The organism is Pseudomonas faucium (genome assembly GCF_021602585.1).
In the GTDB taxonomy this organism is placed as follows: domain Bacteria; phylum Pseudomonadota; class Gammaproteobacteria; order Pseudomonadales; family Pseudomonadaceae; genus Aquipseudomonas; species Aquipseudomonas faucium.
Genome location: NZ_BQIP01000010.1, coordinates 1 through 219,428, shown reverse-complemented (window position 1 = coordinate 219,428; position 219,428 = coordinate 1). Strand labels below are relative to the sequence as shown.

The window sequence follows — 219,428 nt, the reverse complement described above, 5'->3', positions numbered from 1 at the left end:
CGGCATTTGCCGATTTTTGGGTCCTTCCACCGGGCCGCCCCCTACACGGGTGTGCAGACTCGCGGTTTCTCTGCAGCTGAAATTCTTGCAGGGATGTCCGTCTTTTCAAGGAGTTAGTGATGGGCAAGACAGTCAGCAAGGTTGAACTGGGCGAGATCATCGGCCGTGATGAACGGACCCTGAGCCGTTGGCAGAAGGACGGCATGCCGGTGATCGAGTTCGGCGTAGGCCGTGGCAACGAAAACCAGTACGACACCCAGGTGGTGATCGAGTGGCTGATGCGCCAGGCCGCCTTGAACGGCAAGAAGGAATCGACGCGAGATCGTCTCGATCGCCTGCGCGGTGACCGCGAGGAAATCGCGTTGGCTCGCGAGCTGGGCGAGGTGGTGATTGAGGCCGAAATGGTTGAGCGCTTCGAAGCGGTGATCACCGCTGCCAAGATCGAGCTGCTCAATACCTTCCCTGATGAGCTGGCGGCGACCTTGTCGGCCAAGTACGGCATGCAGGTCGATGACCAGCTGATCCGCGAGCCCATCGAATCAATACTGAGGAGGTTGTCCGCGTATGACGAGGACGACGATCTCGCTGGGGATCCTGACGAGTCGGACGACGAGGAGGGCTCTGAAGAAATCGGCGAGTAAAGCGATGGCGCGCGTCTGCCGCAAGTGGGCGCCCCCGCCGAAAATGACGATCGTCGAGTGGGCCGACAGATTTCGCTGGCTCGCGCCCGAAGAATCGGCTGCACCAGGTAAGTATCGCTTCGACATTACCCCGCACTTGATCTGGCCAGGCGGACCACTCGAGGCACTGGATGACCCGAACGTCTCTGAGATCGTCGGTCGCAAGTCGGCTCAGGTGGCCTGGACGTCGGGAGTACTGGGCAACGCCATTGGCAAGTGGATCGACCTCGAGCCATCACCCATCTTGATCCTGTTCCCCAAGGCTGAAGCGGCCAAGCAGTACGTCGCGGAAAAGCTGGAACCGATGATCGAGGCCACCAAGCGGCTGCGGAAGAAAGTCGACCTGCGTAGCCGCAAGCTGCAGCAGCGACAGGACTTCAAGCGCTTCCCCGGAGGCTTTCTCAAAATGGTCGGCTCCAATAGCCCGGCCAGTGTGAAGTCCACGCCGGTGCCAAAGGTGGCCATCGAAGAGCCCGACGACTGCAACCTGAACCTGCGGGGGCAGGGGGACAGCATCAAGCTGGCGAAGGAGCGTTTGAAGACCTTCCGGCGCTCGAAGATCATCATTGGCGGCACGCCTACCATCAAAGGCCTTTCTGCCATCGACGCAGAGCTTGAGCTGTCCGACAAGCGCGTGGGCTTGGTCCCATGCCACGGCTGCGGCCAGTCTCACGCACTGAGCTTCGACCATCTGCACTGCGACGAGGACGAGCACTACTTCCACGAGGTGTACGGCAAGCGGCGACCGGAAACGGCTTACTACGCATGCCCGCACTGCGGGGAGATCTGGGATGACCACCAGAAGAACGCCAATCTGAAGCACGGGCGCTGGGAGGCTACTGCCGAATTTCGTGGCATTGCCGGATACATCCTCAACGAGTTGTATGCGACGTTTCACGGCTCCCGTTTCGAGGTGCTGATGGAGAAGAAGCTGCAGGCCGAACACGCCATGCGGCTGGGCAACATAGGCCCAATGATCGCCTTCACCAACAGTTCGATGGGCGAAAGCTATGAGTACAAGAGCGACGCACCCAAGACGGACGAGCTGGAGAAGCGCGCCGAGCCCTATGCCGAGCTAACTGCGCCGAAGGGCACACTGCTGGTCACGGTAGGCGTTGACGTCCAGGGCGACCGTCTTGCCCTGGTCATCGTCGGTTGGGGTAGAGGTGAGGAGTCTTGGCGGCTGTACTGGGGTGAATTGCCAGGCAACCCCATCGACCCCCACGACCCCGTGTGGACTGAGCTGGACAAGATCATCGCAACCCCGATCCCAACCGAGAGCGGCGCCCAGCTCGCCGTGTCGGCGGTCAGCATCGACAGCTCCGACGGTAATACCAGCGATGCCGTGTACACCTACGTTCGAGACCGCCAGCGCTTCAACATCATGGCGATCAAGGGCGCGTCCATCGACAGCCGAGACCGGGAAATCTTCACCAAGCCGGCCCAGTCTGCGGACACCAGCCAGGACAACACCAAGGCAGCGAAATACGGATTGCGTGTGTTCATCGTTGGCACCCACAAGGCCAAGACGCTGATCGATGGCCGGATGAAGCTCAAGGGCGCTGGGCCGGGGCGGATGCACTGGTACAGCGAAATCCGCTCGGATTACTACGAGCAGGTGACCAACGAGGTACTGGCCCCGCACCCGCGCAACCCCAGCAAGATGGTCTGGCAGAAGAAGGCCGGTCGGCGCAACGAAGCCCTGGACTGCGAGGTGTACGCCTTGCACGCAGCTCGCAGCCTGAAAACACACCTGCTGCGCGATTACGAGTGGGACCAGCTGGAGCAGCAACTGCTTCAGCCCACCCTCTTCACAACTGAGCAGGCGGTGGCGCCGGTTCCCCGCCGCGCAGTTGCGCGGGGTAGGGGTACTCGGAGCCGCGTCAGCTAACCGAGGTTCACCATGACAGATGCACAACAACGCCTTGATGAGGTCCGGGCGGCGATCTCTCGCGTCCTGAAGAACGGGCAGCGCTTGCGTCGGCAGGATCGTGAGATCCAGCTGGCCGAGCTCAACAGCTTGCGCTTGCTGGAAAGGCAGTATGCCGCCGATGTCGCAGCAGAGACTGCAGCCCGGCAAGGCCGTGGACGCAACCGCGTTTCTTATGTGGGGATCTGACTATGTGGCCGTTCCGAAAGCGGGACTCGGCTGCTGAGCAGCTGATGACGGAAGCAATCCGCGTGGCCAGGGCATCGGTTGAAGGGCAGCAGATTGTCGCCCAGGGCGGCGGCGGTGGTATTGAAACCCGTTGGCGTGGCGCTTCCCGAGTGCTGCGCAGCGTGGCCAGCTGGATTCCTGGCTTGGGTAGCCCTCGGCGCGATTTCAACCACAGCGAGCGCCGCATGCTGGTGGCCCGCTCCCGTGATGCCATGCGCAACCACCTGGTCGCCCGAGCGGCGATCACTCGATTGCGCACCAACGTGGTGGGCACCGGGCTGGTCTGCCGCGCCCAGGTCGATCATGAGGCCTTGGGTCTGACCGAGGAAGAGGCCGAGCAGCTCAATTCGCAGTTGGACCGGTTGTGGTCCTTGTACGCCGATGACCCGCGAGAGTGTGATGCAGAAGCTTCGCTCAACCACTACCAGCTGCAGGCCCTGGTGCTTGTGTCGTCGATGGTGGCCGGCGACGTATTCGTTGCCAGTCCCGATCAAGAACGGCCTGGCTGCATCTTCAGCACGCGCCTGCAACTGATCGAATCCGACCGCGTCGGCAACCCGAACGGCGGCATGGACCGGGCAGATCTGGTGGAAGGAGTCGAATTCGACGGGTTGGGCGCGCCAGTTGCGTACCACGTATGCACCGGCTATCCCGGCGAGCATTTGCTCGGCAAGACGCTTCAGTGGGAACGGCTGGCCGTGTTCGGTGCTGAAACCGGGCGCCGCCGGGTGCTGCACGTCATGGCTGACAAAGAGCGACCAGGGCAGAAGCGCGGCGCGCCTTACTTGTCGCCGGTGCTGGAGCCGCTTCAGAAGTTGGAGCGGTACAGCAGCGCTGAGCTGATGGCGGCGGTGATCTCGGCGATGTTCACCGTATTCATCAAGAAGAGCGACGGCTTCAATAACAACAACCTGCCCATGTCCGCGCTGACGGAGGAGCAGCCCGGCGGCGATGACACCTCTGATGGTGCAATCGCGTTGGGCGAGGGTGCGATTGTTGATCTGGGCGTCGGTGAGGAACCGATGATCGCCAACCCCAGCCGGCCAAACGCCCAGTTCGATCCGTTCTTCACTGCAGTGGTGAAAGAGATCGGCGCTGCGCTGGAGCTGCCGCTGGAAGAGCTGTTGCTGCACTACAGCAGCAGCTACAGCGCCGCTCGGGCGGCCATGTTGCAGGCCTGGCGCTTCTACAGCCTGCGCCGCTGGTGGCTGGCTTGTGACTTCTGTCAGCCAAGCCGTGAGCTGGTCATTGATGAGGCTGTGGCCAGAGGGCTGATTGACCTACCTGGTTACAGCGACTCAGCCAGGCGCAAAGCCTATTGCCAGGCCATCTGGATTGGGCCGGCCCGAGGTGCGATTGACGAGCTCAAGGAAGCCAACGCCGCAGGCAAGCGCATCGAGATCGGTGTCAGTAACGAGACGCTGGAAACGGCGGCGATGACGGGTGAGCCCTGGCAGCAGGTTATTCGTCAGCGCACACGCGAGGTCGCCTACCGCCGTGAGCACAACATGCAGGCCCTGCCCAAGAGCGGGCTTGAGTCTCCGCCTGAAAACAACCCCAAAGAGGAATAAGCATGCCTCGAGCACTTGAGCTGGCTGCCTCTCAGCCCTGGCTGATGATGCCCGACGCCTTGGACAACCTGCTGACCATCTCCGACCGCATGGGCGATCCGGTGGCGCTGGCGACCAAGCGCGGCGAGCGGCTGGACGAGACCCGGCGCGTCACCATGCGTGGCAGCGTGGCGGTGGTACCGGTCATAGGGCCGATCTTCCGCTACGCGAACCTGTTCACCGAGATCAGCGGTGCCACCAGCACCCAGGTGCTGGCCACCGATATCCAGCGCGCCCTGGACGACCCCAAGGTCAAGGCCATCGTGCTCAACATCGACAGCCCTGGTGGCGTTGCCTCGGGCATCAACGAACTGGCCGAGATGATCTACGCAGGCCGGTCCCGCAAGCGGATCGCCGCGTACATCGGCGGCATCGGAGCCAGCGCGGCCTACTGGGTCGCATCGGCGGCGCATGAAATCGTCATCGATGAGGCCAGCCTGGCCGGCAGCATCGGCGTTGTGGTCGAGGCTGTGATCGAGGACGAAAAGAAGGCCGGGCGAGCTCGCTATCAGATCGTCAGCCGCAATGCCCCGAACAAGCGCCCCGACCTCGGAACAGAAGAAGGCCGCGCCAAGATGGGCGAGACCATCGATGCGATGGCCGAAGTCTTCGAGGGCAAGGTAGCCCGAAACCTCGGCGTGGAAGCCGCAAAGGTGCCCGAGATGGGCGACCACGGTGGCATCCGCGTTGGAGCGGACGCCGTCAAGCACGGCCTGGCCCATCGCGTGGGCTCGTTGGAATCCCTGATCACCGAACTGGCCAAGCCGGCCACTACTTTCCCAAGGACAAACACCATGACCACCGTCAAGACCACGGCAGAACTGCGCACCGCCATTGCAGCTGGCACCGACCCCAACACCATCGAAATCGCCCAGGCCGATCAACCTGATACCGCAGCGATTCGCGCCGAGGGCGCCACGGCTGAGCGTGAGCGCATCAAGGGCATCAACGCCCTGGCCGTGAAGGGCTTCGAGAAGGAGATCGGTGCGGCGATCGATGATGGCAGCTCGGTTGAAGCCACTGCGCTGGTGCTGTTCAAGGCCTCGCAAGATCGCGGCATCTCGCTAGCTGGCATCAAGGGTGATGCGCAAGGCGTCACCGGCAGCACCCCGCCCGAAGGCGGTCCAGCTGGAGAGCGCAAGGCCGCTGTCAGCGCAATCGTTTCTGGCGCCTCGCGCCGCTAACTAGGAGCCCCTCATGGCAAACCCTATCACTAACACCTTCACGCCCTCCCAGATCGAGGCGGGCGACTTCCCCGTTGTGATGGACTCCGGCGTCATCGCCGCCGGCCAGCAACTGTTGCGCGGTGCTGTGCTGGGTCAAGTCACCGCATCTGGTGAGTACCTGCTGTGTAAGGCCGCTGCCGAAGACGGCTCCCAGACGCCCAAAGTGATCCTCGACCAGGACGTCGACACCACCGATGGCGCTAAAAGCGCGCCACTTCGCCTGACCGGCCAGGTGCTGGGCAGTCAGCTCACCCTCGGTGATGGTCTGACCCTGGCAGTTGCCAAAGCGGCGCTGCGTCCTCTCTGCCTCTTCATTCGTTAATCGGAGCCCACATGACTGACATTTTCGACACGCTAACCATGCTGGAAGCGGTTGAGCAGCTGGCAACGCCGCGCCGCTTCCTCATGAACACCTTCTTCAACGCCGGTTTCCCTGAAACCTTCCCCACTGAGACGGTGACCATCGATATCGTGAAAGGGCAGCGCAAGATGGCGCCGTTCGTTCACCCAACCCTGCCTGGCAGCGTCTCGCAGCGTACCGGCATTGCCTCGTCGACCTACAAGCCGCCGTACATCCAGCCCAAGCGTGTTACTCAGGCGGGGCTGATCCTGAAGCGAGGCGCTGGTGAAAACCCGTTCTCCACCCGCACTCCGCTTGAGCGCGCCGGCGAGCGGCTCGGCCGTGACTTGGTGGAACTCGAAAACGAGATCATTCGCCGCGAAGAGTGGATGTGCGCTCAGGCGCTCACCACTGGCCGCATTCGAGTTCAGGGTGATGGCGTGGATGACACCATCGACTTCCTCATGGAGGACACCCACAACGTTGTCCTGGCTACTGGCCGCTGGAACACTTCCGGCTCCGACCCCATCGCCAACCTGCGTCAGTGGCGACGCCTCATTGCCAAAGACTCGGGTCGCTCCGCCAACGTAGCGGTGTTGAGTGCCGAGGCGCAGGATGCTTTCCAGGGCAACGAGGCAGTGCTCAAGCAGCTGAACACTCGGCGGGTCGACATGGGGTTGATCAAGCCAGAGGAGCTTCCAGACGGCGTCACCTACATCGGTTATCTCAATGATCCAGGCGTGGATCTCTATGCCTATGACGAGTGGTATCTCGATGACGAGGGCGGCGAAAAGCCTTTGATCCCGGCGGGCGGCCTGGTAATGGGCTGCACTTCGACCCGCAACGCGATGCTGTATGCCGCGATTCAGGATCTGGAGGCCATCGAGAGTGGCCTGGTCGAAGCGGCGCGCTTCCCCAAGAGCTGGGTCACCCAAGAGCCAAGCCGGCGCTGGTTGAAGATCCAGGCGGCGCCGCTGCCAGGACTCCTGGAACCGAACGCTTTCCTCTCCGCGAAGGTGGTGTGAAATGGCTGCCAAGATCGAATACGTGGTTGTGGATGGCTGCATCCAGGATGGCACCAAGGTCGTGCGCAAGGGGGAGGTCTACATTCCTCAGTCCAACGAATTGCGTGACACCCTGCTCGACGAGGGGGTCATCGCTCGTCGAGGCAAGTTGGATTCCGAAAGCGAGACGGGTGATTGACCGTGGCCTGGCGCGATCAGGTAGCGGACATGGACATGTCTCTGCTGGATGAGCTGGGCGACGAAGTCGAGATCGAAGGCTTTGAAAGTCCGGTTCGAGGATTCATATCCGTTCCGTGGCAGCAGCCGAAGGTCGGCACGATCAACACTGGCCTTCGTCAGCCGGTGTTTTCCGTGCGTGTGAGTGATGCAGCAGGTATCAAGGAAGGCCTACACCTAGTTTGTGACCTTGCACCAGCCGATGGCGGCGGACGCTACATCATCGCCAGGCGTGACCCGGACGGCACGGGCTGGATCAACTTCGCTCTGCGGGAGGTTCGATGAGTGTTGGCAGCTACCACAAACAGTCAGCCAGCACTGGGCTGATCACCCTTCAGGCGAATCCCCACCAGGTTAAGGGGTTCGAGCGGTTCTCTGAGTTGCTGCCCAAAGCCATCAACGCAGCTCAGCGCAGGGCTATCAACAAGACCCTTCGCTGGCTGCGCACTCACGTTGCTCGTTCGGTTGGCCAGCAGGAGCGCATCGCTATTGCAGCGGTGCGCAAGCGCCTGCTGGCTTACCCCATGTCCAGCAACGGGCAAGGCAAGCTATGGTTTGGCCTCAATCCAATTGAGGCGAGCAGGGCAGGGCGGGCGAGGCAGACCAAAACCGGTGTCTCGGTGGCTGGGCGCAAGTACCAAGGCGCCTTCTTCCGGCAGGTGTATGGCAGCAAGCCTGACATCTGGATCCGTACCGCAAGCAAACACTTCAGCGCGGATGACTACCCGGACAGTGACGTGTCGGGCAGAGCGGGGGGGAGCTCGGGCTGGATAGCCGAGAACGGCAGCCGATTCCCGCTAGCGAAAGCCAAGATATCTCTGGAGGCGGTAAGGCCTCACTTCGAATCATGGACGAACAAGGCTCACCAGCGCTTGTTGGTGGTGATGGAGCAAGAACTGAACTTCGAGATACACAAGCTCACACGGAGAACCGGTAATGGTTGACGATCCAATCCCGTTGGCGGGGGTGTACTCCGCGATGGAAGAAATCATCGGTCGCGCTATTCCTGGGCTGAATTACGTGGGAACGATGCCTGGCATGCTGCAGGCGGTTGATGTACCGGCCGTTGTGCTAGAGCTTGCAGGGTTCGAGCCGGCGGAGCTCGACCCCGGTACCGGCGAAGTGGCAATTGATGCCCGCTTTGAGGCGCGGGCCATTGTGGGTACAGAGCGTGACGACCATTTACATGTGGTGGCATTCATCGCTGCGCAGCTCGCTGTGCTGCTACGGATGCAGACCTGGGGCCTTAAAGTTGAGATTGCTCAGTTTGTTCGGGCAGAGCCTGACTGGAGCCGGCCAGAGTTGGATGGGCTGGCCGCCTGGGTTGTGGAGTGGACTCAGGTCATCTACCTCGGCGAGGAAGAGTGGCCGTGGCCCCGCCAGCCCGGCCCGATTCTGTTCGGCATCGACCCTGAGACTGGCCCAGGCAATGAGGGCGCCTATGTGCCCCCGGAGGCGCTGGGATGAGCTACGCAGCTGCGCAGCACGACCGGATGGCTGCGAACACGGTGATCCCGTGTCGTGTGGTGGCCGTCGACCTGAGCGTCGGTATGGTGCGTGTATCCGACGGTAGCGAATGGACCAGCGCGTGGGTTCGCTGGCACGCGCAAGCCGCTGGCAAGGCTCGACACTGGCGGGCACCAACCCTCAACGAGCAGGGCGTCCTGCTCTGTCCAAGCGGTGAGCCAGCGCAGGGCACGTTCGTGCCTGGGCTGTACGGCACCGCTGGCGAGCAGGCCGACAACCGTGATCACGTTGAGGTATGGCGGTTCGAAGATGGCGGCTCGCTGATCTACGACTGGCAGGCCCAGAGCTACACCATCTCGCTGCCCAGCGGCACCGTCACGGTTCAGGTGGGCGGTACCGAGGTGGTCGTCACCGACAACGCCATCACAGCCAAGGCGGGCGGCATCACCTTGACGGGGGCGGTCAGGATCGAAGGCCCATTACAAGTCACAGGCGATATCAACGGCGGGGGGCGAATCATCGATACCGCCGGCAACACGCCCAACCACAAGCACTAACAGCCCGCCTGAGCGGGCTTTTTTCTGCCTGGAGATTTCATGACCAATAACCAAGTTGCCGCTGATGAAGAGGCACCGGCTGAGTCCGTCGTGCCAGCGAGCGTGACCTTCCGCGACAAGACCCACACCTCTCGCACGCTGATCCTGGGCAATTCGCGAGAACTCTACGTTGTCGCAGGCAGCGTAACTGTGCAGGCAAGCGACAAGAAAGCGATGGGTTACCTGGTCGCCCGCAGCGACTTCGAGCGTGTGAAGGAGTAATCCCATGATCGGAATGGACCGTCGCACGGGGCTACCGCTGGCGGGCCAAGACCACCTGCGGCAGTCCATTGAGGACATTTTAACCACGCCTGTGGGTAATCGACGCATGCGCCCGGAGTACGGCAGCAGCCTGCGGCGCTACGTGGACCTGCCCGTGAACGATGGCTGGAAAAGCGCCGTGCAGGCCGAGGTGGCCCGCGCCTTGGGCCGCTGGGAGCCCCGTTTGAAGCTGGAGCGGGTGCGCGTGGTGGCCGTGGTGGGCGGGCAAATCACCATGGAGCTGTCCGGCGTTTACCTGGGCGACAGCATGATTTTGGAGGTGCGCGCATGACGATCGACCTAACGGCGCTGCCGGCGCCGCAGGTGCTGGAATCGCTCGACTTCGAGGACCGCTATCAAGAGCGCCTGGAGCTGTTCCGGTCGAGCCTGGGCGCAGACTGGGCCGCGCCGCTGGAAAGCGATCCGGTTACGAAAATGCTCGAGCTTTTTGCCTATGGGCATGTGCAGGATCGGGCGCGGGTCAATGACGCCGCCAAGGCGCTGCTGCTGGCCTACGCCAAGGGTAGCGACCTTGACCAACTGGCGGCCAATGTCAGTCTGCAGCGCCTGGTGATCCAGGCCGAGGACCTGCAGGCGGTGCCACCGGTGCCTGCGGTGCTGGAGGATGACGACGCCCTGCGCGAGCGGGTGCAGTTGGTCTATGAGGGGCTGACCACCGCCGGGCCACGTAACAGCTACATCATGCACGCGCGCAACGCCTCGGGCCTGGTGGCGGATGCCACCGCCGAAAGCCCGTCGCCGGCGGTGGTCGACGTAACCGTGCTGAGTCTGGACGGTGACGGCGGCGCCGACGCGCCACTGTTGGCAACGGTCGCCGCATACCTCAATGACGACGACATTCGTCCGGTCGCGGATCGGGTCAACGTGCGCAGCGCGCAGATTCTGCCGTATCGGATCGATGCCGTGGTGTACCTGACGGGCAATGGCCCCGAGGGCGAGGCAGTCCTGGCCGAGTGCCGGCGGCGGCTGGATGAGTGGAAGAACCCCCGGCGCCGGCTTGGCGTGGAGGTATCGCGCTCGGCGGTTGATGCCCAGTTGCATATCGACGGCGTGAGTCGCGTCGACCTCAGTAGCTGGGCCGATATCCGGCCGACCAAGGCCCAAGCGGCCTGGTGCACCGGCGTTACGGTAACGCGGGGCGTGCAGGCATGAGCGGGCTACTGCCGATCAATAGCACGCCGCTGGAGCGCGCCCTGGAAGTGGCGGCCCTGGACCGCACGCAAATCCCGCTGCGGTCGCTGTATCACCCCGACAACTGCCCGGCGCACCTGCTCTACCAGTTGGCGTGGGCCTGGTCGGTGGACCGCTGGGACGACACATGGCCGGAGTCGGTCAAGCGCTCGGTGATCCGGTCGGCGTTTTTCATCCACGCACACAAGGGAACCATCGGCGCGCTGCGCCGCGTGGTTGAGCCGTTCGGCTACCTGATCGAGGTGGTGGAGTGGTGGAACATGGTTCCCGAGGGCGTGCCCGGCACCTTCGCCTTGAAAGTCGGGGTTTCTGACGCCGGCATTGATGAAGGCACTTACAAAGAACTGACGGCCCTGCTCGATGACGCCCGGCCCGTCTCCCGCCACATGACCGCGCTGGCCATCAGCCTGGAGACGGTGGGCGGCTTTTACGTGGGCTGTTCGCTGACCGAGGGCGACGTGCTCGACGTGTACCCGCCAGCGCCGCGCGATATCGAGGTCGTCGGCCTGATTGGCCGTGGCGGCCGTGAACACACCATAGACACCCTGGACATTGCACATGGTTGACCAGAACTCCCAGTTTTACGCCATCCTCACCAACGTGGGCGCGGCGAAGCAGGCCAATGCGGATGCCCTGGGCACTGCGTGGAAAATCACCCAGATGGGCGTGGGGGATGCTAACGGCACCGACCCCACCCCCAACGCCACACAGAAGGCGCTGATCAATGAATGGCGCCGCGCGCCGCTGAATCAGTTGAAGGTGGACGACAAAGACGCCGCAATCATCGTGGCCGAGCAAGTTATCCCGGCCGAGGTGGGTGGTAAGTGGATTCGTGAAATCGGCTTATACGACGCGGATGGCGACTTGGTGGCGGTGGCCAACTGTGCGCCGACCTACAAGCCGCTGCTGAGCCAGGGATCGGGCCGTACCCAGGTGGTGCGCATGAGTCTGGTCGTCAGCAGTTCCAGCAACGTACAGCTCAAGATTGACCCCAGCGTGGTGCTGGCCACCCGCGAATGGGTCACCGAAGAGCTGGCCCGCCAAGACTTCAAGCACTCGGTGGTCGCTTCAACCACGGCCAACATCGCATTGACCGGGCTGCAGACGGTCGACGGCGTGGCCCTGCAGGCCGGCAACCGGGTGCTGGTCAAGAACCAAACGGCGGCCAAGGACAACGGCATTTACGTGGTGGCGACCGCCGCCTGGACCCGTGCCACGGATGCCGACACCAGCAGCAAAGTGACGCCGGGGCTATTGGTCCTGGTGGAAAAGGGTACGGTCAACGGTGACAGCGCGTGGCAGTTGGTCACCGACGCGCCGATCAGCCTGGGCGTGACGGGGCTGGCTTTTGAAATGGCCTTTGGCCGCACCGGCGTAGCCGCCGGCACCTACCGCAGCGTAACGGTCGACAAGTATGGGCGCGTGACAGCGGCCACCAACCCGACCACGGTGGCGGGTTATGGCCTGACTGACGTGCACACCAAGACCGAGGTTGATAGCGCCCTGGCGGCCAAGGCACCGCTAGCCAGCCCGGCCCTGACCGGGACGCCCACGGCGCCGACGCCGGCGGCCGGCAACAACTCGTTGCAGGTCGCCAATACCGCGTTTGTGCAGGCCGCCGTGGCGGCCCTGGTGGCATCGGCACCGGGTGCCCTGGACACGCTCAAAGAGCTGGCGGCGGCGCTGGGCGATGACCCCAATTTTGCAACCACCATGACCAACGCCTTGGCCGCCAAGGCGCCGCTGGCCAGCCCAACGTTTACCGGGGTGCCCAAGGCGCCCACGGCGGCGTCCACGGCCAACGACACGAGCCTGGCAACGACCCAGTTTGTGCAGTCATTGTTGGGTGCCTTTGGCTGGGGCTCGGGAGGCGTTCAAGGCTCCAACATCCCGAACGGCACCAACCTCAATAGCATCGTTACTCCGGGTTCGTATGGCCAGAGCAGCAGCTTCCAGGCAACCACCGAGCTGAATTACCCCGAACCTTCAGCCGGTACGCTGTTGGTGCAGGCCGCAGGCTTGAGCATCGTTACGCAGCAATACACGCTGCACACGGCGAACAATAAAGTATTCGTTCGTACCTGCTATGCCGGCACCTGGTCGAAGTGGGATGAGACGGCTAAGGTGGTTTCGCCGGTGTTCAGTGGTGTGCCACAGGCGCCTACAGCACCCGTGGGCACCAACACTGGCCAGATCGCCACCATGGCGGCCATTCTTGCCGGAATGCTGCAATACGGGATTGGCGGTACTTCGCCGGCCGTCTCTGATCTTGATGCAGTGTCTGCATCTGGGCTGTATCGCTGTACCAGCACGGCCGTCAACGCCCCCAACACGGGCTGTCTCCTGCATATTCAGTACGGTAGCGCCGGCCAAGCATCGGTGCAGATCCACCTGAACACCACCAGCAGCGTGCCTGTTCTGCAGATTCGGTCGAAAACCACGACCATGGCATATGGTGCTTGGGTGCCCCTTGCAAGCCTTGCGGATATTACTGCGGCATTTGCTGCAGTAGGGGTTGGCGGTGTAGGGGCAATTGCTCCGGCGTACACGGTAACCCCGGCGCAGTGCAATAACGTATCTGCAACGCGGGTAATCCAGGCGCTTTCCACGGATGACCAGGCTACCGTCGGCTCACCGGTGGCCGGCCAGGCTTTTGGCGGCTGGCATATCATCCGGGCTATTCGTCCGGCGCAGCTTGGTGTTGCCGGCGCGGGCGCCGGTGCGAGCCTCTGGTGGCGCGGGTTTACAGGGCCAGCTCCAAGCCAGGACGATTGGATTCAAGGCGCCCCGTTGAACTCCCCGGCGTTCACCGGCGCCCCGACCGCGCCCACTCAGGCTGCTGGCAACAACACTACCCGCCTGGCGACCACCGCGTTTGTGCAGGCGGCCATTTCGACGTTGGTGGCGTCGGCACCTGGTGCGCTGGACACGCTCAATGAGCTGGCAACTGCACTGGGCAATGATCCGAACTTTGCCACTACCATGACCAATTCCTTGGCAGCTAAGGCGCCGCTGGCCAGCCCTGGGCTGACCGGCGTGCCGACGGCGCCGACGGCGGCGGTGGGAACCAGTAACTCGCAGGTCGCAACGACGGCATTTGTGCGTGCGTCCATGGCGAAGTACGGCCTTGGCACGGCAGACCTTCTTGATCTGGTGGGCGTAGACCTCAATACGGTCTTTGAGGGAGGTCAATATTTTGCGGGCAACGGCACGAATTTTCCGCCAGGGATCACGAATGGCTACCTCACGGTGTGGGGGAACGCCTTCACGCACGGCGCGCAGAAGATGATAGGCGCCGGCAATGGCGTTGAATGGACCCGAACGGCCGTCGCGGGTGTGTGGACTGAATGGGCTATGGACGGCGCGCCCCCCGGCACAATTGTCTATTTCCCTGGCTTTCTCCCACCGCCTGGTTACCTGAAGGCGAACGGTGCGCAAGTCAGCCGCACCACCTACGCAAAACTGTTTTCAGCGATTGGCACGGTTGGCGGCGCGGGTGATGGCAGTACCACCTTTAACGTGCCGGACCTGCGCGGCGAGTTCGTCCGCTCTTGGGACGATGCACGCGGGGTTGACCAAAACCGGGCCTTGATGTCGGTTCAGATCTCGCAGAACTTGAGCCACGCACACGGCGGTGTAACCGATGCCAACGGGGCTCATAGTCACGCCGTTTCAGGTTACACCACGTCCAGCGGGGCACACGCTCACCCGGTCAATCGGGCGCTCAATAGCTCGGTTGGTTCGCTGAGCGACCGAGTGACGACGGCGCAAGGGGATAGCGGCGTTGCCGCAGCAGTGACTGGAGGTGGCGACCACTCTCACAGTTTCTCCGGAAACTCGGACACCGTCGGCCTGCACGCCCACAACTTGTCTATTTGGGCTGACGGTGGCAACGAGGCGCGCCCGCGCAACATTGCGATGCTGGCCTGTATCAAATACTGAGGAACTGATTCATGGAAGCACTGGCGATCTACCACGCTCACCCGGTGACGGGGGAGTACCTGGGCAAGGGGGTAGCCGATCCCGACCCGCTGGACAGCGATAACTGGCTGGTTCCGGCTCACGCCTACCTCAATGAGCCGCCGCCCTTGCTGGAGGGTTATGCGGTTGTGCGCTCGGGGGAGTCGGGCGACTGGGTGCAGGTTGAGGACAATCGTGGCCAGGTGTACAGCACGGCCACCGGCGCCCCTGAAGATTACCAGCACTTTGGGCCGCTGCCCGAGGGGCTGACCGGCCAGCCTCGGCCAAGCATTTACCACCACTGGACGGGCAGCGCTTGGGAGTTGGACCAGCCAGCCCAAGTGGCCGGAGAGCGGCAGCAAGTGCTGAAAGATCGGGACGAGCGCCTGGCCGTTGCCACGTTGCGCATGGGGCCCCTGCAAGACGCTGTAAGCCTGAAGCGGGCCACCGAGGATGAGCAGGCGCTGTTGCTGGCCTGGATGAATTACCGCGTTGACCTTTCGCGCATCGAGCAGCAGCCGGGTTTTCCCGAGGACGTTGAATGGCCGCCGAGCCCTGACGACGCCCCTGCCGCTGACTGACGCCCCGCACTGACGGGGCGTTTTCTTTTCTGCTGTACCACCTGGCCCTGCACTGCGGGACCTTCTTGTTTCTGGAGATTTTATGAGCGGTTTCTTTCACGGCGTTACCGTAACGAACGTCGACAACGGCGCGCGCACAATCGCCTTGCCGTCGTCCTCGATCATCGGCTTGGTTGATACCTTCACCCCTGGGCCGGGCACCGACGGCGCCGTCGCGCCCACGGCCAAGGCCAACGAGCTGGTGTTGATCACCAGCGAGCGCGAGGCGGTGGCCGCCTTTGGCGAAAGCGCCGCCATCACCAAGGCCTGCCGTGCGATCTACATGCGCGCCAAGGCGGTGATCGTCGCCTGTGGCGTGGCCAAGCTGCAGGATGCGGCCGAACAGACCTCGGCCATTATCGGCGGCGTGCTGGCCGACGGTACGCGTACCGGCCTGCAGGCGCTGCTCGATGGCAAGAGCCGTTACAACGCGCAGCCGCGGCTTTTGGTGGCGCCCAAGCACAGCGCGAGCCAGGCGGTGGGCACCGCACTGGTGGCGCTGGCCGACAAGCTGCGCGGCATCGCCATCATCGACGGCCCCAACACCACCGACGAGGCGGCGATTTCCTATGCCGGTGAGTACGGCGCCAAGCGCGCTTACCTGGTTGACCCTGGGGTGAAGTACTGGGACACCACCGCGAGCGCGACCGTGGATGCCCCCGGCTCGGCATGGGTGGCAGGGCTGTTCGCCTGGACTGACAACGAGTACGGCTTTTGGGCCTCGCCGTCGAACAAGGAGTTCGTCGGCGTCACCGGCACTACCCGCCCGGTGGAGTTCTTGGACGGCGACGAGACGTGCCGGGCCAACCTGCTCAATAACGCGAACATCGCCACCATTATTCGCGATGACGGCTATCGGCTGTGGGGCAACCGCACGCTGTCGAGTGATCCGAAATGGGCCTTCGTCACCCGCGTGCGCACCATGGATATCGTCATGGACGCGATTCTGTACGGGCACAAGTGGGCGGTCGACCGCTCGATCACGGCCACCTACGTCAAGGACGTCACCGAGGGCCTGCAGGCGTTCATGCGCGACCTGAAGAACCAGGGCGCAATCATCAACTTCGAGGTGTACGCCGACACCGAGCTGAACACGCCCAGCCAGCTGGAGCAGGGCAAGGTGTACTGGAACATCCGCTTCACCGACGTGCCGCCGGCTGAAAACCCCAACTTCCGCGTCGAGGTCACCAACCAATGGCTGACCGAAGTCCTCGATTCCGCCGCTTAAGGAGCGCACAGCATGGCAATGATTCCCGAAACCCTGGCCAACCTAAACCTGTTCGTCGATGGCGTCAGCTTCCAGGGTGATGTTCCCAGCCTGACCCTGCCCAAGCTCACGCTGAAGATGGAAGAGCACCGCCCCGGCGGCATGGATATGCCGGTCGAGATGGACATGGGCATGGAAAAGCAAGAGGCGAACTTCACCACTACCGGCGTGCGCCGCGAGGCATTGAAGTTCTTCGGCCTGGCCGATGGCAGCGGTTTCAACGGCACCTTCCGGGGGGCTTTCAAGGGCCTCAAGGGCAAAATCACAGCAGTGGTGGTCACCTTGCGTGGGAGCTTGAAAGAGATCGACATGGGCGACTGGAAGGCGGGCGATAAAGCCGAGATCAAGCACGGCGTCTCGTTGACCTACTACAAGCTCGAGGTGGACGGGCGGCTCATTTACGAAATCGACGCCCTGGGCATGAAGCGGGTGATTGATGGTGTCGACCAGTTGGCCGCGCAGCGTGCTGCGCTCGGCCTGTAAGTCATTTCCGAACACAAGGACAACGCGATATGAAAAACAAGCCACTTCCCCAGTACCTGACCCTGACCGCTGACAGCGTCACCGTGAAGCTGAGCAAGCCCACCGAACTGAACGGTATTCAACAGGACAGCATCAGGCTGCGTGCCCCTACTGTGCGTGATGTGCGCAGTGCACAGGCAACCGGCGGTGACGATGATGAGCAGCGTGAACTCAACCTGTTTGCCTCCCTGGCCGAGGTCGCTCCAAAGGACCTGGAGTCTTTGGTCCTGAAGGACTACACGCGCCTGCAGGCCGGGTATTTTCGCCTGGTGCAGGAAGACGACGTTTAACCCGGTGGTGCAGAAGCAGCTGGCCAGACGGCTGGCTGCTGAGCTGGGCTTTTCAGCAGCTGAGGTATCGAGCATGTCCTTCGCGGACATGCTCTGGTGGCTCACGGACTGAGCCTTAAAGGGGGTAGGCAATGGCAAGAACGCAGATAGCGCTGGTGATTGGCGGCGCCGTTGCAGCCTCTGTAGGCGCGGCCTTCAAGAATGTGGAAGGCCGCATACAGAAGCTCGAGGAGAAAGGTAACAAGGCCAAGGTGCTTAAAAGCACCATTGGCGAAACCATGAAGCTGCAGGCGGAATGGAAACGGGCGCACGACTCCGGCGCCGCCGGTGCGGATAAGTTGTTGCGCAAGCTCAATGGTAACTTGGACGCTCTGCGCAAGCAGGGCGTCGAGGTCGGCCGCCTCAGCAGGGAATACCAGCGCCTCGGACGTGACGCGAAGGCTGCTGACCTGCAGGTGAAAGGGCATCAACAGATCGGGCAGGGCAAGGCGGCGCTCAAGAGCACCATGGGCGCTGCTGTCGTGGGGGCAGGGCTGACGGCGATCCCCACCAAGATCAGTGCGGACTACCAGGCGATCATCCGTGACATTGCGATCAAGGCCGACAAGGTCAACACGACGGAGGAAGTGCAGCTTAGCCGGACGGTGATTCAAACGTCCAAGGACACAGGTATGGGCCGCAACGATGTGGCCGACCTGATCAACCAGCTCGTGGGGGCTGGCATGGAGCTGGATAAGGCCATGGCTTACGCACCGACTGCGGCCAAGTTCGCGATCGGCCAGGGCGCCTCCGGCGTCGACACGGCCAGCATGATCATGGCGCTGCAGCAGAACGCCAAGATCAATGACCCCAAGGTCATGGAGCAGGCGTTGGAGGCCATCGCCTATCAAGGCCAGGCAGGCAGCTTCGAGGCAAGCGATATGGCCAAGTGGTTCCCGCAATTGCTCGCTGGTATGGAGAAAAACGGAATCACCGGCCTGGATTCGGTCTCTTCCCTCGGTGCAATGCTGCAGGTCCAGATGAAGACTGCTGGCAGCTCTGATGAGGCGGCGAACAACTTCAAGAACTGGATGGAAAAGATCGGATCGGGCGACGTAGTAAAAGCCTACAAGGATGCAGGTATCGACTACCAGGCGTCCTTGAATACCGGCCTGCAGAAGGGCATGAACGTTATCGAATCATCCATGGCCCTCGCGATGCAGTACGTGGAGGCGACTGACCCGGCGAAGGCGAAAAAGATTAAAGAAGCCCAGGCTGGCATCGACAAGGAAGTCGACCCGGAGAAAGCCAAGGCGGCGCTCGATGCCTTGGAGAAGACGCTGCGTACTGGCGACCTGTTCGCCGATATGCAGGTTAAAGCCGCGCTGACTGCCTACGCGCAGAATCGTGGACTTTACACCGAGCTCAAAGCTGCTTCCAAGGACGCCACAGGCATTCTCGACAAGAACTTGGCAGAACGCCGCGAGACGTCCTCGCAGCGCTGGGCGGAGCTCGGCCAGGCCTGGGATGACACCATGCGCAGTGTCGGCGATGCCATCCGCCCTGCCACTGATGCGGTCGCCCAGGGCCTGACGGCGGTCGCGCAGGGCATGTCAGGTCTGGCGGACAAGATGCCGGCGGTGGTCATGGGAATTGCCGGCTTTACTGCGGCGATCGGCGCGCTGCTGACGGTGCGTAGCGGGGCCAAGATCGCGCGTGGAGCGTTCAACGTAGCACGGGGCCGCGCTTGGGGCTCGCGGCGGGTGGATAGGATCCAGGCGTCAACTGATGCGGCGTTGCCGAGAGCTGGCAACCGTGTAGTTGATGCGGGGCTCGGGGCTTTGGGCAAAGTCCTGGGCGCGCCGGCCAGCAATGATCCGGTTGCCGGCCTCGGCAGCGAGCCACAGCGCGTGTTTGTCGTGAACACCGATGCCTTTGGGCGACTGGGAGCGGCAGGATCTCCAGCAGGGCCAGCTGAACCTGGTAGTCGTCGCTCCCGTCGTCGGCGTCGTCGGCAAGCCGCTGCGCGCAGAACTGTGCCAGCAGCGGCGACACCTTCAGTGCCGAGGGTGTCGACTGTGGGTGGTGCCGCAGCCGATGCCAAGTCGCTTGGCAGGATGGCACGGACCGTTCGGGGAGCCACGAAGTTGGCCGGCGCCCTGCCAGGGGGCAAACTGGTTGATGTGATCCCCGGCGTGTTGGATACAGCGCTGAATGCTGAAACCAAAAACGAGAAGGCCGAGGGCTATGGCAGCGCAGCGGGCGGCTTGGCGGGTGCCTGGGCGGGTGGCGCGGCCGGCGCAGCCTTCGGCTCGGTCGTGCCCGTTATAGGCACTGCTATTGGTGGGGCCATTGGTATGGCGATCGGCGGGCTGGGCGGTGACGTAATCGGTGGTTGGCTAGGGAAGGCTCTGTTTGGAGAGGACGACCCTCAGCCAGGAAAGACGGTAACCAACAAGCCCAAGGCTATTGCTGATCAATCTCAGCCAGGTGTGGAGGCTTCCGCTGTAGGCGTGCCTCCCGCACGAGCATTGACGGGTCAAACCGCCACGGTGATTGCCGCAGTTCCCAAGCCGGTGGCTTTGGCTGCTGATGATCAGCAGGGGGCGAGGCACGCTGCTCGAGGGGGCCTGGATGCTCGCCTACCGCAAGTAAATGCACCGATGGGCGAAGTGGTGCGCTCGATGGCCGTTTCAGCGCAGGCACCCGAAGTGCTCATCCCGGCAGCTACCAAGGCCGTGGAGCGGGTTAAGAGCGAAGCCCCGAAGGTCGAGCAGTCCTTTTCCATTGCGTTGAGCATGCCGGTCACCGTGAAGGGGGATGTCAAGGATCCGTACCAGCTGGTTCGTGATCTGGAAACTCCATTGCGGTCGCTGATAGACAAGGCGGTGCGGGATGCTGCTGGTCGTAGGGCTTCAGCCCAGCTGTATGACGCACCGGACGTGGCTTAAGGAGATTCTATGGCTTACGAGCAACACATGAGTACGGTGCTCTCGGCAGTGCTTGCCGCAGGCGAAGCGGGCCGCAATGGTCCTGGCGGCATGCTCAGCCCGCTTAATATCGCGGTCACTGGCATGACGCTCGCGGCCGATGAGTTGGAGCGGCAGAGCTCGCTTGATCCAAAGAAAGGCGCCAGGCTTCAGCGAGGTTTACGGGCGATCCGTGCTGCGCAGTCGTTTGCTGTGCAGGCGGCCAACAAGGGCGGACCTGCAACCCCTGGTACCACGGCAGTGCTTGGTGTGCTCACTGTGCTGGGGTCGCAAACCAATCGGGCGGGGGCAGCCGCTAACCGTATCGTTGGCCAGATCACGCGCACCCCGGGCATATTGCCAACGGGCGCCATAAAGCCGACTGGCGCTTCCTCTGCTGCAGCGGTCAAGCCGTTCGCGCACTTGCTTATCCTTCAACCCCTCAAGGCCGGTGCGCGGCCGTTCTACTTCAACCTGGACACAGCGGCATTCGACGAGCTTCAGCGAAAGACGGCTTACCGCTGGACTCCACAGGAGCGCTTGACCCGCGATATCGCTCAACAGGCAGTCGGGCAGGGGGAGGACACCTTATCGATCAAAGGTGCGGTGTTCCCGCTGTTCAAGGGCGGGATCAGCCAGCTCGACACCTTGCGAGCCATGGGGCGGCAGCTCTTGCCGGTGAGCCTCACCACCGGCTATGGCGCCGTGCTCGGTACCTGGTGCCTGCAGCGTGTCGACGAGGATCAGTCGGCGCTGCTGGCAGGCGGCATCCCGCGTAAACAGTCGTTTTCACTGGAGTTTGTGAAGTATGGCGATGACCTGCAGAACGTCTGATGGCGACCTGCTCGACACTCTCTGTCAAAGCTACTATGGACACCTGAGCGGTACCGTCGAAGCAGTTCTGGAAGCCAACCAGGGGCTGGCGGAAGAGGCACAACCCTACCGTGCCGGCGTGCTGATCCAGCTGCCCGATCTGCCAGCGGCAGAAACCGAGCAAGTCACCTTGTGGGACTAACCCCGCATTCGAAACGAACCCCGCCTCAAGCGGGGTTTTTCATTTCTGGAGCATCTATGCAACCGACGTTTCGTATCGTCGCGGATGGCCGCGACATCACCACGTTGATCAATGATCGGCTGCTGCTGTTGCGCGTTTCGGACAAGCCCGGCATGGAGTCGGATGAGTTCGAACTGCGCATTGATGATCGTGCCCAGGCGGTCACCTTGCCCAGGCGCGGCGCCAAGATCGAGGTCTTCCTCGGTTATGTGGGCCGCCCCCTGGTACGCATGGGCAGTTATGCCGTGGACGAGATCGAGGTAACTGGTCCACCGGACACCATCACCTTGCGTGGCAAGGCCAGCGATATGCGGGGCAGCGGCAAGACCACCCGCAGTGGCAGTTGGGAGGACGCATCGCTCGCGCAGATTGTCAGCGACGTGGCCGCCCGCAACGGCTGGAAGCCCGGTTGCAACGTGCAAACCAAGGTGCCCCGCATCGATCAGCGCAACGAGTCCGATTTCAACTTCATCACCCGCGTGGCCAAGCAGTTCGACTGCACGGCCAAGGTCGGCGACGGCCAGCTGCTGGTGATGCCGCGCCAAGGCAGCACCACCCCAGGCGGCAAGACCTTTTTAGCCGTCACTATCTCGCGCCCCGATGTGAGCCGCTATTCGTTTCGTCTTGGCGATCGCAGTGCACAGAAAGCGGTGAAAACCCAGCACCAGGATAAGAAGTCTGGCGTGCTCAAGGTGGTGGAGCTGGATAACGACGAAGCCCCCGAGGGGCTGCCGGCCGTACATACGGACCGACATATCTACCCCAACAAGACCGCCGCCGAGCAAGCGGCCAGGGCCCGTCTGGCCGCGTTCAACCGCAGCACTGCCGGCGTGCGCTTGGAAATGGTCGGGCGAGCCGACCTGTTCGCCGAGCGAACCGTCAACGTTCAAGGCTTCAAAAGCGGCCTCGATGGCGAGTACCTGGTGGATAGCGTCGAGCAGGTATTCACCGCATCCGGCTGGTCGACCACGGTCGAGTGCAACGGCGGGAAGAAAGGCAAAGCCAAGGCCAAGGGTAAGAAGCAAAAACAGACCCAATCACTGCGCACGGTGGATGTGGCCCCGGCGTAAACGACTAGCTGCAGGAGAAAAAACGATGCCGATCACGGAAAAACAGCTTCAACAAATCTTCCCCAACGCCGGCCGCAAAGCCGGCGTTTTTGTTCCTGGGCTCAATGCGACGATGGGCAAGTACGCAATCATCACCCGGTTGCGCATGGCTGCGTTCCTCGCCCAGGTCGGTCATGAGTCTGGCCAGCTGCAGTACGTGCGGGAGCTTGGCAACAATGCGTACCTGGCCAAGTACGACACTGGCCGCCTTGCCCTACGCCTTGGCAATACACCTCAGGCTGACGGTGACGGCCAGTTGTACCGGGGGCGTGGGCTGATCCAAGTGACGGGGCGAGCCAATTACGAGGCCTGCAGTGAAGCCTTGTTCGGCGACAGCCGGTTGCTTGTCACGCCTGACCTGCTCGAGCAACCGGTCTACGCCTCACTGTCGGCGGGATGGTTCTGGCATCGGGAAGGCCTAAACAGCCTCGCGGACAAAGGGGACACCCTCAACATCACCAGGCGCATCAACGGCGGCACCAACGGCCTGGAGGACCGGGAGACGCTCTACAAGCGGGCACTCGCGGTGCTGCAGTGATCTCGCTCAGCTGGCGAGCCGCGTTGCTGGGTTTGGCGCTGGGCCTGTGGGTAGGTGGGCGAGGGGCCTGGGTTTGGCAGGCCAGCGAGTATGGCAAGCAGCTGGCGAACCAGGCTGCGGGCTACGTGCAGCAATTGGCTGAAAAAGATCGAGCCTATGGCCGCGAGCGGGAAGAAGCCGCAGCGATGGCTTTGGAACAATTGGCGGAACAGAACGCCCAGCGGCGTGCCCTGGAAGTTCGCCTGCAGGAGCAGGGCAAATCACACTGGAAGGAGATGAACGATGCTCAACAAGCTCAAGCTCGCTTGCGTGACAAGCTTGCTACTGCTGATCTGCGGCTGTCAGTCCTTGTCGAAGCCGGAGCCATTGGCGCCCCGGGTAGTGACGGTGGGCTGCGAGAAACTGCCGGCACCGCAGGCGTGGTTCATGGAACCGTTCGAGTCCAACTTGACCGAGCGCATGCTCAACGAATTATCGACATCACCGACGATGGTGACCGAGCACTGATCGCGCTGAAGGCCTGCCAGGCCTACATCCTCGAAGTCACCAGATGAAAAGAGGCGAGCCGGGTGGATGCGTCAACATCCAGCCCGGCCCGCCGAACCCGCAGACCCTTCCTGCAAGTCCAGCCGTGGCCCCTGCCTTGTGCACAAAGCGCGGCGAGCCTAACACCTGTTCATCCATACAGTAAAGACTTGCATACCTATGACTTCCCCAATCATCCCCTGGATGGGTGGCAAACGCCGCCTGGCCGACCGCTTGATCCCCCTCTTTCCCCCTCATGAATGTTACGTCGAAGCCTTCGCCGGCGGTGCCGCGTTGTTCTTCATGCGTCCCCAGCCCGCACCGGTGGAGGTGCTCAACGATCTCAACGGTGACCTGGTCACCCTCTACCGTGTTGTGCAGAACCACCTGGAAGAGTTCGTGCGCCAGTTCAAATGGGCGCTCAGCTCCCGGCAGATCTTCGAGTGGCAGAAGATGACACGCCCCGAGACCCTGACCGACATCCAGCGCGCCGCCCGGTTCTTCTACCTGCAGCAACATGCCTTCGGCGGCAAGGTCACCGGGCAAACATTCGGTACCGCCACCACGGGACCGGCCATCAACTTGCTGCGCATCGAGGAGAACCTGTCCGCTGCCTGGCAGCGCCTCGCCGGCACGTATGTCGAGAACCTTTCCTGGCTCGCCTGCGCCGAGCGCTATGATCGAGCGCACACTTTCTTCTACATGGACCCGCCGTATTGGCAGACTGCAGGCTACGGCGTCGACTTCCCGTTCGAGGAGTACGAGCGCATGGCTGACTTCATGCGCCGGTGTAAGGGTAGGGTATTGGTCAGCATCAACGACCACCCGGACATCCGGCGCGCCTTCGACGGCTTCCACTTCGAGTACCTGGATATCCGCTACAGCAACACGAACCATCGCCAAAGTAAAGCTGAGGTCACCGGGGAACTGGTGATCATGAATTGGGCGCCGGCTGCCCTCGGAGGGCTGTTTTGACCTTTGATTCTCGATTGCATGTCGTCATTAGTGCGTTCAAGCTCGCGAAAGGATCAGGTCGGGCCCATGGGTTCGGACCTTCCTCACCGCAAAATTGATGGGGTGGTGCTCAAACACTTCGGAGAGTTCGCCAACATACAGTGCAATTTTCTAGGGCGATTCGTCAAAAGTGCTCAATTGTCTTGATTGTAAATTAGGATGATTTGAGCCAAGGCCATGTCACTGATATTTAATTCAGGGTGGGAGGTCCGGAATTTATCCATCGCAGCTTCAAGGTAGGCCCCTTTGATGTCCCCATCGCTAGCTACAAATGCGCTTGCATCATCTTGAGTCGCGGCTATTAGCTTTCTATCTCGCGATGTTAAATAGGTGGTTGCAGTGCTTGTGCTAGAAATTAGGGTTTCTGCCCAAAAGTCATTAATAGCCATTGCGGGGGCTGAAAAAAGCAATAGAAAATACACAGATGAGATGCATATGTCGCGCATAAAAATCCTTAATAGACTATCCCGGATCGGCGTTAGAATCGTTGCTTCATCGCTTCATTAGACTTCAAGCTGCCCCGAGCATCGGCGGCTGCGCATGTTGTCCAACCGTAGTTCATGACTCTGCCCTCTGTTGTAAAAGCGATGTAATAGGGTGACACCCTACCTTTTCCCTGCATGGTGTAGTCAAAACATGTGCCCCGTCCATTCGTAATCTGTGATTTTTTTTCGGGAGGTTCAACTTTTAAAATATCCTGGATGGTTGCTCCTGTTTTAACAGTGGCCTGTGCCAGCGGAGTGTCACTAAATGCAAACATTGTCGAAATGGCTGAACTCGACTCACATCCTGAAATCAAGGCAGTTACTACGCCAATAAAAATTATATATTTACTTGCATTTTTTAACACAGCTTTCCCCGTTAATCCGTTTGGCCGCATTGTTAGCACTTTTTAAGCGCGCAGTTCGCTGGGATTTATTATAGTCGTCGCGTCCTTGCATAACACCGCCCGCCACATGAATCCAATCACTCGCGGTGCAGCCAGAAACAAACAAGGAAAATATAATCGTACCCATAAGCGTCAAAGACTTCATCTCATACTCCAATCATCAATATTTTTAATATTTTAAAAAATAGCTACATTTCTTTCTCCGAAACATTGGCTAGCCTCTCACGAGCTTCTGCCAGTTTTTTCTTATATTTTTCAATCAGTCGGGGAGACCCGGACTCAATTGCTGCACCCAGCTGATTCTCCCTCCGATGGACGTCCTTCAGCGCGCTAGACAATTGTTCCATACCTTGACCCGGCTCATCGCCATGGCAGTATCGCTCAACCCGATATAGCGCCGATTCTAATCCTCTCTGCTTGTATACATTCCCATGTCGTTTTGCCTGATCCATTTCGTAAACGATATTATCTTTCTGCTGTTTACAGCTCTGCATATTCTCCGCGAAAGACAGATTACACCCCGCCAAAAAAACAACCATGCTCTTCAGAAAAATTCTTAACACTTAACACTCACCTCTTACCTGACTCCAAATCTAAGTCGTCATTCACACTCATACCCTTTTGCCAATCCTCGAGCACTTGAGGTTTTTTAATGTTGCACTCAAAATCAACAAGCCGAATGGTGTGTGCTAAGGCTCAGCAAGCGCCTGCCTTTTATTAATGTGTGGGCCGTCTGCAGCACTATGATGCTGGCTAGGGCCCTGCTAAGCACTGCTTTTAATAGGTACAGCATCCCAACCGATTGGCTTTCTGCTCGATAATTCGCTGCAGGTGCTCTTTAGCTTGGACGAGCAGGGCGTAGGAGTTACATAGTGATTGCGGAAAATTTTCAATCATCCAAGAAGCGGGGACATAAACATGATCAAAGCAAATCAATGAGGGAGCACCCGTCTTCAACGTTAATAAGCTTACATCTTTTTCACTTCCCCCTACTGCAGCGGCAATAAAAGCCAACCCCGTTCTATCAATGCCTATTGAGCGCTTCCAACGGGGATGCCGCTCAAAGCCTTCGCCATTAATACTTATCCAAAGCATCCCTGAAACCTTGTAAACTTGAGTTTTGCTCTTTCGCACAGCAACGCGAACGCGCTTCTGCCTATAGAGTGAGCATAAGCCATCTCAAGTCATGCTCAATCTGAGCACCACACTACATTACGAAGACGCAACGGGCTTTACTTCAAGCTTACCTGTCCTTACTTAGTCTTACCTGCTTTTACTTATCCATACCTATGGATGCAGCCCCTTACTTTTCTACAAGCGCCGCCCTGCTACCGATCCAGCAATATCAATCACGCTCCTAGGTTGATGGGCTATCGTATTTTCAAGTGCTGTATCATTCGTTATCGCGGAACATGACATACGCCCACAATTAAATTATTTATATTGAAATAGTATTCAAAGTCGGAAAAGAAATTGAACGTCATTATCCCCCCTTGAAAACCTCGAGCCATAAATGGAATGTTTATCCCCGAATTATCACTGTCGAATATTGAAATAGAATGCGTCTTGAATAGATAGCGCGAAGTATCTAAGTGAGTCATCGACAACTCGAATCGTCTGTCGTACAGATATTTTACACCCTGTGGGCTCATCACCTGATAGTAGACATAAAGCGCTCCTTCATTGGGGTCAATCGTCATATCCCCGATGCCGCGCCAAAGTCCCTCTCCTTCCTCCGCATGCACGAAGTCAATAGATGCACTGCAGGGGGCTGGAGGAATATCTCTGTGTACTGATACTATATGCCTGATGATTAGGCCGCCGAAGACCAATGCCGAGAAAAGTGACGTCAAGCCAATCACTTTTTTCCAACGCGTAGATAATTTACGCACAGCGCCTCCCCATGGCTCTCTGGCTTTACACAGCTGACCAGTAATTGACTTAGGGGTTTGCGCACATAATAGTTAGTATCTTTCAAAATTAAAGGTGGTTCAAATCCAGTCATCGCCTTCATAATATCATCCTTCGACATGCTTTCACTGTATTCAGCATATAGCGTTGCATTTTCGCCTTTCCATACACGCTTCCACTCTTCAAGGTCAGGCGGCTTATTGAATATAAGGTACGCATAAATAAGGGGCAGTAAGGCTCCAAGAAAGGCGAGGCTAGGCAAAAACAAATGATAATTTCTTCTCAACAACCCGTCACGCGACTCGCTGGACCCAATGACTGAGACCTTTTTATCTTCAGTAGGATCCATGTGGTCAGATGCAGGAATATTCAAATCATTCAGCCTGCTGTTATTGGTAATAGAGTTTTCGTTACTTTCTATGGGTTCTCCAGGTCTATCTTTCTGAAGTTCAAGGTGCAATGATGCCTTTCTTTCAATTGCAGCCTCTCCTGAAACGAGTGTGATTTCGCAAAGAAGTATCAAGCCTCTTTTAGGTAAGGTTTTTAGACTGTCACGAGATAAGCCAACGTCAACAAGTCTCGAGCGAAGGCCGTGCACGGTCTTATAATAACTACTGTCCGAAACAACCAGTCCTCGACCTCCCCACACCTGGGAGATTAGCGCTTCTTTATCAGTATTGCCCTCCATCAGGGCTAGCAACATGTCGCCTTCGTTGCTACTTAATGTGGTTGAAAACTGAGCGCAACTCAGCGTCATCCGTTCAGCGTCGTAACAGACCTTCATCATTGCCTCTTCTTTTGACTGACTCGCGCTAGCGCGAGGGTGGCCTTCAGGCTAGCTAGGCTCAACTAAATGAAAGTTCCACTGCACATTGCATAATATCATGTAGCGTCTAGGCCAAGCATATGGCCGCTAACTGCGCTCCAGGGCGGCAACCTGTGGGTCCAACGCTGCTGTTTTCAAAGCGCCTGCTATCGTCCAAACGGATAGCCATGATGTGTGTTCTGACCTCGTTTCCTGAGGATGTACCTTCGTACCACGGTTTCGTAGTCGCGCTTGTTCTCAAATTGTAGTCGCGCCTTTCACGGTCGACCTCTGAACGAAAAGTGGCAGCTTACAGCTTGGTGCTAACAGGTGAAGTGGTAAAAATCGGTACACAGTCTGATGAAGGACAGCGGAACCCTTTAAAGCTAAGGCTTCAGCATGTGTGCGTCCAATCCATCATCGCGCCGATTCGGGAGAGGGTTAGGCCCGTGGGGTTGAGTGGCAAGCTAGCTCGAATCTGGCTTCTAACATGGGGCAAAAATGGGGCAAACCGAGCGCCATTCTATGCCTATCCATGCCCTATAGTCGGATCGCCGACAGACACAAAAAAGCGCCCAGCCCCTGAATACGCGGGGCTTGAGCGCTATTTCCTGTTGATACTCCAGCACAATCGGGGTGTGTGCGGAAAGATCAGACATTCAGGGCCTTACAGCGGGTGATCTGGTTGGCGGTTGTAAAACCGGCAATGGTACAGGCTTTTTCAACGAGATGCAGGCCGAGCCCATGGGGCATGCGCGCGCAGCCTGGTGCGTTGCATTTCGTGTGGCATGCCTGCATTATGCACGTTATGCAAAAACGCAACGTAGCCACCGTACTCAGAGAACTGCTCGACCGCCACAGCCTGTCCCCGACGGAGCTGCACCGGCGCACGGGCGTCCCGCAATCCACCCTGTCGCGTATTCTCGGCGGCAAGATCGTCGACCCGTCGGACAAGCACGTGTCGAAGATCGCCGACTACTTCGGCGTCAGCACCGAGCAGTTGCGCGGCCGGGCCGAGCTTGGCCCGTCGCGCGAAGCCGCGTTGCCGGCGCACGGCCATGCGGAGCTGGGCGACATCAGCCTGTGGGACGATGAAACCCCCGTCGAGGATGACGAGGTGTCGGTACCTTTCCTTCGCGAGGTCGAATTGGCAGCAGGATCAGGAAGATTCGTCATCGAAGAGAGCGAGCGTGCGCGCCTGCGCTTCGGCAAACGCAGCTTGCGCCACAACGGCGTGCAGTTCGACCAGGCCAAATGCGTGACGGTACGCGGCAACAGCATGCTGCCGGTGCTGCGCGATGGCGCCACGGTGGGCGTCAACACCGGCAAGTGCTCGATCGGTGACATCATCGACGGCGACCTCTATGCCATCAACCACAACGGCCAGTTGCGGGTTAAACAGGTCTACCGCCTGCCTACCGGTATTCGCCTGCGCAGCTTCAACCGGGATGAACACCCCGATGAGGACTACAGCTTCCAGCAGATGCAGGACGAGCAGATCAGCCTGCTCGGGCATGTGTTCTGGTGGGGGATGTACGCCCGCTGACACCTCCTCTCTTAAGAAAACCCGCCTCGGCGGGTTTTTTTTCGTCTGCAGAAAAACCCTACAAGCCAGATCGTGCATGGCCTGCATGCATATGCGCAAAATGCAGCGCATGGAAATTTGAAGAAATGCATTGACTGCATATGCATTAATGCATAGCCTGTGTCTCAAGCCGGACGGAAACCGGTTGTTACACAGGCAGCGATGGACAGGCCTCAACTGTCCAGAGGGTTGGCAACTGGCCCGGGTGTGCAGCGTAAAGCACCACGAACAGTTATCCGGCGGGCAGGTGGCCGCGGCCGGAGTCACCAATTTGAGCGGAACCGCACGGCGTCACCAGTCGTGGCCTGCGGTTCGACAACGCATTACTGAAAAGCCTGGCAGGCCGGGCTTTTTGGAATGCCGGACTTTTCACTTGAGCGTACCCACAACCCGCCTGTTGGCCCGCGCCAACAGGTATTCACACAGGAGACAGGACAGTGACGAACGAGCAACAGGCGTTACTGGAGATGCCGCTCTGGCTGGTAATCGTCCTGGCATTGCTGGGCGGCCTGAGCGGCGAGATGTGGCGGGCCGACAAGGCAGGCGCCACCGGCTGGTCACTGCTGCGGCGGCTGGCGCTGCGCTCCGGGGCCTGCATGGCCTGCGGCGTATCGACGGTGATGCTGCTGTATGCCGGCGGCCTTTCGATCTGGGCGGCCAGCGCGTTTGGCTGCATGACCGCGGTAGGCGGCGCCGACGTGGCCATGCGGCTGTACGAGCGCTGGGCGATTCGGCGTCTTGGCTTGCGCGACAGTGCGCAGGCCGATGAGCGATAGGAGGAATATGCATGAGCGAATTGGCCACTTTGCACGCGGCTGTGACGGCAACCATTCGTGAGGCGATGCCTGAACTGGTTTCAGTCGATGCTTATACAGCTGTAGGAAATGCGCCCGAGCGACCGGCGCTACGTCACGGCATCGTGCAGATGACGGCCGACGCGGCGCCGCGGGATGGTCGCTCGGTACTGGTCGCCACCTTCGAGGCGGACATCACCGCTGATAACGCCAACCCCGAGGCACGCCTGCAGGGCAGTCTGCTGGCTGCGCAACTGATGGACCTGCTGCGCCAGCAGCATTGGGCGCTGGACTTCGTCGAAGCCAGCCGCAACGTGCAGGCGCAGTTCGAGGGCAGCGCCTGGACCGTGCGCTGGGACCAGCCGGTACTGCTCGGCGAGCCGCGCTGGAACTGGCCGGACCAGCCGCCCGGCAGCCTGATGCTGGGCTTGGCACCCGATATCGGCTTGGGCAACGAAGAGCACTACATCGCCCCGGAGTCGCTTTCATGAGTTACGTCAGCGCCATGCATGACCGCATGCTGGCCTGTCTGGTCATTCCCTGCCGGGTCATCGCGGTGGACCTCGCCGCCGCCCGGGTGCGGGTGTCCGACGGCAGCGGCTGGACCAGCGCCTGGTTGCGCTGGCATGCCCAGGCTGCCGGCCAGGCCCGGCACTGGCGGGCGCCCAGCGTGGGCGAGCAGGGCGTGTTGCTCAGCCCCAGCGGCGAGCCGGCCCAGGGCACCTTCATCGCTGGCCTATATGGCAATGCCGGCAGTGCAGCGGACAACCGCGGGCACGTGGAAGTCTGGCGATTCGCCGATGGCGGCTCGCTCAGCTACGACTGGCAGGCCAGCCATTACGCCATCCAGCTTCCTGGCGGCAACGCCACCATCCAGGTCGGTGCCAGCACGGTGCAGGTCAGTGACGGTGCAATCAGCCTGCAAGCCGCTGCGATAAGTCTTACCGGCAAAGTCACCGTCGACGGCCCGCTGCAGGTCAGCGGCGATATCAATGGCGCTGGGCGGATCATCGACACCGCCGGCAACACCGCCAATCACAAACACTGAAGCAAGCCCGCAACCGCGGGCTTTTTCATCCCTGGAGAATGCCATGCAAACCCATCAACCGGGCGCCGCCACGGGAGGTGCGCCATGATCGGCCTGGACCGCCGCACTGGCCAGCCACTGGCCGGCATCGGCCACCTGCGCCAGTCGATCGAAGACATCCTCGCTACACCGCTGGGCAGCCGCCGCATGCGCCCGGACTACGGCAGCCAGCTGCGGCGCTTCGTCGACCTGCCGGTCAACGACGGCTGGAAGAGCGCCGTGCAGGCCGAAGTGGCCCGCGCACTCGGGCGCTGGGAGCCACGCCTGCAGCTTGAGCGGGTGAAGGTGGTCGCAGTGCTCGACGGCCAGGTCAGCCTGGCGCTGACCGGCCGCTACCTGGGCGACGAAGCCTTGCTGGAGGTGAGCGTATGAGCCAGGTCGACCTCTCGAAACTGCCGGCGCCCCAACTGCTTGAAGACCTGGATTTCGAAGCGCTCTATCAAGCCGACCTGGACACCTTCCGCGAGTACCTGGGGGAGGGCTGGACCGCCAACCTGGAAAGCGACCCGGTGACCAAGCTGCTCGAGGTCGGCGCCTACCGCAAGCTGCTCAACCGCGCGCGCATCAACGATGCCGCCAAGGCCCTGCTGCTGGCCTACGCCCAGGGCAGCGACCTGGACCAATTGGCGGCCAACGTCAGCCTGCAGCGCCTGGTGATTCAGGCGCAGGACCTGAACGCGGTGCCGCCCGTCGTGGCGCTGCTGGAAGCCGACGACGCCCTGCGTGAGCGGGTGCAGCTGGTCTACGAAGGCCTGACCACTGCCGGCCCGCGCAACAGTTACATCCTGCACGCCCGCAACGCATCGGGGCAGGTGGCTGACGCCACCGCCGAAAGCCCGTCGCCGGCGGTGGTGGATGTGACCGTGCTGGGCCTGGAGGGCGATGGCAAGGCCAGTGCCGCGCTGCTGGCGCAGGTGGCGGCCTACCTCAATGACGACGATATCCGCCCGGTCGCCGACCGGGTCAATGTGCGCAGCGCCGAGGTGCTGGCCTATCGCATCGATGCCGTGCTGCACCTGGCTGACAGCGGCCCCGAGTACGAGGCCATTCTTGCCGAGTGCCAGCGGCGCCTGGCGGCCTGGATCAACCCGCGACGCCGCCTGGGCGTGGAGGTGGCGCGTTCGGGTATCGACGCGCAGTTGCACATCGACGGCGTCAGCCGGGTCGAGCTGAACGACTGGGCCGACATCCGCCCGAGCAAGGCCCAGGCGGCCTGGTGCAGCGGTTTCACCTTGACGCGGGGGGGCTGACGCCATGCGCAGTCTATTGCCGCTCAACCGCACCCCCCTGGAACGCGCCATCGAAAGCGCGTGCGACGAAGACCTCAAGGTCAACCTGCGCTTGCTCTACAACCCGGACAGCTGCCCCGCGCACCTTCTTTATCACCTGGCCTGGGCCTGGTCGGTGGACCGCTGGGAGGACAGCTGGAGCGACGAGATCAAGCGCTCGGTGATCCGCTCGACGTTCTTCGTGCACGCCCACAAGGGCACCCTCGGCGCCCTGCGGCGGGTGGTGGAGCCCTTTGGCTACCTGATCGAGGTGCAGGAGTGGTGGCAGGCCACACCTCCCGCGGCGGCCGGCACCTTCGCCTTGAAGATCGGCGTTTCCGACGCGGGCATCAGCGAAAGCACCTACCAGGAACTGTCATCGCTGATCGACGACGCCCGCCCGGTCAGCCGCCACCTGACAGGCCTGGTGATCAGCCTCGAAAGCCGTGGCGCCCTACAGGTCGGCTGCGCGATCCAGGACGGCGACGAACTGGACATCTACCCGCTGGCGCCCCGTGACATCGACGTCAGCGGTGCCATAGGCCGGGGCGGCCGCGAACATACAATCGATACCTTGGACATTGCACATGGTTGACCAGACTTCTCAGTTCTACGCCATCCTCACCAACGTGGGCGCGGCGAAACAAGCCAACGCGGATGCCTTGGGCATCGCATGGAAAATCACCCAGATGGGCGTAGGCGATGCCAACGGCACCGACCCCACGCCCAATGCCACCCAGACCAGCCTGCTCAACGAATGGCGCCGCGCGCCGTTGAATCAGCTGAAGGTGGATGACAAGAACAGCGCGATCATCATCGCCGAGCAGGTCATTCCGGCCGATGTCGGTGGCAAGTGGATTCGCGAGATCGCGCTGTATGACGCCGATGGCGACATGGTGGCCGTGGCCAACTGTGCGCCGACTTACAAACCGCTGCTCAGCCAGGGCTCGGGGCGTACCCAGGTGGTGCGGATGAACCTGGTGGTCAGCAGTGCCAGCAATGTGCAGTTGAAGATTGACCCGGCGGTGGTGCTGGCGACTCGGGAGTGGGTGACCGAAGAGCTGGCCAGGCAGGATTTCAAGCATTCGGTGCAAGTTGCTACTACCGCGAACATCGCTTTGACCGGGCTGCAGGCGGTGGATGGCATTGCGCTTTCGGCTGGAGCACGGGTGCTGGTGAAGAACCAGACGCTGGCCAGGGACAATGGTATCTATCAGGTGGCCGCAGGTGCATGGAACCGTACCAGCGATGCCGATACCGACGCCAAGGTATCGCCAGGGTTGCTGGTGCTGGTTGAGAAAGGAGCGGTCAATGGCGATAGCGCCTGGCAATTGGTCAGTGATGGACCTATTGCGTTAGGTGTCAGCGCCCAGCTTTACGAGATGGCCTTTGGGCGTAGCGGCATCGCGGCGGGAACGTATCGCAGTGTCACGGTCGACAAGTATGGCCGAGTCGTTGCTGCCAGTAACCCAACTACAGTTGCTGGCTATGGCCTGACGGATGTTTTGACATCCGCCCAAGTCAATACATCGCTCAATCTTAAAGCGAACGTTGTCAGCCCAACCCTTACCGGGATCCCCAGAGCGCCAACGGCTATACGGGAAGACAACAGTACTCAATTAGCGACTACGGAATTCGTAAGGCAATTGGGCCTCAATTTTCCAATGGCAACCGCCGGTTTGTCAGATGGGCAAACGCTCGGTCTGATACATGCCGGCAAGTACACCACCATGAGTGGCACGGGCACGTGGTCCGGCACAGTAAATCTTGCCGCTTCGAGTATCCCGAAGGGGACGGTTTTCATTTTATCGGTAGGCTCCGGGCTCGGGACTATTACAGTAAATGCTCCCCGTAGCGGAAATGGGTACATCGCAGTCGGTTCAACTTCATATGCCTCACTGGCCGTTACCTATCTTGATCCACCACTGATCCTCATCTGTCTAGACGACGGCATTTATGGGGTTGTTGCGGGCGGTGCGACCAGTGTGGCTCACGCCCAGTTTCCTTTGCGAGGGCGCGCCCTGTTTACTAAAGCGGGCGTCTACCAGTGGCAGGTTCCTGCAAATGTAAGCCGAGTACTCGTTGAGGTTCGCGGAGGGGGTGGCAGTGGTGCTTTCGGATCGGTCGAGACGGGGGCCGGCGGTGGTGGCGGTGGCGGTATTTGCAGTCGAGTCTGCCTCGTTACCCCTGGAGCCAGTATCGCCGTAACCGTCGGTGCCGGCGGGAGAGCCATAGATATTTTAAACACTGCGGGGGTCCGGGGCGGGACATCCTCATTTGGCGAGTTCTGTTCGGCAACGGCGGGTGAAGGAGGTGCACTCTTCAATGGAGCGGGGGGCGGAACAGGCGTTGGCGGAGATTTCAATGCGTCGCTTGGCAATGGCTCACCACCTGTGCGCAATGCCAACAACTCCGGCGCATGGGGAGGGCCTGGTGGCGGAGGTGAGTCGATCTATGCGGCTTCTGACATATCGACGCCGACTCAGCCGGGCATGGGAGGAGCAGGCCGGACAATTACCCGATCGCAGGCAGGTGCGGATGGCTGCGTATTTATTACCTACTGAAGAGAATTGATATGTGGGCTCAAGTTATAAGTGACCAGGTAACGGAAGTTACCGATCTCGATCCCCGTCATCGGTATCACCCCGATATTGTCTGGCGCGAGTGTTCGCCTGAAATCAAGCCAGGTTGGCGCGTTCAGAATGGCAAGTTCACTCCGCCTTTGGATCAAGCTCAGGAAGATCAGGTGTATGCAATGCGTACATGGCGTGATCTTCAATTGCAATCCAGTGAGTGGCTGGTCATGCGGCATCGGGATGAACTGGCAATGGATGCGACCAATACCTTGTCTTCCGCACAGTATTCAGAGCTGCTGAGTTATCGGCAGGCCCTTCGCGATTGGCCATCTTCGACGAACTTCCCTGATCGTTCGGCCAGGCCAGAGCCCCCGCTGTGGCTATCCCGTGAAACTCAATGAGCCCCGACCTGTCGGGGCCTTTTTTTGCTCGATAAACCTATCAAGGCCCTGCTCGCGCAGGGCCTTTTCACAACTGAACCTGGAGTAAACCTACATGAGTGGATTCTTCCACGGCGTCACCGTCACCAACGTCGACACCGGCGCCCGCAGCATCGCGCTGCCATCTTCCTCGATCATCGGCCTGGTCGACACCTTCACCGAAGGCGCAGGCGCCACCGCCAAGGCCAACGTCCCGGTGCTGATCACCAGCGAACGTGAAGCCGTCGCCGCCTTCGGCGAGAACGCGGCCATCACCAAGGCCTGCCGCGCCATCTACACCCGTGCCAAGGCAGTCATCGTCGCCTGCGGCGTGGCCAAGCTCGAAGACGCCGCCGAACAGACCGCAGCCATCATCGGCGCGGTGCAGGCCGACGGCAAACGCACCGGTCTGCAGGCGCTGCTCGACGGCAAGAGCCGTTTCAACGCCCAGCCCCGCCTGCTGGTCGCACCACGGCACAGTGCCACCCAGGCCGTCGGCACCGCTCTGGTCGCCCTGGCCGACAAGCTGCGCGGCATCGCCATCATCGACGGCCCCAACAGCACCGACGAGGCGGCCATCGCCTATGCCGAGAACTTCGGTGCCAAGCGCGCCTTCCTGGTCGACCCGGGCGTGCAGTACTGGGACAACGGCGAGGAGACCACCGTCGAGGCCCCCGGCTCGGCCTGGGTGGCCGGCCTGTTCGCCTGGACCGACCGCGAATACGGCTTCTGGGCTTCGCCTTCGAACAAGGAGTTCGTCGGCATCACCGGCACCAGCCGCCCGGTGGAGTTCCTCGATGGCGACGACAGCTGCCGCGCCAACCTGCTGAACAACGCCAACATCGCCACCATCATCCGCGACGATGGCTTCCGCCTGTGGGGCAACCGTACCTTGTCCAGCGACCCGAAGTGGGCCTTCGTCACCCGCGTGCGCACCCTGGACATCGTCATGGACGCGATCCTCTATGGCCACAAATGGGCAGTCGATCGCTCCATCACCGCCACCTACGTCAAGGACGTGACCGAAGGCCTGCAGGCCTTCATGCGCGACCTGAAGAACCAGGGCGCGATCATCAACTTCGAAGTCTTCGCCGACCCGGAGCTGAACACCGCCAGCCAGCTGGAGCAGGGCAAGGTGTACTGGAACATCCGCTTCACCGACGTGCCGCCTGCCGAAAACCCCAATTTCCGCGTTGAAGTCACCAACCAGTGGCTGACCGAAGTTCTCGATTCCGCCGCTTAAGGAGCGCATTTACATGGCAATGATTCCCGAAACCCTGGCCAACCTGAACCTGTTCGTCGATGGCGTCAGCTTCCAGGGCGATGTCCCCAGCCTGACCCTGCCCAAACTCACCCTGAAAATGGAAGAGCACCGCCCCGGCGGCATGGACATGCCGGTCGAAATGGACCTGGGCATGGAAAAGCAAGAAGCCGCCTTCACCACCAGCGGCGTGCGCCGCGAAGCGCTGAAGTTCTTCGGCCTGGCCGATGGCAGCGGTTTCAACGGCACCTTCCGCGGTGCCTTCAAAGGCCTCAAGGGCAAAATCACCCCGGTGGTGGTCACCCTGCGTGGCACCTTGAAGGACATCGACATGGGTGACTGGAAGTCCGGCGACAAGGCTGAGATCAAGCACAGTGTCGGCCTGACCTACTACAAGCTCGAAGTCGACGGCCGACTGGTCTACGAGATCGATGCCCTGGGCATGAAGCGGGTCATCGATGGCGTCGACCAACTGGCCGCTCAGCGCGCCGCGCTCGGCTTGTAAGGAGGCGACATGGCTCAAGCGAAAAAGCAGCCGCAGTGGCTCACCCTGAGCGCCGAGCGCGTCACCGTGCGCCTGTCGCGCCCAAGCGAAGCCAATGGCGTGCAGGTCGACAGCCTGTCGCTGCGGGCGCCGACCGTGCGCGATATCCGCAACGCCCAGGCCGGTGGCGTGGGCGATGACGAACAGCGTGAGTTGAACCTGTTCGCCTCCTTGGCCGAAGTTGGCATCAAGGACCTCGAAGGCCTGGCCCTGAAGGATTATGGCCGCCTGCAAAACGGCTATTTTCGCCTGGTGCAGGACGACGAACTTTGACCCGGCCCGGCAGAAGGCCGCCGCCCGGCGGCTGGCCAAGGAGCTGAACTTTTCCGCGAGCGAAATCATGGCCATGTCGTTCAGCGACATGGTCTGGTGGCTCACAGAGTGAAGGGAGAAAAGGATGGCGAGCAGATCAGCGGCAACGGATGCGGCGCAACAGCCACGCTCCGACCCTGAACGTGATCGGGTCGATCTTGCCCAGGTATTCAATCATCAGAACCGCATACTGGGGCGCGTGGTGCAATCGCTGAGGCAAGGATCGCCTCAGTCTACAGAACACGAATCGGCCTACGTGCCTGTGGCCGAGCCTGTCGATGAAACGCCTGGTGATATCCAGGGGCAGGCCCAGTCAGGCCCTGTTGCTGGAAGGTTTTTGGCAATGGCCGCGAGCAAGGGCCGAGCTGCGCCAGTGGAGCAGGGTGATTACCCGCTGGGCGCTGATGCCACGCCTTCGACCGAGCCGGGCCACGGTGCCAGGCAGCGCGGCGCGCAAGCGTTCGGCGCCGCAAGGGCGGCAGCGCGAGAAGGGAGGCTCGATGCACTGATCAAGGTGGGGACAACTGCCGCGAAGGCTTCAACTGCCCAGGAATGGGGAGAGGGGCTGGGAGGTGCAGTGGGAGGCCTGGCCGGCAGTGCGCTTGGCGCGGCCTTGAGCAAGTACACCGGCAAGCATGTCGACTACGGGAAGGTGGTGGGCGGCTTTTACGGCGACAAGGCAGGGGCGGCGCTCGGTAAACGCCTGGCGCCCGATCCCGAGACGAGTGCACCCAGCGAGGGTAATGCGCCCCAGGAGGGCACTGAAACCTCGGCGCCCTTGCTCGGGCAGGATCTGTTGGTGGGTGGCAGCATTGGCGCGGCTGCGCGCATTCATGACGTGGGTAAACAGACTTCAGGGTCGGGTTGGAACAGGCTGAAGGGCTGGTTTGGCAAAGACAGCCCGGCCGCCAATGAACCTTATCCTCTCGGGGCAGATGCAGGGTCGTCACCCACGGACATCGGCAAGCGCCCGCCGCCTTGGAAGACGGTGGGCGAAGTCATCAAGGCCGAGGGGAAAAATGCCTTGCTGGAGTCGGCCTTGAAAGCGGTACATACCTATGCCACTGCCAAGACAGCCCAGGAGGCTTGGGAAGGTTATGGCGGCGCCGTAGGCGGGCTGGTCGGCTCGATCACGGGTGGTGTTGTTGGCCGATACATTCCTCCCGTCGCTCCCGTCAGCGTGACGGTTGGCGGGGCGTTGGGTGACGAGGGCGGCACCAGGCTTGGAGGATGGATTGCACGCAAACTTGCCGGTGACGAGCGCCCGCCCGCTGCAACGGCTCCTTTGCCTGCTGTTTCCCTCCTCGACCCCGGCAAACAGTCCGCCACGCGAATTCCGACGCAACCCTTTTTCGACCTTCAGATTGGGGCGCAAACCGGCAGGCAGCTGTTGTCATCGCCTGAGCTGGCGAGGCAGCAGCAGTGGGTTCGGCGTGCTTTGCCGCAGGTGTCATTGCTGGACCCGCTCAAGCACTCGCTCACCGCCAAGCCCAAGGCGGAGTTTGTCGATGGCCAGGTCGGTACGCGCATCACCCGGCAACTGCTGACACACGCTGGCACGGCGCAGCACAAGCCAGCCAGGCAACAGCCGTTGGCGCCCGTGTCGTTGCTTCGGCTCACCTCACGTGAAGCGCCGGATGAGCCGGCAGAGGACGATCGTCCGCTGCCCATGCGGGTGCCACCGGCAGCAACGGCACTGCCAGAGCCGGGCAGCCCAGCCGCTTCCCAGGCCAGCGAGCCGCAGCCGAGCAACCAGCACTTCACCTTCAATACCAACATGCCGGTAACGCTCAATGGCAGCTTGGATGATCCAGCGCTGCTGCAGCGGCTGGAGGCAATGGTGCAACGCACGCTGCAAGAGCTGATCAGTCGCAAGGCGGCTGCCCAGCTTTCCGATCCCATTTACGCCTGAGGAGCTTTCAATGACCTATCTGGAGCAACTCCAGGGCGCCTTGCATGCCCTGGTCAAGGCCGGCGAAGCGGGGCGCCAGCGTGCCGATGCCATGCTCGAGCCGATGACCCAGGCAGTCGGCCATGCCAAGGAGGCAGCCGCCGAACTCGAGGCCCTGCCATGGATCGGCCCGGCCATCGGCAAGCGCCTGCAACGCACGATGCGCGCCATCGACTCGGCCAAGCAGCGCGTCGACAAGGTGATTGCCAAGTACGACCACGCCGTCGATGAGGTGCGCAAGGTGCAGGAGCGGGTGGACGCCTTCGCCGAACACCTGGGCAAGGCCGGCGCGGCCATTCGCCGGGTGATCGGCGATGTGCGCTCGGTCGCCAAGGGCGTGCTCACCACCTTTGGCTTCGCGCCCGATGCAACCCCTGCGGCCGAGGCGATCAAACCCTTCGCGCACTTGCTGGTGCTGCAGCCGCTGAAGGCCAATGCCGCGCCGTACTACTTCAACCTCGACACCGCTGCTTTCGACCAGCTGCGCCGGCAAACGCGCTTTCGCTGGGCCGGGCAGGACCGCCTGGGCCGCGAGAGCGCGCAGCAGGCGGTTGGCCTGGGCGAAGAAACCATCAGCATCCGCGGCGCGATCTTCCCCGGCTTCAAGGCCGGGCTGGGCCAGTTGCAGGCGCTGCGCGGCATCGGCCGCCAGCTTCTGCCGCTGTCCTTGACCACAGGCTACGGCGAAGTGCTCGGTACCTGGTGCTTGACCAGCATCGAGGAAGAGCAGGGCGCCTTGCTGGCCGGTGGCATCCCTCGCAAACAAGGCTTCTCACTGGAGTTCGTCAGTTATGGACAAGACCTGCAAAACGTCTGAGGGCGACGTGCTCGATACCCTCTGCCATCACTATTACGGGCACCTCGATGGCAGCGTCGAGGCCGTGCTGCACGCCAACCAGGGGTTGGCCGACGAGGCCCAGCCGTTTCGCAGCGGCGTGACCATCCGCCTGCCCACCCTGGCGCTGGCGCCGGCCAACGTCGTGCAGCTCTGGGACTGATGCCATGCAACCGCTCTTTCGCATCCAGGCCGATGGCCAGGACATTACTGCGCTGATCAACGACCGCCTGTTGCTGCTGCGCACTACCGACAAACCAGGGATGGAGTCGGATGATTTCGAGCTGCGCATCGATGCCCGCGACGCCAGCGTGGCAGTGCCTGCCCGCGGCGCACAGATCGAGGTGCACCTGGGTTACGCCGGCCAGCCGCTGACCCGGCTGGGGCGTTACACCGTCGATGAAATCGAGTTGTCAGGCCCTCCCGATACCCTGGTGATTCGCGGCAAGGCCAGCGACTTGCGTGGCAGTGGCAGGACCGTGCGCAGCGGCAGCTGGGAGGCCGTGCCCCTGCAGCGCATCGTTGCCGAGATTGGCGCGCGCAATGGCTGGCAAGCGCTCTGCCCGGTGCTGGCCCAGGTGCCGCGCGTCGATCAGTACAACGAATCGGATTTCAATTTCATCACCCGCCTGGCCCGCCAGTACGACTGCACCGCCAAGCTTGCCAATGGCCAGCTGCTGGTGCTGCCGCGCCAGGGCGGGCAGAGCGCCAGCGGCAAACCGCTGGCGGTGGTCGGCATTGCCCGCGACGAGGTCAGCCAGTGGCATTTTCGCCTGGACGACAAGGCGGTGCGCCAGGCCGTGCGTACCCGCCATCAAGACCCGGCCAGTGGCGAGTCGAAGGCCGTCGAGCTGGCCAACGAGGAGGCCGTGCAAGGGCCGCGGCCGGTGCATACCGATCGCCATCTGTACCCCAACCGCGCGGCCGCCGAGCAGGCCGCCAGGGCACGATTGGCCAGCTTCAATCGCGATACCGCCAGCGTGCGCCTCGATCTGCCTGGGCGCACCGACCTGTTTGCCGAGCGCAGCATCGACCTGCGTGGGTTTGTCGATGGCCTGGACGGGCAGTATCAGGTCGACTCGGTTGAGCAGGTGTTCACCCGCTCGGGCTGGCGCACCACGGTACAGGGCAATGGCGGCAAGGCAGGTAAATCGAAGGCCAAGGGCGCGGCGCCTCGCCGAGGGGCGGCGACCAAGGCCTGAGGGGCGATTCACCCAAGGAGGACAGACATGCTTACACAAGCGCAATTGCTACAGATTCTGCCCAACGCCCGCCCCGTCGCGGGCGTTTTTCTTACAGCCTTGAACGTCACCTTGCCACGCTGGGAGATCGACAATCCCAAGCGTGTGGCGGCTTTCATCGCCCAGGTCGGCCATGAGTCAGGCCAGTTTCGTTACGTCAGGGAGCTGGGCAGCGACCGTTACCTGGCACGCTACGACACCGGCAGCCTGGCCCGGCGCCTGGGCAATACCCCTCAGGCGGATGGCGACGGCCAGTTGTATTGCGGGCGCGGGCTGATCCAGGTCACCGGGCGCAACAACTACCAGGCCTGCAGCCGTGCGCTGTTCGGCGATGAGCGCTTGCTGGCACAGCCGCAACTGCTCGAACAGCCGCGTTGGGCCTGCGAGTCGGCGGCGTGGTTCTGGCACTCGCGCGGGCTCAATGCCCTGGCTGACCGGGGCGAGTTCAACCGCATCACCCGTCATATCAATGGAGGGCTCAATGGGCTGGAAGACCGCCTCGTGCTCTGGGCGCGGGCGCGTGAGGTGTTGTGTTGAGCCGGCTGCAACAGGGGCTAGGGGTATTTTTGCTGGTGTCTTGCGTAGCGCTGGCCTGGCAGGTGCAGGGCTGGCGCTATGGGCGGCAGCTGGCGCAACAGGCGCAAGCCCAGGCCGATGCCTGGGCCGCGCGCCTGTTTGCCGAGCGCGAGCAACGCCAAGCGCTGGAGCAGCGCCTGCAGGTGAGTGAAACCCGTCATTCCAAGGAGCTTGCCGATGCGCAACAGTCTCAGGCACGCCTGCGTGATCGCCTTGCTACTGCCGATCTGCGGCTGTCGGTCCTGGTCGAGCGCGACGCCGCCTGCACCACAGTGCCTGCCGCCGCCGGCGCCGGCAGCGTGGATCATGCAACCGTACGCGCCTGGCTTGAGCCGGCGCATGCTCGACGAATTATCGCCATCACCGATGAAGGGGATCGGGGGTTGATCGCGCTGCGGGCTTGCCAGGATTATGTGCGGGCGTTGCGGCAGTGATTGCCGGGCTTGCCTTGGGGCGCTCGATCGCAAGGGCGCCACACAATTCAAGGCATGCCCCTTCACCAAATGCTACGGTGTCCCGCAATCCTCAAGGAGCCCCACAATGGACCCGATCACCGTTCTCTCCACCCGCCTGGGCGAGCACCTGCGCCGCTTCGACGCCCAGGTGAGCACTGCCGAATCCTGCACCGGCGGCGGCATCGCCGAAGCCATCACCCGCGTGCCCGGCAGCTCGGCCTGGTTCGAGGCCGGCTACGTCACCTATTCCAATAGCCAGAAGACTCGCCAGTTGGGCGTGCCAGAGGCGTTGTTCAGCCAGGTCGGCGCCGTCAGCCAGGAAGTGGTCGAAGCCATGGCGCGCGGTGCGCAGGCGGCCAGCGGTGCACGCTTTGCGGTGGCCGTCAGCGGCATCGCCGGGCCGGATGGCGGCTCGCCGGCCAAGCCGGTGGGCACCGTATGGCTGGCCTGGGCTGATGGCGAACGGGTATCGAGTGAGCGCCGCCACTTCGACGGCGACCGCGAAAGCGTGCGCCGACAGACGGTGATCGCCGCGCTAGACGGCTTGTTACAGCTCGGCGGCGAGTAATTCGACGACAGGGGTTTGCTCAAGCGCTTGCCTGTGGAATAATACTGGCTACTTATACAGGTATTCCCGGCCATCAGGGCCAAGTCGAACACGTGAGGATTTCAATGGACGACAACAAGAAGCGCGCCTTGGCTGCGGCCCTGGGTCAGATCGAACGCCAATTCGGCAAAGGCGCTGTCATGCGCATGGGCGATCACGAGCGCCAGGGTATCCCGGCCATCTCGACCGGCTCGCTGGGCCTGGACATCGCCCTCGGCATCGGCGGCCTGCCAAAAGGCCGTATCGTCGAAATCTATGGCCCGGAATCGTCGGGTAAGACCACGCTGACCCTGTCGGTCATCGCCGAGGCCCAGAAGAATGGCGCCACCTGCGCCTTCGTCGACGCCGAGCACGCCCTCGACCCTGAATACGCCGGCAAGCTGGGCGTCAACGTCGACGACCTGCTGGTCTCGCAGCCGGATACCGGTGAGCAGGCCCTGGAAATCACCGACATGCTGGTGCGTTCCAACGCCGTTGACGTGATCATCGTCGACTCCGTGGCTGCCCTGGTACCCAAGGCCGAAATCGAAGGCGAGATGGGCGACATGCACGTCGGCCTGCAGGCCCGTCTTATGTCCCAGGCGCTGCGCAAGATCACCGGTAACATCAAGAACGCCAACTGCCTGGTCATCTTCATCAACCAGATCCGCATGAAGATCGGTGTGATGTTCGGTAGCCCGGAAACCACCACCGGCGGTAACGCGCTGAAGTTCTACGCCTCGGTGCGCCTGGACATTCGCCGTACTGGCGCGGTGAAGGAAGGCGACGAAGTGGTGGGCAGCGAAACCCGCGTCAAGATCGTCAAGAACAAGGTCTCGCCACCGTTCCGTCAGGCCGAGTTCCAGATTCTCTACGGCAAGGGTATCTACCGTAACGGCGAAATCATCGACCTGGGCGTATCCCAAGGGCTGGTGGAGAAGTCCGGTGCTTGGTACAGCTACCAGGGCAACAAGATCGGCCAGGGCAAGGCTAACGCCGCCAAGTACCTGCAAGAAAACCCGGCCATCGGTACCGAGATCGAGAAGCAGATCCGCGAGAAGCTGCTCAACTCGGGTGCTGTTGCCGCTGCCGGCAAGACCGCTGCTGCTGAAGCCGATGCCGACGACATGGCCGATGCCGAAACCGGTTATTGATCCGCGTTTGTAGGCTGCTGGTATGGCCGTCGTACTCGACACCCCCGTCGCCATTCGGCGGACCGCCATGGACCTGCTCGCGCGCCGCGAGCATGGTCGCGTCGAGCTGACGCGCAAACTGCGTCAGCGCGGCGCTTCGGATGAGCTGATCGAGCCTGAGCTCGATCGGCTTGCCGAAGAAGGGCTGCTTAGCGAAGCCCGCTATCTCGAAAGCTTCATCCGATACCGTTCCAATGCCGGCTATGGCCCCGCACGTATTCGTGAGGAGCTCGGCCAGCGTGGCCTGAACCGTGGCGACATCGACCAGGCACTGCGTGACAGTGGTGTGGACTGGGCCGAGCGGTTACAGGAGGCCTGGCAGCGCAAATATGCGGGCCAGCGCCCACAAGACCCCCGCAGCCGTGCCCAGCAGACCCGGTTTCTTGCTTACCGTGGGTTTGCCATGGACATGATCGGCCGCCTGCTCAGCGGCCGGGACTTGTACGACTGAAACCTTCTAGCTGACCTTCAACGCCTCCCGCGCCCGCTGGGTGGTGTGCATGGGCTGTGGCTTTGCCCAGTTCTCCGGCAGGTTGATGAAATCCACCAGCTCGCGCAGGCGGCCTTGGTCGCGGCCATTGAAGGCAAAGGTCAGGCGAGTCAGGTGGTTGTAATTACCTGTCTCATGCTCTGCGCCACTGTCTGCGTGCTGGTGATACTTGCCGCTCAGGCGCAAATCGGCGAAACCTTCCTGGATCTCGAACAGCGCGGCGTCGCTGAGCCGGTGGTGCATGCGAATCACGAACTGGTTTTTCAGCCAGCGGCTGGAGTGGTAGTTGCTGTAGAACTGGTTGATCTCCTCCACCGCTTCGTCGGCACTGTAGACCAGGCGCAGCAGCTTCAGGTCGGTGGGCAGGATGTAGCGGTTTTCCTGCAGTTGGCGGCTGATGAAATCCAGGCAATCGCGCCAGAATGTGCCGCCGGGTGAGTCCAGCAGCACCACCGGTACCAGCGGGCTCTTGCCGGTCTGGATCAATGTCAGCACTTCCAGTGCCTCGTCGAGCGTGCCGAAACCGCCTGGGCAAAGCACCAGCCCGTCGGCTTCCTTGACGAAGAACAGCTTGCGAATGAAGAAGAAGTGGAACGGCAACAGCTTGTCGGTACCGTCCACCGTCGGGTTGGCATGCTGCTCGAAGGGCAGGGTGATGTTGAAGCCCAGGCTGTGCTCGCTGCCGGCGCCTTCGTGGGCGGCGGCCATGATGCCGCCGCCGGCACCGGTAATGACCATCAGGTCGGAGCGCGCCAGGGTCGCCCCCAGCTCGCGCGCCAGCGCATACATCGGGTGTTCGATCGGCGTGCGCGCCGAGCCGAACACAGTGACCTTGCGCCGGCCCTTGTAGCGCTGCAAAGCGCGGAAAGAATGGTCCAGCTCGCGAAGCGCCTGCAGGGTGATCTTGGCGCTCCAGCGGTCACTGTCGTCGTGGGCCATGCGCAGGATGGTCAGCATCATGTCGCGGTACAGTGGCAGGTTGGGGCTGTCGGGTGCGACCAGTTGCAGTTGTTCGTCGACCTTGCTCAGGTCGATGCCGCTGTCCCTGAAGTGATTGAACAGATGTTCATTGGATTGATAAGGCATTCAACGTCTCCTTCTGCAGCAAAACCTCTGACCGAGCCGATGGCGTGGCTCGGCCGCGACACTGCGTGTGTCGCTGGCTGCTCTGGCCCGAGTGTGCATCCCGAGCATTGCAGTTGGCCTTCAGGCCGTGATGCAGGGTGTCAGTCCATCTTCTTGTTGTTTTGTCGCTCTACGCTATCAATCTAGACCTTCGCGCCGGTTCCTGCCGCCAGGGCGGCCAGGGCCACTCGTCGGAGCTCGGCCATGGTTGCCAAGGGTTTGGTTAACTGGAGAAGCGAAACGTGTCGATGCGGGAGGTGGCCTATGTATCGCTTGGTCATCGAGGTGGACCGGGAGCTGTATCAGCAGCTGGAGAATGCAGCGCAGGATCACCATGTGAGCCTGGAGGAGGAGTGCCGTCGCAGGTTGGCAACGCTTGAGTGCCAGTCACGCTACTTGCAGGCGCTGCTGGCGGAGATGCGCGCCGATGAAGAAGCTCGGCGCGCGGAAGGTGTGCAGGTTAGTACCTGATCACTTCCTCTTGTTGCCGGCCGAGCAGCTGGCAGCATCGAACGCCTGGTCCATGACCGGCTGGTTGGTCTTATAGACGGTGAAGCGGTAGACCATCACCGCGCCCTTGGACATCAGGTTACGAAAACCGCTGTTGCGGCACACGCTGTCGCCGAGCTGGCTGCGCACCTGTGCCGGGTTCGCCTGCATGCGCGCGGCATGCTCGGCGCGCACGCTCAGGTGGTTGATCAGGGCCTTGCCTTCGACGGTGTAGCCCTGGTCGAGGATGTCTTCGTTGATGGCGCGTGGGGTGCCGACACTGCTCTCCTGGGCAACTTTCTGCAGCATCTTGTTCAACTCGAACTCCTGCTTGGACGCAGCCTGGGCGGCGAGTGGCAGTGCGAGCAACAGGCTCAGGGCCGGGGCGATAAGACGCAGCATGAATCTCTCCTGGTTCGATGACTGGCGCTTTGACATGCGCAGGTGGCCGGCGTTCCATGAAAACCGCAACGCCACTGGCAGATGGGCAACCGCCAAAGCGCCGATTATAAGGGAGCCGCCCTTGCTGCTGCACGGCAAATGACGCCCGCTCTGGTAGACTGGCGCTTTGTTCAGCCCGAGTTTTCGTAGTGTCCAGTCACAACCTTGTCAGAGGCTTGCCAGCATGAGCCATGCGGTAGCGCGCCTGCGCGCCGAACGCTTGGCACGCAGCATCAAACCGTTCATCGCGCGCGGCTCACGTGCCGAGCGCTGCCCTGCATGTCGGGTCATCGCCAGCCATTGCCTGTGTGCCTGGAAGCCGCGGGTGCAGGCCGACTCGGGGGTGTGCCTGCTGATGCATGACACCGAGCCATTGAAACCCACCAATACCGGCTGGCTGATTGCCGACCTGATCGAGGACACCTCGGCCTTCGGCTGGTTGCGCACCTCCGTGGACGAAAACCTGCTGGCGCTGCTCGAAGACCCGCAGTGGCAACCCTACATCGTCTTCCCAGGTGAATTCGTTGCCCAGGAGCGCGTCGTGAGCGAGGTGCAACGTGTACCGGGCAAGCGCCCGCTGTTCATCCTGCTCGATGCCACCTGGACCGAAGCGCGCAAGATGTTCCGCAAGAGCCCGTACCTGGATCGCTTCCCGGTGTTGAGCCTGCAAGCCGAGCAGATGTCGCGCTACCGCTTGCGCCGCTCCAAGCGGGACGATCATTTCTGCACGGCGGAAGTCGCAGCCATGTGCCTGGAGCTGGCAGGCGACAGCCAGGCCTCGCAGGCCCTGGATGCCTACCTGGATGTGTTCAGCCTGCATTACCTCAGTGGCAAGCGTCGCCTGCCGCTGGATGAGCAGGACGATGTCCACCAGCGTTTGCATACCTTCCTATAGTCCAAGGGGCAGGTGCCCCGCTTTGGTTCATAATGACGGAGCTGGCAGCCAGGGTGGGCGAGACGGCTGGGCGATTGGCTTGACCACCCCCGACCGTGCTCGGCATCCTTGGCGCCGATTCCCCGCCAGGCGCTATCACTACCCCGCATGCGCCTGCACAGAACAGGATCCATACATCGATGGCCACTTACGAAATCCTGATAGCCGATGACCACCCGCTGTTTCGTGGCGCTCTGCGCCAGGCCGTTACCCTCGCCCTGGGCGCGGATGTGCGCCTTGTCGAGGTGGCGAGCATCGCCGAACTGGAAACCCGCCTGAGCGAAAAGTCCGATTGGGACCTGGTCCTGCTCGACCTGAACATGCCGGGCGCCTACGGTTTCTCCGGGCTGGTCCTGCTGCGCGGGCAGTACCCGCAGATTCCGGTGGTGATGGTTTCGGCCCAGGAAGAGGCAGCTGTGGTGGTCAAGTCGCGCGAGTTCGGCGCCAGTGGTTTCATTCCCAAGTCCAGCGGCCTGGAAGTCATCCAGGATGCCGTGCGCAAGGTGCTCGACGGCGACGTCTGGTGGCCACCGCAGGCGTTCGAGAAGGTCGACGTGTCGGCCGAGGCCAAGGCCGCCAGCGAAGGCCTTGCCAGCCTTACGCCGCAGCAGTTCCGCGTGCTGACCATGGTCTGCGAAGGCTTGCTGAACAAGCAGATCGCCTATGAGCTGAGTGTGTCGGAAGCGACCATCAAGGCCCACGTGACGGCAATTTTCCGCAAGCTTGGCGTGCGCACCCGGACCCAGGCGGCGTTGCTTTTGCAACAACTTGAATCGGTTGCGAGCAACTGAGGCCTTGCGTCTTCACGCTTTTTTGACCCGAGCCGGTCTAGTCTGCTGGCCTTTTATCTGTGAAGTGACTCACATGTCGCCATTCAAAGGCCAGACCGGCCTCAAACGTATCTTCAACGCCGCCGGCTACTCGCTGGACGGCCTGCGCGCCGCCTTCAAGGGTGAAGCCGCCTTCCGCCAGCTGGTGCTGCTCAATGTGCTGCTGATTCCGATCGCCTTCTGGCTGCCGGTCAGCCGTGCGGAGCGGGCGATCATGATCGCGGTGTGCCTGCTGGGCCTGATCGTCGAGCTGTTCAACTCTGCGGTGGAAGCGGCCATCGACCGCATCTCCCTGGAGCGCCACCCGTTGTCCAAGAATGCCAAGGACATGGGCAGCGCCGCGCAGCTGGTGGCGTTGACCATGGTTGCGCTGGTGTGGGGCGTGATCCTGCTCTAAGCGATCGGCGGCAACACGATTTCATCACTGCGGGTAAAGCCCGCGGTGAAGTTGCGGCATAGCTCGAGAAATTCGCGCATGGCCGAGGTCTGGTATTTCTGCTTGTGCCAGATGAAATAGAACTGGCGCATCAGGTCCAGCTCCGGCGTCTCCACCGGCACCAGGCTGCCACGGCGGAAGGCGTCGCGCAGGGCCATGCGCGAGATGCAGCTGATGCCCAGGCCCGACTCCACGGCGCGCTTGATCGCCTCGGTGTGTTCCAGCTCCAGGCGGATGTTGAGGTTGGCGCGATGATGGCGCATGGCCTGATCGAAGGTCAGGCGCGTGCCGGAGCCCTGCTCGCGCAAGATCCAGTCCTCACGCGACAAACTCTCGACATCGGCCCGGCCCAGTTTGGCGAGCGGGTGCTGCGGCGCACAGAACACCACCAGCTCATCTTCGACCCAAGGCTGCACCTCCAGGTCCGGGTGGTTGCAGTCACCCTCGATTAGACCCAGATCAATTTCGTACTGCGCCACCTGGTGCACGATATGGGCTGTGTTCTGCACGTGCAGCTTCACCTGGCTTTCCGGGTGCACCTGCATGAAGCTGCCGATCAGCAGGGTGGCCAGGTAGTTGCCGATGGTCAGCGTGGCGCCCACCGCCAGCGAGCCGAACCCCGACTTGCCGTTGAGCAAGTCTTCTATTTCCTTGGCCTGGTCGAGCAAGGCAACCGCCTGGGGCAGCAACTGATGGCCAAGGGCGTTGAGGGCCAGGCGTTTGCCCGCGCGGTCGAACAGCTGGCAGCTCGATTGACGCTCGAGTTCGGTGATTGACGTACTGGCGGCCGATTGCGACAAAGCCAGCACGCTGGCGGCTCGAGAGACGCTTTGGTGCTGGGCCACGGCAACGAAGACCTGAAGCTGACGAAGTGTGAATCGCATATCTATATAACCGATAACACATATCTTGATAATTCAGTTAACAGATATTGTCGCTGCCCCTAAACTATCGCGCAACTGCGCGTCTTGCGCGCTGCGTTTTTCTTCAGGAGCCCCATAGATGAGCAACATGAACCACGAACGTGTCCTCAGTGTGCATCACTGGAACGACACCCTGTTCAGCTTCAAGTGCACCCGCGACCCGGGCCTGCGCTTCGAGAACGGTCAGTTCGTGATGATCGGCCTGCAACAGGACAATGGCCGTCCGCTCATGCGCGCCTATTCCATCGCGTCGCCGAACTGGGAAGAGCACCTGGAGTTCTTCAGCATCAAGGTGCCGGACGGCCCGCTGACCTCCCAGCTGCAGCACCTGAAGGAAGGCGACGAGATCATCATCAGCAAGAAGCCTACCGGCACGCTGGTGCTCGACGACCTGAACCCGGGCAAGCACCTGTACCTGCTGAGCACCGGCACTGGCCTGGCGCCGTTCATGAGCGTCATCCAGGACCCGGAAACCTACGAGCGTTTCGAGAAGGTGATCCTGGTACACGGCGTGCGTTACGTGAACGAAGTGGCCTACCGCGAGTTCATCACCGAGCACCTGCCGCAGAACGAGTTCTTCGGCGAGGCGGTACGTGACAAGCTGATCTACTACCCGACCGTGACCCGCGAGCCGTTCGAGAACCAGGGCCGCCTGACCGACCTGATGCGCAGCGGCAAGCTGTTCAGCGACATTGGCCTGCCACCGATCAACCCGCAGGACGACCGTGCGATGATCTGCGGCAGCCCGAGCATGCTCGATGAAACCAGCGAAGTGCTCGACAGCTTCGGCCTGAAGATTTCGCCGCGCATGCGCGAGCCAGGCGACTACCTGATCGAGCGTGCTTTCGTCGAGAAGTAAGGCGATAGCAGCAATAAAAAACGCAGGCCATGGCCTGCGTTTTTTATTGCCCGGCATTCAGCGAACCTCAGCTGTCGCGTACCACTTCCAGCACCCGAATCACGTCGGCCTGCGGATACTGCCAGCGTACCTGCACATCCCAGAACTTCACCCCATATACCCGCTCAGGTGCAGGCACCTGGTAGGCCGGCCGTGGGTCCTGGGCCAGGCATTGCTCGATCAGCTCCACCAGCGGCTCGCCCAGGCGCAGTGCATGGGCCCTGGCCTGGGGCAGGGCGTCGTCATGCCATTGCACGGCAATCGCCTGTGGCGCGGCGCTGGCCATCAGGTTGGTGGCCCCGGCGATGCTGTCGGCGTAGGGCACATAGGGCTTGATATCGAGCACCGGTGTGCCATCGAGCAGGTCGATCCCGGACAGCAGCAGCCGCCCCGGCTCCACGCCCTCCAGGCGCACCACCGACTGGCCGATGCCGTTGGGCCGGTGGGTCGCGCGGGTAGCGAACACGCCCATGCTCTTGTTACCGCCCAGGCGCGGAGGGCGCACCTTCAGGCGGGGCTTTTCCTCCAGGGCCTGGTGGAACAGGAACAGCAGCCACACATGGCTGACCTGTTCGAGACCCTCCACGGCATCGCCCTGGTCGAACGGTGGCAGCAATTCCAACACCCCGCGCGCCGCCGGTGCCAGCTGTGGCTGGCGCGGGATGGCGAACTTCTCCTTGAAGCAGGAGCGCACGATGCCGACCGGCGAGACGGTATGCTGCATGGCCACCTAGCCGCGCACCCGCAGGGTCAGGCCCTTGAGGAAGTTGCGCAGCAGCTGGTCGCCGCAAGGGCGGTAGTTGTCATGGCCGACCTTGCGAAACAGCGCGCTCAGTTCAGGCTTGGACACCGGGAAGTTGACCGACTTGAGGATCACGTGCAGGTCCTCTTCCTTCAGCTCGAAGGCCACCCGCAGCTTCTTGAGAATGGTGTTGTTGGTCACCGGCAGCTCCACCGGCTGTTGTGGGCGGCTGTCGTCCTTGCCCCGGCGGTGGATCACCAAACCGTCGAGGAAGTGCGCCATGACCCGCTCGGGGCAGCGCACGAAGCCTGCCTCGTCTTCTTTCTTCAGGTAGGTGGCGAGCACCACCGGGTTAACCTCGAGGCCGGACAGCGCGATGATTTCGGCCATCTTGGCGTCGTTCACCTTGAGCATGTAGCGCAGGCTGCGCAGGACATCGTTGTGGTTCATTGCTACAGAATCCTGTTCAGAGCCGCGCTGTGGCGCGGCGTATTGCTTAGAAACGTTCGGTGCTGGCCAGGTAACGCCATTGCCCCAGGGGCAGCTTGCCCATGGGCACGCCACCCAGGCGAATGCGGCGCATGCTGCGCACTTCCAGGCGCAGGTAGGCGCACAATTCGGAAATCTGCCCAGGTTGCGGGTTTTTCAAGGCCAGGCGCAGGTGGGTTTCGTTCTGCCAGCTGGCCTTGGCCTTGGGCAGCTCCCGGTCATTGCGGGTGGCCCCGCGCGCCAGCCTTTCCAAGGCCTGGGGCGTGGTTTCGCCGCGTACTTCGATGATGTATTCCTGCTCCAGCTTGCGCAGGTCGGCCTCGATCTTGCGGGTTACCCGCCAGTCCTGGGTGAATACCTGCAAGCCGCTGGCACCACGTTCCAGCGGCGCAACGCAGGCCAGGCGGGCGAAGTGCCCATGCAGCGGCCGCACAGCTTCGCGGTGGGCTTCGCTGAGGTTGCCCAGGTTGATGCCGGCGCGGGCCGTCTCGTTGTCGACGCCGGCTTGCTGGTTGAGCAGCAGGGTCACCGGTTCAAGGGTTTCGGCCTTGGCCCCGGGCAGCAGCTCGACGCGCTGGCCGTCCACCTTGAACTGCGGTTGCTCGACGACGATGCCATCGACCGTGACCCAGCCCCCCTCGATATACAACTCGGCCTCGCGGCGTGAGCAGCCGAGCTGCTCGATGAGGCGTTTGGACAGGCGGATGGGTTCGGACATGGAGGTCGATTCGCAAGGCAGGGAAAGACCTCCATTGTACCTGCCCGTGGCCGCCAGATGATGGGAATCTGTGTCAAATGCGCCATTTCGGAAACATTGCACGGCGTCCTACACCGAAGTCCTAATCCTATGTAGGTATCAGCTTCATGTGCAGCAAGGGATAGGGTTGCCCCAAGCCGTCGGTTTCCGAACGGCCGATCACTTCGAAGCCTTCGTGCAGGTAGAAGCCCAATGCCTGCGGGTTCTGTTCGTTGACATCCAGGGTTTCGGCGTTCAGTTCGCGGATGGCATAGCGCAGCAGGCGCTTGCCGACGCCGCGGCCGCGGTAGGTGGGGGCGACGAACAGCATGTCGACACGGCCATTGGCGACCCCGGCAAAGCCGCAGATGCGTTGGCGGTCCTTGCAGCAGATGAGCATCACGGCGTCCAGGTAGCTGCGCAATACATGCTCGCGCAGCAGCAGGATGTAGGCGTCGGGCAGGAAATGGTGGGTGGCGCGCACCGAGTCTTCCCACACCTGCACCAGCTCCGGGTAGTCCTTCAGGTGCGGGGTTTGCAGCGTCAGTGCCATGTGCATGCCGGTGATCCTCAGGGGCCATTGAGGAAACCATAGATGCAAAAAAAAGCCCCGCCAGTGGGCGGGGCTTGGTCACATGGGGCAGGCCTCAGACAGGCTCGGCCCACATGTCATATTCATCGGCATCGACCACGCGGCAACGCACTTTGTCGCCCGGCTTGAAACCATGGTCGCCATCGATGAACACGCTGCCGTCGATCTCCGGCGCATCGAAGAAGCTGCGGCCCACCGAGCCCTGTTCCTCGACTTCGTCGATCAGCACTTCGATTTCCTTGCCGATGCGCAGTTGCAGGCGTGCGGCGCTGATCGCCTGCTGGTGCGCCATGAAGCGGTCCCAGCGGTCCTGCTTGACGTCGTCCGGGACTTCGTCCAGGCCCAGGTCGTTGGCCGGCGCGCCTTCCACGGGCGAGTACTGGAAGCAGCCGACGCGGTCGAGCTGGGCTTCGGTCAGCCAGTCCAGCAGGTACTGGAAGTCTTCCTCGGTCTCGCCCGGGAAGCCGACGATGAAGGTCGAACGGATCACCAGCTCAGGGCACTGTTCGCGCCAGTTCTTGATGCGCGCCAGGGTGCGGTCTTCGAAGGCCGGGCGCTTCATCGACTTGAGCACTTTGGGGCTGGCGTGCTGGAACGGGATGTCCAGGTACGGCAGGATCTTGCCGGCCGCCATCAGCGGGATCACGTCGTCGACGTTCGGGTACGGGTACACGTAGTGCAGGCGCACCCAGGCACCCAGGCTGCTCAGCGCTTCGCACAGCTCGAGCATGCGGGTCTTGACCGGGCGGCCGTTCCAGAAGTCGGTCTTGTACTTGACGTCGACGCCGTAGGCGCTGGTGTCCTGGGAAATCACCAGGATTTCCTTGACGCCGGCCTTGACCAGGCGCTCGGCCTCGCTCAGCACTTCGCCGACCGGGCGGCTGACCAGCTTGCCGCGCATCGACGGGATGATGCAGAAGCTGCAGCTGTGGTTGCAGCCTTCGGAAATCTTCAGGTAGGCGTAGTGGCGCGGGGTCAGCTTGACGCCCTGCGGCGGCACCAGGTCGATCAGCGGGTTGTGGTCCTGGCGTGGCGGCACCACTTCGTGCACGGCATTGACCACCTGCTCGTACTGCTGCGGGCCGCTGACCGACAGCACGCTTGGGTGCACATCGCGGATGTTGCCTTCCTCGACACCCATGCAGCCGGTGACGATGACCTTGCCGTTTTCCTTGATCGCTTCGCCGATCACTTCCAGCGATTCGGCCTTGGCGCTGTCGATGAAGCCGCAGGTGTTGACCACCACCACATCGGCGTCTTCGTAGGTGGGCACGACTTCATAGCCTTCCATGCGCAGTTGGGTAAGGATGCGCTCGGAATCGACCAAAGCCTTCGGGCAGCCGAGGCTGACGAATCCGACCTTAGGGGTGGCGGGAGTGGTGGACATGACTAACCTCGGTATTGAATGCAGTTCGCCCCACCGGTGGCAGGGCGAGCTTGGCGGGCGCTGTGGGCGCCTCTGATCAAAAAGTGCGCAATTCTAGCGAGCGCAAGGTCGATTGACCAGCACAAAAGCGACGAACGCTGCGCTATGCTTCGCGCCGTTGCGTCCGGGTATCGCTGATGCCCTGGCGTAGGGGTGAAATCTACCGGCCGTTGGGGCCGTTTGCGGGAGTGGTCGATGGTTCAGGCAAGCAGTCACGCCGAGGGCGGGCAGGGGGCGACACGCTCGATCAGCCTGCTGGTGGCAGCTGTTGGGGTGGTCTATGGCGATATCGGCACCAGCCCGTTGTATACCCTCAAGGAAGTGTTCACTGGCGGTTATGGCGTACCGGTCAACCATGACGGGGTGCTGGGGATCCTGTCGCTGATCCTCTGGTCGCTGCTGTGGGTGGTGTCGTTCAAGTACGTGATGTTCATCCTGCGTGCCGACAACCAGGGCGAGGGTGGCACCATGGCGCTGACCGCGCTGGCGCGGCGGGCCACGGCGGCCTACCCGCGGCTGCGTACGCTGATGGTCATCTGCGGGTTGATCGGCGCCTCTTTGTTCTACGGCGACAGCATGATCACCCCGGCGGTGTCGGTGTTGTCGGCAGTGGAGGGCATGGGCCTGGCGTTCGACGGCATCGATCACTGGGTGGTGCCGATCTCGCTGGTGGTGCTGGTGGCGCTGTTTCTGGTGCAAAAGCATGGCACGGAGAAGATCGGCAAGGCGTTCGGCCCGATCATGGTCTGCTGGTTCCTGGTGCTGGCCGCGCTGGGCGTGCATGGCATTTCGCAGAGCCCGGAAGTGCTCAAGGCATTCAACCCAGGCTGGGCCGTCAACTTCTTCGTGGTCCACCCCGGCATGGGCGTGGCCATCCTCGGCGCGGTGGTGCTGGCGCTGACCGGTGCCGAGGCGTTGTACGCCGACATGGGCCATTTCGGCCGCAAGCCGATCGCCCGCGCCTGGTTCGCCCTGGTGCTGCCGGCGCTGGTGCTCAACTATTTCGGCCAGGGCGCAATCTTGCTGCAGAACCCTGACGCCGCGCGCAACCCGTTCTACCTGCTGGCACCGGGGTGGGCCCTGCTGCCGTTGGTGGGGCTGGCGACCATGGCCACGGTGATTGCCTCGCAGGCGGTGATTTCCGGGGCCTTCTCCCTGACCCGCCAGGCCATCCAGCTCGGTTACATCCCGCGCATGCAGATCCAGCACACCTCCAGCGACGAGCAGGGGCAGATCTACATCGGTGCGGTGAACTGGACGCTGATGGTCGGCGTGGTGCTGCTGGTGATCGGTTTCGAATCGTCCGGCGCGCTGGCTGCGGCCTATGGCGTGGCGGTGACCGGCACCATGCTGATGACCACCATCCTGGTTTCGGCGGTGATGCTGCTGCTGTGGAAATGGCCACCGCTGCTCGCCGTGCCGGTGCTGGTGGGCTTTTTGCTGGTCGATGGGCTGTTCTTCGCCGCCAACGTGCCGAAGATCGTCCAGGGCGGTGCCTTCCCGGTGCTGGCAGGGGGCGTGTTGTTCCTGCTGATGAGTACCTGGAAGCGTGGCAAGCAGATTTTGGTCGAGCGTATCGATGAAGGCGGGTTGCCGCTGCCGGTGTTCATCAGCAGCATTCGCGTGCAGCCGCCGCACCGGGTCGAAGGGACCGCGGTGTTCCTGACGGCGCGGCCCGATGCCGTGCCCCATGCGCTGCTGCACAACATGCTGCACAACCAGGTGCTGCACAGCCAGGTGGTGTTGCTGACGGTGGTCAGCGAAGACCGGCCGCGGGTGCCGGAGCAGGAGCGTTTCGAGGTGGAGTCGTATGGCGACGGGTTCTTCCGCGTATTGCTGCACTTTGGCTTCATGGACGAGCCGGACGTGCCGGCGGCGCTGAAACTGTGCCACCTGGACGAGCTGGATTTCAGCCCGATGCGCACCACCTACTTCCTGAGCCGGGAAACGGTGATTGCCTCGCGGCTGGAGGGGATGTCGCGCTGGCGGGGGAACCTGTTCGCGTTTCTGTTGAAGAACGCCAACGGCAACTTGCGCTTCTTCAACCTGCCGCTCAACCGGGTGATCGAGCTGGGGACGCAGGTCGAGATTTGAGTGAATGCGGGGGCTGCTTTGCAGCCCTTTCGCGACACAAGGCCGCTCCTACAGGTCTATTTGTGGGAGCCGGCTTGCCGGCGATTGGGGCTGCAACGCAGCCCCCATATACCTTCAGTTCTTGTCAGCGACGCTGGATTTTCCCTGGCGCGTCTCGATCTCGTCGATCAAGCGCTTGGCCAGTTGCGGGTAGTTCTCGTCAAAGTGATGCCCACCCGGCAGCTTCATGCGCTCGCCCACGGCCGTCTTGTCGGTGCAACCGCTCTCGTCGGTCTCTTCCACGCCGTACACGCACACCACCTTGGACGCCGGCAGCTTGGCCATTTCCGGCCCGGTCGGTGCTTCCTGGCCTTCCTTGCCCAACCAGCCTTCCACCTCGATCTCGAAACTGCCGCTGCGGGCAAAGGCCAGCAGCATCACCGCATCGATGCGTTGCTGGTCTTCGGCGGGCAGGCGGTTGTAGATCGCCGGCAGCACGTCGGCGCCGAACGAGTAGCCGGTCAGCACGAAACGCTTGGTGCCCCACTTCTGCCGGTAGTGCTGCATCAGCTCGGACAGGTCGGCGGCGCTTTGCTCGGGGGTCTTGTGCTGCCAGTAGTAACGCAGGGTGTCGATGCCCACCACCGGGTAGCCAAGCTTGGCCATCTCGCCGGCCACGTCGCGGTCCAGGTCGCGCCAGCCGCCGTCGCCGGACAGGAACAGGGTGACGGTGTCGGTGGTTTGCCCGGCCGGCACTTCCACCACCGGTATGGCCAGGGCGTTGCCGTCATGGCCGACCAGGGCCTGGGTCAGCTGCGCCTTGAGCACTTGCGGCAGGTGGATGTCGTAGTCGCTGATGCTGGTTTCGGCATTGGCCTGATCGCGCACGAAGGCGGCGCTGGCGTCATCCGGGTTGTCGTTCCAGGCAACGTTCCAATGGCCGTGGGCCGCCGCCTTGGGCAGCGCCGCAGGGCAGCCGGGCTGTTCGATGTTGAAGTCCACCGAGATGGCCTTGGCCTTGTCGTCGGTCTGCGCGGCCAGCCAGCGCCAGGCCTGGGATGCACCTGGGCCGATACCGGCTACCAGGGTCGGCTTGTCGGACAGCTGGGTCAGTGCCTGGTCCATCGCCTGTTGCTGCTTGCTGCAGTCGCCAGGCGGCAGGATCACCTGCACCAGCTGGGCTTCACCGGCCTGGCTCAGGTCCAGCAGCTGCTTGTCGGTCAAGGCCTGGTCCTGGGGCACGCCGATGGCGACCCGGGCCTTGGCATGCACGCCGGGGGTGACGCGGGTCATGCTGGTGTCATTGAGGGTCAGTTGCTCCAGGCGTGCTTCCGGAGCTGGGCGGGTCCACACCCAGAACGCCGCGGCACCGGCCAGGGCAGCCAGCAACAGGGGTATCAGTACGTACAGCCAATAGCGTCGGATCATCAACGTTTCACCAATCCAGTCAAGCCGCCAGCGATCAGGGCGGCAGTGTCAGCCAGTGCTACCAGCGGGTCGAGCCCGGCCGGCACGGCCATGTAACGGGGTTCCCAGTCCGGCTGGAACTTGTCCTTGAAGCGCCGCAGGCCCTGGAAGTTGTAAAGCTGCTCGCCACGGCGGAACACCATCGAGCCCAAGCGTTGGGTCAAAGGCGCGCCACGCCGAGGTTGCAGCCCGGAAAGCGGGACCATGCCCAGGCTGAAGCGGCCATAGTCATGGCTTTTGTAATGCAGGATCAGGCCAACCATCATGAATTCCATGGTCAGCTTGGGCGCCTCGGGATGCGCGCGCATCAGGTCGAGGCTGGCCAGTTCGTTGCCATGGGTTTCCAGCAGGTTGGCAAACGCCACTGGGCGGCCCTGGAAACGAATCAGGGCGATCCGGAAGTGCTGCAGGTACTCGGGGCTGAAGCGCCCCAGCGAGAAGCCCTTCTCGCGTACGTTCTTGCCACCGAGCCAGGCGTCGGAAATTTCCTTAAGCTCGGCCAGCGGCGCATGCCCGGGTTCGTGGATTTCCAGGCTCAGGCCGTCACGCCCGCCGCGGTTCCAGGTGTAGCGCAGGTCTTTCATCTCCTTGCCCTTGGCTTCGATGTCGAAGCGGCGCAGGTCGACGCGGGCTTCCTCGCCCAGCTTCAGCGCGGTCAGGCCGATGTCCATGTAGAACGGCAGGTTCTCCGCGCGCACCTGGTAGAACACCGGGCGGGCGTGGTGCAGGTCGCACAGGTCGCGGAACTGCCAGATCATCTCGGCACGCTCCTGGGCGGGGCCGATCGGGTCGTACAACGCCACCAGGCTACGGCCACGGCGGGCGTACATCAGGAAGGCATTGTCGCTGGGGTGGAACAGCAGGGCCTTGTCGCCGGTCAATGCCAGGCCACCGTCCGGTTGGTCGGAGGCCAGCACGATGCGGTTGGCACGCTGCAGTTCCTCTGCGTCGGGCAGGTGGATGGTTGGGCGGGCGGTGCGCAACAGCCAGGTCAGCGCGACGATCACCAGCAGGACGGCGCTGCCCATGGCTGCTCGCAGGCCGCGCGGGGCATCGGCATCCAGGGTGAACTGCCACCACAATTGATGGCTGTAGGGCACGTCCTGGTAGGCGAACAGCAGCAGCCACACCGAGGCGCCGACCACGCAGGCGCTGGCCACCAGGTAGATGGGCGAGAAGGGCAGCTCCAACAGGCGGCTCGGGCGATAGAACGACCGGCGGAACAGCGCCAGCAGGGCGGCGGTGGCGGTCAGCAGCGTGGCTTCTTCCCAGTCGAAGCCCTTGAGCAGCGACAGCACTGCGCCCATCAGCAGCAGCACCGTGGTCAGCAGCCAGGCTGCCGACAGGCGCCGGCGCAGGCCCTGGGCCAGCAGCAGGCAGAGCACGCCGATCAGGCTGGCGCCGAAGTGCGAGGCGTCGATCAACCGGTGCGGCACCAAAAAGCCCATGTGCTCAAGGCGGGTATCGATCTCCGGGGTGGCGCCGGAGAACAGCAGGACCACCCCGGAGAGGAACACCAGAATGGCCAGGATCGGCGCCGCCAGCCCGGACGCAGCCTTGATTGCCTGCTGGGCGAACAGCAGGCGGCGCGCCTCGTTGGCCAGCAACAGCACGCACGCTACCAGCAGCGGCAGCACCACGTAGATCAGGCGGTACAGCAGCAGGGCCGCCGCCAGGGGCGCGGCGCCGAGCTGGTCGGCGAAGGCCGCCAGCAAGATGGCCTCGAATACGCCGACGCCGCCGGGCACATGGCTCAGCACGCCGGCCGCCAGGGCCAGCAGATAAACGAGTACGAAGGCGCCGAATGGCGGCGCTTCTGGCAGCAGCAGGTAGAGCACGGTGGCGGCGGCCGCGACGTCCAGGGCGGTAATCAGCAGTTGCAATGCAGCCAGGCGGGCGCCAGGCAGGCGCAGGGTACGCCGGCCAAGTTGCACCAACAGGCTGTCTGCCAGCGGCTGTTCCGCCAGGCGGCGCCGGTACAAACCGATGACCAGCACCAGGGTCAGTGCCAGCACCGCGATGGCAATCGCGGCCAGCACGCTGGCGGGCAGGCGCAAGGCGGTCGAGGCGGCCGGCAGGTTGCTCAAGGTGGCGAGTGCCGCCAGCGGCGGCAGGGCACAGCCCAGCGACAGGCTGGCAAACACCGTCATGCGTGCGACTTCAGCGGCGCCCAGGCCTTGGCGGGCATACAGGCGATAGCGCACCGAGCCACCCGACAACATCGACAGGCCGATGGCATTGCCAATGGCGAATGCGCTGAAACCGCCCAGCAGCAGCGTGCGCGCCGGCAGCTTCACGGCGGCATAGCGGCTTGCCGACCATTCATAACCCAGCAGGATCACGAAGCCGACCACCGTTGCCATGAAGGCGCCGAGCAGGGACTGGGCCGGCACGCTGAGCATGGCATCGTGCAGCGCATAGATGTCCAGCTCGCTCAACAGGTGGCGACAGGCGATCAGCGCCATGCCGAACAGCAACAGGGTCACGCCCAGCCCGATCGGCTGGCGATAGCGACTCAAACGTTCGAGCCAGGGCAGGCGTTGCGCGGCGGTAGGCAATGCGGCAGCAAGTGGAACCTGGGGTTCGGGGTTGTGGGAAGTCATTGATTACCCCGTGCATGCAGCGCGAGGTTCGGGAAAGGTGCGGCCAAGTGAAAGTCCCTTTGGAAAACGTGTCCAGATAGTACTCCGGGCAACGTTACTTTCAGTCGTCCGGCACGGTTAAAGATAGTTCATCCTGTAGGAGATATCTCAACCCTGCGGGTTGGCGGTCGGCAAAGGGGAGGGGAAGGGTTTTTTAGCCGATGAAATGCAACAAACCCCGCGCTGCTGTTACACAGGCGGGGTTTGTTCTGACGAATATGGTTGCGGGAGCCGGATTTGAACCGACGACCTTCGGGTTATGAGCCCGACGAGCTACCAGGCTGCTCCATCCCGCGTCAGAGGGGCGCATTCTACAGCTTCAACAGTTGTGGTCAAGCATTATCGTTGCCTGTCCGGGTTTTTATTCACTGCAGCTTATTCAAGGCAAAGAAAAAGGCCACTGCGTTAACAGTGGCCTTTTCTCGAATCTGGTTGCGGGAGCCGGATTTGAACCGACGACCTTCGGGTTATGAGCCCGACGAGCTACCAGGCTGCTCCATCCCGCGCCTGTGGAATCGAATTCTACAGCTTCTCAGCCTGCCGTCAAGCGTTAGTTGTTGATTTACTTGAAATTAACACCAGCGACTTATTTTCGGGCAAAAGAAAAAGGCCACTGCGTTAACAGTGGCCTTTTCTCGAATCTGGTTGCGGGAGCCGGATTTGAACCGACGACCTTCGGGTTATGAGCCCGACGAGCTACCAGGCTGCTCCATCCCGCGCCTGTGAGATCGAATTCTACGGAATTACTTCCCTATGTCAAGCTTTTACTTCAAAAAAACCTTTTTCGTTCAAACCCTTAGCGCTTGAATAGGGCCCGCAGCGCAGCTGTGGCGGGCCTTTCAGGCCGATTATCGAGCCGGGCTGGGAGCCGTGGGGTTGCATGCGCTACTATCTGTATGAATTTACAGTGCTGACGGTCGTCCATGTCTTTGCGCAAGATCATCCATATCGACTGCGATTGCTTCTACGCCGCCATCGAGATGCGTGACGACCCGCGCCTGGCAGGGCGGCCGATGGCGGTGGGCGGTTCGCCCGACCACCGTGGGGTGATTGCCACGTGCAACTATGAAGCCCGAGCCTATGGCGTGCGTTCGGCCATGTCGTCGCGCCATGCGCTCAAGCTGTGCCCTGACCTGCTGATCGTCAAACCGCGTTTCGAGGCCTACCGCGAAGCCTCACGCGAGATCCACGCGATTTTCCGTGACTACACCGAACTGATCGAGCCGTTGTCGCTGGATGAAGCCTACCTGGATGTCAGTGACAGCCAATGGTTCGCCGGGAGCGCCACGCGCATCGCCGAAGACATCCGCCGGCGCGTTGCCCGCACCCTGCATATCACCGTGTCGGCGGGCGTGGCGCCGAACAAGTTTCTGGCCAAGGTCGCCAGTGACTGGCGCAAGCCCAATGGGCTTTTCGTGATTACCCCCGACCAGGTCGAGGCCTTTGTCGCTGCTTTGCCGGTCGCCAGGCTGCATGGGGTGGGCAAGGTCACGGCAGACAAGCTGGCGCGCCTGGGGATCGTTACCTGCCAGGATTTGCGCGAATGGCCCCGGCTGAACCTGGTGCGCGAGTTCGGCAGTTTCGGCGAGCGGCTGTGGGGGCTGGCGCGAGGCATCGACGAGCGCGCGGTGCACAATGACAGCCGGCGCCAATCGGTGAGCGTGGAGAACACCTACGACACCGACCTGCCGGACCTGGCCAGTTGCCTTGAGCGCCTGCCAGAGCTGCTCGACAGCCTGAACGAGCGAATTGCGCGCATGGACAGCAGCTACCGGCCAGAAAAACCCTTCGTGAAAGTGAAGTTCCATGACTTCAGCCAGACCACCCTGGAGCAAGCGGGGGCAGGGCGCGACCTGGAAAGCTATCGGCAATTGCTGCGCCAGGCCTTCGCGCGGGGTGGCAAGCCGGTGCGGTTGCTGGGGGTGGGGGTCAGGTTGCGGGACTTGCGCGGTGCGCACGAGCAACTGGAGTTGTTCGCGGATAAATGAAAAGGGCTGCATGAAGCAGCCCTTGTTCAATCATCTATTGCACGCCGGGGTCGGCTACCAGTCGCCCGGTAGCTTTGGTCAGTGCCTGCAGAAACTCCTTCTGCAGCTCCGGGTCGTTGCGGGTCAGCTCGACCAGGCTCTGCTCCATCTCGCTGGCTTCCTCTTCCAGGCCCAGCTCCGACAGGCGCTTGACCCGGTGCACCCACTGGCCCACATCGTCGTCTTCGAGGTCATCGAAAATCAGCTCGTGGGCTTCCTGCAGTTTATTGCGCAAGGTCGTGCTGACCAGCAGGCTGGCATCGCCGCGCACCGCATTTTCCTCATCGACCACCTGCAGGTGCAGGGTGCCGACGTGGTTCAGGTGCTGCTCGGAGAATGGGCTGTCCAGCAGGTTCAGGCGCAGCACGCCGTTCCTGTCGGTGGTCAGCTCGTGGGTCAGCTTGCCTGCCTTCACTTCGACCAGGCGCTCGCTCCACGGCAGGCTGGTGAATTCCTCGCGCTTGTCCTTCTGCACTTCGCTGATCCCGGCCAGGTTCTGCTGGGCGCGGCCATTGGACTGCACGTTCATGAACGGGTTGAGCCCGGCCACGCCATAGCTGAGCCAGTCGTGGGTAACGCTGTCGGGCAGATTGCCCAGGGCGAACACGTTGACCACGTTGGCGCCGACACCGGCCACCACGGCCACTGCGCCCAGCGGGATCTCGTAGATCTCCCGCCAAGGCTGGTACGGCGTATAGCGGTCGTAGCGCCGGGTCACTTCGAACTCGGTGACTTCGAAGCGCTTCTGTTCATGGATGCGCACGCGCCGTTGCGGAAGCTCCATCACCTTGGGCTCGCCGACATCGATCTGCAGGGTGTGCTCGAGCAGTTTGCGCTCGACGCGCTCCTCATGCTCGCTGCGCTGGGACATCTGGTTGGCGCAGCCGCTGACGAGCAGGGTGCCGCACAGTGCGGCACCCCCCAGGGTAAAGGTACTTCGCTTGGACATGATCACTCGTGCATTGATTATCAGCGGCGAACGCGGGCCTGCAGGAAGCTCAGCACTTCATTGAGCGGCAGCGGTTGGGCGTCCTGCTCGGTGCGGTGCTTGTATTCCAGATTGCCATCGGCCAGGCCGCGGTCGCTGACGACGATACGGTGTGGGATGCCGATCAGCTCCATGTCGGCAAACTTGATGCCGGGGCTGGTCTTCTTGTCGCGGTCGTCCAGCAGCACTTCGAAGCCGGCAGCGGTCAGTTCGGCGTACAGCTTGTCGGTCGCCTCGCGCACCACTTCGGTTTCGTAACGCAGCGGTACCAGGGCGATCTGGAACGGAGCCAGGGCGTCGTTCCAGATGATGCCCTTGTCGTCATAGCTCTGCTCGATGGCAGCGGCGACCACGCGGGACACGCCGATGCCGTAGCAGCCCATGGCCAGGGTGACCGGCTTGCCGTTCTCGCCCAGTACCTGGCACTTGAGCGCCTCGCTGTACTTGGTGCCGAGCTGGAAGATGTGGCCCACTTCGATGCCGCGCTTGATCACCAGGGTGCCCTGGCCGTCCGGGCTTGGGTCGCCCTCGACGACGTTGCGCAGGTCGGCGACTTCCGGGACAGGCAGGTCACGCTCCCAGTTGACGCCAAAGTAGTGCTTGTCGTCGATGTTGGCGCCGATGCCGAAGTCGCTCATCAGGGCGACAGAGCGGTCGATCACGCATTCCAGCGGCAGGTTCAGCGGGCCGAGGGAGCCGGCGCCGGCACCAATGGCCTCACGCAGTTCGGCGTCGGTGGCCATGACCACAGGGTCGGCGACCTGTTCCAGCTTGGCGGCCTTGATTTCGTTGAGCTCGTGGTCGCCACGCACCACCAGGGCCACCAGCTTGCCTTCTTCGGCGCCGTGCACGATCAGGGTCTTGACGGTCTTTTCGATCGGCAGGCCGAAGTTCTCGACCAGCTGGGCGATGGTCTTGGCATCCGGGGTATCGACCAGGCGCAGCTCCTCGGTTGGGGCCGGGCGCACGGTTTCGCGCGGGATGGCCTCGGCCTTCTCGATGTTGGCGGCGTAGTCGGAGCTGTCGCTGAAGATCACGTCGTCTTCGCCGGACTCGGCCAGCACGTGGAATTCATGGGAGTAGCTGCCACCGATGGAGCCGGTGTCGGCCTGCACTGGGCGGAAGTCCAGGCCCAGGCGGGTGAAGACGTTGGAGTACGCCTGGTGCATGCGGTCGTAGGTTTCCTGCAGGGAAGCCTGGTCGGCATGGAAGGAGTAGGCGTCCTTCATGATGAACTCGCGGCCGCGCATCAGGCCGAAGCGCGGGCGGATCTCGTCACGGAACTTGGTCTGGATCTGGTACATGTTGAGCGGCAGCTGTTTATAGCTGGACAGCTCGTTGCGGGCCAGGTCGGTGATGACTTCTTCGTGGGTCGGGCCGACGCAGAAATCACGGTTGTGGCGGTCTTTGAGGCGCAGCAGCTCAGGGCCGTACTGCTCCCAGCGGCCGGATTCCTGCCACAGTTCGGCTGGCTGGATGCTCGGCATCAGCACTTCCAGGGCGCCGGCGGCGTTCATTTCCTCGCGTACCACGGCTTCGACCTTGCGCATGACTCGCAGGCCCATCGGCAGCCAGGTGTACAGGCCGGAGGCCAGTTTGCGGATCATGCCGGCACGCAGCATGAGCTGATGGCTGATGACCACTGCGTCGGCAGGGGTTTCTTTCTGGGTGGCGAGCAAATATTGACTGGTGCGCATGGTTAGCCGTGTCGATTGCCTAAGACATTGAAATGACCCCGCATTGTACGGGGGCGAAACGAAGGCGTACAGAATGCCCCAGGCGGGGGCCGTTGTCAGCCAAGAAAAAGCCCGGCGGGTTGGCCGGGCTTTTTCATGTGCGGGGCACGCTATAAGCCAGGCTTACAGGATGCTCAGCGGGTACTCGACGATCAGGCGCAGTTCGTCCAGCGATGGGGAGCCGTAGTAGACGCCATCGGAAGAACGGTAGGTGGCCTGACGCACGCGGAAGCTCAGGTCCTTGGCAGGGCCTTCTTGCAGCACGTACTTGATGTCGATGTCGCGTTCCCATTCCTTGCCGTTGCTGGTGGTGCCGGTGTTGGCATCGGAACCGCGCACGTAACGGGTCATGAAGGTCAGGCCTGGCACGCCGAACTCGGCGAAGTTCAGGTCGTAGCGAGCCTGCCAGGACTTCTCGTCTTCGGCGTTGAAGTCGGAACGGGCCACGGAGTTGGCCAGGAAGATGGTGCCGCCGCCGTCCACGCCGTAACCGTAGTCGCCGTCACCGGTGACTTTCTGGTAAGCCAGGGTGAAGGTGTGGGCGCCGATGTTGTACGCGCCCGACAGGCTGAAGGCACGGTTGTCGAGCTTGGTGGTGCCATCGTTCTCGGCACGTTGCAGGCCCTGGCCATCGCTCTTGGTGTCATAGATGTTGAAGTCGAACACCAGGCCTTGCTTGTCGGAGATTGGCAGCGCCCAGTTGACGTTGGCGTAGTACTTGCGCCAGTAGTCTTCGACCTTGGAGTAGTACAGGCTGGTGCTGAGGTTGTCGGTGAAGGCGTAGGTGCCGCCGACGACATCGGCTTTCTTCAGGTGCAGGCTGTCGTGGTCGCTTTCAGACTGGGCGTTCAGGGCGGTGAAGTGACCAGCGTTCAGGGTCAGGCCCTTGATTTCGCTGCTGGTGATCAGCGCGCCTTCGACGGTTTCCGGCAGCAGTCGGCTGTCGTCGGTGGCCAGCACTGGCAGTGCGGTGAACTGGGTACCATACTTCAGCACGGTATCGGAGATGCGCATTTTTACCGCGCCGCCGCCTTCGGAGAACTCATCCTGCGCACGGCCGTCGCCGTCTGTCGGGAACTGGCCGGTGGAGTGGCGGCCTTTGCCGCTGTCCAGTTTCAGGCCCAGCATGCCGATGGCGTCGACACCAAAGCCGACGGTGCCTTGGGTGAAGCCCGACTCGTAGGTGCCCAGGAAGCCCAGGCCGGTTTCTTCTACGCGGCTCTGGCTGCCAGCCGGGTTGTTACGGTAGTCGCGGCTGAAGTACAGCATGCGAGTCTTGACGTTCAGCTTGCTGTCTTCGAGGAAACCCTTGGACTCGTCCTGGGAAGATGCCAGGGCCATTTGCGAGGTCCCTGCCGAAACGGCCAGGGCGATCATGCTCCACTTCATCACGCGCATCGTGATTTGCTCCTTTGGTTTTTAGGAAGAGTACCGCTGCGCCCAAGTTTTTTAGTTATATGGGGCAGCTCTTTCTTGTTATGTCGGCGGAAATGTATAGCACGCTGACTGTTGTTGGCGATATGGGTATATAAAACCTTTCGGGAACTTTATAGCCATGTCGCTTATAGGTATTTCCGTGTCGCAAATCACGCGCCGGTTTAACCGGGCGTACAACCCCAGCGCTGTTCCTGTCACCCCATGCAAGCCGTAAGTGTCGGCTGCGGTTGAAGAAACTCCCTGGTGAATCCAATGCCGCTGTTGTTATTTGTCGCGTCCACCGCATCATGCAGGTGTCGTGCCGACTTGGCGTGAAAGGAATGCAACAAGCGTGCTCAAAATTAACAACGCTTGATGAAATTTTCACAACACCCTGGGCCGCAGGTGGAAAAGTGCCGGAAATACGGGGTGTGGCTTGTATGATGGTGTGCCAAAACAAATGTCACCGGAAAAGCAAAAACCTGTCATAAAAGTCAATGTGTTACCGGCGACTGTTCATGTTGAGTAGATGCGCTGGGTAAAACCGTATTGGTGTGTCGTAGCGCGGCCTCATTTTGGTGCGAAAAGTAGCGTTGTGTTACCGCCACTGTGCAGCCTTCATCGATTGCTGAACTGAAACCGCGCAGCAGGGTATCCTTGCGGCCATGCTCCCGTAGTCACGGGCGGTTTTGCTTGATGGAGGTTTACCGTGTTTTTGATGGATTCTCGTTTGCAGCAGGATTCCCTGGTACTGGGTGATTTTCCGTTGTGCCGGCTGCTGCTGAGCAAGGATGCCAACTATCCCTGGTTCATCCTGGTGCCCAAGCGCCCAGGTGCAAGTGAGTTGTTCGACTTGAGCCAGGAAGACCAGGCGCAGTTGTGGAAAGAAACCACTTATCTGGCCGAAGCACTCAAGCGCGAGTTCGCCGCCGACAAGATGAACGTTGCCACCCTGGGCAACGTGGTCAGCCAGATGCACATGCACGTGATCGTTCGTCACCAGCATGACGCTGCCTGGCCTGCACCGGTGTGGGGCAAGGTGCCTGCGCTGGCCTATGCGCCGGAGCAGGTGGAGGCGATTCGCGCGCGCCTGCGTGCGCTGCTTGAAAACGATTACCAGGAGGCCTGACATGTCGCTGGAATCGCGCATCATCGAACTGGAAACCCGCCAGGCGTTTCAGGACGACACCATTCAAGCGCTCAATGATGTGGTGGCCGAGCAGGGGCAGGTGATCGATCGCCTGCAATTGCAGATGGCCGAGCTGATCAAGCGTTATGAGGAGATGGTCGGCCAGTACGGCAGTGAAGGGGAAGAGGCGCCGCCGCCGCATTACTGAGGGGGGGAGGGTAGCCCTGGGGAGCCCCAGGGCTGGCTGTGGTCAGCGGCGATTCACCGCGACCACGTCTTCGGCCTGAAGGCCCTTGTCACGGTGCATGACCGAAAACTCCACGCGCTGGCCTTCGACCAGGATGCGGTGGCCTTCGCCGCGAATGGCGCGAAAGTGAACGAAGATATCGTCACCCGAATCGCGCGAAATGAAGCCGAAGCCCTTGGAGGTGTTGAACCACTTCACGGTGCCGGTATCCCGCTGGCCGGCGTCCTGGGAGGCGTTCGAGCTGCTGCGCACCTTACGGCTGGCGCGGGCAAAGCCGGCCGCCAGGTGCAGGGCCACGGCCAGGGTGGCACACACCAGGGCGGCCAGGTTGCCCATTTCCGGGCGGGCGAGCAGGGTCAGTGTCTGCAGTACCACGGCCACCACCAAAAGGGCGCAGGCCAGGTGCTGCAGCTGCTGGCGTGCACCGCGGTAATACAGGGGCACGACCGGGGCCAGCAGCAGGTTGAGCAGGCCGAGCAGGGCCAGGTAGACCGCGTCGGGTTGCTGCAGGAAGGGTGTCGCATCGGTTTTCAGGCTGGGTATGAGCGAGAGCAGCAAAGCCGCAACGCCCGTCACCAGGTGGACGATCTTGAACATGGGTTGGCTCGCAGTTGATAAGGCCGATCACAGGAAGAGCTGGCAACGCGGTGCGCATGAGGTGTAGAACGCGATCACGCGGTACGCCAGCCTATGCACCCGGCAATAACAGTCCGCACGGGTGGCACCGTGCCTATTTAACAGCAAAGCCGGGCCCTTCTCAAACCGAGGGGGCCGATGGCGTTCGCTTGCGCTGGGTCATGGGCGGGTTGGGCAAAGTGTTGATACAGTGTGTCAGGCCTGCTTGATCATCAAGCCCAATGCAAAGGGGAACTTCATGGCAATCGATATCGGTATCAGTGAAGAAGATCGCAAGTCCATCGCCGAAGGGCTTTCCCGCCTGTTGTCGGATACCTATGTGCTGTATCTGAAAACCCACAACTTCCACTGGAACGTCGAAGGTCCGTCGTTCCGCACCCTGCACCTGATGTTCGAGGAGCAGTACAACGAACTGGCGCTGGCCGTCGACTCGATCGCCGAGCGCATTCGCACCCTGGGCTTCCCGGCGCCGGGGTCTTATGCCTTTTATGCGCGCCACTCTTCCATCAAGGAAGAAGAGGGGGTGCCGGCTGCCGAAGAGATGATTCGCCAGCTGGTGGATGGGCAGGAAGCCGTGGTGCGCACGGCGCGCAGCATTTTCCCGGTGGTGGACAAGGTCAGCGATGAGCCTACCGCCGACCTGCTGACCCAGCGCATGCAGGTGCACGAGAAAACCGCCTGGATGCTGCGAGTGCTGCTCAAGGGGCAATAGTCCGAAGCTGTTGTAGGTAGCCCCCAAAAGCCCGGCCGAATGCTCTTCGGCCGGGCTTTTTCGTTTGTACAGGAAGGCTTTGCCGCTGCTTTGAATGCGCCCGTGCGCGCTTGATTCGCCCCAGGGTCCCTGCATGCGCTGCAGGGAAGTTGGTGGTAGTCAGTGAGTGGGGCGTAGTATGCAAGCGAACAAGCGACGGATAGGCCTGGGATGCTGGCCAGGCAAGCAGTGCATCGATCCGTTCAAGGCAGATTTCGACATGGTGCAGGTTCAGCCGGTATCGCGTTCGGTGCGGCTCAACGGGTTTTCCACCTGCCTGCGGCTGGAAGGCGTCTACTGGGGCATCCTCGAACGCATTGCCGAGGCCAATCAGTGCTCGGTCAGCGCCGTGCTCTCCTACGTGGACCGTGAGGTGCACCTGCGCCAGGGCGGGGTGCGCAACTTCAGCGGGCTGATCCGGGTGATCTGTGTCGCCTGGCTGCTCGACCCGCCAAGTGCACGCTGATCGCCGGGCGGGCTGCGCAGTGCCTGTTAACCATATATAATCTCGCTTTTTGCTGCCCAGGCAGCCCGCGTTGTGGTTGACGAGAGACATCCATGCCCCTTTATGACTATCAATGTGCTTCCTGCAATCACCAGATGGAGGTGCTGCAGAAGATCAGCGCCGCCCCGCTGACCGATTGCCCGGCCTGTGAAGCGCCGGCATTGAAGAAGCTGCTGTCGGTCCCAGGTTTTCGCCTGAGCGGCAACGGCTGGTACGAAACCGACTTCAAGACCGGGGCAAAAAAGAATCTGGCAGGCGGCGACAAGGCCGACTGAGTTGAATTGCAGTAGCTGGGTCTTGCAGTATTAACCCTCTGGGCAAGGCCTCCACCGAATACACGAATCACGAGAAGCGAAACCACCATCATGATGCGCAGCCATTATTGCGGCCAACTGAACGAGAGCCTGGACGGCCAGGAAGTCACCCTTTGCGGCTGGGTCCATCGTCGCCGCGACCACGGCGGGGTGATCTTCCTCGACATCCGTGACCGCGAGGGCATGGCCCAGGTCGTGTTCGACCCGGACCGCGCCGAAACCTTCGCCGCCGCCGACCGCGTGCGCAGCGAGTACGTCGTGCAGATCACCGGCAAGGTGCGCAAGCGCCCCGATGGTGCTGTCAACGCCAACATGGCCTCCGGTGCCATCGAGATTCTCGGCTACCAGCTGAACGTGCTCAACGAAGCGGAAACCCCGCCGTTCCCGCTCAACGAATACTCCGACGTCGGTGAGGAAACTCGCCTGCGCTACCGCTTCATCGACCTGCGTCGCCCGGAAATGGCCGACAAGCTGCGCCTGCGCTCGCGCATCACCAGCAGCATCCGCCGCTTCCTCGACGAAAACGGCTTCCTCGACGTCGAAACGCCGATCCTGACCCGTGCAACGCCGGAAGGCGCGCGCGACTACCTGGTGCCGAGCCGTACCCACGCGGGCAGCTTCTTCGCCCTGCCGCAGTCGCCACAGCTGTTCAAGCAACTGCTGATGGTCGCCGGCTTCGACCGCTACTACCAGATCGCCAAGTGCTTCCGTGACGAAGACCTGCGTGCCGATCGCCAGCCGGAATTCACCCAGATCGACATCGAGACCAGCTTCCTCGATGAAAGCGAGATCATGGGCCTGACCGAAAGCATGATCCGCAAGCTGTTCAAGGAAGTGTTGGACCTGGAGTTCGGCGAATTCCCGCACATGACTTTCGAAGAAGCCATGCGCCGCTACGGCTCCGACAAGCCGGACCTGCGCATTCCGCTGGAGCTGGTGGACGTTGCCGATCAGCTCAAGGACGTCGACTTCAAGGTGTTCGCAGGCCCTGCCAACGATCCGAAGTGCCGCGTCACCGCGCTGCGCCTGCCGGGCGGCGCCAGCATGCCGCGCAGCAAGATCGACGAGTACACCAAGTTCGTCGGCATCTACGGTGCCAAGGGCCTGGCCTACATCAAGGTCAACGAGCGCGCCAAGGGTGTCGAAGGCCTGCAGTCGCCGATCGTCAAGAACATCCCTGAGGCCAACCTCAACAACATCCTCGACCGCGTTGGCGCCGTAGACGGCGACATCGTGTTCTTCGGTGCCGACAAGTTCAAGGTGGTCAGCGAAGCGCTGGGCGCGCTGCGTATCCGCCTGGGCCACGACTTCGAGCTGCTGACCTGCGAGTGGGCGCCGATGTGGGTCGTCGACTTCCCGATGTTCGAAGAGAACGAAGACGGCAGCTTCACTGCCCTGCACCACCCGTTCACCGCACCCAAGTGCAGCCCGCAAGAGCTCGAGGCCAACCCGGCCACCGCCCTGTCCCGTGCCTACGACATGGTGCTCAACGGCACCGAGCTGGGCGGCGGTTCGATCCGTATCCACCGTAAAGAGATGCAGCAGGCAGTATTCCGCCTGCTGGGCATCGAGGCGGCGGAACAGGAAGAGAAGTTCGGCTTCCTGCTCGATGCGCTGAAGTTCGGTGCACCGCCCCACGGTGGCCTGGCCTTTGGCCTGGACCGCCTGGTCATGCTGATGACCGGCGCCCAGTCGATCCGTGAAGTGATCGCCTTCCCGAAAACCCAGAGCGCTGCGTGCGTCATGACCCAGGCCCCAGGCATGGTCGACGCCAAGGCCCTGCGTGAGCTGCACATCCGCCTGCGCGAACAGACCAAGGTCGAGTAAGCGGACCCCGGGCGCATCCACATGGATGCGCCTTTGCGTTACGGCGCAGGAATTTGTCGTTGCGCCCCGTTTGGGGCGTAACTGTTTGTGTTTCAAGGATTTGGAGTTGTTATGGCTGGTCATTCCAAGTGGGCGAACATCAAGCACCGCAAAGAGCGCCAGGATGCCAAGAGAGGCAAGATCTTCACCAAGTGGATCCGTGAGCTGACCGTTGCCGCCAAGCAGGGCGGTGGCGATCCGACCTCCAACCCGCGCCTGCGCCTGGCGCTGGACAAGGCCCTGGGCGCCAATATGAGCCGCGACATCATCGATCGCGCCGTGGCCCGGGGTGCTGGCACCAACGAAAGCGACAACGTCGAAGAGCTGAGCTACGAAGGCTACGGCCCGGGCGGCGTGGCGATCATGGTCGAGGCCATGACCGACAACCGCAACCGTACCGCCGCTGCCGTGCGCCATGCCTTCACCAAATGTGGCGGTAACCTCGGTACCGATGGTTCGGTGGCTTACCTGTTCGAGCGCAAGGGGCAGATCAGCTTTGCACCGGGCGTTGACGAAGATGCGTTGATGGAAGCGGCGATGGAAGCCGATGCCGACGACGTGGTCGCCAACGAAGACGGTTCGTTCGAGGTGTTCACCTCGTTCAACAGCTTCTATGCCGTGCGCAATGCGCTGGAAGAGGCGGGCTTCAAGGCCGCCGACGCCGAGATCGTCATGCAGCCGACCACCAGCGCCGAGCTGGACCAGGAAGGTGCCGAGAAGGTGCTCAAGCTGATCGACATGCTCGAAGACTTGGACGACGTGCAAAACGTCTACTCCAATGCGCAGATTTCCGACGAGATCATGGAAAAACTCGGCTAAGGTGTCGCCAGCACGATTGTAATTGGGGCTGCTGTGCAGCCCATCGCCGGCAAGCCGGCTCCCACAATGACTTGTGGGAGCCGGCTTGCCGGCGATGGGGCGTGCAGCGGCCCCAATGGCCTTGAATCGAGCTCCGGCTTTAAAGCATCTCCCTATACGACAGGCGTTATGACTCTGATTCTTGGTATCGACCCCGGCTCGCGCATCACCGGTTATGGCGTGGTGCGCCAGACCGCGCGTGGTTGCGAGTACGTGGCGTCGGGTTGTATCCGCACCGGTGCCGGCGAGTTGCACGAGCGCTTGCAGATCGTTTTTCGCGGTGTCAGCGAAATCATACGCACCCATGAGCCGGTCACCATGGGCATCGAACGGGTGTTCATGGCCCGCAACGCCGACTCCGCGCTCAAGCTCGGCCAGGCGCGCGGTGCGGCCATCGTCGCCGCCGCCGAGGCTGGCCTGGAAATCGCCGAGTACAGCGCAAGCCAGGTCAAGCAGGCCGTCGCCGGCAGCGGTGGCGCCAACAAGGAGCAGGTGATGCTGATGGTCATGCACCTGCTCAAGCTCACCCAGAAACCACAGATCGACGCCTCCGACGCCCTGGCCATCGCCCTGTGCCATGCCCATACCCGCTCCAGCCTGGTGCCCCACGGCCTGGCCACGGCGCGGCGACGCGGCGGGCGCTTGCGTCTGTAGCGCACTTCATGCGCTGATACATTTTTTGTCCGGGTGGCGCGTTCACCCGTTGCATTTGCTGATAGGGTTGACCGGTCTTTGACCGGCCCCGAGAGGAAGGATCGGAACGTGATTGGACGTTTGCGCGGCACCCTGGCGGAAAAGCAGCCGCCACACCTGGTTATCGACGTCAACGGCGTTGGCTACGAGCTCGAAGTGCCCATGACCACCCTGTATCGCCTGCCCAAGGTCGGCGAAACCGTGACCGTGCACACCCATCTGGTGGTGCGCGAGGATGCCCACCTGCTGTACGGCTTCCATGAAAAGCGCGAGCGCGAACTGTTCCGTGAGCTGATCCGGCTCAATGGCGTCGGCCCGAAGCTGGCGCTGGCGCTGATGTCGGGCCTCGAGGCCGACGAACTGGTGCGTTGCGTGCAGGCCCAGGACACTTCGGCGCTGGTGCGTGTGCCTGGCGTGGGCAAGAAGACCGCCGAGCGCCTGCTGGTCGAGCTCAAGGACCGTTTCAAGGCCTGGGAAACCTCCCCGGCCATGTTCACCCTGGTGTCCGATGGCCCGGTGCCGGTCAGCAGCGCCTCCACGGCCGAGGCCGACGCCGTCAGCGCCCTGGTATCCCTGGGCTACAAGCCCCAGGAAGCGAGCAAGGCGGTGGCTGCCATCAAGGACAAGGCCGGCATGAGCAGTGAAGACCTGATCCGCAGCAGCCTCAAAGGGATGATCGCCAAGTGATCGAAGCCGACCGCCTGATCGCCGCCAGTGGCCGCGACCGTGAAGAAGTCCAGGACCGTGCGATCCGCCCGCTGCGCCTGGATGATTACATCGGCCAGCCGGTGGTGCGCGAGCAGATGGCGCTGTTCATCCAGGCCGCGCGCGGTCGCCACGAGTCGCTCGACCACACCCTGATCTTCGGCCCGCCCGGGTTGGGCAAGACCACCCTGGCCAACATCATCGCCCAGGAGATGGGTGTGTCGGTCAAGAGCACCTCCGGGCCGATCCTGGAGCGCCCGGGCGACCTGGCCGCCATGCTGACCAACCTCGAACCCCACGATGTGCTGTTCATCGATGAGATCCACCGGCTTTCGCCGGTGGTCGAAGAGGTGCTGTACCCGGCCATGGAAGACTTCCAGCTCGACATCATGATCGGCGAAGGGCCGGCGGCGCGCTCGATCAAGCTCGACCTGCCACCGTTCACCCTGGTCGGTGCCACCACCCGCGCCGGCATGCTCACCAACCCTTTGCGCGACCGCTTCGGCATCGTCCAGCGCCTGGAGTTCTACAGCGACAAGGACCTGGCGACCATCGTCAGCCGTTCGGCCGGCATTCTCGGCCTGGCCATCGAGGACCAGGGCGCCTACGAGATCGCCCGCCGCGCCCGGGGCACGCCGCGTATCGCCAACCGCCTGCTGCGCCGTGTGCGCGACTATGCCGAAGTGCGCGGCAAGGGGCAGATCACCAAGGCGGTGGCCGACATGGCGCTGAACCTGCTGGATGTCGACGAGCGCGGTTTCGATCATTCCGACCGGCGCCTGCTGTTGACCATGATCGAGAAGTTCGACGGCGGCCCGGTGGGGGTCGACAACCTGGCGGCGGCGATCAGCGAAGAGCGTCACACCATCGAGGATGTGCTCGAGCCGTACCTGATCCAGCAAGGCTATATCATGCGCACGCCGCGTGGCCGTGTGGTCACCCGGCATGCCTACCTGCACTTTGGCCTGAATGTTCCGGGGCGCCTGGGCGATGGCGCAGGTTTTTCCGAAGCAGGCGATGAATGACAGATCGAAACCCGCTTTTCGTGGTCCTACCGCTGGCATGCCACGGGTGCACTGGCAATACGACATTAATGATTGAAAAACAGTTGCCGCAGCGGATTGGCAAGCTGAGGAGTAAGCACTAGAGTATGCGCGCGCAAAATGGCCTTGAACCTTTCGCACACCGTTGTCGCGTCTATTACGAAGATACCGATGCCGGTGGCGTGGTGTATTACGTCAACTACCTGAAATTCATGGAGCGCGCGCGTACCGAGCGGCTGCGGCACCTGGGCTTTTCCCAGCAGCAACTGGCCGGGGAGAACCTGTTGTTCGTGGTCCACTCCAGCGAAGCGCGCTATCACGCGCCGGCGCGCCTGGACGATGAACTCCGGGTGACCGCGCAAGTACTTGAACTCAATCGCGCCAGCCTGCGTTTCGTGCAGCAGGTCTGGCGAGAAAAGGATGAAACGCTGCTCTGCGAAGGGCAGTTCCTGGTGGCCGCCGTACGCGCCGACACTTTCAAACCCCGAGCCATACCCCCGGAGCTGCGCGACGCCTTTGTGGCAGACGGCTCGGGTACTCAATCGAACGCAGGAGAATAAGCGTGGAAGCTAACGTCGTCGACCATACCTCCATGTGGAGTCTGGTCAGCAATGCCAGCGTGGTGGTACAGCTGGTAATGCTGACCCTGGTGGCCGCCTCGGTCACTTCATGGATCATGATCTTTCAGCGCAGCACCATGCTGCGCGCCGGTCGTCGTGCGCTGGATGCCTTCGAGGAACGCTTCTGGTCGGGCATCGACCTGTCCAAGCTGTACCGTCAGGCAGGCAGCAACCCGGACCCGGATTCGGGTGTGGAGCAGGTCTTCCGTGCCGGCTTCAAGGAATTCTCGCGCCTGCGCCAGCAGCCGGGCGTCGACCCTGATGCCGTCATGGAAGGTGTTGGCCGTGCCATGCGCGTGGCCATCTCGCGCGAGGAAGAAAAACTCGAGCAAAGCCTGCCGTTCCTGGCCACCGTCGGTTCCACCAGCCCGTACATCGGCCTGTTCGGTACCGTCTGGGGCATCATGAACTCCTTCCGCGGCCTGGCCAGCGCCCAGCAGGCCACCCTGGCCACCGTTGCACCGGGTATCGCCGAAGCGCTGATCGCCACCGCCATCGGCCTGTTCGCGGCCATCCCTGCGGTCATCGCCTACAACCGTTTCGCTGCCCGCAGCGAAGTGCTGATCGGCCGTTACTACACCTTCGCCGACGAGTTCCAGGCGATCCTGCACCGCAAAGTGCACACCAGCGAAGAGTAATCAGGTAGAAGCCCATGGCCCGAGTTCGCCACAAACGCAAGCCGGTCGCCGAGATGAACGTGGTGCCCTACATCGACGTGATGCTGGTGCTGCTGGTCATCTTCATGGTGACGGCCCCCATGCTCAACCAGGGCGTGAAGGTCGACCTGCCCAAGGTTTCCAGCGAAGCCTTGCCGCAGGACAACAACGTCCAGATCCTCACCATTTCGATCAAGGCCGACAAGACCTACTACTGGAACCTTGGCAGCGAAGTCGATACCGACAAACAGATGGACAAGGCCATGACCTTGCCCGATATGACCAGCGCGGTGACCAAGATCATCGCTGCCGGTCGCGACCAGGGCAAGCAGACCCAGGTCTTCATTCGTGGCGACAAGGCTGTCGACTACGGCGCGGTCATGGGTGCCATGGGCGGGTTGCAGAAGGCCGGTGTCGGTAACGTTGGCCTGATTACCGAGGCGCCCTGATGCAACAGCGAGAGCCATCCGCCTCGGAAAGCTACTTCTGGCCCAGTGTCTGGGCCATCGGCCTGCATGTGCTGGTGTTCGCGCTGCTGTTCGTCAGTTTTGCCATGACGCCAGAGCTGCCGCCTTCCAAGCCGATCGTTCAGGCTACTCTGTACCAGCTCAAGTCCAAGAGCCAGGCGACCACCCAGACCAATCAGAAGATTGCCGGGGAGGCGAAGAAAACCGCCTCGCGCCAGACCGAAGTCGAGCAGCTGGAGCAGAAGAAGGTAGAGCAGGAGGCCGTCAAGGCCGCGGAACAAAAGAAAGCCGACGCCGCTCAAAAGGCCGAGGAAGCCCGCGAAGCCGCCGAGGCGAAAAAGGCCGAAGAGGCCGCCAAGGCCGCCGAAGCCAAGAAAGCCGCGGAGTCCAAGAAGGCCGAGGAGGCGAAGAAGGCCGCCGAGAAGCAGCAGGCCGACATCGCCAAGAAGAAGGCTGAAGAAGAGGCCAAGAAGCAGGCCGAGGAAGAAGCCAAGAAACAAGCTGCCGAGGAAGCCAAGAAAAAGGCCGCCGAGGACGCGAAGAAGAAAGCAGCCGAGGACGCCAAGAAGAAAGCCGCGGCGGCCGAGGAAGCGAAGAAGAAGGCAGCTGAAGAGGCCAAGAAAAAGGCCGCTGCAGACGCCCAGAAGAAAAAGGCACAGGAAGCGGCCCGCAAGGCGGCGGAAGACAAGAAAGCCCAGGCCCTGGCCGAGCTCTTGTCCGACACCACCGAACGGCAGCAGGCCCTGGCTGACGAGCAAGGTGACCAGGTGGCCGGCGACTTCGACGACCTGATCCGCATGCGCGCGGCCGAGGGCTGGGCACGACCGCCTTCCGCGCGCAAGGGCATGACGGTGACCCTGCAGGTAAGCATGTTGCCGGACGGCACCATCACCGGTGTCAGCGTGACCCGTTCCAGTGGTGACGGTCCGTTTGATAGTTCGGCGGTGGCTGCGGTCAAGAACATTGGTCGCCTGACTGAAATGCAGGGTATGAAACCGAGCGATTTCAATCGTTATCGTTCGTTCAAGATGACATTTACACCTGAGGATCTAGCGTTGTGATTAAACTCCTTCGAGGAATGCTGGTCATGCTCTGCTGCGTGGCTGGCATGGCCATGGCAGAGGAAAAGAACATCCTGGTCACCAGCGGCAGCGATCGGGCCACGCCCATCGCGGTAGTGCCGTTCGGTCTGCAGGGTGGCAGCGTACTGCCGGAAGACATGGCCGACATCATCGGCAACGACCTGCGCAACTCGGGCTACTATTCGCCGATTCCGCGCCAGAACATGATCAGCCAGCCGACCCAGGCCAGCGAAGTCATCTTCCGTGACTGGAAAGCCCTCGGTGCCCAGTACGTGATGGTCGGCAGCATCGTGCCGTCGGGCGGCCGCCTGCAGGTGCAGTACGCGCTGTTCAACGTCGCCACCGAGCAGCAAGTGCTGACCGGTAGCGTCGCGGGCACCGCTGACCAGCTGCGCGACATGTCGCACTACATCGCCGACCAGTCGTTCGAGAAGCTCACCGGCATCAAGGGTGCGTTCTCCACCCGCATGCTGTACGTGACCGCCGAGCGCTTCTCGACCAACAACACCCGCTACACCCTGCAGCGTTCGGACTACGACGGTGCCCGTGCAGTGACCCTGCTGCAGTCGCGCGAGCCGATCCTGTCGCCGCGTTTCGCCCCGGATGGCAAGCGTATCGCCTACGTCTCGTTCGAGCAGAAGCGCCCACGCATCTTCATCCAGCACATCGATACCGGTCGCCGCGAGCAGGTCACCAACTTCGAGGGCCTGAACGGTGCGCCGGCCTGGTCGCCTGATGGTTCGCGCCTGGCGTTCGTGCTGTCCAAGGACGGCAACCCGGACATCTACGTGATGAACGTGGCTTCGCGCCAGATCAGCCGTGTCACCGCCGGCCCCGGTATCAATACCGAGCCGTTCTGGGGCAAGGATGGCAACACCCTGTACTTCACCTCCGACCGTGGCGGCAAGCCGCAGATCTACAAACAGTCGGTCAGCGGTGGTGGCGCCGAGCGCGTGACGTTCGTGGGCAACTACAACGCCAACCCGAAACTTTCGGCGGATGAAAAGACCCTGGTGATGATCCATCGCCAGCAGGGTTTCACCAACTTCAAAGTGGCGGCACAAGACTTGCAGCGCGGAAGTGTAAAGATTCTGTCTGAAACAAGTCTTGATGAGTCTCCCACTGTTGCGCCAAACGGCACCATGCTAATCTACGCCACCCGCCAGCAGGGCCGGGGAGTCTTGATGCTCGTGTCGCTTAATGGCCGCGTGAGGCTCCCACTTCCTACCGCTCAAGGCGAAGTCAGAGAACCGTCCTGGTCCCCTTACCTGAACTGATTGCGGCGTAATACTTTTGCTTAACACACTGGGGTTTCATTAGGAGTTTCACGATGGAAATGCTGAAGTTTGGTAAATTTGCTGCGCTGGCTCTGGCCATGGCCGTAGCTGTAGGTTGCTCCTCGAAAGGCGGTGACAACGCTGGTGAAGGCGCTGTTGATCCGAACGCTGGTTACGGCGCCAACACCGGTGCTGTTGACGGCTCCCTGAGCGAAGAAGCAGCTCTGCGCGCAATCACCACCTTCTACTTCGAATACGACAGCTCGGACCTGAAGCCAGAAGCCATGCGCGCTCTGGACGTTCACGCCAAGGACCTGAAAGCCAACGGCAACCGCGTTGTTCTGGAAGGCAACACCGACGAGCGCGGCACCCGCGAGTACAACATGGCTCTGGGTGAGCGTCGTGCCAAGGCCGTTCAGCGCTACCTGGTTCTGCAGGGCGTTTCCCCTGCTCAGCTGGAACTGGTTTCCTACGGCGAAGAGCGTCCAGTTGCTACCGGCAACGACGAGCAGTCCTGGGCTCAAAACCGTCGCGTAGAACTGCGTAAGTAAGTTCTCATGCGTATGTGCCGTCGTGCTGTAACCGTCCTCGCACTCAGCCTTCCGCTTTCAGCGTGGGCTGCGGTTCCTGTAGTAGATGACAACGGAGGTGCTTACCCACCTTCGGGTTATGGCACGAGCGGCGCCTATGCCGGGGCAGGGGCTTCGACCCCTGCCTCGGCACAGGGCCAGCTGTTCATGCAGCTGCAACAGATGCAGGATCAGATTTCCCGCCAGCAAGGCATCATCGAAGAGTTGCAGAACGATGTCGCCCGCATGAAGCAGGAGAACCTGGAGCGTTACCAGGATCTGGACCGTCGCATCAACAGTGGTGGCGCGCCTGCCGCGACCCCCGATAATTCCTCCACCGGTGCAGCTCCCGATGCTGCCGCCGGTGCCGCAGCCGGCGCCGCAGGCGCTGCTGCACAACAACCGGCCGCCAACAGCGAGCCGGGCGATCCGGCGAAAGAGAAGCTCTACTACGACGCGGCTTTCGACCTGATCAAGCAGAAGGACTTCGACAAGGCCAGCCAGGCGTTCAATGCCTTCCTGCGCAAGTACCCGAACAGCCAGTACGCCGGCAATGCCCAGTACTGGCTGGGTGAGGTGAACCTGGCCAAGGGTGACCTGCAAGGTGCCAGCCAGGCGTTCGCCCAGGTCAGCCAGAAGTACCCCAAGCACAGCAAGGTACCGGACTCCCTGTACAAGCTGGCCGACGTCGAGCGCCGCATGGGCCACACCGACAAGGTCAAGGGTATCCTGCAGCAAGTCATCACCCAGTACCCCGGCACCTCTGCCGCGCAACTGGCGCAACGCGACCTGCAGAAGCTCTGAGCTGTACCGTTGGAAAGAAACCCGCGCTCGCCGCGGGTTTTTTCGTTAGAATCAGTGCCCTTTTTTCCTAAACACGCTGCTGCGGATAACGCCTTGTCGAGTCCGCTGCAGTGCCTGACGGAGGCGGACAGCCTGTTTAGCTGTCACGCCCGTGGCGATCATGCAAGACACATTACGCATCACCGAAGTCTTTTACTCGTTGCAGGGTGAAACACGAACGGCTGGGCTGCCCACGGTATTCGTGCGCCTGACCGGTTGCCCCCTGCGCTGCCAGTACTGCGACAGTGCCTACGCCTTCAGTGGCGGCACCGTGCGCACCCTCGACTCGATCCTGGAGCAGGTGGCGGGCTTCAAGCCGCGCTATGTCTGCGTCACCGGTGGCGAGCCTTTGGCCCAGCCGAATGCCTTGCCGCTGCTGCAGCGCCTGTGCGATGCCGGCTACGAGGTTTCGCTGGAAACCAGCGGCGCCCTGGATATCTCGGCAACCGACGTGCGCGTCAGCCGCGTGGTCGACCTCAAGACCCCAGGCTCCGAAGAATCCCATCGCAATCTGTACGAGAACATCGAGCACCTGACCCGCAACGACCAGGTCAAGTTCGTCATCTGTTCGCGCGAGGACTATGACTGGGCAGTGTCCAAGCTGATCCAGTACAACCTCGCCGAGCGTGCGGGCGAGGTGCTGTTCTCGCCCAGCCATCACCAGGTGAAGGCCAGCGACCTGGCCGACTGGATCGTAGCCGACAACCTCCCCGTACGCTTCCAGCTGCAGCTGCACAAGCTGCTGTGGAACGACGAACCCGGACGCTGATTGAGAGTAAGAGCACATGACTGAAAAACGCGCGGTAATCCTGCTGTCTGGCGGCCTCGACTCGGCCACCGTGGTAGCCATGGCCAAGGCCGAAGGCTACAGCTGCTACACCATGAGCTTCGACTACGGCCAGCGCCACCGGGCCGAGCTCAACGCCGCCGCCCGTGTCGCCCGCGACCTGGGCGTGGTCGAGCACAAGGTGATTGGCCTGAACCTCGATGGTATCGGTGGCTCGGCCCTGACCGACACCAGCATCGACGTGCCGGAAGCTCCCGGCGAGGGTATTCCGGTCACTTACGTGCCGGCTCGCAATACCGTGTTCCTGTCCCTGGCCTTGGGCTGGGCTGAAGTGCTGCAAGCGCGCGACATCTTCATCGGTGTCAACGCCGTGGACTACTCCGGCTACCCGGATTGCCGCCCGGAGTTCGTCGAAGCGTTCGAGCGCATGGCCAACCTGGCCACCAAGGCCGGCGTCGAAGGGCAGGGCTTTAGCATCCAGGCGCCGCTGCAGAACCTGAGCAAGGCGCAGATCGTGCAGGCGGGCATGGCCCGGGGTGTCGACTACAGCCTGACCGTTTCCTGCTACCAGGCCGACGATGAAGGCCGTGCCTGTGGCAAGTGCGACAGCTGCCGCCTGCGCGCCGACGGCTTCAAGGCCGCCGGTGTAGCAGACCCAACCCGATATTTTTGAAAAATTTTACGATGGGGTGTTGATTTCCCGTTAGAAATCAGTATTATACGCGCCATACAACGGGTCGTTAGCTCAGTTGGTAGAGCAGTTGGCTTTTAACCAATTGGTCGTAGGTTCGAATCCTACACGACCCACCATACGCAGTAAGTCAAAGCCCGCTACCGGAAACGGTGGCGGGCTTTTTCGTTTTGCCGATCGTCACCCGTGCAGACGCTGCACAGTCATCCATGAATGCCTCCCTTCTCTGCAGCGGGCCTTTTTTGGCCTGAGCGACTTTAAAGTCTACTTATTAAAAATAATCGAAATCAGCCAAGCTTTTAATTAATTACAAGAAATATGTCGTTAAGTTTACGTTTCGTTAAAGCGCGTTTTCCATCGGTGACATGAACCTCGCCCGACACTTCAATTGCTCGACTCATCAAAGGCCTGTTTCAGCCTTCTAGCCGCCGCGTAGCCGCCTACGGCACGCCCGCCCGGCCGGCCCGCTGGGCCGGATCAAATAGTTAGAAGGTATTCAAGCCACGGACGTGCTGTGCGCAGGTATAAAACTTCACAGGAGTGCTATTGATGAACAAGACATATGCAGTTATTTGGAACGTGGCTTCCCAAACCTGGGTGGCGGTGTCGGAGTTAGTGGCGCGTAAACGCGTGAGTTTATCTAGATTAATAATGCTTCCTGTGTTGGTTGCCTTGGCGGGTACTACGCAATCGGCATTGGCCGGTACATGTATGGAATTGGGTCAGATCGGCGATGGATCTGCCGGTACTACTACCTGCGGGGCATTTTCAATTGCAATTGGTGCTGGCAGCGGGGCGACGGCTTCCAACTTCGGTGTCGCCATTGGTGATGCGGCCAACTCGACAGGGGTGAACTCGGTCGCGATAGGCCGGCAAAGCAAGGCGCTCGCCGATGGGTCAACTGCGCTCGGGCAGAACGCAAGCGCCGACATCAACTCGGTGGCTTCGGTAGCGCTCGGGCAGAACAGCCGCGTGACTGCGGCCAATGCCACCGCATTGGGGGATGGTGCGAGTGCAGCGGCAGCGGGCGCGCTGTCAATCGGCCGCAACGGCGTAGCAGCAGCGAGCGCCAGCGGCGTCGATGGTATCGCTATCGGTGGGCAGAGCAACGTCAGCGCCACTTCTGCCATCGCCCTCGGCCGGGGCGCCAGGGGCACTGCCAACTTTGGTCTTGCCCTGGGCGATGGGGCCACTGCAAGTACTGTCAACTCTGTTGCTCTGGGCAACGGTGCAACGACCAGAGCGGCGGTCGCCGTCGCTGGCGGCACCGTCAATGGCACCCCATTCACGTTCGCCGGTGCCACCCCAACGGGTGTGGTGAGCATGGGGATTGCAGGCGCCGAGCGGCAGGTGATCAACGTCGCGGCCGGCCAGTTGAGTGCTGCCAGTACCGATGCCATCAACGGCAGCCAGCTGTTTGCCACCAACCAGGCTGTCAATACCCTGGGTGCAACGGTCACCGGCATTGGCTCGACGGTGACCAACCTGGGCACGACAGTTACCAACCTCGGGACCACGGTCACCAACCTGGGCACCAGCTTCAACAACGTGGTCAACAACGGCGCTGGTATCAAGTACTTCCACAGCAACTCGACCTTGGCCGACAGCGATGCCACCGGCGCCGACAGTGTAGCCATTGGGCCGGTTGCCAGCGCCACGGCGGCCAATAGCGTTGCGTTGGGCAACGGCGCCACGGCCGGTGATGCCAACTCCGTGGCCCTCGGCAGCGGCGCCACCACGTCTGCGGCAGTCGCAGTGGCGGGAGGCTCGGTCAATGGCACGGCCTACACCTTTGCCGGCGCCGCACCGACCGGTGTGCTCAGCGTCGGCAACGTGGGCGCCGAGCGGCAGGTGACCAATGTCGCGGCCGGCCAGTTGAGCGCAGCCAGCACCGATGCCATCAACGGCAGCCAGCTGTTCGCCACCAACCAGGCTGTCGATGACCTGGGGGCGACAGTCACGGGTCTGGACACCACGGTAAGTGGCCTCGGTACGACGGTGACCAATCTGGGTTCGACAGTGACCAACCTGGGCACCACGGTCACCAACCTGGGCAACAGCTTCGACGACGTGGTCAACAACGGCGCCGGTATCAAATACTTCCACAGCAACTCGACCCTGGCCGACAGCAGTGCCACAGGCACCGACAGCGTTGCCATGGGGCCGGTTGCCAGCGCCACGGCGGTCAATAGCGTCGCCTTGGGCAATGGTGCCACGGCCAGTGATGCCAACTCCGTGGCCCTCGGCAGCGGTGCCACCACGTCCGCGGCAGTCGCGGTGGCGGGTGGCCTGGTCAATGGCACGGCTTACACTTTTGCCGGCGCAGCGCCGACCGGTGTGCTCAGTGTCGGCAGCGTGGGAGCCGAGCGGCAGTTGACCAATGTCGCGGCTGGCCAGCTGAGCGCTACCAGCACCGATGGGGTCAACGGTAGCCAGCTGTTTGCCACCAATCGGGCAGTCGACGATCTGGGCTTGGCGGTCTCCGGCATGGACACCACTTTGGGTGGGATCGGTTCGACGGTGACTAACCTTGGCAATACGGTGACCAACCTGGGTACCACCGTGACCAACCTTGGAACCACGGTCACCAACCTGGGCAACAGCTTCGACGACGTGGTCAACAACGGCGCCGGTATCAAATACTTCCACAGCAACTCGACCCTGGCCGACAGCAGCGCCACCGGCGCCGACAGCGTAGCCATGGGGCCGGTTGCAAGCGCCACGGCGGCCAATAGCGTCGCTTTGGGCAATGGTGCCACGGCCAGCGATGCCAACTCCGTGGCCATCGGCAGTGGCGCTACCACGGCTGCGGCGGTCGCAGTAGCGGGTGGCTCGCTGAACGGCACGGCCTACACCTTTGCCGGCGCGGCACCGACCGGTGTGCTCAGCGTCGGCAGCGTGGGCGCCGAGCGGCAGGTGACCAATGTCGCGGCTGGCCAGCTGAGCGCGGCCAGCACCGATGCGGTCAACGGCAGCCAGCTGTTTGCCACCAACCAGGCCGTCGATGACCTGGGCCTGACGATGTCCGGCCTGGACACTACCGTGGGGGGGATTGGCAGCACGGTGACCAACCTGGGCAATACCGTCACCAACCTGGGCAACAGCTTCGACAACGTGGTCAACAACGGCGCGGGCATCAAGTACTTCCACAGCAACTCGACCCAGGTGGACAGTGCGGCCACTGGCACCGACAGCCTGGCCGCCGGCCCGGCAGCCGTTGCCTCGGCAACCAACGCGGTGGCCATCGGCAATGGCGCCAACGCCAGCGAGGCCAACTCGATCGCGATCGGCAGTGGCTCGACCACCGAAGCCGCCGTGCCCGTGCTGGGCGGCACGCTGGATACCCTGCAGTACACCTATGCGGGTGGGGCGCCGGTGGGGGTGTTCAGTATCGGCAGCTCACCCATGTCGCGGCAGGGCGTATCAGCGCCGACAGCACCGATGCCGTCAACGGCAGCCAGTTGTTCGCAACCAACACCAGTGTCGATGGCATGGGCAACTCGGTGCGCAATGTCACCTCGCGCCTGAACATCCTGGAAAACACCGTGAACAGCGGTGGCCCAGGGGCGGCTTCGCCGTACTTCAAAAGCAACTCTACCGCGGCCGCGGCACAGGCGAACGGGGCCGACGCCACGGCCATGGGCGGTGGTGCAGTTGCCGCTGGCGACCAGGCGCTGGCAGCCGGTCATGACGCTGTCGCAAGTGGCGCCAAAGCCATCGCCATGGGCGATGGCGCGCAAGCCCAGGCCGCAGGCAGCGTAGCCCTGGGGGCCGGTGCCAGCGATGGTGGGCGCGGTGCGCAGAGTTATACCGGGAAATATTCCGACGCCAGCAACAACCCGGTGGGGACGGTTTCGATCGGCAATGCAGCCACCGGTGAGACCCGTACCTTGAGCAACCTGGCCGACGGCAAGGAGGCCAATGATGCGGTCAACCTGCGGCAACTCGACGGCGCTGTGGCGCAGTCGAAGCAGTACACCGACAACTCGATCAGCTCGATCAACAACTCGGTGGCGGTGGCCGATAACCGTTTGAACGACCTCGAGCAGGGCAAGGCCGGGATGCTCCAGGTCAACAACAGCAAGGCGCGACCGGTGCCCAAAGCCACGGGGGGCGACAGCTTCGCCGCTGGCGCGGGCGCCAGCGCTTCGGGCGACAACGCCAGCGCCATGGGCAATGGTGCTGCTGCCACCGCCAGCAATGCCACGGCGGTTGGCAATGGCGCCACTGCCAGCCATGACAACTCGCTGGCGCTCGGCGCCAACTCCAGCACCAACCGCGCGAACAGCGTGTCGGTCGGCAGCGTCGGCAACGAGCGGCAGGTGACCAACGTCGCGGCGGCTACCAGCGATACCGATGCGGTCAACCTGGGGCAGCTCACCAGCAGCCTGGCCAACATCACCCAGGATGCCAATGCCTACACCGATAGCCGCTTCAGCGAGCTCAAGCACGACCTCAAGCGCCAGGACGATGTACTCAGCGCAGGTATCGCCGGGGCCATGGCCATGGCCAGCCTGCCGCAATCGTACTCCCCGGGTGCGAGCATGGTGGCGCTGGGCGGGGCTGGCTATCGCGGGCAATCGGCTGTCGCGCTGGGGGTCTCGTACCTGTCGGGCAATGGCCGCTGGGTCACCAAGGCGCAGCTCAATACCAACTCGCGCAACGACATGGGCGTGGGCATTGGTGTTGGCTACCAGTTCTGAAGCGACAGCATACGGCGATGGATACCTGGCGGCCAAGCGCCGCCAGGTTCATGAGGAGCATGAATGTGAAACTACCTGCACGCTTTGCGCTGGCCCTGATCGCCCTGGCGGCACTGCCCGGTTGCGATCAGCTTGTTGGCCCGCTTGGTTCCGCCAAGCCCGCGCTGCTCACGCAGCACACCACGTCGGTGCCCGCTCTGCCCATCGTGCAGAGTGCGGTCAAGTCGATGGCGCCGAAGCTGGATGCGACGTTCGATGAGTCGGTCATCCAGCGCGTGTGCCTGCTGGCCCGCGGCGAGGTGAGCCAGGAGCAGATCTGGCGAAGCCTGGAGCAGGATGGGCTCAAGCCAGGGGCAATCCCTGCCAATGGCCATCCGCTTTCGATGCTGGTCAATGATGACCAGCCTGGCCGCCAGCTGGCGTGCGCCAGTTATGTCGCCGCCAGCGTCTTCACGCCGCTTGATCCGGCCGATTACACCGTCCGGGTGCCAGGCACGGTTGGCAAGGCGAAGGCGGGGGCAACCCCCGACGGCGAGGCCGTGGACAACCAGAAGCTGATGACGCTGCTGGCGGTGAAGATGTCCATCGCACGTGCCAATGCCGAATATTTCGCGCTGATCGCAGGTGCCCTGGAGCGCTATGACGGCCTGCCCATGGATGACTACGCGCGGTCGGTGAAATCGATGTTCGACGCAATGGCCCCGCATTACCTGAAGCGGGTCCAGGCGCTTTACTCGCCTTCGGCCAATGGCTACCGGCTGCTCGCGGTGAACGCCCAGGGCTACCGGTTCATTTCTGATGGCGGCTACGCGTTCACCCTGGACGGCGGCAGCGTGCGCCTGACCTACGAAGGCATGAACTGGCTCGGCATGGGCGAAATCCTGGGCAAGCGCTACGAGGTCAAGGCGCAGTTGTTTTCAAGCGAGGTGGCCGGCCTTGCGGTTACTCGGCCCACTCAGGATCACCGGTGAACACCACGGTGATCCAGCGATCCGGCCCTTCGCCACCCACGGCGTCGCCAATCTCGTTGCGCAGCGCGTCCCACTCGTCGATGGACTTGGCGCCCATGCTCTTGGGCACGATGAAATACAGCTCGATCTCCCGCGAGCGCCCGACCTTGGCCACATAGGCCCGGTACGACTGCAACCCGTGCTTGCTGACGAACGCGCGCGACACTTCGTCGACGTGCTGCTTGAGGTCGCCAGGGGTCACCAGGAAGATTTCCGACATGGCCTGGCGCACCACCGACAGTGGCAGCGGGATGATCACCAGGCACACCAGCGCCAGTACCGCCGGGTCGATGTACGGCGACACCCATTCCAGCGAGGTGCCCTGCACCGCATAGCCAAAGCAGAAGGCGATCAGCAAGGCCGCGGTAATGCTGGCCGACATGATCCAGCCCTTGACGTCCATGCGCACGAAGTCGGATTTGAGCTTGCGGTTGGCGCGGTTTTCCACCACGGCGATGGTGGCGCAGGCGATCACCGTCAGCACCGCGTAGATCATCGCGATGCCGAACTCCAGGTGGCGGCCGCCTTCGAGCAGGCTGCTGACGGCGTTGATCAGCGCGTAGATGGCCACGCCGCTGAGCAGGATGCCGTTGAGCGCCAGCACCATCGGCTCCAGGTGCCAGAAGCCCATGGTGAAGCGCTCGCGCAGCTTGCGCGACAGCTGCAGGCTGGTGGCGTGCGAGGTGATCAGCTTGACCACCACCAGCGACAGGCCGCTCATGCTGGCGTCGACCAGCGAGTAGACGCCGTCGAAGACGATCGAGAACGAACCCGAGGCCAGGCCGAAGGCGATGCCGATGGTGGCGATGAACAGGGTGACGGCGATCGAGGTGCGTAACAGGCCCTGTTCGCTGGTGATGTCGAAGAAGGGTGGTTTGTTGGGGGATTGCATGGGTAGAACTCATTTTCGAAAGTGGGTTGCCTGTGCAGGCCCTATCGAATCCCGTGGGGGTGCCTGTGGGAGCCGGCTTGCCGGCGATAGGGCCAGTACAGACTAGACGCGGAACTGTTCCATCAAAGCTTGCTGCTGATTGGCCAAGCGGTTCAAGGCCTGGCTGATCCGCGCGGATTCATCAGCCTGGCCCGACAGCGATTCTGTCACATCGCGGATGCCGGCCACGTTGCGGTTCACTTCCTCGGCCGCCGCGCTCTGTTCTTCGGCCGCCGAAGCAATCTGCAGGTTCATGTCACTGATCACCGTCACCGCCTCGCCAATGCGCTGCAGCGCCGGCAGCGCCTGCTCCATGCGCGTTGCACTGGCCTGGGCCTGGCGCTGGCCATCATGCATGGCGCCGACCACATCCTGGGTGCCTTGCTGCAGGCCTTCGATCACTTGGCGAATCTCTTCCACCGACACCTGGGTGCGCTGGGCCAGGCTGCGCACTTCGTCGGCGACCACGGCAAAGCCACGCCCGGCTTCGCCAGCGCGGGCGGCTTCGATCGCGGCGTTGAGCGCCAGCAGGTTGGTCTGCTCGGCAATGGCGCGAATCACCTCCAGGACCGAGCCGATCTGCTCGCTGCGGTTTTCCAGAGCGCGGGCTTCGTCCATGGCGGTGTTCATGCCGGCCGCCAGCTGGTCGATGGCCTGGCGGGTGCTGGCGATCAGTTGCAGGCCTTCGCGGCTGGCCTGGTCGGCGCCCCGCGCTGCCTGGGCCGCTTGCGCGGCATTGTGGGCGACGTCCTGGGCGGTGGCGCTCATCTCGTTGGCGGCGGTGGCCACCTGCTCGATCTCGCGTTGCTGCTGCTGCATGCCGCTGCTGGTCTGGCTGGCGATGGCGGCGGACTGGTCGGCGGTGCCGCGGGCTTCGTGCAGCGAGCCTTTGACCTGGGCAATCACCGGCTGCAGCTTGTCGAGGAAGCGGTTGAACCAGCCGCTGAGCTGGCCCAGTTCGTCGTCGCGGGCGTAGTCCAGGCGACGGGTGAGGTCGCCTTCGCCGCTGGCGATGTCCTTGAGCCGTGCGGCCACGGCGAGGATCGGCCGGGTCACGCCACGGGCAGTCAGCCAGACCAGCAGCAGGCCGACTACCGCCGCGCCCAGGCCGATCAGCAGGCCGGTCAGGTTGGCGCTCTGGTTGTGCGCGTCCAGGCGTTGGTTGAGGGCCACCGCAGGGGCCTGCAGCACGGCCTCTGGCAGTTCCAGCAGCACTTGCCAAGGGGCGGCGTCGGGGATTGGCGAGAACGGCCGGGCCACGCGCAGCACGCCGTTGGCCACGGCCTGGTCCAGCGGCGCGCCGAGCTTGGCGCTGTCGCGGCTGTTGCCGGCGAGCAGGCCGCTGGCGCTGACGATGCTGACCTGGCCCTGGCCGTCGAACAGGTCCTGGCGGCCTTGCAGGCTCAGCTGCTGCAGGTTGTCCAGGCCGATGTCCAGGCCGACCACGCCGACCACCTTGCCGTTCTCCAAAAGCGGCAGGGCAATGCTGGTCATCAGCACCTGGTGGCCATTGACCTCATCCAGGTAGGGCTCGAGCACGCAGGCCCTGGCCGTTTCCAGGGGGCAGGTCAGCCAGCGGTTCTTGGGCGCGCCATTGGTGCCTAGGCTCGCATCGTTGAGCATCGATTCTGGCATGGCTTCCAGCTCCAGGGTGCCGGGGCTGGGTTGCGACCAGTACAGCGAGAAACGCCCGCTTTCGTTGCTGCCGGCGCTGTCCTGGCCGACGAACTGGCTGTCCTGGTGGTCCAGGGCGTTGGGCTGGAACACCAGGTACAGGCCGATCACGTCCGGGTTGCCGGCAAGGCTGGCGTGGGCCTGGCGGGTCAGTTCGGCGCGCAGGTCATTGCCGCCACGCGCCTTCAGCACCTGTGCCAGGCGGGCGAAGCCGTTGGCGTACTGGTAGGCATCCATGAAGTAGCGCTGGATGCGCAGCGCCTGGGTTTCGGCGTGGGCCTGCAGGCGCAGGCGGGCGCTGTGATCGAGCATCTCGCTGTTGGCCTGGCTGACCAGCGCCGCGCTGCTGCGCGCCTGGGTCAGCGAGGTGGCAACCAGCAAGGCGACGATGGCCAGCAGGCACAGGCCCGCGAGCAGAGTGATCTTCCATTGGATGGAGAGGCGACGCAGCGGCATGAGGGCAGTCCTTTTCGATCAAGAACAACGCCCGCATGTCAGCGGGCGTTGTGGGCGGCGTAAGTCATTCGGCAACGTAGTTCGGTGGCGCGGCGGTGAAGGCTTTGGTCAGCCAGGCCAGGTACAGCACGCCAACCAGCGCCCAGACCCCGCCGAACAACAGCGAGTGAGCGTTCAGGTCGAGCCACAGCGACACGATGATGCAGAAGCCGATGGTCGGCAACACCAGGTACTTGAGCTTGTTGGCCCAGCCTTGGCGCTGGCCTTCACGCAGGTAGCAGTGGTTGATCACCGACAGGTTGACGAAGCTGAAGGCCACCAGCGCGCCGAAGTTGATGATCGAGGTGGCGGTCACCAGGTCGAAGAAGATCGCCGACAGCGAGATCAGCCCGACCACCGCGATGTTCAGCACCGGCGTCTTGTAGCGCGAGTGCAGGCGGGCAAAGATGCTGGCCGGGATCACGTTGTCGCGGCCCATCACGTACAGGAGGCGCGAAACGCTGGTCTGCGAGGCCAGGCCCGAGGCGATGGTGTTGATCACGGTGCAGGCGATGAAGATCGACTGGAACAGCTTGCCGCCGACATACAGCGCGATTTCCGGCAGGGCGGCCTCCTGGTCGTGGAAGCGCGTCATGGTCGGGAAGTAGGCCTGGATGAAGTACGACACGGTGATGAACACGCAGCCGCCGATCAGGGCGGTGAGGAAGATCGCCCGCGGAATGGTCTTGCTAGGGTTCTGGGTTTCTTCCGACAGGCAGGTCACGGCGTCGAAGCCCAGGAACGAGAAGCACAGGATGGTGGCCCCGGCGGCCAGTGCGCTGAGCTGGGTCTGGCCGTCGGCGAACGGGATCAGGCTCCAGGTGGTACCCAGGCCTTCGCCCTGGTCCAGGCCGCGCACGCAGAGGTAGATGAACACGGCGATGATCGCCACCTGCACCGCCACGAACAGCAGGTTGAAATGCGCCACCAGGTTGACGCTGCGCATGTTGATCAGGCTGATCAGGGTGACGAAGCCGGCCACCCAGATCCACTCCGGCACTTCAGGGAACATGGCCGACAGGTAGAGCTTGGCCAGCAGGGCGTTGACCATCGGCAGCAGCAGGTAGTCGAGCAGCGACGACCAGCCGACCAGGAAGCCCACGTGCGGGTTGATCGCGCGTTGGGTGTAGGTATAGGCCGACCCCGATTGCGGGAAGCGGCGCACCAGGGTGCCGTAGCTCACGGCGGTGAACAGGATGCCGGCCAGCGCCAGGATGTAGGCGCTGGGCACATGCCCGGAGGTGATGCCGGAGACGATGCCGAAGGTGTCGAACACGGTCATCGGCGTCAGGTAGGCCAGGCCGATGATGATCACGTGCCAGAGGCGCAGGGTTTTACGGAGTTGGCCGTTGCCGGTGGCGCTGTGGTCAGGCTGCATGCTGGCATGGCTCCTGCTGCTGGGCGTGAACGACGGGTGCAGTGGATTGCGCGTGCAGCGCGGGCGAGCGGGTGGGCTCCATGTTGTTCACCTTTTATTGTTGGAGCAGAGGTAGGCGCGGGCGAGGCGCCGTTGTCGAGCTGGCAGAGCCTGGGCTAGGAAGGTGGAGCGTGCGGGCAGGGGCGATGAGGCATCATGACGGCGCGGCTTTTCTTCTTCGTGGAGTGGCGCTGGGCAAGGTGGTGAAAATAAAAAACGATGGCCGGGTGGGTGTCAAGTTAAACATGACAAGATGTTGCCAAACTGAAACATTTATCGGTTAAAAGGCCGATATGTTCGGTTTTTGCGCGGTTTTTTGCGATTTCGATCGATGCGAATGTTCGTAAAATTGAACGAATAGGGCGGTGCTGAACACGGCTGCAGGATGCCGCCGAAACGACCCATTTCGTCGCAGTGGCCACCCTTTCGCCAGGGGTGCGGTGATATCCTTTGCAACCTGCGCGGCCGCCCGGCTGCAAGCCCACCCCATATGGACATCGATCGGTTCAATTCATGAAGAAATCAGTAGGCATCCTTTCCGGCCTGGCCATCGCCATTGCCGTCGCAACCACCGCTGGCGCCTGGTACACCGGCAAGCAGCTTCCTGCCGAGCTGGAACACTCCGTGAGCCTGGGCAATGCCGAGCTGAAAAAGGCCCTGGTCGGCACCGGCGGCAGCGTGACCATCGAGCTGGTCGGGCTCGAGCAGCACTTCTTCACCAGCACCGCGCAGTATCGCGTCAAGGCCAAGGACATCAACGTCGGCCATGGCGAAGCGGTCAACTTCGAGGTCGGCCTCACCGACCAGATCGAACACGGCCCGTTCCCCTGGTCGCGGGTCAAGGCCCTGAAGCTGATGCCGGTGATGGCCACCAGCAACAGCGTGCTGCAAAAAGACGACTTCACCGCGCCCTGGTTCGCCGCCACGGGCGACAAACCACCGGTGGCTGCGCAGGTCAGCCTGGGCTACGGCGGCAGCGTCGACAGCGTCGTCCAGGTGGCCCCGTTCAACTTCAAGGACGGCAACGGCAGCAGCGTCGATTTTTCGGGCATGCACCTGGAAGCTGCGGGCGACCGGGACGGCAAGGCCTCGAAATTCCATGGCGCTGCCGAGCGCTTGGACATCAAGCTGGTAGGCGCTGACCACCCGCCTGCAACCTTCGAGCTGCAAGGCCTGAAGATTGGCGGCAACCTGGCGGCTACCGAGCACGACATGGTCTATGTCGGCAATGTCGACCTGCTGCTGGCCGAGGCCAAGGCCACGCTGGGGCCCAAGCAACAGGTGCTGTTGCTCAAGGGCATCGAGCAGAATGCCCTGCAGACCCTCGATGGCCCGGGCACCGTGGGTGGCCGCGTGGACTACAAGGTGGCGGACATTACCTGGGACGGCCGCGCGGTCGGCAGTGGCCAGCTGGCGGTGAGCATCAAGTCGATCAATGCCCCGGCCCTGCAGGCGTTGTCGCAGTGGTACCAGGCGCACTTGCCGGAGTTCGAGGCGGCTGCCGCCGCTGGCGAGCCCGTGCCGCAAATCCAGATGGACGAGGCCGAGAAGGCCAAGTTCCAGGGCGACCTGCAGCAGTTGCTGGCATCCAAGCCGCAGGTGGCGGTGGAGAACCTGTCGTTCAAGACGGCCAATGGCGAAAGCCGCTTCAACCTGTCGATGGATTTCGCCAGCCCGACGTCCTTCGACCTGCCGCCCGACCAGCTTGGCAAGCAGCTGATCACCCAGGTCAAGAGCAAGCTCTCGCTGTCCAAGCCGATGATCGGCGACCTGGCGACCCTGCAGGCCTTGCTCGAAGGGCAGACCGACGCCCAGGCGATTGCCATGCAGTCCAGCCAGGCCGGTGAGATGGTCGGCATGATGGCACTGCAGAGCGGCATGGCCACCGTGCAGGGCAACGACGTGGTATCGAGCCTGCACTATGCCGATGGCATGGTCGAATTCAATGGCAAGAAGATGACCGTCGAGGAGTTCGCCATGATCCTGGCGGCGCACTTTGCGGCGATGCAGCCGCAGGGTTGATCTGCAAAGGCCCTATCGCCGGCAAGCCGGCTCCCACAGCAACACCTGCGGGAGCCGGCTTGCCGGCGATAGGGCCCTTCAGGCAACACAAAAACCGCTTTAGAAATCCCTTGATTGTCTGTAGCCTTCGGCGTCCGATAATAATCCGCGCCCGCAGAGGGCCGTGGCGGCATGCCTGCCGTCCGGCACCCTTAGCCGATCTGCCAGGGCCGGGTGGTACACTCGATTCGACGCGCATGCGCGCCTGCAGGTCCCGCGATCATGACCCAGATTTCCGAACGCCTGTTGGTTCAGGCCCACCTCGATGCCAAGCAGCCCAACCCGCTGACCGCCGAGCAGGAGGCCGAATACCGTGCGGCCATCGCTGCCGAGCTGAAGGCGCAGAACGCCGTGCTGGTCGCCCACTATTACTGTGACCCGGTGATCCAGGCGCTGGCCGAAGAAACCGGCGGCTGCGTTTCCGACTCGCTGGAAATGGCCCGCTTCGGCAAGAACCACCCCGCCGAAACGGTGATCGTCGCCGGCGTGCGCTTCATGGGCGAAACGGCCAAGATCCTCACCCCGGAAAAACGCGTGCTGATGCCGACCCTGGAGGCCACCTGCTCGCTCGACCTGGGCTGCCCGGTCGAAGAGTTCTCGGCCTTCTGCGACCAGCATCCGGAACGCACCGTGGTGGTCTACGCCAATACCTCGGCGGCAGTCAAAGCCCGGGCCGACTGGGTGGTGACCTCGAGCTGTGCGCTGGAGATCGTCGAAAGCCTGATGGACAACGGCGAAACCATCATCTGGGGGCCGGACCAGCACCTGGGCCGCTACATCCAGAAGCAGACCGGTGCCGACATGCTGCTGTGGGACGGTGCGTGCATCGTCCACGAGGAGTTCAAGTCGCGCCAGCTGGCCGACATGAAGGCGCTGTACCCGGACGCCGCGATCCTGGTGCACCCCGAGTCGCCGGAAGCGGTGATCGAACTGGCCGACGCAGTGGGCTCCACCAGCCAGCTGATCAAGGCTGCGCAGACGCTGCCGAACAAGACCTTCATCGTCGCCACCGACCGCGGCATCTTCTACAAGATGCAGCAGCTGTGCCCGGACAAGGAGTTCGTCGAGGCGCCGACCGCCGGCAACGGCGCGGCCTGCCGCAGCTGCGCGCACTGCCCGTGGATGGCGATGAATACCCTGGAGCGGTTGCTGGATTGCCTGCGTAACGGGAGCAACGAGATTTTCGTTGACCCGGCGTTGGTGCCCAAGGCGATCAAACCGTTGAACCGGATGCTGGACTTTACCCAGGCGGCGCGTTTGAAGCTTTCGGGTAACGCTTGACATTGTCGGGGCCGCTATGCGGCCCTTTCGCGACACAAGGCCGCTCCTACAAGGGCGGCGGCGCGCCTGTAGGAGCGGCCTTGTGTCGCGAAAGGGGCGCAAAGCGCCCCCCGGAATCTCACCGCCCCATCATCTCCTGCACCATACGCCGCTGCTCCATGATCTCGCGCTGGCGCTGGTCGATCTGCGATGCCAGCGGGAAATTACCCCCGGCACGGCGCTTGGCGTAATCGAGCTGCTGGATCGCCTGGTCGAAATCCCCCACCAAGGTGAAGTACTCGGCCCGCGCCCGATGCAGGCCAATGGTGTTGCCCGACAGCCCGCGCACTTCGGCCATGTCGTACCACACGTCCGGATCGTCCGGGCGGCTCTTGAGCAGATCGTTCAATACCTGCTCCGCCTCGGCCGGCTTGTTCTGCTTGACCAGCAGGTCGGCGCGCACCTGTTTCAGCGGGTAATTGCCTGGATACAGGCCTTGCATGCGCTCGGCGCGCTGCTGGGCATCGGCCAGGCGGTTGTTGGTGATGTCCAGGTCGATCTGCGCCAGGTTGTAGGTGATGTCGTTGGGCGCCTTGGCCAGCAGGGGCTTTAGGTTCTCGCGTGCTTCGTTGAGCTGGCCGCCTTTGATCTGCGCCAGGGCCAGGCCATAGCGGGCTGCATCGAGCTTCGGGTCTTCGTCGAGCTGGGCGCGGAAGCGCTTGGCGGCAAGGCCGGGCGTGCCTTCATAGGTGAGCGCCACGCGTGCGCGAATCAGCTGGTAGCGCTGGCTGTCTTCGACGCCGCCCTTGGGCGCCTGCTCGGCGCGGTTGCGGGTGTCGGCGATACGCGATTCGGTCACCGGGTGAGTCAGCAGGAATTCGGGCGGCTTGGCATCGTAACGGTACTGGCGCGCCAAGCGTTCGAACATGGTCGGCATGTTGCGCGGGTCGTAACCGGCCTTTTCCAGGTTCTGGATGCCGACCCGGTCGGCTTCCTGCTCGTTCTGCCGGGAGAAGCGCCGCTGTTCCTGGATCGCCGCGGCCTGGGTGCCGGCAATCATGCCGATACCGGCGTCGCCCGCGCCGCCTGCTGCCAGCACGATACCGGCCAGCAGCGCGGCCATCATCGGCAGCTGCATGCGTTGCTGGGCTTCGACGCCGCGGGCGAAGTGGCGTTGCGACAAGTGCGCCAGTTCGTGCGCCAGCACCGAGGCGTATTCGCCTTCGGTCTGGGCGTTGAGGAACAGGCCGCCGTTGACCCCGACGATGCCGCCAGGGGCGGCGAAGGCGTTGAGTTCCTTGCTGTCGATGAGGATGAATTCCAGGCGCCGGTCCTGCAGCTGGCTGGTTTCGGCCAGGCGGTACACGGTGGTCTCGACGTAGTCCTTGAGCTGCGGGTCGTTCAGCTGGTTGACCTGGCCGCGCAGCAGGCTCAGCCAGGCGCGGCCGAGCTGGTGCTCCTGCTGTGGCGAGACGATCGCGGAACTGGCGTCGCCCAGCGATGGCAGGTCGTCAGCATGGCCGGGGAGGGCCATCAGGCAGGCCAGCGTCAGCAGGGTGGGGCGCAGTAGGTTCATGCACGAAGCTCGCGTCGGATAAAGCACCTACTGTAGCCGGCTCACACGTTGGCGACCAGTGGCGGTATCCTAGCCAGCCTGTCTGCCCCGCCTGTGGAGAATGCCCCGATGAGTGACACCCTGACCTGCGACGCCGAACTCGACGCCAGCGGGCTGAACTGCCCGCTGCCCCTGCTCAAGGCGAAGATGGAGCTCAATCGCCTGGGCAGTGGTGCGGTGCTCAAGGTGATCGCCACCGACGCCGGTTCCCAGCGCGACTTCCGCACTTTTGCCCAGTTGGCCGGTCATACGCTGCTGCGTGAAACGGCCGAGGCCGGCACCTATACCTACTGGCTGCGCAAGGCCTGAGTCTCAATCAAGGATCGTCAATGTTCAAAGTGCTTCGCGACTGGCTGCATCGCTACTTCTCCGATGAAGAGGCGGTGGTGCTGGCGGTGCTGCTGTTCCTGGCCTTCACCGCGGTCCTGACCCTTGGCGGCATGCTCGCGCCGGTGCTGGCGGGGATGGTGCTGGCGTTTCTGATGCAGGGCCTGGTCAATGCCCTGGAGCGCATCCGGGTGCCGACCCGGCTCGCGGTGATGCTGGTGTTCGCCCTGTTCATGGGGGCGCTGGCGGTGTTCCTATTGGTGCTGGTGCCGCTGCTGTGGCACCAGCTGATCACCCTGTTCAACGAATTGCCGGGCATGCTCAGCAAGTGGCAATCGCTGCTGTTGCTGTTGCCGGAGCGCTACCCGCACCTGGTGTCGGACGAGCAGGTGCTGCGCGCCATCGAGTCGGTGCGTGGCGAGATCGGCAAGTTCGGCCAGTGGGCGCTGACCTTCTCCTTGTCGAGCCTGCCGTTGTTGGTCAGCGCCATGATCTACCTGGTGCTGGTGCCGATCCTGGTGTTCTTCTTCCTCAAGGACCGCGAGCTGATCGGGCGTTGGGTCAGCGGCTACCTGCCGCGCCAGCGCAGCCTGCTCAACCGGGTGGGCAGCGAGATGAACCGGCAGATCGCCAACTACATCCGCGGCAAGGGCATCGAGATCCTGATTTGCGGGGTCGCCACCTATATCGCCTTCATCAGCCTGGGGCTCAACTATGCCGCCTTGCTGGCGCTGCTGGTGGGCTTGTCGGTGGTGGTGCCATATGTGGGGGCGGTGGTGGTGACCGTGCCGGTGACGCTGATTGCGCTGTTCCAGTGGGGCTGGGGCGACCAGTTCATCTACCTGATGACGGTGTATGCGATCATCCAGGGGCTCGATGGCAACGTGCTGGTGCCGCTGCTGTTCTCCGAGGCGGTGAGCCTGCACCCGGTGGCGATCATCTGCGCGGTGCTGCTGTTTGGCGGGTTGTGGGGGTTCTGGGGGATCTTCTTCGCCATCCCGCTGGCGACGCTGATCAAGGCCGTGCTGGATGCCTGGCCGCGGCAGGAGCCGAGTGTGTCACCGATACTCTGAATGCAATCGGGGCCGCTTCGCGCCCCCATCGCCGGCAAGCCGGCTCCCACAGGTGCGATGCACGCTGTACCTGTGGGAGCCGGCTTGCCGGCGATGGGGCGCGAAGCGGCCCCGTTCGTTCTCAGGCCTTGTCCAGCGCCTGGGCCGCCGCCAACACGGCATCCACATGCCCGGGCACCTTCACCCCACGCCACGCCTGGCGCAGCACACCGTGCTTGTCGATCAGGAAGGTGCTGCGGTCCACGCCCATGTATTCCTTGCCATACAGCTTCTTCAGCTTGATCACGTCGAACAGCTGGCACAGCGCCTCGTCCTTGTCGCTGATCAGCTCGAAGGGGAAGCCCTGCTTGGCCTTGAAGTTCTCGTGCGACTTGATGCCATCGCGCGACACGCCGAACACCACGGTGTTGGCCGCGGCAAAGGCTGCATGCTGGTCACGGAAACCCTGGCCTTCGGTGGTGCAGCCCGGGGTGCTGTCCTTGGGGTAGAAATACAGCACCACCTGCTGGCCCTTGAGCCCGCTCAGGCTCACGGCCTGGCCACTGGTGGCCTGGGCCTGGAAGTCGGCAACGGGTTGGTCGATTGCTACAGCCATGGCAGGTTTCCTTACACGGGGTTCTGTGGGCGCCAAGGTTCGATCAGCGCGTCCAGGTTCAGGGCGTCGGCAAAGTCCAGGAACTGGTCGCGCAGCCAGCTGATCTGGGTGCCGGCCGGCAGGATCACGGTGAACTGGGCATTGAGCATGCTGCTGCCGGTCTGCGGCGCCAGGTAGGTGTCGCAGGTCATGGCTTCGAGCTCGACGCGGTGGTCGAGGAAGAACTGGCACAGCTCGTTGATGATGTCCGGGCGGTAGGCGGCGCTGACGTAGGCCACGTAAGGCAGGGCCTGTGGGCGTACCTCCTGGTCGGCGCTGCGCACCACGTCGAGGGTCAGGCCGTGCTTCTTGCCCAGGCCCGGCAGGGTGGATTCGAGGCGCGCCAGGGCGTCCCAGCTACCGCCCACCTGCAGGACCAGGGCGCTGGTCTCGCCATGCCGGCTCAGGCGCGAGGTGACCACCGCGCAGCGGTTTTCGAAGGCGGCGCGGCTGAGGACGTTGGCCAGCTCCATCGGGTTGGGGCCCAAGGCGCTGATGACGAGGAATTGTTCGCGGACGGTGGGGGTGGACATGCAGCATTCCTAAAGCGATGAGCGGTCGATGCAGGACGGGCAAAAGCCTCCTGTCGGCAGGGCCCGGGGCTCGCAAGCGAGGACGTGGACGCAGGCCGGGGAGCAGGGTCGACGGCCCGGCGGGCCGCGCTGCACCGATCAAAGGGCCAAGGGTAGCGAAATAAGGCGCCGAGGGGAATGCTCCGCCCGCCTGCTTCGCTTGTGCAAGGCCGATGCCCCCAGTACCATTACCGCTCTCTTTTTCCGGCAGGAGCAGTTACATGATTGCGGGCAGTATGGTGGCATTGGTCACACCCATGGATGCACAAGGGCGTCTTGACTGGGGCAGCCTCGACAAACTTGTAGACTTCCACCTGGAAAATGGCACCCACGCGATCGTCGCTGTCGGCACCACCGGTGAGTCCGCCACGCTGGATGTCGAAGAACACATCCTGGTCATCAAGCATGTGGTCGAGCGCGTCAAGCACAGCAAGAAGCCGATCCCGGTGATCGCCGGCACCGGCGCCAACTCCACCGCCGAAGCCGTGCACCTGACGCAGAACGCCAAGAACGCCGGCGCCGACGCCTGCCTGCTGGTGGTGCCGTACTACAACAAGCCGACCCAGGAAGGCCTGTACCAGCACTTCAAGCACATCGCCGAAGCCGTCGACATCCCGCAGATCCTCTACAACGTACCCGGCCGCACCTCCTGCGACATGCAGGCCGAGACCGTGATCCGCCTGTCGAGCGTGCCGAACATCATCGGCATCAAGGAAGCCACCGGCGACCTGGTGCGCGCCAAGGCCATCATCGAAGGCGTGAGCGAAGACTTCATCGTCCTGTCCGGCGATGACCCGACCGCCGTCGAGCTGATCCTGATGGGCGGCAAGGGCAACATCTCCGTCACCGCCAACGTCGCCCCGCGCGAAATGGCCGATCTGTGCGAGGCCGCCCTTGAGGGCAATGCCGAGAAGGCCCGCGCGATCAACGAAAAACTCATGCCGCTGCACAAGGACCTGTTCTGCGAAGCCAACCCGATCCCGGTGAAATGGGCGCTGGTGGAAATGGGCCTGATGCACAAAGGCATTCGCCTGCCGCTGACCTGGCTGAGCGAAGGTTGTCACGAAAAAGTCCGTACTGCCTTGCGCCAGTCCGGCGTACTGGTTTAAGAGGAAGTACACCGCATGAAGCGACTGGCTGGTCTTTCCGCGCTCGCCCTGATTATCTCCAGCACCAGTGGGTGTGGCTGGCTGTGGGGCGAGGATGGCTATTTCCGCGACCGCGGCAGCGATTACCTGCAGGCCCACCCCACCGCGCCGATGCAGCTGCCGCCAGACGCCAGCAGCGTCAAGCGCCTCGACCCGCTGCTGCCGATCCCGCGCAACGTGGCCGACGACCGCGCCACCGGCGAGTTCGAAGTGCCGCGCCCGCAGCCGTTGGTTGGCGGTGCCGAAGTCAGCGATTTCACCCTGCAGCGCAGCGGCAGCAGCCGTTGGGTGCTGGCCCAGCGCTCGCCGGCCGAAGTCTGGCCGGTGGCCCGTCAGTTCTTCGAGGACAACGGTTTCCGCATCGCTGAAGAGCGCCCGCAAACCGGCGAATTCAACACCACCTGGCAGCGTTTCGACGAACTGTCGGCATCGCTCGGCCAGCGCCTGGCCAGCACCGCCAGCAGCGGTGACAGCGAAGTGCGCGTGCGTGTTCGCATGGAGCCTGGCGTGCAGCGCAACACCTCTGAGGTGTACATCGTCAGCGTCGAGCGCCCGGCGGGCAGCACGGCCGACACCGCATTCCCGTCCAGCTCCAGCAACACCGGCGCCGATGCGCTGCTGGTCGACGAAATGCTCGCCAGCATGAACCGCAGCGCCGAGAAGGGCGGTTCGGTTTCACTGCTGGCCGCGCGCGACTTCGACGCGCCAAGCCGCGTCAGCCTGAGCGAAGACGGCAGCGGCAACCCGGTGCTGTACCTGGGCGCCGACCTGGACCGCGCCTGGTCCGGCGTGGGCCGTGCCCTGGAGCAGGGTGGCGAATGGCGTGTCGAGGACATCAACCGCAGCCTGGGCCTGTACTACATCAACCTGTCGGAAAAGCCGGACGACAAGCAGAACCAGCCGGGCTTCTTCAGCCGCATGTTCGGCAGCGAGCCGACCAAGGAAGAGCGTGAAGCCCGTGCCGAGCGCTACCAGGTTCGCCTGAGCAAGGTGGGCGAGAGCGTGCAGGTTACCGTCGAGAAGAACATCAACACCGTGGCCCCGGCCGATGTCGCCCGCCGCGTGCTGAGCGCCATTCAGGACCACCTGGGTTAAGTGCGCTTCGCGGTACTTGGAAGCGGCAGCCAGGGAAATGGCACGCTGATCGCCAGTGGTGACACGTTCATCCTGGTCGATTGCGGCTTTTCCCTGCGCGAAACCGAGCGGCGCCTGGCGCTGCTCGGGGTGTCGGCGGCGCAGTTGAGCGCGGTGCTGGTCACCCACGAACATGCCGACCATGTGCATGGGGTGGGCTTGCTGTCACGGCGCTACAATGTACCGGTCTACCTCAGCCAAGGGACCTTGCGCGGCCTGCGCAAGCCGGTGGAGGTGGCCGGTTTTCTCGCCTGTGGCGACACCTTGCGCATCGGCTGCCTGGACGTGAGCGCGGCGCGGGTCGAGCACGATGCCTACGAGCCGCTGCAGTATGTGCTCAGCGACGGCCGCCGGCGCTTTGGCATGCTCACCGACCTGGGTTCTTACGACACCCGGTTGCTGGAGCGCTACCAAGGCCTGGACGCCCTGCTGATCGAAGCCAACCACTGCCGCGACCTGCTGGCGCGCGGGCACTACCCGTACTTCCTCAAGCAGCGCGTGGGCGGCATGCAAGGCCATTTGAACAACCACCAGGCCGCGAGCCTGGTGCAAGAGTTGGGCTGGAGCAACCTGCAACACCTGGTGCTGGCCCACCTCAGCAGCAAGAACAACCTGCCACAACTGGCCCGCCAGTGCTTTGTCGACACCCTTGGGTGCGACCCGGACTGGCTCCAGGTGGCGAATCAGGAACATGGGCTCGACTGGCGCGAAATCGCCTAGCCCAACACTCAAGCAAGCGGAGCCCTCCACCATGGAAAAACGCGACGAACTCTACCGCGGCAAAGCCAAATCGGTTTACCAGACCGACGACGCCGACCGCTTGATCCTGCTGTTCCGTAACGACACCTCGGCGTTCGACGGCAAGCGCATCGAACAACTCGACCGCAAGGGCATGGTGAACAACAAGTTCAACGCCTTCATCATGCAGAAGCTCGAAGAAGCCGGCGTGCCGACCCAGTTCGACAAGCTGCTGGGCGACAACGAGTGCCTGGTGAAGAAGCTGGACATGATCCCGGTCGAGTGCGTGGTGCGTAACTATGCCGCCGGCAGCCTGGTCAAGCGCCTGGGCGTGGAGGAGGGCATCAAGCTGGAGCCGTCCACCTTCGAGCTGTTCCTGAAGAACGACGAGAAGGGCGACCCCTTCATCAACGAATCCCACGTTGTCGCGTTCGGCTGGGGCACCGCCGAGCAGCTGGTGGAGATGAAGAAGCTGTCGCTGAAGGTCAACGAAGTGCTGAGCAAGCTGTTCGACGATGCTGGCCTGCTGCTGGTCGACTTCAAGCTGGAGTTCGGCGTGTTCCACGGCCAGATCGTCCTGGGTGACGAGTTCAGCCCCGACGGCTGCCGCCTGTGGGACAAGGAAACCCGCAAGAAGATGGACAAGGACCGCTTCCGCCAGGGCCTGGGCGACGTGATCGAAGCCTACGAAGAAGTTGCCAAGCGCCTGGGCGTGCCGCTGTAACCGGCGCGTTCACGCAAGCGCCTGATACCACGCGATTTTTTTGAAAATAAAGGTTTGCGTTTTCAGAATTCGCTGGTATGATGCGCGGCATTGGAGAGATGCCGGAGTGGTCGAACGGGACGGATTCGAAATCCGTTGTACTGGCAACAGTACCTAGGGTTCAAATCCCTATCTCTCCGCCATACAAGATGAAGCCCCTGGAAACTAAAGTTTCCAGGGGCTTTTTCGTTTTGGCAATCTACTCGGGTGATTGCTCACCCCTGGCGTTTTCCGGGCTCAAGTTGTGCAGACGCGTCCGTTACTCGGCGGCACGTATAGCCGGCTCAGGCAGTGGTCTCACGGTCAACTCCACACCCAATGCCTGCATAAGCTTCTGGATGGTCTCGAAGCGCGTCTTGCTGCCTCCCTTGAAGGTCTTGTAAAGAGATTCGCGATTGACGCCAGCATCCTGTGCGAGCTTGTTCACGCCTCTCGCCTTTGCCACTTCGCCCATGGCATGCATCAAGACGTGCGTGTCATTGCTTTTCAAGGCTTCTGCCAAGTATGCCGCAATGGTTTCAGGGCTATCGAGAAACCGGGACGCTTCAAATCGCTTTGTGTTGCTCAGATCCAGATTGAGGATCGGCATCTCTTCGGGGCTGTAGTTATTACTCATCATTTCCTGCCTCGCAGATCGTCCAGGATTTCCTTTGCTCGCTTGATGCCTTTACTTTGCTCACGTTTGCCGCTGCCATAAAGCATCAGATAGCGGGTTTGGCCGGTTCGTACGTAGTACGCGCGATAGCCGGGCCCGATGAATACACGCATTTCGCTGACGCCATCACCCACCGGCTCTGTGTCGCCGAAGTTTCCGCATTCTGCTCGGCTGATACGGGCGGTAATCGCGGCTTTTCCGATAGGGTCCTTGATACCAGCGAGCCAGTCATCGAAGTGGGGTGTGCTGCGAATCTCGTTTGTCATTGTCGAGTGTAGCCTACTAGCTACTTCCTGTCAGGCTTGGGCTCCCGAGGCTAGGATGGCTGTTTCGTTGAGGAACCCTCAGCGCATCGCCGCGAGCTTGATCCCGAACCCCACCAGGCAAGCCCCCGCCAAGCGCTCGAACAGGTTGGCAATGCGCGGGTTGGCGCGCATGCGCTCGGCCAGGTGGTGGGTCAGCACCACCGCAATCAACCCGTACAGGAAGGTCACCACCGCCACGGTCGCGGCCATGAAGCCAAAGGTCACCAGCCCCTGGTGCCGCACCGGGTCGACGAACAGCGGGAAGAACGCCATGTAGAACATGATCGCCTTGGGGTTGAGCAGGGTGATCAGCAGGGTCTGGCGCAGGTAGTGGCCGCTGTCCATGCGGCTGACGCGCGGTGCGCCGCCGGGTTTGCTCAGCAGCATGCGCAGCCCGAGGTAGGCCAGGTACGCCGCACCCGCCCACTGCACCAGGTGGAACGCGGCGGGGTAGGCCACGAGCAGGGCGGCAACGCCCGCTACCGCCAGCCACAGCAGCACCTGGTCACCGACAATCACCCCGCAGGTTGCCGCCAGGCCGGCCTTGATGCCGCCCTTGCCGGTGGCGGTGATCAGGGCGAAGTTACCGGGCCCGGGAATGGCCAGCATGATGATGAAGGCAATGACGAACGCGCCGTAGTCGGTGACGCCGAGCATGGGAGAACTCCTGTAGGGCAGTGCGGTGGCCGAAGCCTTGACTATCGTCTGCCGCCACCGGCATTTCAACTGCTCGATCGGTCATTCGGCGCAATCAAGCGTGACAACCTGCCGCTGAGGCAACCTGCCGTCTTGACGCCGCGGCCGGCAATTTGTTTGTGCTGGCATTTCAGAATACAATCAGCGAAACGATTCAGCCCTGTCGGTCAATTCGACAATAGCCTGGGTCGTTTTCTGGTTCTCTGGCCGCTGAACAATGACCATAACAAGCCTGCGCGGAAGAACATGAAACACCTGGGCCAGCCACAGGCCCGTCCTCCGTTCTACAGACTGGAATTGATCAATGTTCAAGAAAGCTGGCAAGACCTTGCTGGGTCTGGCTGTCGCTGCGAGCTTCATGCAAGCGCACGCCGCAGAAACCAAGAAAGTCGATGTGCTGCTGGTCGGCGGCGGCATCATGAGCTCCACCCTGGCCGTGTGGCTGCACGAGCTGGAGCCAAGCTGGTCGATGGAGATGGTCGAGCGCCTCGATGGCGTGGCCGAAGAAAGCTCCAACGGCTGGAACAACGCCGGTACCGGCCACTCCGCGCTGGCCGAGCTGAACTACACCCCGGAAGACAAAGACGGCAACGTCAACATCGCCAAGGCCATCGAAATCAACGAAGCCTTCCAGATCTCCCGCCAGTTCTGGTCGTGGCAGGTCCGTCAGGGCGTGCTGAAGAACCCGCACTCGTTCATCAACACCACCCCGCACATGAGCTTCGTCTGGGGCGATGACAACATCAAGTTCCTCAAGAAGCGTTACGACGCACTGCAGGCCAGCCCGCTGTTCCGCCCGATGCAGTACTCCGAGGACCACGCGCAGATCGCCAAGTGGGTCCCGCTGATGATGGAAGGCCGCGACCCTAACCAGAAGCTGGCCGTGACCTGGACGCCAATCGGCACCGACGTCAACTTCGGCGAGATCACCCGCCAGTTCGTCGGCCACCTGAAGACCCAGGACAAGTTCACCCTGCAACTGTCCAGCGAAGTCCAGGACATCACCCGCAACAAGGACGGCTCCTGGCACGTCGAGTACAAGAACCTGAAGGACGGTACCGAATCGGCCACCGACGCCAAGTTCCTGTTCATCGGTGCCGGTGGCGGTGCGCTGAAGCTGCTGCAGAAGTCGGGCATTCCGGAAGCCAAGGAATACGCAGGCTTCCCGGTAGGCGGCTCGTTCCTGGTGACCGAGAACCCGACCATCGCCATGCAGCACATGGCCAAGGCCTATGGCATCGCCTCGACCGGTGCCCCGCCCATGTCGGTTCCGCACCTGGACACCCGCGTGCTGGACGGCAAGCGCGTGATCCTGTTCGGGCCATTCGCCACCTTCTCGACCAAGTTCCTGAAGAACGGCTCGTACCTGGACCTGCTGAGCACCACCACCCCGCACAACGTGTGGCCGATGACCAAGGTCGGTATCGAGCAGTACCCGCTGGTCGAGTACCTCGCCGGCCAGCTGATGCTGTCGGACGACGACCGCTTCGAAGCCCTGCGCACCTACTTCCCGAACGCCAAGAAGGAAGACTGGAAACTGTGGCAGGCCGGCCAGCGCGTGCAGATCATCAAGCGTGACGAAGAGAAGGGCGGCGTGCTCAAGCTGGGCACCGAAGTGGTAGCCTCGCAAGACCGCACCATCGCAGGCCTGCTGGGTGCATCGCCAGGTGCCTCGACTGCGGCGCCGATCATGCTGAACGTGCTGGAAACCGTGTTCAAGGAAAAGGTCGCGACGCCTGAGTGGCAAGCCAAGATCAAAGAGATCGTGCCGAGCTACGGCACCAAGCTGAATGATTCGGCAGCGGCTACCCAGAAAGAGTGGAACTACACCGCTGAAGTCCTGCAGCTGGAAAAGCCGCCGGTGATCGACCAGAGCGTCGGCACCAGCACTGGCGTGACCCAGCCGGTTGAAAGCAAGCCTGAGAACGACATGGCGCTGTAAGCTGCGGCCTTGTTGTGATCGAAAAAAACCACGGGGGTGACCTCGTGGTTTTTTTTTGCCTGTGGCGGCCCTATCGCCGGCAAGCCGGCTCCCACAGGCATTGCATATGGCAGGCAAGCTGAGGTGAATCGGTGGGATCACTGCTGGCGCAGGAGGCACTCCAGCAAGCCGGGAAAGCGCTCGTCGAGCATTTCGCTGCGCAGCGAATTCATGTGGGTGGTGCCGACATTGCGGGTGTGCACCAGCCCGGCATCGCGCAACACGCGAAAGTGGTGCGACATGCTCGACTTCGGCCGGCCGCCATCCAGCTCGCCGCAACTGGCCTCGGCCACGCCCGCCAGGTGGCGCACGATTTCCAGGCGCACGGGGTCGCTCAGCGCATAGAGCACGCGCTCCAGGATCAGGTCTTCGGGGTTGGGGTGTGTGTAGGCTCGCATGGTCGCCATGATAACGGGGGTTTCACAAATTGCCATAGTTCGAATATGATCGAACAATCGTATTCAGATGACCCTACGGAGTCTGCCCATGTCTGCATTGTTCCAACCCTATACCCTCAAGGACGTTACCCTGCGCAACCGCATCGCCATTCCGCCGATGTGCCAGTACATGGCCGAGGACGGCATGATCAACGACTGGCACCACGTGCACCTGGCGGGCCTGGCCCGCGGTGGCGCGGGGCTGGTGGTGGTCGAGGCCACCGCGGTGGCGCCGGAAGGGCGCATCACCCCCGGCTGCGCCGGTATCTGGAGCGACGCCCATGCCCAGGCCTTCGTGCCGGTGGTGCAGGCGATCAAGGCCGCAGGTTCGGTGCCGGGCATCCAGATCGCCCACGCCGGGCGCAAGGCCAGCGCCAACCGCCCGTGGGAAGGTGACGACCACATCGCCGCCGACGATGCCCGTGGCTGGGAAACCCTCGCCCCGTCGGCCATCGCCTTCGGCGCGCACCTGCCGAAAGTGCCGCGGGAAATGACCCTGGCCGACATCGCCCGGGTCAAGCAGGACTTCGTCGATGCCGCCCGCCGTGCGCGTGACGCCGGTTTCGAGTGGATCGAGCTGCACTTTGCCCACGGCTACCTGGGCCAGAGCTTCTTCTCCGAGCACTCCAACCAGCGCACCGATGCCTATGGCGGCAGCTTCGAGAACCGTAGCCGCTTCCTGCTGGAAACCCTGGCGGCGGTGCGTGAGGTGTGGCCGGAAAACCTGCCGCTGACCGCGCGTTTCGGCGTGCTGGAATATGACGGGCGGGATGAGCAGACGCTGGAGGAGTCCATCGAACTGGCGCGCCTGTTCAAGGCCGGTGGCCTGGACCTGCTGAGTGTCAGCGTGGGCTTCACCATCCCGGATACCAACATCCCGTGGGGCCCGGCGTTCATGGGGCCGATTGCCGAGCGCGTGCGGCGCGAGGCGGGGTTGCCGGTGACCTCGGCGTGGGGCTTTGGTACGCCGCAGTTGGCCGAGGCGGCGCTGCAGGCCAGCCAGCTTGACCTGGTGTCGGTGGGGCGTGCGCATCTGGCCGACCCGCATTGGCCGTATGCGGCGGCCAAGGAGCTGGGTGTGGACAAGGCTTCCTGGACCTTGCCAGCGCCGTATGCGCATTGGCTTGAGCGTTATCGCTGAGTGACCGTAGGGGCTGCTGCGCAGCCCCATCGCCGGCAAGCCGGCTCCCACAGAGCAATCACGGCGCTGTACCTATGGGAGCCGGCTTGCCGGCGATGGGGTCGCGCAGCGGCCCCTCAAAACCGATCGATCCGGTAAGCCGCCACCCCCGCCACCTGTTCCTGCTCAGCCAACCGCCCCACCCACTGCGCCGTCACCGCCGCCTGGGTCAGGCCCAGGTGCTGATGCCCGAACGCCAGCAGCACCCGCCCATCACACACCCGGTCGATCACCGGCAGCGAATCCGGCAGCGAAGGCCTGAACCCCATCCACGGCGTCGCCCCCTCCATCCCCAGCTCCCGCGTGAACAGCCCCTTGCTCAGCCGGTGCAACTGCCACGCCCGCTGCATGCTCGGCGGCGCGTCCAACCCTGCGAACTCCACCGTGCCCGCCAGCCGCAGCCCGCCCGTCATCGGCGTCATGATGAACTTGCGCTCCAGCGAGGTGACCGCAAACGGCAGGCGCTGATGCTCACCTGGCAACATCAGGTGGTAGCCACGTTCGGTGTCCAGCGGCACACGCTTGCCGGTCAGCGCCGCCGTCAGTTGCGCGGAGTGGGCACCACAACTGACCAGCACCTGGCGCGCACTGAATGTGCCCTGGTCACTGCTGAGCTTGACGCCGTTGGCGTCCAGGTGCCCGCCATCGACCTGCGCCTGCACGAACCGCACGCCACTGGCCTTGGCCGCCTCGAACAGTTCGCAAACCACCCGGTAGGGGTCGAGAAAATGCCCGGTACGCGGGAAGAACAAGCCACCCAGGATCGATGCACTCAACTGCGGCGCCGCGCCATGCACGGCATCGCCCGACCACATGTCCACCGCCACGCCCTGCTGCTGCATGCGCGCGCGCAAGGCGTTCAGCGCCTGGCGCGACTCGGGCCGCTCGAACACCAGCAGCGAGCCATCCTCCTTGAACAGGTCACTGCGCCCGATCGACCCGAGCAAACGCTGCCAGGCGCCAAGGCTGCCTTCGTTCAGCGTGCGGATGCCGGCCACGCTGCGCTGGAACGGCGCCGGGCGCAGGTTGAGCAGCAGCCGGGTGAACCAGGGCAGGGCCTTGGGCAGGTACTTCCAGTCCAGCCGCAGCGGGCCCATCGGGTCCAGCAGCATGCGCGGCAGGCGCTTGAGGATCGACAGGTCGGCGATGGGGAACACCTGCTCGGTGGCCAGGTGCCCGGCATTGCCGTAGGACGCGCCGTGGCCCGGCGCCTGGCGGTCGATCAGCAGCACCCGGCGGCCCTGGCGGGCCAGTTGCAGGGCGCAGGCGACGCCGACGATGCCGGCGCCGACCACGGCAATATCGGTTTCAAAGGAGGCATCGCGCATGGTTCAGCGTTCCCGCTTGCCGTCGAGCAAGCGCTGCAGCTGCAGCGGGTTGCCGTGCTTCAACGCCTGCGGCAGCAAGGCGTCCGGGAAGTCCTGGTAGCACACCGGGCGCAGGAAACGCAGGATCGCCGCCGTGCCCACCGAGGTGCTGCGGGCATCGGAGGTGGCCGGGAACGGCCCGCCGTGGACCATCGCATCGCACACTTCCACACCGGTTGGCCAACCATTGACCAGGATGCGCCCGGCCTTGCGCTCCAGGGTCGGCAGCAGGGCGCGGGCGCTGTCCAGGTCGCCGTCGTCCAGTTGCAGGGTGGCGGTCAGCTGGCCCTCCAGGTGCTCGGCAACCTGGCGCACCTGCTCGTCGCTGGCACACGCCACCACCAGCGAGGCGGCGCCGAACACTTCGGCCTGCAGCGCCGGGTCGGCGAGAAACGCACTGGCCTGGGTGACGAACAGCTGCGCCTGGCACTGGTTGGGGCCGTGCGGCGGCTGGCCGCTGGCCGCGACCTGGGCGTTGGCGTTGTCGGCCAGGGCGGCGGTGCCGGCGGCATAGGCACTGTAGATGCCTGGCGTGAGCATGGTTTGCGCCGCAGCCTGGGCAACGTGCTCGCTGGCGGCGGCAATGAAGCGTTGCAGCGCCGGCCCTTGGCGGGCGATGACCAGGCCGGGGTTGGTGCAGAACTGGCCCGCGCCCTGGGTGAGCGAGGCGACGAAGCCTTGCGCCAGTGCTTGGCCACGGGCTTGCAGCGCCGCGTCGAAGAGGAACACCGGGTTGATCGAGCTCATCTCGGCATACACCGGAATCGGCTCCGGCCGCGCCTGGGCGGCCTGGCACAAGGCGATGCCGCCGCTGCGCGAGCCGGTGAAGCCGACCGCCTTGATGCGTGGGTCGCTGACCAGGGCAATGCCGACTTCACGCCCCGCGCCATACAGCAGCGAGAACACGCCTTCAGGCAAGCCGCACAGCTGCACGGCGCGCGCCACGGCCTGGCCGACCAGTTCGCTGGTGCCGGGGTGGGCGCCGTGGGCCTTGACCACCACCGGGCAGCCGGCCGCCAGTGCCGAGGCGGTGTCGCCACCGGCCACCGAGAAGGCCAGGGGGAAGTTGCTGGCGCCGAACACGGCGACCGGGCCCAGGGCCACCTGGCGCTGGCGCAGGTCGGCGCGGGGCAGGGGCTGGCGCTCTGGCTGGCGATTGTCGATGCGCACATCCAGCCATTCACCGTCGCGCACCACGCGGGCGAAGGTGCGCAGTTGCGTGCAGGTACGGCCGCGCTCGCCCTGGATGCGTGCCTTGGGCAGGCCGCTTTCGGCCACGGCGCGGTCGATCAGGGCATCGCCGAGCGCTTCGATCTGTTCGGCGATGGTTTCAAGAAATGCCGCACGCTGCTCCAGCGACGTTTCGCGATAGGGGTCGAACGCTGCCCAGGCCAGGGCGCAGGCCTGGGCCACGTGTTCGCCGGTGCCGCCGGCGTAAGCGGGTTCGAGCTTCTGGTTGGTGGCCGGGTCGATGGCGTGGATGGCTGCTTGGCTGCCGGGCACGGCGCGCTGGCCGATCAGCAGGTTGCCTGTCAGGGTCATGGGGCGTCCTTAATGCGGGGGTTCGAGAAAGCGGGCCGCTGAGCGGCCCATCGCCGGCAAGCCGGCTCCCACAAGGTCATTGCAGGTTTCATGTGGGAGCCGGCTTGCCGGCGATGGGGGTGTACTGCGGCCCTCGAATCAGGCCAGGTTCTGCTCGGCCGACCAGTTGGCGTACCAGCTGCGGAACAGCGCGTACTGCTGCTCGGCGTAGTTGCGCTGGGCATCGGTGAGCACGTCGGTCTCATTGAAATGCAGGCTGTACTCGCTGTCGCCGTTGAGCACCATCAGGTGCTTGTAGTACAGCACCAGGTCGCAACCTTCATCGAACGAAGAAAGCACCGCCAGCGCCGACTCCAGCTCGCGGGCCTGGCGGCGGGCGCGGGCATCGCCCTTGGCCGCCTGCTTGCTCAGGCTCACCAGCTGCAGCACTTCGCGCGGCAGGGCGTTGCCGATGCCGGTGATGGCGCCGGTGGCGTTGCAGTTGACGAAGCCGTGCACCACCTGGGTGTCGACGCCGACCATCAGGGTCACGTCGTCATCCTTGGAGGTGATGTGCTCGGCGGCGTAGCGCAGGTCGGCGCCACCGCCGAACTCCTTGAAGCCGATCAGGTTCGGGTATTCGCGGCGCAGTTCGAAGAACAGGTCGGCGCGGGTGGCGAAGCCGTAGTAGGGGCTGTTGTAGATCACCGCCGGCAATTTCGGCGCGGCCGCGAGAATGGCCGAGAAGTGGTGCTTCTGGGCGATCAGCGAGGCGCCGCGCGACAGCACGCGGGGGATGACCATCAAGCCGGCGGCGCCGACCTTGGCCGCGTGGGCAGCGTGGGCCACGGCTTCGCGGGTGTTCACCGCACCGGTGCCGACGATGGTCGGGATGCCGGCGGCCACCAGGCGCGCCACGCCTTCCTGGCGTTCGGCCTCGGTCAGCAGCGGCCAGTCGCCCATCGAGCCGCAGTACACCACCGCGCTCATGCCCGCTTCGATCAGCTCGCGGCCCTTGCGTACCAGGGCGTCGAAGTCCGGGGTGCGGGCGGCGGTGCACGGGGTCATCAGGGCGGGCATGCAGCCGGTGAAGATGTTGTCGCTCATGGGTGTCACTCCTTGCAGTATTCAGTCAGGTGGCGAAGAAAAGGCCTCGGGCGCTCAGATGCCCCAGGCAAACGGATCCTGTTCGTCGATCAGCAGGGTGCTGTCGGCGGTCATGTAGGCGCGGCCGGTGATGAACGGGCGAATGTGCGCGCCTTCGCGCTGGTAGCGGCCGTGGAACTGGCTGCCGGTGATGCTCGCCTGGACCCAGGTCTGGCCCTCGGCGAGCTTGCCGTCGGCGGCCAGGCAGGCCAGCTTGGCGCTGGTGCCGGTGCCGCAGGGGGAGCGGTCGTAGGCCTTGCCGGGGCACATGACGAAGTTGCGGCTGTTTGCGTTGGGGTCATCGGCGAACAGCTCGACATGGTCGATCAATGCGCCGTGTTCGCCGGTGATGCCCTGGGCTTCGAGCGCCTTGAGCATGGCCCAGGTGTACTCGGTGAGGGCTTCGCGGTTGGCCAGTTCGATGCGCTGGCCGTGCTCGGACACCAGGAAGAACCAGTTGCCGCCCCAGGCGATGTCGCCGTGGACCACGCCGTGGCCTGGCACTTCGACCGCTACCTGCTGGCGGTAGCGGTAGGCCGGCACGTTGCCGACCGTGACCGCGCCGTCTTCATGCAGGGTGGCGGTGACCTGGCCGACCGGGGTGTCGATCTTGTGCTCGCCCGGCTGGATCAGGCCCAGGTGCTGCAGCGAGGCGACCAGGCCGATGGTGCCGTGGCCGCACATGTTCAGGTAGCCGGCGTTGTTGAAGAAGATCACCCCGCAGGTGGCATCGGCCGACACCGCCGGGCAGTACAGCGCGCCAACCAGCACGTCGTTGCCGCGGGGCTCCAGCAGGCAGGCGCGGCGCCAGTGGTCGTGCAGTTCGCGCAGCTCGTCGCGCTGCTCGGCCATGCTGCGGCCGGTGAGGGTGGGGAAGCCTTTGAGCACCAGGCGGGTAGGTTCGCCGCCGGTGTGGGAGTCGATCACATGAACGTGTTTCATGGGCATGTCCATTTCAGAGAAGGTCAGGAGGCGACGGCGGCAGGGCGCTGGCCGGCGTAGCTTTCGCCGCTGGCTTCGCTTTCGTCTTCGCCTTCCAGGCGCACCAGGTGAGCCGGCACGCCGGTGGCGGCGCCCCAGTAGTAGATGCCCAGGGCACAGGCGGCCACGGCGAGGGTGTCGAACGGGTGGGCAAGCACGCCCAGGCCGCCGAAGCTGCCCAGCCAGGACAGCAGGATGGTCACGGCGTAGAAGCCGATCAGCCAGGCCGAGGAGCGCACTTGCTGGGCCAGCGACAGGTGCTGGGTGGGCACGAAACGGGCGCACAGCAGGTACAGCACGAACATCACGATCTGCAGCGCCAGCAGCCACGACACGGTGTTCCAGCCAGACCAGTAGACGATCAGCGCAGCGATGATGAACGACAGCGGGCCGAGCACGCCCATGCCCATGACCCGGAACGGGCGCGGCATGTCCGGTGCATTGCGGCGCAGGGCGGCAACGGTGACCGGGGCCACGGCGTAGCTCAGCACCAGGGCGGCGGACACCACGTTGATCAGCGCTTCCCAGGACGGGAACGGCAGGGTCCAGAACACCGACAGGCCGAAGGTCAGCCACAGGGCAGGGCGCGGGATGCCGGATTGCGCGTCGATGCGGGTGAAGTAGCGGAAGAAGGTGCCGGTTTGCGCCCAGCCATAGATCACCCGCGGGGTGGCGTTCATGTAGATGTTGCCGCAGCCGCTGGGCGAGATCACCGCATCGGCCACCACCAGGTAGGCCAGCCAGCCCACGCCCAGGGCCAGGGCGATGTCACGGTAGGGCAGGGCCAGTTCCTTGGTCACGGCGGCCCAGCCGTTGCTCAGCATCTCGGTCGGCACGCTGCCGAGGAAAGCCAGTTGCAGCAGGGCGTAGATCGCGGTGGACAGCAGCACCGAGAGGATCAGCGCGATCGGGATGGTGCGCTGCGGGTTCTTCACTTCGCTGGCCACCGAGATGATCGGCGTCAGGCCCAGGTAGGCGAAGATGATGCCGCCGGCCGACACTGCCATTTCCACACCGGACAGGCCGAACGGGGCAAACCCCTGGACCTCGAAGTTTTCCGGCTTGAAGAAGGTGAACAGCACGCCGATCACCAGCAGCGGCACGATGAACTTGAACACGCTGATCAGGTTGTTGGCCTTGGCGAAGGTTTTCACGCTGCGGTAGTTGAGGAAGAAGAACAGCCCCAGCAAGGCGAACTGCACCAGCCAGCCGAGCACGGTGGGGTCGCTGGAGCCGGCCTTGGTCAGCCCGGGAAACCACGCCGCGGCGTACTGGCGGGAGGCGACCACTTCGATGGCGATCAGGCTGGAGAAGGCGATCAGCGTGATGAAGCCCATCAGGTAGCCGAGCAGCGGGCCGTGGGAATACACCGGGTAGCGCACCACGCCGCCGGCACGCGGCAGGGCCGCGCCGAGCTCGCAGTAGACGATGCCCAGCAGCAGCACGGCAAAGCCGCCGAGGAACCAGGAAAGGATCCCGGCCGGGCCGGCGATGGCCGACACGTGGCTGGCGGCGAACAGCCAGCCGGAGCCGAAGATGGCGCCGAGGCCGATGAAGGTGAGGTCGAGCAATGACAGCTGTTTCTTGAATTTGCCTGACATGGGTGCGCCTTTTTGTAGGTTTTGGATAGGCAGGTCTGATGTCACGTGATGCGGCGTTACCGCCGCGCTCTTGTAGGCATGGGGCGGCTTGCGTGGGGCATAGAGTGAACCTGGCGGGGGTGGGGGTTCTTGATGGTTTTCTGCAGGGAGGATGACGAAATCGGCACAGTTGCAGAAAAGGCTGGTGGCCGGGTGGGCCCGCTGGATAGGCTGGAGGGCCTGTAGGGGAAGGGCTGGAGAGATGTGTTGGGCGTGCTGGCGCCATCGCCGGCAAGCCGGCTCCCACCTGTGATCCTGTGATCCTGTGATCTTGGACCTTGGACCTTGGACCTTGGACCTTGGACCTTGGACCTTGGACCTTGGGTCTTGTGACCCTGTGACCCTGTGGGAGCCGGCTTGCCGGCGATGGCGGCGGTAAAGACAACAGAGAACCGACAGATGACAACCGAGCCCCTGGCAACCCTCTACCACAACCTCGCCGAACACCGCCCCGCGACACTCGAGGCCCTGCTGGCCAGCGTCTCCCTGCTGCTGCCGATTCTCGACGCCATCCCCAACGCCGCGATATTCATCAAGGACCCGCACGCCCGCTACGTGCTGGCCAACACCACGCTGGTGCAGCGCTGCGGCCTCAAGCGCCTGCAGCCGCTGCTGGGCAAGACCAGCGCCGAAGTCTTCCCGGCGCAACTGGGCCCCGGCTACACCGAACAGGATCGCCGGGTGCTGCAACAGGGCCTGGTGCTCGAAGACCAGCTGGAGCTTCACCTTTATGGCAGCCGCGAACCCGGCTGGTGCCTGACCCACAAGCGCCCGCTGCACAACCCCGCGGGCGAGATCATCGGCCTGGTCGGCATCTCCGTCGACCTGCAGTCAGCCGCCGACACCCACCCCGCCTACCAGCGCCTGGCCGCAGTGGACGAACACATCCGCCAGCACTTTCACCAGCCGATCAGCATGGGTGAACTCACCCGCATCGCCGGGATTTCCGTGGCGCAACTGGAGCGCTACTGCAAGCGGGTGTTCCACCTCACGCCGCGGCAGATGATCCACAAGGCCCGCCTGGAAAACGCCCACCGCCTGCTGCACAGCGAGCTGCCGATCACCGAGGTGGCACTGCAGTGCGGCTACACCGACCACAGCGCCTTCAGCCGGCAGTTCAAGCAATTGACGGGGTTTACCCCGCGGCAGTACCGCCAGGCGACGGCGACTCAGAGGGTTTGAAACAGCGCACGCGCCTCGTCAAAGCACTGCTCAGCAATCGCCGAACGCGGCTCGCTGCGGCGCAGCAGCAGGCCGACCGGGCTGTGGATGCTGGCGTCGGCGATGGGGATGATGCGCAGGTGTTCGCTCAGGTCTTCCAGGCCGAAGTTCAGCGGCATCACCGCGCAGCACACGCCGGCGGTGATGGCCTGGACCAGCTGGAAGCTGGAGTCGCTTTCCAGCACTGCCATAGGCTCCAGCCCCCGGCTGCGCAAGCTCAGGTCCAGCGACTGGCGGTAGTGCATGCCCTTGCTCAGCAGCCCCAGCGGCAGATTGGCCAGTTCGCTCCATTGCAGTTCGGCGGCATCGAGCTGGAAGTGCCGGGTGTCGTACAGCAGGCCCATGGTGGTGGTGCCCAGTTCGATCACTTCGAAGAAGCCGGCGTTGACCTGGTCCAGGTAGCAGATGCCAAGGTCCAGCTGGTTGCGGCTCAGGCCGTCCATGATCTGCTCGGTGCTGTGGGTGCTGAGCTGGAAATGCAGCTCGGGGTATTTTTCGCGCAGCGGCATCAGCAGGTTCATGGTGTTGAAGCTGGCCAGGGGCACGCTGCCCAGGCGCAGGCTGCCGACCACCTGGCCGCGGCAACTGGCGGCCTCGGCTTGCAGGCCGTCATGGGCGGCGAGCAGGGTGCGGGCCCAGGCCAGGATGCGCTCGCCAGCTTCGGTGAAACCCTCGAAGCGCTGGCCGCGCTTGACCAGCATCAGGTCCAGCTCGTCCTCCAGGTTGCGCAGGCGCATGGACAGGGTCGGCTGGGTGATGTGGCACAGCGCCGCGGCCTGGCCGAAGTGGCGGGTCTGGTCGAGGGCGATGAGGAACTTGAGCTGCTTGATGTCCATGGGGCTGCCTGGGGTGGGGTGTACAGACCTTAACCAAGTCTGCGATAGATGTCATTGATCGGCCAGTTCGCCATATCGATTGGACGCCCTGGCGCCGTGCCTCTAGCGTTGCGGCACAGCCCATTCAAGGAGCCATCCCGTGCGCGTCAAACCCGACGCGGTCTTCGTACCGCTCAACATCGCCGTGCTGACTGTCAGCGATACCCGCAGCTTCGACAACGACACCTCCGGCGAACTGCTGGCCAACCGCTCGGTGCAGATCGGCCATCGCCTGGTGGCGCGGGTGCTGCTCAAGGACGACCTGTACAAGATACGCGCCCAGGTCGCCACCTGGATCGCCGATGACGAGGTGCAGGTGGTGCTGATCACCGGCGGCACCGGCTTTACCGGGCGTGACAGCACGCCGGAAGCGGTGCAGTGCCTGTTCGACCGGCATATCGACGGTTTTGGCGAGTTGTTCCGCGCCCTTTCGATTCTCGACATAGGCTCTTCGACCGTGCAAAGCCGCGCCCTGGCGGGTATGGCCAATGGCACGCTGGTGTGCTGCCTGCCGGGCTCGACCGGCGCCTGTCGCACGGCCTGGGAGGGGATTCTGGCCGAGCAGCTGGATGCACGGCACATGCCGTGCAACTTCGTGAAGCATTTGAAGCCGATTCAAGCTTGCCAGAGCCGTGGTTGACTGTAGCGGCCCTATCGCCGGCAAGCCGGCTCCCACAGGAAATCACTCGCCTTGAGCTGTGGGAGCCGGCTTGCCGGCGATAGGGCCTTCAGCTCAACACATAATCCACTGGCAGCAACGCCGGTGGCAGCGGCTGCACCTCCAGTGCCCCCAGCACATCCCGCTCGACCGTGCGCACCATGGCATCGAGTGGCAAGTCGTTTTCGTCGCGCCCGAACGGGTCCTCCAGCTCATTGCCGATCGCATCCAGCCCGAAGAACGTATAGCCGACGATGGTGGTGAACAGCGGCGCCAGCCACCCCAGCGGCTCGGCCAGGGCAAATGGCAGCAGCAGGCAGAAGATGTAGATGGTGCGGTGCAGCAGCAGGGTATAGGGGAAGGGCAGCGGCGTGCCCTTGATCCGTTCGCAGGTGGCCTGCACCTCGGTCAGGCCGGCCAGGCGTTGCTCCAGCAGGGTATAGCGCCATTCGCTGATGTGCTGCTGCTCGGCCAGGCGCGAGCACTGCTCGCCAATCTCGCGCAGGATGCCGTCGCAGACGTTGTGCTCGGCCACCGGCGCGTTGCCCTTCAGCCAGGGCCGCGCGGCGCGGCTTTCGTCCTCGTTGCGCAGGCGCGCACTCAGTGCGTGGGCAAAGCCGCACAGGCTGCGCAACAGCTCGGCGCGCAGCGGCGCATCGGCGATCACCGTGCTTTCGCGCACGAACGAGCGCGTCTCGATGATCAGCTTGCCCCACGCCTTGCGCCCTTCCCACCAGCGGTCGTAGCAGGCGTTGTTGCGAAAGCTCATGAAGATCGACAGCGACAGGCCGAGCAAGGTGAAGGGCGTGGCGCTGACCGGGTAGAAGAACGCCGGGAAGTGGCGCTCGACCAGCACGATCAGCGCGGCCAGCAAGGTGACCATCAGGCAGCGCAGGGCAATGCGCTTGACGATCGACCCTTTGAGGGTGAACAGCACGCGCAGCACATCGGGATTGGGGTGGACGATCATGGAAATCCAGAGGCAGCGGGTCAGCCGCCAGTCATGTTCATGAAGCGCAGGATTTGCACATCGCCACCTACCTCGAAATGGTGCCGGTAGGGTTTGAGGTGCAGCGAGTCGCGGATGGCTTTTTCCAGCCGCTCGGGGTTGCCCGGGTGAGCGCGCAGCACTTGCTTGAGGTCCACCGAATGCTCGTTGCCCAGGCACAGCAGCAGGCGGCCCTCGACGGTCAGCCGCACGCGGTTGCAGGTGGCGCAGAAGTTGTGGCTGTGCGGCGAGATGAAGCCGACCCGGGTGTTCGCCGCTTCGGCCAGGCGCCAGTAGCGCGCCGGGCCTTGTGACGATTCGGTCGACTCGATCAGGGTGAACTGCTCGGCCAGGCGCTCGCGCACTTCATCGCTGGAACAGAACGACTCGCCACGTTCGTGCTCGCTGATTACGCCAAGGGGCATCTCTTCGATGAAGGTGATGTCCAGCTCGCGGTCGATGGCAAAGCGCACCAGGTCGACCAGCTCGTGGTCGTTGCGGCCCTTGAGCACCACGCAGTTGAGCTTGATGCGCTGGAAGCCCGCGCGGCGGGCAGCGTCGATGCCGGCGATCACCTGCTGCAGGTGGCCCGTGCGGGTCAGTTGCTTGAAACGCTCGGTATCGAGGCTGTCGAGGCTGATGTTCAGGCGCGACAGCCCGGCATCGAACAGCGGCTGGGCCAGGCGCCCGAGTTGCGAGCCGTTGCTGGTCATGCACAGTTCGCGCAGGCCGGGCAGGGCGGCAATGCGCCCGCACAAGTCGACGATGCCCTGGCGTACCAGCGGCTCGCCACCGGTGAGGCGTATCTTGCGGGTGCCCAGGGCGACGAAGCGCTCGGCCACCTGGAACAGCTCTTCGAGGCTGAGGATCTGCTGGCGCGGCAGAAACTGCATGTCTTCGGCCATGCAATAGACACAACGGAAGTCGCAACGGTCCGTCACCGACATCCGCAGGTAGTCGATTTTGCGGTTGAAACCGTCGATCAGGGGCCGGAGGGTCTGTTCCACGTGGGGGCTCGAAAGGGTTGAGGTGTAAGGTCCAAGCTATTACCTGTGGGCGCCCCCGTCAAATTGCTTTGCCCGACTATTCGATCAGTCTCCTCTATCACGGCTGCAGGCGCCGAAATCCGAGGCCTGCAGCGCGCCCCTGGGCCATCATCGAAACGGCCTATCAGGCTGTAAGCCATATCGATTGGACGCGCTTGTGCCGGCCTCCATAGGCTGGAAAAAAGCACCGGGCTACACGACCCGCTGCACTTTTCCATGCCAGCGTGAGGATTTACCGCATGAGCCAGGACCAACACATCCGGGACTACAAAGGCCCCGCCGCCGGCTGGGGCGCGCTCAAGAGCGTGACCAAGAGCTGGCTGGGCAGCGAGAACGCCTTCAAGAACCTGCGGGCGATGCTCAAGACCAACCAGAACGGCGGCTTCGACTGCCCGGGCTGCGCCTGGGGCGAGTCGCCGGAAAGCGACATGGTCAAGTTCTGCGAGAACGGCGCCAAGGCAGTGAACTGGGAGGCCACCGGGCGTTCCGTGGACCCGGCCTTCTTCGCCAAGTACAGCGTCAGCGCCTTGGCCGAGCAGACCGACTACTGGCTCGAGTACCAGGGCCGCCTGACCCACCCCATGCGCTACGACGCCGCCACCGACCATTACGTCGAAACCAGCTGGCAAGAGGCATTCGCCCTGGTCGCCAAGCACCTGCGCTCGCTCGACTCGCCCGACCAGGCCGAGTTCTACACCTCGGGCCGGGCCAGCAACGAGGCGGCGTTCCTCTACCAGCTGTTCGTGCGCGCCTACGGCACCAACAACTTCCCCGACTGCTCGAACATGTGCCACGAAGCCAGTGGCGTGGGCATGTCGGAAACCCTTGGGGTCGGCAAGGGCACCGTGGTGTTCCATGACCTGGAGCTGGCCGATGCGATCTTCGTCATCGGCCAGAACCCCGGCACCAACCACCCGCGCATGCTCGAACCGCTGCGCGAAGCGGTCAAGCGCGGTGCCCAGGTGGTGTGCTTCAACCCGCTCAAGGAGCGGGGCCTGGAGCGGTTCCAGCACCCGCAGCACCCGTTCGAAATGCTCAGCAACGGCTCCGAGCCGACCAATACCGCCTACTTCCGCCCGGCCCTGGGCGGCGACATGGCCGCCATGCGCGGCATCGCCAAGTACCTGCTGCAGTGGGAGCGCGAGGCCCAGGCCAAGGGCGAGCCCGCGGTGTTCGACCATGCCTTCATCGCCGAGCACACCAGCGGCGTGGATGCCTACCTGGCGGCGGTGGATGCCACCTCGTGGGTGCACATCGTCGAGCAATCGGGGCTCACCCTGGCCGAGATCGAGCTGGCCGCGCGCATGTACCGCAAGGCCGAGCGGGTGATCATGTGCTGGGCCATGGGCGTGACCCAGCACCGCCATTCGGTGCCGACCGTGCAGGAGCTGGTCAACCTGCAGCTGCTGCGGGGCAACGTCGGCAAGCCGGGCGCCGGGCTGTCGCCGGTGCGCGGCCACAGCAACGTGCAGGGCGACCGCACCATGGGCATCGACGAGAAGCCCAAGGCGGCGCTGCTCGATGCCCTGGAAAAACGCTTCCAGTTCCGCGTACCCCGCGCCCACGGGCACAACGCGGTGCTGGCGATCAAGGCCATGGAAGAGGGGCGGGCCAAGGTGTTCATCGGCCTGGGTGGCAACTTCGCCCAGGCCACGCCCGATACCCCCCGCACCCACGCGGCCCTGCGCAACTGCGCGCTGACCGTGCAGATTTCCACCAAGCTCAACCGCTCGCACCTGGTTACCGGCGCCGATGCGCTGATCCTGCCGTGCTTGGGCCGCACCGAAATCGACCTGCAGGAAGATGGCCCGCAGGGCGTCACGGTGGAAGACACCTTCAGCATGGTGCACATTTCCCATGGCCAGCTACGCCCACGTTCGCCGCACCTGCGCTCGGAGCCGTGGATCGTTGCCGGCATGGCCAAGGCCACCTTGGGCAACGCGCCGATCGACTGGGAGTATGCGGTGGCCGATTACGGCCGGATTCGCGCCATGATCGCCGATGTCATCCCAGGCTTTGCCGATTTCAACGAGCGCTTGCAGCACCCCGGCGGGTTCCACCTGGGTAACAGCGCGGCCGAGCGCAACTGGCGCACCGCCACTGGCAAGGCGCGTTTCAGCCCCAGCGCGCTGCCGGAGCAGCTGGTCAACGCCAAGGTGCTGGCGCGCGGTGACAAGCCCGACCTGATCCTGCAGACCATGCGCTCGCACGACCAGTACAACACCACGTTGTACGGGCTGGACGACCGCTATCGCGGGGTGTTCGGGCTGCGTGAGGTGGTGTTCGTCAGCGAGGCGGACATTCGCCGGCTGGGCTTCGAGCCGGGCGAGCAGGTGGATTTGGTGTCGCTGTGGGAAGACGGCGTGGAGCGGCGGGTGTCGGGGTTCCGGCTGGTGCCCTATGACATTCCGGATGGGCAGGCGGCGGCGTATTACCCCGAGACCAACCCGCTGGTGCCGTTGGACAGTTATGGCGAAGGGACCTACACCCCGACTTCCAAGTTCGTGGCGATTCGGTTGGAGAAGGCCAAGCCGGGGAATCGGATCGAGGCGGTGCTGGCGGCTGACTGATTGGTTGCCTGTACGGGCCCTATCGCCGGCAAGCCGGCTCCCACAGGGATCAAGGTGTGCACTTTACCTGTGGGAGCCGGCTTGCCGGCGATAAGGCCTCTGGTCAGGCGCGATGCACCGGAAAGGCGGTGGTGTACTTCATCTGTTCCATGGCAAAACTCGAAGTAATGTTGGAAAGCCCATCGGTACTGGTAATCAGCTTCTTGTAGAACCGGTCATACGCCGCAATGTCCCCCACCACCACCCGCAGCATGTAGTCCCAGTCCCCGGACATCCGATACACCTCCATCACCTCCTCGAAGCCCGTCACCGTCGCGGCAAACTGCTCCAGCCAGGCGCTGTCGTGGCGCTGGGTCTTGAGCTGGACGAACACGGTCAACCCCAGCCCCAGGCGCTCGGGGTCGAGCAGGGCGACGCGGCCAAGGATGTAGCCGTCTTCCTCCAGGCGCTTGACCCGCTTCCAGCACGGCGTGGTCGAGAGGTTCACCGCTTCGGCCAGGTCCTTGAGCGAGATCGAGGCATCGCGCTGGAGCAGGGTGAGGATGTGCTGGTCGAAGCTGTCCATATCGATCGGGAACCGGTAAGAAAATTATTCCAGAGACTACCCCAGCGGCAGAAAATTTTCCTGCGCCGGCGGGCGTTGCCGCAGCCTGTGGTTGTGCGATAGTTGCAGCCTCATCACCACTGCCTAATGGGCCTGACCATGTCCGACAAGCCGCGCAATTTCGCCACCCTTGCCATCCACGCCGGCGAGCAGTCCAGCGTCGCCGACAACGCGATCTTTCCACCGATCTACACCGCCAGCTCCTACATCAAGCGCAGCCTCGACGATAACCCCGAGTACGCCTACAGCCGCGTCGGCAACCCCACCCGGCATGCCTACGAAAGCTGCGTGGCGGCGCTGGAGCAAGGGGTGGGCGCGGTGGCCTGCGCCTCCGGGGTCAACGCCACGGCCACGGTGCTGGAGCTGCTGCCCAAGGATGCCCACGTGGTGGTGATGAACGGCGTCTACGGCGGCACTTTCCGCATCCTCGAAGACTATCGCAGCCGCACCTCGGGCCTGACCACCACCTACGTCGACCTCAACGACCTGGAGGCGGTGGCTGGCGCCATCAGGCCGGAAACCCAGCTGATCTGGATCGAGTCGCCAACCAACCCCTTGCTGCACCTGGTCGACATCAAGGCCGTGTGCGACCTGGCGCGGGCGCGGGGCATCCTCACCTGCATCGACAACACCTTCTGTTCGCCCTGGAACCAGCGCCCGATCACCCTCGGCGTGGACCTGGTGATGCACTCGGCGAGCAAGTACATCGGCGGCCACTCCGACCTGACCGGCGGCGTGGTGGTGGCGGCAAACGACGCGCTGCTGGCGCGCCTGCGCAAGATCAGCATGGCGGTGGGCGCCATCCAGGGCCCGTTCGACTGCTACCTGGCGCTGCGCGGCCTGAAGACCCTCGACGTGCGCATGGAGCGCCAGTGCGCCAATGCGCTGCAGGTCGCGCGTTTTCTAGAGAGCCATCCGCAGGTCGAGCAGGTGTTCTACCCGGGGCTGGAGAGCCATCCGCAGCATGAACTGTGCAAGCGCCAGATGCGCGCAGGCGGCGCGGTGGTGGCGATGAAGGTCAAGGGGGCTGACCGGGCCGCGCTCAATCGCCTGGTGGAGGCCTTGGGCATCTTCGTGCTGGCCGACTCGCTGGGGGGCGTGGAAAGCATGATCAACCACTCCTGGAGCATGTCGCACAACTCCCTGAGCCCGGAGCAGAAGGGCGGCATGGGGATCAGCGAGAACCTGCTGCGGCTGTCGGTGGGGATCGAGGACTATCGCGACTTGATCGAGGACCTGGATGGCGCGCTGAAGGCTTCGGCTGGGGTGTGAGGGGCGCGGGCCCCATCGCCGGCAAGCCGGCTCCCACAGAGCTGGCTTGCCGGCGACAGGGCCGGTTGATTCAGCAGAAATCCATCAGGACTTGGGCGGATGAATGATCCGTTCGATCTTGTCCTTGATCAGCAAGCGCTCCTTGCGCAGGCGATTGACGGCGTCGTCGTTGGTGCCATTGCCTTCGGCGGCCACCACCTCCTTGTCCTTGGCGTTGTATTCCTTGTGCAGCGCATGCAGCGCGTGGTCCTTGTCCATCAATGCCTGGAATGCATCAGCGGTAACGTGCAAGTCAGCGAGCAGATCGTGCGGAACTGGCATTTCTTCACCTCTGTCAGGGTTGTCGTTAAGGTCCTGAGCATTGAGGATAGCCGCCTTTGCGCCGCTGGGGGACTGGGGTGGGCTGTCGCATCCCCCCTCACGCCTGCCTGCGCCAAACTCCGTGTGCCGGCTGAATGAACGCTGAACAAACTTCAGTCATTGGGTGAAAAGCGCCGTTTCACGGATTTGTTGGCGTCTTTTTCACAAAAAATTGATGGCGTGCTTTCTAGAGTGCCGCAACTTTCCCACGGTGCCGTCTGCCCGGGGGGTTGATAATCACTCTTGATTGCGAACACCAATGCTCAACTTCAAATCCCTGCGGACTGAATGGGTCACGCTGCTGGCCAGCCTGTACCTGCTGATCGGCTTCAACATGTTTCTCTGGGAGCACCTGCAGCAGGTGGTGCCCGCGGGGTTGCCGGGCCTGTGGCTGAGCTTGGCGTTCGCCGCGCTGATGCTGTTCGCGTTCAACCTGATATTGACCCTGTTCGCCTTCCGTTATGTATTGAAACCGCTATTGATCATCTTGTTCATGAGTGGCGCCGGTGTCGCTTACTTCATGAACCAATATGGTGTGCTTATTGATTCGGGCATGTTCCGAAACATGGCCGAAACCAATGTGGCGGAAGTACGCGACCTGATGTCGTTCAAGTTTGCCGCTTATATCCTGTTGCTTGGCGTACTGCCGTCGGTGCTGCTGTGGAAGGCACCGATCGCCTACCGCGCCTGGCACCGCGAAGTGCTGGGCAAGCTGGTGGTCAGCGGTGCTTGCGTGGTGGCCCTGGGGGCGGTGGCGCTGATCAACTATCAAGGCCTGTCGTCGCTGTTTCGCAATCACCATGAACTGCGCCTGATGCTCACCCCGAGCAACATCGTCGGTGCCTCCATCGGTTATGTCAGCGAGCGCGTCGGCACGGCAGCGCGGCCGTTCCAGAACTATGGCGAAGATGCCAAGCGCGATACCGCCTGGCAGCACCATGAGCGCAAGTCGCTGACCGTGCTGGTCGTGGGTGAAAGTGCGCGGGCAGACCATTTCGGCGTGCTCGGCTACGACCGCGACACCACCCCGAACCTGGCCAAGGAGCAAGGCCTGCTGGCGTTTTCCGATGTGCATTCGTGCGGCACCGAAACGGCCGTGTCGGTGCCGTGCATGTTCTCCGGCATGGGGCGCAAGGATTACGACGCCCGCGTTGCGAAGAACCGCGAAGGCCTGCTGGACATCCTCCAGCGCGCAGGCCTGGCGGTGCAATGGCGGGATAACCAGTCCGGTTGCAAGGGCACCTGCGACCGGGTGCAGTTCATCGATGTCAGCAACCTCAAGGACCCGGGCCTGTGCGCCAACGGCGAATGCCATGACGAGATCCTGCTGCAGGGCCTGGGCGAGCTGATCGACAACCTCGACAAGGACACCGTGCTGGTGCTGCACCAGATGGGCAGCCACGGCCCCGAATACTTCAAGCGCTACCCCACCGCTGGCGAGCGCTTCACCCCGGTGTGCCAGAGCAACGCCCTGAACCAGTGCAGCGAGCAGGAGATCATCAACGGCTACGACAACACCCTGGCCTACACCGACAAGGTGCTGTCGTCGCTGATCGACACCCTGCGCAGCAAGCAGGACAAGGTCGACACGGCGATGATCTACCTGTCCGACCATGGCGAGTCGCTGGGCGAGTACAACCTGTTCCTGCACGGCACCCCTTACGCCATCGCCCCGGAGCAGCAAAAGCACGTGCCGCTGCTGACCTGGTTCTCCGACAGCTACAAGGAAGACTTCGGCCTGGACACCGACTGCCTGGCCAAGCTCAGCGATGCGCCGCTGTCGCAGGACAACCTGTTCCACTCGATGCTCGGCCTCTTGCAGGTGCGCACCGAGGTCTACCAGCAGTCGCTGGACATGTTCGCCAGCTGCCGGCCGTGGCTGGCGGCCAAGCGCTGATTCAATCCTTCGCGCAGCCCATGGACGGCGCGGCGGTCGCCAGGTTTCACCCACAGTGCCCGCGCCGTATATACTGCGCGCCAATGTTAGTGGGAGAGCCTCGTGGCCATCGAAATACACTGGATCCGTGACGACCAGACCCTGGCCGAAGGCTGCCGCAAGTGGCGTCAACTGCCCTTCGTGGCCGTCGACACCGAATTCATGCGGGTCGACACCTTTTACCCCAAAGCCGGCCTGATCCAGGTCGGCGACGGCCAGTGCGCTTTCCTCATCGACCCGCTGCTGATCAGCGACTGGCAGCCGCTGGCCGACCTGCTCGACGACAGTGGCGTGGTCAAGGTGCTGCATGCCTGCAGCGAAGACCTCGAGGTATTGCTGCGCCTGACCGGCAAGCTGCCACAGCCGCTGTTCGACACGCAGCTGGCAGCCGGTTACCTGAACCTGGGCTTCTCCATGGGCTACTCGCGCCTGGTCCAGGACGTGCTCGGCATCGAGCTGCCCAAGGGTGAAACCCGCTCCGACTGGCTGCAGCGCCCGCTGTCGGAAACCCAGGTGAGCTACGCCGCCGAGGATGCCGTGCACTTGGCCGAGCTGTTCGCCGCCCTGCGCCCGCGGCTGTCCGACGACAAGTACGCCTGGGTGCTGGACGACGGCGCCGAACTGGTTGCCGCGCTGCGCCGTGAAGTCGAGCCGCAGACCCTCTACCGCGACGTCAAGCTGGCCTGGAAGCTGAGCCGTCAGCAACTGGCCGTGCTGCGCGAACTGTGCGCTTGGCGCGAGCGCGAGGCCCGCAGCCGCGATGTGCCGCGCAACCGCATCCTCAAGGAACACTCGCTGTGGCCCATGGCCAAGACCCAGCCGGACAACCTCTCGGCGCTGGCCAAGATCGAAGAAATGCACCCGCGCACCATCCGCCAGGACGGCGCCCAGCTGCTCGAGCTGATCAAGCGCGCCGCCAGCCTGCCGCCTGAGCAGTGGCCGCCGGCGCTGCCCGAGCCGCTGCCGATCGAAGCCTCCGGCATCCTCAAGCGCCTGCGCGCCATCGGCCAGGCCGAAGGCGAGCGCTTAGGGATTGCCCCGGAGCTGATGCTGCGCAAGAAAACCCTGGAAGCGCTGCTCAAGAGCGGCTACCCCCATGGCCCCTATCAACTGCCCGATTCGCTGCGCGGCTGGCGCCGTGAGCGGATGGGCCAGGCCCTGCTGGACGACCTGGCAGGCGCTGGAGAAACCCGATGAAACGTATCTGCTCGATCTACAAGAGCCCGCGCAAGAACGAAATGTACCTCTACGTGCTCAAGGCCGAGGGCCTGGAGCGCGTGCCCGAAGCGCTGCTGCCGTTCTTCGGCACCCCGGTGCACGCCTTCGACCTGGTGCTCACGCCCGAGCGCAAGCTGGCCCGCGAGGACATCGCCAAGGTGCTGGAGAACCTCGACAACCAGGGCTACCACCTGCAGATGCCGCCGCAGGACGATGACTACATCGAGCACCTGCCCGAAGAGCTGCTGCGCCGCAACGACCCTGCCTGACCATGCGCGTTCTGATCGCTGAACACAGCCACGACCACTACGCCCAGTTGCTCGCCGAAGCCGCCCCTGAGCTGCAAATCCTCACCAGCGGCGACTCGGCCGAACTGGCCAGCCAGGCCCCGCAGTGCCAGATCTGGCTGGGCCAGCCAGACTTGCTGGCCAGCCTGCTGCGCCAGGGCCACAAGCCGGCCTGGGTGCAGTCGACCTGGGCGGGCATCACGCCGTTGCTGGCCGAAGGCCTGCCGCGTGACTACCGGCTGAGCCGCGCGGTGGGCATCTTTGGCCAGGTCATGGCCGAGTACATGCTCACCTACATGCTCGGCCACGAGCGCGAAGTGCTGTCGCGCCTGGTCAGCCAGGTCGAGCGGCGCTGGGACGACCGCCCCGGGCGTACCCTGGAAGGGCGCAAGGTGCTGATCGTCGGCACCGGCGACATCGGCCAGCGCGTGGCCGAATTCCTCGTGCCCTTCGGCGTGAGTGTGTACGGCATCGCCAGCAGTGCCCGCAGCCAGGCGCCGTTCGTCGAGGTGGCCGGGCTGTGCGAGCTGCCGCGCCTGGTTGGCGAGGTGGACTATGTGCTCAACCTGCTGCCGGATACCCCGGCCACCCATGACCTGTACGATGCGGCCATGTTCAAGCGCTTCCAGCCCACGGCCCTGTTCATCAATGCCGGGCGCGGCGCGGCGGTGGTCGATGCCGACCTGGTCGAGGCGTTGAAGGAGGGGCACCTGGCGGGTGCGGTGATCGACGTGTGCCGGCAGGAACCGCTGCCGCAGCGCCACCCGTTCTGGACCGCCTGGGGCTTGTTGCTGACCGGGCACAGCTCGGCGCCGACCTCGCCTTCGGCGATGGTGCGGTTGTTCGTCGAGAATGTGCAGGCTTATGCGGCGGGGCAGCCATTGCGTGGGGAAGTGGATTTTGCCAAGGGTTACTGACTTGTAGTGGTTGTACTGGCCCTATCGCCGGCAAGCCGGCTCCCACAGAAAACCCCACAGGTAATCAGTGGAGCATCTGTGGCAGCCGGCTTGCCGGCGATAGGGCCAGTACAGGCAGCATCAAATCACAGGCTGAAATCACCCTCGGCCGCCAGCTCGCTCAGCGGCTTGCGCGGGCTCGGCACTTCGCGCGCCTGCAGGGCTTCGTCCAGGCTTGCCTTGTCACCCAGCTTGCCAATGGCCACCATGGCATGCAGCTCATAGCCCTCGGGCACCTTCAGCTCGCGGCGCGCCAGGTCCTGGTCAAAGCCGGCCATGCCGTGGGTGTGCCAGCCGCTGATGCTCGCCTGCAGTGCCAGGTGGCCCCAGGCGGAGCCAGTGTCGAAGGTGTGCCACAGCGCAGGCTTTTCCTCGCTGGCGCCAGGAGCGGCGAAGGTGGTCTTGGAAATCACCAGCACCAACGCCGAGGCCTGTTGCGCCCAGCTGCGGTTGAACGGCACCAGCAGGTCCAGGTAGCGTGCCCAGTTTGGCGTGTCGCGGCGCGCATAGAGGAAGCGCCAAGGCTGCGAGTTGTAGGCCGAAGGCGCCCAGCGCGCGGCTTCCAGGAAGCTCAGCAGGGTCTCTTCGCTGATCGGCTCGGCGGTGAAGGCCCGTGGTGACCAACGGTTGATGAACTGCTCGTTGATGGCGTAATCGGCGATGCGTGGGGTGGCGCTCATGGCGGCTCCTGCAAATGGATGGGAAACGCTGCACGCTACTGCGTCCTCCCGTTACTGACAAGCGGTCTGGCGTTGCCCAATGCCAGGCTCTAGACTGGCGCCGCCGCGCGCCGCGGCCCCCGGATGAACCCAGGAAACCCGTGTGATGATCGCTGAAAGCGCGCCGTTCTGGCGGCGCAAGACCCTCGAACAACTCGACCCGCAGGAATGGGAGTCGCTGTGCGACGGCTGTGGCCTGTGCTGCCTGCAGAAGCTCGAGGATGAAGACGACAACAGCGTCTATTACACGCGCATCGCCTGCAAGTTGCTCGACCGCGACACCTGCCAGTGCAGCGACTACCCCAACCGCTTCGCCCAGGTGCCCGATTGCATCCAGCTCACCCCGGGCAAGGCCGACCAGTTCAAGTGGTTGCCGAGCACCTGCGGCTACCGCCTGGTCAGCGAGGGCAAGGACCTGCCGGCCTGGCACCACCTGGTCTGCGGTGACCGCAAGCAGGTGCACGAACAGCGCATATCCCAGTCGGGGCGTATGCTCAGTGAACATGAAGTGGATGAAGACGACTGGGAAGACCACCTGATCTTCCGCGCCAGCTGATCGCGCTGGCCCGTCGCCTCTGGGGAACAAGGAGTTTCAGTATGCGTTGCCAGCTGTTGCTGTTCCTGGGCCTTCTTGCCTGCACGCCGGCCTGGGCGAAAAAAGTCGACCTCGATTACCAGGTGCGCCTGTTGCCCGCCAGCGGCCAGGCCGAAGTACGCCTGACCCTGGCTGAGGGCAGCGCGGTGCGCAGCCTGGATTTCGACCTGGGCAAGGCCAATGCCTACAGCGGTTTTCAGGCTGACGGCCAGTGGCAGCAGCAGGGCGAGCGGGGTGTCTGGCACCCGGCCGCAGGCAAGACCAGCCTGAGCTACCGGGTCAAGCTGGACCAGAAGCTGCGCAGCGGCGCCTACACCTCGCACATGACGCCCCATTGGGCGCTGTTCCAGGGCGAGCAACTGGTGCCCCCGGCACGCCTCGACCAGCAGGACGGCACCGAGCTGGTGGCGCGCCTGTCGGTGGACCTGCCCGAAGGCTGGAAAAGCATCGAAACGGCCTGGCCGCGCATCGGCAAGGACAAGTTTCGCATCGATGACGTATCGCGCCTGTTCGACCGCCCGACCGGCTGGATGCTCGCCGGCAACCTGGGTAGCCGCCGCGCGCGCCTGGGCGAAACCGACGTGACCGTGGCCGCGCCAGTGGGGCAGGGCATGCGGCGGATGGACAACCTGACGCTGCTGACCTTCATCTGGCCGCAGTTGCAGGCGGTGTTCCCGCGCAACCCGCCGAAGCTGCTGCTGGTCGGTGCCCGTGACGGCATGTGGCGCGGGGCGATGGCGGCCAACGGTTCGCTGTACCTGCACAGTGGCCGGCCGATGGTCAGCGAGAACGGCAGCAGCCCGTTGTTGCGCGAGCTGGTGCAGTTGTTTGCGCAGATTCGTGTGCGCGACAACAGCGACTGGCTGGGCCAGAGCCTGACCGACTACTACGCCAATGAGCTGTTGCGCCGCGCCGGTGGCATCAGCGATGACCGCTACCAGGTGTGGCAGGCGCGCTTGCAGAAGCAGGGCGCCAAGGTCACCCAGCTGCGCGGCGGCCGGGCCAGCCCGGCGCAGGTGGCGCGGGGCGTGCTGCTGCTGCAGGCGCTGGACAAGGAAATCCGCATCCACACCCAGGCCAAGCGTTCGCTGGATGATGTGACCCAGGCGCTGATGCGCCTGCCGAGTGTCAGCACCGAGGAGTTCGTGCAGATCAGCGAGAATGTGCTGGGGCGGCGCTCGGAGGTGTTGCAGAGCAAGGCGCTGCAATAGGTGGCCCCTATCGCCGGCAAGCCGGCTCCCACAGGGATTGGGGTGTGCTCGGTACCTGTGGGAGCCGGCTTGCCGGCGATAGGGCCAGTACAGGCAACCCCCTCACTCGCCGGTTACGCTTATCCCGCGAGTAGCCGCCCGGGCACTGCGCTTGAGCGCCTCCAGCTCCGCCGCACTGCGCTCGATGTCCGAGCGCAGGCGGTGGTACTCCTGGCGATGGCTTTGCCACCAGGCCTTGGTCGAGCAATGCCCGCTGACCCCACGCGCCAGCGCCAGGCCGCCGACCACCACCTGCAGCATGCCCACCAGGCCGCCATGGCGCAGCCCCTTGGTAACCATCAGCGCACCGCCGGCCAGCGAACCGAGCCGTTCCAGCCCGTGGACATTGTGCTCCGAAGCCCCCGGAGCGGAATGGATATCAAGCATGGCAAGGCCTCCCTGTGATGTGTAAGCAGCTGACCCCCGGCCGACGGCCGCCGTTCACTCTGCCTGCATCAATGGGCGCCCGCGCTTACTTGAACTTCGGCCCCGAACGGGTATTGAGCCCCTTGGCCAGGCGGTCATACAGCACCACATTCACCGTCGCGGCCAGGTTCATGCAGCCTTCGGTGGGGATGTAGATCGTTTCTTCGCACCACGCCCGCACCTCGGCACTCAAGCTGCCGTCTTCGGGCCCGAAGATGTAGATGGCGCGGTCCGGGTGAGTGTACTCGGGCAGCGGCCGGGCGCCTTCGACCAGTTCCACGGCCACCGGCGTGCAGCCCAGGGGAATGATGCGTTGCAGGTCGTCGATGCCGATCAGCGGGATGTCGTAGTGCACCCGCTTGGTGTCGGTGACGAAGTCGCGTGCGCGCTCATAGCGCTTGCCGGTGTAGAACACCGAGTTGACGCCGTAGCAACCCGCTGCGCGCATCACCGAACCGACGTTCTCTGCAGACTTGGGGTTGAACAGGCCGATGCAGCTGTACCGTTTGTTTGCCACGTGCCGGGGCCTTTCGCAAAAAAAGCGCGATTATACGGGCTAGCCGGCAGCAGCGGGGGGCGGGAAGTATCGACGGTCAGTCTTTCTTGAGCATGCCGGCCAGCGCGGCGAACGGGTTGTGGGTGGCCTTGGCGATGCTCGGGGTGCTGGTGGAGCCTTCGCTGAAGTACTGCTGGTCGGTGTAGCGCGAGTGCTCGTTGTCGTGGCAGTACAGGCACAGCAGCTCCCAGTTGGAGCCGTCCTGGGGGTTGTTGTCGTGGTTGTGGTCACGGTGGTGCACGGTCAGCTCGCTCAGGCGCTTGCCGGCGAATTCGCGGGCGCAGCGGCCGCACACGTGCGGGTACATTCTCAGGGCCTTGTCGCGGTAGCCCATCTCCTTGTCGCGCTTGGCGTCGGCGAGGATGCGGTCGAGGCGGGCGGTGGCGGCGGAAGTGGAAGCCGAGCTCATGGTGTTTCCTTTGTTCTGATCAGGCATGTGACGGTTATGCCGATGAGTCTAGCGCGCTTGCCGTGCAGGCGGACAGGCAAAATCAGCATAAACGGCGTAGCCTGTAGGAAGGTTCCCGACAGGAGGTTGCTGATGTTGCATGCGATCCTCGCCGCGCTGCTTGCCGCCGCCGTGCCTCTGGCCGAGGCGGCGAGCACGCCACCGCGCTTGAACACACCGGTGCCCGGTGCGCCGGGCACGCCAACGCCCACGCCTTACCCGCAAATCACCCCGAGCACGCCGCCCAAGGCCTATGGCAACCAGCCCGGCGCCCCGCTGCTGCCGCCCATGCCGGTGCCGGGGCCGCCCAGGGACCAGCCCTTGCCGGGGTTGCGCCAGGAGCCGGCAAAACCGCCGGCCGAGGACGATTAGAGCGACAGCCGCTGGCCATCCTGCATGCGCAGGCGTTTGGACAGCGCCACCGCCAGGGCGCGGATGATCCGCGCGGCGATGCGCGGTGCTTCGTTGAGCATCTTTTCCAGCGAGTCCTTGCCCAGGGTCAGCAGCTGGCAGTCGCTGGCGGCCACACAGCTGGCCGAGCGGCGCTCGCCGTCGAGCACGGCCATTTCGCCGAACGCCCGGCCACTGCGCAAGGTGGCGATTTCCACCGGCTGGCCGTTGCCATCGGCCTTGCGCACGCTGACCCGGCCGCGGTGCAGGATGCACATGAAGGTGCCGGCGTCGCCTTCGTTGAAGATGACTTCGCCTTCGCTCATGGCGGCCAGGCTGAAGTAGCCGGCGGCGGTGTGGAAGTCGGCGAGCTGGAGGGTGTCGAACAGGCCGCAGTCCATGAGCATGTCGCGGATTTCGGTGCTGAGGTGGGTTGGGTCGGGCATGGGGTGTTCTTCTTGGCGGGGTGACCAGAGGGTTTGGGGCCGCTTTGCGGCCCTTTCGCGACGCAAGGCCGCTCCTACAGGCGGCGTTGTGTGGCGAAACGAGGGCAAAGCCCTCGCCGCCTCGTATGACAACAAAAAACGCGTTTTACGCCACGCCCAGCTCATTGAAGACGAACGCATATTCCAGCGCCACATCCCGCAGCCCCTGGTAGCGCCCGCTCATGCCGCCGTGGCCGGCGCCCATCTCGGTCTTGAGCAGCAGCAGGTTGCTGTCGGTCTTGAGCGTGCGCAGGCGCGCCACCCACTTGGCCGCTTCCCAGTACTGCACGCGGCTGTCGTTGTAGCCGGCGACCACCAGCATGGCCGGGTAGGCCTGGGCGCGGACGTTCTCGTAAGGGGCATAAGCCTTGATCCGCTCATACACCTCGGGCTCCTCGGGGTTGCCCCATTCGTCATACTCGGTGACGGTCAGCGGCAGTTCGGGGTCGAGCATGGTGTTGAGCACATCGACGAACGGCACTTCGGCGATGGCGCAGCGGAACAGCTCCGGGCGCTGGTTGAGCACCGCGCCCATCAGCAGGCCGCCGGCACTGCCGCCACTGATGGCCAGCCGCGCCGGCGAGGTCACGCCCTGGGCGATCAGGTGCTCGGCGCAGGCGATGAAGTCGCTGAAGCTGTTGTGCTTGTTCTCCTGCTTGCCGGCGCGGTACCAGGCCTCGCCCAGCTCGCCGCCACCGCGCACATGGGCGATGGCAAAGCCCACGCCGCGTTGCAGCAGGCTCAGGCGGGCATGGGAGAACCAGGGGTCGAGGCTTTCGCCATAGGCGCCGTAGCCATACAGATACAGCGGCACCGTCTTGCCCAGGTCCTGCTTGCGGCGTACCAGGCTGATCGGCACCTGGGTGCCATCGGTGGCACTGGCCCAGAGGCGCTCGCTGACGTAGTCGTCGGCATCGAAATCGCCCAGCACCGGGGTCTGCTTTAGCACCACCTGCTCACCCGTGGCCAGGGTCAGCTGGCGCACCTGCGCCGGGCGGTTGAGCGCCTCGTAGCGCAGGCGCACACGGCCGCTGGCGAACTCCAGGCTGTCCTGCACGTACAGGCTGTAGGCCGCATCGGGCAGCTCGACGCGGTAGCTGGCAAGGCCCTGGGGGCGCACTTCGATGATCGGCAGGCCGCCTTCGCGCAGGCTCAGGGTGAGGGCGCCGGCATTCAGGCTCAGGCCTTCGAGCATCACCTGGGGGTTGTGCGTCACCAGCAATTGCCACTGCGCGCGGGCCGGCACCTGCTCGGCCGGGGCGTGGTACAGCGCGAAGTTGATGCCGTCCTGGTTGGTGCGGATGAACCAGCGCCACTGGCCGTCGAGCCGGCCGTGGTCGGGGAAGTACTCGTGGCCTTCCTCTCGCGGCGCCAGGCAGGTGAAGGTGGCCTGGGGCGTGTGCGCATCGAGCACCCAGGCTTCGCTGGTGGTCTTGCTGTTGAGCAGCAGCACCAGCTGTTGCTCCGAGCTTGCGCGGTAGCAGTGCAGGAAGAAGCGGCCGTCGGGCTCTTCGAACACGGTTTGCGCGTCGGCCTCGCCCAGGGTGTGGCGGCGCAGGCGCCAGGGCCGGTGGGTGTCGTCCAGTTCGGCGAAGAACAGCGTCTGGTTGTCGTTGGCCCAGGTCAGGCTGCCGTCGCAGTCGTCGAAGGGCAGGGTGGTCAGCGCGCCGCTGGTCAGGTCCTTGACGTACAGGGTGAAGATTTCGTCGCCGCTGGTATCCAGGCTGTAGGCCAGCAGGCGGTGGTCGGGGCTGATGCTGAAGGCGCCCAGCGACAGGAAGCCGCCAGCGGCCAGGGCGTTGGGGTCGAGCAGCAGCTGCTCCTGGCTTTCGTCCACGGTGTTGGAATCGTCGGCCGGGCGCGGGCAGCGGTAATGGCGCGGGTACTCGTCGCCTGCCGTGGTGCGGGTGTAGTACAGGTACGGGCCCCAGGGCGAGGGCAGCGACAGGTCGGTTTCCAGGATGCGGCCCTTGATCTCTTCGAACAACTGCTCGCGCAGTGGCGCCTGGCCGGCCAGGCAGGCCTCCTGGTAGGCGTTTTCCGCCTGCAGGTAGCCGAGCACATCAGGGGTGTCGCGCTGTTGCAGCCAGGCGTAGGGATCGGCGCCCTGGTCCTGGCGGGCGATGGGGGGCTGGAGCGCGTTGGGCATCGGGGATCTCTTGGCTGGGGGGCGCCTGCGCCCGGAAAAGTGTTTATCATAGGCATCTCTTTGCCTGGCTTGCACGATCACCATGACCGAGAACGACTATACCCTCGCCTGGGGCCTCTATGCCGTGGCCGCCCTGGGCTGCCTGTGGGTGGGTTTCAAAATCACCGGCTGGATGTGGCGTTGGCTGCGTGAGCCGCTGCGGGTGATCCTGGCGGTGCTGCTGCTGACCCCGACCGTGGTCGACCCGGCCAAGGATGCCGTTGCCCCGGCCATCGCCATCACCGCCCTGGACCTGGCCTTCAAGGTCGGCAACAACGCCTGGCGGGCGATTTCCGACTTCGCCATGTACGGCATGATCGCCTTTGCCCTGTACCTGCTGTTCGTGCTGCTGCGCTGGCCGCTGGAAAAACGCGCCCGCGAGCGCCGCGCGCAGGCCGAGGCCAATGCCCAGCGCCAGGCCGCCGAGGACGCCCGCCTCGAAGCCGGCGCGCCACTGGCCGCCGAGCGCCACGACCGCTACCGCGATGACCCGCCACCCGCTGCGCCGTCTGGCGGGCGTGGCCGGGTCGAGCCGCGGTTGTAGGCGGAGGCAGCGAACATGTGCGAACTGCTGGGCATGAGCGCCAACGTCCCCACCGACATCGTCTTCAGCTTCACCGGCCTGATGCAGCGCGGTGGCCGCACCGGCCCGCACCGTGACGGCTGGGGCATCGGCTTCTACGAAGGCCGCGGCCTGCGCCTGTTCCAGGACCCGGCCGCGAGCAGCGAGTCGGAAGTGGCCAACCTGGTGCAGCGCTACCCGATCAAGAGCGAGGTGGTGATCGGCCACATCCGCCAGGCCAACGTCGGCCGGGTGTGCCTGTCCAACACCCACCCGTTCGTGCGCGAAATGTGGGGCCGCAACTGGTGTTTCGCGCACAATGGCCAGCTTGGCGACTTCAAGGGCGAGGCCACGTTCTACCGGCCGGTTGGCGACACCGACAGCGAGGCCGCCTTCTGCGACCTGCTCAACCGCATCCGCGCCGCCTTCCCCGAGCCGGTCGAGGTGGAACAGCTGCTGCCGGTGCTGGTCGAAGCCTGTGCCGAGTATCGCGGCAAAGGCGTGTTCAACTGCCTGCTCAGCGACGGCGACTGGTTGTTCTGCTTCTGCTCGACCAAGCTGGTCCACATCACCCGTCGTGCGCCGTTCGGTGCTGCGCGGTTGAAGGATGTCGACCTGATCGTCGATTTTCACACCCAGACCACGCCCAACGACGTGGTCACGGTGATCGCCACCGAGGCCTTGACCGAAAACGAGACCTGGCGGCGCTACGAGCCCGGCCAATGGGGCTTGTGGCGGCACGGAGAATGCGTTTCGCAAGGCCAGAGCTAAGGACGCTGCATGTTCAGAAGTTACCTGCGGTTGCTGCTGTTCACCGTCGGCCTGCTGGCCGGCATCCAGGTGCCGGGGCTGGTCAAGGACTACAGCCAGCGGGTGGAGGCGCACCTGTTCGAATCGCGCCAGGCGCTCGATGGTTTCAAGCAGACCGCCGAGCGCTTCTTCAATGGCGACCTGCAGGCGTTGCTGCGTCACTACCGCAGCAGTGACGACCCAGTGTTCAACAGCGATGCCAACAGCATCGAAAGCCTGATGATCCGCAACCAGTTGCTGGAGAACGAGTGGCAGGCGCTGCAGGGGTCGTGGCTGACCACCACCTGGCATGTGCTGGTGCAGCCGGACCCGCAACTGCGCGAGGAGACGCTCAAGGGCTACAGCTACCAGATCCTGCTGGTGCCGGAGGCGATTGGCTGGGGCGTGGGTGCGGGGTTCGTGCTGGCGTTGGTGGTCGAGAGCCTGTTGCTGGGGATTGGCTGGGTGATCCTGGGTGGGCGGCGCAAGGCGGTGAAAGAGAGCTGGCGCTGACTTATCGCTGTGCCAGTAGCGGCCCTATCGCCGGCAAGCCGGCTCCCACAGGAACACCACTGTTCTCAAGTGCAGTGATTTACCTGTGGGAGCCGGCTTGCCGGCGATAGGGCCAGTACAGCCACCGAAAACATCTCAGACCAGCACAATCCGCTGCCCGCCCACATCCCGCGCATAGCGCTCCAGCACCTGCCGGCACACCCCGACCACCTCATCCACCAGCGCCACCCCGGTCTGCCAGGCCACCACCAGCTCCAGGCTCGGCGGCGGTTGCAACCCCTCCAGCAGCACCAGCTCCCCGCGGCCCAGTTCCGCATCCACCAACGCCGGCGGCAGTGCGCCAATGCCAAAGCCATCGCGCAGCAGGCGGGTGATCGCCGCCACCGAGTTCACACAGTTCAAGCGCGGGCTTTCGGCACCCGCGCCCTGCAGCAGGCTGAGCACTTCCTGATGCGGCCGCGAGTTCTTCGAAAAGGTCACGATCCGCTCGCGGCCAAGTTCCGCCAGCGAGGCGTAGTCGCGGTGCTGGGCAGAGCCTGCGGCCACCACCCAGCCCATGGGGTAGCGCGCCAGGTCCAGGCTGCGAATCGACTGCTCGCGCAAAAGGTCGGTCTGCAGGATCACATCGAGAAAGCCTTTTTGCAGCTGTTCGCGCAAGTTGAGCGCGGTATCGGCCACCAATTCGATCTCCACCTGCGGGTAACGCTCGCTCAGCTCGGCCACCAGCGCGCTCATCCAGGTATGAATGACGGTGTCCATCACCCCCAGGCGAATGCGCCCGACCTTGGCCCGGTCGCTGTCCAGCGACTGCTTCATGGCCTTGGCGGTATCGAGCATGCGTTCGGCGTACTCCAGCACCTTGGCGCCTTCCGGGGTCAGGCTGACGCCACGTGAATCGCGCAGCAGCAGCTTCACCCCAAGGTCGGCCTCCAGCGCTGCGATGCGGCTGGAGACCGAGGCCTGGGTGGTGAACAGTTTCTCGGCGGTGAGGCGAAAGCTTTTCAGCCGGGCGACCCAGACGAAGGTTTCGAGGAAGCGAAGGTTCATGATCAGTTTTTCTTGTTCCAGACCGGCGGTTTTTCTCGTTGGACGCATCTTGCGCGGGCTCTGAACAATGATGCCCAGGCCGCGACGCCAGACGTCGCCCATAAAACAATACCAACAAGCCGAGGCAAGCATGAACCCGACCGGCGTGCAGCAGCAGGTTTCGCCCTCATCTTCCAGCGGGCCTTTCGCCTGGTACCGCGACATCGACTCCCAGCAACGACGCACCTTCTGGAGCTGCAAGATCGGCTATGGCCTGGACGGCATGGACACGCAGATGCTCAGCTTCGTCATCCCCACGCTGATCATGCTGTGGGGCATCAGCACCACCGAAGCCGGGCTGATCCATACCAGCACCCTCATTGCCTCGGCCATCGGCGGCTGGGTCGCCGGCATCCTCTCCGACCGCATCGGCCGCGTGCGCACCTTGCAGCTGACGGTGCTGTGGTTCGCCTTCTTCACCTTCCTCTGCGGCTTTGCCCAGAACTACGAGCAACTGCTGATCGCCCGCACCCTGATGGGCTTTGGCTTCGGCGGCGAGTGGACCGCCGGGGCGGTGTTGATCGGCGAGGTGATCCGCGCCCAGGACCGGGGCAAGGCGGTGGGCATGGTGCAGGCCGGCTGGGCGCTGGGCTGGGGGCTGACGGCGATCCTCTATGCGCTGCTGTTTTCCTGGTTGCCCGCAGAGCAGGCCTGGCGCGCGCTGTTCCTGCTCGGGCTGGTGCCGGCGATCTTCGTGATCTTCGTGCGCCGCCTGGTCAAGGACCCCGAGGTGTATCGCCAGGCCAAGGCAGTGGAACAGGCCCAGGCACCTGCGCACTTCTACGAGATCTTCGCCCCCGGCATGCTCTGGACCACCGTGCGTGCGTCGTTGCTGACCACCGGCGCGCTGGGCGGCTACTACGCCATCACCTCGTGGCTGCCGACCTTCCTCAAGAACGAGCGCGGCCTGAGCGTGCTGGGCACCGGCGGCTACCTGGCGATGGTGATCGTCGGCTCCTACGTGGGCTACGTGATCAGCGCGTATCTATCCGACCTGCTGGGGCGCAAGAAGAACTTCATCCTGTTTGCCGTGGGGTCGTTCGTCATCGTGCTGCTGTACACGCAGATGCGCGTCAGCGACGACCTGATGCTGTGGCTGGGCTTCCCCCTGGGCTTCTTCGCCTCGGGCATCTTCAGCGGCATGGGCGCGTTTCTCACCGAGCTGTTCCCCACCCGCATCCGCGGTTCGGGGCAGGGCTTTTGCTACAACATCGGCAAGGTGATCGCGGCGCTGTTCCCGCTGCTGATCGGCCTGCTCAGCCAGAAGGTATCGCTGGGCCTGGGGATTGGCGGCTTTGCCGCGGTGTCTTACGGTGTGGTGATCCTGGCGGCCCTGAGCCTGCCGGAAACCCGCGGCAAGCAACTCAAGGCGAGCTAAGGTAGGCACATGAACATCGACACGGGAGCACGCCAGGTGAAACGCCTGCTACTCAATTGCGACATGGGCGAAAGTTTCGGCAGCTGGCGCATGGGCCTGGATGCCGAGGTAATGCCCTACATCGACTGCGCCAACATCGCCTGCGGCTACCATGCCGGCGACCCGAGCATCATGCGCCGCACGGTGGCCCTGGCGCTGGAGCACGGCGTGACCATCGGCGCGCACCCGGCCTACCCGGACCTGGTCGGCTTCGGCCGCCGCTCCATGGCCTGCAGCCCTGAAGAAATCCGCGACCTGCTGCATTACCAGATCGGTGCCCTGGACGGCATCTGCAAGGTGCTCGGCGGCCGCGTAGCCTATGTGAAGCCCCATGGCGCGCTGTACAACGACATGATGGCCGACCCGCTCAAGCTGCGCACCGTGCTGGAAGCCGTGGCGGCCTATGACAGCGGCCTGCCGCTGATGCTCATGGCCACCGCCGACAACTGCGCGGCCCAGGCCCTGGGCGATGAAGTCGGCGTGCCGCTGTGGTTCGAGGCCTTCGCCGACCGCGCCTACACCGCCAGCGGCCACTTGGTCTCGCGGCGCCTGCCGGGTGCGGTGCATCACGACCCGGCATTGGTGGTCGAGCAGGCCGTGCGCCTGGCCCGCGGTGAAACACTGGTGGCCGATGATGGCAGCGCGTTGAAGCTTGCCGCCAGCACCCTCTGCGTGCATGGCGACAACGACAGTTCGGTGGCGGCCGTGCGCCAGATCCGCCAGGCCCTCGATGCGCTGGAGGCGCGATGAAGCTGCGTATCGAGGTGGTGGCCATCGACAGCCTGATGGTGCGCCTGTTCGACCGTATCGACGAAGCCAACATGCCCTGGATGCTCGCCGCCAGCCAGCGCCTGAGCGCGGCGTTCGGCGTGCATCTGCTGGACCTGGTGCTGTCGTACACCACGCTGATGCTGCAGTTCGACCTGCCGCCAGGCGAGGCGCGGGCGCTGATCGGCCAGGCGCTGGACGGCCTGCAGGCCGACACCGGCAAAGGTGGCCGGCGCCATGAAATCCCGGTGTGGTACGACGCCAGCGTCGGCCCGGAACTGCCGGTGCTGGCCGCACGCAGCGGGCTGAGCGAAGCCGAAGTGATTCGCTTGCACAGCGAGCGCGAATACCCGGTGTTCGCCCTGGGCTTCGCCCCCGGCTTCGGCTTCATGGGGCTGGTCGACGAGCGCCTGGCCAGCCCGCGCCTGAGCACGCCACGCAAGCGCGTGGCGGCCGGCAGCGTGGGTATCGCCGAACGCCAGACGGCGGCGTATCCGGCGGTATCGCCGGGTGGCTGGAACCTGATCGGGCGCACGCCGGTGCGCCTGTTCGACCGCGAACGTGAGGGCTACAGCCTGCTGCAGCCGGGCGACCGGGTACGTTTCGTGGCGGTGTCGCGGGCCGAATTCGTGGCCTTGGGCGGTGATGTGGAGGTGCAGGCATGAAGCAATTGCAGATCGAGGCCAGCACCGCCTTGTGCCAGCTGCAGGACGCCGGCCGCTTTGGCGTGCGCCACCTGGGGGTGACCCAAGGTGGGGCGCTGGACTGGGTGGCGATGCATTGGGCCAACTGGCTGCTGGGCAACCCGCTGGGGGCTCCCGTGGTCGAGGTGGCGCTGGGTGGTTTTGCGCTGGTAGCCGAGCAGGATTGCGTGCTGGCGCTGGCCGGGGCAGACCTGGATGCGCGGGTGGATGATCAGCCACTGCTGCCATGGCGCAGCTTCAGCCTGGGCAAAGGGCAGCGCTTGACCCTGAAGCAGCCAAGGCAAGGTGTGCGGGCGTATCTGGCTGCCCCGGGCGGATTCGTTGGTGAGGCTGTGCTGGGTAGCTGCGCTACGGTCGTGCGCGAAGAACTGGGGGGTATCGATGGGCGAGGGGCCGCGCTAGCCAAAGGGCAGATGATCTCCTTTGCCGGTGGTTCGCCGGCCTTGCGCGAAGTGCCGGTGGCCCTGTGCCCGAGCTATGTGGCCAAGCCCGTGCTCGACCTGGTGATGGGCGCGCAGATCGGTGACTTCAGTGGCACCAGCCTGTTCGAGGCCTTCAACCGCGACTGGACCCTGGATAGCCGCGCCGACCGCATGGGTATCCGCCTGTTGGGGCCGCAGTTGGTCTACCAGGGCGCGCCGATGATCTCCGAAGGCATTCCGCTGGGGGCGGTGCAGGTGCCGCCGGATGGGCAGCCAATCGTGTTGCTCAATGATCGGCAGACCATTGGCGGCTATCCGCGGCTGGGGGCGTTGACGCCGTTGGCGTTGGCGCAGCTGGCGCAGTGCATGCCGGGGGCGCTGGTGCGGTTCAGGGCGGTGGTGCAGGAGCAGGCGTGGCGGGAGCAGCAGGCGTATCTGCATCGTTGGCGGTGAGGCTGCTGGCCCTATCGCCGGCAAGCCGGCTCCCACAGGGATTGGGGTGTGCTCGGTACCTGTGGGAGCCGGCTTGCCGGCGATAGGGCCGGTACAGTCGGCAACTACTTGGACAGGTAACGCATCCCTTCCTCCAACCCCTGCAAGGTCAGCGGGTACATCTTGTCCTCGATCAGGTCCCGCACCAGGTGCGTCGATGCGGTGTATTCCCAAGCCTGCTTCGGATAAGGGTTGATCCAGATGACCTTCTTGAATTTCTCCATGAAACGCTGGATCCACACATAACCGGCTTCTTCGTTCCAGTGCTCGACGCTGCCACCGGGCTGGGTGATTTCGTAAGGCGCCATGGCCGCGTCACCGACGAACACGACCTTGTAGTCATCGCCGTACTTGTGCAGCAGGTCGAAGGTGGAGAAGCGTTCCGAGGTGCGGCGCAGGTTGTTCTTCCACACCGATTCATACACGCAGTTGTGAAAGTAGTAGTACTCCAGGTGCTTGAACTCGGTCTTGCACGCCGAGAACAACTCTTCGCAAACCTTGACGTGGGCGTCCATCGAACCGCCGATATCGAACAGCAGCAACAGCTTCACGGTGTTGCGCCGCTCCGGGCGCATCTGGATGTTCAGCAGCCCGGCGTCACGCGCGGTGTGGTCGATGGTGCCGTCGATGTCCAGCTCTTCGGCGGCGCCTTCGCGGGCGAACTTGCGCAGCCGGCGCAGGGCCAGCTTGATGTTGCGCGTGCCCAGTTCGACCTGGTCGTCGAGGTTCTTGTACTCGCGCTGGTCCCACACCTTCACGGCCTTGCCCTGGCGCTTGCCGGCTTCGCCGACGCGGATGCCTTCGGGGTTGAAGCCGCCGGAGCCGAACGGGCTGGTGCCGCCGGTGCCGATCCATTTGTTGCCGCCGGCGTGGCGTTCCTTCTGCTCTTCGAGGCGTTTCTTGAACTCCTCGATCAGCTTGTCAAGGCCGCCCAGTGACTGGATCTGCGCGCGCTCTTCATCGGTCAGGGAACGCTCGAATTCCTTGCGCAGCCAGTCTTCGGGGATCAACGCCTCAAGGTGCTGGTCGAGGTTTTCCAGGCCCTTGAAGTAGGCCGAGAAGGCCCGGTCGAACTTGTCGAAATGGCGTTCGTCCTTCACCAGGATGGCCCGGGCCAGGTAGTAGAACTCGTCCATGTCGGCGAACACCACGCGCTTTTGCAGGGCGTTCAGCAGGTCGAGCAGCTCGCGCACCGACACCGGCACCTTGGCCGCGCGCATTTCATTGAACAGGTTGAGCAGCATGGCCGGCTCCTGTCAGCGGTTGCCGCGCCGGCTCATGAAGGCCAGGCGCTCGAGCAGCTGCACGTCCTGCTCGTTCTTCACCAGGGCGCCGGCCAGCGGGGGGATGGCCTTGGTCGGGTCGCGCTCGCGCAGCACCGCTTCGCCGATGTTGTCGGCCATCAGCAGCTTGAGCCAGTCGACCAGCTCGGAAGTGGAGGGCTTTTTCTTCAGGCCCGGGACCTTGCGCACATCGAAGAACACATCCAGCGCTTCGCTGACCAGCGACTGCTTGATGTTGGGGTAGTGCACATCGACGATCTGCTGCAGGGTGGTGCGGTCGGGGAAGGCGATGTAGTGGAAGAAGCAGCGGCGCAGGAAGGCGTCGGGCAGCTCTTTTTCGTTGTTCGAGGTGATGATGATGATCGGGCGCTGCTTGGCCTTGATGGTCTCGTCGATTTCGTAGACGTAGAACTCCATCTTGTCGAGTTCCTGCAGCAGGTCGTTGGGGAACTCGATATCGGCCTTGTCGATTTCGTCGATCAGCAGGATTACCCGCTCTTCGGCCTCGAAGGCTTCCCAGAGCTTGCCCTTCTTCAGGTAGTTGCGCACGTCGTGGACCTTGTCCACGCCCAGCTGCGAGTCACGCAGGCGGCTGACCGCGTCGTACTCGTAGAGGCCCTGGTGAGCCTTGGTGGTGGACTTGATGTGCCAGGTGATCAGGCGGGCGCCGAAGGAGGCGGCCAGCTGCTCGGCGAGCATGGTCTTGCCGGTGCCCGGCTCGCCCTTGACCAGCAGCGGGCGTTCGAGGGTGATGGCCGCGTTTACTGCCAGTTTCAGGTCGTCTGTGGCGACGTAGTCGCGGGTGCCTTCGAACTTCATCGGGGGTGTCCTCTGCGGGGGCCTTTACTGGCCCTATCGCCGGCAAGCCGGCTCCCACAGGTACGCCACAGCTTTCAAGGCTTGTGGTTTGCCTGTGGCAGCCGGCTTGCCGGCGATAGGGCCACAACGGGCAATACATGTTTGTCGTTTGTCAGCGACTATACCCCGGCCCCAGACGCGTGCAAACGCAGACCGGGTATTCAGTCCCTGAATGGCCCGTCACGGCCGCTCAGTCGGCTTTCGGCGGCGACTGCTCGTAGCGTGCGTTGAATGCCTGGATGAAGCCGTTGCGCAAAATCTGCAGAAACGCCTCGAAGGCGCTGATGTCCTGCTGGTGCACGCTGCCGCTGAGCTCCACGCGGGTGGCGAACTGGTTCTTGCGCTGGTTCTTCAGCGCCGTCTCGCTGGCCCCCACCAGCGCCTCCCACACCGAGCGCAGGAAGCTCTTGTTCTTGTTTTCCACGTCCTGCTGCCAGTTGAACACCTCGACATCGCGCAGCAGCGGCTTGATATAGCCGTTCAGGCGCCCATCCTGGGCCTGGGCTTCGATCACAACGTCGCCATGCCCGGCATTGAAGTCGAACTTGCCGTAGGCGCTGGCGAAGTCGTTGAGCTTGCGCAGCTCGATGCCGGTGGCGCGCAGGCGGAACTGGAAGTCGTCGAAGTCGCTGAAGGGGTCGAAGGTGGCGCGGCTTTCCACCTTGGCATCGCCCAGCAGCAGGGCGTTGGCGTCGAAGCTGGCGTCGCGCCGGCCCTTCTTGTCGCGCACGTTGGTCAGGTTGCGGATGTCGGCGTCCAGCTGGGTGGCCTTGAGGTTGACGGGCGGCTTGGAGCTGAAGTTGCGAAAGGTCAGGGTGCCGTGGTCGATGTGCACCTGGTCGAGGGTGATGGGCAGCAGTTTTTCCAGCTGCTGGCGCCAGTCGGTGCCTTGGCCGGTCTGCGAGGCTTGATGGCTGCCGCCGTCGACGAAGTTGATCTCGGGGTGGACGAAGGTCACCTTGGCCACCACGGCATGGTCGAACCACAGCGAATGCCAGCTCACCGACAGGTCGATCAACGGCGCATCGAGCAGCGGCACCGGCACCTTGCCGCTGGTCTTGACGATCTTCAGGCCATTGATCTTGTAGGCGCCGCGCCACCAGGCCAGGTCCACGTCAGCGACCTGGCCGCGGTACTCGCCCATGTCGGCCAGCTTGTCGTTGAGGTAGTCGCGCACCAGGTAGGGCAGCGCCAGGTGCAGGGCAACCAGCAGCACGACCAGGCCGGCGAGGGCGACCAGCGGCCAGCGGTAGCGAGCGTTCATCGCGGGCTCTCCAAGGCAGGATGCTCGGTTGACCGCGCGTGCTGGCGGGGAGTTCGAACAGGCTTTACTGGCTTCCGGGGCAGGCTTACCCTTTAAGTCTTTCCCTGCTCAATTCATGTCAAGGATCCTGCCATGAGCCGTATCTACGCAGACAACGCCCATTCCATCGGCAACACGCCGCTGGTGCAGATCAACCGCATCGCCCCGCGCGGTGTGACCATCCTGGCCAAGATCGAGGGGCGCAACCCGGGCTACTCGGTGAAGTGCCGGATCGGCGCGAACATGGTCTGGGACGCCGAGAGCAGCGGCAAGCTCAAGCCGGGCATGACCATCGTCGAGCCGACCTCGGGCAACACCGGCATCGGCCTTGCCTTCGTCGCCGCTGCCCGCGGCTACAAGCTGATCCTGACCATGCCGGCGTCGATGAGCCTGGAGCGGCGCAAGGTGCTCAAGGCCCTCGGTGCCGAGCTGGTGCTGACCGAGCCTGCCAAGGGCATGAAGGGCGCGATCGAGAAGGCCAACGAGATCGTCGCCTCCGACCCCGCCCAGTACTTCCTCCCGGGCCAGTTCGACAACCCGGCCAACCCGGCCATCCACGAGAAGACCACCGGCCCGGAAATCTGGAACGACACCGACGGCGCGGTCGACGTGCTGGTGGCGGGGGTGGGCACCGGCGGCACCATCACCGGCGTGTCGCGCTACATCAAGCACACCCAGGGCAAGTCGATCCTGTCGGTGGCGGTGGAACCCGTGTCTTCGCCGCTGATCAGCCAGACCCTGGCCGGTGAGGAGCTCAAGCCCAGCCCGCACAAGATCCAGGGCATCGGCGCCGGCTTCGTGCCGAAGAACCTCGACCTGTCGATCGTCGATCAGGTCGAAACCGTGACCGACGAAGAGTCCAAGGCCATGGCCATTCGCCTGATGCAGGAGGAGGGCATCCTCTGCGGCATTTCCTGTGGCGCTGCCATGGCAGCGGCAGTGCGCCTGGCGGAAAAACCGGAGATGCAAGGTAAGACCATCGTCGTAATCCTGCCCGACTCCGGCGAGCGCTACCTGTCGAGCATGCTGTTCAGCGACCTGTTCAGCGAGCAGGAAAACCAGCAGTAATCAGCCCGGCCGCTGATCCGGCGCAACATTTGCCGGCCTGGTTCGTTGCAAAATCTTCATGACTGAGATCCTGCCCAGGTTGTTTTTACCTGGGCAGGATGGGTTTATGATGGCCGGATGATTTTTTTGGGGCAGGCAGCGCTGGCCTGTTTCCATTCCAAGGAGTGTTGCATGACCTTTTCCTTCCTCGCCAAGGCGGGTGTCCTGCTGGTGTTCTTCGGCAGCGTGCTGTTCGTGCACCTGCGCGGCAAGGCGCGCCTGCCGGTGCTGCGCCAGTTCGTCAACCATTCGGCGCTGTTCGCCCCGTACAACAGCCTGATGTACCTGTTTTCCGGTGTGCCGTCCAAGCCGTACCTGGACCGCCAGCGCTTCCCTGAGCTGGATGTGCTCAAGGACAACTGGCAGGTGATCCGCGAGGAGGCCATGCGCCTGTTCGACGAGGGCTACATCCGCGCCGCCGAAAAGGACAACGACGCCGGTTTCGGTTCGTTCTTCAAGAAGGGCTGGAAGCGCTTCTACCTGAAGTGGTACGACAAGCCGCTGCCGTCGGCCGAAGCGCTGTGCCCCAAGACCGTCGAGCTGGTCAGCAGCATCCCCAACGTCAAGGGCGCGATGTTCGCCCTGCTGCCCGGCGGCAGCCACCTCAACCCGCACCGCGACCCGTTCGCCGGCTCCCTGCGCTACCACCTGGGGCTGTCGACGCCCAACTCCGACGACTGCCGCATCTACGTCGATGGCCAGGTCTATGCCTGGCGCGATGGCGAAGACGTGATGTTCGACGAAACCTACGTGCACTGGGTGAAGAACGAAACCGACGTGACCCGGGTGATCCTGTTCTGCGACATCGAGCGCCCGCTGAGTAGCCCGCTGATGACCCGCATCAACCGCAAGGTCAGTGCCTTCCTCGGCCGCGCCACCGCGCCGCAGAACACCGATGACGAGCGCGTGGGCGGCATCAACCAGGCGTATGCCTGGAGCAAGCGCTTCAGCAACAAGATCAGCACCCGCATGAAGCAGTTCAAGCGCGCCAACCCCAAGGCCTACCGCATCCTGCGGCCGGTGCTGGCGGTGGTGGTGGCTTACCTGTTGTATCGCTGGTTGTTCTGACGTCGCCGCTGAACTGTTGTTGTAGGAGCGGCCTCGTGTCGCGAAAGGGCCGCAACGCGGCCCCAGATGATCGATAACACTGCAGAAATTGTAGGGGCCGCTCTGCGGCCCTTTCGCGACACAAGGCCGCTCCTACACACCGCGCGTTATTTAGAGACGCTTGTCGTAGGCACAATCCCTCGCTATAGTCCGGTGCATTCACTTCCTCGAAGACCTGTTCATGCCAGCCACCCCTTCCACCACACGCTTTGCCATCGCGCCAGTCGCGGGCATGGTCGTGCGTGGCAGCCAGCAGCCGGCCATGATCAGTCATTACCCACCACCTGTCAGTGGCGTCGTAGGCGGCGTAGCTCCGCCTCGCTGCGTGGTCGTGCTGGGCTGATCGGCCTCTGGCCGCATCCCTTCACACGCGCAACCTACTGAACACGGTCGGCTACTTCCCTTACTGAAGTTCACGCCCACCGTTCGGCTTATTTGCCCGAATACAGGTGCATTCATGTCTGCCTTAAGCAAAACCTCCGTGGCCTCGGCGGCCACCACCAGCCTGTTCGTCCTGCTCTGGAGCAGCGGCGCCATCGTTTCCAAGCTCGGCCTGGCGCAGGCCAGCCCGTTTGCCTTCCTGCTGCTGCGCTCGGCGCTGGCGCTCACCGGCCTGTTGCTGATCAGCCCGTTGCTGGGCCTGCGCTGGCCGCGTACCCGCGGGGCCATCCTGCGCGCCCTGGGCACCGGCTGCGTGCTGCTCGGCGCCTACCAGATCTTCTACTTGCTGGCGCTCAACACCCATGTCACCCCCGGCGTCATGGCCACGGTGATGGGCGTGCAACCGATCCTCACCGTGGTGCTGATGGAGCGCCAGCGCTCCTGGAGCCGGCTGTTCGGCCTGGGCCTGGGGCTTGCTGGGCTGGTGATGGTGGTCTACCAGGGCATCAACCTGGGCGGAGTGTCGCTGCTCGGCATGCTGTTCGCCCTTCTGGCCCTGGCCAGCATGACCTTTGGCTCGATCCTGCAAAAGCGCATCACCGACAACCCCATGGGCACCCTGGGGCTGCAGTACCTGGCAGGCTTTGCCCTGTGCGCGGTGTTCGCACCGCTGCAGCCGCTGCACGTCGAGTGGAGCACCCGTTTCATCGGTGCGCTGCTGTGGATGGGCCTGGTGGTCTCGCTGCTGGCGACCCTGCTGCTGTACCGGCTGATCGCCAAGGGCAACCTGGTCAACGTCACCAGCCTGTTCTACCTGGTGCCGGCAGTGACCGCGGTGATGGACTACCTGATCTTCGGTAACCGCCTGGCCCCGCTCAGCCTGCTGGGCATGGGCCTGATCGTGGTCGGCCTGCTGTTCGTGTTCCGCAAGCCTGCGGCGCGGCTGGCCGAAGCGTAGGGCGTTCTAGCGAAACTCTTCGGGGATGGCGTGGCGCAGCACGCCCTCCTCGAAGTCGAGGGTGCCGGCTTCGCGCTGGGTCAGCAGGTAGTAGAGCAGGGTGTCGAGTGAACGCGAAGGCGGCACCTCGACAGCCAGCATTCTCACGGCCTTTTCCACCTGGCTCGGGCAGCCGAAGTCTTCGAGCGCGGCGCGTACCTGTTCCAGGTCGCCAGCGGCTTTTACCAGAATGCGAAATACCGAGGCGCCGCCACTGCATTGCAGGGCTGCAAACCAGGACTGCTCGCCGTCCTCGCTGATGCTGATGGTGTCGCCGGGGGCGATGCCATAGGCATAGAAGGGGATGCTGTCGACCTGGTAGCCAGCGTCGGTGCGCTTGGCCCACAGGCCTTCGACCGAGGCGGGTGGGTAGCCTTGCGCATCCTGCTCCAGGCGCCAGAGCACGATCTTGTAGGCTGAGGTTTGCTCAGGGGGCATGGGGCTTTACAGGTCAGGAGGGCTGCGTATCGTAATGCGCTTTGCCCCCTCTGTCTTCAGGCAACGCGCCTGCCCGGCTTGAGCACCAGCCACAGCGCCACGCCAATCAGCACGCCGCCGTACAGGTGCCCCATCGACAGCGACTCATCCAGCAGCCATGCGCCCCACAGCACGCCGAACACCGGAATCAGGAAGGTCACGGTGCTGGCCTTGACCGGCCCAATCTCGGCCAGCAGGCGGAAGTAGAGGATGTAGGCGAAGGCCGTGCACAGCAGCCCCAGGCCCAGCAGCGACAACCACACCTGCCAGCCGCCCCAGCTTGCCGGGGGCTGGGTCAGTGCGCTCCAGGCGAACAGCGGGGTCATCATCAAGGTGGCGCCGAGCATGCTGCCCAAGGCCGAGAGGCGGCTGTCCAGGTCACTGACCCAGCGCCGTGCGAGGAACCCGGCGAAGCCGTAGCAGGTGGTGGCGGCCAGGCAGGCCAGCGCGCCCTGCAGCAAGGCCATGTCCAGGGCCACAGGGCCAGCGCCGCTGAGGATGCCGACGCCGAACAGGCCAAGGAAGATGCCGCACAGCTTGGGCAAGGTCATCGCCTCGCGGAAGAACAGCGCGCCGATCAGCACGCCCATCAGCGGCGTGGTGGCGTTGAAGATTGCCGAATAGCCGGCTGGCAGCAGCTGCGCCGCCACCGAATAGAAGGTGGCCGGGATCCCTGAGTTGATCATGCCCAGTACCAGGCAGGCGCCGAGCTTGCCCTGGAAGTTCCAGCGCACGCCGGCGGCGGCGAGGATGACGATCAGGCCCAGGCAGGCGATGGACACGCGGAAGAAGGCGGTGGGGATGGTGCCCAGCTCGGGGGCGATGATGCGCATGAACAGGAAACTCGCGCCCCACACGGCGGCAAGGGTCAGCAGGCGGGTCAGGGCGATGGGGCTCACGGCGGTCTCCAGGTACAAGGCAGGGCGCGAGTGTACGCGACGTGGCGGGATGGGTTCTTGTGCTTTCTTGCTGTGTGAATCTGCGCGGGCCTGTGGGAGCCGGCTTGCCGGCGATGGGGCATCGCGAAATGCCGGGGCCGGCTAAGCTGTCTATCTCAACCTGCACCGAGATGCCTTGCATGACCGAGCACTGGCCTGCCGGCGAAATCGCCCGGATGATCCTCGATGGCTTCGACGACTACCGCGAACACTTTCGCCGCATCACCCTCGGCGCCCGCGAGCGCTTCGCGCAGGCGCGCTGGCAGGAGAGCCAGCGCGCGGCGGCTGCGCGGATCAACCTCTATGAACGCAAGGTCGGCGAGGTCAACAGTTGGCTGCGCGATGGCTTCGAGGACGAGGTGCTGCTGCAGGTGGCGCAATGGCCGTTGGTGAAAAGCGCCTACATCGGCCTGATCGACCCGCGCCTGGACGATGAACTGGCGGAAACCTGGTACAACTCGCTGTTCTGCAGCCTGTTCAGCCACGACCAGATCAGCGACGGCTGCATGTTCATCCACACCACGCGGCCCTCGATGCGCGGGCGCGAGCGGGCTGCGCAAACCCGCACCTACCGCCTCGATGGCAGCCTCAAGGGCCTGCTGCGGGCGATTTTCGCCGACCATGCGTTCGCCTACGGTGACCTTGAAGGCGACCTGTCGCGCCTCGAAGAGCAATTGCGCGAGTGCCTGCCGGACTGGGTGTGCAAGGACCCGGCGCTGGCCGTGGAACTGTTCGTGCCGGTGCTGTACCGCAACAAGGGCGCCTACCTGGTCGGGCGGCTGTACAACGCCGACGAGCAGTGGCCGCTGGTGATCCCCCTGCTGCACCGCGAGGGCCATGGCATCGAGGCCGACGCGTTGATCACCGACGAGGCCGAGGTGTCGATCATCTTCTCCTTCACCCGCTCGTATTTCATGGTCGATGTGCCGGTGCCGGCGGAGTTCGTCAACTTCCTCAAGCGCATCCTGCCGGGCAAGCACATCGCCGAACTGTACACCTCGATCGGCTTCTACAAGCATGGCAAGTCGGAGTTCTACCGGGCGCTGATCAACCACCTGGCCAGCAGCGACGACCGCTTCGTCATGGCCCCCGGGGTGCGTGGCATGGTCATGAGCGTGTTCACCCTGCCGGGCTTCAACACCGTGTTCAAGATCATCAAAGACCGCTTTTCACCGTCCAAGACCGTCGACCGCGCCACGGTGATCGACAAGTACCGCCTGGTGAAGAGTGTCGACCGGGTAGGGCGCATGGCCGATACCCAGGAGTTCGCCGACTTTCGCTTCCCGCGTGGCAAGTTCGAGGCCGAGTGCCTGGCCGAATTGCTGGAAGTGGCACCGTCCACCGTGGCCCTGGAAGGCGACACGGTGCTGATCCGCCACTGCTGGACGGAGCGGCGCATGGTGCCGCTCAACCTGTACCTGGAGCAGGCCAGCGAAGCCCAGGTGCTCGAAGCACTGGAAGACTACGGCCTGGCCATCAAGCAGCTGGCGGCGGCGAACATCTTCCCGGGCGACATGCTGCTGAAGAACTTTGGCGTTACCCGGCATGGCCGGGTGGTGTTCTACGACTATGACGAGATCAGCTACCTGACCGAGGTGAACTTCCGCCATATCCCGCCGCCGCGCTACCCGGAGGACGAGATGTCGGGCGAGCCGTGGTATTCGATCGGGCCGCATGATGTGTTTCCCGAGGAGTTTCCGCCGTTCCTGTTTGCCGATATCGGCCAGCGGCGGTTGTTCAGCCGCTTGCACGGCGAGTTGTATGACGCCGATTACTGGAAGGGGCTGCAGGAGACGATTCGCCAGGGCAAGGTGATCGATGTGTTCCCTTATCGACGCAAGGGGCGGTGATACAACTGCTCATCCCTTCAAGCACTTGAGCTCGCTGAAATCGGTGCGCACCTTGGCCAGCTGGCCCTGCAGGAACTGGCGCTGGGCCGGCGTGCTCTGGTGCACCAGGTCGATGAGCAGGCTGCGCGCTTGCTGTTCGCTGTTCTGGAAGGCGATGCGGTACTCCGGCGTCCACAGGCTTTCCTTGCGCTGCAGCAGTTGCGCCAGGCGTGGCTCGAAGCTTTGCTCGCCGCGCTGGTTCATGGCCAACAGCAACTGCTGCTGCCAATGGGCGCGGTTGGCGATCGACTCGCGGTTCTGGTCGCCCAGCGCCTGTGACCAGCTCAGCACCCGCAGGCGCTGGGCGGCGGAGAGCTCGCCGAACCAGGGCGCCAGGCGTTTTTCCATGCGTTCGGCGCGGCGGGTGATCTGCTTGGGCAGCGGGGTATCGGCGTATTGCTTCTGGCGCTCGCTGATGTCTTCGCGGAAGGCTTCGCGCATTTTCGCCACCTGGGCATCGCTCATGCCCCGCAGCAGCTCGGTGGCCGAGGGGGTGATCTGCTCGGCGACCCGGCCAATCGCCTGGCGGGCTTCGGCCGTGCGCTGCTGCAGGGCCTGGTCGGTGACCTGGTCCTCGGCCAGCATGTCGCGTACCCGGTCCAGCCAGTCGAGGTAGCCGGGCAGTTGCGTCTGGCAGTGCCAGGCCAGGTGCTGCTTGAGCCGTTCGTCGAGCAGTGCCTTCTGCTCGCGGTTCATCGCCAGGTAGTCGTCCAGCGACCAGGGCACCAGCCGGTCGAGGTTGCGGTAGGCCAGGTCGATGCGGCTGCAGGCCGCCAGGGCCAGGGCGAAGCCGAAGGCGATGAGCAGGGCTTTGGACAGGCGTAGAGGCATGTGCTGATCCTTGCAGTGGCTGGCCACTCGGTAGACGCAAGGGCCGCGCGGACGGTTCCGCCAAATCAGCGGTGGGGCAGCGTGCGGGCTTCAGGTGTAGAATAGCCGCCTTGTCTTGAGGAACATCGGAAATGGCTCTGCTTGGGCGTTACAACAGTTTGCAAATCGTGAAACACGTGGACTTCGGCCTGTACCTGGATGGCGGCGCCGACGGCGAGATCCTGCTGCCCGGGCGCTACATCCCGAAGGACGCCGAAACCGAGATCGACGACTGGCTGAACGTGTTCATCTACCTGGACAGCGAAGACCAGCTGATCGCCACCACCGAGAAGCCCAAGGTGCAGGTCGGCGAATTCGCCAGCCTCAAGGTCAAGGACATCAACGGTGCCGGCATCTTCCTCGACTGGGGCCTGTCCAAGGACCTGCTGATGCCGTATTCGGAAGAGGCGCGGCCGCTGAAGGTCGGCGATTACTGCGTGGTGCACGTCTACCTCGACAAACGCACCCGGCGCATCACCGCCACTTCACGCCTGGACCGCTACCTGGACCGCACCCCGGCCGACTACCCGATCGGCCAGCCGGTCGAACTGCTGGTGGCCGGGCAGACGCCCATGGGCTTCAAGGCGATCATCAACAACCGCCACTGGGGCCTGATCCACAAGAACGAAGTGTTCAAGTTCCTGCGCTCGGGCATGCACGAGAAGGGCTACATCAAGGAAGTGCGCCATGACGGCAAGATTGCCCTGAGCCTGCAGCCGGTCGGCCAGGCACTGTCCGAAGGCCTGCATGAGCAGATCATGGCGCGCCTGGAAGCTGAGGGTGGGGTGTTGCCGGTGTGCGACAAGAGCGACCCGGAAGTGATCAGCCGCATGTTCAATGTCAGCAAGGGCAACTTCAAGAAGGCGATTGGTGCGTTGTTCAAGCAAGGCCGCATCGTCATCCATGACGATCGCATCGAGCGGGCCTGAAATCAGGCCTGCACGAACGGCTTGAAGTCGAGCTGCTCGCCACCCGGGCGGGTGTCGCGCAGCAGCGAGTCGCGGTCGGCGCTCAGCGCCAGGCTGATGGTCGAGCGGCGCTTGCCGGGGTTGCGCACTTCCATCTGCTCCTGGTGAGCCTTGAGGAAGTTGGTGGGCACCTTGAGGTGCTGCAACTGGTCGGTCTCGGGGGTGTGCAGCAGCAGGTTGACCCAGTCTGGCTGGCCTTTGCGCAGCAGTGCCACCGGTACATCGAACCACCACAGGTTGCGTTTGCGGTCGAGGATGGCGAACAAGGTGTTGGCGCTGCTGAGCACCGGGTTGGCCAGCGCCTGGTTGCGCCGGGCGATGGCGGCGGGTTTGTCGAGTTTCATGCAGGTTCCTGCGGGTTGACGCTTGATAAGGGCTGCATTGTGAGGGGTGGCGGGTAGCGGGGCAACCTTTGCTGGCCCAATCGCCTGTAGGAGCCGGCTTGCCGGCGATTGGGCCGGCAGCCTCAGCGACGAACCGGCAGGCTCAACTCGGAAGTCGCGCCATCGGCCGTGGTCACGGTCGCGGTAAAACTGTGCAACCCTGCAGCCCCCTGCAAAGGCTGGGCAAACCGCGCCCGCCCTTGCTCATCGCTGTTCACCAGCACTTCCCCCAGATACTGCTCGGCCTCGCTGCCCTGGGCCTGGGCATTGCCAAACACCTCGACCCGCAACAGGCTCGACGCCGGCCCGTTCACCTCGCCGCGCAGCACCTCGCCGTCCAGCGCCAGCAACCGTGGCGGCTGCTGATTTTGGTTAGGCAGCGGCTGGCACGGCTTGGGCTCGCCCTGGGCATCGCAGATGGCCGCCTGGTCTTTCTCCGGCAACTCTGCCCCGACCCCGCGCGAGCCGACATACAGGGCATGCGCCTGGGCCGGCACGCCAAAGACGATGGCGCCGGTACGCTGTTTGGCCACGCACGAGCCGCCTGCCTCGCAGCGGCGAATGTCCTGGCTGTTGCCCCAGATGCGGTTGCCCGTCAGGCGCGTGGCGGTGACCTCCGGTTCCGGGCGCAGGGCCACACCGATGCGATTGCCGTGGATCTGGTTGCCGTCGAGGATGTTGCCTTCGCCGGTCACGCTGACGCCGATCGAGTTGCCACTGAAGGTGTTGGCACCCAGGTAGTTGCGCTTGCCCCAGTTGATCTGCAGGCCATCGGAGTAATTCTCGAAGCGGTTGCGCACCACCGTGTTGTCGTTGCCCAGCAGGATCTCGATGCCCTGGGAGGGCTCGGGGTTGGCGGCGGTGGAGCGGAACAGGTTGTCGGCCACCAGGTTGAACGCCGCGCCGCGGGTCAGCTCCAGGCCATCGCCGTTGTCGATGAGCTGGTTGCGCAGCACCTTGTTGTTGACCGTGGTGGTGGCGGTGGGGTTGCCGGCGCCGTCGTCGCCGGTGAGCATGATGCCGGCACCGCCCTTGTTGGCGACGATGCGGTTGTCTTCGATGACGTTGCCACTGGCCCGGTTGACCAGGATGCCGATGCAGAAATTGCGCACCTCAAGGCCGCTCAACTGCACGCCCTGGGTATCACGCAGCACCAGCCCGGGATGGGTGGTGGTGCGCACGTTGGTGCCGAACTGGCCGGGCAGGGCGCCGGGGCAGGTGCGCACACCCTGGTCCTTGATGTAGCCGGAGCCGTCGATGGCGACGTACTGCCCCTCTCGCGCCCAGGGCAGGCCGGTGATGCGCACCGGGCCCTTGATTTCCGGCAGGGCGTGCGTCGGGCGGATGACATACGGGGCCTTGCCGACGGCGGCGATTTCGATGCGGTACTGGCCGGGGTGCAGGTTGCTGGTTTCGATTGCCCAGCGCAGGGTGCCGGGTTGGCCATCGTCTTCATAGCGGTCCACCCGCAAGGTGTCACTGGCCGGTGCGGCGGCGAGTGCAGGCAGGGGCAACAGCGGCAGCAGGGCCGCGAGCAAAGGCATGAGGCGCATGGGTGCGGGGTTTCCGAAAACTGTTGTTTTTATCGAGGGCAACCTGCTTGGGGCTGCCGTTTGCCGCGATTCTAGGCAGCTGCCTGAGCTTATGCAGCGGCCTGGGGCTGATTCGGTGCGGTATTCGCCCGCAGAATTACCGCTCGGCTTGAGCGCTGCAAATTGTTTGAAACTCCTGGGCAGGTGCCCCGGTCCACCCAATGTCGACACGGACCCCGTGTCTCCATTTGCAGGAGATTTGCCATGAGCGGCACTAAAGACAAAGCAAAAGGCTTGGCCAATGAAGCTGTCGGCAACATCAAGCAGGGTGTCGGCAAGGTGACCGACAACGACAAGCTGCGCGCCGAAGGCAAGGCCCAGGAACTCAAGGGCGAGGCGCAGCAGATCAAGGGCAACGTCAAGGACGCCGTGAAAAAGCCTTGATGGTGAACTGACTGGCCGGCCTCCCTGTGTGGAGGCCGGCACAGTTTCAGGCAGGCAAATTCTTCAACTATGGTAGGGAGCGGTACATCAGTCGCGTGGTCTATTAGACTTGCCTGTTGTATTGATCAAGCGGCGAAAGGAGACGCTATGATTTTCCCCGACCTGCGCGGCCTGCCCTTGCACCGCGTGCTGGTACGCACCGTCCAGGAATTTCTCGACGACGAGATGTCCACCTATGCCTCAGCGCTGGCCTACCAGATGCTGTTTTCGCTGTTCCCGTTCCTGCTGTTTCTGATCGCCTTGATCGGCTTTTTGCACCTGCCGGACTTCTTCTCCTGGTTGCGCCTGCAATCGGAGCTGGTGCTGCCGCCCCAGGCGCTGGAACAGGTCAACCCCGTCATCGACCAGTTGCAGCAGTCCAAGGGCGGCCTGCTTTCAGTGGGTATCGTGATCGCGCTGTGGACCGCCTCGGCCGGCGTGCGCCTGATGATGAGCGCCATGAACGCCGCCTACGACGTGCCCGAGGGGCGCCCGGTATGGAAGCGCATCCCGCTGTCGATCTTCTACACCATCGGCATCGCCGGTATGCTGCTGTCGACCGCGGCACTGATGGTGCTGGGGCCGCAGGTGATGGAGTGGATCGCCGCACAAGTCGGCATGCAGGAGGTGGTGGTCACCGTGTGGACCATCCTGCGCTGGCCGGCGATCATCATCCTGATGATGGTGGCGGTGGCGTTGATCTACTACGTGATGCCCGATGTGAAACAGAAGTTTCGCTTTATCACCCCAGGTTCGGTGCTGGCGGTGGTGGTCTGGATCATCGCCTCGCTCGGCTTTGCCTATTACGTGAAGACCTTTGCCGACTACAACGCGATGTACGGCAGCATCGGTGCAATCATCGTGCTTTTGCTGTATTTCTACATCTCCGCGGCCGTGTTGCTACTGGGCGCTGAAATGAACGCCGTGATCGAGCACATGTCGGCCGAGGGCAAGAACCCCGGCGAGAAGGATTTCGAGGGCACCCAGGCCAAGGAAAACCTGACCGTGCTCGGCCATGAGCATCCTGCCGAGCCCCAACCGTCCGAGCCGAACCCGCGATGATCCGTGACATCCTCAAGATGGGCGACGAGCGCTTGCTGCGCATCGCCCCAGCGGTACCCGACCACCTGATCGGCAGTGCCGAGCTGCAACAGCTGATCGACGACATGTTCGAGACCATGCGCCATGTCGGCGGGGTAGGGCTGGCGGCGCCGCAGATCGGCATCGACCTGCAGTTGGTGATCTTCGGCTTCGAGCGCAGCGAGCGTTACCCGGATGCCGAGGCCGTGCCGCAGACCATCCTGATCAACCCGGTGATCACCCCGCTGACCAGCGAAGTCGAGGATGGCTGGGAGGGCTGCCTGTCCGTCCCCGGCCTGCGCGGTGTGGTGCCGCGCTACAAGCACATCAGCTATACCGGCATCGACCCGCAGGGCAACCCGGTCAACCGCTTTGCCGACGGCTTCCATGCGCGCGTGGTGCAGCACGAGTGCGACCACCTGATCGGTCGGCTGTACCCTTCGCGCATTCAGGACTTCGCCAAGTTCGGCTACACCGAGGTGCTGTTCCCAGGGCTCGATGCCAGCGACGACTGAGCCCGCACCAGGGCAATGAGTGGCTTGCTGCGCTGGTAGCGCAGCAGGCGGCTTGCCAGGCTTTGCGGCAGGCTTGTGGCGGGTTCGAAACCCAGGCGCTCATACAGCCCGGCAAGGTCGGGGTGGCAGAACAGCCACGTACTGCCACAGGCCTCTGCCAATGCAGCGTTGACCAACTGCCCGGCCACGCCCTGGCCCCGTTGTGTCGGGGCGACGAACAGGCCGCTGAGCCAATGGCCGCTCTCCACGGGCCTGAGGCTCAGGCCAGCGACGATGGCCGTGGCCCGTGCCACCCACAGCTGCCCTTCATTGTCTGCACGCATGCGTGAACCATGCTGGCGGTAGAAATGATCGAGCAGGCGGCGCTCGGGGCCGATCAATTGGGTGCAGTGCAGCGCAGTCATGGACATTCCGGAAACTCGTGGCAGAAGCTCTGTGGCGGTGTTTTCAGGCGTTTTTTGTTGCAGATTGTTGCAAATTCTACAAGGGTGAATGTCCGACGTCGGGGTTCAACTATTCCGATCGGGGAGTAGAATTTCAACCATCCCCCCTGGCAGTACGACGAAGCGGGATCGGTACTTCGTGTCATCTTCGCAGTCGATGACAACTTCTCCGCGCCAATGACGGCATATGAAGTCAATCGATCAGCTTGATTGCTTTGAAGGCCCAACACCATGAAACCATTACTGATTCTTGCACTGGTCGGTATGTCCTCGCTCGCCCTGGCGGATGAGGCCAAGCCCGTCTCCAGCGAGCCTGTGGCCCAGCAGTATGACTATTCCATGAACCTGGACATCAAACGGGTGATCAACCTGTCGACCATCCCCAATGTCTGCGAAGTGGTGCCTGCGACCATGACCTATGAAGACCATCAAGGCCAAGTGCACACCATCCAGTACCGCGCCATGGGCGAAGGTTGCCAGCAGGGTTGATTGATTCGATCTGTAAAAGCTGACCCAATCCCCTTGTGGGAGCCGGCAAGCCGGCTCCCACAGCTTTCAATGTGGGGGGCCTGCCAATACCTGCCGCACCACTTCCAACCCCCGCTTCAACTCCGCCCGACTCTGCGCCGCCGACAGGCTGATGCGCACCGCCTGCACCTCGCTGGCACCAATGGCGAACACACTCGCCGGCACTACCTCCACCCCCTGCGCCCGGCACTGCGCCACGACCCTGTCAGCCCCCCGCGCAGCCGCCACCCACACATGCGGCGAAGGTTCGCTGGCGTTCTGCAGCGCCTCGCCCAACAGGCTGCGCGCCAGGCGCCAGCGCACGCCGACTTCCTCGCGCTGCCAGGCCAGGCGCCGCGCCGCAGTGCCGTCCTCGATCCACTGGCAAGCGACCTGCAGGTTCAACGGCGACACCGGCCAATGGCTGGCCCCGGCATGCGGGTCGACCTGCTCCAGCAGGCCAGGGCTTGCCACGATCCAGCCCAGGCGCAACCCCGCAGCCACTGTCTTGGACAGGCTGCTGATCAGCATGCCGCGCTCGCCCAGCAGCGGATACAGCGGCGCGTGCTCGCTGAGCGCGCCGTACACATCGTCCTCGATCACCAGCAGCCCCAGGCGCCGTGCCACCTCGGCGATGGCCTGGCGGCGTGCCTCGCCCATGCAGGCGCCGGTAGGGTTGTGCAGGGCAGGGGTGGTCACCAATACCCGCGCGCCGCTGGCCCGCGCTACCCGGTCCAGCTCCTGCGGCAGCAGGCCCTGGGCATCCAGCGCCACACCATGTACCGGCAGGCGCAGTTGCCGGCAGGCGGCCTTGATGCCGGGCGCGGTCAAGGCTTCGAGCAGCACCGGCTCGCCGGCCTGGCAAAACGACTGCAGCAGCAGGGTCAGGGCGTGCTGGGCGCCGCCGCAGAGCAGCAGCTGTTCCGCCGACAGCGCCAGCCCGCGGTTGCTCAGCCAGCGCGCGCCCTGCAGGCGGCCGAGCAGCAGTTGCTGCGGGCCCAGGTAATGGTCGAGCAGGTGCGTCTGGCCCTGGGCGAGCAAGGCCTGCAGGCTTGCCTCGAGGTCCTGGTTGGCTGGGTCGGCCACCGGCACGTTGGTCGACAGGTCGATCAGCGCGCCCAGGCTGTCGTGCCGCTTCAGGCGAAACAGCGTGGCTTCGCGGCTGCCGGCCAGCACATAGGTGCCGCGCCCGACCTCGCCCGCCACCAGGTGCCGGGCCGCTGCCTCGCGATAGGCCTGCTGGGTGGTGCTGGGGTTGAGCCCAAGCTTCCAGGCCAGGCGGCGTTGGGGCGGCAGGCGCTCACCGACCTTCAAAGCGCCCGTTTCGATGGCGCTGGCGATGGCATCGACCAGCGCCAGGTAGCGCGGCTGGCCGTCGTCGGCCAGTTCTGGCATCCACATGAAATTGCTACCCATGCAATATAAGGATTTACCCATACAATGCCCGGCGCCTAGGATCGGTTCAACCCCGTACCGATAAAGGATGACCGCCATGTTCGACCTTGCCGCCCTGCGTGAAGCCGCTGCATTCGTTCACCAGCACGTGCCTGCTACGCCCCAATACCGCTGGCCCCTGCTGGCCGATCGGCTGGGCTGCGAGGTGTGGGTCAAGCACGAGAACCATGCGCCCACCGGCGCGTTCAAGGTGCGTGGCGGCCTGGTCTACGTGCGCTCGCTGCTGGCCGCGGGCAAGCCGCCCCGCGGGCTGGTCACCGCCACCCGTGGCAACCACGGCCAGAGCATGGCCCTGGCCGCGCGCCAGGCGGGTGTGCCGCTGGTGATCGTGGTGCCCGAAGGCAACTCGAAAGAGAAGAACGCCGCCATGCGCGCACTTGGGGCCGAATTGGTGGAGTACGGGGTGGATTTCGATGTGGCCCGCGAGGAAGCTGCGCGGTTGGCGGAGGAGCGCGGCTATGCCATGGTGCCCTCGTTCCACCCGGAACTGGTGCGGGGTGTGGCCACCTATGCCCTGGAGCTGTTCGAAGCCGTGCAAGACCTTGATTGCGTCTACGTGCCGATTGGCATGGGCTCGGGCATCTGCGGGCTGATCCAGGCGCGCAACCTGCTGGGGCTGAACACCGAGATCGTGGGTGTTGTCTCCAGCGCAGCCGATGCCTACGCGCAGAGTTTCGAGCAAGGGCGCATCGTCACCACCCGCACCGCCGAGACCTTCGCCGATGGCATGGCCTGCCGGGTGCCGCACCCCGATGCCTTCGCCCTGGTTCGCCAGCATGCGGCGCGGATCGTGCGGGTTACCGACGGCGAGGTCGCCGAGGCCATGCGCCAGTACCACGAGGCGACCCATAACACCGCCGAAGGGGCGGGGGCTGCAGCGCTGGCGGCGTTGATGCAGGAGCGCGAGCGGCAACAGGGCAAGCGGGTGGCGGTGGTGCTGAGCGGGGCCAATGTGGACCGTGCGCGTTATGCGCAGGTGCTGGCGGCAGATGAAAAATCCTGAATGGATATTATGGAAAGAGTGCTATCTTATTTTGATAGCATCTTTCCATGAACACTCGATACCGAAAGATCCTCGATGCGATCCACCGGACGCCCACCACGACGTCACTGGCCTTTTCCGAGGTTGAAGCGCTCATTGTTCATCTCGGAGGGCAAGTGCACGAGCGGCAAGGCTCAAGGGTCAAGCTGACGCTTGGCGGGCAGTGCTGGAGATGCCATCGCCCTCATCCAGGCAAGGAAGCCAAGCGGTATCAGATCGAAGAGGCCCGCGAATTCTTGCTGCGGGCAGGAGTCAGCTTATGAGTTGCATGCGCTACAAGGGCTATGCCGCCCGTATCGAATACGATGACCGTGACGACATTTTTGTCGGCCGGGTGCTCGGCATGCGCGACATCATCAGTTTTCACGCAAGCTCTGTTCCCCAGTTGCATGAGGCTTTCCACCAGGCGCTGGAGGACTACCTGGCCGACTGCGCCGAGCAGGGCATCACCCCTGAAAAGCCTGCATCAGGCAAGGTCATGCTGCGTATCCGTCCGGAAGTGCATGCGGCCGCCAGCATCGCCGCGCGTGCTGCTGGCAAAAGCCTGAATCAGTGGGCGGACGAGGTGTTCGAGCAGGCCGCCTTCGCCTGACCGAACACCTCGCTTCCCATGCAATGTTCACTCGTGGCAGGCTCTACCGCGCGTCATTGGCCAGCCACGAGTACTCAATGCCTTTCTCCAACGGTTTTCTCCTCAGCCTGTCGTTGTGCCTCGATATTGGTATCGCCAACATCGCCATGATTACCCTGGCCATGCAGCGCGGCTTCCTCCAGGGCTTCTGGCTCGGCCTGGGCACCTGCGTCGGTGACCTGGTCTACGCCATCGCGGCGCTGGCCGGCATGACCGTGCTGTTGCAGTTCGAGAGCGTGCGCTGGACCTTGTGGCTGGGTGGCTCGGCGTTGCTGGTCTGGTTCGCGATCAAGATGCTGCTGGCGGCCTGGCGGGGTGGGCACATGCAGGCACGTGCCGAGGTGGTGGTGGAGTCGGGTTGGCGCGAGTTCTTGCGGGGCATCTTCCTGGCGATGTCATCGCCCAGCGCCATCTTGTGGTTCGCTGCGGTGGGTGGGGTTTTGATATCCCGCTCTGGCGGCGGCAGCTTGCTGGATGCGGGGTTGTTTCTGGGCGGCTTCTTCGCCGCCGGGCTGGTCTGGTGCATGAGCTTGTGCGGCATTGCCAGCCACGGCGGGCGTTTGCTGGGCGAGCGCTTGCTGACCTGGTCGTACCTCTTGTCAGCGGCCATTTTCTGCTACTTCGCGGTGTACGTGATCGTTTCGGGCTACCGTGAATTCATCCTCGCCAGCCCGGTGGTGTAGGCAGGCAGGTGGCGGTGCGCTGATCACCGCCCATCGACCGGCGATGCTCCCCTGTCGATTTCCCGACCCTGCGTTCGACCAGTGGTGAAGGCGGCGCGAACGCCACTGCCACTCACCATTTCGGAGAGAACCCGATGAACGCCCAAGCCGAAAGCGAAATTCGCCAACTGATCGAGCGCTGGATGCAGGCCGTGCGCGATCGCGACATCCCGGCCATCGTCGCCCCCTATGCCGACGACATCGTCGCCTTCGATGCCATCCAGGCGCTGCAATTCAAGGGCAAGGCCGTGTACCAGGCGCATTGGGAAATGTGCATGAACCTGTGCACCGGCCCCATGGTGTTCGAACAGGCCGAGCTCACTGTTCACGCCGAAGGCGACCTGGCCCTGGCCCACTGGCTCAACCGTTGCGGCCCGTCGGACGACGAAAGCCAGTGCGGCTTCATGCGCGCCACCGTGGGCTATCGCAAATCAGGCGGGCAGTGGCAGGTGATCCACGAACACTGGTCGGCACCGTTCGACATGCAAACACAGAAAGCACTGTTCGATCTCAAGCCCTGATCCGCTATCGCCAAACGCACTTTGCCAATGCCCTGGAGACGACCATGAAATACCTGTGCCTGGTCTATTGTGACGAAGGGCTGCTGCACAGCCTGCCCGACAGCCCGGAAGACGCCGAATGCATGGCCTACGCCGAAAGCCTGCAGGGCTCCGGGCGCATGCTCGCAGCCGAGGCGCTCAAGCCTGTGCAGACCGCCACCACGGTGCGCCTGCGCGCCGGGCACATGAGCCTGACCGACGGCCCGTTCGCCGAAACCAAGGAACAACTGGCCGGCTTTTACCTGGTCGATGCCCGCGACCTCAACGAGGCCATCAACATCGCCAAGGGCATCCCCGCCGCACGGGTCGGCAGCGTTGAAGTGAGGCCAGTGCGCGACCTGCAACCCTGACAGCCACGGAGAACCACCAGCATGAGCCTCGCCCAACCTGCGCAAGCGCAGCACGAATTGTCCATCAGCCGCCTGATCGATGCCCCGCCCGCCAAGGTGTTCCGCGCCTGGACCGAGCCCGAATGGCTGATGCAGTGGTGGGGGCCGCACGGCATGACCACGCCGCAATGCGAGATGCAGCTGTGGGTCGGTGGCCTGCTGCGGACCTTGATGCGCGCGCCGGATGGCACCGAGTACCCGACCCAGGGCGTGTTCCTGGAAATTGCGGCGCCGCGCCGGCTGGTGTTCACCGACGCCTTCGGCCCAGGTTGGGTGCCCTCGGACAAAGCCTTCATGACGGCGGTCATCACCTTTGACGAGGAGCACGGCAAAACCCGCTACACCGCCCGTGCCTGGCACTGGAACGCCGCCGACAGCCGTGCCCACGAGGAAATGGGCTTCCACCAGGGCTGGGGAGAAAGCCTGGACCGCCTGGTGGAGGTGGTGACCCAGCGGATGCCGGACTGATGGTGCAGGAACGCGCCGTGCGCGCCGAGGTCGAGGCGGTGTACCGGCGCGACTCGCGGCGCATCCTGGCGACGCTGATCCGCTTGCTGGGCGATTTCGACCTGGCCGAGGAGGCGATGCACGATGCCTTTTTCATCGCGGTGGAGCGCTGGCAGCGCGACGGTATCCCGGCCAACCCGCGTGCCTGGCTGGTGTCGACCGGCCGCTTCAAGGCCATCGACGCCCTGCGCCGGCGCGCCCGTTTCGACCGCTCCCAGGCAGACCTGATCATGCTCATCGAAGGCCAGCAACCCGACCCCAGCGAGGAAGAACTGCTCGCCGACGACCGCCTGCGGCTGATCTTCACCTGCTGCCACCCGGCCCTGGCCGCCGATGCCCAGGTGCCTCTGACCCTGCGCGAGGTGTGCGACCTGACCACCGAGCAGATCGCCCGGGCGTTCCTGCAGAGCCCGGCGACCATCGCCCAGCGCATCGTGCGCGCCAAGGCCAAGATCCGCGATGCGCGCATTCCTTACCAGGTGCCGGAAATGCACGAGCTGGCGCCACGCCTGGAGAGCGTGCTGCGGGTGATCTACCTGGTGTTCAACGAGGGCTATTCGGCGTCGTCCGGCGAACAGGTGCTGCAGCAGGCGCTGAGCGACGAGGCGATTCGCCTGGGGCGTTTGCTGGTGCAACTGTTGCCCGACCCGGAAGCCGTCGGCCTGCTGGCGCTGATGCTGCTGCAGGCATCGCGACAGCGGGCGCGCAGCGATGCCGAAGGCAACCTGGTGCTGCTCGACCAGCAGGACCGCAGCCTGTGGAACCACGAGCAGATCAGCGAAGGTTGCGAGCTGGTGCGCCTGGCGCTGGGCAGTCGGGCGTTCGGTGCCTACACCGTGCAGGCGGCGATCGCTGCAGTGCATGCCGAAGCCCAGAGCGCAGAGGCGACGGACTGGGCCGAGATCGTCGGGCTGTACGATGTACTGCAGCGGCACTGGCCTTCACCGGTGGTGGCGCTCAACCGGGCGGTGGCGCTGGCCAAGCGGGATGGGCCACGGGCGGGGCTGCGGGAAGTGGAGGCGATTCTGCAGGCTGGGGAGCTGAGCGACTATCACCTGGCGCATGCGGCGCGGGCCGAGCTGCATCAGCAGCTGGGTAATGTCGAGCAGGCGCGGGCGGCCTGGCGGCGGGCGCTGGCGTTGACCCGGCAGGGGCCCGAGCGGCGGCATATCGAGCAGCGCTTGCAGGCGCTGGAGTGAGGTGGCAGTCACCGCCCTAGCGCCGGCAAGCCGGCTCCCACAGGTACACCACTGAAAGTGGCAACTGTGGTCTCTCTGTGGGGGCGGGCAGACTGAAGCAATCAGCTAGCGACGAAGTTCGGCGGCGACACCAGCTCGACGGTCTGCTGCTTGCGCGGCGCCAGGATCTCGGCCTCGCCCTCGACTACCAGCTCATCATTCTGGTTGTACACGTTGGTGGCGATGCGCACCTTGAACTTGGGCAGCTTCTCGAGGATTTCCAGGCGCACGGTCAGGGTGTCACCGATTTTCACCGGCTTCTGGAAGCTCATCTTCTGGCCCAGGTAGATGGTGCCAGGGCCAGGCAGGGTGCAGGCCACTGCGGCGCTGATCAGCGCGCCGCTGAACATGCCATGGGCGATGCGCTCGCGGAACATGCTCTTGGCCGCGAACTCGGCGTCCAGGTGCACCGGGTTGTGGTCACCGGACATGGCGGCGAACAGCTGGATGTCGCGCTCTTGCACGGACTTTTCGTAACTGGCCGTCTGGCCCACTTCAAGAGCTTCGTAAGGCGTGTTGGTGACCTGGGTCATTGGCGTTTCCTTGGTGGACGGACGAGGCCGCTATCATTCACTGCGGGCAGGGCGGCCAAGGGCCAGCGCCTGCTCCAGCCAGGCGAGGATATCGGCGGTGACCTCGTCTCGGTTGAGTTCATTGAGCACTTCGTGCCGCGCCTGAGGATAGACGCGCAGCTGTACATGTCGATTGCCCGTCGCGCGCAGGGCGTCGGCCAGATGGGTGAGACGCTTGCCGGCACTCACCGGATCACATTCACCGCCCATCACCAGCAACGGCAGGTTCGGGTCGATCTGCGCCAGGTTGCGAGGCTGGCTGATCTGCGCCAGGCCCTGGAGCAGGTCCAGCCACAGCTGGTTGCTGCAGCGAAAGCCGCACAAGGGGTCGGCAACGTACAGGTCGACCTCGGCCGGGTCGCGGCTGAGCCAGTCGAACGCCGTGCGGTTGGGCTTGAAGGCTTTGTTGAAGGAGCCGAACGACAGCCAGTCGATCAGCGCGCTCTTGCCCGTCGGGCCCTGGCGCCAGGCCTCCAGGCGGGCGATCAGGCGCGCCGCGCGGTACAGCGCCGGCGGCTGCAGGTTCGAGCCGCTGAGGATGGCCCCGTGCACGCTGCCACTGTGGTGCATCAGGTAGGCCTGGGCGATGTAGCTGCCCATGCTGTGGCCGAACAGGATCAGCGGGGTGCAGGGAAACTGCTGGCCGATGTGCTGGGCCAGCAGGCCGAGGTCGTTGACCACGGCATTCCAGCCATGATGCCGGGCGAACAGGCCGAGGCTGCCCAGCTCGGCGGTGCGCCCGTGGCCGCGCAGGTCGGCGGCCACCAGCGCGTAGCCGGCGTCGCTCAAGGCGTGCCCCAGGCGCTGGTAGCGCCCGGCGTGCTCGGCCATGCCGTGCGCCAGCAGCACCACGGCTTTCACCGGCGTGGCCGGCAGCCATTGGTGCACGTACAGGCTGCAGTGCTCGCTGGCAGGCAGCCAGAAGGCGTCATGGGGCATGGCGATTCCTTTGCGCAGGGGTACCCGCACAGTGTATGCGCAACCCCACCGATTGCAGGAAGGGCACAAATAAGATTCACAATGTTAATGGCGGCACTTGGCGTATATGCCACCTTGGGCTTACCTGCTAACGTCGGTTGAACGCCTTTTGCCTTCAGGCAAACAGGAAAAGGGAACATGCAGGTCAAGGCAGAGGAACAACAATAAATGCAAGCCGACTTCTGGAATGACAAGCGCCCGGCGGGCGTACCTTCCACCATCGACATCCATGCGTACACCTCGGTGGTCGAGGTGTTCGAGCGCTCCTGCAAGCGCTTCGCCGATCGCCCGGCATTCAGCAACCTGGGCGTGACCCTGACCTACGCCGAACTCGAGCGCTACTCCGCGGCCTTCGCCGCCTGGCTGCAGCAGCACACCGACCTGGTGCCGGGCGACCGCATCGCGGTGCAGATGCCCAACGTCCTGCAGTACCCGATCGCGGTGTTCGGCGCCTTGCGTGCCGGGCTGGTCGTGGTCAACACCAACCCGCTGTACACCGAGCGCGAGATGCGTCACCAGTTCAAGGATGCCGGCGCCCGCGCGCTGGTGTATCTGAACATGTTCGGCAAGCGCGTGCAGGAGGTGCTGCCCGATACCGGCATCGAGTACCTGATCGAGGCCAAGATGGGCGACCTGCTGCCGGCGGCCAAGGGTTGGCTGGTCAATACCGTGGTCGACAAGGTGAAGAAGATGGTCCCGGCCTACGCCTTGCCGCAGGCGGTGTCCTTCAAGCAGGTGTTGCGCCAGGGCCGCAGCCAGGCGCACAAGCCGGTGCCGCTGAACCTCGACGACATCGCCGTGCTGCAATACACCGGCGGCACCACCGGCCTGGCCAAGGGGGCCATGCTCAGCCACGGCAACCTGGTGGCGAACATGCTCCAGGTGCTGGCCTGCTTCTCCCAGCACGGCCCGGACGGGCAGAAGCTGATCAAGGACGGCCAGGAGGTGATGATCGCGCCGCTGCCGCTGTACCACATCTATGCCTTTACCGCGAACTGCATGTGCATGATGGTCACCGGCAACCACAACGTGCTGATCACCAACCCGCGCGATATCCCAGGCTTCATCAAGGAGCTGGGCAAATGGCGCTTCTCGGCCTTGCTTGGGTTGAACACCCTTTTCGTTGCCCTGATGGACCACCCAGGGTTCCGCCAGCTGGACTTCTCCGCGCTCAAGGTCACCAACTCCGGTGGCACCGCGCTGGTCAAGGCCACCGCCGAACGCTGGGAAAGCCTCACCGGTTGCCGCATCGTCGAAGGCTACGGCCTGACCGAGACTTCGCCGGTGGCCAGCACCAACCCCTATGGCAAGCTGGCTCGCCTGGGCACGGTCGGTATTCCGGTGGCGGGCACCGCATTCAAGGTCATCGATGACGAGGGCAACGAGTTGGCGTTGGGCGAGCGCGGCGAGTTGTGCATCCAGGGCCCGCAGGTGATGAAGGGGTACTGGAAGCAGCCCGAGGCCACGGCCCAGTCGCTCGATGCCGAAGGCTGGTTCAAGACTGGCGACATCGCGGTGATCGACCCGGACGGCTTCACCCGCATCGTCGACCGCAAGAAGGACATGATCATCGTGTCGGGCTTCAACGTGTACCCCAACGAGATCGAGGACGTGATCATGGGCCACCCGCAGGTAGCCAACTGCGCGGCCATCGGTGTGCCCGACGAGCGTTCCGGCGAGGCGGTGAAGCTGTTCGTGGTGGCGCGGGAGGGAGGGCTCGACGTGGACGAGCTCAAGGCCTATTGCAAGGCCAACTTCACCGGCTACAAGGTGCCCAAGCACATTGTGCTGCGCGAGTCGTTGCCGATGACGCCGGTGGGCAAGATTCTGCGGCGCGAGTTGCGTGACATCGCTTGATTGATCCGTGGCCCCATCGCCGGCAAGCCGGCTCCCACAAGTAAGGCGCAACCTTGAGTTTTGCGCAGGCCCCTTGTGGGAGCCGGCTTGCCGGCGATGGGGCCAAAGCCGCTCTAGAATGCCGCTTGCCGTCTGAAATTCTCTTAGATTTGCGACATTTTGGCTAAATACTCTAAAAATGACTTGTATCGTTCATTGAGTCATTTTTGTGACCGTTAGGCCCTGTTTGGCCCCTAGGCGACCCCAAACAAAGCTGTTACTCTCGGCCCGCTTTCAGATGTTTCGGTTTGCAATGAACCGCCATCACATATCAATAATAAACGCATCGACGCGTGAATCGAACTTCGCTGTTGCTGAAGGAGTGGGCTTCCATGATCGAACATTTTTGGAAGGATAAATACCCAGCCGGGATTACGGCGGAAATCAATCCTGACGAATTCCCCAATATCCAGGCGGTACTCAAGCAATCCTGCCAACGCTTTGCCGACAAACCGGCCTTTAGCAACCTGGGCAAGACCATCACCTACGGCGAGTTGTATGCGCTGTCCGGCGCCTTCGCGGCCTGGCTGCAGCAGCACACCGACCTCAAGCCGGGTGATCGCATTGCCGTGCAACTGCCCAATGTCCTGCAGTACCCGGTAGCGGTCTTCGGCGCCATGCGCGCCGGCTTGATCGTGGTCAACACCAACCCGCTGTACACCACGCGGGAGATGGAGCACCAGTTCAACGACTCCGGCGCCAAGGCCCTGGTGTGCCTGGCCAACATGGCCCACCTGGCCGAAAAAGTGGTGCCCAAGACCCAGGTCAAGCACGTCATCGTCACCGAAGTGGCCGACCTGTTGCCGCCGATCAAGCGCCTGCTGATCAACAGCGTCATCAAGTACGTGAAGAAGATGGTACCGGCCTATAACCTGCCGCGTGCCGTGCGTTTCAACGACACCCTGGCGCTGGGCAAGGGCCAGCCGGTCAGTGAAGCCAACCCGCAGCCCAACGACGTGGCGGTGTTGCAATACACCGGCGGTACCACCGGCGTGGCCAAGGGCGCGATGCTGACCCACCGCAACCTGGTCGCCAACATGCTGCAGTGCCGGGCGCTGATGGGCTCGAACCTGCAAGAAGGCTGCGAGATCCTCATCACCCCGCTGCCGCTGTACCACATCTATGCCTTTACCTTCCATTGCATGGCCATGATGCTGATCGGCAACCACAACGTGCTGATCAGCAACCCGCGCGACCTGCCAGCGATGGTGAAGGAGCTGGGCAAGTGGAAGTTCAGCGGTTTCGTCGGCCTCAACACCCTGTTCGTTGCCCTGTGCAACAACGAGGCATTCCGTGCGCTGGACTTCTCGGCGCTGAAAATCACCCTGTCCGGTGGCATGGCCCTGCAGTTGAGCGTGGCCGAGCGCTGGAAGACGGTCACCGGTTGCGCCATCTGCGAAGGCTACGGCATGACCGAGACCAGCCCGGTGGCGGCGGTCAACCCGGCCGAGGCCAACCAGGTCGGCACCATCGGCATCCCGGTACCATCGACCCTGTGCAAGGTCATCGACGACAACGGAAACGAACTGCCGTTGGGCGAAACCGGTGAGCTGTGCGTCAAGGGCCCGCAGGTGATGAAGGGTTACTGGCAGCGTGAAGACGCCACCGCCGAAATCCTCGACGCCGAGGGTTGGCTGAAGACCGGTGACATCGCCCTGATCCAGCCCGACGGCTACATGCGCATTGTCGATCGCAAGAAGGACATGATCCTGGTCTCGGGCTTCAACGTGTACCCCAACGAGCTCGAAGACGTGCTCGCGGGCCTGCCGGGCGTGCTGCAATGCGCGGCGATCGGCGTGCCGGACGAGAAGTCGGGTGAGGTGATCAAGGTGTTCATCGTGGTCAAGCCGGGCATGACCCTGACCAAGGAGCAGGTGATGGAGCACATGCGTGCCAACGTCACAGGCTACAAGGTGCCGCGATACATCGAGTTCCGCGATGCCTTGCCAACCACCAACGTGGGCAAGATCCTGCGTCGCGAACTGCGTGATGAAGAGCTGAAAAAGCAAGGGTTGAAGAAGATCGCCTGATCTTCCCGGCCTCGGCTGGCTTGACTGGCCTCATCGCCGGCAAGCCGGCTCCCACAGGTAGACCACAGTGCTTGAATCTGGTGGTTCTCCGCGGGAGCCGGCTTGCCGGCGATGAGGCCGGTAAGATCAGCGCAATTTCTCAAGCATCTGGTAGTACCACATCCCCGCCGCCAACAGCGGATTGCCCAGCAGATCCCCCATCGGCACCTTGATGTGCTTGCACTCGGCAAAGGTATCGAACTTCTCCAGCGTCCCGGTCAGCGCCTCGGCCATGATCTCGCCCATGATGTGGCTGGTGGCGATGCCATGCCCCGAGTAGCCCTGGCAGTACCAGACGTTGTCCGACAGCTTGCCCAGTTGCGGAATGCGGTTGACCACGATGCCCATCGCGCAACTCCACTGGAACTCGATCGGCACGCCCTTGAGCGCCGGGAAGGTGCGCTCGATGCACGGGCGCAGCTCGCCTTCGATATCCCGTGAATCCTTGCCCGAGTAGTTGGCGCCGCCGCCGAACAGCAGGCGCTTGTCCGCTGTCAGGCGGTAGTAGTCGAGCACGAAGCGGCAGTCGTACACCGCCAGGTCCTGCGGGTTGATCTGCTCGGCCAGCTCACCCAGCGGCGCCGTGGTGACGATGCCGCCCATGGCCGGGAAGATCTTGCCCTTGAGCTGGCGCTTTTCCAGCTTGTGGTAGACGTCGCCGGCCAGCATCACCTGGCGCGCCTCGACCCGCCCATGGGCGGTGACGACGGCTGGGCGTGGGCCATGGACGATGTCCAGCACCTCGGAGTTCTCGAAGATCAGCGCCCCCAGGCTGTGGGCCGCGCGCGCTTCGCCCAGGCACAGGTTGAGCGGGTGCAGGTGCAGGTTGCGCATGTTCTTCAGCGCGCCCAGGTACAGCGGGCTCTGCAGGTGCTGGGCCACGGCATTGCGGTCGAGCAGTTGCACCTGGTCGCCCATGCCGCGGCGCTCGGCCTCGGCCTGGAAACCGCGCAGCTCATCCATGTGGGCGGGCTTCATGGCCGCGTGCAGGTGGCCGCGCTTGAGGTCGCAGTCGATGCCATAGCGCTCGACCCGCTGCTCGATCAGCTGATGCCCGCGCCAGCGCAGGTGCCAGATGAAGTCATCGACATCGTTGCCCAGGCGCTGGCGCATCTGCGTGCGCATGGCCTCGTCGCCCGACAGGCTGCCCGTGACCTGCCCGCCATTGCGCCCGCTGGCGCCCCAGCCGATGCGGTTGGTTTCCACCACGGCGACCTTCAGGCCACGCTCGGCCAGCTCCACGGCAGTGGCCACGCCGGTGAAGCCGCCGCCGATGATGGCCACGTCGACCTGCACCGTTCCCTTGAGCTGGGGGTACTCGGTGTGGTCGTTGAGCGAGGCGCTGTAATAGGACGGCGCGCGCTGGGCCGGGCCGTTGTTGAGTGCTGCGTTCATGGGTATTCCTTGTTCTGAATAGGGTAGGGCTCAGGCCTGGTGCAGGTACCAGCGCCAGTCCTGTTCGCTGACTTCGGCCATGAACTGGCGGTACTCGGCACGCTTGACCTTCAGGTACACGCCGAGGAAGGCCTCGCCGAGCGCTTCGCGCGCCCACTCGGAACGCTCCAGCGCGTCGAGGGCGGTCAGCCAGTCGGTGGGCAGGTGCTCGGTGGCCTGGGCGTAGCCGTTGCCTTCCACCGGGGCACCCGGGTCGAGCTGCTCGCGGATGCCGCGGTGGCTGGCGGCGAGAATGGCTGCCGCCGCCAGGTAAGGGTTGGCGTCGGCGCCGCAGATGCGGTGCTCCACGTGGCGGCTGTTGGCCGGCCCGCCGGGCACGCGCAGGCTCACGGTGCGGTTGTCGACGCCCCAGGTCGGCGCCAGCGGCGCGTAGCTGTTGGCCTGGAAGCGGCGGAACGAGTTGGCGTTGGGGCAGAACAGCAGCAACGAATCGCGCAGGTGGCGCAGCATGCCGGCCACCGCCTGGCGCAGCAGCGGGGTGCCGGCCTTGTCGTCGCTGGCGAACAGGTTGTTGCCTTCACTGTCGGCCAGGCTCAGGTGCATGTGCATGCCGGTGCCGGCCAGTTGGGCGAAGGGCTTGGCCATGAAGCAGGCTTGCATGCCATGGGCATGGGCCACGCCCTTGACCAGGCGTTTGTAGCGCACGGCCTGGTCCATGGCCTCCAGGGCATCGCCATGTTCCAGGGTGATTTCCACCTGGCCCGGGGCGTATTCGGAAATCGCCGTGCGCGCCGGGATGCCTTGGGCTTTGCAGGCGGCGTAGAGGTCGGCGAGGAACGGCTCGATCTGCTCCAGCTCGCGCAGGCCATAGACCTGGGTGCTGCGCGGGCGCCCGCCGTCGTTGTCCAGCGCCGGTTGCGGGCGGCCCTGGGCATCGCGTTTCTGGTCGAGCAGGTAGAACTCCAGCTCGCAGGCCATCACCGGGTGGTAGCCGTCGGCCTTCAGGGCTTGGACGGTGCGCAGCAAGACGTGGCGCGGGTCGGCGACGCTGGCCGGCATGCCCTCGGTGGGGTGCATGCTGACCTGCACCGCGGCGGTGGGCACCCGGCGCCAGGGCAGGCGTACCAGGCTGCCGTCCAGCGGGTAGGCGCGGCAATCGATATCGCCCACGTCCCAGACCAGGCCTGAGTTTTCCACGTCATCGCCATTGAGGGTCAGGCCCAGGATGGTGCTGGGCAACGGGCGGCCGCTCTGATACACGGCCAGCAGTTCCTCGCGGTGCAGCAGCTTGCCGCGGGGTACGCCGTTGGCGTCGAGGATGAACAGTTCGAACAGCTCGATATCCGGGTTGTCGGCGAGAAAACGGCGGGCTTGCTCTACAGGTGCAAAGTGCATGATGGATTCGCTCGTGGGCACACAGGACCGCCGCTTGGCTGCGGTCCAGCTGAGTCAATCGGCCGAAGGGTGGCCGGGTATGTTCAGAGAGGCGAGAGCGAAGTGTCCGGTGGGCGGGCGTGACGGCAGTGCCACAGGGCCCAGAAGGCGAGGATCACATGGACCAGCGGATTTTCGCCGGCGCAGGTCCTGGCCTTCGGTAGCGAAGGGCGGGACAGCGGCGGGGCGATGGTCGGTGCGGGGGTCATGCCTTTGATACTCACATGCGGCGTAATGTTGATTAAAGCAGTGAATGGCAACCTTCACATCGGGGTTCACTAAACATACAGGCAGCCTGCGCTGGCCCTATCGCCAGCAAGCTGGCTCCCACAGGTACAGCACAGAATCTAGAACCTGCGCTGCACCTGTGGGAGCCGGCTTGCCGGCGATAGGGCCCGTACAGCCAGCAATCAACCGGCAAATCTGCGACAATCGCGCATCCATCGAATGCCGATCATGAAAAAGCAGGCCCACCTGCATCACTAAAAAGCCCCATGACTGACCACGCCATCGACAAACTGCTGCAAAACCTCGACCACGCCATGATCGCCGACCGCCATCGCCTGCGCCGGCAACTGCATGAGCTGCGCAAGCGCCCCGACGAGGCCAAGCTTGCCCAGTGGGTGGAAAAGGTCCAGGCGTCCTGCGCCCAGGTCACCGCGCGCCAGAACAGCGTGCCGGTCATCCGCTACGACGACAGCCTGCCGATCGCCGCCAAGCGCGACGAGATCAAGAAGGCCCTGGCAGAACACCAGGTGCTGGTGATCGCCGGCGAGACCGGCTCTGGCAAGACCACCCAGCTGCCCAAGATCTGCCTGGAACTGGGCCGCGGCAGCCATGGCCTGATCGCCCACACCCAGCCACGGCGCATCGCCGCGCGCAGCGTGGCGGCCCGGGTTGCCGAAGAGCTGGCAACGCCGCTGGGCGGGCTGGTTGGTTACCAGGTGCGTTTCGAGGACCAGAGCGACGCCAACACCCTGGTCAAGCTGATGACCGACGGCATCCTCCTGGCCGAGACCCAGCACGACCGCTTCCTCGAGCGCTACGACACGATCATCGTCGACGAAGCCCACGAGCGCAGCCTGAACATCGATTTTCTGCTCGGCTACCTGAAGACCCTGCTGCACCGCCGGCCGGACCTGAAGCTGATCATCACCTCGGCGACCATCGACCTGGAGCGCTTCTCCAAGCATTTCGATGGCGCACCGATCATCGAGGTGTCCGGCCGCACCTACCCGGTCGACACCTGGTACCGGCCGCTGACCAGCGAGCAGGACGAAGAGGGCAACCAGATCGAGGACGACCTCACCGTCGACCAGGCGATCCTCGCCACCCTCGACGAGATCGCCCACCACGAGCGCAGCGAGGGCAAGGGCCCCGGCGATGTGCTGGTGTTCCTGCCGGGCGAGCGGGAAATCCGCGACGCCGCCGAGATCCTGCGCAAGGCGCAATTGCGCCATACCGAGATCCTGCCGCTGTATGCCCGCCTGTCGCCGGCCGAACAGCAGCGCATCTTCCAGTCGCACAGCGGGCGGCGGGTGGTGCTGGCGACCAACGTCGCCGAAACCTCGCTGACCGTGCCCGGCATCCGCTACGTGATCGACACCGGCACCGCGCGCATCAGCCGCTACAGCTACCGCGCCAAGGTCCAGCGCCTGCCGATCGAAGCGGTGTCCCAGGCCAGCGCCAACCAGCGTAAAGGCCGCTGCGGCCGGGTCGAGCCGGGCATCTGCATCCGCCTGTACAGCGAAGAAGACTTCAATGGCCGGCCGGCCTTCACCGACCCCGAGATCCTGCGCACCAACCTGGCCGCGGTGATCCTGCAGATGCTGCACCTGCGCTTGGGCGCGATCGATGCCTTCCCGTTCATCGAGCCGCCGGATGGCAAAGCCATCAGCGACGGCTTCAACCTGTTGCAGGAGCTCTCGGCGGTCAACCGCGAGAACCAGCTGACCCCACTCGGCCGCCAGCTGGCGCGCCTGCCGATCGACCCCCGGCTGGGCCGCATGCTGCTCGAAGGCGCCCGCCAGGGCAGCCTGCAGGAAGTGTTGATCGTCGCCAGTGCGCTGTCGGTGCAAGACCCGCGCGAGCGCCCGCCAGAGCGCCAGCAGGCCGCCGATCAGGCGCACGCGCAGTGGAAGGACGTGGATTCGGACTTCGCGGCGCTTATCAACCTGTGGCGTGGCTTCGAAGAGCAGCGCCAGGCGCTGACCGCCAACCCGCTGCGCAACTGGTGCCGCAAGAACTTCCTCAACTACCTGCGCCTGCGCGAATGGCGCGATGCCCATCGCCAACTGGCGCTGATCTGCCGTGAGCTGCAGCTGACGGTGAACAAGGAACCGTCCGACTACCAGAAAGTGCACAAGGCCATCCTCAGCGGCCTGCTCAGCCAGATCGGCCACAAGGCCGAAGAGGGCGATTACCAGGGCGCGCGCCAGCGCCGCTTCTGGGTTCACCCATCCTCGGGCATCGGCCGCAAGCGCCCGCAGTGGCTGATGGCGGCCGAGCTGGTCGAGACCACCAAGCTGTATGCGCGCATGGTCGCCAAGATCGAGCCCGACTGGATCGAGCCGCTGGCCACCCACCTGGTGAAGAAGAACCACTTCGAGCCGCACTGGGAGAAGAAGCGCGGGCAAGTGGTGGCCTACGAGCAGATCACCTTGTACGGCTTGATCCTGGTGGGCCGGCGCCCGGTGCACTTCGGCCCGATCGACCCGGTCACGTCCCGCGAGCTGTTCATCCGCGAGGGCCTGGTGGGCGGCGAGATCCAGTCGCGGGCCAAGTGCCTGGCGGCCAACAAGCGCCTGCTCGAAGAACTCGACGAGCTGGAGGCCAAGGCCCGCCGGCGCGACATCCTGGCCGATGAAGAAACCCTGTACGGCTTCTACGAGGCGCGCCTGCCGGCCGAAATCCACCAGACCGCGACCTTCGACAGCTGGTACCGCATGGGCAGCCAGAAGGACGCCAACCTGCTGATCATGCGCGAGGAAGACGTGCTGGCCCGCGAGGCCAGTGAAGTGACCGCGGCGCAGTACCCCGACAGCCTGCAGGTGGGCGAGCTGCGCCTGCCGCTGACCTACCACTTCGAACCCGGCCACCCGCGTGACGGCGTGACCGTGCGGGTACCGGCGCCGTTGTTGCCGAGCCTGCCGGGCGAGCGCCTGGAGTGGCTGGTGCCGGGCCTGCTGGAAGCCAAGTGCATCGCCCTGGTGCGCAACCTGCCCAAGGCCCTGCGCAAGAACTTCGTGCCGGTGCCGGACTTCGTCAAGGCGGCGCTGTCGCGCATGGCCTTCGCCCAGGGCGCGCTGCCCCAGGCGCTGGGCCAGGAGCTGCTGCGCATGACCGGTGCGCGGGTGTCCGACGAGGCCTGGGAGGAGTCCATCAGCCTGGTCGAAGGCCACTTGCGGATGAACATCGAAGTGGTCGACGGCCAGGGCAAGTTCCTCGGCGAGGGCCGTGACCTGGCCGAGCTGACCGCCCGCTTTGCCGCCGCCAGCCAGGCAGCGTTGGCAGTGCCGCGCAGCGAGAAGAGCGAACAGCCGGTGCAGGCCAAGGCCTTCAGCGAAGTGAAGCAGACTGCCCAGCAGAAGATCGCCGGGCTGTCGATGACGGTTTACCCGGCGCTGGTGGAAGAAAGCGGCAGCGTGCGCGAAGGGCGTTTCTCGACCCAGGCCGAGGCCGAGTTCCAGCACCGCCGCGCCTTGCAGCGCCTGTTGCTGCAGCAGTTGGCGGAGCCGGCCAAGTTCCTGCGCGGCAAGCTGCCGGGGCTGACCGAGCTGGGCCTGTTGTACCGCGAACTGGGCCGGGTCGAGGCGCTGGTCGAGGACATCCTGCTGGCCAGCCTGGACAGCTGCATCCTCGAAGGCGAAGCCAGCCTGCCACGCGATGGCGCGGCGCTGGCCGGGCTGGCCGAGCGCAAGCGCGGCAGCTGGGCCGAGCACGCCGAGCGCCTGGCGCGCCAGACCCTGGAGGTGCTCAAGCTGTGGCATGGCCTGCAGAAGCGCTTCAAGGGCAAGATCGACCTGAGCCAGGCCGTGGCCCTCAACGACATCAAGCAGCAGCTGGCCAACCTGGTGTACCCAGGCTTCGTGCGCGAAACCCCGAGCGCCTGGTTCAAGGAGCTGCCGCGCTACCTCAAGGCGGTGGAACTGCGCCTGGAAAAACTCGGCGCCCAGGTGCAGAAGGACCGGGTGTGGAGCGCTGAGCTGAGCAACCTGTGGGCGCAGTACAAGGCCCGAGCCGACAAGCATGCTCAGGAAGGCAAGCGTGATGAGCAGCTGGCCTTGTACCGCTGGTTGCTGGAGGAATATCGGGTGTCGCTGTTCGCGCAACAGTTGGGTACAAAAGTGCCGATTTCCGACAAGCGCCTCAGTAAACAGTGGTCGCAGGTGGAAGCCTAAACACCCGAAGTTGTGGCAATATTGATGCAATTTGCGGCTGCAACGCAGCCCTTCGCAAGCAAGCTCGCGCTCCTGCAGGCGCGAGCTTGCTTGCGATCGAGGGCAACGCTCTCGTCTTCAATCTGGCACTAAAGTGCCATTATGCATTTTCCAGCCAGCGCCCCGCGGCGATGGCCTTTGACCAGAGGAACGACCGTGCATAACGTCGTGATCAGCGGCACCGGCCTGTATACCCCGGCCCAGAGCATCTCCAACGAAGAACTGGTGGAGTCCTTCAACACCTGGTCGCAGCAGTTCAACCGCGACAACGCCGATGCCATCGAGCGCGGCGAGATCGAAGCCGCGCCGCTGTCCGATGCGGCTTTCATCGAGAAGGCCTCGGGCATCAAGAGCCGCTTCGTGATGGACAAGGCCGGCATCCTCGACCCGCAGCGCATGAAGCCGCGCCTGCCCGAGCGCTCCAACGACGAGCAGTCGATCCTCTGCGAAATGGGCGTGGCCGCAGCCCGCCAGGCACTGGAACGCGCCGGCCGCACCCCGGCCGATGTCGACGGGGTGATCGTCGCCTGCTCCAACCTGCAGCGCCCGTACCCGGCCATCGCCATCGAGGTGCAGCAGGCCCTGGGCATCGAGGGCTTTGCCTTCGACATGAACGTGGCCTGCTCGTCGGCCACCTTCGGTATCCAGACCGCCGCCAACAGCGTGCAGCTGGGCCAGGCCCGCGCACTGCTGGTGGTGAGCCCGGAAATCTGCACCGGGCACCTGAACTTCCGCGACCGCGACAGCCACTTCATCTTCGGTGACGCGGCCACTGCGGTGCTGGTCGAGCGCGCCGACCAGGCCACCTCGGCGCATCAGTTCGACATTGTCGGCACCAAGCTGCTGACCGCGTTCTCCAACAACATCCGCAACAACTTCGGCTTCCTCAACCGCACCGCGGAAGAGGGCGTCGGCGCGCCAGACAAACTGTTCGTGCAGGAAGGCCGCAAGGTGTTCCGCGAAGTGTGCCCGATGGTCGCCGAGCTGATCGGCAAGCACCTGGGCGAGAACGGCCTGCAGCCGTCCGACGTCAAGCGCTTCTGGCTGCACCAGGCCAACCTGAGCATGAACCACCTGATCGTGAAGAAACTGCTGGGGCGCGAGGTGGCCGAGGAAGACGCACCGGTGATTCTCGACCGCTATGCCAACACCAGTTCGGCGGGGTCGGTGATTGCCTTCCACTTGTACCAGGATGACCTGGCCAAGGGCTCGCTGGGGGTGTTGAGCTCGTTTGGTGCGGGGTATTCGATTGGTAGTGTGATTCTGCGCAAGCGCTGAGATTGGTGGGGCTGCTTTGCAGCCCTTTCGCGACACAAGGCCGCTCCTACAGATTTTGTAGGAGCGGCCTTGTGTCGCGAAAGGGCCGCAAAGCGGCCCCATCCTTTGTGCAGACAAAAAAAGGCAGGAAGCACCGGATGGGGTCGGTGCTTCCTGCCTGAGTAACGCAAGGGAGCTACAGCTTAGAACTTGGCTTCCAGGTCCACCTGCAGGGTATCTACGTCAGCATCGCTGTTCGGCAGGTTGGAGTAGTCGGTCTTGGCCATCATGTAGGCCGCGCCCAGGGCGAAGTTCTTGTCGATCTCGTAGCCGACCTTGAACTTGTGGCCACGCGAACCTGTGAAGCCGTTGCCGAAGTCCGAATCGGTGAACAGGCTGACTACACCGTTACGCTGTACGTCGCGGTAGTTGTAGTCCAGGCTCCAGGCGCCGATCTTGCTCTTCAGGCCAGCCAGCCAGGCCTTGTCCTTGCCATCGGTGCTCTCGGTGTTCTTGACGAACTGGCCGTAAGCCGACAGCGGGATGGCGAAGCCGGTGAAGTCGACCTGGCCAAAGCCTTCCACCAGGTTGAACTCGTCGGTGGTGTTGCCCAGCGAGCGCAGGGCAGCCGAGGCCTTGTCGTTGTCGTAGCCGTAGATGCTGCCGCCCACGGTGACCTTGACGGTGTCAGCCGCGTTGAACTTGGTACCCAGCTGGGCCGCGTACAGTTGCGCGTCGTGCTTGAACTGCACGCCGTCGCCATCGACGTTGTCCTTCAGGTTGTAGTGGCCGATGCTGCCGAACACTTCGGCAGGGCCGAGGTTGGTCTTGTAGGTGGCTGCCACGCCTTCCGGGTTGATGTCGCTGTCCCAGATGATGTCGCCCATGCTCACCCATGGCTGCATCATCTTGCCGCCGATCAGGTGCAGGTTCGGCACGGCAGTGGGGTGCCAGTCGAGGTAGGCCAGGTCGACCCACAGCGATTTCTTCTCGAAGTAGTTGTCCAGGCTCTGGTTGGTCGAGCGGGCATCGGCGCTGCTGCCGGTGGCCACACGCACGCCGGCGTCGACCTGCGGGTTGATCTCGCTGTAGAAACCGACACGGGCACGCACGCGCTCACGGTCCTGGTTGCCACTGCGGGAGATCGGGTTGTCGACGTTGACGTCTTCGTAACGCAGGCGCACATCACCCTTGATCTGGGTCTTGGCGGCCCATGCCACTTTCTGTTCGAAGGAGCTCATACGTTCGGACTGAGCTTTCTGGTCGGCCTTTTCCTTGGTTTCTTTTGCCAGGTCGCCTTGCAGTTCGTTGTACTGCGCCTGGTTGATTGAGCCATTGGCGCGGAGCATTTCGAGCAGCTTGGCGTCGACAGCAGCACTGGCCGGAGTACTCAGAGCCAGCATCATGCCGGTGAGGCTCACTCCGGTAAGTGTAGAAACAAGACGCATAAGGTTCTCCCTACTGAAAAATATTGGGGAGGCTCAGCGCCCGCCCCCATGTTGGCATGTCTTCGGAAAAGGCCTGAATAGACAGGTTCTGGGGTTCCGGAAAACAGGCGCAAGTATTGCGAGGGCGAATGACAGAATAATGTCTAATTAGTGGCACTGCGGTTAAGTAATTGAGTGTCAAAGGGTCATTCCGCAATACTGGGGGCGTTCAGCAACGAGTCGATACCGTGACCAGCCTTTACAGCCTCGCCCATCTGCGTGACCTGCCGGCAGCCACCTGGGACGCCCTGGTGCCCGCCGGCCAACCCTTCCTGCGCCATGCCTTCCTCAGTGCCATGGAAGACAGCGCCAGCGTGGCCCCTTCAAGCGGTTGGGCCGCCGAACACCTGGTGCTGGAGCGTGACGGGCAGGTGCGCGCGTTGCTGCCGGCGTACCGCAAGTGGCACTCGTTTGGCGAGTATGTGTTCGACCAGGGCTGGGCCGATGCCTGCGAGCGCGCCGGCATTGCCTACTACCCCAAGCTGCTGGGTGCGGTGCCGTTCAGCCCGGTCAGCGGCCCGCGCTTGCTGGCTGCCGACCCCGCCGATGGCCTGTTGCTGCTGCAGGCGTTGCCGGAGTACCTGAACAAGGGCGGGCTGTCGGGGGCGCACATCAACTTCACCGACACCAGCCTCGATGAGCGCATGGCCAGCTTGCCGGGCTGGATGGAGCGGCTGGGTTGCCAGTTCCATTGGCGCAACCGCGGCTACCGCGATTTCCAGGATTTTCTCGACAGCTTGAGTTCACGCAAGCGCAAGCAGATGCGCAAGGAGCGCGAGCAGGTGGCGGGGCAGGGCATCGATTTTCGCTGGTACCGTGGCGATGAGCTGGATGAGGCCCAATGGGATTTCATCTACCTGTGCTATGCCAACACCTACGCGGTGCGCCGGCGTTCGCCGTATCTGACGCGTGAATTCTTCAGCCTGCTGGCCGAGCGCATGCCCGAAGCGATCCGGGTGGTGCTGGCCAGGCAGGGCGGGCGCGACGTGGCCATGGCCTTGAGCCTGGTCGGGGGTGACAGCCTGTTTGGTCGCTACTGGGGGTGCCTGGATGAATTCGACCGGCTGCACTTCGAAACCTGTTTCTACCAGGGCATGGACTTTGCGATTGCCGAAGGGCTGCAACGCTTCGATGCCGGGGCGCAGGGGGAGCACAAGCTGATTCGCGGGTTCGAGCCGGTGCTGACGCGGTCGTGGCATTACCTGCTGCATCCGGGGTTGCGGCGGGCGGTGGAGGATTTTCTGCGCCAGGAGCGGGAAGGGGTGAGGGGGTATGCCGAGGAGGCTTGGGGGATGTTGCCTTATCGCCGGGATTGAATGGTTTGTTGCCTGCGCGGGCCCTATCGCCGGCAAGCCGGCTCCCACAGGGGCTGCACAGTGTTGGAACTTGTGGCGACCTGTGGGAGCCGGCTTGCCGGCGATAGGGGCTCAATCCACCCCGACGAACCCGCCAGTCTGGTGATGCCACAACCGCGCATACAACCCCTGCTGCTCCAGCAACTCGCTGTGGCTGCCACTCTCGACGATGTGCCCCTTGTCCAGCACCACCAGCCGGTCCATCCGGGCAATGGTCGACAGCCGGTGGGCAATGGCGATCACCGTCTTGCCCTGCATCAGGGTCTCCAGGCTTTCCTGGATCGCCGCTTCCACTTCCGAGTCCAGCGCCGAGGTGGCCTCGTCCATGATCAGGATCGGCGCATTCTTCAGCAGCACCCGGGCAATGGCGATGCGCTGGCGCTGGCCACCCGACAACTTCACCCCGCGCTCGCCCACATGGGCATCGAAGCCAGTACGCCCCTGGGCATCGGAGAGCAGCGGGATGAAATCATCAGCCCGCGCACGGCGTACGGCTTCGTGCAGCGCCGCCTCGCTGGCGTCGGGGCGGCCATACAGCAGGTTGTCGCGGATCGAGCGGTGCAGCAGCGAGGTGTCCTGGGTGATCATGCCAATCTGCGCGCGCAGGCTGGCCTGGCTGACCTCGGCGATGTTCTGCCCGTCGATCAGGATGCGCCCGCCCTGCACGTCGTAGAGCCTGAGCAGCAGGTTGACCAGGGTCGACTTGCCGGCCCCGGACGGGCCGATCAGGCCGATCTTCTCGCCGGGGCGGATGTCCAGGTTCAGCCCTTCGATCACGTTGCCGCCCTTGCCGTAGTGGAAGTCCACATCGTCGAAGCGCACCGCGCCGCGGCTGACCTTCAGCGCCGGGGCCTGGGGCTTGTCGGTGACGGTGACCGGCTGGGCGATGGTCTGCAGGCCGTCCTGGACCATGCCGATGTTCTCGAAGATGCCGTTGACCACCCACATGATCCAGCCCGACATGTTGACGATGCGGATCACCAGGCCGGTGGCCAGGGCAATGGCGCCCACGGTGATCAGCGACTGGCTCCACAGCCACAGGGCAAGGCCGGTGGTGGCGACCACCAGCAGGCCGTTGAGGGTGGTGATGACCACGTCCATGCTGGTGACCACGCGTGAGGCCAGCTGGGTTTTCTCGGTCTGCTCGCGGATCGCTTCGCGGGCGTACTGCTGCTCGTAGTCGGTGTGGGCGAACAGCTTGAGGGTGGCGATGTTGGTGTAGCCATCGACGATGCGGCCCATCAGCTTGGAGCGCGCGTCGGAGGACACCACCGAGCGCTCCTTGACCCTGGGCACGAAGTAGAACAGCGAGGCGATGTACGCGGCGATCCAGGCCAGCAGCGGCAGCATCAGGCGCCAGTCGGCCTCGGCGAACAGCACCAGCGAGGTGACGGCGTAGATCAGTACATGCCACAGGGCATCGACCGCCTGCACCGCCGAATCGCGCAGCGAGTTGCCGGTCTGCATGATGCGTTGGGCGATGCGCCCGGCGAAGTCGCTCTGGAAGAAGTTCAGGCTCTGCTTGAGCACATAGGTGTGGTTCTGCCAGCGGATCAGGCTGGTCATGCCGGGGTTGATGGTCTGGTGCACCAGCAGGTCGTGCAGGCCGAAGAAGATCGGCCGCAACAGCAAAATCACCACCAGCATCCAGATCAGCTCGCCACTGTGCTCGCTGAAGAAGTTGGCATTGGGCGTGCCCTGGGCCAGGTCGATGATGCGGCTCAGGTAGCTGAACATCGCCACCTCGATCAGCGAGGCGAACAGGCCGACCACCAGCAGGGCGAGAAAGCTTGGCCACACCTGGCGCAGGTAGTAGAGGTAGAAGGGCCACACCTGGGTGGGCGGCGATTCGCTCGGGGCGTCGCGGAAGATGTCGATCAGTTGCTCGAAGCGGCGGTACAGCATGGGTGACGAGACTCCTGTGCTACCCGACCTGAGGTGGTTTCACGTCCTTGTGAAACCTGCGATCAGTCGATGCGTTTGGCAGACTTGATGAACACCGGGTCGGCCGGCACATCGCGCATGCCTTTCTTGACGGTGGTTGGCGAGTTGACGATCTGGTCGACCACTTCCATGCCCTTGGTGACCTTGCCGAACACGGCGTAGCCACGGTCGCGGCCCGGGTTGAGGAAGTCGTTGTCGGCGACGTTGATGAAGAACTGGCTGGTGGCCGAGTTCGGGTCGGAGGTGCGCGCCATCGACAGCGTGCCGCGGGTGTTCTGCAGGCCGTTGCTGGCTTCGTTGCGGATCGGGTCGCGGGTGGGCTTTTGCACCATCTGCTCGGTGAAGCCGCCACCCTGGACCATGAAGCCTGGGATCACGCGGTGGAAAATGGTGTTGTTGTAGAACCCGCTGTCGACGTACTCGAGAAAGTTCTTGGTACTGATCGGCGCCTTCTCGGCATTGAGCTCGATTTCGACCTGGCCGAAGCTTGTGTCCAGCAATACGTGCGGGGTCTTGTCGGAGGCCATGACGCTGGTGGCGAAGGCCACCGAGCAGGCGGTGAGCAGGAGTTTTTTCAGCATGGGCTCAAAGATCCTTGAGAGGTGGAAGCGGCTGCGAGGAATTGCAGCAATGTCTGGTTGAAGACCTCGGGTTGGTCAAGGGGCGTAGCGTGCCGGGAATCGTCGATGACTACCAGCTTTGCGTGGGGCATCAGCGCCACGTAGCGTTCCTTCAACGGTATCGGCGTGTAATCGTGGTCGGCGGCGATCACCAGCGTGGGACAGTGGATCTGCCCGATGCGTTCCTGCACGCCCCAGTCGACGATGGCATCGAAGCTCTTGAGGTAGGCGCGCTTGTCGTTGCGCGCCCAGCGCTGGGCCATCTTGCGGCGCAGCTCGCTCTGCTCGGGCTTGGGGAACAGGCGTTCGGCCAGGCCCTGGCCGACCGTCTCGACGCTGAGGATGCGCGCCAGGCCCCAGCGCTTGGCCCACCACAGCCAGTCGCTGCGGGTGCGGCGCTTGACCTCGGGGGCGCTGTTGACGATGCACAGGCTGCGCAGCCAGTGCGGGTGGTCGACGGCGAACTGAAAACCGACCATGCCGCCCATGGACAGCCCGACGAAGTGCACCGGGCCGGTCTGCAGGTGTTCGAGCAGGGCCAGCAGGTCTTCGCTGAAGGTGGCGATCTGGTAACCGTCGCGGGGCTTGTCGGAGCGGCCGTGGCCACGGATGTCCATGAGGATCACCCGGTAGTGCTGGCTCAGCACGGGCACCTGCAGTTCCCAGTCCTGGCTGCTGGAGCCCAGGCCGTGCAGCAGTACCAGGGGGTCGCCCTGGCCGTATTCCTGATAATGCAGTGAGCATCCTTCATGTTCGAAATAGGCCATGGGCGCGGTCCTCTCAGGCTTGCGGGGGGGCTGCGAAGGGCACGTCCAGGGGCGCGGTGTCGAAATTGCGCAGCAGGTCGATGAGAATCTGCGTGGCCGGGCCCAGGGTCTTCTCTTTGCTCGAATAAAGGTAGAACAGTGGGTGGCGGCTGCCACCCTGATCCAGCGGCAATGGCTTGAGCACGCCTTCGCGCAGCTCGCGCTCGATCATGTGCCGCGGCAGCCAGGCAAAGCCCAGGCCGCTGCTGACGAAGGTGGTGGCGGTGCCCAGGCTGCCGACCGTCCAGCGCTGCTCGGCGCCGAGCCAGCCGACATCGCGCGGCTGCGCACGGCCGGAGTCGCGGATCACCACCTGCAGCTGGCTCTCCAGGTCCTGGAAGGTCAGCTCGCGGCCCAGGCGGTGCAGGCTGTGTTCGGGGTGGGCGACGGCGACGAACTCCACGGCGCTGAGCTCGGCGCCCAGGTAGCCACCGATGCTGTAGCTGCTGATGGCCAGGTCGGCGATGCCTTCGTGCATCACCTCCTCGACGCCGGACAGCACCTCTTCGCGCAGGCGCACCCGGCAACCGCGGCTCTGCGGCATGAACGCGGCCAGGGCGCGCACCAGGCGGGCGCTGGGGTAGGCGGCATCGACCACCACGCGCACCTCGGCTTCCCAGCCTTGCTCCATGTGGTGGGCCAGGTCTTCGAGCTGGCTGGCCTGCTTGACCAGGTGCCGCGAGCGGCGCAGCAGCACGTTGCCGGCTTCGGTGAGCACGGCCTTGCGCCCATCGATGCGCAGCAGCGGCACGCCCAGTTGCTCCTGCATGCGCGCCACGGTGTAGCTGACCGACGACTGCGACCGGTGCAAGGCATCGGCGGCCTGGGCAAACCCTCCGTGATCGACCACTGCCTGCAGGGTTCGCCACTGATCCAGGGTTACGCGCGGCGCTTTCATCTTTGGCTCCTGTTGTCCTAAGCTGCGCTCTTTCAAGGAGAGCGCCCATGAAGAAGTGTTGTGCGGCAATACTGATGTGCCTGCCCCTGGGGGCCATGGCTTACCCCATCGACGTGGAGAAGGAACTGACCGGGGTCAAGCTGGACTACACCGCCTACGACACCGCCTACGACATCGGTGCCATTACCCTGAACAACTATGGGCAAGTGCCGGCGGCCTGCAAGGTGATGTTCCGCAATGGCCCTGAAGCGCCACGGGTGCGCCGGGTCAATGTGCCGGCCGGCAAGAGCGTGGACGTGACGGCCAAGTTCAACCGGCAGATCATCAAGCTGCGCATCGCGCTGGACTGTAAAGCGCAATAAAACGGATTAATCGATAGATTGCACCCACTTTTTACGCTTTTTTATCGATAGGTCAAGCCTTAATCTCACCTCCATCGAATCGCACCCTTTTTGCCGATGGAGGCACCCATGTCCCGCGTACTGATCATCGAAAGCAGCGCCCGCCAGCAGGATTCCGTTTCTCGTCAACTGACTCGCGACTTCATCGAGCAGTGGCAAGCGGCGCACCCGGCTGACGAGATCAGCGTGCGCGACCTGGCCGTAACGCCGGTGCCGCACCTGGATGCCAACCTGCTCGGTGGCTGGATGAAGCCGCAAGAGCAGCGCAACGCCGCCGAACTGGATGCCCTGGCCCGTTCCAACGCGTTGACCGATGAACTGCTGGCCGCCGATGTGCTGGTAATGGCCGCGCCGATGTACAACTTCACCATCCCCAGCACGCTGAAGGCCTGGCTCGACCACGTGCTGCGTGCCGGCATCACCTTCAAGTACACCCCGACCGGCCCGCAAGGCCTGCTGACCGGCAAGCGCGCCATCGTCCTGACCGCCCGTGGCGGCATCCATGCCGGCGCCACCAGCGACCACCAGGAACCCTACCTGCGCCAGGTGATGGCATTCATTGGCATCCACGATGTGAACTTCATCCATGCCGAAGGCCTGAACATGAGCGGTGACTTCCACGAGAAGGGCATCAACCAGGCCAAGGCCAAGCTGGCGGCGGTGGCCTGAGCTTCAGCGAATTCCCAACCCTGACACCTTGTTTGCTCCTTTGGGTGTACCTGCCCGGCCTCGATGGCCGGGCTTTTTTTTGCCCCTGCCGACCCTATCGCCGGCCTCGCAAGCCTTGAGTGCTGTGCTATCTCTGTGGGAGCCGGCTTACCGGCGATAGGGCCAGAACAGCCCCCACATTACTCATGGTTGAACACACAGCCCGCAACCCGCTAAGGTCGCCGCCTTGATCCACGAGAGGCAACCATGGGCTACCTGATAATCGTCGCGCTGATCCAGGCGTTTTCCTTCAGCCTGATCGGCGAGTACCTGGCCGGGCACGTCGACAGCTATTTCGCCGTGCTCGCGCGCGTGGTGCTGGCGGGCCTGGTGTTCCTGCCGCTGACCCGCTGGCGCCAGGTCGAGCCGCGTTTCCTGCGCTCGATGCTACTGATCGGCGCGCTGCAGTACGGCATCACCTATGTCTGCCTGTACCTGAGCTTCCGCGTGCTGACGGTGCCGGAAGTGCTGCTGTTCACCATCCTCACCCCCTTGCACGTGACGCTGATCGAAGACGCCCTGAACCGGCGCTTCAACCCCTGGGCACTGTTGGCCGCGCTGGTGGCGGTGGCCGGCGCGGGGGTGATCCGCTTCGACAGCATCAGTGGCGACTTCTTCATCGGCTTTTTGCTGCTGCAGCTGGCCAACTTCACCTATGCCGCCGGCCAGGTGCTGTACCGCCACCTGGTCGCCCGCCACCCCAGCGACCTGCCGCACTACAAGCGCTTCGGCTACTTCTACCTGGGCGCCTTGATCGTCGTGCTGCCGGCCTTCCTGCTGTTCGGCAACGCCCAGCACTTGCCGAGCACCGATGTGCAGTGGCTGGTGTTGCTGTTCCTCGGCCTGTGCCCGACGGCACTCGGGCTGTACTGGTGGAACAAGGGCGCCTGCCTGGTTTCCGGCGGCACCCTGGCGGTGATGAACAACCTGCATGTGCCGGTGGGCCTGTTGCTCAACCTGCTGATCTGGAACCAGCATGAACCGCTGGGCCGGCTGTTCATCGGTGGCGCGATCATCCTCGCGTCGGTGTGGCTGAGCCGCCTGGGCAGCCGCGTTGAATCGCCGCTGGCCCGCAAGGCCTGACATGCACACCATCTTCGTCATCGTCGCGCCGATCTTCGCCCTGATTCTGGTCGGCTACCTGTGCCGCCGGGCCAACAAGCTCGGCGACAAGGCCGCTGCCGAGATCAACAAGATGGTGGTCTGGCTGTGCCTGCCGGCGTTGCTGTTCAAGGTCACGGCCACCGCGACCTGGAGCGAGATCTGGCACCCAGGCTTCATCGTCGCGTTCGGCGCGGGGGCGTTGGCCATGTTCGTCGCCACCCTGGCCTGGCGCCTGTACAGCGGCCATGGCCTGGTAGCGGCGAGCATCGATGGCTTGAGCGCGGGCTATGCCAACACCGGTTACATCGGCATTCCGCTGTGCCTACTGCTGTTTGGCCAGGCGGGTTTGCAGCCGGCGCTGATTTCGTCGCTGATCGTGGTGTGCCTGGTGTTTGCGATTTCGCTGACGCTGATCGAGATCGGCCTGCAGGAGGAGCGGCAGGTCGGCCGGGCGATGCTTGTGGTCGGCAAGGCGCTGGCGAAGAACCCGCTGGTGATCTCGCCGCTGGCGGGGGCGGCCTGGGCCGTGTCCGGGCTGGGGCTGGCGGAGCCGGTGATGCATTTTCTCGACATGCTGGCGCTGGCCACCACGCCTTGCGCGCTGGTGTCGCTGGGCGCGTTTCTGGCCGAGAAGCGTACGGGTGCGCAGGCCAGCCCCTGGCCGTTGGTGGCGATGAAGCTGGTGGGGCAGCCGGCGTTGACCTGGGTGCTGGCGTTCAAGGTGTTCAGCTTGCCAACCATGTGGGCGGCGTCGGCGGTGCTGCTGGCGGCGCTGCCGACCGGCACCGGGCCGTTCATGCTGGCGGAGTATTACAACCGGGAGGCGGGGTTGATTTCGCGCACGATCCTGTTGTCGACCGTGGCTTCGTTGGTGACCTTGACTGGGTTGTTGTATTTGCTGGGGTATGCGGGGTGATTGGGGGCTGCTTTGCAGCCCTTTCGCGACACAAGGCCGCTCCTACAGGAGATCGCGTGTGTCTGTAGGAGCGGCCTTGTGTCGCGAAAGGGCCGCAAAGCGGCCCCGGCACTCTCAAGCCTCGCTCAATTCCTCAAGCCGGCGCGGCACCCGCCCCGCCAACCCCACCCGCATGTCATTGCCACTGGGCTGCTGATACAAGCTCAAGCCAAACTCCGGCAACACCGCCAGCAGGTAATCGAAGATATCCCCCTGGATCCGCTCGTAATCCGCCCACACCGTTGTTGTGGTGAAGCAGTAGATCTCCAGCGGCACCCCTTCGGCGGTGGTCTGCATCTGCCGCACCATGCAGGTCATGCCCGCATGCACATTGGGGTGATTCTTCAGGTAGGCCAGGGCAAAGGCGCGGAAGGTGCCGATGTTGGTCAGCTTGCGGCGGTTGGCCGCCAGCTCCGGCACCGGCCCCAGGGCCTCGTTCCAGGCCTGCAGCTCCTGGCGCTTGGTGGCCAGGTAGTCGCCCAGCAGGCGTACCTGGCCCAGGCGCTGTTCCTCTTCCTGGGTCAAAAAGCGCACGCCGGCGGCGTCGATAAACAGGCTGCGCTTGATCCGCCGCCCACCCGACTGCTGCATGCCGCGGTAGTTGCGAAACGACTCGCTCATCAGGCGCCAGGTGGGGATGGAGACGATGGTCTTGTCGAAGTTCTGCACCTTCACCGTGTGCAAGGTGATGTCCACCACATCGCCATCGGCGCCGACCTGGGGCATCTCGATCCAGTCACCGACGTGCAGCATGTCGTTGCTGGTCAGCTGCACGCTGGCGACGAACGACAGCAGCGTGTCCTTGTACACCAACAGCAGCACCGCCGACATCGCACCCAGCCCCGACAGCAGCAACAGCGGCGAACGGTCGATCAGGGTGGCGACGATGACGATCGCGGCGAAGATCCACAACATCATCTTGGCCAGCTGCACATAGCCCTTGATCGAGCGGGTACGGGCATGCTCGGTGCGTGCGTAGATGTCCAGCAGGCCATCGAGCAGGCACGACAGCGCCAGGGTCATGAACAGCAGGGTGAAGGCCAGGGCGACGTTGCCGAGGAAGTGCGCGGCGGTATCGGACAGCTCCGGCACCAGCTTCAGGCCGAACTGGATGACCAGCGACGGCGTGGTTTGCGCCAGGCGGTGGAACACCTTGTTGTGGCGCAGGTCGTCGAACCACTTGAGCGCCGGTTGGCGGGCCAGCAGGCGCGTGCCGTGGAGAATCAGGAAGCGCGCCAGGCGGCCGATCACCAGGGAAATCAACAACAGCACGGCCAGGCCGATGGCGGCGTGGAGCATCGGGTGTTGGTCGAGGGTGCCCCACAGGTCGAGGCTGTCACGCCAGATTTTTTGCATATCCATAGGCTTGAAACGGTCTTTGCTTGCGAAACGAAGTGGCATTAGAGCGCGGATGGCGACAAAGTTGCCAAAAGAAATTCGGCTCTTGCGGCAGAAAACGTTACCCTATGCAACTGAATTTCCCCGCACTTGCCTGAGGTTACCTCCGTGTTCTCCCAATTCGCCCTGCATGAACGCCTGCTTAAAGCCGTGGCCGAGCTTAAATTTGTCGAGCCAACCCCGGTGCAGGCCGCGGCCATCCCCCTGGCCCTGCAAGGGCGTGACCTGCGTGTGACCGCGCAGACCGGCAGCGGCAAGACCGCCGCTTTCGTCCTGCCGCTGCTCAACCGCCTGGTCGACCTGAGTGGCCCGCGGGTCGAAATCCGCGCGCTGATCCTGCTGCCGACCCGCGAGCTGGCCCAGCAGACCCTCAAGCAAGTGCAGCTGTTCTCGCAGTTCACCTACATCAAGTCGGGCCTGGTGACCGGCGGTGAAGACTTCAAGGAACAGGCCGCGATGCTGCGCAAGGTGCCGGACGTGCTGATCGGCACCCCGGGCCGCCTGCTCGAGCAGCTCAACGCCGGCAACCTCGACCTGTCCCACGTGCAGGTGCTGATCCTCGACGAAGCCGACCGCATGCTCGACATGGGCTTTGCCGAAGACATGGAGCGCCTGTGCAAGGAGTGCGAGAACCGCGAGCAGACCCTGCTGTTCTCTGCCACCACCGGTGGCGCGGCCCTGCGTGACATCATCGGCAAGGTGCTCAAAGACCCTGAGCACCTGATGCTCAACAGCGTCTCGCAGCTCGCCGAAGGCACCCGCCAGCAGATCATCACCGCCGACCACGACCAGCACAAAGAAGCGATCGTGCAGTGGCTGCTGGCGAACGAGACCTTCGACAAGGCGATCATCTTCACCAACACCCGCGCCCTGGCCGACCGCATCTACGGCCACCTGGTGGCCAAGGACGTGAAGGCCTTCGTGCTGCACGGCGAGAAGGACCAGAAGGACCGCAAGCTGGCCATCGAGCGCTTCAAGCAGGGCAGCTCCAAGGTGCTGGTGGCCACCGACGTGGCCGCCCGCGGCCTGGACATCGACGGCCTGGACCTGGTGATCAACTTCGACATGCCACGCAGCGGCGACGAGTACGTGCACCGCATCGGCCGTACCGGCCGTGCGGGCGGCGAAGGCCTGGCGATTTCGCTGATCACCCACAATGACTGGAACCTGATGTCCAGCATCGAACGCTACCTCAAGCAGCAGTTCGAGCGCCGGGTGATCAAGGAAGTCAAAGGCACCTACAACGGGCCGAAGAAGGTCAAGGCGTCGGGCAAGGCTGCCGGCACCAAGAAGAAGAAGGTCGAGAAGAAGGGCGGCGACAAGAAGGCCACGGCCAAGCGCAAGCCAACCGCCAAGCCCAAGGCCAACGCACCACTGGCCAGCGCCGACGGCCTGGCGCCGCTGAAGAAGCGCAAGCCTGCGGCTGAGTAATCCGCGCAGGCCCTATCGCCGGCAAGCCGGCTCCCACAGCTATTTGTAGGAGCCGGCTTGCCGGCGATAGGGCCCTTGGTTCACCCCATCAGTCAGCCTTCTTCTCCGCCGTCTTCAATTCCTTGATCCGTTGATCGATCAACTGACACTTGTCGGGCAAGTCCTTGCTCGCCGTCCCCAGCTCCATCCCCTGGAGCTCATCATTGATCTCCTTGGCCTTCTGCGGGTTCTGCTCGGTGAGCTGACTGACCAGCCCAGCCAGCTCCTCACGTTTCTGTGTCGCCTCTTCCGGCGTGCAGGCCCAGGCGGGCAGGGCGCAGAACAGGGCAGTGGCACAGGCGATGCGCAGCAGCGGTTTCATCCTTAACTACCTCCGGCAGTGGGTATGCCCGGTGGAGGTGTGTGTGGCCCAGCAAGTTCAGTGCTCGCGACCGATGGTGGCCGAGAAGAAATCGCGCGTTGTCGTAGTCCTTTTCTGAACGGCACTGAAAAGCCGTGTGGCGATCTTGATGCCTGGACCGCCCTTCACTAGCCTCGCTGTCAAACAGGAGGTATCGTATGTACAAGTGTAAATACGGAGCGTCCCATGTTCTTTGAGTGGGACGAGGCGAAAAACCAGATCAATATCCGCAAGCATGGCATCGACTTCAGCGATGTTCCGGACATGTTCAACCACCCCATGCTGATTCGCCGGGATAGTTGCGTGGAATATGGAGAGGAACGCTGGGTCAGCCTTGGCTGGTTGAAGTCACTGATAGGCGTGGTCGTTTACACGGAACGGCAAGGTGAAATCATTCGGATCATTTCCGCACGCAAAGCCACCAAATGGGAGGCCAAACATTATGACCAATACATCGAAAACTGACTGGGCGCGGCTGGCCCGGCAGGACGACAAGGATATCGATACCTCGGATATCCCCGAGCTGGGTGAAGACTTTTTCCGACAGGCCGAACTGCGCGTACCTGCCAAGCAAACGGTGACGATCAGGCTCGACGCCGATGTGCTCGCCTGGTTCAAAGCGCAAGGGGCGGGGTATCAGACACGGATCAACCAGTTGCTGCGCCAGTACATGCAAGCCCAGCAGCGAGATCGCTGATTCTTTCGGAACGCCGCCGATCCCCCATGGGTCCCAAGCTGTGTACCCCTTCGTCCACAGCAAGAGGCCATCGCCATGAGCACCACTTACGACTGGGACCTGATCGAGCGCTTGCTGCACGAGGTGCAGAACGGTGCCGGTCACAACTTCACGCCTCGCCCCTATGCCGAGCAGCACGCTGCGGCGCTGGCCGCCGAAGGGCAGCCGGTGGGGGACATCGACCACCTGAAAACTCGCGCCTGCGAGTACGAAAAGTTACTTTTTGAGCGCGGTTTCATCGACAGTCGGGCGCCGGAGGACGGCGGCAATGGCGAGAACTTCGTGCTCACCGAGCGCGGTTCGCGGCTGCTGAGCCTGCTCGACAGCAGCATTCCGGGCTTCGAACACCCGCGCCAGGTGCTGGACGAACAGGAAGATGCCCTGGATGAAGCCACCTTCGACCGGGTGTCTGCCAAGGCGCAGATCGCTTGAAGTCGTTTTGAGACTGGCAAGGGTGGGCCAGGAAAACCGATAATCGGTCTTTCCTGAACACTGCCGAGCCTTTGCCCATGCCATCGATCACCCTGGAGGGCCGCCCATGAGCGCGGCCCGCAAGAACCCTGACGCCTTTGCCTTCCAGGTGATGCTGGGCCTGTGCCTGCTCTGGGGTTGCCAGCAAGTCCTGATCAAGACCGCGGCGGTCGATATCGCCCCGGTGATGCAGGCCGCCCTGCGCAATGGCCTGGCCGCCGTGCTGGTGGGCCTGCTCTTGTGCTGGCGCGGTGGCTGGGGGCAAGTGGGCACGACCTGGCGCGCCGGGCTGCTGGCCGGTGGGTTGTTTGGCCTGGAGTTCCTGTTCATCGCCGAGGGCCTGAAGCTGACCTCGGCGGCGCATATGTCGGTATTCCTCTATACCGCGCCGGTATTCACCGCCCTGGGGCTGCACTTCATGTTGCCCAGCGAGCGCCTGCGCTGGCTGCAGTGGATGGGCATCCTGCTGGCGTTCGGCGGCATTGCTACCGCGTTCGCCGGGGGCGTGTCGTTCGAGCAGATGGACGGGCGCATGCTGCTCGGCGATGCGCTGGGCGTGCTGGCTGGCCTGGCGTGGGGCGCGACCACCGTGGTGGTGCGCGGCTCGCGATTGTCGGAGGCGCCGGTAACGCTGACGTTGTTCTACCAGTTGGCGGTGGGCTTTGCCGGGCTGTTGCTGATTGCCTTGCTCAGCGGGCAGATCGGCGAGGTGGCGATGACGCCCTTGGCGGTTGGCAGCGTGCTGTTCCAGGGGATCATGGTGTCGTTCGTCAGCTACCTGACGTGGTTCTGGTTGCTGCGCAAGTACCTGGCCTCGAACCTGGCGGTGTTTTCGTTCATCACGCCGTTGTTCGGGGTGACCTTTGGTGTGTTGCTGTTGGATGAGCCCTTGAGCGTCAACTTTGTGCTCGGGGCGGTGATGGTGTTGCTGGGGGTGATCCTGGTCAGCGCCGAGCCCTGGGTGCGGCAGCAATTGCGCAGGTTTGTCGGTTGATCAGTATTGGCCCTATCGCCGGCAAGCCGGCTCCCACAGGTCACTCACAACGCTTGAGCATTGTGGGCAGCCTGTGGGAGCCGGCTTGCCGGCGATAGGGCCGGTTCAGACACCCCGGTTCATCAAGCTACCCGACCGGTAACCAGGGAAGCATTGGGGTTGCGGCTCCCCACAAGCACCAGCACCCCCGCCAGTCCCAGCCCAGCAGCCGCCAACACCAGCGCCGGCTGCAAGCCCCCGCTGTAATGGTTGCTCAAGGCAGCCAGCAGCGGCCCACTCAACTGCCCCAGTGCAAAGCAGGCCGTCAGTAGCCCGGCATTGCGCTGCGTCGCATGCGGCGCCAGCTCCCGCGAGCGCTGCATCACCAACTGCATGCAGGCCAGAAACGGTGTGCCGCAGAGCACCACACCCAGCGCCAGGCCAAGCCCGCCTCCCATCAGGCAGGCCAGCACGCCCAGTCCCTGCAGCCACAAGGTGGCCGTCAACCAGGTGGACGTGCGGCCCGAGCGCCGCGCACTCACCAGCACCACGCCGAGCGCCGCAGCCACGCCGAATGCCGGCCAGAACAGGTCAGCCATCCAGTGCCCGCGAAACTGCTGGTTGGCCATTTGCGACAGGAACGTGGCCGGCAGGATGTAACCCACGCCATACAACGCATACACCAGGGCCAGGCGGCCAATGCCGACGCTGCGTGTCGCCCCCGGTTGCCCGCTGCTGGGCACTACGGCGGGCTCCAGCGCACGCGGCAGCCATGGGCGCACGGCCAGCAGCATGGCCAGCGCCGTCACCGCGTACACCAACCACAACGCCGCCGAGCTCAGCCCCAGCAGGTGCGCCGCCAGTGCCAGCAGGCCGGTGACGGCGATGCCCACACCAGGCCCTGCGAACACCAGGGCACCCAGGCGTTGGCGCTGGCTGGCATTGGCGATCTGCTGGCTGAGGCTGGTGATCATCACCAGCACCCAGGCGCTGGCAACCCCGGTGCCGAAGCGCAGCAGCAGGTGGCTCCAGAAGCCGTCGGCGGCCCAGGAGGCCAGGGTCAGCAGCACGCACAGCCAAAGCCCGCCCTGCAGCCGCAGCCTGACCTGATGGGGCCGGCGGGCGAACATGGCATCGGCCGCGCCAATGAAGTAGCCCAGGTAGTTGGCGGCCGCCACCAGGCCGGCAGCCGTCAGGTCGAACTGGCCCTCGGCAATCAGCTGCGGCAGTTGCGGGGTGAGGGCGAAGCGGCCGATGCCCATGGCCATCATCAAGGCCACGGCGCTGGCCAGCAGTTGTACGAGCGGCGACATGGGAATACTCCTGCGCAAACGTTGAGCGATGGATGGCAGGGTAGGGCGGATTGACTTTCAGTAAAATTGAATAATGATGATGAAGTTATTCAGTTTAGGAGAAGGCTATGGAGTTCAGCCAACTGCGCATCTTCCAGGCGGTTGCCGAAGAAGGTTCGGTGACCCGCGCCGCCGAGCGGCTGCACCGGGTGCCGTCGAACCTGTCCACGCGCCTGCGCCAGCTCGAGGAGCAACTGGGCGTCGAGCTGTTCCTGCGTGAGCGCCAGCGCCTGCAGTTGTCGCCTGCGGGCAAGGTTTTGCTGGATTACGCCAACCGCCTGCAAGCGCTGCATGATGAGGCGGTGGCGGCGGTGCAGGGTGGCCAGCCGGCCGGCAACTTCGTGCTCGGCACCATGTACAGCACGGCGGCCATCCACCTGCCGGCGTTGCTGGCCCGCTACCACCAGGCGTACCCGGCGGTGAACCTGCAAGTGCAGGCCGCGCCCAGTGGCGAACTGCTCGAAGGCCTGCTCAGCCACCGCCTGGATGCCGCCCTGGTGGATGGACCGCCGAGCCTGGCCGGGCTGGATGGGGTGCGCTTGTGCGACGAGGTGTTGGTGCTGATCACCAGCCCCGAGCACCCGGCGGTGCACAGTGCCCGCGAGGTGGCCGGCAAGGCGGTGTTCACCTTCCGCCAGGGCTGCTCCTATCGCATGCGCCTGGAGGCCTGGTATGCCCATGCCCACACGCCCATGGGCCGGGTGATGGAAATCGAGTCGTACCAGAGCATGCTGGCCTGCGTGATCGCTGGCGCAGGGGTGGCGCTGATGGCGCAATCGATGCTCGACAGCCTGCCTGGCCGCGACCGGGTACGCGCCCATCGCCTGCAGGCGCCGTTCGATCATGCGCAAACCTGGTTGATGTGGCGCCAGGGCATGTGCGGGGCGAATTTGCAGGGGTGGATCGATTTGCAACAAAGCGAAACGATTAACCAATCGTCGGAATGCGCCGTTTCGGCTTGATCCGCGTCAAACTCGACCCCATCTGTAGGAACAAGGGCATGCGTAATACAGGACATAGGGCTATGATCTGTATGAAACATCGCAGGATTGATTGACCGTGAGGCTGACCCGTCAAGGGGGCACTATGAAAAACCAAATGTTCAACTGGCTCCATGACTTGGCTGTCGCGCTGGGGCTGATACCACCACCCCTGCAGCCGGTGCCGATCCCGACTGATGAAGAGCAGCGCCGGCGCCAGCCGCGTCGCCGCTGAAAAAGCAAAAAGGCCGCCGCATCAGCTTCGATGCAGCGGCCTTTTCGTTTGTGCAGGTTATCAGGCCAGTTTCACGGCACCGACTTCCTTGCGCGACAGCAGGCTCACCACTACGAAGCTCACCAAGCCAATTGCCAGGCTGTAGTAGATCGGCGTGTTGGCATCCAGGCCATCCTTGAACATGAACAGCAGCGCGGTGGCAAAGCCCAGCGACATGCTGCAGATGGCCCCTGCGGTGGTCGCACGCTTCCAGAAGATCGCGCCGATCAGCGGAATCAGCATGCCGCCCACCAGCAGGTTGTAGGCCAGCGTCAGGGCGCTGATCACATCGTTCACCGCCAGGGCGATACCCAGCACCACCAGGCCGGTGAGCAGGGTGAACAGGCGGTTGATGCCCAGGCTCGACTGCTTGCCGCCACGCAGCTTGGGCAGCAGGTCTTCGGTCAGGGTGGTCGATGCGGCCAGCAGGCCGGCACTGGCGGTCGACATCATCGCGGCCAGGGCAGCAGCCATCAGCAGGCCACGGATGCCTTCAGGCAGCTGGGTCTTGATCATCTCGGCGAAGGCGTTGTTGGGGTTGACCAGGTCCGGCATGATCACGTGCGCAGCCATGCCGATCAGGGCGCAGGCCAGGCCGTACAGCACGCAGTACACACCGGCGGTGGTACCGGCACGCTGGCAGACCTTCTCGTCACGGGCGGTGAACACCCGCTGCCAGATGTCCTGGCCGATCAGGATGCCGAAGAAGTAGATCAGGAAGTAGGTGATGATGGTGTCCCAGCCGATGCTGGTCCAGGCGAAGCTGGCCGCCGGCAGCTTGGCTACCAGGGTGTCCCAGCCACCGGCCTTGTACAGGCACACCGGCAGCAGGATGAACATCAGGCCCACGGTCTTGATCACGAATTGGACGATGTCGGTCAGGGTCAGCGACCACATGCCGCCGATGGTCGAGTACACCACCACCACACCGCCGCCAAGCAGCAGCGACATCCAGAACGGCAGGTCGAGCAGCACTTGCAGCACGGTGCCCATGGCCAGGGTCGAGGTCACGCCGATCATCAGCGCATAGGCGAGCATGATCGCCGCACTGGCCTGGCGTGCCATCGGGTTGTAGCGGCGCTCCAGTACCTGGGTCACGGTGAAGATCTTCAGGCGCAGCAGCGGTTTGGCGAGGAACAGGTTCAGGGCGATGATGCCCAGGCCCAGGGCTGCGCAGAGCCAGAAGCCGGAGATGCCGTGGACATAGCCCAGGCGCACGGTGCCGACGGTGGAAGCACCGCCCAGTACGGTGGTGGCCATGGTGCCCATGTACAGGGTCGGGCCGAGGTTGCGCCCGGCTACCAGGTAGTCTTCGTGGGTTTTTGCCCGACGCATGCCATACCAGCCCAGCCCGAGCATGCCGGCGGCATAGATCATTACAACGATGATGTCCAAGGCCATTGGGGGTCTCCCGATTATCTTTATTATGGCGAGATCGACCGCCCGGGCGCGTTCACGGCGCCAGGCGGTCTTGTGTTGTGTTGGCGGGCCTCAGTGGCCCTCCCAGATGGCTCCTGCCCGGGTGTAGCAGTGTCAGCGGCGCACGACGCCCGGCAGCACGCAGAGCATTTCGAACAACAGGTTGGCACCGAGCAGCGAGGTGTTGCCGGTGGTGTCGTAAGGCGGGGAGACTTCGACCAGGTCACAACCGATCAGGTCCAGGCCGTGGCAGCCGCGAATGATCTCCATCGCCTGGATGGTGGTCAAGCCGCCGATTTCCGGGGTGCCGGTGCCAGGGGCCCAGGCCGGGTCGATGCCGTCGATGTCGAACGACAGGTACACAGGGCCGCCGCCGACTTTTTCGCGCACTTCGGCCATCAGCGGCTCCAGCGACTTGTGCCAGCACTCTTCGGCCTGGACCACGCGGAAACCTTGGCGGCGGCTCCAGTTGAAGTCGTCGGCGGTGTAGCCCTGGGCGCGCAGGCCGATCTGCACCACGCGGTCGCAATCGAGCAGGCCTTCTTCCACGGCGCGGCGGAAGGTGGTGCCGTGGGCGATCTTCTCGCCGAACATGTGGTCGTTGACGTCGGCGTGGGCGTCGATGTGCACCAGGCCGATCTTGCCGTGCTTCTTGTGCAGGGCCCGCAGGATCGGCAGGGTGATGGTGTGGTCGCCACCCAGGGTCATGGGGATGACGTTGTGCTCGACGATCTCGTCGTAGGCTTCTTCGATGATGCGCACGGCGTCGAGCAGGTTGAAGGTGTTGATCGCCACGTCACCGATGTCGGCGACCGACAGCGAATCGAACGGCGCGGCGCCGGTGGCCATGTTGTACGGGCGGATCATCACCGATTCGGCGCGGATCTGGCGTGGGCCGAAGCGGGTGCCGGAGCGCAGCGAGGTGCCGATGTCCAGGGGCACGCCGATGAACGCGGCGTCCAGGCCTTGGGCACTTTGCAGGTGGGGGAGACGGAGCATGGTGGCGATGCCGCCGAAACGCGGCATTTCGTTGCCGCCCAGTGGTTGGTGGAGAACTTTGTCCACGGTGGGCCTCATCAGTCGGTCGATTGTTTTGTTTGTTCGAACCTGTGCCGCCGCGCGCCTCGAGTGTGGTTCAGCCGGCGGGCAGGGACATTTCGGCCAAGTCTGCGCAAGGTAGTGCCTGCGACAAATCGCTACAGGCAAATACTTACTTCATGAATTTCTAAACTAACCGCCGCCGATGCGGTTAGACTGCGCGCAATCCACCCTGCGGAACCGTTGCACCATGGCCTCGACCCTGCCCGACCTGAAACTGCTGCGCATCTTCATCAGCGTGGTGCGCCACCAGGGCTTCGCCAATGCCCAGCGCGAGCTCAACCTGTCGACTTCGGCCATCAGCACCTACATGAGCCAGCTCGAAGGGGCGCTGGGCATTGTCCTGTGCCACCGCGGGCGCGGCGGTTTCAGCCTGACCAGCAAGGGCGAGCTGTTTCACCAGGAGACCTTGCGCCTGCTGGCCGAGCTGGATGGTTTCGAGCAGTACGCCGCCGCGCTCAAGGGCGAGTTGCGCGGCACGCTCAACCTCGGGGTGATCGACTCCACGGTCGGCGACCGGGCGCTGCCCTTGGCCGAGGCCATCGGCGCCTACAGCCAGGAACACCCGGCGGTGCACCTGCACCTGTCGGTGTCCAGCCCTTACGAACTGCAGCTTGGCGTGCAGGACAACCGCCTCGACCTGGCCATCGGTGCGTTCTCCTCGCGCATGAGCGGCCTGGTCTACCAGCCGCTGTACCGCGAGCAGCACTGGCTGTACTGCAGCAGCCGCCACCCGCTGTACGCCGAGCGGCGCATCCCGGAGCCTGTGGTCACCCAGCAGCGCATGGTCGGGCGCGGTTACTGGAGCCAGGCGGAGCTGGCCCGGCATGGCTTTAAGCACAGCGCGGCGACGGTGGAGAGCATGGAGGCGCAGTTGATCCTGATCCTGTCCGGCGCCTACATCGGCTACCTGCCCGAACACTACGCCCAGGCCTGGGTCGACAAGGGCGACTTGCGCGTGCTTTCTCCGGCGACTTTCGGCTATCAGGCGCCATTTTCATTGATCATCCGTCGCGGGCGTAGCCGTGAGCCGTTGATCCAGACCTTCCGCGACCTGCTCAAGAGCCAGCTCAACGTCGGCTGACTTTGGCCGGTAGTGGGCATTCCGTCGGGAGAACCCACTGCGCGACAAAACCTGACCTCATTCGTACTGGCGTTCTGCTAAACCTTTACTTGCCTTGATGATTTTTCCCCTCATCTATACAAGCAAGGACAGCCCAGATGCGCATGAATTTGCCTGTCACGGAGCACGAAAGAACGTTTTCCAGCGACCAGCGTCTGATTTCCACCACCGACCTCAACAGCCGCATCACCTATTGCAACGACGCGTTCGTGGCCATCAGCGGGTTCACCTACGACGAGCTGGTCGGCCAAACCCACAACCTGGTGCGCCACCCCGACATGCCGCCGTCGGTGTTCGGCCATATGTGGGAGACCATCAAGCAGGGCAAGCCGTGGATGGGCGTGGTCAAGAACCGCGCCAAGAACGGCGACTTCTACTGGGTCAGCGCCTACGTCACCGCCATCTACGAGAACGGCCGCATCAGCGGCTACGAGTCGGTGCGGTCGGTGCCCAGCCGCGAGCAGATCCGCCGCGCCGAAGCGCTGTATGCGCGGTTGCGCGGCGGGCGCCCGGCAGTGCCATGGGCGGCCCGCGCGGGGCATGGCCTGGGGCAGGGCTGGCCGTTGATCGGCGCCGGGCTGCTGTCTGCGGCGGCTTACCTGTGGTTGCCGGCCTATGCGGCGCTGGGCGTGCTGATGGCCAGCCTGCTGGTGGCCTGGTACCTGGTCGAGAACCGCCAGAGCCAGGCCATCCGCCGCACCCTCGCCGAACACCCCAAGGCCTTCACCAGCCCGCTGGTGGCCCTGACCTACAGCGACAACCCGGGCCTGCGCGGCCAGCTCGACCTGGCGATCATCAGCGAGGAAGCCCGCCTGCAAACGGCGCTGACCCGCCTGGTGGATGCGGGTATCGGGGTGAAATCGCGGGCTGCGCAGTCGGCCGGCTTGTCCGATGCCCAGGCCCAGATGCTCGACCGCCAGCGCAGCGAGACCGACCAATCGGCCACGGCCATCGCGCAAATGGCGGCGACCATCCAGGAAGTCACGCACAACGTGCAGAGCACGGCGCATGCCGCAGGCGATGCCGACCAGCTCGCCCAGCACGGCAGCGAGCTGGCGCAGCAGAGCCTCAAGGCCATGGGCAGCATGAGCGAGGCGGTGAACGACATCGGCCAGGCGGTCAATGCCCTGGCCGAGCAGACCCAGTCGATCGGCAGCGTGGTCGATACCATCACCTCGATCGCCGAGCAGACCAACCTGCTGGCGCTCAATGCCGCGATCGAGGCGGCGCGGGCGGGTGAGCAGGGCAGGGGTTTTGCGGTGGTGGCCGACGAGGTGCGCTCGCTGGCCCAGCGCACGCGCACCTCCACCGAAGAAATCCACCAGATCATCGCCTCGCTGCGCAGCGGTGCCGAGCATGCGGTGAGCACGGCCAACCGCGGCGAGCAGATTTCCCGCGACAGCGTGCAGAGCGTCGAGGCGGTGCAATCGGCGCTGGCGGGTATCGCCCAGGCGGTGAGCCGCATCACCGGCATGAGCCAGCAGATGGCGACCGCCTCGGAGCAGCAGAGCCACGTGGCCGAAGACATCAACCAGCAGATCGTGCGCATTGCCCAGCTGTGCGATCAGAGTGCGGGGCAGGCCAAGCAAGGGGCGCAAATCAGCCAGGACCTCGAGCGCATGGCCGAGTACCTGCACAGCCTGGCGGAGCGGTTCAATCGCTGAGGGGTTAGCCGGGAGTTTGGTGTTGATGTTGAGATCGAGCGCCGCCCGCGCGGCGCATCGCGGATAAATCCGCTCCCACATTTGTTGCAACGTGCCGCGGTCTGCCAGGCCATGGTTGCCCGCCTTCGGCGCCCGCCGAGAAATGGCGTCGTACAAACAAGGCTCACAACCATGGCCTATCAGGCATAGGTACGTTGCAACAAATGTAGGAGCGGATTTATCCGCGATGCGCCGCGCGGGCGGCGCTCGATCGACAGGACGCCATCGCACACCAGCCGAGCCCCCGCAGCCCCACCGCTCTGTGGCAAACTGCGCCCCGTAAGGAGAGCCCCATGCCCAGACCCCGCTGCGAACGCTGCCAGCGCCCGCTCGATCACTGCCTTTGCCCACTAATCCCCACCCTCGACAGCCGCACCCGCGTGGTCCTGTTGCAGCACCCCAGTGAAACCGCCCACGCCCTGAACACCGCCCGCCTGGCCGCGCTTGGCCTGGTCAATGCCCAATTGCGCATCGGCGAGGTGTTCGATGACCTCGACGAATTGCTGGGCACCCCGGGATATCGGCCGGTACTGCTATTCCCAGGCGATCAAGCCCAGGTACTGACCGCCTATGGCGAAGCGGATGACACCCCGCTGCTGTTGATCGTGCCCGATGGCACCTGGCGCAAGGCGCGCAAGATGCTGTATCTGAACCCGCTGCTGGCGGCGTTGCCCAGGGTGACGCTGGGCCAGCTGGCACCCTCGCGCTACCGACTGCGCAAGGCGCCGGAGCCGGGGGCGGTGTCGACCCTCGAAGCGGTAGTGCAGGCGTTGAATGTGCTGGAGCAGCCAGCCAGTTTCGATGCGCTGCTGCGGCCGTTCGAGGCATTGATCGAGGGGCAGATCAAGGCCATGGGGCTTGAAACGTTCGAGCGTAACCATGGTGATGGTTAGGCCTGATAAGGCCTCATCGACGGCAAGCCGGCTCCCACACGCGCTCGCGAGCAGCGGTAAACCTGTGGGAGCCGGCTTGCCGGCGATAGGGCCGGTACAGGCCACTCAACGCTCGCGCAGTGCCTCGGTCCGGGCCTTGAGCACCGGCTTGAGCAGGTAATCCAGCACGCTCTTCTGCCCGGTGATGATATCCACCGTGGCCACCATCCCCGGGATGATCAGCAGCGGCTTGTTGTCCCCACCCAGGTGGTTCTTCTCGGTGCGCACCTGGATCAGGTAGAACGCATTGCCCTTGTCGTCGGTGACGGTATCGGCACTGATCAGCTCAAGCTTGGCCTTGAGCCCGCCGTAGATGGTGTAGTCGTAGGCACTGAACTTGACCATCGCCGGCTGCCCTGGGTGCAGGAACGCCACATCCTGCGGGCGCACCTTGGCCTCGATCAGCAGGTTGTCCTCGATCGGCACGATCTCCACCAGGTCACTGCCCGGCTGCACCACGCCGCCGATGGTGTTGACCTTGAGCAGCTTGACGATGCCGCGTACCGGCGACACCACCGTGGTGCGGTTGACCCGGTCGTCGATGGCGATGCTGGTGGCGGTGATCTTGGAAAGCTCGGTGCGCTTGTCGTTGAGTTCCTTGGCCGCGTCGGAGCGGAAGCTCGCGTCGGACTCCTGGATCTTGCTGCGGATCTCCGCCACCGCCGCCTCGGCCCGGGGGATGGCCAGGCTGGTGGCGTTGAGCTGGCCTCGGGCTTCGACCGTGCGCTGCTTGAGGCGCAGTATCTCCACCGGCGAGATGGCGCCCTTGCTCACCAGCGGCGAGGACATGTCCAGCTCCTGCTGCAGCAGGCCCACCGCCGAGCGGTATTGATCGACCTTGGAGCGGAATTCGGCCAGCTCCTGGGTCTTTTGCCGCAGCTGTTCGTTGAGGGTCTGCTTCTCGCTGGCCAGCCGGCGCTGGCGCGAGTCGTACAGGGAGGTTTCGTCCTCGGCCACCTGCGGCGCCTTGGCGCGCACTTCGTCAGACAGCACGAACGGGCGGCCTTCGGCTTCGGCCGACAGCCGCTCCACCTGGGCGGTCAAGGCATAGCGGTCGGCTTCGCTTTCGCCCTTGTTGGACTTGAAGCGGGTGTCATCCAGGCGCAGCAGGGTGGCGCCTTTTTCCACCATCTGCCCTTCGCGCACGAAGATTTCGGTGACGATGCCGCCTTCCAGGTTCTGCACCACCTGGACCTTGCTCGAAGGGATCGCCTTGCCTTCGCCGACGGTCACCTCGTCGAGCCTCGCCAGGCTCGCCCAGACCAGCGCCACCAGCAGCAGCGCCGCCGCCAGCCACACGGTCAGGCGCGACAGGCGTGGCGAGTCCTGCAGGGTGGCGCCGGCCAGCTCCGGCATGTAGTCGCGCTCGGCGCGCTTGTCGGAACCTGTGTGGGTACTGCGCACGTTGTGGCCGATGGACATGCAAACCTCCTAGAGCGCCGCGCCGATGCGGCCCTTGCGCAGGGCGTCGATGACCGAATCCTTCGGCCCGTCGGCGACGATCTTGCCGTTGTCCAGCACCAGCAGCCGGTCCACCAGGCTGAGCATCGAGGTGCGGTGGGTCACCAGCAGCAGGGTCTTGCCCGGCACCCAGGCCGACAGGCGCTGGCGCAGTTGTTCTTCGCTGCTGTTGTCCATGTGGCTGGTGGGTTCGTCGAGGATCAGGATCGGCGGCTCCAGCAGCAGCGCCCGGGCCAGCAGCACCGCCTGGCGCTGGCCGCCGGATAGCAGCTGGCCGCGCTCGCCCACCGGGCGCTCGAAGCCGTGCGGGTGCTGCCGGGCCAGCTCGCTGACGCCGGTCAGCTCGGCCACTTCGAGCATGCGCGCATCGCTGATGTGGCGGGCGCCCAGGGTCAGGTTGTCGCGCAGGCTGCCGGCCAGCAGCGGCAGGTCGTGGGCGACGTAGCCGAGCTGGCTGCGCAGGTCGGCGATGTCCAGTTGGCGCAGGTCGAGGTTGTCGAGCAGGACCTGGCCGTCATCGGGGTGATGAAAGCCCATCAGCAGCCTGCCCAGGGTGCTCTTGCCCGAGCCGCTGCGGCCGATGATGCCGATGCGCTCGCCAGGCTTGATGGCCAGGGTCACGTCCTGCAGCGCCGGGCTGGTTTGCCCGGGGTAGCGGAAGCTGACATGGCTCAGGGCCAGGCCGCCCTTGAGCGCGGTGTGCTCCAGTGCCTGCTGTTCGGCCTGGCGCTCCTGGGGCAGGGCCATCAGCGCGTCGGTGCTGCGCATGGTCAGTTGTGCTTGCTGGTAGCGGGTGATCAGCCCGGCGATCTGGCCAAGTGGAGCCAGCACGCGGCTGCCGAGCATGTAGCTGGCGACCAGGGCGCCGACGCTGAGGTTGCCGGCGATGATGCTGTACACCCCGGCGACGATGGTGGCCATGCCGCAGAACTGCTGGATGAACAAGGTGCCGTTGCTGGCCAGCGACGACAGGTTGCGGGCGTGCGCGTCGAGCCGGGCGATGGCGCCGTTGGTGTGCTCCCACTGGTATTGGCGCTCGCTCTCGGCGCCGCAGGCCTTGAGGGTTTCCAGGCCGCCGAGGGTTTCGATCAGCAGCGCCTGGCGCACGGCGCCGAGGCTCAGGCTTTTTTCCACGGTGTCGCGCAGGCGCGCCTGGATCAGCAGGGCGAAGCCCACCGCCAGGGGGAAGGCGATCAGCGGGATCAGCACCAGCCAGCCGCCGAGCAGGCCGATCACCAGCAGCATCAGGGCCACGAACGGCAGGTCGATGATGCTGGTCAGGGTCACGGCGGTGAGGAATTCGCGCAGGCCCTGGAAGTCGTGGATGCTCTGGGCGAAGCCGCCGATGGTGGCGGGCTTGGCCTTCATGGCCATGCCGGTGATGCGCTCGAACAGGGTGGCGGAGAGGATCAGGTCGGTCTTCTTGCCGGCCTGGTCCAGCAAGTGCGCGCGGACCATGCGCAGCACCAGTTCGAAGGCGGTGCCGATGAACAGGCCGGCGACCAGCATCCACAAGGTCGAGAGTGCCTGGTTGGGCACCACGCGGTCGTAGGTCTGCATGACGAACAGCGGCACCATCAGGCCCAGCAGGTTGATCAGCAGGCTGGCCAGCAGGGCATCGCCGTACAGCCAGCGGGAATGGCGCAGGGTGTCGCGGAACCAGGCATCGACCCGCGGCAGCAGCGGTGCGCGCAGGTTCTCCAGGGTGTGCCGTGGCCGTGCGAACAGGGCGTGCCCACTGTAGGCCTGGGCCAGTGCCTCGCGTTCGAGCCACTGCTCGCCGCCGCCGGCCTCGCACGGCAGCACCAGCGCCCGGCCATCCTCGCCCCAGCGCTGCAGCACGGCGCTGCGGCCATCGTTGAGCAGCAGCAGTACCGGCAGGTTGAGCGCCGAGATGGCCTCCAGCTCACGGGCCAGCACGCGCCCTTGCAGGCCGGCGCGGGCGGCCGCCCGGGGCAGCAGGTCTGCGCCCAGGCGTTGCTGGGCCAGGGGCAGGCCGCTGCTGAGGCTGGCGCGGCTGGCCGGGCAGCCATGCAGGCGGCACAGGATCAGCAAACCATCGAGCAGCGGGTCATCGACATCGGGGCGCGGCTGCGCACTTTGCATACTGGTCACGATGAACTACTCCCGCCTCGGTGGATGGGGTGTGACGCTGGGTGCGCGCGCCTGCCGCGCCGGGTGATCAGCGCATGTCGGGCAGCTTGGCCTGGTTGCGCACTTCACTCTGGGCAATGGCTTCGGGCGGCAGCGAAACGCGCTGCTTGCTCAGCAGCTCGCCCATGGTCGCCAGCACCCGGTACATCGAGAACTCCTCGGTGTAGCGCACTTCGGTGTAGCGGCGGTTGGCGTTGTACAGCTCGTTTTCGCTGTCGAGCACGTCGAGCAGGGTGCGTTGGCCGAGGCCGAACTGGTCCTGGTAGGCGGCGCGTACACGTTGGGTGGTTTCGGCATATTCGCGGGCAGTCGGGGTTTGCTTGCGCGCGTTGTTCATGGCGTTCCAGGCCAGGCTGAGGTTTTCGGTCAGCTCGCGCAGGGCGTTGTTACGCACGTCCATGGCCTGGTTGATCTTGTGCGCGTCCGACTGCAGGCGAGCCTTGTCGCTGCCGCCGCGGAACAGGTTGTAGTTGAGCTCGACGCCGGCTTGCCAGTCGTTGTTGCTGTGGCCTTTCTCGCCGCCCAGGTTGTTGTTGGCGCCGGTGGCCAGCACCGCATCCAGGCGCGGGTAGAAGGGCGACTTGGCCACTTCGTACTGCTGCTCGGCAGCGTTGACGTCGGCCTGGGCCGATTTCAGGTAGGGGTTGTTTTCCAGCATGCCCTGGCGCGCCAGGTCGAGGCCGGTGGGCACTTCGCCCTTGATCGTGACCGGGGCTTCCAGCTCGTCGGGCATGCGCCCGACCACGCTGTAGAAGTTGGCCTCGGCGTCGGCCAGGTCGACTTCGGCGGTGTCCAGGTTGTTTTCTGCCAGGGCGCGACGGGCGCGGGACTGGTCGAGGTCGGCGGTGCTGCCCACGCCGCGCTCGCTGCGCAGGCCGATCTGGTCGTTGACGCGCATGTGCGCTTGCAGGTTGTTCTTGGCCAGGGTCACCAGCTCACGGCGCTTGAGTACTTCCAGGTACACCTCGATGGCGCGCAGGGCCACGGTTTCAGCAGTGGCCTGGGTGTAGTAGGCGCGCGAGTTGACCACCGCTTCGGTGCGGCCGACTTCGTTAGGGGTGTTGAAGCCGTCGAACAGCATCTGCCGCAGGCGCAGTTCCGACTGGGTGTAGTTGAGGGTTTCCTTGCCGTGGTTGCTGGTGCCGTCGGGGTTCACGGTGCGGGTGTTGAGGTTGTCCGAGCGCTGGCGGCCATAGCCGGCAACCAGGTCCACCGAGGGGTAGTAACCGCCACGCGCGAATTTCACGTCTTCGTCGGCCGACAGCCGGCTGTTACGGCTGGCGCTGATCTCCGGGTGATGGTCCACGGCGTTCTGGACGGCTTCGTTGAGTGACATCGCCTGAACGTTGGCGCACGCCATGGCCAACAGAATTGCACTGGTGATGGGGTTGAAAACGCGCATGGGGTACTTCTCCCTGGTCTTTAAAAGGTGCTGCTGTTCGTCAAAAAAGTGACGATAAAAGGCATTCAAACCGTTTCATGTTTGTAACAACAGAGCTAAGAACATTTAACGCGCGAGCTAAGAAGATTTTTTCATAAGAGATATGCGAAAAAAAACTTATGCGGTCTATCGAAACCAAGACATTGTTTCATTCAGGTAAATTTGGAAGCCGCTGGAGGACGCGGTTTTCAAGCGTCCGCAAGAGTTCCAGATTTTTTACAGCTAAGGACGCGGGATGAACAGGTAAAAGCGTAATTTGGCGACAATAATTTGGCATCGACTGATGGCCCAATTACATTACCTCTATCGCCGAAGGAGTAGCTGGAGAGCCCGATTCTCAGTGTTGAGACACTCGCTTTCCAGGCGCTGAGCCGCCACCCGCGACGTCATTGGCTGACAAGCCAATCGGTAAGGGGAGGCGTGCGCTCATGGCTAAGCTAATCGGTGTGGTCAGCAAGGTGGTTGGTCAGGTGTTTGCCGTTGCCGAGGACGGCACTCGCCGCCTGTTGATCGAAGGCGACCGCCTGTTCGCGGGCGAACAGTTGCAGACCGGTGCCGCCGGTGCGGTGGCGGTGCACTTGCACAATGGTGCAGAGCTGACCCTGGGGCGCGACAGCAGCCTGCAGATGACCCCCGACCTGCTGGCCGGCCAGGCCCCTCATACCCAGACCCACGACGGCGCCCCCAGCGACGCGCAACTGAGCGACGTGGCGCGGATCCAGCAGGCGATTGCCGCCGGTGCCGACCCCAGCGACGTCGGCGAAGCCCCCGCCGCCGGGCCCAACGCGGGCAGCGCCCCGGGCGCGCTGGGCGGCGGGCACAGTTTTGTCCTGCTCACCGAGGTGGCGGCGCGGGTCGACCCGCAGGTGGGCTTCCCCACGGCCGGCTTCAATGGCATCCCCGATCTGGTCGAGCGTGAAGTTGGCGATCTGCGCGACCACAGCCGCGGGCTGCCCGGGGCCGGCGGCGAGATCACCGGCCCGGACAGCGGCCTGCAACCTGAGCAGCCGACGCCGCCGGTGGACACCAAGCCGCCGGTCGATCCCAACCCGCCGGTGGACCCCAACCCGCCGGTAACGCCGATCGATGAAAACCACCCGGTCGAGTTGCACGGGCTGACGCTCGACCCCGGCGACCCTGGCCTTGACGAAGCCAACCTGCCCCTGGGCTCGGCAAGCGACCCGGCGGCCCTGACCCAGCACGGCAGCTTCACCGTGGTGGCCCCCGACGGCGTGTTCAACCTGAGTGTGGGCGGCATCAACGTGGTGACTGGCGGTGTGGTCACCGGTGTCGGCCAATCGATCACTACCGGCCTTGGCAATACCCTGACCATCCTCGGCTTCGACCCGGCGACCGGGGTGGTGACCTACAGCTACACCCTCACCGGCGCCGAGCAGCATCCCGATGGCGCAGGTACCAATGCGCTGAACGAGAATTTGCCGGTGATGGTCAGCGACCCCGACGGCGACGCCGCCCAGGGCACACTGGTGATCACCATCCGCGACGACGTACCCCGGGCAGTGGATGACAGCAACCCGGTGCCGGCCACCGAGCAGCATGTGGAGCTGACCGGCAATGTGCTGAGCAACGACATCCAGGGCGCCGACCGAGTGCCGGGCGGCCCGGTGATCGCCGGCACCTTTACCGGTACCTACGGCACGTTGGTGCTGGCCGCGGACGGTTCCTACACCTACACCCTCGATGTCAACGACCCGGACTTCAAGAACCTGGGCGGTGGCGGCCATGGGGTGGAAACCTTCACCTACACCATCAAGGACGCCGACGGCGACACCAGCAGCGCGACCCTGACCCTGAACATCAGCAACCTCGACGACCCCGTGCACCTCGATGGCCTCGATGCGCAGGGCGGCAGCCTCACCGTGTACGAAAAGAACCTGCACGACGGCAGCGCCCCCGATGCCAGCGCCCTGACCCAGCACGGCACGTTCAAGGTGACCGCAGCGGATGGCCTGCAGAGCCTGACCGTGGGTGGCATCAGCGTGGTCAGTGGCGGTGTGGCGGCGGGCTTCCCGCAGTCGATCGTCACCGCCGAAGGCAACACCCTGACGATCACCGGCTATGACCCCGGCACGGGCGTGGTGAGCTACAGCTACACCCTGGTGGGCAACGAGCAGCACCCTGCAGGCCAGGGCAGCAACAGCATCAGCGAGCAGTTCCAGGTGGTCGCCCAGGACATCGACGGCAGCATGGCCAATGGCAGCCTGCACGTGAGCATCGTCGACGACGTGCCGACGGCCAACAGCGACTACGTGAGCGTGGCCAAGGGCGATGTGGTGCGCGGCAACGTGATGTACAACGATGTGGTCGGCGCCGATGTGCGCAGCGACGGCCAGTATGTGGTCGGCGTGCGTGCCGGCAGCGACACCTCGACGTCTGCCATCGGCCAGCTCAACACCCAGGTCAATGGCCAGTACGGCTACCTGACCATCGACGCCCAGGGCAACGCCGAGTACCACTCCAACCCCAACATCGCCTCGCCACGCGATGCCCTCGACACCTTCGTCTACACCATCCGCGATGCCGATGGCGACGAGAGCACCACCACCATCACCATCAACGTGCACAACGGCCTGATGGCTTGCGTGGATCGCGACGTCACCGTCTACGAGAACGCGCTGGACCTGCACAAGGATGGCAACGACCTGGCCGCCGGCACGGTCACCGGCAGTGACCCGAACTCCACCCAGGAAACCGCTTCCGGCACGTTGGTCGGTTCGGCCAGTGGTGGTGTCGGCGCGCTGACCTACAGCCTGGTCGGCAATGCGACTGGCCAGTACGGGCAGATCCACCTGAATGCCGACGGCACCTACACCTATACCCTGACCTCGCCGGCGAATTCGCCGACCCATGCCAACGATGGGCCCAATACCGTCACCGAAACCTTCACCTACCAGGTGCAGGATTCGCTCGGCAACTCGACCACCAGCACCATCGTCATCACCATCGTCGACGATGTGCCCACGGCCAACAGCGACTACGTGAGCGTGGCCAAGGGCGATGTGGTGCGCGGCAACGTGATGTACAACGATGTGGTCGGCGCCGATGTGCGCAGCGACGGCCAGTATGTGGTCGGCGTGCGTGCCGGCAGCGACACCTCGACGTCTGCCATCGGCCAGCTCAACACCCAGGTCAATGGCCAGTACGGCTACCTGACCATCGACGCACAGGGCAACGCCGAGTACCACTCCAACCCCAACATCGCCTCGCCGCGCGATGCCCTCGACACCTTCGTCTACACCATCCGCGATGCCGATGGCGACGAGAGCACCACCACCATCACCATCAACGTGCACAACGGCCTGATGGCCTGCGTGGATCGCGACGTCACCGTCTACGAGAACGCGCTGGACCTGCACAAGGATGGCAACGACCTGGCCGCCGGCAGCGTCACCGGCAGCAACCCGGATTCAACCCGCGAAACGGCCAGTGGCACGTTGGTGGGCTCGACCAGTGGCGGTGTTGGCGCATTGACCTACAGCCTGGTCGGCAATGCCGTGGGCCAATATGGGCAGATTCACCTGAATGCCGACGGCTCCTACACCTACACCCTGACCTCGCCGGCCAATTCCCCGACCCATGCCAACGACGGCCCGAACACCGTGACCGAAACCTTCACCTACCAGGTGCAGGATTCGCTCGGCAATTCGACCACCAGCAGCATCGTCATCACCATCGTCGACGACGTGCCCACGGCCCACTGCGACTACGCCAGCGTGGCCAAGGGCGATGTGGTGCGCGGCAACGTGATGCTCAACGACGTGGTCGGCGCCGATGTGCGCAGCGACGGCCAGTATGTGGTCGGCGTGCGTGCCGGCCATGACACCTCCACCTCGGCCATCGGCCAGCTCAACATGCAGGTCAACGGCCAGTACGGCTACCTGACCATCGATGCCCAGGGCAACGCCGAATACCACTCCAACCCCAACATCAATTCGCCGCGCGATGCCGTCGACACCTTCGTCTACACCATCCGCGATGCCGATGGCGACGAGAGCACCGCCACCATCACCATCAACGTGCACACGGCACTGATGGCCTGCGAAGACCACGACGTCACCGTCTACGAGAAGGCACTGGACCTGCACAAGGATGGCAACGACCTCGCGGCCGGCAGTGTCACCGGCAGCGACCCGAACTCCACCCAGGAGACCGCCTCCGGCACCCTCGTGGGCTCCACCAGTGGCGGCGTCGGCGCACTGACCTACAGCCTGGTCGGCAATGCCGTGGGGCAATACGGGCAGATTCACCTGAATGCCGACGGCTCCTACACCTACACCCTGACCTCGCCGGCCAATTCCCCGACCCATGCCAACGATGGGCCCAACACGGTCAGCGAAACCTTCACCTACCAGGTGCAGGACTCGCAGGGCAACTCGACCACCAGCAGCATCGTCATCACCATCGTCGACGACGTGCCTACGGCCAATAGCGACTACGTCAGCGTCGGCAAGGGTGATGTGGTGCGCGGCAACGTGATGCTCAACGACGTGGTCGGCGCCGATGTGCGCGGCGACGGCCAGTATGTGGTTGGCGTGCGCGCCGGCAGCGATACCTCGACGTCTGCCATCGGCCAGCTCAACACCCAGGTGCACGGCCAGTACGGCTACCTGACCATCGACGCCCAGGGCAATGCCGAGTACCACTCCAACCCCGATGCCGTGGCGCCCAGGGACGCGCTCGACACCTTCGTCTACACCATCCGCGACGCCGATGGCGACGAGAGCACCACCACCGTCACCATCAACGTGCACACCCATTCGCTGCAGCCTTGCACCGACGGTGGGGTCAAGGTGTACGAAAGCGCGCTGGACCTGAACAAGGACGGCAACGACCTGGCTGCCGGCACCGTGACCGGCAGCGATCCGAGCTCTACGCGCGAGACTGCCAATGGCAGCCTGGTGGGGCAGGTTGCCGGCGGCGTGGGCGCCTTGACCTACACCTTGGTCGGCAATGCCGTAGGCCATTACGGCCAGATGCACCTGAACGCAGACGGCTCCTACACCTACACCCTGACGTCGCCGGCCAATTCGCCGGTGCATGCCAACGACGGTGCGAATACGGTGACGGAATCCTTCACCTACCGGGTGGAAGACACCGTAGGCAACTGGACCACCAGCACCGTGACCATCACCATCGTCGACGACGTGCCGCAGGCCCACTGCGACTTCGTCAGCGTGGGCAAGGGTGATGTGGTGCGCGGCAACGTGATGTACAACGACGTGGTCGGCGCCGACACCCTGAGCGATGGCGCCTACGTGGTCGGCGTGCGTGCCGGCCATGACACCTCCACCTCGGCCATCGGCCAGCTGGGCACCCAGGTGTACGGGCAGTACGGCTACCTGACCATCGATGCCCAGGGCAACGCCGAGTACCACTCCAACCCCAATGCCGTGGCGCCGCGCGATGCACTCGACAGCTTCGTCTACACCCTCCGCGACGCCGACGGCGACGAGAGCACGGCAACCGTTACCGTCAACGTCCACGACCACTCGCTGAACCCTTGTGGCGACGGGGGTGTGGCGGTGTACGAGAAAGCCCTGGACCTGAACCAGGATGGCCACGACCTGGCGCCCGGCAGCGTCACCGGCAGCCAGCCATGCTCGACTGCGGAAACCGCTTCCGGCAGCCTGGTCGGGCAGGTCGGCGGTGGTGTCGGGGCGCTGACCTACACCCTGGTAGGCAATGCCGTCGGCCAGTATGGGCAGATTCACCTGAATGCCGATGGTTCCTACACCTACACGCTGACGTCGCCGGCCAATTCGCCGGTGCATGCCAACGACGGTGCGAATACGGTGACGGAATCCTTCACCTACCGGGTGGAGGACACGGTCGGCAACTGGACCACCAGCACCGTCAACATCACCATCGTCGACGACGTGCCCCAGGCCCACTGCGACTACGTGAGCGTCGCCAAGGGCGAGGAGGTCAGCGGCAATGTGCTGGCCAACGATGTGATCGGCGCCGATGTGCCAAGCGACTGTGGGTACGTGGTCGGTGTGCGCGCCGGTGGCGATACCTCCACCTCGGCCATCGGCCAGCTGGGTACTCACGTGTACGGCCAATACGGCTACCTGACCCTGGATGCTCGGGGCAATGCGGTCTACCACTCCGACCCCAATGTCGCCGCGCCGCGCGATGCGGTCGACAAGTTCGTCTACACCATCCGCGATGGCGATGGCGACGAGAGCACCACGACCATCACCATCAACGTGCATGACAACTCCATCGCCGAATGTGGCGATGGCTACGGCCGCGGCCTGGAGACGCGGATGGTGGACCGCGGCGCGTTCAGCTTCGATGCCGGCAGCATGACGGCGGCGCTGGTGGTGCTGGGCTACCTGGGCGCGATGGGCAGCGCCCAGGCCAGCAGCGAGGAGGTGCTGAACGTCAGCCTGCACAAGGGTGAGACCCTGCAGCTGAACCACCAGCCGCAGGATGGCAACCTGGTGATGGAATGGAAGGATGCCGGGGGCAGCTACCAAGCCATCGCCGCCGGCGACAGCATCACGGCCAACCACGACGGGGTGTACAGCATTCACCTGAGCAACCCGGTGAATGATGGCAAGGCAGGGGAGAGCTACAAGCTGAGCCTGGTGCTCGACTACGCCAATGCCCAGCAGCCGGCCGCTCACGATATGGGAGCCGACAGCCATGCGGCTGCGGGGCTTTCCAGCCTGATGGATGTCGCCTCACTGGAAACTCATGGGGCTGTTGGCCAGGTTGAGCATGACACGGCCAATTTCGTCCAGGCCAAGGGCGCGGTCACCATCGACCTCAGCCATGAAGGTGCCCAGGACACCGGCGGTGCCGGCCTGCAGACCTTCAATGGCATCCACAACCTGGTCGGTTCCGACTATGGCGACACCTTGATCGGTGACAGCGGCGACAACGTGCTCAATGGCGGCAAGGGCAACGATGTGCTCAAGGGCGGCGATGGCAACGACATCTTGATCGGTGGGCCGGGCAACGACACCCTGACCGGCGGCAACGGCAACGACACCTTCGTCTGGCAGAAAGGTGACAGCGGCCACGACACGGTCACTGACTTCACCCCAGGCAGCGACAAGCTGGACCTGTCGCAGCTGCTGCAAAGCGAGCATGCCACGGCGGCCACGCTGGATGACTACCTGCACTTCAAGGTCAGCGGCACCGGCACCAATGTGGTGTCGACCATCGAGGTCGCCAGTGCACCGGGCGCGGCGCCGGTGCACTGGCGACCTCGATGGTCGACACCACAGTGGTGCCGGT

At 63.9% G+C, this 219,428-nt stretch carries 217 protein-coding genes, 5 tRNA genes and 3 pseudogenes; 147 read left to right on the top strand and 78 right to left on the bottom strand.

Features of this window, described 5'->3' with window-relative positions; genetic code table 11:
• Positions 1 to 119 precede the first annotated feature (119 nt).
• The 28 genes from L6D75_RS14630 (at position 120) to L6D75_RS14495 (ending at position 24,599) form a co-directional block, all read left to right on the top strand.
• The gene (locus tag L6D75_RS14630; RefSeq protein ID WP_176518281.1) at positions 120 to 641 is read left to right on the top strand and encodes a terminase small subunit; all 522 of its coding nucleotides are present in this window, start codon (positions 120 to 122) and stop codon (positions 639 to 641) included.
• A 4-nt stretch (positions 642 to 645) separates the two neighbouring features.
• Positions 646 to 2,571, top strand: coding sequence for a phage terminase large subunit family protein (locus tag L6D75_RS14625; protein ID WP_371872007.1), 1,926 nt, complete (start codon positions 646 to 648; stop codon positions 2,569 to 2,571).
• A 12-nt stretch (positions 2,572 to 2,583) separates the two neighbouring features.
• Positions 2,584 to 2,799, top strand: a complete 216-nt coding sequence (locus L6D75_RS14620) for a hypothetical protein (protein ID WP_145181818.1) — start codon at positions 2,584 to 2,586, stop codon at positions 2,797 to 2,799.
• Positions 2,800 to 2,801: 2 nt separating this feature from the next.
• Positions 2,802 to 4,409 carry a phage portal protein gene (locus L6D75_RS14615; protein ID WP_176518280.1) on the top strand — a complete coding sequence of 536 codons (1,608 nt, stop codon included), beginning with the start codon at positions 2,802 to 2,804 and terminating at the stop codon, positions 4,407 to 4,409.
• Between the two features lie 2 nt (positions 4,410 to 4,411).
• On the top strand, positions 4,412 to 5,632 hold the full coding sequence (locus L6D75_RS14610) for a S49 family peptidase (protein WP_236193651.1): 1,221 nt from the start codon (positions 4,412 to 4,414) through the stop codon (positions 5,630 to 5,632).
• Positions 5,633 to 5,645: 13 nt separating this feature from the next.
• Complete coding sequence (locus tag L6D75_RS14605; protein ID WP_236193649.1) at positions 5,646 to 5,996, top strand: head decoration protein; 351 nt, start codon at positions 5,646 to 5,648, stop codon at positions 5,994 to 5,996.
• An 11-nt stretch (positions 5,997 to 6,007) separates the two neighbouring features.
• On the top strand, positions 6,008 to 7,039 hold the full coding sequence (locus L6D75_RS14600; protein ID WP_176518049.1) for a major capsid protein: 1,032 nt from the start codon (positions 6,008 to 6,010) through the stop codon (positions 7,037 to 7,039).
• Position 7,040: 1 nt separating this feature from the next.
• Positions 7,041 to 7,217, top strand: coding sequence for a hypothetical protein (locus L6D75_RS14595; protein ID WP_176518048.1), 177 nt, complete (start codon positions 7,041 to 7,043; stop codon positions 7,215 to 7,217).
• A 29-nt stretch (positions 7,218 to 7,246) separates the two neighbouring features.
• Positions 7,247 to 7,540, top strand: coding sequence for a head-tail joining protein (locus tag L6D75_RS14590; RefSeq protein WP_236193647.1), 294 nt, complete (start codon positions 7,247 to 7,249; stop codon positions 7,538 to 7,540).
• Positions 7,537 to 8,199, top strand: coding sequence for a hypothetical protein (locus L6D75_RS14585; protein WP_236193645.1), 663 nt, complete (start codon positions 7,537 to 7,539; stop codon positions 8,197 to 8,199). The genes L6D75_RS14590 and L6D75_RS14585 overlap by 4 nt, the downstream gene beginning before the upstream one ends.
• A complete protein-coding gene (locus tag L6D75_RS14580; protein WP_176518314.1) occupies positions 8,192 to 8,722 on the top strand; it encodes a hypothetical protein in 531 nt (176 codons plus the stop codon). Before L6D75_RS14585 ends, L6D75_RS14580 begins: the two co-directional genes overlap by 8 nt.
• Positions 8,719 to 9,279 (top strand): phage baseplate assembly protein V, encoded by a 561-nt coding sequence (locus L6D75_RS14575; RefSeq protein ID WP_236193644.1) that lies wholly within the window; start codon positions 8,719 to 8,721, stop codon positions 9,277 to 9,279. The genes L6D75_RS14580 and L6D75_RS14575 overlap by 4 nt, the downstream gene beginning before the upstream one ends.
• A 39-nt stretch (positions 9,280 to 9,318) precedes the next feature.
• On the top strand, positions 9,319 to 9,540 hold the full coding sequence (locus L6D75_RS14570; RefSeq protein ID WP_176518398.1) for a hypothetical protein: 222 nt from the start codon (positions 9,319 to 9,321) through the stop codon (positions 9,538 to 9,540).
• Positions 9,541 to 9,544: 4 nt separating this feature from the next.
• Positions 9,545 to 9,871 (top strand): GPW/gp25 family protein, encoded by a 327-nt coding sequence (locus tag L6D75_RS14565; protein WP_176518397.1) that lies wholly within the window; start codon positions 9,545 to 9,547, stop codon positions 9,869 to 9,871.
• A complete protein-coding gene (locus tag L6D75_RS14560; protein ID WP_236193643.1) occupies positions 9,868 to 10,752 on the top strand; it encodes a baseplate assembly protein in 885 nt (294 codons plus the stop codon). Before L6D75_RS14565 ends, L6D75_RS14560 begins: the two co-directional genes overlap by 4 nt.
• Positions 10,749 to 11,357 (top strand): phage tail protein I, encoded by a 609-nt coding sequence (locus L6D75_RS14555; protein WP_236193642.1) that lies wholly within the window; start codon positions 10,749 to 10,751, stop codon positions 11,355 to 11,357. Before L6D75_RS14560 ends, L6D75_RS14555 begins: the two co-directional genes overlap by 4 nt.
• Positions 11,350 to 14,733: a phage tail-collar fiber domain-containing protein gene (locus tag L6D75_RS14550; RefSeq protein WP_236193641.1), complete on the top strand. Its 3,384-nt coding sequence runs from the start codon at positions 11,350 to 11,352 to the stop codon at positions 14,731 to 14,733. Before L6D75_RS14555 ends, L6D75_RS14550 begins: the two co-directional genes overlap by 8 nt.
• An 11-nt stretch (positions 14,734 to 14,744) precedes the next feature.
• Positions 14,745 to 15,332: a tail fiber assembly protein gene (locus L6D75_RS14545; RefSeq protein WP_236193639.1), complete on the top strand. Its 588-nt coding sequence runs from the start codon at positions 14,745 to 14,747 to the stop codon at positions 15,330 to 15,332.
• An 82-nt stretch (positions 15,333 to 15,414) separates the two neighbouring features.
• Positions 15,415 to 16,599 carry a phage tail sheath subtilisin-like domain-containing protein gene (locus L6D75_RS14540; RefSeq protein ID WP_236193638.1) on the top strand — a complete coding sequence of 395 codons (1,185 nt, stop codon included), beginning with the start codon at positions 15,415 to 15,417 and terminating at the stop codon, positions 16,597 to 16,599.
• A 12-nt stretch (positions 16,600 to 16,611) separates the two neighbouring features.
• Complete coding sequence (locus L6D75_RS14535) at positions 16,612 to 17,121, top strand: phage major tail tube protein (RefSeq protein ID WP_236193636.1); 510 nt, start codon at positions 16,612 to 16,614, stop codon at positions 17,119 to 17,121.
• 29 nt (positions 17,122 to 17,150) lie between these two features.
• Entirely contained in the window at positions 17,151 to 17,450 is a 300-nt protein-coding gene (locus L6D75_RS14530; protein ID WP_236193634.1) for a phage tail assembly protein, read from the top strand.
• Positions 17,451 to 17,581: 131 nt separating this feature from the next.
• The gene (locus tag L6D75_RS14525) at positions 17,582 to 20,380 is read left to right on the top strand and encodes a phage tail tape measure protein (protein WP_236193632.1); all 2,799 of its coding nucleotides are present in this window, start codon (positions 17,582 to 17,584) and stop codon (positions 20,378 to 20,380) included.
• Positions 20,381 to 20,389: 9 nt separating this feature from the next.
• A complete protein-coding gene (locus L6D75_RS14520; protein WP_236193630.1) occupies positions 20,390 to 21,232 on the top strand; it encodes a phage tail protein in 843 nt (280 codons plus the stop codon).
• Complete coding sequence (locus L6D75_RS14515; protein ID WP_176517626.1) at positions 21,207 to 21,413, top strand: tail protein X; 207 nt, start codon at positions 21,207 to 21,209, stop codon at positions 21,411 to 21,413. The genes L6D75_RS14520 and L6D75_RS14515 overlap by 26 nt, the downstream gene beginning before the upstream one ends.
• A 56-nt stretch (positions 21,414 to 21,469) precedes the next feature.
• Positions 21,470 to 22,522: a phage late control D family protein gene (locus L6D75_RS14510; protein ID WP_176517627.1), complete on the top strand. Its 1,053-nt coding sequence runs from the start codon at positions 21,470 to 21,472 to the stop codon at positions 22,520 to 22,522.
• Positions 22,523 to 22,547: 25 nt separating this feature from the next.
• On the top strand, positions 22,548 to 23,099 hold the full coding sequence (locus L6D75_RS14505; RefSeq protein ID WP_176517628.1) for a glycoside hydrolase family 19 protein: 552 nt from the start codon (positions 22,548 to 22,550) through the stop codon (positions 23,097 to 23,099).
• On the top strand, positions 23,099 to 23,653 hold the full coding sequence (locus L6D75_RS14500; protein ID WP_176517634.1) for a lysis system spanin subunit: 555 nt from the start codon (positions 23,099 to 23,101) through the stop codon (positions 23,651 to 23,653). The genes L6D75_RS14505 and L6D75_RS14500 overlap by 1 nt, the downstream gene beginning before the upstream one ends.
• A gap of 151 nt (positions 23,654 to 23,804) precedes the next feature.
• Positions 23,805 to 24,599 (top strand): DNA adenine methylase, encoded by a 795-nt coding sequence (locus L6D75_RS14495; RefSeq protein ID WP_176517629.1) that lies wholly within the window; start codon positions 23,805 to 23,807, stop codon positions 24,597 to 24,599.
• A gap of 173 nt (positions 24,600 to 24,772) precedes the next feature.
• On the opposite strand, the gene L6D75_RS14490 is transcribed toward L6D75_RS14495, so the two are convergent.
• The 6 genes from L6D75_RS14490 to L6D75_RS14465 all read right to left on the bottom strand — a co-directional run bounded on the left by L6D75_RS14490 (position 24,773) and on the right by L6D75_RS14465 (position 28,222).
• Positions 24,773 to 25,084 carry a DUF2388 domain-containing protein gene (locus tag L6D75_RS14490; RefSeq protein ID WP_176517630.1) on the bottom strand — a complete coding sequence of 104 codons (312 nt, stop codon included), beginning with the start codon at positions 25,082 to 25,084 and terminating at the stop codon, positions 24,773 to 24,775.
• Between the two features lie 32 nt (positions 25,085 to 25,116).
• A complete protein-coding gene (locus L6D75_RS14485; RefSeq protein WP_176517631.1) occupies positions 25,117 to 25,518 on the bottom strand; it encodes a hypothetical protein in 402 nt (133 codons plus the stop codon).
• Between the two features lie 197 nt (positions 25,519 to 25,715).
• Positions 25,716 to 26,090, bottom strand: a complete 375-nt coding sequence (locus tag L6D75_RS14480) for a DUF1090 family protein (RefSeq protein ID WP_176517632.1) — start codon at positions 26,088 to 26,090, stop codon at positions 25,716 to 25,718.
• A 214-nt stretch (positions 26,091 to 26,304) separates the two neighbouring features.
• Positions 26,305 to 26,622: a hypothetical protein gene (locus L6D75_RS14475; RefSeq protein WP_176517633.1), complete on the bottom strand. Its 318-nt coding sequence runs from the start codon at positions 26,620 to 26,622 to the stop codon at positions 26,305 to 26,307.
• 305 nt (positions 26,623 to 26,927) lie between these two features.
• A complete protein-coding gene (locus tag L6D75_RS14470) occupies positions 26,928 to 27,419 on the bottom strand; it encodes a hypothetical protein (protein ID WP_236193628.1) in 492 nt (163 codons plus the stop codon).
• Entirely contained in the window at positions 27,386 to 28,222 is an 837-nt protein-coding gene (locus L6D75_RS14465) for a winged helix-turn-helix domain-containing protein (RefSeq protein ID WP_176517636.1), read from the bottom strand. The genes L6D75_RS14470 and L6D75_RS14465 overlap by 34 nt, the downstream gene beginning before the upstream one ends.
• A gap of 820 nt (positions 28,223 to 29,042) precedes the next feature.
• Here L6D75_RS14465 and L6D75_RS14460 point away from each other — a divergent pair.
• The 21 genes from L6D75_RS14460 to recX all read left to right on the top strand — a co-directional run bounded on the left by L6D75_RS14460 (position 29,043) and on the right by recX (position 45,377).
• Positions 29,043 to 29,789: a LexA family transcriptional regulator gene (locus L6D75_RS14460; protein WP_176511546.1), complete on the top strand. Its 747-nt coding sequence runs from the start codon at positions 29,043 to 29,045 to the stop codon at positions 29,787 to 29,789.
• Positions 29,790 to 30,265: 476 nt separating this feature from the next.
• Complete coding sequence (locus L6D75_RS14455; protein WP_176511547.1) at positions 30,266 to 30,604, top strand: phage holin family protein; 339 nt, start codon at positions 30,266 to 30,268, stop codon at positions 30,602 to 30,604.
• Positions 30,605 to 30,615: 11 nt separating this feature from the next.
• The gene (locus L6D75_RS14450; protein ID WP_176511548.1) at positions 30,616 to 31,113 is read left to right on the top strand and encodes a hypothetical protein; all 498 of its coding nucleotides are present in this window, start codon (positions 30,616 to 30,618) and stop codon (positions 31,111 to 31,113) included.
• Positions 31,110 to 31,670: a phage baseplate assembly protein V gene (locus L6D75_RS14445; protein ID WP_176511549.1), complete on the top strand. Its 561-nt coding sequence runs from the start codon at positions 31,110 to 31,112 to the stop codon at positions 31,668 to 31,670. Before L6D75_RS14450 ends, L6D75_RS14445 begins: the two co-directional genes overlap by 4 nt.
• A gap of 84 nt (positions 31,671 to 31,754) precedes the next feature.
• A complete protein-coding gene (locus tag L6D75_RS14440; RefSeq protein WP_176511550.1) occupies positions 31,755 to 32,081 on the top strand; it encodes a GPW/gp25 family protein in 327 nt (108 codons plus the stop codon).
• On the top strand, positions 32,078 to 32,959 hold the full coding sequence (locus tag L6D75_RS14435) for a baseplate assembly protein (protein WP_176511551.1): 882 nt from the start codon (positions 32,078 to 32,080) through the stop codon (positions 32,957 to 32,959). The genes L6D75_RS14440 and L6D75_RS14435 overlap by 4 nt, the downstream gene beginning before the upstream one ends.
• 4 nt (positions 32,960 to 32,963) lie before the next feature.
• On the top strand, positions 32,964 to 33,572 hold the full coding sequence (locus L6D75_RS14430) for a phage tail protein I (protein ID WP_176511552.1): 609 nt from the start codon (positions 32,964 to 32,966) through the stop codon (positions 33,570 to 33,572).
• The gene (locus L6D75_RS14425; protein WP_176511553.1) at positions 33,565 to 35,541 is read left to right on the top strand and encodes a phage tail protein; all 1,977 of its coding nucleotides are present in this window, start codon (positions 33,565 to 33,567) and stop codon (positions 35,539 to 35,541) included. The genes L6D75_RS14430 and L6D75_RS14425 overlap by 8 nt, the downstream gene beginning before the upstream one ends.
• An 11-nt stretch (positions 35,542 to 35,552) precedes the next feature.
• Positions 35,553 to 35,954, top strand: a complete 402-nt coding sequence (locus tag L6D75_RS14420) for a phage tail assembly chaperone (RefSeq protein WP_176511554.1) — start codon at positions 35,553 to 35,555, stop codon at positions 35,952 to 35,954.
• Positions 35,955 to 36,048: 94 nt separating this feature from the next.
• Positions 36,049 to 37,215: a phage tail sheath subtilisin-like domain-containing protein gene (locus tag L6D75_RS14415; protein WP_236193626.1), complete on the top strand. Its 1,167-nt coding sequence runs from the start codon at positions 36,049 to 36,051 to the stop codon at positions 37,213 to 37,215.
• A gap of 13 nt (positions 37,216 to 37,228) precedes the next feature.
• Positions 37,229 to 37,738: a phage major tail tube protein gene (locus L6D75_RS14410; protein ID WP_176511556.1), complete on the top strand. Its 510-nt coding sequence runs from the start codon at positions 37,229 to 37,231 to the stop codon at positions 37,736 to 37,738.
• 9 nt (positions 37,739 to 37,747) lie between these two features.
• Positions 37,748 to 38,050: a phage tail assembly protein gene (locus tag L6D75_RS14405; RefSeq protein ID WP_176511557.1), complete on the top strand. Its 303-nt coding sequence runs from the start codon at positions 37,748 to 37,750 to the stop codon at positions 38,048 to 38,050.
• Between the two features lie 124 nt (positions 38,051 to 38,174).
• Positions 38,175 to 40,001, top strand: a complete 1,827-nt coding sequence (locus L6D75_RS14400; protein WP_176511558.1) for a hypothetical protein — start codon at positions 38,175 to 38,177, stop codon at positions 39,999 to 40,001.
• Positions 40,002 to 40,011: 10 nt separating this feature from the next.
• Positions 40,012 to 40,857 (top strand): phage tail protein, encoded by an 846-nt coding sequence (locus L6D75_RS14395; protein WP_176511559.1) that lies wholly within the window; start codon positions 40,012 to 40,014, stop codon positions 40,855 to 40,857.
• Positions 40,832 to 41,038: a tail protein X gene (locus tag L6D75_RS14390; RefSeq protein ID WP_176511560.1), complete on the top strand. Its 207-nt coding sequence runs from the start codon at positions 40,832 to 40,834 to the stop codon at positions 41,036 to 41,038. Before L6D75_RS14395 ends, L6D75_RS14390 begins: the two co-directional genes overlap by 26 nt.
• Before the next feature lie 4 nt (positions 41,039 to 41,042).
• Positions 41,043 to 42,077: a phage late control D family protein gene (locus L6D75_RS14385; RefSeq protein ID WP_176511561.1), complete on the top strand. Its 1,035-nt coding sequence runs from the start codon at positions 41,043 to 41,045 to the stop codon at positions 42,075 to 42,077.
• 27 nt (positions 42,078 to 42,104) lie between these two features.
• Positions 42,105 to 42,653 (top strand): glycoside hydrolase family 19 protein, encoded by a 549-nt coding sequence (locus tag L6D75_RS14380; RefSeq protein ID WP_176511562.1) that lies wholly within the window; start codon positions 42,105 to 42,107, stop codon positions 42,651 to 42,653.
• A complete protein-coding gene (locus L6D75_RS14375; protein ID WP_176511563.1) occupies positions 42,650 to 43,126 on the top strand; it encodes a lysis system i-spanin subunit Rz in 477 nt (158 codons plus the stop codon). The genes L6D75_RS14380 and L6D75_RS14375 overlap by 4 nt, the downstream gene beginning before the upstream one ends.
• Positions 43,127 to 43,232: 106 nt before the next feature.
• Positions 43,233 to 43,715, top strand: coding sequence for a CinA family protein (locus tag L6D75_RS14370; protein WP_176511564.1), 483 nt, complete (start codon positions 43,233 to 43,235; stop codon positions 43,713 to 43,715).
• Between the two features lie 104 nt (positions 43,716 to 43,819).
• Positions 43,820 to 44,887 carry a recombinase RecA gene (recA, locus tag L6D75_RS14365; RefSeq protein WP_176511565.1) on the top strand — a complete coding sequence of 356 codons (1,068 nt, stop codon included), beginning with the start codon at positions 43,820 to 43,822 and terminating at the stop codon, positions 44,885 to 44,887.
• Positions 44,888 to 44,909: 22 nt separating this feature from the next.
• The gene (gene recX / locus L6D75_RS14360) at positions 44,910 to 45,377 is read left to right on the top strand and encodes a recombination regulator RecX (protein WP_176511566.1); all 468 of its coding nucleotides are present in this window, start codon (positions 44,910 to 44,912) and stop codon (positions 45,375 to 45,377) included.
• A 6-nt stretch (positions 45,378 to 45,383) separates the two neighbouring features.
• On the opposite strand, the gene L6D75_RS14355 is transcribed toward recX, so the two are convergent.
• Positions 45,384 to 46,502: an LOG family protein gene (locus L6D75_RS14355; protein ID WP_176511567.1), complete on the bottom strand. Its 1,119-nt coding sequence runs from the start codon at positions 46,500 to 46,502 to the stop codon at positions 45,384 to 45,386.
• A gap of 303 nt (positions 46,503 to 46,805) precedes the next feature.
• On the opposite strand from L6D75_RS14355, the gene L6D75_RS14350 reads away from it, so the two are divergent.
• A complete protein-coding gene (locus tag L6D75_RS14350; RefSeq protein WP_176511568.1) occupies positions 46,806 to 47,012 on the top strand; it encodes a hypothetical protein in 207 nt (68 codons plus the stop codon).
• Here the strand turns inward: L6D75_RS14350 and L6D75_RS14345 are convergent, their stop codons facing one another.
• Complete coding sequence (locus tag L6D75_RS14345) at positions 47,013 to 47,432, bottom strand: quorum-sensing-regulated virulence factor family protein (protein WP_176511569.1); 420 nt, start codon at positions 47,430 to 47,432, stop codon at positions 47,013 to 47,015.
• Positions 47,433 to 47,655: 223 nt separating this feature from the next.
• Here L6D75_RS14345 and L6D75_RS14340 point away from each other — a divergent pair, with 223 nt between their 5' ends.
• The 3 genes from L6D75_RS14340 (at position 47,656) to L6D75_RS14330 (ending at position 49,632) form a co-directional block, all read left to right on the top strand.
• Positions 47,656 to 48,366 carry a tRNA-uridine aminocarboxypropyltransferase gene (locus L6D75_RS14340; protein WP_176511570.1) on the top strand — a complete coding sequence of 237 codons (711 nt, stop codon included), beginning with the start codon at positions 47,656 to 47,658 and terminating at the stop codon, positions 48,364 to 48,366.
• A 179-nt stretch (positions 48,367 to 48,545) separates the two neighbouring features.
• Positions 48,546 to 49,196, top strand: a complete 651-nt coding sequence (erdR, locus tag L6D75_RS14335) for a response regulator transcription factor ErdR (protein WP_176511571.1) — start codon at positions 48,546 to 48,548, stop codon at positions 49,194 to 49,196.
• A 73-nt stretch (positions 49,197 to 49,269) separates the two neighbouring features.
• Positions 49,270 to 49,632 carry a diacylglycerol kinase gene (locus tag L6D75_RS14330; RefSeq protein WP_008094698.1) on the top strand — a complete coding sequence of 121 codons (363 nt, stop codon included), beginning with the start codon at positions 49,270 to 49,272 and terminating at the stop codon, positions 49,630 to 49,632.
• Here L6D75_RS14330 and finR read toward each other — a convergent pair.
• A complete protein-coding gene (gene finR / locus L6D75_RS14325; RefSeq protein ID WP_176511572.1) occupies positions 49,629 to 50,555 on the bottom strand; it encodes a LysR family transcriptional regulator FinR in 927 nt (308 codons plus the stop codon). The genes L6D75_RS14330 and finR overlap by 4 nt on opposite strands.
• A gap of 118 nt (positions 50,556 to 50,673) precedes the next feature.
• Here finR and fpr point away from each other — a divergent pair, with 118 nt between their 5' ends.
• Positions 50,674 to 51,453, top strand: coding sequence for a ferredoxin-NADP reductase (fpr, locus tag L6D75_RS14320; protein ID WP_023381933.1), 780 nt, complete (start codon positions 50,674 to 50,676; stop codon positions 51,451 to 51,453).
• A 67-nt stretch (positions 51,454 to 51,520) separates the two neighbouring features.
• Here the strand turns inward: fpr and tsaA are convergent, their stop codons facing one another.
• From tsaA to rimO, 5 genes are all read right to left on the bottom strand, one after another.
• Complete coding sequence (tsaA, locus tag L6D75_RS14315) at positions 51,521 to 52,216, bottom strand: tRNA (N6-threonylcarbamoyladenosine(37)-N6)-methyltransferase TrmO (protein WP_176511573.1); 696 nt, start codon at positions 52,214 to 52,216, stop codon at positions 51,521 to 51,523.
• A gap of 6 nt (positions 52,217 to 52,222) precedes the next feature.
• The gene (locus L6D75_RS14310; protein WP_176511574.1) at positions 52,223 to 52,684 is read right to left on the bottom strand and encodes a YehS family protein; all 462 of its coding nucleotides are present in this window, start codon (positions 52,682 to 52,684) and stop codon (positions 52,223 to 52,225) included.
• Positions 52,685 to 52,730: 46 nt separating this feature from the next.
• Positions 52,731 to 53,441 (bottom strand): rRNA pseudouridine synthase, encoded by a 711-nt coding sequence (locus L6D75_RS14305; protein ID WP_176511575.1) that lies wholly within the window; start codon positions 53,439 to 53,441, stop codon positions 52,731 to 52,733.
• A gap of 127 nt (positions 53,442 to 53,568) precedes the next feature.
• Positions 53,569 to 54,018 (bottom strand): GNAT family N-acetyltransferase, encoded by a 450-nt coding sequence (locus L6D75_RS14300; RefSeq protein WP_176511576.1) that lies wholly within the window; start codon positions 54,016 to 54,018, stop codon positions 53,569 to 53,571.
• A gap of 88 nt (positions 54,019 to 54,106) precedes the next feature.
• Positions 54,107 to 55,438 carry a 30S ribosomal protein S12 methylthiotransferase RimO gene (gene rimO, locus L6D75_RS14295; RefSeq protein ID WP_176511577.1) on the bottom strand — a complete coding sequence of 444 codons (1,332 nt, stop codon included), beginning with the start codon at positions 55,436 to 55,438 and terminating at the stop codon, positions 54,107 to 54,109.
• 234 nt (positions 55,439 to 55,672) lie between these two features.
• Here rimO and L6D75_RS14290 point away from each other — a divergent pair, with 234 nt between their 5' ends.
• Entirely contained in the window at positions 55,673 to 57,571 is a 1,899-nt protein-coding gene (locus tag L6D75_RS14290) for a potassium transporter Kup (RefSeq protein WP_176511578.1), read from the top strand.
• Between the two features lie 114 nt (positions 57,572 to 57,685).
• Here the strand turns inward: L6D75_RS14290 and L6D75_RS14285 are convergent, their stop codons facing one another.
• The 5 genes from L6D75_RS14285 to L6D75_RS14265 all read right to left on the bottom strand — a co-directional run bounded on the left by L6D75_RS14285 (position 57,686) and on the right by L6D75_RS14265 (position 62,378).
• A complete protein-coding gene (locus L6D75_RS14285; RefSeq protein ID WP_176511579.1) occupies positions 57,686 to 58,978 on the bottom strand; it encodes a virulence factor family protein in 1,293 nt (430 codons plus the stop codon).
• Entirely contained in the window at positions 58,978 to 61,620 is a 2,643-nt protein-coding gene (gene mprF, locus L6D75_RS14280; RefSeq protein ID WP_176511580.1) for a bifunctional lysylphosphatidylglycerol flippase/synthetase MprF, read from the bottom strand. Before mprF ends, L6D75_RS14285 begins: the two co-directional genes overlap by 1 nt.
• Positions 61,621 to 61,878: 258 nt before the next feature.
• Positions 61,879 to 61,955, bottom strand: a tRNA-Met gene (locus L6D75_RS14275).
• 133 nt (positions 61,956 to 62,088) lie between these two features.
• Positions 62,089 to 62,165 (bottom strand) — tRNA-Met (locus L6D75_RS14270).
• Positions 62,166 to 62,301: 136 nt separating this feature from the next.
• Positions 62,302 to 62,378 (bottom strand) — tRNA-Met (locus L6D75_RS14265).
• A gap of 210 nt (positions 62,379 to 62,588) precedes the next feature.
• Here L6D75_RS14265 and dinB point away from each other — a divergent pair.
• Positions 62,589 to 63,647 carry a DNA polymerase IV gene (gene dinB, locus L6D75_RS14260; protein ID WP_176511600.1) on the top strand — a complete coding sequence of 353 codons (1,059 nt, stop codon included), beginning with the start codon at positions 62,589 to 62,591 and terminating at the stop codon, positions 63,645 to 63,647.
• Between the two features lie 34 nt (positions 63,648 to 63,681).
• Here dinB and L6D75_RS14255 read toward each other — a convergent pair whose 3' ends face one another.
• From L6D75_RS14255 to L6D75_RS14245, 3 genes are all read right to left on the bottom strand, one after another.
• Positions 63,682 to 64,635: a hypothetical protein gene (locus L6D75_RS14255; RefSeq protein WP_176511581.1), complete on the bottom strand. Its 954-nt coding sequence runs from the start codon at positions 64,633 to 64,635 to the stop codon at positions 63,682 to 63,684.
• Between the two features lie 20 nt (positions 64,636 to 64,655).
• Positions 64,656 to 66,371: a proline--tRNA ligase gene (locus L6D75_RS14250; protein ID WP_176511582.1), complete on the bottom strand. Its 1,716-nt coding sequence runs from the start codon at positions 66,369 to 66,371 to the stop codon at positions 64,656 to 64,658.
• A gap of 162 nt (positions 66,372 to 66,533) precedes the next feature.
• Entirely contained in the window at positions 66,534 to 67,808 is a 1,275-nt protein-coding gene (locus L6D75_RS14245; RefSeq protein ID WP_176511583.1) for an OprD family porin, read from the bottom strand.
• Positions 67,809 to 68,535: 727 nt separating this feature from the next.
• Between L6D75_RS14245 and L6D75_RS14240 the strand changes: the two genes are divergently transcribed.
• Complete coding sequence (locus L6D75_RS14240; RefSeq protein WP_176511584.1) at positions 68,536 to 68,955, top strand: HIT family protein; 420 nt, start codon at positions 68,536 to 68,538, stop codon at positions 68,953 to 68,955.
• A gap of 1 nt (position 68,956) precedes the next feature.
• Positions 68,957 to 69,163 carry a SlyX family protein gene (locus L6D75_RS14235; protein WP_176511585.1) on the top strand — a complete coding sequence of 69 codons (207 nt, stop codon included), beginning with the start codon at positions 68,957 to 68,959 and terminating at the stop codon, positions 69,161 to 69,163.
• A gap of 42 nt (positions 69,164 to 69,205) precedes the next feature.
• On the opposite strand, the gene L6D75_RS27320 is transcribed toward L6D75_RS14235, so the two are convergent.
• Positions 69,206 to 69,799 carry a cold-shock protein gene (locus L6D75_RS27320; RefSeq protein ID WP_176511586.1) on the bottom strand — a complete coding sequence of 198 codons (594 nt, stop codon included), beginning with the start codon at positions 69,797 to 69,799 and terminating at the stop codon, positions 69,206 to 69,208.
• 277 nt (positions 69,800 to 70,076) lie between these two features.
• On the opposite strand from L6D75_RS27320, the gene L6D75_RS14225 reads away from it, so the two are divergent.
• From L6D75_RS14225 to L6D75_RS14125, 22 genes and pseudogenes are all read left to right on the top strand, one after another.
• Entirely contained in the window at positions 70,077 to 70,550 is a 474-nt protein-coding gene (locus L6D75_RS14225) for a Dps family protein (protein WP_176511587.1), read from the top strand.
• Between the two features lie 178 nt (positions 70,551 to 70,728).
• Positions 70,729 to 71,055, top strand: coding sequence for a ribbon-helix-helix domain-containing protein (locus L6D75_RS14220; protein ID WP_176511588.1), 327 nt, complete (start codon positions 70,729 to 70,731; stop codon positions 71,053 to 71,055).
• A gap of 92 nt (positions 71,056 to 71,147) precedes the next feature.
• Complete coding sequence (locus L6D75_RS14215) at positions 71,148 to 71,369, top strand: FmdB family zinc ribbon protein (protein ID WP_176511589.1); 222 nt, start codon at positions 71,148 to 71,150, stop codon at positions 71,367 to 71,369.
• A 90-nt stretch (positions 71,370 to 71,459) separates the two neighbouring features.
• Positions 71,460 to 73,235 (top strand): aspartate--tRNA ligase, encoded by a 1,776-nt coding sequence (gene aspS, locus L6D75_RS14210; protein ID WP_176511590.1) that lies wholly within the window; start codon positions 71,460 to 71,462, stop codon positions 73,233 to 73,235.
• Positions 73,236 to 73,346: 111 nt separating this feature from the next.
• On the top strand, positions 73,347 to 74,093 hold the full coding sequence (locus tag L6D75_RS14205) for a YebC/PmpR family DNA-binding transcriptional regulator (protein ID WP_176511591.1): 747 nt from the start codon (positions 73,347 to 73,349) through the stop codon (positions 74,091 to 74,093).
• 168 nt (positions 74,094 to 74,261) lie between these two features.
• Positions 74,262 to 74,786 carry a crossover junction endodeoxyribonuclease RuvC gene (ruvC, locus tag L6D75_RS14200; protein WP_176511592.1) on the top strand — a complete coding sequence of 175 codons (525 nt, stop codon included), beginning with the start codon at positions 74,262 to 74,264 and terminating at the stop codon, positions 74,784 to 74,786.
• Positions 74,787 to 74,894: 108 nt separating this feature from the next.
• Positions 74,895 to 75,512, top strand: a complete 618-nt coding sequence (gene ruvA, locus L6D75_RS14195) for a Holliday junction branch migration protein RuvA (protein WP_176511593.1) — start codon at positions 74,895 to 74,897, stop codon at positions 75,510 to 75,512.
• Positions 75,509 to 76,555 (top strand): Holliday junction branch migration DNA helicase RuvB, encoded by a 1,047-nt coding sequence (gene ruvB, locus L6D75_RS14190; RefSeq protein ID WP_176511594.1) that lies wholly within the window; start codon positions 75,509 to 75,511, stop codon positions 76,553 to 76,555. Before ruvA ends, ruvB begins: the two co-directional genes overlap by 4 nt.
• Positions 76,556 to 76,680: 125 nt before the next feature.
• Positions 76,681 to 77,133, top strand: coding sequence for a tol-pal system-associated acyl-CoA thioesterase (ybgC, locus tag L6D75_RS14185; RefSeq protein ID WP_054902638.1), 453 nt, complete (start codon positions 76,681 to 76,683; stop codon positions 77,131 to 77,133).
• 2 nt (positions 77,134 to 77,135) lie between these two features.
• Positions 77,136 to 77,831, top strand: coding sequence for a protein TolQ (gene tolQ, locus L6D75_RS14180; RefSeq protein WP_010952367.1), 696 nt, complete (start codon positions 77,136 to 77,138; stop codon positions 77,829 to 77,831).
• Positions 77,832 to 77,845: 14 nt separating this feature from the next.
• Positions 77,846 to 78,298 carry a protein TolR gene (tolR, locus tag L6D75_RS14175; protein ID WP_008090221.1) on the top strand — a complete coding sequence of 151 codons (453 nt, stop codon included), beginning with the start codon at positions 77,846 to 77,848 and terminating at the stop codon, positions 78,296 to 78,298.
• A complete protein-coding gene (tolA, locus tag L6D75_RS14170; RefSeq protein WP_176511595.1) occupies positions 78,298 to 79,377 on the top strand; it encodes a cell envelope integrity protein TolA in 1,080 nt (359 codons plus the stop codon). The genes tolR and tolA overlap by 1 nt, the downstream gene beginning before the upstream one ends.
• A gap of 26 nt (positions 79,378 to 79,403) precedes the next feature.
• Positions 79,404 to 80,675, top strand: coding sequence for a Tol-Pal system beta propeller repeat protein TolB (gene tolB, locus L6D75_RS14165; protein ID WP_371871921.1), 1,272 nt, complete (start codon positions 79,404 to 79,406; stop codon positions 80,673 to 80,675).
• A 53-nt stretch (positions 80,676 to 80,728) separates the two neighbouring features.
• Positions 80,729 to 81,226, top strand: coding sequence for a peptidoglycan-associated lipoprotein Pal (gene pal / locus L6D75_RS14160; protein ID WP_023381906.1), 498 nt, complete (start codon positions 80,729 to 80,731; stop codon positions 81,224 to 81,226).
• Between the two features lie 6 nt (positions 81,227 to 81,232).
• A complete protein-coding gene (ybgF, locus tag L6D75_RS14155) occupies positions 81,233 to 82,048 on the top strand; it encodes a tol-pal system protein YbgF (protein ID WP_176511596.1) in 816 nt (271 codons plus the stop codon).
• A gap of 160 nt (positions 82,049 to 82,208) precedes the next feature.
• Positions 82,209 to 82,856 (top strand): 7-carboxy-7-deazaguanine synthase QueE, encoded by a 648-nt coding sequence (gene queE / locus L6D75_RS14150; RefSeq protein ID WP_176511597.1) that lies wholly within the window; start codon positions 82,209 to 82,211, stop codon positions 82,854 to 82,856.
• Between the two features lie 16 nt (positions 82,857 to 82,872).
• Positions 82,873 to 83,547, top strand: a complete 675-nt coding sequence (gene queC / locus L6D75_RS14145; RefSeq protein WP_176511598.1) for a 7-cyano-7-deazaguanine synthase QueC — start codon at positions 82,873 to 82,875, stop codon at positions 83,545 to 83,547.
• 61 nt (positions 83,548 to 83,608) lie between these two features.
• Positions 83,609 to 83,684: transfer RNA gene (locus L6D75_RS14140), tRNA-Lys, on the top strand.
• 430 nt (positions 83,685 to 84,114) lie between these two features.
• A pseudogene (locus tag L6D75_RS27620) lies at positions 84,115 to 84,474 on the top strand (ESPR-type extended signal peptide-containing protein); the annotation flags it as partial.
• A 42-nt stretch (positions 84,475 to 84,516) separates the two neighbouring features.
• Positions 84,517 to 86,853, top strand: a pseudogene (locus L6D75_RS14135) (YadA family autotransporter adhesin); the annotation flags it as partial.
• Positions 86,854 to 86,987: 134 nt separating this feature from the next.
• A complete protein-coding gene (locus L6D75_RS14130; RefSeq protein WP_236193656.1) occupies positions 86,988 to 88,268 on the top strand; it encodes a YadA family autotransporter adhesin in 1,281 nt (426 codons plus the stop codon).
• A 59-nt stretch (positions 88,269 to 88,327) separates the two neighbouring features.
• On the top strand, positions 88,328 to 89,239 hold the full coding sequence (locus L6D75_RS14125) for a hypothetical protein (RefSeq protein WP_236193622.1): 912 nt from the start codon (positions 88,328 to 88,330) through the stop codon (positions 89,237 to 89,239).
• On the opposite strand, the gene L6D75_RS14120 is transcribed toward L6D75_RS14125, so the two are convergent.
• From L6D75_RS14120 to L6D75_RS14110, 4 genes and pseudogenes are all read right to left on the bottom strand, one after another.
• Entirely contained in the window at positions 89,211 to 90,170 is a 960-nt protein-coding gene (locus tag L6D75_RS14120; RefSeq protein WP_176518304.1) for a cation diffusion facilitator family transporter, read from the bottom strand. The two genes, L6D75_RS14125 and L6D75_RS14120, sit on opposite strands and share 29 nt — an antisense overlap.
• Positions 90,171 to 90,272: 102 nt before the next feature.
• Entirely contained in the window at positions 90,273 to 91,028 is a 756-nt protein-coding gene (locus L6D75_RS27470; RefSeq protein WP_373876241.1) for a methyl-accepting chemotaxis protein, read from the bottom strand.
• Between the two features lie 102 nt (positions 91,029 to 91,130).
• A pseudogene (locus tag L6D75_RS27465) lies at positions 91,131 to 92,120 on the bottom strand (cache domain-containing protein); the annotation flags it as partial.
• 283 nt (positions 92,121 to 92,403) lie between these two features.
• Positions 92,404 to 93,756, bottom strand: coding sequence for an APC family permease (locus tag L6D75_RS14110; RefSeq protein ID WP_236193600.1), 1,353 nt, complete (start codon positions 93,754 to 93,756; stop codon positions 92,404 to 92,406).
• Positions 93,757 to 94,308: 552 nt separating this feature from the next.
• Between L6D75_RS14110 and L6D75_RS14105 the strand changes: the two genes are divergently transcribed.
• Together L6D75_RS14105 and nadA are read left to right on the top strand one after the other, a co-directional pair.
• The gene (locus tag L6D75_RS14105; RefSeq protein ID WP_236193599.1) at positions 94,309 to 95,817 is read left to right on the top strand and encodes a YdgA family protein; all 1,509 of its coding nucleotides are present in this window, start codon (positions 94,309 to 94,311) and stop codon (positions 95,815 to 95,817) included.
• Between the two features lie 261 nt (positions 95,818 to 96,078).
• The gene (gene nadA, locus L6D75_RS14100; RefSeq protein WP_176518249.1) at positions 96,079 to 97,137 is read left to right on the top strand and encodes a quinolinate synthase NadA; all 1,059 of its coding nucleotides are present in this window, start codon (positions 96,079 to 96,081) and stop codon (positions 97,135 to 97,137) included.
• A gap of 118 nt (positions 97,138 to 97,255) precedes the next feature.
• On the opposite strand, the gene L6D75_RS14095 is transcribed toward nadA, so the two are convergent.
• Positions 97,256 to 98,692 (bottom strand): M48 family metalloprotease, encoded by a 1,437-nt coding sequence (locus tag L6D75_RS14095; RefSeq protein ID WP_236193597.1) that lies wholly within the window; start codon positions 98,690 to 98,692, stop codon positions 97,256 to 97,258.
• A 108-nt stretch (positions 98,693 to 98,800) separates the two neighbouring features.
• Here L6D75_RS14095 and L6D75_RS14090 point away from each other — a divergent pair, with 108 nt between their 5' ends.
• Together L6D75_RS14090 and L6D75_RS14085 are read left to right on the top strand one after the other, a co-directional pair.
• On the top strand, positions 98,801 to 99,040 hold the full coding sequence (locus L6D75_RS14090) for a sulfurtransferase TusA family protein (protein ID WP_236193595.1): 240 nt from the start codon (positions 98,801 to 98,803) through the stop codon (positions 99,038 to 99,040).
• A 20-nt stretch (positions 99,041 to 99,060) separates the two neighbouring features.
• Positions 99,061 to 100,131, top strand: a complete 1,071-nt coding sequence (locus L6D75_RS14085; protein ID WP_236193593.1) for an AI-2E family transporter — start codon at positions 99,061 to 99,063, stop codon at positions 100,129 to 100,131.
• A gap of 121 nt (positions 100,132 to 100,252) precedes the next feature.
• On the opposite strand, the gene L6D75_RS14080 is transcribed toward L6D75_RS14085, so the two are convergent.
• Positions 100,253 to 100,726, bottom strand: a complete 474-nt coding sequence (locus L6D75_RS14080; RefSeq protein WP_236193591.1) for a peroxiredoxin — start codon at positions 100,724 to 100,726, stop codon at positions 100,253 to 100,255.
• Positions 100,727 to 100,737: 11 nt separating this feature from the next.
• Positions 100,738 to 101,298 carry a glycine cleavage system transcriptional repressor gene (locus L6D75_RS14075; RefSeq protein WP_008097509.1) on the bottom strand — a complete coding sequence of 187 codons (561 nt, stop codon included), beginning with the start codon at positions 101,296 to 101,298 and terminating at the stop codon, positions 100,738 to 100,740.
• Between the two features lie 260 nt (positions 101,299 to 101,558).
• Between L6D75_RS14075 and dapA the strand changes: the two genes are divergently transcribed.
• From dapA to L6D75_RS14050, 5 genes are all read left to right on the top strand, one after another.
• Positions 101,559 to 102,446 carry a 4-hydroxy-tetrahydrodipicolinate synthase gene (dapA, locus tag L6D75_RS14070; RefSeq protein ID WP_236193589.1) on the top strand — a complete coding sequence of 296 codons (888 nt, stop codon included), beginning with the start codon at positions 101,559 to 101,561 and terminating at the stop codon, positions 102,444 to 102,446.
• Positions 102,447 to 102,461: 15 nt separating this feature from the next.
• Entirely contained in the window at positions 102,462 to 103,580 is a 1,119-nt protein-coding gene (bamC, locus tag L6D75_RS14065; RefSeq protein WP_236193587.1) for an outer membrane protein assembly factor BamC, read from the top strand.
• Positions 103,581 to 104,339, top strand: coding sequence for an MBL fold metallo-hydrolase (locus L6D75_RS14060; RefSeq protein WP_176518123.1), 759 nt, complete (start codon positions 103,581 to 103,583; stop codon positions 104,337 to 104,339).
• A 31-nt stretch (positions 104,340 to 104,370) separates the two neighbouring features.
• On the top strand, positions 104,371 to 105,081 hold the full coding sequence (gene purC / locus L6D75_RS14055) for a phosphoribosylaminoimidazolesuccinocarboxamide synthase (protein WP_016392503.1): 711 nt from the start codon (positions 104,371 to 104,373) through the stop codon (positions 105,079 to 105,081).
• A 92-nt stretch (positions 105,082 to 105,173) separates the two neighbouring features.
• Positions 105,174 to 105,263, top strand: a tRNA-Ser gene (locus tag L6D75_RS14050).
• A gap of 116 nt (positions 105,264 to 105,379) precedes the next feature.
• Here L6D75_RS14050 and L6D75_RS14045 read toward each other — a convergent pair.
• From L6D75_RS14045 to L6D75_RS14035, 3 genes are all read right to left on the bottom strand, one after another.
• Complete coding sequence (locus L6D75_RS14045; RefSeq protein WP_176518289.1) at positions 105,380 to 105,736, bottom strand: addiction module antidote protein; 357 nt, start codon at positions 105,734 to 105,736, stop codon at positions 105,380 to 105,382.
• Complete coding sequence (locus L6D75_RS14040; RefSeq protein WP_176518290.1) at positions 105,736 to 106,041, bottom strand: type II toxin-antitoxin system RelE/ParE family toxin; 306 nt, start codon at positions 106,039 to 106,041, stop codon at positions 105,736 to 105,738. Before L6D75_RS14040 ends, L6D75_RS14045 begins: the two co-directional genes overlap by 1 nt.
• Positions 106,042 to 106,119: 78 nt before the next feature.
• Entirely contained in the window at positions 106,120 to 106,737 is a 618-nt protein-coding gene (locus L6D75_RS14035) for a LysE family transporter (protein WP_236193583.1), read from the bottom strand.
• A 343-nt stretch (positions 106,738 to 107,080) separates the two neighbouring features.
• On the opposite strand from L6D75_RS14035, the gene mqo reads away from it, so the two are divergent.
• Complete coding sequence (gene mqo / locus L6D75_RS14030; protein WP_236193580.1) at positions 107,081 to 108,718, top strand: malate dehydrogenase (quinone); 1,638 nt, start codon at positions 107,081 to 107,083, stop codon at positions 108,716 to 108,718.
• Between the two features lie 137 nt (positions 108,719 to 108,855).
• On the opposite strand, the gene L6D75_RS14025 is transcribed toward mqo, so the two are convergent.
• Entirely contained in the window at positions 108,856 to 109,191 is a 336-nt protein-coding gene (locus L6D75_RS14025) for an ArsR/SmtB family transcription factor (protein WP_176518279.1), read from the bottom strand.
• 52 nt (positions 109,192 to 109,243) lie between these two features.
• Between L6D75_RS14025 and xenA the strand changes: the two genes are divergently transcribed.
• Positions 109,244 to 110,335: an NADH:flavin oxidoreductase/NADH oxidase gene (xenA, locus tag L6D75_RS14020; RefSeq protein ID WP_236193579.1), complete on the top strand. Its 1,092-nt coding sequence runs from the start codon at positions 109,244 to 109,246 to the stop codon at positions 110,333 to 110,335.
• Between the two features lie 116 nt (positions 110,336 to 110,451).
• Here the strand turns inward: xenA and L6D75_RS14015 are convergent, their stop codons facing one another.
• The 5 genes from L6D75_RS14015 to L6D75_RS13995 form a co-directional block, all read right to left on the bottom strand.
• Positions 110,452 to 111,702 carry an NAD(P)/FAD-dependent oxidoreductase gene (locus tag L6D75_RS14015; protein ID WP_176517027.1) on the bottom strand — a complete coding sequence of 417 codons (1,251 nt, stop codon included), beginning with the start codon at positions 111,700 to 111,702 and terminating at the stop codon, positions 110,452 to 110,454.
• Between the two features lie 3 nt (positions 111,703 to 111,705).
• Entirely contained in the window at positions 111,706 to 113,283 is a 1,578-nt protein-coding gene (locus tag L6D75_RS14010) for an aldehyde dehydrogenase (NADP(+)) (protein WP_176517028.1), read from the bottom strand.
• A 138-nt stretch (positions 113,284 to 113,421) separates the two neighbouring features.
• Positions 113,422 to 114,369, bottom strand: coding sequence for a dihydrodipicolinate synthase family protein (locus L6D75_RS14005; protein ID WP_176517030.1), 948 nt, complete (start codon positions 114,367 to 114,369; stop codon positions 113,422 to 113,424).
• A 54-nt stretch (positions 114,370 to 114,423) separates the two neighbouring features.
• Positions 114,424 to 115,350: a 4-hydroxyproline epimerase gene (locus L6D75_RS14000; RefSeq protein ID WP_176517032.1), complete on the bottom strand. Its 927-nt coding sequence runs from the start codon at positions 115,348 to 115,350 to the stop codon at positions 114,424 to 114,426.
• A 23-nt stretch (positions 115,351 to 115,373) separates the two neighbouring features.
• Positions 115,374 to 116,990 (bottom strand): APC family permease, encoded by a 1,617-nt coding sequence (locus tag L6D75_RS13995; RefSeq protein ID WP_176517033.1) that lies wholly within the window; start codon positions 116,988 to 116,990, stop codon positions 115,374 to 115,376.
• A 438-nt stretch (positions 116,991 to 117,428) separates the two neighbouring features.
• Here L6D75_RS13995 and L6D75_RS13990 point away from each other — a divergent pair, with 438 nt between their 5' ends.
• Positions 117,429 to 118,211: an AraC family transcriptional regulator gene (locus tag L6D75_RS13990; RefSeq protein WP_176517035.1), complete on the top strand. Its 783-nt coding sequence runs from the start codon at positions 117,429 to 117,431 to the stop codon at positions 118,209 to 118,211.
• Here L6D75_RS13990 and L6D75_RS13985 read toward each other — a convergent pair.
• Positions 118,199 to 119,086 (bottom strand): LysR family transcriptional regulator, encoded by an 888-nt coding sequence (locus tag L6D75_RS13985; protein WP_176517037.1) that lies wholly within the window; start codon positions 119,084 to 119,086, stop codon positions 118,199 to 118,201. The genes L6D75_RS13990 and L6D75_RS13985 overlap by 13 nt on opposite strands.
• Positions 119,087 to 119,225: 139 nt before the next feature.
• Here L6D75_RS13985 and moaB point away from each other — a divergent pair, with 139 nt between their 5' ends.
• Positions 119,226 to 119,765, top strand: a complete 540-nt coding sequence (gene moaB / locus L6D75_RS13980; protein WP_176517039.1) for a molybdenum cofactor biosynthesis protein B — start codon at positions 119,226 to 119,228, stop codon at positions 119,763 to 119,765.
• A gap of 88 nt (positions 119,766 to 119,853) precedes the next feature.
• On the opposite strand, the gene L6D75_RS13975 is transcribed toward moaB, so the two are convergent.
• Positions 119,854 to 120,753 carry a bestrophin family protein gene (locus L6D75_RS13975; protein ID WP_176517041.1) on the bottom strand — a complete coding sequence of 300 codons (900 nt, stop codon included), beginning with the start codon at positions 120,751 to 120,753 and terminating at the stop codon, positions 119,854 to 119,856.
• 20 nt (positions 120,754 to 120,773) lie between these two features.
• Positions 120,774 to 121,778 carry a GTP 3',8-cyclase MoaA gene (moaA, locus tag L6D75_RS13970; RefSeq protein WP_176517043.1) on the bottom strand — a complete coding sequence of 335 codons (1,005 nt, stop codon included), beginning with the start codon at positions 121,776 to 121,778 and terminating at the stop codon, positions 120,774 to 120,776.
• Positions 121,779 to 122,056: 278 nt separating this feature from the next.
• Between moaA and L6D75_RS13965 the strand changes: the two genes are divergently transcribed.
• Complete coding sequence (locus tag L6D75_RS13965) at positions 122,057 to 124,387, top strand: FdhF/YdeP family oxidoreductase (protein WP_176517045.1); 2,331 nt, start codon at positions 122,057 to 122,059, stop codon at positions 124,385 to 124,387.
• 103 nt (positions 124,388 to 124,490) lie between these two features.
• Here L6D75_RS13965 and L6D75_RS13960 read toward each other — a convergent pair whose 3' ends face one another.
• Positions 124,491 to 124,952 carry an Lrp/AsnC family transcriptional regulator gene (locus L6D75_RS13960; RefSeq protein ID WP_176517047.1) on the bottom strand — a complete coding sequence of 154 codons (462 nt, stop codon included), beginning with the start codon at positions 124,950 to 124,952 and terminating at the stop codon, positions 124,491 to 124,493.
• Between the two features lie 126 nt (positions 124,953 to 125,078).
• On the opposite strand from L6D75_RS13960, the gene L6D75_RS13955 reads away from it, so the two are divergent.
• On the top strand, positions 125,079 to 126,263 hold the full coding sequence (locus L6D75_RS13955; RefSeq protein WP_176517049.1) for a trans-sulfuration enzyme family protein: 1,185 nt from the start codon (positions 125,079 to 125,081) through the stop codon (positions 126,261 to 126,263).
• A gap of 84 nt (positions 126,264 to 126,347) precedes the next feature.
• Here L6D75_RS13955 and L6D75_RS13950 read toward each other — a convergent pair whose 3' ends face one another.
• A complete protein-coding gene (locus L6D75_RS13950; RefSeq protein WP_176517051.1) occupies positions 126,348 to 126,584 on the bottom strand; it encodes an HP1242/YdcH family protein in 237 nt (78 codons plus the stop codon).
• Positions 126,585 to 126,882: 298 nt separating this feature from the next.
• On the opposite strand from L6D75_RS13950, the gene L6D75_RS13945 reads away from it, so the two are divergent.
• From L6D75_RS13945 to L6D75_RS13930, 4 genes are all read left to right on the top strand, one after another.
• Complete coding sequence (locus L6D75_RS13945) at positions 126,883 to 128,520, top strand: phosphoethanolamine transferase (protein ID WP_176517053.1); 1,638 nt, start codon at positions 126,883 to 126,885, stop codon at positions 128,518 to 128,520.
• Positions 128,521 to 128,622: 102 nt separating this feature from the next.
• Positions 128,623 to 129,756, top strand: a complete 1,134-nt coding sequence (gene rnd, locus L6D75_RS13940) for a ribonuclease D (RefSeq protein ID WP_176517055.1) — start codon at positions 128,623 to 128,625, stop codon at positions 129,754 to 129,756.
• Entirely contained in the window at positions 129,753 to 130,046 is a 294-nt protein-coding gene (locus tag L6D75_RS13935) for a YcgL domain-containing protein (RefSeq protein WP_176517057.1), read from the top strand. The genes rnd and L6D75_RS13935 overlap by 4 nt, the downstream gene beginning before the upstream one ends.
• Before the next feature lie 2 nt (positions 130,047 to 130,048).
• Positions 130,049 to 130,981 carry a D-2-hydroxyacid dehydrogenase gene (locus L6D75_RS13930; RefSeq protein ID WP_176517059.1) on the top strand — a complete coding sequence of 311 codons (933 nt, stop codon included), beginning with the start codon at positions 130,049 to 130,051 and terminating at the stop codon, positions 130,979 to 130,981.
• A gap of 125 nt (positions 130,982 to 131,106) precedes the next feature.
• Here L6D75_RS13930 and L6D75_RS13925 read toward each other — a convergent pair whose 3' ends face one another.
• The gene (locus L6D75_RS13925) at positions 131,107 to 131,700 is read right to left on the bottom strand and encodes a nitroreductase family protein (protein WP_176517060.1); all 594 of its coding nucleotides are present in this window, start codon (positions 131,698 to 131,700) and stop codon (positions 131,107 to 131,109) included.
• Positions 131,701 to 131,845: 145 nt separating this feature from the next.
• Here L6D75_RS13925 and L6D75_RS13920 point away from each other — a divergent pair, with 145 nt between their 5' ends.
• Together L6D75_RS13920 and L6D75_RS13915 are read left to right on the top strand one after the other, a co-directional pair.
• Positions 131,846 to 132,295 (top strand): YcgN family cysteine cluster protein, encoded by a 450-nt coding sequence (locus L6D75_RS13920; RefSeq protein ID WP_176517061.1) that lies wholly within the window; start codon positions 131,846 to 131,848, stop codon positions 132,293 to 132,295.
• 41 nt (positions 132,296 to 132,336) lie between these two features.
• On the top strand, positions 132,337 to 133,545 hold the full coding sequence (locus L6D75_RS13915; RefSeq protein WP_176517062.1) for a hypothetical protein: 1,209 nt from the start codon (positions 132,337 to 132,339) through the stop codon (positions 133,543 to 133,545).
• 102 nt (positions 133,546 to 133,647) lie between these two features.
• On the opposite strand, the gene L6D75_RS13910 is transcribed toward L6D75_RS13915, so the two are convergent.
• From L6D75_RS13910 to L6D75_RS13900, 3 genes are all read right to left on the bottom strand, one after another.
• Complete coding sequence (locus L6D75_RS13910; RefSeq protein ID WP_176517063.1) at positions 133,648 to 133,971, bottom strand: YgaP-like transmembrane domain; 324 nt, start codon at positions 133,969 to 133,971, stop codon at positions 133,648 to 133,650.
• An 85-nt stretch (positions 133,972 to 134,056) separates the two neighbouring features.
• Entirely contained in the window at positions 134,057 to 134,527 is a 471-nt protein-coding gene (locus L6D75_RS13905; RefSeq protein WP_176517064.1) for an RNA methyltransferase, read from the bottom strand.
• 76 nt (positions 134,528 to 134,603) lie between these two features.
• Positions 134,604 to 134,975: a YajD family HNH nuclease gene (locus tag L6D75_RS13900; RefSeq protein ID WP_176517065.1), complete on the bottom strand. Its 372-nt coding sequence runs from the start codon at positions 134,973 to 134,975 to the stop codon at positions 134,604 to 134,606.
• Positions 134,976 to 135,107: 132 nt separating this feature from the next.
• On the opposite strand from L6D75_RS13900, the gene L6D75_RS13895 reads away from it, so the two are divergent.
• Positions 135,108 to 135,386 (top strand): hypothetical protein, encoded by a 279-nt coding sequence (locus L6D75_RS13895; RefSeq protein ID WP_176517066.1) that lies wholly within the window; start codon positions 135,108 to 135,110, stop codon positions 135,384 to 135,386.
• Here L6D75_RS13895 and L6D75_RS13890 read toward each other — a convergent pair.
• Positions 135,383 to 135,850, bottom strand: coding sequence for a cyclic nucleotide-binding domain-containing protein (locus L6D75_RS13890; protein WP_176517067.1), 468 nt, complete (start codon positions 135,848 to 135,850; stop codon positions 135,383 to 135,385). The genes L6D75_RS13895 and L6D75_RS13890 overlap by 4 nt on opposite strands.
• 145 nt (positions 135,851 to 135,995) lie before the next feature.
• Complete coding sequence (locus tag L6D75_RS13885) at positions 135,996 to 138,038, bottom strand: S9 family peptidase (protein ID WP_176517068.1); 2,043 nt, start codon at positions 138,036 to 138,038, stop codon at positions 135,996 to 135,998.
• 82 nt (positions 138,039 to 138,120) lie between these two features.
• Between L6D75_RS13885 and L6D75_RS13880 the strand changes: the two genes are divergently transcribed.
• The 3 genes from L6D75_RS13880 to L6D75_RS13870 are packed head-to-tail and all read left to right on the top strand — an operon-like array spanning position 138,121 to position 139,941.
• Positions 138,121 to 138,621 (top strand): MFS transporter, encoded by a 501-nt coding sequence (locus tag L6D75_RS13880; protein WP_176517069.1) that lies wholly within the window; start codon positions 138,121 to 138,123, stop codon positions 138,619 to 138,621.
• A gap of 15 nt (positions 138,622 to 138,636) precedes the next feature.
• Positions 138,637 to 139,410 carry a class II glutamine amidotransferase gene (locus tag L6D75_RS13875; protein ID WP_176517070.1) on the top strand — a complete coding sequence of 258 codons (774 nt, stop codon included), beginning with the start codon at positions 138,637 to 138,639 and terminating at the stop codon, positions 139,408 to 139,410.
• A 9-nt stretch (positions 139,411 to 139,419) separates the two neighbouring features.
• Complete coding sequence (locus L6D75_RS13870) at positions 139,420 to 139,941, top strand: DUF2937 family protein (protein ID WP_176517071.1); 522 nt, start codon at positions 139,420 to 139,422, stop codon at positions 139,939 to 139,941.
• A gap of 135 nt (positions 139,942 to 140,076) precedes the next feature.
• On the opposite strand, the gene L6D75_RS13865 is transcribed toward L6D75_RS13870, so the two are convergent.
• Positions 140,077 to 140,988, bottom strand: a complete 912-nt coding sequence (locus L6D75_RS13865) for a LysR family transcriptional regulator (RefSeq protein WP_176517073.1) — start codon at positions 140,986 to 140,988, stop codon at positions 140,077 to 140,079.
• A gap of 130 nt (positions 140,989 to 141,118) precedes the next feature.
• Here L6D75_RS13865 and L6D75_RS13860 point away from each other — a divergent pair, with 130 nt between their 5' ends.
• Genes L6D75_RS13860 through L6D75_RS13845 form a run of 4 tightly spaced genes read left to right on the top strand, consistent with a single transcriptional unit; the run spans position 141,119 to position 144,791 of the window.
• Entirely contained in the window at positions 141,119 to 142,405 is a 1,287-nt protein-coding gene (locus tag L6D75_RS13860; protein ID WP_176517075.1) for an MFS transporter, read from the top strand.
• A gap of 9 nt (positions 142,406 to 142,414) precedes the next feature.
• Positions 142,415 to 143,194 carry a 5-oxoprolinase subunit PxpA gene (locus L6D75_RS13855; RefSeq protein ID WP_176517077.1) on the top strand — a complete coding sequence of 260 codons (780 nt, stop codon included), beginning with the start codon at positions 142,415 to 142,417 and terminating at the stop codon, positions 143,192 to 143,194.
• Entirely contained in the window at positions 143,191 to 143,877 is a 687-nt protein-coding gene (gene pxpB / locus L6D75_RS13850) for a 5-oxoprolinase subunit PxpB (protein WP_176517079.1), read from the top strand. Before L6D75_RS13855 ends, pxpB begins: the two co-directional genes overlap by 4 nt.
• Positions 143,874 to 144,791, top strand: coding sequence for a 5-oxoprolinase subunit C family protein (locus L6D75_RS13845; RefSeq protein ID WP_236193577.1), 918 nt, complete (start codon positions 143,874 to 143,876; stop codon positions 144,789 to 144,791). The genes pxpB and L6D75_RS13845 overlap by 4 nt, the downstream gene beginning before the upstream one ends.
• Before the next feature lie 104 nt (positions 144,792 to 144,895).
• Here the strand turns inward: L6D75_RS13845 and L6D75_RS13840 are convergent, their stop codons facing one another.
• The 3 genes from L6D75_RS13840 to L6D75_RS13830 all read right to left on the bottom strand — a co-directional run bounded on the left by L6D75_RS13840 (position 144,896) and on the right by L6D75_RS13830 (position 148,235).
• A complete protein-coding gene (locus tag L6D75_RS13840; RefSeq protein ID WP_176517846.1) occupies positions 144,896 to 146,074 on the bottom strand; it encodes a vWA domain-containing protein in 1,179 nt (392 codons plus the stop codon).
• 12 nt (positions 146,075 to 146,086) lie between these two features.
• Complete coding sequence (locus tag L6D75_RS13835) at positions 146,087 to 146,932, bottom strand: AAA family ATPase (RefSeq protein WP_176517845.1); 846 nt, start codon at positions 146,930 to 146,932, stop codon at positions 146,087 to 146,089.
• Positions 146,933 to 147,161: 229 nt separating this feature from the next.
• Positions 147,162 to 148,235, bottom strand: a complete 1,074-nt coding sequence (locus L6D75_RS13830) for a DUF748 domain-containing protein (protein WP_176517844.1) — start codon at positions 148,233 to 148,235, stop codon at positions 147,162 to 147,164.
• A gap of 132 nt (positions 148,236 to 148,367) precedes the next feature.
• Here L6D75_RS13830 and cysK point away from each other — a divergent pair, with 132 nt between their 5' ends.
• From cysK to L6D75_RS13810, 4 genes are all read left to right on the top strand, one after another.
• A complete protein-coding gene (cysK, locus tag L6D75_RS13825; RefSeq protein WP_176517843.1) occupies positions 148,368 to 149,342 on the top strand; it encodes a cysteine synthase A in 975 nt (324 codons plus the stop codon).
• A gap of 171 nt (positions 149,343 to 149,513) precedes the next feature.
• Entirely contained in the window at positions 149,514 to 150,449 is a 936-nt protein-coding gene (locus L6D75_RS13820) for an aspartyl/asparaginyl beta-hydroxylase domain-containing protein (RefSeq protein WP_176517842.1), read from the top strand.
• Between the two features lie 220 nt (positions 150,450 to 150,669).
• Positions 150,670 to 150,831: a hypothetical protein gene (locus tag L6D75_RS13815; RefSeq protein WP_176517841.1), complete on the top strand. Its 162-nt coding sequence runs from the start codon at positions 150,670 to 150,672 to the stop codon at positions 150,829 to 150,831.
• 114 nt (positions 150,832 to 150,945) lie between these two features.
• Positions 150,946 to 151,827 (top strand): DMT family transporter, encoded by an 882-nt coding sequence (locus tag L6D75_RS13810; RefSeq protein WP_176517840.1) that lies wholly within the window; start codon positions 150,946 to 150,948, stop codon positions 151,825 to 151,827.
• 6 nt (positions 151,828 to 151,833) lie between these two features.
• On the opposite strand, the gene L6D75_RS13805 is transcribed toward L6D75_RS13810, so the two are convergent.
• Together L6D75_RS13805 and L6D75_RS13800 are read right to left on the bottom strand one after the other, a co-directional pair.
• Positions 151,834 to 152,304 carry a DUF4265 domain-containing protein gene (locus tag L6D75_RS13805; RefSeq protein WP_176517839.1) on the bottom strand — a complete coding sequence of 157 codons (471 nt, stop codon included), beginning with the start codon at positions 152,302 to 152,304 and terminating at the stop codon, positions 151,834 to 151,836.
• Positions 152,305 to 152,360: 56 nt separating this feature from the next.
• A complete protein-coding gene (locus tag L6D75_RS13800; RefSeq protein WP_176517838.1) occupies positions 152,361 to 153,242 on the bottom strand; it encodes a DMT family transporter in 882 nt (293 codons plus the stop codon).
• A gap of 179 nt (positions 153,243 to 153,421) precedes the next feature.
• On the opposite strand from L6D75_RS13800, the gene aceK reads away from it, so the two are divergent.
• Positions 153,422 to 155,131 (top strand): bifunctional isocitrate dehydrogenase kinase/phosphatase, encoded by a 1,710-nt coding sequence (aceK, locus tag L6D75_RS13795; RefSeq protein ID WP_176517837.1) that lies wholly within the window; start codon positions 153,422 to 153,424, stop codon positions 155,129 to 155,131.
• 9 nt (positions 155,132 to 155,140) lie between these two features.
• On the opposite strand, the gene L6D75_RS13790 is transcribed toward aceK, so the two are convergent.
• Positions 155,141 to 156,001 (bottom strand): DUF6279 family lipoprotein, encoded by an 861-nt coding sequence (locus L6D75_RS13790; RefSeq protein ID WP_176517836.1) that lies wholly within the window; start codon positions 155,999 to 156,001, stop codon positions 155,141 to 155,143.
• A 131-nt stretch (positions 156,002 to 156,132) separates the two neighbouring features.
• Here L6D75_RS13790 and L6D75_RS13785 point away from each other — a divergent pair, with 131 nt between their 5' ends.
• Positions 156,133 to 156,969 carry a CvfB family protein gene (locus L6D75_RS13785; protein ID WP_176517835.1) on the top strand — a complete coding sequence of 279 codons (837 nt, stop codon included), beginning with the start codon at positions 156,133 to 156,135 and terminating at the stop codon, positions 156,967 to 156,969.
• Positions 156,970 to 156,971: 2 nt separating this feature from the next.
• On the opposite strand, the gene L6D75_RS13780 is transcribed toward L6D75_RS13785, so the two are convergent.
• Together L6D75_RS13780 and L6D75_RS13775 are read right to left on the bottom strand one after the other, a co-directional pair.
• On the bottom strand, positions 156,972 to 157,352 hold the full coding sequence (locus L6D75_RS13780; RefSeq protein WP_176517834.1) for a hypothetical protein: 381 nt from the start codon (positions 157,350 to 157,352) through the stop codon (positions 156,972 to 156,974).
• 122 nt (positions 157,353 to 157,474) lie between these two features.
• Positions 157,475 to 158,944, bottom strand: coding sequence for a right-handed parallel beta-helix repeat-containing protein (locus tag L6D75_RS13775; RefSeq protein ID WP_176517833.1), 1,470 nt, complete (start codon positions 158,942 to 158,944; stop codon positions 157,475 to 157,477).
• A gap of 243 nt (positions 158,945 to 159,187) precedes the next feature.
• Between L6D75_RS13775 and L6D75_RS13770 the strand changes: the two genes are divergently transcribed.
• The 3 genes from L6D75_RS13770 (at position 159,188) to def (ending at position 161,001) form a co-directional block, all read left to right on the top strand.
• Entirely contained in the window at positions 159,188 to 159,367 is a 180-nt protein-coding gene (locus tag L6D75_RS13770; protein ID WP_016711918.1) for a CsbD family protein, read from the top strand.
• 147 nt (positions 159,368 to 159,514) lie between these two features.
• Positions 159,515 to 160,468, top strand: a complete 954-nt coding sequence (locus L6D75_RS13765) for a YihY/virulence factor BrkB family protein (RefSeq protein ID WP_176517832.1) — start codon at positions 159,515 to 159,517, stop codon at positions 160,466 to 160,468.
• A complete protein-coding gene (gene def, locus L6D75_RS13760) occupies positions 160,465 to 161,001 on the top strand; it encodes a peptide deformylase (protein ID WP_176517831.1) in 537 nt (178 codons plus the stop codon). The genes L6D75_RS13765 and def overlap by 4 nt, the downstream gene beginning before the upstream one ends.
• Here def and L6D75_RS13755 read toward each other — a convergent pair.
• A complete protein-coding gene (locus L6D75_RS13755) occupies positions 160,956 to 161,405 on the bottom strand; it encodes a GNAT family N-acetyltransferase (protein WP_176517847.1) in 450 nt (149 codons plus the stop codon). The two genes, def and L6D75_RS13755, sit on opposite strands and share 46 nt — an antisense overlap.
• Before the next feature lie 270 nt (positions 161,406 to 161,675).
• Here L6D75_RS13755 and L6D75_RS13750 point away from each other — a divergent pair, with 270 nt between their 5' ends.
• A complete protein-coding gene (locus L6D75_RS13750; RefSeq protein WP_176517830.1) occupies positions 161,676 to 161,933 on the top strand; it encodes a DUF2790 domain-containing protein in 258 nt (85 codons plus the stop codon).
• 66 nt (positions 161,934 to 161,999) lie between these two features.
• Here the strand turns inward: L6D75_RS13750 and L6D75_RS13745 are convergent, their stop codons facing one another.
• A complete protein-coding gene (locus tag L6D75_RS13745; RefSeq protein WP_176517829.1) occupies positions 162,000 to 163,352 on the bottom strand; it encodes an aminotransferase-like domain-containing protein in 1,353 nt (450 codons plus the stop codon).
• A gap of 91 nt (positions 163,353 to 163,443) precedes the next feature.
• Between L6D75_RS13745 and L6D75_RS13740 the strand changes: the two genes are divergently transcribed.
• The 8 genes from L6D75_RS13740 to L6D75_RS13705 all read left to right on the top strand — a co-directional run bounded on the left by L6D75_RS13740 (position 163,444) and on the right by L6D75_RS13705 (position 168,456).
• A complete protein-coding gene (locus L6D75_RS13740) occupies positions 163,444 to 164,409 on the top strand; it encodes a threonine dehydratase (protein WP_176517828.1) in 966 nt (321 codons plus the stop codon).
• A 47-nt stretch (positions 164,410 to 164,456) separates the two neighbouring features.
• A complete protein-coding gene (locus tag L6D75_RS13735; RefSeq protein ID WP_176517827.1) occupies positions 164,457 to 164,711 on the top strand; it encodes a type II toxin-antitoxin system HicA family toxin in 255 nt (84 codons plus the stop codon).
• Complete coding sequence (locus L6D75_RS13730) at positions 164,708 to 165,040, top strand: type II toxin-antitoxin system HicB family antitoxin (RefSeq protein WP_176517826.1); 333 nt, start codon at positions 164,708 to 164,710, stop codon at positions 165,038 to 165,040. The genes L6D75_RS13735 and L6D75_RS13730 overlap by 4 nt, the downstream gene beginning before the upstream one ends.
• Before the next feature lie 77 nt (positions 165,041 to 165,117).
• Positions 165,118 to 165,762 carry a LysE family translocator gene (locus tag L6D75_RS13725; protein WP_176517825.1) on the top strand — a complete coding sequence of 215 codons (645 nt, stop codon included), beginning with the start codon at positions 165,118 to 165,120 and terminating at the stop codon, positions 165,760 to 165,762.
• 134 nt (positions 165,763 to 165,896) lie between these two features.
• Positions 165,897 to 166,322, top strand: a complete 426-nt coding sequence (locus L6D75_RS13720; protein WP_176517824.1) for a YybH family protein — start codon at positions 165,897 to 165,899, stop codon at positions 166,320 to 166,322.
• A gap of 44 nt (positions 166,323 to 166,366) precedes the next feature.
• Entirely contained in the window at positions 166,367 to 166,711 is a 345-nt protein-coding gene (locus L6D75_RS13715; RefSeq protein ID WP_176517823.1) for a YciI family protein, read from the top strand.
• Positions 166,712 to 166,732: 21 nt separating this feature from the next.
• Complete coding sequence (locus tag L6D75_RS13710) at positions 166,733 to 167,218, top strand: SRPBCC family protein (protein WP_176517822.1); 486 nt, start codon at positions 166,733 to 166,735, stop codon at positions 167,216 to 167,218.
• The gene (locus tag L6D75_RS13705; RefSeq protein ID WP_176517821.1) at positions 167,218 to 168,456 is read left to right on the top strand and encodes an RNA polymerase sigma factor; all 1,239 of its coding nucleotides are present in this window, start codon (positions 167,218 to 167,220) and stop codon (positions 168,454 to 168,456) included. Before L6D75_RS13710 ends, L6D75_RS13705 begins: the two co-directional genes overlap by 1 nt.
• 101 nt (positions 168,457 to 168,557) lie before the next feature.
• Here L6D75_RS13705 and L6D75_RS13700 read toward each other — a convergent pair whose 3' ends face one another.
• Both L6D75_RS13700 and L6D75_RS13695 read right to left on the bottom strand, forming a co-directional pair.
• A complete protein-coding gene (locus L6D75_RS13700; RefSeq protein ID WP_176517820.1) occupies positions 168,558 to 169,028 on the bottom strand; it encodes a MaoC family dehydratase in 471 nt (156 codons plus the stop codon).
• Positions 169,029 to 169,061: 33 nt separating this feature from the next.
• A complete protein-coding gene (locus L6D75_RS13695; protein ID WP_176517819.1) occupies positions 169,062 to 170,006 on the bottom strand; it encodes an alpha/beta hydrolase in 945 nt (314 codons plus the stop codon).
• Between the two features lie 207 nt (positions 170,007 to 170,213).
• On the opposite strand from L6D75_RS13695, the gene fadD2 reads away from it, so the two are divergent.
• Positions 170,214 to 171,902, top strand: a complete 1,689-nt coding sequence (fadD2, locus tag L6D75_RS13690) for a long-chain-fatty-acid--CoA ligase FadD2 (RefSeq protein ID WP_176517818.1) — start codon at positions 170,214 to 170,216, stop codon at positions 171,900 to 171,902.
• 371 nt (positions 171,903 to 172,273) lie between these two features.
• Positions 172,274 to 173,971 carry a long-chain-fatty-acid--CoA ligase FadD1 gene (gene fadD1 / locus L6D75_RS13685; RefSeq protein WP_176517817.1) on the top strand — a complete coding sequence of 566 codons (1,698 nt, stop codon included), beginning with the start codon at positions 172,274 to 172,276 and terminating at the stop codon, positions 173,969 to 173,971.
• 126 nt (positions 173,972 to 174,097) lie between these two features.
• Here the strand turns inward: fadD1 and L6D75_RS13680 are convergent, their stop codons facing one another.
• Positions 174,098 to 175,405: an NAD(P)/FAD-dependent oxidoreductase gene (locus L6D75_RS13680; RefSeq protein ID WP_176517816.1), complete on the bottom strand. Its 1,308-nt coding sequence runs from the start codon at positions 175,403 to 175,405 to the stop codon at positions 174,098 to 174,100.
• Between the two features lie 30 nt (positions 175,406 to 175,435).
• Positions 175,436 to 176,800 carry a glutamine synthetase family protein gene (locus L6D75_RS13675; protein ID WP_176517815.1) on the bottom strand — a complete coding sequence of 455 codons (1,365 nt, stop codon included), beginning with the start codon at positions 176,798 to 176,800 and terminating at the stop codon, positions 175,436 to 175,438.
• Positions 176,801 to 177,333: 533 nt separating this feature from the next.
• On the opposite strand from L6D75_RS13675, the gene hrpA reads away from it, so the two are divergent.
• Both hrpA and L6D75_RS13665 read left to right on the top strand, forming a co-directional pair.
• A complete protein-coding gene (hrpA, locus tag L6D75_RS13670; protein WP_176517814.1) occupies positions 177,334 to 181,239 on the top strand; it encodes an ATP-dependent RNA helicase HrpA in 3,906 nt (1,301 codons plus the stop codon).
• A gap of 195 nt (positions 181,240 to 181,434) precedes the next feature.
• Positions 181,435 to 182,556, top strand: coding sequence for a beta-ketoacyl-ACP synthase III (locus tag L6D75_RS13665; RefSeq protein WP_178128741.1), 1,122 nt, complete (start codon positions 181,435 to 181,437; stop codon positions 182,554 to 182,556).
• Positions 182,557 to 182,738: 182 nt separating this feature from the next.
• On the opposite strand, the gene L6D75_RS13660 is transcribed toward L6D75_RS13665, so the two are convergent.
• On the bottom strand, positions 182,739 to 183,983 hold the full coding sequence (locus tag L6D75_RS13660; RefSeq protein ID WP_176517747.1) for a putative porin: 1,245 nt from the start codon (positions 183,981 to 183,983) through the stop codon (positions 182,739 to 182,741).
• 227 nt (positions 183,984 to 184,210) lie between these two features.
• Between L6D75_RS13660 and L6D75_RS13655 the strand changes: the two genes are divergently transcribed.
• Positions 184,211 to 185,338, top strand: a complete 1,128-nt coding sequence (locus L6D75_RS13655; RefSeq protein WP_176517748.1) for a GNAT family N-acetyltransferase — start codon at positions 184,211 to 184,213, stop codon at positions 185,336 to 185,338.
• Between the two features lie 111 nt (positions 185,339 to 185,449).
• Here L6D75_RS13655 and L6D75_RS13650 read toward each other — a convergent pair whose 3' ends face one another.
• From L6D75_RS13650 to L6D75_RS13635, 4 genes are all read right to left on the bottom strand, one after another.
• Positions 185,450 to 187,282: an ABC transporter ATP-binding protein gene (locus L6D75_RS13650; RefSeq protein ID WP_176517749.1), complete on the bottom strand. Its 1,833-nt coding sequence runs from the start codon at positions 187,280 to 187,282 to the stop codon at positions 185,450 to 185,452.
• 62 nt (positions 187,283 to 187,344) lie between these two features.
• Entirely contained in the window at positions 187,345 to 187,902 is a 558-nt protein-coding gene (locus L6D75_RS13645) for a peptidylprolyl isomerase (protein WP_176517750.1), read from the bottom strand.
• Positions 187,896 to 188,708, bottom strand: a complete 813-nt coding sequence (locus tag L6D75_RS13640; protein WP_176517751.1) for an alpha/beta fold hydrolase — start codon at positions 188,706 to 188,708, stop codon at positions 187,896 to 187,898. The genes L6D75_RS13645 and L6D75_RS13640 overlap by 7 nt, the downstream gene beginning before the upstream one ends.
• 13 nt (positions 188,709 to 188,721) lie before the next feature.
• On the bottom strand, positions 188,722 to 189,645 hold the full coding sequence (locus L6D75_RS13635; protein WP_176517752.1) for a LysR family transcriptional regulator: 924 nt from the start codon (positions 189,643 to 189,645) through the stop codon (positions 188,722 to 188,724).
• A gap of 47 nt (positions 189,646 to 189,692) precedes the next feature.
• On the opposite strand from L6D75_RS13635, the gene L6D75_RS13630 reads away from it, so the two are divergent.
• From L6D75_RS13630 to L6D75_RS13615, 4 genes are all read left to right on the top strand, one after another.
• Positions 189,693 to 190,007 (top strand): 3-phosphoglycerate kinase, encoded by a 315-nt coding sequence (locus L6D75_RS13630; protein ID WP_176517753.1) that lies wholly within the window; start codon positions 189,693 to 189,695, stop codon positions 190,005 to 190,007.
• 108 nt (positions 190,008 to 190,115) lie between these two features.
• Positions 190,116 to 190,715 carry an FMN-dependent NADH-azoreductase gene (locus L6D75_RS13625; RefSeq protein WP_176517754.1) on the top strand — a complete coding sequence of 200 codons (600 nt, stop codon included), beginning with the start codon at positions 190,116 to 190,118 and terminating at the stop codon, positions 190,713 to 190,715.
• 246 nt (positions 190,716 to 190,961) lie between these two features.
• Positions 190,962 to 191,837, top strand: coding sequence for a carboxylate/amino acid/amine transporter (locus tag L6D75_RS13620; RefSeq protein WP_176517755.1), 876 nt, complete (start codon positions 190,962 to 190,964; stop codon positions 191,835 to 191,837).
• Position 191,838: 1 nt separating this feature from the next.
• Positions 191,839 to 192,774 carry an AEC family transporter gene (locus L6D75_RS13615; protein WP_176517756.1) on the top strand — a complete coding sequence of 312 codons (936 nt, stop codon included), beginning with the start codon at positions 191,839 to 191,841 and terminating at the stop codon, positions 192,772 to 192,774.
• 114 nt (positions 192,775 to 192,888) lie between these two features.
• On the opposite strand, the gene L6D75_RS13610 is transcribed toward L6D75_RS13615, so the two are convergent.
• Positions 192,889 to 194,175 (bottom strand): mechanosensitive ion channel family protein, encoded by a 1,287-nt coding sequence (locus tag L6D75_RS13610; protein ID WP_176517757.1) that lies wholly within the window; start codon positions 194,173 to 194,175, stop codon positions 192,889 to 192,891.
• Positions 194,176 to 194,319: 144 nt separating this feature from the next.
• Between L6D75_RS13610 and L6D75_RS13605 the strand changes: the two genes are divergently transcribed.
• Positions 194,320 to 195,642 carry a DEAD/DEAH box helicase gene (locus L6D75_RS13605; protein ID WP_176517758.1) on the top strand — a complete coding sequence of 441 codons (1,323 nt, stop codon included), beginning with the start codon at positions 194,320 to 194,322 and terminating at the stop codon, positions 195,640 to 195,642.
• An 88-nt stretch (positions 195,643 to 195,730) separates the two neighbouring features.
• On the opposite strand, the gene L6D75_RS13600 is transcribed toward L6D75_RS13605, so the two are convergent.
• Entirely contained in the window at positions 195,731 to 196,003 is a 273-nt protein-coding gene (locus tag L6D75_RS13600; protein WP_176517759.1) for a hypothetical protein, read from the bottom strand.
• 225 nt (positions 196,004 to 196,228) lie between these two features.
• On the opposite strand from L6D75_RS13600, the gene L6D75_RS13595 reads away from it, so the two are divergent.
• From L6D75_RS13595 to L6D75_RS13580, 4 genes are all read left to right on the top strand, one after another.
• Entirely contained in the window at positions 196,229 to 196,507 is a 279-nt protein-coding gene (locus tag L6D75_RS13595) for a BrnT family toxin (RefSeq protein WP_176517760.1), read from the top strand.
• The gene (locus L6D75_RS13590; protein WP_176517761.1) at positions 196,485 to 196,739 is read left to right on the top strand and encodes a BrnA antitoxin family protein; all 255 of its coding nucleotides are present in this window, start codon (positions 196,485 to 196,487) and stop codon (positions 196,737 to 196,739) included. Before L6D75_RS13595 ends, L6D75_RS13590 begins: the two co-directional genes overlap by 23 nt.
• A 75-nt stretch (positions 196,740 to 196,814) precedes the next feature.
• Complete coding sequence (locus L6D75_RS13585) at positions 196,815 to 197,210, top strand: transcriptional regulator (RefSeq protein WP_176517762.1); 396 nt, start codon at positions 196,815 to 196,817, stop codon at positions 197,208 to 197,210.
• Between the two features lie 106 nt (positions 197,211 to 197,316).
• A complete protein-coding gene (locus L6D75_RS13580) occupies positions 197,317 to 198,243 on the top strand; it encodes a DMT family transporter (RefSeq protein ID WP_176517763.1) in 927 nt (308 codons plus the stop codon).
• A 122-nt stretch (positions 198,244 to 198,365) separates the two neighbouring features.
• Here L6D75_RS13580 and L6D75_RS13575 read toward each other — a convergent pair whose 3' ends face one another.
• Complete coding sequence (locus tag L6D75_RS13575) at positions 198,366 to 199,535, bottom strand: MFS transporter (protein ID WP_176517764.1); 1,170 nt, start codon at positions 199,533 to 199,535, stop codon at positions 198,366 to 198,368.
• Positions 199,536 to 199,642: 107 nt separating this feature from the next.
• On the opposite strand from L6D75_RS13575, the gene ptrR reads away from it, so the two are divergent.
• Together ptrR and L6D75_RS27345 are read left to right on the top strand one after the other, a co-directional pair.
• Positions 199,643 to 200,536, top strand: coding sequence for a putrescine utilization regulator PtrR (gene ptrR / locus L6D75_RS13570; RefSeq protein WP_176517765.1), 894 nt, complete (start codon positions 199,643 to 199,645; stop codon positions 200,534 to 200,536).
• A gap of 124 nt (positions 200,537 to 200,660) precedes the next feature.
• Positions 200,661 to 200,789 carry a PA1414 family protein gene (locus L6D75_RS27345; protein WP_008090807.1) on the top strand — a complete coding sequence of 43 codons (129 nt, stop codon included), beginning with the start codon at positions 200,661 to 200,663 and terminating at the stop codon, positions 200,787 to 200,789.
• Between the two features lie 60 nt (positions 200,790 to 200,849).
• On the opposite strand, the gene L6D75_RS13565 is transcribed toward L6D75_RS27345, so the two are convergent.
• A complete protein-coding gene (locus L6D75_RS13565) occupies positions 200,850 to 202,229 on the bottom strand; it encodes a sodium:solute symporter family protein (RefSeq protein ID WP_176517766.1) in 1,380 nt (459 codons plus the stop codon).
• A gap of 132 nt (positions 202,230 to 202,361) precedes the next feature.
• Positions 202,362 to 203,312: an agmatinase gene (speB, locus tag L6D75_RS13560; protein WP_008090804.1), complete on the bottom strand. Its 951-nt coding sequence runs from the start codon at positions 203,310 to 203,312 to the stop codon at positions 202,362 to 202,364.
• Positions 203,313 to 203,535: 223 nt separating this feature from the next.
• Between speB and L6D75_RS13555 the strand changes: the two genes are divergently transcribed.
• The 3 genes from L6D75_RS13555 to L6D75_RS13545 all read left to right on the top strand — a co-directional run bounded on the left by L6D75_RS13555 (position 203,536) and on the right by L6D75_RS13545 (position 207,064).
• Positions 203,536 to 204,429: a LysR family transcriptional regulator gene (locus L6D75_RS13555; protein WP_176517767.1), complete on the top strand. Its 894-nt coding sequence runs from the start codon at positions 203,536 to 203,538 to the stop codon at positions 204,427 to 204,429.
• 137 nt (positions 204,430 to 204,566) lie between these two features.
• Positions 204,567 to 206,132: a methyl-accepting chemotaxis protein gene (locus L6D75_RS13550; protein ID WP_176517768.1), complete on the top strand. Its 1,566-nt coding sequence runs from the start codon at positions 204,567 to 204,569 to the stop codon at positions 206,130 to 206,132.
• Positions 206,133 to 206,464: 332 nt separating this feature from the next.
• Complete coding sequence (locus tag L6D75_RS13545) at positions 206,465 to 207,064, top strand: tRNA-uridine aminocarboxypropyltransferase (RefSeq protein WP_236193575.1); 600 nt, start codon at positions 206,465 to 206,467, stop codon at positions 207,062 to 207,064.
• Positions 207,065 to 207,169: 105 nt separating this feature from the next.
• Here L6D75_RS13545 and L6D75_RS13540 read toward each other — a convergent pair whose 3' ends face one another.
• The 3 genes from L6D75_RS13540 to L6D75_RS13530 all read right to left on the bottom strand — a co-directional run bounded on the left by L6D75_RS13540 (position 207,170) and on the right by L6D75_RS13530 (position 212,120).
• A complete protein-coding gene (locus L6D75_RS13540; RefSeq protein WP_176517770.1) occupies positions 207,170 to 208,525 on the bottom strand; it encodes an HlyD family type I secretion periplasmic adaptor subunit in 1,356 nt (451 codons plus the stop codon).
• Positions 208,526 to 208,534: 9 nt separating this feature from the next.
• The gene (locus tag L6D75_RS13535) at positions 208,535 to 210,670 is read right to left on the bottom strand and encodes a type I secretion system permease/ATPase (protein ID WP_176517773.1); all 2,136 of its coding nucleotides are present in this window, start codon (positions 210,668 to 210,670) and stop codon (positions 208,535 to 208,537) included.
• Positions 210,671 to 210,746: 76 nt separating this feature from the next.
• Positions 210,747 to 212,120 carry a TolC family outer membrane protein gene (locus L6D75_RS13530; protein WP_176517771.1) on the bottom strand — a complete coding sequence of 458 codons (1,374 nt, stop codon included), beginning with the start codon at positions 212,118 to 212,120 and terminating at the stop codon, positions 210,747 to 210,749.
• A gap of 467 nt (positions 212,121 to 212,587) precedes the next feature.
• Between L6D75_RS13530 and L6D75_RS13525 the strand changes: the two genes are divergently transcribed.
• Positions 212,588 to 219,428, top strand: a 6,841-nt coding sequence (locus tag L6D75_RS13525) for a retention module-containing protein (RefSeq protein WP_276574734.1), incomplete at its 3' end; no start/stop codon positions are given.

What these genes read in the sequence shown, in the direction of transcription:
- L6D75_RS13900 (WP_176517065.1), bottom strand. Translation starts at nt 134,975, where the DNA reads ATGAGCTCGGCTTCCACTTCCGCCGCCACCGCCCGCCTCGACCGCATC.
- nadA (WP_176518249.1), top strand. Translation starts at nt 96,079, where the DNA reads ATGACCCAGATTTCCGAACGCCTGTTGGTTCAGGCCCACCTCGATGCC.
- L6D75_RS14120 (WP_176518304.1), bottom strand. Translation starts at nt 90,170, where the DNA reads ATGCAATCCCCCAACAAACCACCCTTCTTCGACATCACCAGCGAACAG.
- L6D75_RS13540 (WP_176517770.1), bottom strand. Translation starts at nt 208,525, where the DNA reads ATGTCCATCGGCCACAACGTGCGCAGTACCCACACAGGTTCCGACAAG.
- L6D75_RS14440 (WP_176511550.1), top strand. Translation starts at nt 31,755, where the DNA reads ATGATCGGCCTGGACCGCCGCACTGGCCAGCCACTGGCCGGCATCGGC.
- L6D75_RS13735 (WP_176517827.1), top strand. Translation starts at nt 164,457, where the DNA reads ATGAACACTCGATACCGAAAGATCCTCGATGCGATCCACCGGACGCCC.
- L6D75_RS13950 (WP_176517051.1), bottom strand. Translation starts at nt 126,584, where the DNA reads ATGCCAGTTCCGCACGATCTGCTCGCTGACTTGCACGTTACCGCTGAT.
- L6D75_RS14515 (WP_176517626.1), top strand. Translation starts at nt 21,207, where the DNA reads ATGGCGATGACCTGCAGAACGTCTGATGGCGACCTGCTCGACACTCTC.
- L6D75_RS13960 (WP_176517047.1), bottom strand. Translation starts at nt 124,952, where the DNA reads ATGGACAGCTTCGACCAGCACATCCTCACCCTGCTCCAGCGCGATGCC.
- L6D75_RS13915 (WP_176517062.1), top strand. Translation starts at nt 132,337, where the DNA reads ATGCGTTGCCAGCTGTTGCTGTTCCTGGGCCTTCTTGCCTGCACGCCG.
- L6D75_RS14205 (WP_176511591.1), top strand. Translation starts at nt 73,347, where the DNA reads ATGGCTGGTCATTCCAAGTGGGCGAACATCAAGCACCGCAAAGAGCGC.
- L6D75_RS14090 (WP_236193595.1), top strand. Translation starts at nt 98,801, where the DNA reads ATGAGTGACACCCTGACCTGCGACGCCGAACTCGACGCCAGCGGGCTG.
- L6D75_RS14605 (WP_236193649.1), top strand. Translation starts at nt 5,646, where the DNA reads ATGGCAAACCCTATCACTAACACCTTCACGCCCTCCCAGATCGAGGCG.
- L6D75_RS13590 (WP_176517761.1), top strand. Translation starts at nt 196,485, where the DNA reads ATGACCAATACATCGAAAACTGACTGGGCGCGGCTGGCCCGGCAGGAC.
- L6D75_RS14565 (WP_176518397.1), top strand. Translation starts at nt 9,545, where the DNA reads ATGATCGGAATGGACCGTCGCACGGGGCTACCGCTGGCGGGCCAAGAC.
- fadD1 (WP_176517817.1), top strand. Translation starts at nt 172,274, where the DNA reads ATGATCGAACATTTTTGGAAGGATAAATACCCAGCCGGGATTACGGCG.
- L6D75_RS14075 (WP_008097509.1), bottom strand. Translation starts at nt 101,298, where the DNA reads ATGTCCACCCCCACCGTCCGCGAACAATTCCTCGTCATCAGCGCCTTG.
- L6D75_RS14580 (WP_176518314.1), top strand. Translation starts at nt 8,192, where the DNA reads ATGGTTGACGATCCAATCCCGTTGGCGGGGGTGTACTCCGCGATGGAA.
- L6D75_RS13595 (WP_176517760.1), top strand. Translation starts at nt 196,229, where the DNA reads ATGTTCTTTGAGTGGGACGAGGCGAAAAACCAGATCAATATCCGCAAG.
- L6D75_RS13865 (WP_176517073.1), bottom strand. Translation starts at nt 140,988, where the DNA reads ATGAACCTTCGCTTCCTCGAAACCTTCGTCTGGGTCGCCCGGCTGAAA.
- L6D75_RS13630 (WP_176517753.1), top strand. Translation starts at nt 189,693, where the DNA reads ATGAAGAAGTGTTGTGCGGCAATACTGATGTGCCTGCCCCTGGGGGCC.
- L6D75_RS27320 (WP_176511586.1), bottom strand. Translation starts at nt 69,799, where the DNA reads ATGTTCAAGATCGTCCACCTGGTGACGGGCGTTGCGGCTTTGCTGCTC.
- L6D75_RS14215 (WP_176511589.1), top strand. Translation starts at nt 71,148, where the DNA reads ATGCCCCTTTATGACTATCAATGTGCTTCCTGCAATCACCAGATGGAG.
- L6D75_RS13990 (WP_176517035.1), top strand. Translation starts at nt 117,429, where the DNA reads ATGACAACCGAGCCCCTGGCAACCCTCTACCACAACCTCGCCGAACAC.
- L6D75_RS14625 (WP_371872007.1), top strand. Translation starts at nt 646, where the DNA reads ATGGCGCGCGTCTGCCGCAAGTGGGCGCCCCCGCCGAAAATGACGATC.
- L6D75_RS13730 (WP_176517826.1), top strand. Translation starts at nt 164,708, where the DNA reads ATGAGTTGCATGCGCTACAAGGGCTATGCCGCCCGTATCGAATACGAT.
- L6D75_RS13755 (WP_176517847.1), bottom strand. Translation starts at nt 161,405, where the DNA reads ATGACTGCGCTGCACTGCACCCAATTGATCGGCCCCGAGCGCCGCCTG.
- L6D75_RS14015 (WP_176517027.1), bottom strand. Translation starts at nt 111,702, where the DNA reads ATGCGCGATGCCTCCTTTGAAACCGATATTGCCGTGGTCGGCGCCGGC.
- recA (WP_176511565.1), top strand. Translation starts at nt 43,820, where the DNA reads ATGGACGACAACAAGAAGCGCGCCTTGGCTGCGGCCCTGGGTCAGATC.
- L6D75_RS14235 (WP_176511585.1), top strand. Translation starts at nt 68,957, where the DNA reads ATGTCGCTGGAATCGCGCATCATCGAACTGGAAACCCGCCAGGCGTTT.
- rimO (WP_176511577.1), bottom strand. Translation starts at nt 55,438, where the DNA reads ATGTCCACCACTCCCGCCACCCCTAAGGTCGGATTCGTCAGCCTCGGC.
- L6D75_RS14025 (WP_176518279.1), bottom strand. Translation starts at nt 109,191, where the DNA reads ATGGCAATTTGTGAAACCCCCGTTATCATGGCGACCATGCGAGCCTAC.
- L6D75_RS13830 (WP_176517844.1), bottom strand. Translation starts at nt 148,235, where the DNA reads ATGAACGCTCGCTACCGCTGGCCGCTGGTCGCCCTCGCCGGCCTGGTC.
- L6D75_RS13855 (WP_176517077.1), top strand. Translation starts at nt 142,415, where the DNA reads ATGAACATCGACACGGGAGCACGCCAGGTGAAACGCCTGCTACTCAAT.
- L6D75_RS13895 (WP_176517066.1), top strand. Translation starts at nt 135,108, where the DNA reads ATGTTGCATGCGATCCTCGCCGCGCTGCTTGCCGCCGCCGTGCCTCTG.
- erdR (WP_176511571.1), top strand. Translation starts at nt 48,546, where the DNA reads ATGGCCACTTACGAAATCCTGATAGCCGATGACCACCCGCTGTTTCGT.
- xenA (WP_236193579.1), top strand. Translation starts at nt 109,244, where the DNA reads ATGTCTGCATTGTTCCAACCCTATACCCTCAAGGACGTTACCCTGCGC.
- L6D75_RS13955 (WP_176517049.1), top strand. Translation starts at nt 125,079, where the DNA reads ATGGGCCTGACCATGTCCGACAAGCCGCGCAATTTCGCCACCCTTGCC.
- L6D75_RS14620 (WP_145181818.1), top strand. Translation starts at nt 2,584, where the DNA reads ATGACAGATGCACAACAACGCCTTGATGAGGTCCGGGCGGCGATCTCT.
- dapA (WP_236193589.1), top strand. Translation starts at nt 101,559, where the DNA reads ATGATTGCGGGCAGTATGGTGGCATTGGTCACACCCATGGATGCACAA.
- L6D75_RS13935 (WP_176517057.1), top strand. Translation starts at nt 129,753, where the DNA reads ATGAAACGTATCTGCTCGATCTACAAGAGCCCGCGCAAGAACGAAATG.
- L6D75_RS14435 (WP_176511551.1), top strand. Translation starts at nt 32,078, where the DNA reads ATGAGCCAGGTCGACCTCTCGAAACTGCCGGCGCCCCAACTGCTTGAA.
- L6D75_RS27470 (WP_373876241.1), bottom strand. Translation starts at nt 91,028, where the DNA reads ATGCAGCAGCAGCAACGCGAGATCGAGCAGGTGGCCACCGCCGCCAAC.
- L6D75_RS14085 (WP_236193593.1), top strand. Translation starts at nt 99,061, where the DNA reads ATGTTCAAAGTGCTTCGCGACTGGCTGCATCGCTACTTCTCCGATGAA.
- L6D75_RS14420 (WP_176511554.1), top strand. Translation starts at nt 35,553, where the DNA reads ATGTGGGCTCAAGTTATAAGTGACCAGGTAACGGAAGTTACCGATCTC.
- L6D75_RS13860 (WP_176517075.1), top strand. Translation starts at nt 141,119, where the DNA reads ATGAACCCGACCGGCGTGCAGCAGCAGGTTTCGCCCTCATCTTCCAGC.
- tolR (WP_008090221.1), top strand. Translation starts at nt 77,846, where the DNA reads ATGGCCCGAGTTCGCCACAAACGCAAGCCGGTCGCCGAGATGAACGTG.
- ybgC (WP_054902638.1), top strand. Translation starts at nt 76,681, where the DNA reads ATGCGCGCGCAAAATGGCCTTGAACCTTTCGCACACCGTTGTCGCGTC.
- mprF (WP_176511580.1), bottom strand. Translation starts at nt 61,620, where the DNA reads ATGACTTCCCACAACCCCGAACCCCAGGTTCCACTTGCTGCCGCATTG.
- hrpA (WP_176517814.1), top strand. Translation starts at nt 177,334, where the DNA reads ATGACTGACCACGCCATCGACAAACTGCTGCAAAACCTCGACCACGCC.
- L6D75_RS13645 (WP_176517750.1), bottom strand. Translation starts at nt 187,902, where the DNA reads ATGCTGAAAAAACTCCTGCTCACCGCCTGCTCGGTGGCCTTCGCCACC.
- L6D75_RS14045 (WP_176518289.1), bottom strand. Translation starts at nt 105,736, where the DNA reads ATGAGTAATAACTACAGCCCCGAAGAGATGCCGATCCTCAATCTGGAT.
- L6D75_RS13720 (WP_176517824.1), top strand. Translation starts at nt 165,897, where the DNA reads ATGAACGCCCAAGCCGAAAGCGAAATTCGCCAACTGATCGAGCGCTGG.
- L6D75_RS14330 (WP_008094698.1), top strand. Translation starts at nt 49,270, where the DNA reads ATGTCGCCATTCAAAGGCCAGACCGGCCTCAAACGTATCTTCAACGCC.
- ptrR (WP_176517765.1), top strand. Translation starts at nt 199,643, where the DNA reads ATGGAGTTCAGCCAACTGCGCATCTTCCAGGCGGTTGCCGAAGAAGGT.
- L6D75_RS14530 (WP_236193634.1), top strand. Translation starts at nt 17,151, where the DNA reads ATGAAAAACAAGCCACTTCCCCAGTACCTGACCCTGACCGCTGACAGC.
- L6D75_RS13805 (WP_176517839.1), bottom strand. Translation starts at nt 152,304, where the DNA reads ATGCCCCCTGAGCAAACCTCAGCCTACAAGATCGTGCTCTGGCGCCTG.
- L6D75_RS13620 (WP_176517755.1), top strand. Translation starts at nt 190,962, where the DNA reads ATGGGCTACCTGATAATCGTCGCGCTGATCCAGGCGTTTTCCTTCAGC.
- L6D75_RS14110 (WP_236193600.1), bottom strand. Translation starts at nt 93,756, where the DNA reads ATGCAGCCTGACCACAGCGCCACCGGCAACGGCCAACTCCGTAAAACC.
- L6D75_RS13975 (WP_176517041.1), bottom strand. Translation starts at nt 120,753, where the DNA reads ATGATCGTCCACCCCAATCCCGATGTGCTGCGCGTGCTGTTCACCCTC.
- L6D75_RS14525 (WP_236193632.1), top strand. Translation starts at nt 17,582, where the DNA reads ATGGCAAGAACGCAGATAGCGCTGGTGATTGGCGGCGCCGTTGCAGCC.
- L6D75_RS14255 (WP_176511581.1), bottom strand. Translation starts at nt 64,635, where the DNA reads ATGTCCAAGCGAAGTACCTTTACCCTGGGGGGTGCCGCACTGTGCGGC.
- L6D75_RS14510 (WP_176517627.1), top strand. Translation starts at nt 21,470, where the DNA reads ATGCAACCGACGTTTCGTATCGTCGCGGATGGCCGCGACATCACCACG.
- ybgF (WP_176511596.1), top strand. Translation starts at nt 81,233, where the DNA reads ATGCGTATGTGCCGTCGTGCTGTAACCGTCCTCGCACTCAGCCTTCCG.
- L6D75_RS14430 (WP_176511552.1), top strand. Translation starts at nt 32,964, where the DNA reads ATGCGCAGTCTATTGCCGCTCAACCGCACCCCCCTGGAACGCGCCATC.
- L6D75_RS13925 (WP_176517060.1), bottom strand. Translation starts at nt 131,700, where the DNA reads ATGAGCGCCACCCCACGCATCGCCGATTACGCCATCAACGAGCAGTTC.
- fadD2 (WP_176517818.1), top strand. Translation starts at nt 170,214, where the DNA reads ATGCAAGCCGACTTCTGGAATGACAAGCGCCCGGCGGGCGTACCTTCC.
- L6D75_RS14610 (WP_236193651.1), top strand. Translation starts at nt 4,412, where the DNA reads ATGCCTCGAGCACTTGAGCTGGCTGCCTCTCAGCCCTGGCTGATGATG.
- L6D75_RS13675 (WP_176517815.1), bottom strand. Translation starts at nt 176,800, where the DNA reads ATGCACTTTGCACCTGTAGAGCAAGCCCGCCGTTTTCTCGCCGACAAC.
- L6D75_RS13995 (WP_176517033.1), bottom strand. Translation starts at nt 116,990, where the DNA reads ATGTCAGGCAAATTCAAGAAACAGCTGTCATTGCTCGACCTCACCTTC.
- L6D75_RS14445 (WP_176511549.1), top strand. Translation starts at nt 31,110, where the DNA reads ATGAGTTACGTCAGCGCCATGCATGACCGCATGCTGGCCTGTCTGGTC.
- L6D75_RS14220 (WP_176511588.1), top strand. Translation starts at nt 70,729, where the DNA reads ATGCAAGCGAACAAGCGACGGATAGGCCTGGGATGCTGGCCAGGCAAG.
- L6D75_RS14560 (WP_236193643.1), top strand. Translation starts at nt 9,868, where the DNA reads ATGACGATCGACCTAACGGCGCTGCCGGCGCCGCAGGTGCTGGAATCG.
- cysK (WP_176517843.1), top strand. Translation starts at nt 148,368, where the DNA reads ATGAGCCGTATCTACGCAGACAACGCCCATTCCATCGGCAACACGCCG.
- L6D75_RS13785 (WP_176517835.1), top strand. Translation starts at nt 156,133, where the DNA reads ATGGCTCTGCTTGGGCGTTACAACAGTTTGCAAATCGTGAAACACGTG.
- L6D75_RS13965 (WP_176517045.1), top strand. Translation starts at nt 122,057, where the DNA reads ATGAGCCAGGACCAACACATCCGGGACTACAAAGGCCCCGCCGCCGGC.
- aceK (WP_176517837.1), top strand. Translation starts at nt 153,422, where the DNA reads ATGACCGAGCACTGGCCTGCCGGCGAAATCGCCCGGATGATCCTCGAT.
- L6D75_RS14630 (WP_176518281.1), top strand. Translation starts at nt 120, where the DNA reads ATGGGCAAGACAGTCAGCAAGGTTGAACTGGGCGAGATCATCGGCCGT.
- tsaA (WP_176511573.1), bottom strand. Translation starts at nt 52,216, where the DNA reads ATGCAGCATACCGTCTCGCCGGTCGGCATCGTGCGCTCCTGCTTCAAG.
- L6D75_RS14590 (WP_236193647.1), top strand. Translation starts at nt 7,247, where the DNA reads ATGGACATGTCTCTGCTGGATGAGCTGGGCGACGAAGTCGAGATCGAA.
- L6D75_RS13845 (WP_236193577.1), top strand. Translation starts at nt 143,874, where the DNA reads ATGAAGCAATTGCAGATCGAGGCCAGCACCGCCTTGTGCCAGCTGCAG.
- L6D75_RS13585 (WP_176517762.1), top strand. Translation starts at nt 196,815, where the DNA reads ATGAGCACCACTTACGACTGGGACCTGATCGAGCGCTTGCTGCACGAG.
- L6D75_RS13910 (WP_176517063.1), bottom strand. Translation starts at nt 133,971, where the DNA reads ATGCTTGATATCCATTCCGCTCCGGGGGCTTCGGAGCACAATGTCCAC.
- L6D75_RS14300 (WP_176511576.1), bottom strand. Translation starts at nt 54,018, where the DNA reads ATGCACATGGCACTGACGCTGCAAACCCCGCACCTGAAGGACTACCCG.
- queC (WP_176511598.1), top strand. Translation starts at nt 82,873, where the DNA reads ATGACTGAAAAACGCGCGGTAATCCTGCTGTCTGGCGGCCTCGACTCG.
- L6D75_RS14545 (WP_236193639.1), top strand. Translation starts at nt 14,745, where the DNA reads ATGGAAGCACTGGCGATCTACCACGCTCACCCGGTGACGGGGGAGTAC.
- L6D75_RS13985 (WP_176517037.1), bottom strand. Translation starts at nt 119,086, where the DNA reads ATGGACATCAAGCAGCTCAAGTTCCTCATCGCCCTCGACCAGACCCGC.
- L6D75_RS13565 (WP_176517766.1), bottom strand. Translation starts at nt 202,229, where the DNA reads ATGGCCTTGGACATCATCGTTGTAATGATCTATGCCGCCGGCATGCTC.
- L6D75_RS14080 (WP_236193591.1), bottom strand. Translation starts at nt 100,726, where the DNA reads ATGGCTGTAGCAATCGACCAACCCGTTGCCGACTTCCAGGCCCAGGCC.
- L6D75_RS13705 (WP_176517821.1), top strand. Translation starts at nt 167,218, where the DNA reads ATGGTGCAGGAACGCGCCGTGCGCGCCGAGGTCGAGGCGGTGTACCGG.
- L6D75_RS14285 (WP_176511579.1), bottom strand. Translation starts at nt 58,978, where the DNA reads ATGATCCGACGCTATTGGCTGTACGTACTGATACCCCTGTTGCTGGCT.
- L6D75_RS14570 (WP_176518398.1), top strand. Translation starts at nt 9,319, where the DNA reads ATGACCAATAACCAAGTTGCCGCTGATGAAGAGGCACCGGCTGAGTCC.
- pal (WP_023381906.1), top strand. Translation starts at nt 80,729, where the DNA reads ATGGAAATGCTGAAGTTTGGTAAATTTGCTGCGCTGGCTCTGGCCATG.
- L6D75_RS13820 (WP_176517842.1), top strand. Translation starts at nt 149,514, where the DNA reads ATGACCTTTTCCTTCCTCGCCAAGGCGGGTGTCCTGCTGGTGTTCTTC.
- L6D75_RS14250 (WP_176511582.1), bottom strand. Translation starts at nt 66,371, where the DNA reads ATGCGCACCAGTCAATATTTGCTCGCCACCCAGAAAGAAACCCCTGCC.
- L6D75_RS14125 (WP_236193622.1), top strand. Translation starts at nt 88,328, where the DNA reads ATGAATGTGAAACTACCTGCACGCTTTGCGCTGGCCCTGATCGCCCTG.
- L6D75_RS14550 (WP_236193641.1), top strand. Translation starts at nt 11,350, where the DNA reads ATGGTTGACCAGAACTCCCAGTTTTACGCCATCCTCACCAACGTGGGC.
- L6D75_RS13885 (WP_176517068.1), bottom strand. Translation starts at nt 138,038, where the DNA reads ATGCCCAACGCGCTCCAGCCCCCCATCGCCCGCCAGGACCAGGGCGCC.
- L6D75_RS13890 (WP_176517067.1), bottom strand. Translation starts at nt 135,850, where the DNA reads ATGCCCGACCCAACCCACCTCAGCACCGAAATCCGCGACATGCTCATG.
- L6D75_RS13945 (WP_176517053.1), top strand. Translation starts at nt 126,883, where the DNA reads ATGCTCAACTTCAAATCCCTGCGGACTGAATGGGTCACGCTGCTGGCC.
- L6D75_RS14105 (WP_236193599.1), top strand. Translation starts at nt 94,309, where the DNA reads ATGAAGAAATCAGTAGGCATCCTTTCCGGCCTGGCCATCGCCATTGCC.
- L6D75_RS13545 (WP_236193575.1), top strand. Translation starts at nt 206,465, where the DNA reads ATGCCCAGACCCCGCTGCGAACGCTGCCAGCGCCCGCTCGATCACTGC.
- L6D75_RS14415 (WP_236193626.1), top strand. Translation starts at nt 36,049, where the DNA reads ATGAGTGGATTCTTCCACGGCGTCACCGTCACCAACGTCGACACCGGC.
- L6D75_RS14350 (WP_176511568.1), top strand. Translation starts at nt 46,806, where the DNA reads ATGTATCGCTTGGTCATCGAGGTGGACCGGGAGCTGTATCAGCAGCTG.
- L6D75_RS14035 (WP_236193583.1), bottom strand. Translation starts at nt 106,737, where the DNA reads ATGCTCGGCGTCACCGACTACGGCGCGTTCGTCATTGCCTTCATCATC.
- L6D75_RS14000 (WP_176517032.1), bottom strand. Translation starts at nt 115,350, where the DNA reads ATGAAACACGTTCATGTGATCGACTCCCACACCGGCGGCGAACCTACC.
- L6D75_RS14585 (WP_236193645.1), top strand. Translation starts at nt 7,537, where the DNA reads ATGAGTGTTGGCAGCTACCACAAACAGTCAGCCAGCACTGGGCTGATC.
- L6D75_RS13740 (WP_176517828.1), top strand. Translation starts at nt 163,444, where the DNA reads ATGTTCGACCTTGCCGCCCTGCGTGAAGCCGCTGCATTCGTTCACCAG.
- bamC (WP_236193587.1), top strand. Translation starts at nt 102,462, where the DNA reads ATGAAGCGACTGGCTGGTCTTTCCGCGCTCGCCCTGATTATCTCCAGC.
- L6D75_RS13835 (WP_176517845.1), bottom strand. Translation starts at nt 146,932, where the DNA reads ATGAAGTTCGAAGGCACCCGCGACTACGTCGCCACAGACGACCTGAAA.
- L6D75_RS13535 (WP_176517773.1), bottom strand. Translation starts at nt 210,670, where the DNA reads ATGCAAAGTGCGCAGCCGCGCCCCGATGTCGATGACCCGCTGCTCGAT.
- finR (WP_176511572.1), bottom strand. Translation starts at nt 50,555, where the DNA reads ATGCGATTCACACTTCGTCAGCTTCAGGTCTTCGTTGCCGTGGCCCAG.
- L6D75_RS13635 (WP_176517752.1), bottom strand. Translation starts at nt 189,645, where the DNA reads ATGAAAGCGCCGCGCGTAACCCTGGATCAGTGGCGAACCCTGCAGGCA.
- L6D75_RS13715 (WP_176517823.1), top strand. Translation starts at nt 166,367, where the DNA reads ATGAAATACCTGTGCCTGGTCTATTGTGACGAAGGGCTGCTGCACAGC.
- L6D75_RS14410 (WP_176511556.1), top strand. Translation starts at nt 37,229, where the DNA reads ATGGCAATGATTCCCGAAACCCTGGCCAACCTGAACCTGTTCGTCGAT.
- L6D75_RS14225 (WP_176511587.1), top strand. Translation starts at nt 70,077, where the DNA reads ATGGCAATCGATATCGGTATCAGTGAAGAAGATCGCAAGTCCATCGCC.
- L6D75_RS13790 (WP_176517836.1), bottom strand. Translation starts at nt 156,001, where the DNA reads ATGCCTCTACGCCTGTCCAAAGCCCTGCTCATCGCCTTCGGCTTCGCC.
- L6D75_RS13610 (WP_176517757.1), bottom strand. Translation starts at nt 194,175, where the DNA reads ATGGATATGCAAAAAATCTGGCGTGACAGCCTCGACCTGTGGGGCACC.
- L6D75_RS13815 (WP_176517841.1), top strand. Translation starts at nt 150,670, where the DNA reads ATGCCAGCCACCCCTTCCACCACACGCTTTGCCATCGCGCCAGTCGCG.
- L6D75_RS13810 (WP_176517840.1), top strand. Translation starts at nt 150,946, where the DNA reads ATGTCTGCCTTAAGCAAAACCTCCGTGGCCTCGGCGGCCACCACCAGC.
- L6D75_RS13555 (WP_176517767.1), top strand. Translation starts at nt 203,536, where the DNA reads ATGGCCTCGACCCTGCCCGACCTGAAACTGCTGCGCATCTTCATCAGC.
- L6D75_RS14460 (WP_176511546.1), top strand. Translation starts at nt 29,043, where the DNA reads ATGCACGTTATGCAAAAACGCAACGTAGCCACCGTACTCAGAGAACTG.
- L6D75_RS14400 (WP_176511558.1), top strand. Translation starts at nt 38,175, where the DNA reads ATGGCGAGCAGATCAGCGGCAACGGATGCGGCGCAACAGCCACGCTCC.
- L6D75_RS13615 (WP_176517756.1), top strand. Translation starts at nt 191,839, where the DNA reads ATGCACACCATCTTCGTCATCGTCGCGCCGATCTTCGCCCTGATTCTG.
- L6D75_RS13750 (WP_176517830.1), top strand. Translation starts at nt 161,676, where the DNA reads ATGAAACCATTACTGATTCTTGCACTGGTCGGTATGTCCTCGCTCGCC.
- L6D75_RS13625 (WP_176517754.1), top strand. Translation starts at nt 190,116, where the DNA reads ATGTCCCGCGTACTGATCATCGAAAGCAGCGCCCGCCAGCAGGATTCC.
- L6D75_RS14595 (WP_176518048.1), top strand. Translation starts at nt 7,041, where the DNA reads ATGGCTGCCAAGATCGAATACGTGGTTGTGGATGGCTGCATCCAGGAT.
- purC (WP_016392503.1), top strand. Translation starts at nt 104,371, where the DNA reads ATGGAAAAACGCGACGAACTCTACCGCGGCAAAGCCAAATCGGTTTAC.
- L6D75_RS14495 (WP_176517629.1), top strand. Translation starts at nt 23,805, where the DNA reads ATGACTTCCCCAATCATCCCCTGGATGGGTGGCAAACGCCGCCTGGCC.
- L6D75_RS13640 (WP_176517751.1), bottom strand. Translation starts at nt 188,708, where the DNA reads ATGGCCTATTTCGAACATGAAGGATGCTCACTGCATTATCAGGAATAC.
- L6D75_RS13875 (WP_176517070.1), top strand. Translation starts at nt 138,637, where the DNA reads ATGTGCGAACTGCTGGGCATGAGCGCCAACGTCCCCACCGACATCGTC.
- L6D75_RS13780 (WP_176517834.1), bottom strand. Translation starts at nt 157,352, where the DNA reads ATGAAACTCGACAAACCCGCCGCCATCGCCCGGCGCAACCAGGCGCTG.
- L6D75_RS14005 (WP_176517030.1), bottom strand. Translation starts at nt 114,369, where the DNA reads ATGAGCGACAACATCTTCACCGGCTGCATGCCCGCCCTGATGACCCCG.
- L6D75_RS14395 (WP_176511559.1), top strand. Translation starts at nt 40,012, where the DNA reads ATGACCTATCTGGAGCAACTCCAGGGCGCCTTGCATGCCCTGGTCAAG.
- L6D75_RS13765 (WP_176517832.1), top strand. Translation starts at nt 159,515, where the DNA reads ATGATTTTCCCCGACCTGCGCGGCCTGCCCTTGCACCGCGTGCTGGTA.
- ruvC (WP_176511592.1), top strand. Translation starts at nt 74,262, where the DNA reads ATGACTCTGATTCTTGGTATCGACCCCGGCTCGCGCATCACCGGTTAT.
- L6D75_RS14485 (WP_176517631.1), bottom strand. Translation starts at nt 25,518, where the DNA reads ATGCGGCCAAACGGATTAACGGGGAAAGCTGTGTTAAAAAATGCAAGT.
- L6D75_RS13695 (WP_176517819.1), bottom strand. Translation starts at nt 170,006, where the DNA reads ATGCCCCATGACGCCTTCTGGCTGCCTGCCAGCGAGCACTGCAGCCTG.
- L6D75_RS13680 (WP_176517816.1), bottom strand. Translation starts at nt 175,405, where the DNA reads ATGAACGCAGCACTCAACAACGGCCCGGCCCAGCGCGCGCCGTCCTAT.
- aspS (WP_176511590.1), top strand. Translation starts at nt 71,460, where the DNA reads ATGATGCGCAGCCATTATTGCGGCCAACTGAACGAGAGCCTGGACGGC.
- L6D75_RS14290 (WP_176511578.1), top strand. Translation starts at nt 55,673, where the DNA reads ATGGTTCAGGCAAGCAGTCACGCCGAGGGCGGGCAGGGGGCGACACGC.
- L6D75_RS14555 (WP_236193642.1), top strand. Translation starts at nt 10,749, where the DNA reads ATGAGCGGGCTACTGCCGATCAATAGCACGCCGCTGGAGCGCGCCCTG.
- L6D75_RS14490 (WP_176517630.1), bottom strand. Translation starts at nt 25,084, where the DNA reads ATGCGCGACATATGCATCTCATCTGTGTATTTTCTATTGCTTTTTTCA.
- L6D75_RS14040 (WP_176518290.1), bottom strand. Translation starts at nt 106,041, where the DNA reads ATGACAAACGAGATTCGCAGCACACCCCACTTCGATGACTGGCTCGCT.
- L6D75_RS13770 (WP_016711918.1), top strand. Translation starts at nt 159,188, where the DNA reads ATGAGCGGCACTAAAGACAAAGCAAAAGGCTTGGCCAATGAAGCTGTC.
- L6D75_RS14380 (WP_176511562.1), top strand. Translation starts at nt 42,105, where the DNA reads ATGCTTACACAAGCGCAATTGCTACAGATTCTGCCCAACGCCCGCCCC.
- L6D75_RS14345 (WP_176511569.1), bottom strand. Translation starts at nt 47,432, where the DNA reads ATGCTGCGTCTTATCGCCCCGGCCCTGAGCCTGTTGCTCGCACTGCCA.
- L6D75_RS14540 (WP_236193638.1), top strand. Translation starts at nt 15,415, where the DNA reads ATGAGCGGTTTCTTTCACGGCGTTACCGTAACGAACGTCGACAACGGC.
- L6D75_RS27345 (WP_008090807.1), top strand. Translation starts at nt 200,661, where the DNA reads ATGAAAAACCAAATGTTCAACTGGCTCCATGACTTGGCTGTCGCGCTG.
- pxpB (WP_176517079.1), top strand. Translation starts at nt 143,191, where the DNA reads ATGAAGCTGCGTATCGAGGTGGTGGCCATCGACAGCCTGATGGTGCGC.
- L6D75_RS14245 (WP_176511583.1), bottom strand. Translation starts at nt 67,808, where the DNA reads ATGCGCGTGATGAAGTGGAGCATGATCGCCCTGGCCGTTTCGGCAGGG.
- L6D75_RS13920 (WP_176517061.1), top strand. Translation starts at nt 131,846, where the DNA reads ATGATCGCTGAAAGCGCGCCGTTCTGGCGGCGCAAGACCCTCGAACAA.
- L6D75_RS14450 (WP_176511548.1), top strand. Translation starts at nt 30,616, where the DNA reads ATGAGCGAATTGGCCACTTTGCACGCGGCTGTGACGGCAACCATTCGT.
- L6D75_RS13840 (WP_176517846.1), bottom strand. Translation starts at nt 146,074, where the DNA reads ATGCTGCTCAACCTGTTCAATGAAATGCGCGCGGCCAAGGTGCCGGTG.
- L6D75_RS14340 (WP_176511570.1), top strand. Translation starts at nt 47,656, where the DNA reads ATGAGCCATGCGGTAGCGCGCCTGCGCGCCGAACGCTTGGCACGCAGC.
- L6D75_RS14305 (WP_176511575.1), bottom strand. Translation starts at nt 53,441, where the DNA reads ATGTCCGAACCCATCCGCCTGTCCAAACGCCTCATCGAGCAGCTCGGC.
- L6D75_RS14475 (WP_176517633.1), bottom strand. Translation starts at nt 26,622, where the DNA reads ATGCTTTGGATAAGTATTAATGGCGAAGGCTTTGAGCGGCATCCCCGT.
- recX (WP_176511566.1), top strand. Translation starts at nt 44,910, where the DNA reads ATGGCCGTCGTACTCGACACCCCCGTCGCCATTCGGCGGACCGCCATG.
- L6D75_RS14465 (WP_176517636.1), bottom strand. Translation starts at nt 28,222, where the DNA reads ATGAAGGTCTGTTACGACGCTGAACGGATGACGCTGAGTTGCGCTCAG.
- L6D75_RS14385 (WP_176511561.1), top strand. Translation starts at nt 41,043, where the DNA reads ATGCAACCGCTCTTTCGCATCCAGGCCGATGGCCAGGACATTACTGCG.
- L6D75_RS13725 (WP_176517825.1), top strand. Translation starts at nt 165,118, where the DNA reads ATGCCTTTCTCCAACGGTTTTCTCCTCAGCCTGTCGTTGTGCCTCGAT.
- L6D75_RS14615 (WP_176518280.1), top strand. Translation starts at nt 2,802, where the DNA reads ATGTGGCCGTTCCGAAAGCGGGACTCGGCTGCTGAGCAGCTGATGACG.
- L6D75_RS13700 (WP_176517820.1), bottom strand. Translation starts at nt 169,028, where the DNA reads ATGACCCAGGTCACCAACACGCCTTACGAAGCTCTTGAAGTGGGCCAG.
- L6D75_RS14370 (WP_176511564.1), top strand. Translation starts at nt 43,233, where the DNA reads ATGGACCCGATCACCGTTCTCTCCACCCGCCTGGGCGAGCACCTGCGC.
- L6D75_RS13660 (WP_176517747.1), bottom strand. Translation starts at nt 183,983, where the DNA reads ATGCGTCTTGTTTCTACACTTACCGGAGTGAGCCTCACCGGCATGATG.
- L6D75_RS14310 (WP_176511574.1), bottom strand. Translation starts at nt 52,684, where the DNA reads ATGAACCACAACGATGTCCTGCGCAGCCTGCGCTACATGCTCAAGGTG.
- L6D75_RS13745 (WP_176517829.1), bottom strand. Translation starts at nt 163,352, where the DNA reads ATGTGGATGCCAGAACTGGCCGACGACGGCCAGCCGCGCTACCTGGCG.
- L6D75_RS13650 (WP_176517749.1), bottom strand. Translation starts at nt 187,282, where the DNA reads ATGCTGTACCGCCGCTTCGAGCAACTGATCGACATCTTCCGCGACGCC.
- L6D75_RS13880 (WP_176517069.1), top strand. Translation starts at nt 138,121, where the DNA reads ATGACCGAGAACGACTATACCCTCGCCTGGGGCCTCTATGCCGTGGCC.
- L6D75_RS13775 (WP_176517833.1), bottom strand. Translation starts at nt 158,944, where the DNA reads ATGCGCCTCATGCCTTTGCTCGCGGCCCTGCTGCCGCTGTTGCCCCTG.
- L6D75_RS14600 (WP_176518049.1), top strand. Translation starts at nt 6,008, where the DNA reads ATGACTGACATTTTCGACACGCTAACCATGCTGGAAGCGGTTGAGCAG.
- def (WP_176517831.1), top strand. Translation starts at nt 160,465, where the DNA reads ATGATCCGTGACATCCTCAAGATGGGCGACGAGCGCTTGCTGCGCATC.
- L6D75_RS14390 (WP_176511560.1), top strand. Translation starts at nt 40,832, where the DNA reads ATGGACAAGACCTGCAAAACGTCTGAGGGCGACGTGCTCGATACCCTC.
- L6D75_RS13550 (WP_176517768.1), top strand. Translation starts at nt 204,567, where the DNA reads ATGCGCATGAATTTGCCTGTCACGGAGCACGAAAGAACGTTTTCCAGC.
- L6D75_RS14355 (WP_176511567.1), bottom strand. Translation starts at nt 46,502, where the DNA reads ATGCCTTATCAATCCAATGAACATCTGTTCAATCACTTCAGGGACAGC.
- L6D75_RS13600 (WP_176517759.1), bottom strand. Translation starts at nt 196,003, where the DNA reads ATGAAACCGCTGCTGCGCATCGCCTGTGCCACTGCCCTGTTCTGCGCC.
- L6D75_RS14535 (WP_236193636.1), top strand. Translation starts at nt 16,612, where the DNA reads ATGGCAATGATTCCCGAAACCCTGGCCAACCTAAACCTGTTCGTCGAT.
- L6D75_RS13530 (WP_176517771.1), bottom strand. Translation starts at nt 212,120, where the DNA reads ATGCGCGTTTTCAACCCCATCACCAGTGCAATTCTGTTGGCCATGGCG.
- L6D75_RS14010 (WP_176517028.1), bottom strand. Translation starts at nt 113,283, where the DNA reads ATGACCCTGACAGGCAACCTGCTGATCGGCCAGCGCGCCGTGCCCGGC.
- queE (WP_176511597.1), top strand. Translation starts at nt 82,209, where the DNA reads ATGCAAGACACATTACGCATCACCGAAGTCTTTTACTCGTTGCAGGGT.
- L6D75_RS13930 (WP_176517059.1), top strand. Translation starts at nt 130,049, where the DNA reads ATGCGCGTTCTGATCGCTGAACACAGCCACGACCACTACGCCCAGTTG.
- L6D75_RS14095 (WP_236193597.1), bottom strand. Translation starts at nt 98,692, where the DNA reads ATGAACCTACTGCGCCCCACCCTGCTGACGCTGGCCTGCCTGATGGCC.
- L6D75_RS13580 (WP_176517763.1), top strand. Translation starts at nt 197,317, where the DNA reads ATGAGCGCGGCCCGCAAGAACCCTGACGCCTTTGCCTTCCAGGTGATG.
- L6D75_RS13575 (WP_176517764.1), bottom strand. Translation starts at nt 199,535, where the DNA reads ATGTCGCCGCTCGTACAACTGCTGGCCAGCGCCGTGGCCTTGATGATG.
- tolB (WP_371871921.1), top strand. Translation starts at nt 79,404, where the DNA reads ATGCTCTGCTGCGTGGCTGGCATGGCCATGGCAGAGGAAAAGAACATC.
- mqo (WP_236193580.1), top strand. Translation starts at nt 107,081, where the DNA reads ATGTTCAAGAAAGCTGGCAAGACCTTGCTGGGTCTGGCTGTCGCTGCG.
- L6D75_RS14505 (WP_176517628.1), top strand. Translation starts at nt 22,548, where the DNA reads ATGCCGATCACGGAAAAACAGCTTCAACAAATCTTCCCCAACGCCGGC.
- tolA (WP_176511595.1), top strand. Translation starts at nt 78,298, where the DNA reads ATGCAACAGCGAGAGCCATCCGCCTCGGAAAGCTACTTCTGGCCCAGT.
- L6D75_RS14425 (WP_176511553.1), top strand. Translation starts at nt 33,565, where the DNA reads ATGGTTGACCAGACTTCTCAGTTCTACGCCATCCTCACCAACGTGGGC.
- L6D75_RS14575 (WP_236193644.1), top strand. Translation starts at nt 8,719, where the DNA reads ATGAGCTACGCAGCTGCGCAGCACGACCGGATGGCTGCGAACACGGTG.
- L6D75_RS14405 (WP_176511557.1), top strand. Translation starts at nt 37,748, where the DNA reads ATGGCTCAAGCGAAAAAGCAGCCGCAGTGGCTCACCCTGAGCGCCGAG.
- fpr (WP_023381933.1), top strand. Translation starts at nt 50,674, where the DNA reads ATGAGCAACATGAACCACGAACGTGTCCTCAGTGTGCATCACTGGAAC.
- L6D75_RS14520 (WP_236193630.1), top strand. Translation starts at nt 20,390, where the DNA reads ATGGCTTACGAGCAACACATGAGTACGGTGCTCTCGGCAGTGCTTGCC.
- L6D75_RS13870 (WP_176517071.1), top strand. Translation starts at nt 139,420, where the DNA reads ATGTTCAGAAGTTACCTGCGGTTGCTGCTGTTCACCGTCGGCCTGCTG.
- L6D75_RS13710 (WP_176517822.1), top strand. Translation starts at nt 166,733, where the DNA reads ATGAGCCTCGCCCAACCTGCGCAAGCGCAGCACGAATTGTCCATCAGC.